Source organism: Ruegeria sp. HKCCD7221 (genome assembly GCF_013031225.1).
Classification (GTDB): domain Bacteria; phylum Pseudomonadota; class Alphaproteobacteria; order Rhodobacterales; family Rhodobacteraceae; genus Ruegeria.
Map to the genome: position 1 here is coordinate 1 of NZ_WPZE01000004.1, position 228,059 is coordinate 228,059.

Consider the following 228,059-nt stretch of genomic DNA (forward strand, 5'->3'; position numbering starts at 1 on the left):
AGCCCGGCGCATCGATAAAACTAAAGAAGGCCGCTCCAAACAGGGCGGCCTTTTTACTTGGATTGTGTCGTGGGTGTATAAACTTGCCTTTACAGGCAACAACCCTCTGATCGGCTTAGATTACGCCAGCCAATACCAACCGAACGATATCTTCGCGTTTAAGACTGCGCGCGCGCAGTTCGGCATCACTCATCAGCCAATAGGCGCGGATTCTGCGGATTGCCGATCTGGTTTCAGACAGTCTGCGCAGGTTGGAACGGAGGCGACGACTCAGCAGTTGCCACAATGCGGCAGGGCTAAGGTCATGCGGGCGGTAAACGGTGGATTTGGGCATAAGAGCGTTTCGTTGCGTTTTGATTGAACCAGTACAATCTACGCACCCGTGTATTTGCCAGCTAGCCCCGCCCGGTCATATCCGCTGTGCGTCTGGCGCAATGGCCCAGCGTTTCCGCTGGGCCATGGTATGCAAATCAAATCGCAGCTTTTGCCGCTGCACGAACAGCCTGGATGTTGTCCCCATAAACGTCCGGTTGTGAAACCGAGCCGCCTTTGAAGACAGCAGATCCCGCAACCAGCACGTCCGCGCCCGCAGCCGCGACCAGAGGGGCTGTGTTCGGGTCCACACCGCCGTCAATCTCAATATGGATAGGGCGGTCACCGATCATCTGACGCAGGCGGCGCACCTTTTCGGTCAGGTCGATGAATTTCTGGCCGCCGAATCCGGGGTTCACTGTCATGACGCAAACAAGATCAGTCAGGTCCAGCAGATGCTCGACCGCTTCGGCCGGGGTGCCGGGATTGAGGGCAACGCCAGCTTTCATGCCAGCGGCGCGAATGGCCTGCAACGTGCGGTGCGTGTGCGGGCCAGCTTCGACATGGGCTGTCAGGATGTCTGCACCGGCATCTGCATAGGCGTCAATATACGGATCTACAGGCGTGATCATCAGGTGCACGTCCATCACCGTTTTTACATGAGGACGAAACGCTTTGACGGCGGGGGGGCCAAAGGTCAGGTTTGGCACGAAATGGCCATCCATCACGTCAACATGGACCCAATCTGCGCCCTGTGCTTCGATCGCCTGAATCTCGGCGCCGAAATTGGCAAAGTCGGCGGACAGAATCGACGGAGCGATTTTGATGCTGCGGTCAAAGGACATGTTTGGCCTCGTGTCAGGATAAAGAGTCGGCCCGCATATACCTGCGATATGCGGGGAAGGGTAGGGCCAACAACAGCGAGCGCTGCGTTACAAAACTTTCACCCAATCGACACATAGCCGTTGAACACCGCCTTTAGCTAGCCGCCAACACATTTGGGGGTGGCTCGTGCTGCGAATAGAAAAACTGACGAAACGCTTTGGCGAAAATACGGCTGTGGATGCTGCTTCGCTGGACGTCGACAAGCCGTGCATGATCGGCATCATTGGGCGCTCGGGCGCAGGTAAGTCGACCCTCTTGCGCATGATCAACCGCCTGACAGACGCCAGCGACGGAGAGATCATTTTTGAAGGCCGCGATGTAACCAAACTGAAAGGTCGCGAAAAGCGCGCGTGGCAAGCCGATTGCGCGATGATTTTTCAGCAGTTCAATCTGGTGCCGCGCATGGACGTGGTGTCAAACGTTCTGCATGGCACGCTGAACCGTCATTCCACGCTGGCCACCATGTTCAACCTGTTCCCGATGGGGGACATCCACCGCGCTATCGACATTCTGGATCGTCTGGGCATTGCCGAACACGCGCCCAAACGGGCCGAGGCGTTGTCGGGCGGTCAGCAACAACGTGTCGCCATTGCGCGCGCCTTGATGCAGGACCCAAGCATCATTCTGGCAGATGAACCGATCGCCTCACTTGACCCGATGAACGCTCAGGTCGTCATGCAGGCGTTGCGCCGCATCCATGAAGAGGACGGCCGGACAGTCATCGCCAACCTGCACACACTGGACACCGCACGCCGCTATTGCGACCGCGTCGTCGGAATGCGCGACGGGCGTATCGTTTTCGACGGCCTGCCCGAACAACTGACAACCGGTGTCGCGCGTGAGATTTACGGAGCCGATGCCAGCTTCTCGGAAGAGGCGACATCGACCGAGATCGAGACGCTGGATGCGACTCAAAAGGCCCTGATGGAAGCGGAAGCAACCGTCTGAGCCGATCCCCCTTTCATCGACCGGCCGATGAAAGGCCGGCACATCAAACCGGAGAGAGACAGATGAAAAAACTGATTGCTGCCCTTGTTGCGACAACTGCGATCGCCGCCCCAGCCATGGCTGCGGATATAAACGAATTCCGCATCGGCATTCTGGGCGGTGAAAACGCTCAGGACCGTTTGAACAACAACGAATGCCTGCGCGAATACACCGAAGAAGCGCTGGGTGTAGAAACCAAGCTGTTTGCGCCTGCCGATTATGACGGCGTGATCCAGGGTCTGCTGGGCGGCACCATCGACATGGCGTGGCTGGGTGCCTCGGGCTATGCGAAAACCTATCTATCCGACCCCGAAGCGGTTGAGCCGGTTCTGGTCAAGGTCAACACCGACGGCGGCTATGGCTACTACTCGATCGGATTTGCCCGCAATGACAGCGGCATCACCTCGTTGGACGACATGAAGGGCAAGACCTTCGGCTTTGGCGATCCGAACTCGACCTCGGGCTACCTGATCCCGTCCATCGAAATCCCTGCCGCCACTGGCGCGACCATGGACTCGGGCGACTATTTTGGTGAGGTGAAATTCACCGGCGGCCATGAGCAGACCATCGTTGCCGTAAACAACGGCGATGTTGATGGCGGCGTGACCTGGGCTGACGGGCTGGGCGATTGGGAAGACGGCTATAAGTCGGGCGCGCTGCGCCGTGCTGTTGATGCCGGTCTGGTTGACATGAACGACATGGTCCAGATTTGGAAATCCACGCCGATCCCCGAAGGCCCGGTTGTGCTGCGCACCGCCCTGCCTGCGGATGTAAAAGAGAAAATGACTGCTCTGATGGCGGGTCTGGCCGAGAAAGACCGCGAGTGTTTCTATGGCGTTGCCGCGGGTGAAGCAAAGGCGTTCGAGCCGATCACCCACGAGGCGTATGAGATCATCATCGAAGCACGCAAGCTGAAGTCCAACTAAGCCTGCATACCCCAAAGACCGGGGTCCGGTGTCGAAACCGGGCCCCGTTTCCCACTCAGGAGCATTCCATGACAGACCTGACCGCAGGGTCCCCAACCGTCGACCAGATCCGGGCCGACTATTCCGAGATGACGCGACGCAAGCGGGTCTATGGTGGTATCCTTCTGATCGTATTCGTGGCGTTGATGGCTGCAGGGTTTCGCACCGCCGATGACCGCAACGCAGGCAGCTTTGTGGACGGCTGGCACCGCATCTTTGACTACCCCGCCGAAGTTCTGTCCGAGGCCTGGGACAAGATCGACGCGCTGCCCGCCAACTTGGTCAAATTCTTCCCGGCGCTGGTTGAGACGATCAACATTGCTGCTGCGTCCACGTTGATTGGCACCATCGCGGGAACTTTTCTGGCGCTAATGTCTACGCGGGGTATGGCGCTCTGGCCTGCGCTAATCCCGCTGTTCCGGCGTATTGCCGATATTTGCCGCGCAATTCCTGAGATTGTGATCGCGCTGGTCCTGATCTTTATTCTGGGCGGCGGTCCGGTGCCAGCGATGATCGCCATTGCAATCCATACGGCAGGAGCGCTGGGTAAGCTGTTTTCCGAGGTGAACGAGAACGCATCGTTGAAGCCGGTCGAGGGGCTGCATTCGGTCGGGGCCAACTGGTCACAGCGGATGTATCTGGGTGTGATCCCTCAGGTGGGACCGAACTATGTCAGCTATGCCTTGCTGCGGTTCGAGATCAACATCCGCGCCTCGGCCATTCTGGGCTTCGTCGGCGCGGGTGGTCTGGGGTACGAGCTGCGCAATTCGATGTCATGGGGGCAGGGGCGCTATGATGAGGCTGCCGCGATCTTCCTGTTGCTGTTTGTCACCATCGTTGTCGTCGACCAAATCTCGGGTTATCTGCGTGATCGCCTGACCCACGGATCCGAGAAAGGAGCGCGGGCATGAGCACCTTCGCCACAAATCTGACCATTGATGAGCTGAAGGCCGAAGCTTACCATCTGTTCAGCCGCAAACGTCTTGTGAATTTCGGTCTGCCGTCGCTGGTGCTGGCTTATCTGATCTATGTGTTCTTCGCTTTCGACGTGCCCGGTCTGGCCGAGCGTGCGAATTGGGAAAACGGCAAGACGTTGGTGGCCGACAGCTATAGCTACAAAACCCATATCGAGCGCGATAACCGCACCGGAGAAATTTCTGCCGCTATCGAAGGCGAGCGCAAGGGTGCCTATCCCGTGGGCGAAGCGCCAGATTGGGTCACGCTGGGCGAAACCACGGTGATTGATCTGGAGGACGGTCACGTCGTGCGGTTCGGCCCCGAGACCGTCGAATACGATATCCCCGGATACGGCACTGTCCGTGCCACACCCACGCGTGCAGCAGGTGTACAGGCCGAACTACCTGCTGGCGATGTGCCGGACTGGATCAACATCTCGAAAAACAGGATGGCGATCACGACGGATGCGGGGCGGCTGACGGTGACGCGGAACCGGTCCGAAGTCTTCCGCTACTTCACCGGATGGGAGCTGTTCTTCTTTACTCTCGACAGCCCCTATTACGGTAAATCCTTCCCGCAACTGGTTGGGCTGGCCGCGAATGGTGAGGCGAGGGCGATCCTGAACGATTTCTGGACCAACAAGATGTGGCGGCATCAGGACTTGGCATGGGCCATATTCGAGACGATTCTGATGGCCTTCCTTGGTACGCTGGGTGCAGGCATGGTCGCGCTGCCGCTGGCTTTCCTTGCAACGCGCAACTTCAACCCGCTGAGGTCGGTTCGGTTTCTGACCCGCCGCGTGTTCGACTTTGTTCGTGGCGTAGATGCCTTGATCTGGACCGTCGTGCTGGCGCGCGCTTTTGGTCCCGGACCGCTGACAGGTGCGCTGGCCATTCTAGTGACTGATACAGGAACCTTCGGCAAAATCTTCTCGGAAGCGCTGGAAAACGTCGATCAGAAGCAGATCGAGGGTGTCCAATCTACAGGTGCCAACGCGCCGCAACGGTATAGGTTTGGCGTGATCCCGCAGGTGACGCCCGTTTTGCTCAGTCAGTTGTTGTACTTCCTTGAATCCAACACCCGCAGCGCGACCGTGATCGGTGCCATCACAGGTGGCGGGATCGGGTTGCTGCTGACCCAAGCGATTATCACGCAAAAGGACTGGGAAGAGGTCGCTTATTACATCGTTCTGATCATCCTGATGGTTATGCTGATGGATTGGTTCTCGGGTTGGTTGCGCAGGCGTCTGATCCAGGGGGAAACTTCGCCCAAACGTAAGAAGGCAAAACCCGTCAAAGCAGGCTGAACTGGCACAGGCAGAGGGATCAAAAGATGGCGCGTCTTCGTTCGGATCAACCTTTCATTCACCCCGGTTGCACGATCTCGAACAGTGCATTTGGCGCGTATGTTGAGATCGGAGCAGGGACGCGGGTCGCGAATTCCGTGGTCGGGGATTACTCGTATTGTGATCGAACTTGTGACATTGCCAATGCCGAGATCGGGAAATTTGCCAATATAGCCAGCTTTACCCGGATTGGGGCAACGGATCACCCGATGGAGAAAGCATCGCTGCACCATTTTCTCTATCGGTCGGCTGATTATTGGGATGATGCCGCGGACGACGCCCAATGGTTTGCCCGTCGCGCAAGCCGGGTCACGACGATCGGGCATGATACTTGGATTGGACACGCGGCAATCATCAAGCCCGAAGTTACCATTGGTCACGGCGCAGTCGTCGCATCGGGTGCGATCGTTACCAAAGACGTCGCGCCCTATACTATCGTCGGTGGCGTTACGGCACAACCGATCCGACGCCGGTACCCCGAGGCCGTGGCCGAGCGGATGATGAACCTTGCTTGGTGGGACTGGGACAATGCGCGTCTTCGCGCAGCGCTGCCGGATTTTCGCGCGCTGGGGGCCGAGGCGTTTTTAGATAAATATGAAAGCGTTCCCGCCTGCTGATACCGCCGATCTTGGCCGCTACGGTCATTGAAGGGAGGTACAGATTTCAACTCAGTCGTCGTTCAATGTCAGCGTCACGCGGTCGCCCGCGAACACCGTCCGGCCATATTCCACGGGCACGCCGTTTGTGTCGGCGTTAATGCCTGTGGAATACAGAACCGGTGCGCCCTCGGTCAGGCGGAGGTGCAGGGCTTGTGTGGCCGTCGCAGCCCGCGCCGTCAGGCGGGTTGAGACGCGGGTGTAATCCTGAACGCCGCACACTTGCAGGGCTTTTGTCACCGATTGCGTCTCGGACAGGGCCACAAGGATATTGGGCAGGCGGTCGGCTGGAAATACACTTTGAAACAGGCCAATCGGCTGGCCGTCAGCCAATGAAAGACCATCGTAGACATGAACTGTCGCGCCCGGCTCAAGCTGCAACGCCTCGGCTTCGGAGTTGTCTGCTGTTCGGGTGGTGAGTGTCAGTATCTTCTTTCCGGGGATCTTGCCGCTGGCCGATATGCTCTGGTGATACCGCACGCGTTTTCCGATTGGGTAATCCGTTGGACGCGCGGTCACGAACACGCCTGCGCCGCGTCTGGAATGCACCAATCCCTGATCGGACAGGTCCGACAATGCGCGCCGAACGGTATGCCTGTTGACGCCATGCTGCGAGGCCAACTGCGCCTCGGTCGGAAGTTGGTCACCGGTTTTGTACCGCCCTTCGGCGATGTCCGATGTCAGGCTTAATGCGATGCTTTTCCAGACCGGAGTTTTTCTCATGTCACCAAATCTTCACAGTTCCCCGGATTGCGAGTCGCCCCGGCGGAGTGTATTATTTGTCTAGTTGTATAGTACGCATAGACAACCCGGCCAAGAGGGTTTGATGGTGGTTCAGATGAAAACAGAAGATATCGCGCGCAAGGAATGGATGGGCCTTCTGGCCCGTGTGCCGTCCGAGGCGCTGATTGCGAAATGGGGCGAGTTCGACCTGCGCCCCGATTTTGAGTGGCTTCGTCGACCCGAAGTGGGCGGGGTCATGGTGCGGGGGCGCACTGGCGGAACCGGCGCGGCGTTTAACCTTGGGGAAATGACCGTCACGCGCTGTTCGCTGGCTTTGGATGACGGGACAGTCGGTCATGGATATGTGCAGGGCCGTTCAAAATCAAAGGCTGAGGTGGCAGCGCTGATTGATGCGCTGATGCAGACCGACATTGCAGAAAAAGTCCGATCACAGGTGATCGAGCCTCTGGCCGAAATGATGCAAGCCGCAAAAACCAGCCGCGCGGCAAAGGCTGCCGCCACAAAGGTAGAGTTCTTTACTCTGGTTCGGGGAGAGGATTGATGGCGACGCAATCCCAGTTCTCAGGCGGTTTCAGTGACGCGCCGATTCAGGCCGCACACGCGTTTCGGGCCGCGATGACTGCGATGGCCCGACCGGGCGAGATACGATCACTGACCGGTGGGCTGCCGCCCAAGCCGCTGTCTGTCGCCGCAGGTACGCTGTTGCTGACGCTTTGCGATCCTGAGACCAACGTTCACCTGGCCGGGTCAGCCGATACACCCGCAGTGCGCCAGTGGCTGACCTTTCACACGGGCGCTCCAGTCACGGGCGCAGACGAGGCGGATTTTGCCGTGGGGACGTGGCAGGATCTTGGGTCGCTGACGATCTATCGGACTGGAACGGCCGAATATCCGGACCGGTCCGCGACCCTGATCGTTGAATGCGCCGAATTGGTCAACGCAGGCGCAACACTCAGTGGCCCGGGAATCAGGGATGTAGCGCGTTTGTCCCTGCCGGATATCCCGGCTTTGCAGGCCAATTCGTCTTTGTTTCCTCTGGGCTGCGATTTCTTTTTCACCTGCGGTAGCAAGGTTGCTGCCTTGCCGCGCAGCACGACAATTCGGTCGGAGGGTTAGGCGATGTATGTTGCAGTCAAAGGTGGTGAAAAGGCCATCGAAAATGCTCATTCCTGGCTGGCCGAGGAACGCCGGGGGTCAACGGATGTGGCCGAGTTGAGCATCGCTCAAATTCGCGAGCAGCTTTCCTTGGCCGTGAACCGGGTCATGGCCGAGGGGTCTCTGTTCGACCCCGATCTGGCGGCCTTGGCGATCAAGCAGGCGCGGGGCGATCTGATCGAGGCGATATTCCTGATCCGCGCGTACCGAACAACTCTGCCTCGGTTTGGGTATTCAATTCCGGTGGCCACGGGTGCGATGGCGTGCGACAGACGAGTCTCGGCCACCTTCAAGGATGCGCCGGGCGGACAGGTTCTTGGGCCGACCTTCGATTACACACACCGTTTGCTGGATTTCAAACTGGCGGCCGAGGGGGAAGTTCCCGACGCGCCGAAGGGCGCTCCGCGCGATGAACTGACGCCGCATATTACGGAATTTCTGCAAGGTGAGGGGATCATTCAGGATGAGCCCGAAAACGATGAAACCCCTGACGATTTGACCCGGCAACCGATGGAATTTCCGTCCAACCGTCCGCTGCGGCTTCAATCCCTGACGCGTGGTGATGAAGGCTTCGTTTTGGGCATGGCATACTCGACCCAGCGCGGATACGCCCGCAACCATGCGTTTGTCGGGGAATTGCGCATCGGCAAGGTCACGGTTGAGATGGACATCCCGGAACTGGGATTCGCCATCGACATTGGTGAGGTTGAACTGACCGAATGCGAAACGGTCAACCAGTTCAAAGGCTCAAAAACTGAACCGCCTCAGTTCACCCGGGGCTATGGCCTGGTCTTTGGTCAGTCCGAGCGCAAGTCCATCGCGATGGCTTTGGTCGACCGCGCCCTGCGCTGGGAAGAGTTGGGCGAAGACAACCTCGGCGCCCCGGCGCAGGATGAGGAGTTTGTCCTGAGCCACGCCGACAACATTCAGGCCACAGGGTTCCTCGAACATATCAAGCTGCCGCATTACGTGGATTTCCAGTCCGAGTTGGAGCTGGTCCGAAAACTGCGTCGCGAAGCCGAACAGCGCATCACGCCGAAGGAGGCAGCGGAATGAGTGAATACAACTTTGCCTATCTGGACGAACAGACCAAGCGCATGATCCGCCGTGCCATCCTCAAAGGGTTGGCTGTGCCCGGTTATCAGGTGCCTTTCGCCAGCCGTGAAATGCCGATGCCCTATGGCTGGGGTACGGGTGGGGTGCAGGTGTCGGCCGCGACTCTGACCCCGGATGATACGTTCAAGGTGATCGACCAAGGCGCGGATGACACCACGAATGCCGTTTCGATCCGCAAGTTCTTTGAGAACACGGCAGGCGTCGAAACCACCGAGGAAACCGAAAAGGCGAGTGTCATCCAAACTCGCCACCGCATCCCCGAGGCCAAGCTGCGCGAGGATCAGATCCTTGTCTATCAGGTGCCGATCCCCGAACCGCTGCGTTTTTTGGAGCCGCGCGAGACCGAGACCCGCAAGATGCACAGCCTTGAAGAATATGGGCTGATGCATGTGAAACTGTACGAGGACATCAGCCAGCATGGGGCGATTTCAACCTCATACGCCTATCCGGTGAAGGTGTCGGGGCGGTATGTGATGGATCCATCTCCGATCCCGAAATTCGACAACCCCAAGCTTGAGATGGACGCGATCCAACTGTTCGGGGCCGGGCGCGAACAGCGTATCTATGCCGTACCGCCACACACCAAGGTCGTGTCTCTGGATTTTGAGGATTACCCCTTTGAGGCCACGAAAGCCGACCACCCCTGCGATCTGTGCGGGGCCGAAGACAGTTATCTGGACGAGGTTATCACCGATGATGCGGGCAGCCGAATGTTTGTCTGCTCTGACACCGATTACTGCCGCTCCCGACGTGAAGCGGGCCACACAGGTCGCATGACCAAGGAGGTTGCAGCATGACCCCTCTGCTACAAGTCAAAGACGTCGAGAAACGATACGGAACCCGGATCGGATGTTCGGGCGTCAGCTTCGATCTTTACCCGGGCGAGGTCATGGGGATCGTCGGTGAAAGCGGTTCGGGCAAATCGACGTTGCTGAATTGTCTGGCCGGTCATCTGGAGCCTGACGCAGGACAGGTTGTTTTTGACACACGCGCGGACGGGCCTGTGGATACGGTGACCATGTCGGAACCTGAACGACGGATGCTGGGCCGGACGGACTGGGCCTTTGTTCATCAGCATGCACGCGACGGGCTGCGCATGTCCGTCAGCGCTGGCGGCAATATTGGCGATCGCCTGATGGCCGTCGGCGACCGTCACTATGGGCAGATCCGCGACCGGGCGATTGATTGGCTGGGCCGTGTCGAGATTGACGGAAGTCGGGTGGATGACCGCCCGACGGCATTTTCAGGCGGGATGCAACAGCGGTTGCAAATCGCGCGCAATCTGGTGACCGGTCCCCGGCTGGTGTTCATGGACGAACCGACGGGTGGGCTGGACGTGTCGGTGCAGGCCCGGCTGCTGGACTTGTTGCGTGGTCTGGTCCGCGAGATGGGGCTGAGCGCCATCATCGTCACTCATGATCTGGCCGTGGTGCGGTTGCTGGCGGACCGGCTGATGGTGATGAAGGACGGCCACGTGGTCGAGGCAGGATTGACCGATCAGGTTCTGGACGATCCGCAACATGCCTACACGCAGTTGCTTGTTTCAAGCGTGCTGCAGGTTTGAAGGGATAGGGCAATGATTGAACTGATCGGTGTGAACAAAAGTTTTACCCTGCACAATCAGGGCAGCGCAGTCATTCCGGTGATGGAGGGCGCGACGCTTAGTGTCTCGCCCGGAGAATGCGTCGCGCTGACGGGGGCTTCCGGCGCGGGCAAGTCGACCCTGATGCGGGTGATCTACGGTAACTATTTGGCTGCATCCGGGCAGGTTCTGGTCGGCGGGCTGGATGTGGCGCAGGCCGAGCCGCGCCAGATCTTGGCGCTTCGGCGCGATACGCTGGGATATGTCAGCCAGTTCCTCAGGGTTGTTCCGCGCGTCCCAACGCTTGAGGTGGTGGCGGAACCGTTGCTTGCAATCGGAACCGAAAAGCAAGCGGCGCTGGATCGGGCGGCCGCATTGCTGGCCCGGTTGAACATTCCAGAACGGCTTTGGCAGCTTAGCCCAACGACGTTTTCAGGCGGTGAACAGCAGCGCGTGAACATTGCGCGCGGCTTTGCGCACACCTATCCCGCGATGTTGCTGGACGAGCCGACCGCCTCGCTGGACGCGCAGAACCGTGAGACAGTATTGTCCCTGATCGAAGAGGCCAAAGAGCGCGGCGCTGCCATTGTCGGTATTTTCCACGATGTCGAAGCGCGAAACCGTGTGTGTGATCGGGAAATCGACGTGTCAGGGTTCACACCGGGAAAGGCCGCATGACCCGCGCCCCGGTCATAGCGGTTGTCGGCCCGTCCGGGGTGGGCAAGGACAGCGTGATGGAGGCACTGGTTGCGCGTTCGCCTGGAATTCTAAGAGTGCGGCGCGTGATTACCCGGCCAAAGGGCGAAGAGGGCGAAGATTTTGACCGGGTCGCTGAAGATGACTTTCAACACATGGTGGCCGACGATGCGTTTATTTTGCACTGGTCGGCACATGGGCTGAATTATGGCGTCCCGCGTTCGATCGAGACCTTCAGACAAACCGTTGATGCGGTACTTGTGAACCTGTCGCGCGCTGTCTTGCTTCGGGCGCAGGAGGTGTTCGGCGATCTGATCGTAATCTCGCTGACCGCCGACCCCGAGGTTCTTGCCCAACGACTAGCAAGCCGTGGGCGTGAAAGCGCAGCCGAACAAGAACGGCGTCTGGCGCGTGCGGAAACCAATTTGCCCGAAGGCCTGGTGAAGGTCTTTGAGGTCGATAATTCCGGCCCGTTGGATCAGACGATTGATACCATTCTGGACCGTATTCAACCGGAAAGGACGTAACGATGGATCATGTGAAAGCGTCCATCCTCAGCCTCGCCCACAAGGGCCAGATCCTTGATCTTAAACGGGTTTGGCAGCAAGGGCGCAAGCCGGTCTTCCAGCGTATTCTGCACCTTGGACAGCGTAGGTTTGTCCAGACGCCCGCTGAGTGTGATGTGAAAGCGGAATGCCTCCATCACGTAGGGATAGCCCCATTGCACGAGATTGGCCTCTTGTTCCGGGATCAGACCTGCGCCGCGCCGGCGGTCAAGTTCGGATTGGGGCGCTGGTGCGCGAAATGCGTCCAGTTCCCGAACACAGCCAGCGGCCAGAGCATTCAGGTCGGTGGTGTCTCCGACAGGGCGAAGAGCCAGAAACCGGCCAAGACGTGCGATCTCAAGCCCGTCCTGAACCACAGGCGCGCGTGTGGTCGCAAATTCAGCACAGGCCGCGTGCAGACCGTCAAACGACTGCCCGACCGCCAGTCGGAATGGAGGCTTCATCGTCGCATGCAGCCCGTATTTTCGCGGAACCTCAGTCACCGAGGAAACGTCAACCCCGGCGATGTCCGGATGGGCCACGGCCTGTCCGGTCTCCATGTCCCAACCCAGCCATTGGGTCGCAAATTTTGTCCAACCGGCCTCGGCCGGGGGCGCAAAATAGATTGCGTATCGCGTGAATGTCACATTGGCCTCCTATGCGTGGCCTTCCCAATAGCTCAAACCGTGTGAAGTTCAGATGACAGAAGAAATGATCCTTGCCAATGCCACACTCGTTCTTCCCAACGAGACGCTAACTGGCAGCGTTCGGATTGCGGGTGAGACAATTATCGAGGTCGCGTCGGGTGCTGCGATTCCTGCAGCTGCGATTGACTGCGAAGGGGATTTTGTCTGCCCCGGACTGGTCGAATTGCACACCGACAATCTGGAACGTCACATTCAGCCGCGCCCCAAGGTCGACTGGCCCCACGCAGCGGCCATCCTCGCGCATGATGCTGAACTGGCCAGCACAGGGATCACCACCGTGTTTGACGCCATGCGCATCGGCTCGATCCCCAGCGGCCAGCGCTATAAGAAATATGCGCGCGACCTGTCCCGCGAGCTTTGGCAACTGCGCGAGCAGGACGCGCTGAAAATCAGCCATTTCCTGCACCTTCGGGCAGAGGTCTGTTCCGAGACACTGGTCGAGGAGCTTGACGAGTTTGACGCAGGCGACCGTGTGGGCCTTGTTTCGCTGATGGATCATACCCCCGGCCAGCGGCAGTTTCGGGACATGACCCAGCTTGAGGCTTATATGAAGGGCAAGCATGGCATGAATGATGACGACTTTCTTCAGCATGTCGCCCAACTCAAGGCGTTGCGCGAACGCTTTGGCGACAGGCACGAAGTCGAAACGGTCAAGGCCGCCCGGCGCTTTGGCGCGATGTTGGCGAGTCACGATGATACCACGGCTGCGCAAGTGCGCACATCCGCAGGGCATGGAATTACGTTGGCCGAATTCCCCACAACGGTTGAGGCCGCCCGTGCCTGCCACGATCACGGAATCAAGGTGATGATGGGCGCTCCGAATGTCATCCGGGGCGGGTCCCATTCCGGCAATGTCGCGGCGCATGAACTGGCCGAGCTTGGGCATCTCGACATTCTGTCGTCAGACTATGTGCCTGCCGCTCTTTTGCTGTCGGCGGCGCGATTGGGCGAGATGTGGGGGGACATGGCACGTGGATTGCGGACCGTGACGCAGACGCCTGCACAGGTCGTCGGACTGAATGATCGCGGCGAATTGCGCGTCGGGGCCCGCGCTGACGTCATTCGGTTCCGAATGCGCGAGGGCGCGCCTGCGCTAAATGGTGTCTGGTCGCGTGGACGCCGTGTGGCCTGATCAAGCCCTGTAGAACAGGTACCGGTCCGGGGCGATGGTGTCCGGGCCGCTAATCTGGTCGAACCCCACCAAGGGCTGACCCGAGATCAATAGCCCGCCCGGACGCATTACGCGCGCTATAAGGGGGCTGAGACGAGCCGCTTCGGCCACATCCTCGTCCTTGATGCCGCGCCCAAAATCATAGTGTGCCATCGCCATTTTTTGCCCACCAGCGGCCAGCTTTTCGAGCATGGGTTCCGCTTCGCCCTGCAGAAAATCCTCGGGCGGCGGAGTGCTGGATGGATGGCATTGCAGAACCCGGTCCATCACCCAGATGCGGCGGTCCGGCAAGATTTCTCTGAGGTGATCATAGGTTCGACCGTTTCCCAGACCCATATCCAGAACGTCCCCGATGATGTCGGATATCTGTTCGGCTGCCCAGTCCAGCCCATCTCTTTGGGCCGTCAGGCGGCGCAGCATGGAATCCAGTCGGCTCATTCGGGTCTCCGTTTTGTGTCGTTTTGCAGCGCGGTCCAGATAACGGCAGGCCCATCCAGAAGCCGGTGCAACAGGTCTCGTGTGAATGTCCAGATGTCTTCGTCATGAACAAGGTGATGGGTCAGAACACCAAAGGGTTCAGCGTTGTCGGTACGCCCCTCACGGCGATCCCGCAGCAGGTCCACGGCTTGGTTGATCAGGACGTCCGGGGCGATCAATCCCCGTGTTCTGCGCCAGTCAATCGGATCAAGATGCGTATTGACCTGCTGAAGTCCTGACACCGGGTAAGCGGCGTTTCGCGGTGTGGCAGTAGACAAAAACTGGTAACCCAAATCGGGCAGTTCTTTTACCACGTCTGGGGCAATTCGGTTCCATGGCGGTACGAACATCGGGCACAACCTTTCGCCGAACGATACTTTCAATCGGTCCAGCCCGTTTTGTGCATCCTTCAGTATCTCTGACATAGGTCGGTGCAGGCGGAATTCTGATTTCTTCTCGCCCTGCGGTGCGTGGTTTTGATGGGCCCATCCATGAACGACCGGGATCAGGCAGGGGTTGTCAGTGACATGGTCCGTCAGCGCGTCGCCCGCGTCATGTGGGATTACCGCCAGATGCACTGGCAAACCAAGCCTATCTGACAGGGCCGTCAGACGATCAAGCTGTTGTGTCGTGGTTGTTGCATCGTCGTCGCGCCACCAAAGAGGCAGCGACAGGCCCTTGTTGTGCCAGATCTCAAGTTCAACCATCAAAGGACGCCAATCGACGATCATGTGCGCCGCTCCCAAAGGGTCTTGGCGATGTCCACAGACTTTGCTGCACCGTTAAACCCAAATTCTGCGGCTGGTCTGGTTGGGGCAGCAATAACGCGGCCTACCGCCGTCGCCAACGTGTCGCCGTTCAGGTCCTGACTTGGCAGAACGTCAATTGCGGGCAGGTTTGAAAGACTTCGCCCGCGTAAGGTTTGCTCAACCTCTTTGCCATCATCGAATGGCACGAATACTGCGGCTGTTCCGGTCTGAAGGATGTCGAGCGCGGTGTTATATCCGCACATGCTAACCGATGCGGTCGCGTGGGTCAGCATTTGACGGAAATCTGGTCGTACTCTTTCAAGTGTTACCGGAGCGTCGCCAACGTATTGGGACAGGTGATCAATGCGTTCGCTTGCGTCCTGTCCACCGACCAGCAGGCGCCAGCGCCTGCTGGACATCTTTCTGGCGGCTTCGATGGCCGCGCGAAAGATCGGTTGCCCCACCGAACCCCCTCCGGCGCTGACAAGCACTTCGCCCCGACCCATGGCGTCGGGGTGCGGATCAGGTGCATTGGGCGCAACGAAGCCTGTGTAGAATAGCCGTTTCTCAAGCTGTTCCGAGACAGGCCAGCTTAGATCCAACGATACGGCTTTCCGATCGGAATGGACCAAAATGCCGTCATAGATTCCCAGCACGATCTGCTCGGTGCGTTCAGCCTTTGCAGGCTTGGACGGCGGAGCAAGAATATCCCGCACAGATCCCAGGATGACGGGTTTGGCAGGCAGTTCTTGCGCCGCTTCAAGTGCTGCGCTGAATTCACCCGTCAACGACCTGCGCCCAAAGGGATAAAGCTCGGTGATTAGAGTATCCGGCGCAAAGGATCGCACCGCCTCTACCAGCGCCCGTTTACGTGCCTGCACATAGGCGTCATCGGCAACGTCGCCTGTTTGGGTCAGCAGTCGTGTGAAATCCGTGCCGTCCGATCGCAAAGGTGGTAACCCGAACACCGTCATTCCGGCGCTGTCCAGTTGCGGCGCGGGCATCCCGCCGGATACCAGCAGGACTTGATGGCCGTCATGCGCAAAGGCCCGCCCCAACGTGAGAGCGCGGCTCAGGTGCCCTGTCCCCAGCAGATGGGTGACGACGATCATCACTTTCATTCGGGAACCTCTGCCCGGATCAGGCGGACGGGCTCGGGGTCGGGGCGCATTGTATCCATATCAATGATATACAGGCGGTTGCGCTTGATTTTGAAGGGGGGGATCCCGCTAAAATCCCAACCCCAGGCCAGGGCTAGAATGACCCGCATGATACCGATATGGCAGACCGCTACGGTATCTGCGCGCATTGAGTCCAGCCACGGGCGCAATCGCATCTTCACATCCGCAGGGCTTTCCCCGTTCGGAGGTCGAAAATCCCATCCCCAATCCTCGATATGACGATAGCCGCTGCCTGTATCAGCGATCAGGTCGACACCGCGCAGACCTTCCCAGTCGCCCCAGTTCATTTCGGTCAGTGCAGCGGACATCATGGGGTCCTGTCCTGATACCAACTGGGCTGTTTCGCGGGCCCGCGCAAGCGGGCTGGACCAAATGTCCGCCGTGTCCCACGGTTGCGGCAGGCTGTAGGTCGACAAGTCCTGGCGCGCTTCTTCGTCGAGTTGGATGTCGCTGCGCCCCTGTATGCGACCGGCGCGGTTCCACTCCGTATGTCCGTGGCGCAGCAGTGCAAGGCGGGTCATTGGCGTCCCTCGATCAATGGCCGTGCGGCCTGCCAGAACCTGTCAGTGGCCGCAGGCATGAGGTGTCGTGACGCAATCCGTTCGCGCGACATACGTCCGATTGATTGGCGCAGCGGCTTGTCATTCAGCAGGTCTTGAAGGCGCGTAGCCAACGCAGAAGGACCGGATTCCACCGACGGATAGTTACCCGGAGCCAGAACATCACGAACGCCCGGCCTGTCCTGAGCCACAACCGGAACACCGTTGGCTTGTGCTTCTAGATAGATCATTCCATAGGCCTCATTCACGCCGGGCCAAACCAGCAGGGACGCGGTGTGGTAATGGGCCTGCAACGCGTCCCGATCCAGTTGACCCAGAAACTGCACCTTTGAACCGAAGGGGGACATCAACGCTTCGACCTCTGCGCGGGCCGGACCATCCCCCGCTATTTTCAAGGACCAATCGCCCTGTAAATGATCCAGCGATTGCGCCAAAATCTCGTATGAAGCTAGCTTGTCGCCGTGCCGCATCATTCCAACCGTCAGCATCGGTCCTGTGCATGTTGATAGGGCCGGCAGCTCTGAAAGTGGTAGGAACGGGGGCAGTTCCACCAAACGTTGGTTTCCAAACCTTTCCCGTTCCAGCGTAATCAGGTCGTTGGCGGTGTGGTAATAGATCACCTGCGCAGCGTCGCATGCATCGTGTGCAGCGTGCGCGAACCCGGCCCATGGGCCTTTCAACCTGCTTGTGGCGCGCGTGCTTTCCAATTGCACATAAGGGATGTTGCGGGCTTTGCACACGCGAGGGCCCAGTAGGTCCGGCGCTTTGTAATAGTTGTGATAGGTCACCCAAAGCGCCGTTTCCGTAGGCAATTCTGTAATCAGTCTCTGCGACTCTGTCTCGGCTTGCTTGCGCAATGCCTCTTGGACGTCGGTGTCGCCGTTCTTGTCGTAGATGCGCAGGCGCGACACCAGATCAACCGTGTCACCTTGCGCGCCAATGGCCTGCATCAGGTTGCGCGCCATTTCACGGTCACCCGAAGGAACCGGGCTGTCCGGTGATTTCATTGGCGTGTAAAAGGCGACGCGCGCCATTAGTCCGGACCCGCGCCAAGGGCGTTGAGCCGCTGGGAAAGACGCGCGATGCCCGGATCCATCCGAAAATCGGCGATGAGCCGGTCATAGGCAGCGTCTGCCATTACTGCGGTTTCGCCGGGATCGGTGGCCATCTGGATCATGGCGGAAGCCAGGGCCGCAGGATCATCGTCGGACAAAACGCCATGCCGCCCGGTTTCGATGAACTCCGGGATCGCGGAGATGGGTGTGGACAGGATCGGCAGGCGCTGGGACGCGGCCTCCATCAGCACGTTGGGCAAGCCGTCCCGGTCCCCATCTGACGCGATGCGGCTGGGCAGCACAAACAAGTTGGCTTCGCGCATGGCAGCGATGACTTCCGGCTGGTCGCAGGCACCTTTCCACGTGATCCGATGCGCGACCCCGGCGGCCAGCGCGCGTTCCTGCAGGGCCTTTCCCAAGGTGCCGCCACCAATATGCGTCCAGTGCCAGTTCAGCTCGCCCGGTAGCATGGCAAGTGCGTCGATCAGACGGTCGAACCCCTTCTTTTCGACCAGCCGCCCAACGGACAGCATATGAAACGGGTCATTCGGGGCGCGGGGCGTTCGATCTGGTGGGGGCGGGAACCGCGTCAGGTCCAACCCGTGATAGATCAGATCAACCCGCCTTGGATCGTCGGCCAGACTGCGTAGGTGTTCCGCCCCGACTGCGGTACAGGTCGCGCCAAACGCAGCGCCATGCGTGCTGGCTCGCAGTTTTTCGGATTTTTCCCAATCGGGCGAAGTCCAAATGTCCTTGGCGTGGGCGGAAAAGCTCCAGGGCAGGCCGCGCATGATGGCTGCATAGCGGGCGACGGATGATGGCGTATGCATGAAATGGGCATACAACGCCCGCGTCGCCTGCGGCAGTTCGGCGGCCAGAACGCACGCCTGCCCAAAGCGTCGAATGCGGTTATGCGTCGGGTCACGACGCAGGTCAGCACGCCAGACCCGATAGGCCTGAGCATAGCCGGGTAAGCCTTGGGCCAGGTGCCTGGCAGCCCGGACGCGATCAGGCTTTTGGTAAAGGTATTCGGGCAGGTAGTGCACCCGACCCTCGAACCGATCATGCAGCGGGTGGCGTTTCACATCAGTCGGATGCCGCAGGGACCAGATATCAAAGCGATGGCCTGCGTCCTGCAAGGCAACCAGTTCTTGCGCGATGAACGTCTCGGACAGGCGCGGCCACCCTTTGACCAGCACCGCCAGTTTCGGGGGGGTGGACGTCATCCGGTGGCCCGTTCCCGTTCACCACCCAGCAGGGCGTCAACACGGCTGGTGACATAATCCAACCCATCCAGAAGCCCGTCTTGAATGGCCTGAGAGGGCAGCGGCTGATGGGGTAGCGCGCGGATCGCCTGTACCATCGCGTCGGCTGTCAGCCCGTCCCGGTTTTCGTCCAGCATCCGAACCAGTCCCAGACCTTCCGCGCGCGAGGCCCGGATCCACTGTTCCAATCTTGGCGTTGTGCGCGGAACAATGACCGCGCGTTTGTCGAAAGACAGCACCTCGCAGAAGGTGTTGTAGCCCCCCATACAAACCACACCAGAGGCACCCGCAAATAGTGTTTCGATCTGGGATTCAAAGCCCACGGCTGTCACGCGGCCATTCAGGGCGGCGACGCGTGTTTCAAAATCCTCGCGCAACTCACCGGACAGGAAAGGGCCATAGACCAGCACGGCCCGTGGGGAAAGGTCCGGGTCCTGTTCGTAGGCGGACAAAACCAGATTGACCATCGCCTTGCCGTCGCCACCGCCGCCCGGAGTGATCAGGATGTAGGGTTGCTCGGGCGGTTCACCTATTGGCCCCAGATCACGCCGCAGGTAGCCGGTCCAATGGATGCGGGATTGCGTAGCCGGGCTAAGGGGCAAGCCACTGGTGGGATCATAGATCGACCGCAAGCCATATACCCAGATTTCGTCATAGTATTTTTCGGTCGCGGTAACGGCTTCTTTCCGGTCCCACTCGGCTGCAAGAACTTCGGGTTCATCCAGAACATCGCGCAACCCCAAGACCAAGCGTGTGTCCTTGGTTTGGTACAGCGTTTCAAGCGTTGGCAGCAGCTCACCGCGGAATCCGGTGGGTTCCTTGTCGACAATCAGGACGTCAGGCTCGAACTGCTGGACCGCAGTTTGAATCAAGCCTGCCCGCAGTTCCGTCACTTCTTCAATGCCCATGCCCATCGTTTGCGAGGCATAGGACCCATCAGCCCGTTTCGTCACCCCGGGCAGGCGGACGTGGTCCACGCGGCGCGGAAATGTAAATCGGCCCGCGACCGGTGATCCTGTCAGGATCAACGCAGATGCGCTCGGGTCAGCCTGCGTAATCGCCGAGGCCAATGCACGAGACCTGCGCAAATGACCCAGTCCAAACGTATCATGGCTGTAAAACAGGATGCGGGGCGCACGGCCGATTGTATCTTTTTGTCTTCCTAGGCTCATGCTTTCGCCTGTCTTAGTGTTCCGGTGCAGCTCCGCGCGTTTGCACCTGTATCGTATATGTTTTCCCTGCGCTTGCAAAAACTCGGTTGAGATGACCCGAAACCGGTAAGCATTGCGATTTAGCTACATCTTAGTTGTGATTTGCCAGATATTCCCTGTCCTACATCAAACACAGAGCGCAGGCATCAGTTTGCAGTCCGTCTATCAGGTCATATGCAGTTTTTTCTGGGTTGAAAACACTTCAATTGGCGTCGGTGCACCCGAGACACGAATAGACACGATCACGAGAAGCGCGAGGCTGAATATTTGAACACCGCGTCACGCTTCTGTAGTGTTTTGTGCAAATGCCGAACTGGATCGAACACCTGATGAAACTTAGATTTTTTGCCGTTCTCGCCCTGTTGGTCTGGATGATGCCAGTGGTTTTGGTAAATGGGGCTGCAGCGCAGACCTCGCTTGTTCCCGGATACGGCGCCGCCACAAGCACCACCGAAGACACAACTGGCGAAGGCGATCTGGCCGCCGCAATTCGGTCAGCCACTGAAAGCGGTGCCAGTGTCATCGTGATCGACAGCGCAGGTCAGATCGTTTCAACGGGTGCGCAACAGGACACCTCGGCCGAATCCGAGCCGCATGACCCGATGGCCGAAGGTTCGCAACTTATGAAGGCGCAGGAGCGGCTTTCGAAGTTCCGCGAGTCGATGGTCTCGCGGCTTGAGGCGTTGCCGTATTCGATATTCGAAGTTCAGTACATTTTGCGGCAGACCAGCCCGGACGGACGCATTCAAACCTATGTCGAGGTTTTGTTCTGGAATGTCCTTTTCCTGCTGTTAGGGCGTTGGCTGTCCACCGAGATTTACGGCAAACGTATTGCCAAGAAGATCGTTGTTGCGCGGTCCAAGGAAAACCCGCAGGGGTATCGCGAAAAGATGCCGTTTTTGGTGTTCCGCTTCTTGATGGGGATCGGAGCCACGGTCTTTGCAATGTTGATGGCGCTGATCGTCGGATATCTGTTCTTTGGTGAGGCCGAAGATATCTCGATCCAGTTTACGGTCACGGCGATATTCACGGCATTCTTCCTGTCTCGAACGGTGTCGGACCTGTGGCGTATGGTGCTGTCGCCGTATTTAAGCCAGTACCGACTGCCGCCGTTTTCGGATCGGGATGCTAAGCGGCTGTATATCTGGGCATCCGCATTGGCGACCTATGACATCACCGTGGTGCTGTTTTCGACATGGGTTGCGGATTTCGGCCTGAATTACAACGTCTATGCCATGGTCTATGGCGGCCTGACGATGGTTGGCGCGCTAGGCAATGTGCTGATGATCCTGTTCAACGCGCGCTCCATATCCAATGCCATCCGCGGGGGCAGGGCACCGGATCAAGTGTCATGGATTTTGCGATTTATCTCGTTCGCCTGGGCCCCGGTTCTGATCGTTTACATGGTGTTTAGCTGGTTCAAACTGGCGGTCGATCTGGTGCTGGAGAACGACAATTCGATTCCCATTGTCGCAAGCAGCTACGCCATCTTCATGTCGGTCGTCATTGCGTATGGCGCGATGAACTACCTTCTGGAACGGTATTTCGACCGCAATCGCAAGATTGAAGAAATGAATGCCGAGGCCGAAAGGGATGAGGAACCGGAAATCATAGACACACCGCTGGCGGAGCGGCGCAAGCACTCGATCGTGACGTATGAGGATCTGGCCCGGCGCGTCGCCGGTATTCTGGCCTTTGTCGTTGGTCTGTACGCGCTGGTGGTGATCTGGAACCCGGATGCAAGCTGGAGCGATGACCTGCCCATCGAACGTGCCCTCGACGTGATGGTCATCCTGTTCATCGGGTATATCCTGTTCCATTTCTTCCGTGTCTGGATCGACAGCAAGATTGCCGAAGAGATTGATGACGGCGGAGGTGAAGCCGAATTGGGCGACGAAGGGGGCGAAGGCGGGCAAAGCCGATTGGCCACGTTGCTGCCGCTGTTCCGTGGCGCGATCCTTGCCGTAGTTGTCGTGACCATCGCACTGATTGCCCTGATGGAACTGGGCATCAATGTCAGTCCCCTGTTTGCAGGTGCGGGCGTCGTGGGTCTGGCTGTGGGCTTTGGTTCGCAAACGCTGGTGCGTGATATCTTCTCGGGCGCGTTCTTCCTTATGGATGATGCGTTCCGCAAGGGAGAATACATTGACATTGGTGATGTTAAAGGAACGGTTGAGAAAATCTCGGTCCGGTCGTTCCAACTGCGTCATCATCTGGGCGCGCTGAACACCATTCCCTTTGGCGAGATCAAAGTTTTGACTAACTATTCCCGCGACTGGGTGATCATGAAACTGCCGCTGCGGGTGACGTATGACACCGACGTCGAAAAGGTGCGCAAGCTGATCAAAAAGCTGGGTCAGGAATTGCTGAGTGACCCGGTGATTGGTGACAATTTCATCCAACCGCTCAAGTCGCAGGGCGTGATCGAAATGCAGGATTCCGCGATGATCATTCGGGTCAAGTTCATGACCAAGCCGGGTGATCAGTGGCTTGTGCGTAAGAAGGTCTATCAGGACATCCGCGAGCTGTTCGCCCGTGAAGGCATTCGCTTTGCCCACCGCGAGGTTACGGTTCGTCTGGCCGACGAAAAAGGAGCCGAGGACCTGACACCAAAACAGCGTGAGGCCGTAACTGGTGCGGTGCAGGCTGCGATTGACGAGGATTACCTCGACGATATCGGCCCGGGTGGTGGTGATGATCGCTAGGGGCGGCTCCCGCCCCTTTGGATTGAGCCTCTGACGAGGCACTGCCCAAAGCGTTGGGCCGGGCCGCGCGTGCCGCGCGCTACGGCTTAGATGTCGGCCAGTTGGGCGGGGATGAGCCTAGTTTCGACGCAGGCAGGGGCCAGTCCATGTTTGCCTTTCCCACACTGAGGGCAGGTTTCAGGCGGTGGCCTTTGCCCCAGCCCGAGTTCTCGGGCGTGTCAGAAAAATCGGCGGGCATGGCCTGCGTTATGTCTTCTGAAGGTTCGGATTTGGCGAGGCTTGCCAGCAACTCGGCTGTGCGAGCCAGCGACAGCCGGGCCTGCATGACAGACCCACCCGATGCGGCCTCGGCCAGCGCGGAAAGAATGGCAGCTGCCATCAGATAGCCGGTTGCGTGATCCAGTGCCTGCACCGGCAGCGGCGTCGGCTTGTCGGATTTTGCCCAGACGCGCCCTGCGTCTGCGATTCCGCTGCTCATCTGTACAAGGCTGTCAAAGCCACGCCGACTGGTCCACGGTCCCTGCCAACCATATGCATTCAGGGTGACTTCGACGCGGTTTGGGGCAAGTTCGTCCCGCTTTGCCTGTGTCAGGCCAAGCGCGTCCAAAGCGCCGGGTCGGTAACCGTGTACAAACACATCCGCTTGCGCCAGAAGAGACTGCAATTGCTCAATGCCTGCGGGTGATTTCAAATCCAGGTAGGTACAGCGCTTACCCAAAGAGATATCTGGGATCACGCCGGGCTCGTCCCAGCCCGGAGGATCAACGCGAAGTACCTCGGCCCCGAACCCGGCCAGGGTGCGTGTGGATACTGGCCCGGCCAGCACGCGGGTCAGATCGAGAACACGGAGGCCCGACAGCGGACGCTCTGCCGTCGCTTGCGGCCTGTCGCGCAAGGTAATCTGGCGGGGATTGGTCCACCCGATCAAGGGATCGCGGGACGCGGCGCGCCCCTGCGGATGATCCAACCAGTCCGAACGGCTGCGCATGGCGGCGGCAACGCCACCCTCTGCGACGATCGCGGTTTCGAGGTCAGAAATCGCCCAGGTTTTCACTGCCTCCGATACGGCCTCACGCTCCGGTTTGGCACCCAATACTTTCAAGGCCGCCGCCCGGTGACGGGGTAGATTGGTATGCAGTCTAATCCACCCATCCGCGGCCTGATAATCCCCGGCGATGGCGTCCCAAAGGCTTGGCATGTCCCATCCGTCCGGCTTGAAGGAAAACCCATACCAGAGCGAGGCCAGCCGATGATCAACCGAAACCTCTGGCGCGCTGGGGGCAAGGTTCAGCGCAGCAATCAAGCGGGCCAGTTCCTGACCCACAGCGGCGAAACTGGCGGTTGCCAGTTCGGAGACCGCATAGAGACTAGGCCGGGAACCCGATCCCGTTGTCAAATAACCATCTGATGCGGGAAGGGCAGAGATCAGGGTCATTGCTGATAAGGGTCCAGACTGTCCCGCAGCCCGTCGCCAAGGAAGTTGAAGGCCAAAACCACAACAATGATCGGAAGCATCGGGATCGCCGTCCATGGGTAGATCTCGATCGAAGCGAGGTTCTGGGCATCGTTCAACATCACACCCCAACTGACGGCAGGGGCCCGCAGGCCAAGGCCCAGGAAGCTGAGCGCCGTTTCCCCAAGTATCATGGCCGGGATCGACAGAGTGGCGGAAGCGATCAGGTGAGACATAAAGTTTGGCAACAGGTGCTTGCGGATCACCCGGCCCGAGCTTGCGCCCATCATCTCGGCGGCGCGGACATATTCCTCTTCCCGCAAGGACAGGAATTTGGCGCGCACGGATCGCGCCAGACCGGGCCAATCGAGTATTCCTAGAATGATCGAGATGATGAAGAAGACCGCAACTGGACTCCAATTTGATGGCACCGCAGCCGACAGCGCCAACCACAGCGGAAGTTCTGGGAGAGAGCGTAGAATTTCGATCACACGGTTGATAACCCAGTCGATCTTTCCGCCAAAGTACCCGGCCATGGACCCGAATAAGATGCCAAGGAAGAAGGAAACAGAGATACCAATCAGGCCCACCGTAAGCGACAGTTGCGCGCCGTATAGAATTCGGCTGAACACATCGCGGCCCAAACGGTCAGAGCCCCACAGAAACAGGGTTGCGCCCTCGGGCGGACAGAACAGGTGCGTATCCGTTCGGATCAGCCCCGCCAGCTTGTATTCGGTTCCTTCGCAAAAGAACCGGATTGGTCGCGGGTCTTCCTCATCTGGAATGAACTTCCACTGGAATGTCTCAAGGTCAGCCTCGGCGACGATTGGATAAACAAAAGGTCCGACGAACTTTCCCTCGTGGAAAAAGTTGATGCTTTGCGGTGGGGCGTAAAGGTGTTCGTCGTTGCGCTCATTCGGGCCATAGGGGGCGATGAACCCCGCAAACGGCAGCATCAGATAGCACAGCAACAGGAAGATGCCAGAGATCAGACCCAGCTTGTGCGTTCTGAATTTTCGCCAGACCAAAACCCAGTTGGGCGCGTCCAAATCCGCGCGCTCAAGTTGTTGGCGGGCGGCATCCGGATCGAACGGAGCGTCGTCAACAAAGCGGCCGTCGGAACGTTTGGTCATGCCTCGCGCCCCTCATAGCGAATGCGCGGGTCCAGCATGACCAGCAGAATGTCAGAGATCATGGTTCCGATCAGGGTTAGCAGGGCCACGAACATCAGGATAAAGGCAGACAGGAACTGGTCCTGCGTTTTCAGCGCGGTCAGCAAGGTCGGGCCGATGGTCTGCAAACCCAGAACGACCGACACCAGTACCGAGCCGGATACCATTGACGGCAGCAGGTTACCGATATCCGCCACAAAGGGATTGAAGGCCACGCGCAGCGGGTATTTCGTTAGCATCCTCGACGGAGACATCCCCTTGGCGATTGCCGTTTCCACGTAAGGTTTACCCAATTCATCCAGCATATTGGCACGTAGGCGTTGCATCATGGCAGACGCGCCGGACGTGCCGATCACGAATGTAGGGACAATCAGGTGAACCAGAATGGACTTCATCTTGTCCCAGCTCATTGGCTGGCCCTCGAAGGACGGGTCCATCAGGCCGCCGATCGGCAAGTTGAAGTAGCGGTGGCCGTAATAGAACAGGATCAGAGCCAGCAGGAAGTTCGGCGTGGCCAGTCCAAGATACCCAACAAACGCCGAGGTATAGTCAATCCACGTCCGGGAGCGCGCAGCGGCAATGACGCCAAGCGGCAAGGCGACCGCGTAGACGAACAGAATGGCGGCAAGGTTGACCACCACCGTCAGCCACAGGGTGTCGCCTACGATTTCAGCCACAGGACGGTCAAATTCAAAGGACCAGCCGTAATTGCCCTGTATCAGGCCCTCGAACCCGTGGGGACCGGGCCAGAAACCCATCCAGATCAGATACTGCTCCCACATTGGGCGGTCCAATGCGTATTCCGTACGCAGAAACTCGGCCTTGGCGACGCCTGCAGACTGGCCCGATGCCTGAAGCTCGGCGATCTGGTTGCTGAGATAGTCGCCGGGCGGCAGGTTGATGATCACGAAGATCAACACCGACACCACCAAAAGCGTCAGCAGCATCGTGAAAAAGCGATACACCGCATAGCGCAGCATTACCATTTAGCTGCTCCTGTCAGTCGGCGAAGAAAAACTCGTCGGGACGATGAATACCAAAATGAGCACCCGGTTCCCATGCCCACATTGCCTGCTCGGGCACATTGCGCAGCCGGTTCGAGACAACGATGGGCTGAGGCGCACCGTTCAGGATACCGATCGCGTACAACTGGTCCGCGTGTATCTTCAGCATTTCGTTCCACGCGGTCTGCCGCTCATCGTCCGTCTTGGCGATCTGCCAATCATGGGCCAGCTCCATCAGGCGCTGTGCTTCGGGCATGTCGGGCGGCTCACCAGCTTCGCCTCCGGTCTGATAGTACTGCCCCCATTTGGGCCAGGCCAGAAACACCTGATCGGTCGGCGCCAGATACGCCGGTGAGGTATGGAGCTGCGGAATTCCATCATCCCAACCAAACCAGACCGAGGCCATCGTGTTCCCCGCAAATACCCGGTTGCGAAGGATATCCCTGTCCAATGGGCGCATCACAAGGTCGACGCCAATCTCACGCCACGTGTCGGTAACGATCTGCAGCGCGTTCTCAACTTCTTGCCGTTCGCCTGCCGTTTCAATGATCAGCTCCATCGGGCGTCCATCGGGCAACAGTCGGATACCGTTCTTGTCACGCTCGGTCAGGCCAGCCTCATCCAGCAGGGCGTTGGCTTGTTCAATATCGTACTGGGCCCAAGCCTTTGCGTTTTCTTCGTCATAAAACGGCGAGGCTGGCAGAACAGACATGGCCCCTGGCTGCGCCAGCTTGAAATAGAGCGCCTGATTGATCGTCTTTCGGTCGATGGCCAACGACAGGGCACGGCGCACGCGCACGTCGCGCAGAACCTCGCGCCACGCATCATCGGCAAAATTCAGGTTGGGATAAATCGCAATCTGCGACGCGACTCCGGTTTTCCATAGCAAGGTTTTGTAGTCGCCGCCCGTTTCACCTTTTTTCAGGATCGAGGCGTCGCGGAACGCCAGCCCACGCCCTTGCAGATCGGTTTCGCCAGCGTTTGTTTTCGCGGCCACCAGTCCGGGGGCGACGATTTCCATCTCGACGACGTCGATATAGGGCAATTGCATGCCTTTGCTGTCGATGCGGTGATAATAAGGGTTGCGGACAAAATTGTGCCGGATCTTCTTGCCGGAACTTGCGTTCAGCCACGGCTGCAAAGTGGGCAGTTGGTGATTGTCGAACTTATACAGGTTATCCAACTTGTTGTGCAGCGCGGCCCAGCTTTTGACGCGGGCATCCTCGACCTGAAAGGCCAGCTCATCGGCATCAGCGAATTTCTCGTGATATTGCTTGAGGAATTCTGAAGGCCGGTAAATGAAGGGCGGGCGGGCCTGCGCCAGAGATTGCAGAAAGTCGGGGTTCGGATCGTCCCATTCATACACGACTGTGGTTTCGTCCGGGAAGCTGACGGTTGGTGGCTTGCCCTCGACAATCAGGAAGTCGGGCGGCCCGGACGGGCTGAGTAGTTCGTTGTTCGCAACGTCCTCCCACCAGTACCGAAAGTCCTCGGACGTGAAAGGCGAGCCGTCCGACCATTTATGACCTTCTCGCAGGCGCAGCGTGAACTTGCGGTTCCCTTCGTTTTCAAATGACGCGAGCAGGTCCGGGACAATCTCGTAGTTTTGGTCAAATCCAACCAAACGGGCATAGCCGTAAACGACCATCTGGCGAATGTCCTTGGAACGCGTCACCATCGTGCGCAGGGTGCCGCCCGGGGTGCCAAATTCGCGCCCCTTCGCGGCAAGGTCCACGACCAAGGGGTCAGCCGGAAGCCGCTCCTCGATTGGGGGTAGGTTGCCCGCGCTGACCTCAGACTGCCAGAAGGGGCCTTCGACTGGGGTGGGTGTCGCGGCCAGTGTCGGCAGGGAACACAGGGCCGAAAAAGCGGCTGCCAGTAACAGGGGGCGAGTGGTCTTAAACATGGCATCGTACCTTATGGCCGGGCTCCATCTCTACCAGCGAAGGTATCACGGAGTCGGTAAATCGGAAGGCGTCATCCCAACTGTCTGGTGAACCAGCGCCCAAAGCAACCAAATTCAGGTCAATGGGCCGGTTGATGTCGGGTTCCGGCTGAGCGGCAATCAGCGCCTTGGTGTAGGGGTGGCGGGGGTTGTAGAACAGGGTCTCGGGCGGGGCTTGTTCCACCACCAGACCCCGGCGCATCACCGCGACTTCGTCGGCAATCCGCGCCACGACCGCCAGGTCGTGGGAGATGAAGAAATACGACAGGTTCAGACTTTCCTGCAGGTTTTCCAACAGTGTCAGGATTTGTTCCTGAACCGACACGTCCAGCGCCGAAGTCGGCTCGTCGCAGACGATGAGTTGAGGGTCCAGCATCATGGCGCGTGCGATAGACAGGCGCTGACGCTGGCCACCCGAAAACGCGTGCGGATAGCGTTTCAGCATATCGTCGTTCAAGCCGACCCGTTGCAGCATTTCGGCGGCCTTGTCCCTTTGTTCCGCAGCCGAGCCGATGTTGTGTATTTCCAGCGGTTCGGTCATGGCGTCCTGAATGCGCATACGCGGACTGAGCGAGCTGTATGGGTCCTGAAACACCATCTGCGCCTTGCGCTGAAAGGCGGTGCGTTGCGCGCGAGACATCCGGTGAACGGTTATCGGGTCCTCGTTCGGGGACGTGCGGAAAAGAACCTCTCCACCCGGATCGGGTGGCTCCGCGCCTAAGGCTATGCGGGCGGCGGTGGTTTTGCCAGAGCCGCTTTCGCCCACGATGGCCAACGTCTTGCCGCGTGCAAGATTCAGGTCAACACCACGGCAGGCATGTATCAGCCGTTCCCCTTGCCACCCTTTGCTTGAACGCATTGTATATGTCTTGGATACGCCCTTCAGTTGCAGGATCAGGTCCTCGTCAGGCATCGGGATGCCTACCGAATCTTCGTCGGGAATTTCCGGGGCCGCGTTGAATAACTGCTGTGTGTATGGATGCGCCGGGTCGGTCAGGATAGGTGCGGCCGCACCGGATTCCATGACGCGGCCCTTGTGCATGACAACGACCTGCTCTGCCATATTCGCAACCACGCCCAGATCGTGTGTTACGAGGATCAGCGCCATTCCGGTTTCACGCTGAAGCTCTTTGATCAGCCCCAGCACCTGCGCCTGAGTTGTCACGTCTAACGCGGTCGTGGGTTCGTCGGCAATCAGCAGCTCTGGCTTGGAAACCATGGCCATCGCGATCATCGCGCGCTGCCGCATACCGCCCGACAGTTCGAACGGATAAGAATCATACGCACGCTGAGGATCGGGAAACCCGACTCGTTCAAACTGTGTCAGAACTTCTTTGCGCGCCTGGGCTTCGGACGCGCCGCGATGCAGCCAGAGGACTTCGCTTACCTGATTTCCGATCTTGTGCAGAGGCGACAGGGATCGCATCGGCTCCTGAAAGATCATCGAAACACGGTTGCCTCGGATATCCCTCATCTGGCGCTCGCTGATCCGGGTCAGGTCTTCCATTCCCTTGGAATCATTCAGAGTAATGGTGCCGCTGCGAATTTGTGCAGTGCGCGGCAGGATGCGTAGCGTCGCCCTGCACGAGATCGTTTTCCCCGAGCCCGACTCCCCAACCAGCGCAAGTGTCTGCCCGGCTTCGACGTCGAAGTTGACGTCTTTGACAACAGAATCGCCCGCACCGAAACCGATGCTGAGGTCTCGGACAGACAACAACGCAGTCATGCGGGTTTTCCACCCGTCTGGCCGTGGGTTTTCATCGGTTTGTTCAACTCCCCGTGTTTTTTGAAGCAGTTTCGCGCGGTTGGACCCAACTAGTCAAACCCGTTCTTGTGCTGAAATGTCGCGAAAATTTGAATCCGAGGCCTATTTGCCTACACAAAGCCTTGAGGATTTGCCATCAAATGCGATGTCGGCCCTACCTTTCATACCGACAGATATCAAGGAGAGATTTCCCAGTGCCTGACGACCAAAGCCGCCTCGATTTGTTCATCGACCGTATGGTTTCGCAGCGAGCCTGTCTGGACCACGCCATTGCACAGACAAAAGGCATGGCGGGGCCTGTGTTCGAACTGGGGTTGGGCAATGGTCGCACCTATCACCATATGGCCCAGTATATCAAAGATCGGCCCGTCTATGTTTTTGAGCGTGCTGTTGCCTCGCATCCTGATTCAACCCCGCCAGAGGACATGGTGATTTTGGGGGATGTGCGGGAAACGCTTCCTGCGGCACTGGATCGCTTTGGCGCAACGGCCAGCGTGATCCATGCTGATCTTGGCGGTCACAACCGGGAAAAGAACGATGCGTTTGCGCGTCTTGTGTCACCTTTGATCGAGCCGCTTTTGGCGGAAGGGGGGCTGATGGTATCGAGCGACCGGATGTATTTCGAAACCCTGACAGAATTGCCATTGCCGACGGGGGCCGTCGAAGGCCGCTGCTTCGTTTATCGCCGCTAACTGGCTTATAAGGATTTTTCTGATGCTGTTTTATGATTGCTCTACTGCTCCGAACCCCCGCCGTGCACGGATGTTCATCGCTGAAAAAGGGCTTGAGATTGAGACCCGCGACATCTCCATTGCCAGGGGCGAGCAACTCAGCGAGGAATTTCGGGCCGTCAATCCGAACGCGACCATTCCGGTTCTTGTAACCGACGAAGGGACTACGTTGGCCGAGAATCTGGGAATCGCGGCTTATCTGGAAGCACGCTTTCCCGAGCCGCCCTTGATGGGGCGGACACCGGACGAAAAGGGTGCGGTTCTGATGTGGAACAGTATAGTCGAGCAACAAGGCGGCGCGCCGATTGCCGAGGCGTTGCGCAATACCCATCCGGTGTTTGAAGATAGGGCGATACCCGGACCCGTGAACCACGCCCAGATCCCCGAGTTGGCGCAGCGCGCGACAGTGCGGGTCGCGCGGTTTTTCGATGTTCTGGAAGCCAGGCTTGCCGAAAGTGATTTTGTCGCGGGCGAAGTGTTTACGTTGGCGGATATTTCGACATTCGTATTCGTTGATTTCGCACGCGTGATCAAAATGAAGATTCCTCAGGAAAACGCGGCAACTCTGGCCTGGTTTGACAAGATAGCGTCGCGACCCAGCGCCCAGCTTTAAAGACCCGATCAGGTCCTGCAAGATTTCAACCATCAGAACTGTACAGAAATGTCTAGACAGAGGTGAACAGTGCGTCTAGCGTCCCCTGCGAGTCATGCGGGGGAGTGCAGGATGAAATCTCAGTATCGTGTTGTGGTCATCGGGGGCGGCGTCGTGGGTGCCTCGGTTCTGTATCATCTGGCCAAGTTTGGCTGGTCGGATGTGGTGATGCTGGAACGGCGGCGTCTTGCGTCGGGGTCCTCGTGGCATGCGGCGGGCGGTATTCACGCCTTGAACGCAGATCCGAACATGGCAGCATTGCAGGCTTATACTATTGACCTGCTGAGTGAGATCGAAAAAGAATCCGGCCAGAATATCGGCCTGCACATGACAGGTGGTCTGACCTTGGCGGGCACCCCGGAACGGTGGGAATGGCTGCAAGCGAACTATCGCATCTTCCAATCCATTGGGATCGACGATTGCGAGTTGCTGTCCCCGGAAGAGGCGCAGCGACGTTGCCCGATCATGTCCACTGATGGTGTGCTGGGCGCGATGTGGGCGGATCGCGAAGGGAATATCGACACGACCGGCACCGTGCAGGCTTATGCGACCGCAGCCAAGAGACGCGGTGCCGAGTATTACGAAGAGACCAAGGTTGAAAGCCTGACGCAGACCGCCGACGGTTGGGAAATCGTGACCGATAAGGGCACAATCACCTGTGAGCACGTGGTCAACGCAGCCGGCCTCTGGGCCAAGCAGGTGGGCCGCATGGCAGGGGTCGAACTGCCTGTCTCACCACTCAAGCACCATTATCTGATCACCGACACGGTCCCCGAGGTTGCCCAGGCGGATTTCGAGATGCCGATGACCGTGGATCTGGAAGGCTTCACCTATATGCGGCAGGATCAGAAGGGCGTTCTGGTTGGTATTTATGAGGTGGAACACGAACACTGGGCCATGGACGGCGCGCCGTGGAATTACGGTGAAGAACTGTTTCAGGAGCAGCTTGACCGGATCGAGAATGAGCTGACACTGGGCTTTGAACGCTATCCGTCGATCCAGAATGTGGGCATCAAGACGTGGGTCAACGGTGCGTTTACCTTTGCGCCCGACGGGAACCCTCTGGTCGGGCCGGTGCCGGGCAAGCGTGGCTATTGGTCAGCCTGCGCGGTGATGGCAGGCTTCTTGCAAGGCGGTGGCGTCGGTAAGACGCTGGCTGAGTGGATGATCCATGGTGAGCCCGAGGCTGATGCGTGGCCTATGGATGTGGCCCGCTTTGGCGATTTCGCGCAGAACAAGCGGTATATCCGCGAAACGACCGGACAGTTCTATTCCCGCCGGTTCGTGATGACCTATCCGAACGAACAACTGCCTGCGGGGCGTCCGTTGAAGATGGCTCCGGCGCATGACGCGATGACCGAGGCGGGTTGCAAGTGGGGCGTCAGTTGGGATCTTGAAGTGCCGCTTTATTTCGCGCCCAAAGGGTTCGAGGAAACACCAACCCTGAAGCGATCGAACGCGCATGACATCGTAGCCGAGGAATGCAAGGTGATCCGCGAGGGCGTGGGCCTGATGGATATCAGTGGTTTCTCGCGGTTCGAGGTCAGCGGCCCCAACGCGCAGGTCTGGTTGGATAAAGTGATGGCCTCGAAACTGCCAGCGCCCGGACGGGCAAAGCTGGCCCCGATGCTGGGCGAGAACGGGCGGCTCAAGGGCGATCTGACCGTGCTGAACTGGGGCGATGGGACATGGTGGATCATGGGCAGCTATTACTTGCGCGCCTGGCATATGCGGTGGTTCGATGACCACATGATCGACGGTGTGGCCGTTCGCGATCTGGGTGAGGAATATTGTGGGTTTGCCGTAGTCGGCCCAAAATCGCAGGCCGTGGTCGAGAAATTGGCTGAGCAGGATATCTCGGGCCTAAAATTCATGGGCTGCGGGGGTTTCGATATCGGCCTCGTCCGCGCCCGTGTTGCGCGCATGTCGGTCACCGGTGAAAAAGGGTATGAGATCAACTGCCGTTATGGTGATCACATCAAGCTGCGCCGGATGCTGCTTGAAGCCGGGGCAGACGAAGGCATTCGCGAATGCGGCTTTAACGCCATGCTGTCGACCCGCCTTGAAAAGAGCTTTGGCATCTGGTCGGCAGAGTTCACGCAGCTTTACACGCCTGGAATGACGGGGATGGATCGCTGGATCGACTGGAACAAGGAATTTGTCGGCAAACTTGCGGCACTGGCCGAACGCGACGGCAACGGCCCCGCGCAGATGCAGGTCACGTTGGAGGTTGATGCGCTGGATGCGGACGCAAGCGGGTATGAACCCGTCTGGGCCAATGGTGAGCGGGTCGGGTTCGTGACCTCGGGCGGATATGGCCATTACACCGGCAAGTCGCTGGCGATGGCACTGGTCAACCGCGACAAAGCAACTCCGGGGACTGATCTGTCGGTTCATGTGGTCGGTGTTGAGCGCCCGGCAAGGGTGATCGCACCGTCGCCTTATGATCCGCAAGGCCAGGCGATGCGGGGCTGATGATGATCTCACAAACCTCGGAACGCGGAAGGCGACGGCGTGGGCGTGGCGCAGAAGCCCCATCTGCCGCAATGCGTGATGTGAACTACCGCCAACTCAGGAACCCGTTCCCGCAGATGGAGGTTTTCCCGGCAGAGCAGATCGCCGACATGCATGAAACCGCCCTGCGCTTGTTGCAGGAGTTGGGCATCAAGGTCCTGCTGCCCGAGGCAAGAAGGATTTTCGCCGCAGCCGGTGCCAAGGTTGATGAGCAAACCGAGATGGTCTTTATCGGGCGCGACATAGTCGAGGCCGCTGTAGCCTCGGCCCCAAAATCCATTGCCTGTCGCGCAGGGGCTCGCCGCCGGGATTTTACGCTGGAACTGGGCAGTCTGGTCTTTCAACCCGGGGCAGGTGCCCCCAATGCGACCGATCTTGAACGGGGGCGCCGTCCGGCAACAGGGCAGGACTATCTGGAGTTCCTGAAGCTTACCCATCATTTTGATGTGTTCCAGATGATCTCGCCCCAGGTTGAACCGCAGGACGTGCCAACCCACTTGCGGCACTATTTCACCACGCAGGCGCAGATGGAGTTGACGGACAAGTTTCCGTTCTTTTTCTCGCGCGGGACACCGCAGGTGATGGATTGCTTTGAAATGCTCTCGACCGCTCGCGGGTTGTCGGATGACGCATTCCGCGCAAACCCGCACTGCTATACGATCATCAACACCAACAGCCCCCGGACGTTGGATGTTCCAATGGCGCAGGGGCTGATAGATTTTGCCCGCCACGGACAGATGTCGATTGTCACGCCCTTTACGCTGATGGGGGCAATGGCACCTATTACTGTGGCAGGGGCAATTACATTGTCCCATGCCGAAGCCCTGTCCGCCATTGCGCTGACCCAATTGGTAAATCCCGGTGCGCCAGTCTGCTATGGGACATTCACAAGCAATGTTGATATGAAATCCGGCGCGCCTGCGTTCGGGACGCCCTCGCATTTTCAGGCGTCGCTGGCGGCGGGGCAGTTGGCGCGGCATCTGGGCCTGCCGTGGCGGTCTGCTGCGGGGTCGGCCTCCAACAGCAATGACGTTCAGGCAGCGAACGAAAACCAGTTCGGTTTGTGGGGGTGTTTGATGGCCGGGGCAACGGTGATCATTCATTCGGCCGGGTGGCTGGAAGGCGGGTTGACCGTTTCCTTCGAAAAGCTGGTCTGTGATGCCGAAGTGTTGAACATGGTGGCCGAACTTTGCGCAGGGGCGCAGGCGGGTCTGGCTGAGATCGGTTTCGACACCGCACTGCGCGAAGTTGAACCCAGCGGCCACTTCTTTGCGACCAGTCAGACGATGGAGCGTTACAACACCGCGTTTTATGAGCCGCACGTTCACGACTATGCCAATTTTGGCACCTGGACTGAGCGCGGGTCAGTCGACGCCAATCACCGGGCTACGGGTGTGTGGAAGGACATCCTAGCCAATTTCCAGCCACCCAAACAGGACGGTGACCGGATTGAGGCTGTGAGGAATTTCGTTGCACGTCGCACGGAAGAGGGCGGCGCACCGCCGGAGAGTTGAATGAGCAATAAACCGATCCTCCACCGAGATGACCCTAAAGCCGAACCTCTGGTCGGCAATATCAAGGTTACGCGCGACGACTGGCTGAACGTGGCGATGGACGTTCTGATTTCCGATGGTGTGGATCAGATAAAAGTACTGAATCTGGCCGAACGGATGGCTGTGTCCCGCTCGTCCTTCTACTGGTATTTCAAGTCGCGTCAGGAGTTGATGGATGCATTGCTCGAACGATGGCAAGCCACAAACACGGCAGCCCTGATCGCGCAGGCCGAAGCCTCGGCAGCAACTGTTACGGCTGCGGTGTGCAACGTGCATCGCTGTGTGGTGAACACCGACTTGTTCGATACTGCGCTGGATTTCGCAGTACGCGATTGGGCACGCAAGTCGGGCAAGGTACGGCGTGCGCTGGATCAGTCTGACGCGCGGCGGCTGAAGGCGTTGCACGCCATGTTCGCCCGCTATGGCTATTCCGAGGTCGAGGCCGAAACCCGCGCCCGCGTGCTGTATTACATGCAGATCGGCTACGATCTGGCGCAACTGAACGAACCCATGTCTGTGCGGATCTCGATGGTTCCGCATTATCTGTACGTCTTTACAGGGGTCGAACCACGACCCGAAGAAATCGAAGAATTCAGCGCCTATTCCATGCGCTACTGGAAAGGAGACCCAGCATGAGCCAACCAGACGCAATCATAATCGGAACAGGAGTGATCGGTTCCGCCATCGCGTTCGAGATGGCAAAAGCGGGCTGGAAAACCCTGTCCCTGGATCGAAACAGTCAGGTTGGCCACGGCTCGACCGCGGGGTCCTGTGCGATCATTCGGATGCACTATTCAACTTTCGACGGCACGGCCTTTGCGTGGGAAGGGTATCACTATTGGCGGGATTGGGCCGCGTATCTGGGCTTGCCCAAGGATGCAAACCTTGCGCAGTTTCGCGAGACCGGGTGTCTTGTGATGAAAACCGATGCCAACGGGATGTTGGAAAAGCAAATGGCGAACAGCGCCGATCTGGATTGCCCGTTCGAGGAATGGTCGCCTGAAAAAATCACGGAACGCCTGCCTGTGTATTCGCTGGAAAGCTACGCACCGGCCCGTCGAAAAGACGATCCTGAGTTCGGGCAGCCTAACGGGCGCAAGATGCAGGGCGGGGTTTTCTGGCCTCAGGCTGGCTATGTTACCGACCCGGCGCTGTCGGCCCAGAATCTGATGGACGCGGCAAAGCAACACGGGGCCGAGCTGCGCACCGGGGCCGAGGTTGTCGAGATACTAAAAGACGGCGGACGTGTTGCGGGCGTCAAACTGGCCTCGGGCGAAGAGATCCGCGCCAAGGTCGTCGTGAATGTCGCAGGGCCGGGCTCCGCGATCGTTAACAAGATGGCCGGGGTTCTGGACGACATGACGATTGAAACCCGCCCCTTACGGCAGGAGGTAGTACACGTCCCGTCCCCCGAGGGTTTCGATTTTGAACATGACGGTACAATCGTGTCCGACAGTGACATTGCCCTGTATTGCCGGCCCGAGCATGGCAACCATATCCTGATCGGCTCGGAAGATCCCGAATGCGATCCGCATCAATGGTGCGAGGACGACGTTCACTATAACCACGACTTTACGGATCAATGGACGACGCAGGCCATGCGTTACGCGCAGCGGGTGCCCAGCCTTGGGATACCTTCGAAGACACGTGGTGTTGTGGACCTGTATGACGCGTCTACCGACTGGATTCCGATTTACGACAAGTCCAGCCTGCCGGGGTTCTACATGGCCTGCGGCACCAGCGGGAACCAATACAAGAACGCGCCGATTGCAGGTAAGATGATGGCGGCCCTGATCGGCTATTGCGAGGGTGGCGCGGATCACGATGCCCAGCCGTTACAGTTTGAACTGCCGTATATCAAACGCTCGATTGATGTGGGGTTTTACTCGCGCAAGCGACCCATAAACGAAGAAAGCAGTTTTTCGGTTCTGGGCTAGCCCGGTCAAGTCAAGATTGTGCTCAGAATACAAGGTCGTCAACTTGTGCAAAGTTGGCGGCCATTCATGTGGCTGAATGCGTCTTCTAAGCCGCGAATTTTACCCAGGCCCAAACCATAGCCACATAGGTCAGGTTGTGCAGACACTGATCCAACCCGGCGGCGCGCCAGAACGCGGCCTGTGTCGGCATCAGTTGTTTTTTGTCAGAGTAGCTTGCTTTCGCAAAGTCGATGTTGAAATGGACGATCCATTCCAAGGCGGCGATAATCAGGATGAAGGACCACGGCGCACCGAAGATCAAGAACACCAAGACAGAGCCCACAACATGCACCGCGGCATGCTGAGCGCGTCCCAGATGAAAATACTCGCCACGCCCCGCCAGCATCTTGGGCGTTTGGAGATAATAGTCCGCAAACATGTGTTTGATCTGCAACAAGCAGAGCATCAAAAACACAGCGCCTAAGTTGGCAGGCAAATTAGACCTCCCGATATCGTCCTGCGGACAACAGTATGTGCTTAATTGTTGTTGCGCAAATGAACTTGTTCACAGTCGGCAATTATCTGATCAAATTGGAAACTATTTGCGTATTCTGATGTGATTGCGGTAAAATCACCAAGTTGGATTTGCGACGCATATGTCAGGATCGGATCAGTGATCCGCAACAGGGGCAGGTTCCATAGAACGTACTATTTTCCGGTTTATTTGGAAGTATTCGAAACGCGACCAGCTTATCCTTCTGGCCGTCACCTCGACGCTGTTTCCACTGCTTTACCTGACGTTGGAATTGCCGAAGCGGATCATCAACGACGCTATCGGTGCGGCAAGTCCTGTTGTTGACGTCCTTGGCTACAGCCTGCCGCAGACGACCTTTCTGATCATCTTGTGTTTCGCCTTTCTGGCTGCCGTGCTTGCGCATGGCTTGATGAAGATGCGCATAAACACGATGAAGGGCGTGCTTAGCGAACGCATGTTGCGGCGGTTCCGGTATCAGTTGATCAGCCGCGCCCTGCGCTTTCCCCAGCCATATTTCGAGCGGGTCAGTCAAGGCGAGATGGTGTCGATGGTCACCGCCGAAAGCGAGCCGATGGGCGGCTTGATGGGCGATGCGATCAGTCAGCCGGTATTGCAGGCCGGGCAGATGATAACAATCTTGTCCTTCTTGTTCCTGCAAAGCGTCTGGTTCGGGTTGGCGGCTGTTGCCCTGATCCCGGTACAGGCGTGGCTGATCCCCAAACTTCAGCGCCAGATTAACCTGCTCAACAAACGCCGTATTCAGGAAGTGCGCGTTCTTGCCGCCCAGATTGGCGAGAATGCGGCCGGGACATCGACGCTGCGGGCCAATGGCGGCTGGCGGTATCGCCGCGCCATGATCTCGGATCAACTGGGGCGTCTGTTCGGGATTCGGTTCGAGATTTACCAGAAGAAGTTCTTTATGAAGTTCATAAACAACTTCATCTCTCAGCTCACGCCGTTCATGTTCTATCTGGTCGGCGGCTTGCTGGTGCTGCAAGGATCGGTTTCACTGGGTGCCCTTGTCGCGGCGCTTGCTGCGTACAAGGATCTCAGCTCACCCTGGAAAGAGCTGCTGACGTATTACAACCAGACGCAGGATATGTCTCTGCGCTGGGACGTCGTGATAGATCGTTTTGCGCCGCCCGGCATGCTGGACGAAAAGCTGTTCGAGGACGACCCAAAAGAGCGCCCGCATTTGAACGCGGATGTTGTTCTGGATCATGTCTCGGTGCGGGATATGGATGGAAATCAGGTTCTGGATGATCTGAACCTCACATTCCCGGGGGGTAAAACCATCGGCATTGCCGCCCCGAGTGAAGAAGATCGCCGTGCGATTGCTGAGTTGCTGACGCGTGAAATCCTTCCCAGTGCGGGCCGCGTCGAAATCGGGGGTCACAACCTGTCTGGCCTGCATCAGAGCGTTGTGGCAACCCGGATCGGGTACGCCTCGTCCCGGCCGGTCATGTTTCAGGGAACTCTGGGTGACAATGTCATGATGCCCATGCGGTTCAAACCGCTGTCGGCCACGACGGATGACCCCGGTTTTGCCGAAACGCAAAGGGCTGGCAACAGTCGTGACCCGTTTAAGGCAGAATGGCTGGATCCGTCGCTGGCCGGGGTCGAGACCGCGGACGCGCTGCGTGACTGGTGGCTGCAACTGATTGACGGGATGGGATCCGGCGCGGCCCTGTTCCAACGCGGATCAGAACAGGCATTTGACGTTGATGAACATCGCGAACTGGCCCAAAAGCTAGTCGAGCTGCGCCCGATCGTCCAACAAGCCGTGCGCGATGCTGGGCTGGAACAGCAGGCGCTGGTTTTTGACCGCGATGCCTATAATGCCGCTTTGCCAGTTGCCGAGAACCTTTTGTTCGCTACGCCTCGTGTGCCCGTTACGCAGGCCCTCTTGGCGCGTCAGCCCGTCTTTTTGGGGCAACTGCGCGAATTGGGGCTGGATGAAACGCTGGTCAACCTGACGCGCGACGTGGTCGATATGCTACGCCAGATCTTTGGTCTGGACGGGACCGACCACCCCTTGTTCCGCAAGCTGGGTCTTGAGGTTCAGACCTACGAAAGCGCGGTGGAGTTGCTGGAGCGAACCCGCGATGAAGGTGTGTCCGGGCTGGACGACGAACAGCTTGCCAATCTGTTGGCTGTTCCCGTTGTCATATCCGCCGAACAGATCGGGCCTGCGTTTACGGATGAGCTTAAGAACCGCATCCTCGAATTGCGGCACAGCCACTCACACAAGTTGCTGGAAACGCTGCACGACGTATTTGCCCCTCTGGATGCCGAGGCGTTTGCGCCGGGTCTGACGGTGATGGAGAATGCGCTGTTCGGCAAGGTCAGCCAGATCGGTGGGGCCAGATCGGACGAAGTGCGCAAATTGATCGTCGATGTGCTGGATCAAAACGGTGCGCGCCCCTTGGTGGTCGAGCTGATTTATGACGTCCCGGTTGCTTTGGGTGGCCAGAACTTGCCCGCAGTATTTGCCGAACCGCTGGCCTTTACGCGCGCGACAATCAAGAAGCCGGACATTCTTATTCTGGAAAACGCGTTGGCAAGCTATGACATGGCAACGCAGGTCGCGGTTTATAAAAACCTGCGTTCATTGCTGCCTGATACAACTGTCATCTATCTGAATGATCAGTTCGACAGTCCCGACGTATTCGACATGTTTGTCGAAATCAGGCAAGGTCGGGTTGTTTCGGATGAGGGACCGGCGGACGTGGAGGAAGACAGTGCAGCCTCGGCAGACCTTGCGCGTAAACTGCGGGCGCTGGAACAGACGCCGTTGTTCTCGGGTCTGGATCGACGTCAGTTACGCCTTTTGGCCTTTGGTGCGCGCTGGTTTGATGCGAAGCCGGGTGAAGTTGTATTCCTGAAGGACGATCAACCAACAGACGGCGCGTACGTTGTGCTGGAAGGCGAGGCGGGCCTGTATCTGCCTCAGGCGGGCGGGCCGGATCAGCTTATCGCGACGGTCGGCGCGGGCGCGTTGGTCGGTGAACTGGGGTTGATCCGAAAAGAACCCCGCGCCCTAAGCATGATCGCCGAAACAGAGTTGTCCTGTCTGCGGATCGGTGAAGAAGAATTTCTGGCTGTTGTCGAGAATGACGCGGCGACCGCATTCAAGCTGTTGCAGGTCATCGCGGGATACGTATCGAACTAAGTGGATCAGCTTTTGGGTTTGCAGAACAAATCGTATAGTAGGCCGATCACTTGCGTCGTGTTACCATCATGAAGCGAGTAGTAAATCGTTTTGCCTTCCCGACGGGTCGAAACCAGACCTTCGCCGCGCAACCGCGCAAGCATCTGGCTGACAGCCGCCTGCCGCGTATCCAGCAACCGTTCAAGCTCACTTACAGATTTTTCGCCTTCGCCCAAATGACATAGGATCATCAGGCGCCCCTCATGCGCCAAAGCCTTCAGGAACGCCGCAGCGTTTGCGGCGCTGTCCTTCATGTCCGACAGGGCGTCGTCGGTGTTCTGAATGTTGTCTTCTTTGAGCGTCACGCGCAGCCTGTTCGCAACTGGGGCTGGTCCAATATGCCTCAGATCGCGGGGGCTTGTCACCCCTCGGTTGCTGGCGCCCCGCCCTGAAAGGCGTTTCCGTTGACATAGTCGCAGGGTTCTTCCTGCATCTGCAGGTGCAGTCCGTCGCCAGTGAACGGATGCGCGCGGGCCAGATCTTCGTCCACGTCGATCCCCAGACCGGGTGCGGTTGGGGCCGTTACAAACCCGTCTTCGACGCGAAGCGAGCCCTTGATCAGACTGTCGTGAAATGGCGATTCGATGGTTTCCAATAGCAACAGGTTCGGGATAGACGCTGCCAGTTGGATGTTGGCGGCCCATTCAATCGGACCGGCATAAAGGTGCGGGGCCATCTGCGCGTTGAACACTTCGGCAATGGCCGCAACTTTCTTCATCTCCCAAATACCCCCTGCGCGCCCGAGCGCGGGTTGCAAGATTTCAGCCGCACCAGCCCGCAAAACCGCGCCGAATTCGGCCTTGGTTGTCATGCGTTCCCCAGTCGCAACTGGGATACGGACGTTGCGGGCAACGCGGGCCATATCATCGATCATGTCGGGCGGGGTGGGTTCTTCGAACCAAAGGAGGGAATAGGGTTCCAACGCCTGCCCCAAGCGGATCGCGCCTGCGGTGTTGAATTGGCCATGGGTGCCAAATAGCAGGTCTGCCTTGTCTTCGACGGCGTCGCGGATCGCTTTGCAAAATGCAACCGACATTGAAATGTCGGTCATCGCAGGCATGTGTCCGCCGCGAATTGTATAGGGGCCGGCGGGGTCGAATTTTACAGCCGTGAAACCACGCCGGACCATTTCGGCCGCGCAGTCCGCGGCCTGTTCTGGCGCAGTCCAGAAATCGGTGAGGTTATGTTGGGGCAGGGGGTAAAGATACGTGTAGGCCCGGATGCGCGGGTTCATCAGCCCGCCCAGTAAGGCATAGACAGGGCGGTCGCGGTCCTTGCCAAGGATATCCCAGCACGCGATCTCAAGACCCGAAAACGCGCCCATCACGGTCAGGTCCGGGCGCTGGGTAAATCCGCTGGAATAGGCGCGGCGGAACATCAGTTCGATATTCTCGGGGTTTTCGCCCATCATGTGCCGTTCGAACACATCGCGGATGACGTGCCGCATCGCTTCGGGGCCAACCGATGAGGCATAACATTCCCCCCAACCGGTGATCCCGGTGTCGGTCGTGAGCTTAACGAGGATCCAGTACCGCCCACCCCAGCCCGGAGCAGGCGGTGCGGTGATGATGATATCGAGATCCTGCAGTTTCATCCCGGTTCTCCCCGCGTTGTGTCAGGCCCTGTCGAACACAATGACATTGCGTTTGGCCGATCCGGTTTTGGTGTCTGCGATTGCTTCGTTGATCTGCGCCAGAGACCAGCGGCCCGAGATCAGTTCGTCCAGTTTCAATCTGCCCTGTTCATACAGGTCGATCATCCAAGGAATATCGCGCTGGATGACCACGTCGCCCATCTTGGATCCTATCAAGCCTTGTCCCAAAGCGGCCAGAATGACGGGTTCGTAGCTGGCGGTGTCACCGGAATGGGGCATTCCGATCATGACGGCCTTGCCTCCGCGCCCCAGATACCGGACGGCCTGATCATATGCCGGTATCGCGCCAACCGTAATCAGCACGGCATCGGCACCGCGCCCACCCAACGCTTTGTAGGCGTCCTTCCACGGAGCCTTGGATGTCGCCAAAACGCCATGGGTTGCGCCGAACTCTTTCGCGATCGAAAGTTTTTCTTCGGTCATGTCGACGGCCACGATGCGCCGGGCCCCGGCGATACGGGCCCCCTGAATGGCGTTCAGGCCGACCCCGCCCGCACCGATGACCACGACATCTTGCCCGGCGCGCAGACCGGCGGCATTCACTGCGGCACCGACCCCAGTGATCACCCCGCAAGATAGCAGGCTGGCCACGTCCTTTGGCATATTTTCGGGGATTTTGACAATCTGCCGGTGACTGACCACCACCTTTTCCGCAAACGCGCCACAGGCCATTGCTTGTTCCAGCGGCTCGCCCTTCGATGTCTTCAGCGGCCCTTTGACCGTGTCGTATGGCGTTTCGCAAATTGTTGGCTGACCTCCTGAGCAGGACGGGCACGATCCGCAGGCCCGGATCAGCGTGACGACAACAGCGTCACCTACCTTGAACCCATCGGTGGAACTGCCGACTGCGGTGACGATTCCGGCGGCCTCATGCCCGTAAACGGCCGGCAGGAATCCACCCCACGCACCACTTGCGTATGAGATGTCGGAATGGCAGATCGCCACCGCATCCAAGGTCACTTCAACTTCGCCCGCAGCCGGTGGCGCAAGCTGAACATCTTCGATCACCAAAGGTTCGTTGAACGCGTGGCATACGGCGGCCTTGATCGTCTGCATGGATTCCCCTCGTTTCGTTTGGATCACGGTGGCGCGGTCAGGGACGCTCTGCAAGACGGAAACCGTCATTTGGGGGTCGTTGTTACGACTTGTTGGGGCGTGAACGCAAAAACATGGTAAATCCAGCGATCATCAAGACCATAGCCAGTAGGAACGGTGCCCCGGGCAGGTAAAGCGCGGTTCCGGGTTTGACGAACTGCGCAAAAATACTGGTCATCAACAACGGGGAAATCACCATGGACAGGGCGTGCAGCGATGTAAGAACGCCCTGAAGTTCACCCTGCTGAGAATCCGGTGTTGCGCGCGACATCAGCGCCTGCAGGGCAGGCGTAACAACCGCCCCAAGCGCCGTAATGGGGATTAGGAGCAACGCAATCAATCCGTTTGTGAGAAAACTCAACAACAGAAAGCTGACGATCTCGAAGGCCATACCGTAGACAATGGTGACACGTTCACCCAGATATCGGGTCGCCGGGCGGATCAGCCCGCCTTGTACTGCGGCCATTCCAATTCCGTAGACACCCAGCGACAGGCCGATCATTTGCGCAGACCAGCCGAAACGCTCGGTCGTGAAATAGGCCCAGATCGCCGGATAGACATAGATCGAAACCGAATAAAGGAAATACACCCACAGCAACGGTCGAATGCCCGGCAGTTCAGCAATTGCGCGCAGCGAATTGACAGGGTTGGCGCGGCGCAAGCTGAAGGGTCTGCGGGTTTTGTCAGTGACCGTTTCCGGCATGACAAACACTCCGATGATGAACGATAGCGAAGACAATATTGCTGCCGCCCAAAAGGGCGCGCGCGTTCCGTATTCACTTAGCAATCCACCAATCACGGGACCGAGGACAAAGCCAACGCCGAAAGCAGCCCCTAGCAGACCAAAGTTCGCGGCTTTTTCATGCGGCTTCGATACGTCGGCCATAAATGCCGCAGCGGTTGAGTGAGTGGCAGCCGTGATGCCCCCGACAATCCGGCCGGCCAGTAACAGCCAGATGCTGCCGGCGATGGCCATAACGACATAGTCCAGCGCCATGACAAAAAGGGAGACTAACAAAACAATGCGTCTGCCATAGGCGTCTGACAGGTTCCCCAGAATAGGGCCGAAAATAAACTGCATCGCAGCGAATGAGGTGCTGAGGACACCGCCCCAAATTGCTGCGCTTGCCAGCGTTCCCCCCTGAACCTCGACGATCAGGTCGGGCATGATTGGCAGCACCAGCCCGATGCCCATGGCGTCGATCATGACTGTCAGCAGGACAAAAAAGAAAGGCAGGCGCATAGGAACCGGGAGAAGGACATGTCGACCGGACCTTAACCACAGTCGTTTGACAAGGAAAATACCGGTTTCGGAAATTCTTATGGGTCGGGCGGCAACGAATTGGCGATCTCGTTAAGGATTTCAGCCAACTGGTCCGGATGAGAAAAGAACGGAGAGTGCGAGCTGTCGATCACATATCGCATGTGTTGGGGCGCGGCTTGGCTCATGTGTTCCTGATATTCGTTTGGTATTGTCCGGTCGTCGGATGCGCGGATATATGCCTTTGGAACTTGCTTAAATTGGTCGCCAAGAGGCAGCGGCGTATCCTGAGGCGCAATGGCCTGCGGACACAATCGCGCCAGGGCATAGGGCACCGTTGCAGGGGGACAGTCATGGTAGAATAGCGCCTGAACGCGATCCGGTTTAACGGAATAGGACAACCCATCCGCGGATTTCTCGACAGCGTCGCCGATTGTCTGCCTTGGCGACTTCCGGCGCATCTCGATCATTGACTGGCCATCTTCGGGCACATACGCGCACAGGTATACCAGTGCTTTCATACCTTTCGGGTCCGCCTCGGCTGCTGCGCTGATCGGATAGCCGCCCCAGGAATGCCCGACGATTATCGTTTGGGGCGAACTGGCGGACAGAACGGTATCGCGGCAACTGCGCAATGTCACATCTGCGATCGTTGTCGGGTCTGAACCGTGGCTGGGCATGTCGATCGCGTGCGCCGAGTGGCCCAGATGCTCTAGCGCTGGGACTACGTCGCGCCAGCACCACGCCCCGTGGCACGACCCATGGACCAATAGGAAATCCGCCAAAATACCGCTCCTTCAAAATACGTCTAAATATGTCCTATGTCGGCCATGAACTGCTGAAGCAGGGCCGCGTATTCAACTGGTTGTTCAACACATGGAAGATGGCCCGCCCTCCGCAGTAGCTCGAACCGTGAGCCGGGGATCAGGTCGATGGTTTCGCGCACCAGATCGGGCGGGGTCGAGCCGTCTTCGCTGCCGGCAATTCCAAGCGTTGGCAATCTCAGGCCGCTGGTCGGCGTGTAAAAATCGGTGCCTGAAATGGCGGCGCAGCAACCCAGATATCCATCTACCGGCTGGCGCACCATCATGTTTCGCCACAGCAAGTGGTCCGGCGACGCGCGAAACGACTTTGAGAACCACCGCTCCATCGTGGCGTCCGCCAGCGCTTCGATCCCGCCCTGACGCACCGCGTTCATCCTGTCCTGCCAGATTGACGGGGTTCCGATCTTCGCGGCCGTGTTCGACAGGACCAAGGCGCGAACCTGATCCATGCGCTTCACGGCAAGCCCCTGCGCGATCAACCCGCCGATGGACAGGCCGACGAAGACACAATCCCGAATCTCAAGAAAGTCCAACAAAGCTTCGGCGTCGCGGATCAGTGACCCCATCGAATAAGGCGCAGAAGGGCAGGACGACAGACCGTGCCCACGCTCGTCATACCGGATGATCCGCAGGCCCGGTGGCAAATGCGGCAGCATGGCGTCCCACAAGCGTAGGTCGGTACCCAGAGAATTGGCGAATACCACGGGTGCGCCATTTGGGTCGCCGTCGACCCGGTAATGGATGCCAATATCTCCTATCTCGGCGAACTGCATGACTTAATCCCCATTCGTCACACGTGGAATTCACAACCTGACTTATCCTGCGTGCGCTGTCAGGTCAGGAATTCCAGTGCTTTCCCAAAGACTTCGGGGTCCGTATTGCCCCCCGATGCAACAACTATCACCGCGTCGCCCTTGATTTCATCGCTGCGGAAAAGAGCCGAGGCCAATGATACAGCACCGCCCGGTTCCAGAACAATCTTGAGGCGCAGAAAGGCAAGCGCCATAGCCCGCAGCGCTTCTTCTTCGGTGACGGAAAACCCCGGACCGCAAAGCCGTTTCAAGATCGGAAAGGTGATTTGGCCCGGTTGCGGTGTCAGGATCGCATCGCAGATATTCCCCGACGACGCGGCGTTGTTCTGTATGTGCCCGGTCGCCAACGAGCGTTTCACATCGTCGAACCCCTCGGGCTCGCAAGGTCGGGCGCGCAGACCCGGGGCATGCCTTTCAAGCGCCAGCGCGATACCTGACGTCAGCCCGCCACCGCCACAGCACACAAGTACGTCGGCTGTCTCAACCCCCAAGGACGCGGCTTGACGGGCGATCTCAAGGCCGGTTGTGCCTTGCCCTGCGATTACCTGCGGCTCATCATAGGGCCGGATCAGGGTCAGGCCGCGTTCCGAGGCAAGCCTTTCTCCGATATCCTCTCGGCTTTCATTTGCGCGATCATAAAGGACCACCTCACCGCCCAACTCGCGCGTATTGTTGATCTTCAACTGCGGCGCATCCGATGGCATGACAATGACTGACGACGTGCCATGTAAAGAAGCGGCGTGCGCAACCCCCTGCGCGTGGTTCCCCGAGGAATAGGCAATTACACCGCGCTTGCGATCCGCTTCGCTGAGGGCCGAGATCGCCGACCATGCCCCCCGAAATTTGAAGCTGCCAGTATGTTGCAGACATTCCGGCTTTACCAATACACGGCGTCCCGCGATCTCATCCAGAAACGGAGAGGTCAGGATCGGGGTTTCCCGAACATGGCCTTTTAACCGCGCTGCCGCGGCTTCAATCAGGTCAAGCGAGCTCATGCAGCGTCCAGTATTTTGTGAATGAGGTCAAGCGATTGGGGTTCGTCCAGAAATGGGGCGTGCCCCCGATCCGGTATCTCTGCCGAGATAAGGCCGGGGTGACGCTTGTGCATTTCCGTCAGCGTTTCTTTGCCGAGTATATCAGAATTCTCGCCCCGTATGACGCCGGTTGGCGTGTCACGAAGCGCCTCGAAGAACATCCACATATCCGGAACGGCCCCCGTTGCGGCTTGTTCAAGCAATGCGGTTCGCAGCGCCGGGTCATAACGCATCGCAAGCCCGTCACCCGTCTGTTCATACTGGATTTCAGCCTGTTGCCGCCAACGCTCCAATGGGACGCCTGGGAAGGTCGGCTCCATAAACTGTTGCAGGACATTTGCGGCTTCATCATAGTTTTTGGACACGGGCTGTTTGCCAACGTAATCCATGATCTTAGCAATACCCGACAGTTCCAGAACCGGGCCGACATCGTTTAGAACCACAGCCGACAGACGCTCGGGGTGGCTGGCGGCCAACGCCATTGCGATCAGACCGCCCCGGGATGTTCCGATCACCGTCGCCTTTTCGAGACCGAGGTGATCCAGCAATTCGATCGCGTCATGGGATTCGCGAAAGATATTGTAGTTCATATAGTCCGGGTCGCGGTCCGAATTGCCGCGCCCGCGGTAGTCCATGGTGATCATCCGCATACCCGTCAGGTACGGTGCCAGAAACGAAAAATCCCGACTGCAGCGGGTCAGTCCCGCCAAGCATAACACCGGCTGGCCCGAGCCTGTGTCATTGAAATAAATGTTCCTGCCGTCTGTCGTGGTGAAGAAAGTCATTCAAGCCCAGCCAGTTGCGGTATCGTCGTCAGGTCGGTCAGAACATGTGCGGGTTTCCATGGCAAACGGTCCATCGGTTCACCCGCCCTGTTGACCCATGCGGTCGTAAAGCCGTAACCGGACGCACCGGCTGCGTCCCAGCCGTTAGAGCTGACGAACAGAACTTCGTCGCGTTCGCCGCCGAACCTACCCTGCACAAGATCATAAACGCTTGCGTGGGGCTTAAAGACTCCAACGCTTTCGACCGACAGTACGTCATCCAGAACGTCACCGATGCCTGCGGATTTTACGGCGCCGTCAAGCATTGGGGGGGAACCGTTGGACAGGATGGCGGTTTGCAACCCTCCGGCCTTCAGCGCGCGCAACATCTCGGGGACTTCGGGATATGCCTGCAACTGCCAGTACAAGTCCAAGAGCCGCTGTCGCAACGTGCTGTCTCCGTCTAGGTCGGTTGCCTCAAGCGCCCAATCCAACCCGTCTTGCGTGACATCCCAGAAATCTGCATGAGCATCCGCAACTGCGCGCAACCACGTGTATTGCAACTGTTTCAAGCGCCAGTAATTCGCCAGTTCCGGCCATTTCTGCTGCAATGCTTCAAAGCCGGGTTCGGCAGCAGCCTGACGTGCGGCCGCCGCGACGTCGAACAGCGTTCCATACGCGTCGAAAACGCAAGTTTTGATTGGCATTTGATCCCCTCCATTTTTTGGGCGCAGGTTGGCAAAAGAGCGAAGGGTTTACAATGCCGTGTCACACCCTAGGGTTGGCCGCTCAATCCTTTTTCAGGCCGGAGGCCAATATGACCGAAATCAAGCAAGGCGACACGGTTCGCATTCACTACACCGGGACGCTGTTGGACGGCAAAGTCTTTGACAGCTCGGATGGGCGTGATCCGTTGGAATTCGTTGTCGGCTCCGGTCAGATTATTCCCGGTCTGGATAGCGCTATGCCCGGGTTGTCCGTGGGTGAAAAGAAGCGGGTCGAGATCGCTTGTGCGGACGCTTATGGCCCGATCAATCCCGCAATGCGGCAGAGCATTCCGCGCGAAGGAATTCCTGATGACATCCCGCTGGATCCCGGTTCGCAATTGCAGATGCAGGCCCCCGACGGACAGGTTATGCCAGTGACTGTCGTTGAGGCGGACGAGGCGACCGTTACGCTCGACGCAAACCATCCGCTGGCAGGGCAGGACCTGATTTTCGATATTGAGGTTGTTTCGATAAACTAAGCCCACACAAGGCCCGGATCGGATCAGCCTGTAATCAGGCTGGTCCAGGATTCAAAAGTGGCGCGAACATGCGGTTGCGTGAAGAATACAAACAGCATCAACAGCATTGTCAGCGTCAGCAATGCTGCGCGACCACGAACCCCTAAAAAACCCTGCTTTCGGCGGGAGCGGGAAACGCGGGGGCTACTTGCGATAATATGTTCGGCTTTGCTCATGCCGCCATCACTGCCGGGGAAAGATGTTCAAATCTTGGCACCGACAGGGAAAGATCGGGTCACATGTGATCCGGTTGCGGCATACCCAGAACATGGAACCCGCCATCGACGCGGATGATTTCGCCGGAAGTACACGCGCCGGCATCTGATGCCAGGTAGACAGCAGTGCCGCCCACAGCTTCAAGCGTCGCGTTCGAGCGCATCGGCGCGTTCTGGTCGCAGAACTTGTAGGTCTTGCGCGCGCCGCCAATGGCCGCCCCTGCCAGTGTCTTCATCGGACCGGGGGAGATGGCGTTCACGCGGATACCTTCAGGGCCAAGATCGTTGGCCAGATAGCGTGTGGCCGATTCCAGCGCGGCCTTGGCCACGCCCATGACATTGTAATTCGGAACCACGCGGTTCGAGCCCTGATAGGTCAGCGTCAGCAACGTGCCGCCATTGTCTTTCATCAGCGGATAGGCGCGGCGCGCGACCTCGATGAACGAATAGGCCGACACATCCATCGAGTGTTTGAAATTCGCCCGTGTTGTGTTCAGAAACCGGCCCGTCAATTCGGATTTGTCCGAATAGGCAATGGCGTGGACCACGAAATCAATCGTCGGCCAGCGTTCGCCCAATTCGCCAAATGCACGGTCCAGCGAGGCGTCGTCGGTGACGTCCGCATCCACCATGAAATCGCTGCCGAGGCTTTGTGCCAATGGCTCCAGCCGCTTGCCGAATGCTTCGCCCTGATAGGTGAATGCGAGTTCCGCGCCAGCCTCGTGCATGGCTTTGGCAATGCCCCACGCGATCGAGCGGTCATTCGCCACGCCCATGATCAGGCCGCGTTTGCCCTTAAGAAGATCCGACATCATATTCACCCGTTATACTTGGACAGAACCATGGACCCGTTCGTGCCGCCAAAGCCGAAGCTGTTGGTCATCACACTGTCCAAACCTGCATTTTCAATCACTTGTGTTGCAATTTCACCGGGCAGGATGCCTTCGGCAAGTGTGTCGACATTGATCGACGGCGTAATGAAGTCATGGTGCAACATCAGCAGGCAGAAAATTGCCTCGAGTGCGCCAGCCGCCCCCTGCGCGTGGCCGGTCATCGACTTGGTCGATGAAATCGGAGGCACATTGCCTTCGCCAAAGATTCTTCGCACGGCTTCGACCTCGCCCACGTCACCGACAGGGGTCGAGGTTCCATGTGCGTTGATATAGCCGACCTTCCGACCCTCGGGGAGGGTGCCCAAGGCCAGACGCATGGCGCGTTCGCCGCCTTCGCCGGACGGGGCAACCATGTCGTGACCATCAGAGGTTGCTGCATAACCTGTGACCTCGGCATAGATTTTTGCGCCGCGGGCCAGAGCGTGATCCAGATCTTCCAGCACGACGATACCGCCGCCGCCCGAGATCACGAAACCATCGCGATCCTGATCGAACGCGCGCGAGGCTTTGGTCGGCGTGTCGTTGTATTTCGACGACATCGCGCCCATCGCGTCGAACAGGCAGGACAGGGTCCAGTCCAGTTCTTCACCGCCGCCGGCAAACATGACGTCTTGTTTGCCCAGCATGATCTGTTCCGCCGCGTTGCCGATGCAGTGCAACGAGGTCGAGCAGGCCGATGTGATCGAGTAGTTGATGCCCTTGATCTTGAACGCCGTCGCAAGGTTGGCCGAGATGGTCGAGCACATGCATTTGGGAACGGCGAAGGGACCGATCCGCTTGGTCGCGCCGTTTTTCAGAACAGTCTGATGCGCCGTCAGCATTGCACTGGTCGACGGGCCACCTGATCCTGCGACAAGACCTGTGCGCGGGTTCTCGACCTGATCTTCGGTCAGGCCTGCGTCAGCAATGGCCTGCGACATGGCGATATGCGCATAGGCCGCGCCGGGCCCCATAAACCGCAGAGTGCGCTTGTCGACATGCTCGGTCACGTCGATCTTGAGCGACCCGGCGATCTGGCTGCGAAAGCCGTGTTCAACCATCTGGTCATTGGCCTCGATGCCGGACTTGCCAGCTTTGAGTGAGGCCAGAACCTCTTCGGCATTGTTCCCGATGGAGGACACGACCCCCAAGCCGGTGACAACTACTCGACGCATTTGCGTGCTCCTTATTTCGGCCCTGTCAGGCTTAGGCTTCAGATAATACGACTTTCATATCTTTGACGTCGTAGATCATTTCACCGTCCGCTTCGACAATCCCATCCGCAACACCCATGGTCAGGCGCCGTGTCTGGATCGCTTTTTTGAAGTCTATTTTGTAGGTCAGCATCTTGCGGTCAGGACGTACCATGCCGGTCAGCTTGACCTCGCCCACGCCCACGGCCATGCCGCGCCCCTGCCAGCCGCGCCAGCCCAGGTTGAAGCCTGTCAATTGCCACAGCCCGTCCAGCCCCAGACAGCCGGGCATGATCGGATTGCCGGGGAAGTGGCAGTCAAAGAACCACAGATCAGGCGTGATATCGAATTCGGCCAGAACGTGGCCTTTGCCATGCGCGCCGCCATCGGCCGAGATATCGGTGATCCGGTCCATCATCAGCATAGGTGGGGCAGGCAACTGCGCGTTACCGGGGCCGAATAATTCGCCACGGGCGCATTTCAGCAGATCGTCCTTGTCAAAGCTGCTCGGGAATTGGGCCATTCTTGCCGCCTCTCCTGCCAGGGGTCCGTTTATCTAATCTGGCCTCGTCTAGCACCCGTATGCAAGGTCCTGCAAGAGCGGTGGTCCACATCATGTTGTGTTCAGACTATTCTTTGCGAATGAATTTCATTTGAAATTACCTGACCACAGCACTTATATATACCTAAGTACAACGAAGGTATCGGATTGATGACACCTGAAAGCCAGAACATCGCCACGAATTGGTTGGTTCACGCCGGATTGCGTCCGACGCGTCAGCGGGTGGCGCTGGCCGAGTTGCTGGTGGGCGATGGACGTCATCGCCATGTGACCGCAGAGAGCCTTTTTGAATCAGCCAAAAAGAACGGTGATGCCGTATCTTTGGCAACCGTTTACAACACATTGCGCGCCTTCTGCGATGCGGGCGTTTTGCAGGAAATTACAGTGGACGGGTCGAAAAGCTATTTCGACACGAACACCCATGACCATCCCCACTTTTTCTGGGAGGATGAGGGCCGCCTGAGCGATGCACCATCAGAAGAACTGGTGATTCAACGTCTTCCCGAAGCGCCCGAAGGCGTGGAAATAGCTTCGGTGGACGTCGTGATCCGCCTGCGGAAGAAGTAACCTTTCTCAGTAATTGTAAGTAATCACAACGCCTTACCCGTAAACGGGTCCAGCGGCTGTGTGACGTGTCGCGTTGAATCTCCAACGAGGCAGCTCCTTGCGCGACCATCGTGTTTTGCCCGATTTTCATATTTACCCCAAGAAATGCCGGGCCGCTGATGGCAAGCTGCCATGTCTGCCAATCGCGCAAAGATATACGCTCTGAAGCCGGGGAAACCAAAAAGGAAATTAAGTCCAAATTCGAAAGATATGATTTGAACCAAGGTTTGATCCATGCGCAGATCGACGAACCACCGGAACGGAGACAGAATAGATGCACCCTTTGGTTACGCAAGACATGATTGACGCCTATCAGCGCGACGGTGTGATTCTGATTAAAGGTTTGTTTGCGGACTACGTCGACACCCTGCGCGATGGGATTGAGGTCAACATCGCTGATCCCGGCCCATATGCGTCGGATAACAAAAAGCAGGGTGAAACGGGGCTGTTTTTTGACGATTACTGCAACTGGTCGCGGATCGAACAATTTCAGAAGGTCGTCCACAATTCGCCCGTGGCCGAAGTCGCGGCGGATCTGATGCAGTCTCAGACTGTTCAGATGTTTCACGATCACGTTCTGGTAAAAGAGCCGGGCACGTCGATGGCAACTCCATGGCATCAGGACGGGCCGTATTATTTTGTCGAAGGTCAGCAAACCATCAGTTTCTGGTCGCCGCTGGACCCCGTGTCACAAGCAACGCTGAGGTGCGTCGCCGGATCGCACCGGTGGAAGAAAGAGGTTCTGCCGACTCGCTGGGTTTCCGAAGAAGGGTTCTTTCCCGATGAGGGGCAGTACATCCAAGTCCCTGACCCCGACGCAGAGGGCATGAAGGTCGTCGAGTATGAGATGGCGCCGGGTGACGCCGTTGCCTTCAATTACCGAACCCTGCACGGTGCGCGGGGCAATCATTCAGACAGTCGTCGCCGCGCCTTTTCATTGCGCCTTGTTGGTGACGATGCGCGCTATGTCGAACGCCCGGGTCGCACATCTCCTCCGTTTCCGGGGCATGACATGCAGCCCGGACAGCGGCTGCGAGAGGATTGGTTCCCGATTCTTCTCAGACGTTAGGCGTTCGAATCAAAACCACTGACCGGTTTCGATCAACCCCAAGTCCAGCAATTGTCGCGACGACCACTGAAACGGGGTCGAGTTGCTCCAGCGAAAGCACTGGATATTGCTGTTTGAACCAGCGTTGATTTTCAACGCCTTTGCCGCGCGAAACGAGCAGATGGCAGCGGTCAGGTTGTGATGCCACGGGCAGGAATAGGTATTATATTCGGGCTCGTTGAACGTGTGATCGGGTCTGAGTTCCAATCTCGGCTGCGTTTTGAATATGGCGATCCGGTCGATGCGACGGCGTTCGTAAGGGATCTGGTCTTCGAACCGCCACCGCAGGCCACCGGACATGTCCAACTGACGCTCCAACGGATGGCCGTCGGCGTCGTAGCGGGTGTGGGCATAATAACCGGTCTTGTCCAGCAGGGCACGATCGGGGGCTACGCCGTTGGGCGCAGCCGTCAGATCATCCGCGTAAAGATCAACGACATGGCATAGCATGGAATTACGGCGCTCTTCCGAATGGAAGGCTAGCAATTCGCCGATCGTCCGTGTCTCACAAAACGGAAAAAACAGGTACTCGGTGTTATAGCAATAATACATCCAAACATCCGGCGCGGCTTTCATGACCTTGTTGATCGCCTCAAAGACGGTTGTGCGCGGTGCGCATGTCAAAGTGACGCGGTGGATACGGTCGGCAAGGGCAGGGTCCAGAGAAAACTCCTGCGGCATGAACACGACAAGAGATTTGAAGCCCAGGTTCAGGTGGTGCTGAATTGTGCCATCGACCTCAACATCGTCTTCGGCAAAAATCAGTGCGACTGGGCCTTTCATGAGGGCCTTCGCGCCGGTTCGCAGGAAAGAGTTGAGGGAGTTGTACTGCATCGCCCGTCTGATTTCATCCAACTGGAGTTTTTGGCCAAAATCGGGTAATCGCGCGGGCATTGCAAGCGGCGTTCGTAAAGTATAGACGACGTCGATCCCGCGAACGCAAAGGCTACACCCATGTCGGAACCCAAAAAGCTGTACATCAAGACCTATGGTTGTCAGATGAACGTCTACGACAGCGAGCGTATGGCCGAGACAATGGGCGGTCAGGGCTATGTCGAAACAAAGACGCCTGACGATGCAGATATGATTCTGCTGAACACCTGCCACATCCGTGAAAAGGCGGCTGAAAAGGTCTATTCCGAACTGGGCCGTTTCAAGGGACTGAAGGCGGAAAAGCCTGATCTGAAGATCGGCGTCGCAGGCTGTGTTGCGCAAGCTGAGGGCGAAGAGATCATGCGCCGGCAACCTCTGGTCGATTTGGTGGTGGGACCGCAGAGCTATCACCGTCTTCCAGAGATGGAAGCCAAGACCCGCGAAGGTGCCAAGGCGCTAGACACGGATTTCCCCGAGGAAGACAAGTTCGAGAAATTGAAAAACCGCCCCAAGGCCAAGCGCGGCCCGACGGCGTTTCTGACTGTACAGGAAGGTTGCGACAAGTTCTGCGCCTTCTGTGTGGTGCCATATACCCGCGGGGCCGAAGTCAGCCGTCCAGCCGACCGCATCATTCGCGAAGCGCAGGATCTGGTTGAACGTGGCGTGCGCGAAATCACTCTGCTGGGTCAGAACGTTAACGCCTATCACGGTGCGGGGCCCAATGGGGACATGACGCTGGCGGGTCTGATCTGGGAATTGAACAAGGTTGATGGGCTGGAGCGCATCCGGTTCACCACCTCGCACCCCAACGACATGGCCGATGACCTGATCGAGGCGCATGGAACTTGCGACAAGCTGATGCCCTACCTGCATCTGCCGGTGCAGTCAGGCTCGGATCAGATTTTGAAGCGGATGAACCGCAGTCATACCGCCGAAAGCTATCTGCGCCTGATCGAACGCATCCGCGCAGCGCGGCCTGATATCATGATGTCAGGCGATTTCATCGTGGGCTTCCCCGAGGAGACAGACGAGGACTTTCAGGCCACGTTGGATTTGGTCGAGCAGGTCAGATACGGATATGCGTATTCGTTCAAGTATTCCACGCGCCCCGGAACCCCTGCCGCCGAACGGTCTCAGGTTGATCCTGAGGTGGCGGATGACCGCCTACAGCGTTTGCAGGCCATGATCACGCGGCACCAGCGCGAAATTCAGGATGCGATGGTCGGGCGAAATGTCCGCGTGCTGTTTGAGAAACCCGGCCGTCTGCCCGGGCAGATGGTCGGAAAATCCGAGTATCTTCATTCGGTTCACGTCTCGGATGCCGATGTCGAGGTGGGTGAGTTGAGAGACGTGCGCATCACCAGCTCAGGCTCGAATTCGCTGGCTGGCAGGTTGCTTTGACGCGACATTTTTCGTGTCGTTGCGTCATGGTTGAATCTTATGGAAAAATTTACCCTTGATTTATGACTTGGAACTATGTTCCGAGAAAAGTCATATTTTTTAGGGGTATACGGCTCTAGCCGTCCCTGAGGTCGTTTTTGCGTCGCCCAGTATCAAGGGCGTGGCCATGGAGAGTGCGAGTGAAGGTTTTGAATCTTATCAATATACTCAAATTCAAACTGCCACTTTCTGCTTTGGTTGCATTTGTGTTTCTTTCCGGCGCGGTAACGGCTGGCAACCTTGAAGAAGGTGTTTCAGATCCTCCCATCGTCAGCCCCAAGCGTTTCGACAGCGACGTCAGTGCGTTTTATCTTGGCTTGACCGGCGGATACGCGACCAGTGGAACGGATCGCTTTGGCCTGACAACGCCCACCGATACATTTGCGATCGGTGAATTGGATCTAAGCGGTTCCTATGGTGGTGTACGGGCAGGATGGCGGGGTATTCTACCGGCCAAGCAAGGCCGCGACTATGTCTACGGGTTTGAAATCGGATATGACTTCGGTTCGCTGGATGATGATGTCACAACGCAAATCGGGGGCATCACTGTGGACGGTGGATCCGAAGTCTCGGACGTTGTGTCGATTCGCTTCCGAAATGGCCTTACCAACAAAAGCGGCACGGTGTTGTATTTCCTCTCGGTGGGTTATGTGAACGGTGACGTTGAAACCACGAACAGCTTGTCTCTTGGGCCTACGGTTCAAAGCTTTGCAGAAAGCGACTCGCGTAACGGGTTTTCCGCCAGCATTGGTGCGGAACACAATTTGAACGCCAATTGGTCGATTACAGGCGAATATGAATACGTTCAGTTTGATTCCAAGGACATCGTCTTTGAAAATGGATTTTCCACCAAGTCGACACCGCGGTATCGGGGTTTGCGATTTGGCTTGAATTACCGGTTCTGAACAACCGGCTTTTTGCCAGTTTTTTATGCCTGCGCGGGTTTTCAAACCGGACTGTGATCGGCGGTTTCGACATCAGTTACGGAAAAATTGAAACTGTGACTTGCACCCACCAAGAGTTGTTGTCTACGCTCAAGGTGAAACGCCAAGACAGGAGAACGTATTGGCCATCGGTGCCCTGAACCCACCGCAAAATGAAATGCCCCAGCGTGAGGCGTTTGTTGAATTCCCAGACAACCGGTTGTTGATTGATCTGTGCGGCGAATATGACCGCAATCTGACTGATATTGAGCATAAATTATCCGTTCAGATCGTGCGACGCGGAAACCAGTTGGTTGTGATGGGCGAGGAAGATGCCCAGAAACAGGCAATTGAGGTCCTTCAGGCCCTCTACACCCGCCTTGAGGGTGGGCGCGAGGTCGAAGCAGCAGATGTGGATCGCGAACTTCGTATGGGCGGATCTGAAAAAGGCACCGGAAGCCGCGACGGTGACCAGCTTGAAATGTTCAAAGGTGGCACGGTTGAGATCAAGACCCGCAAAAAGCTGGTTGAACCGCGTACCGATGCGCAAAAGGCTTATGTGCAATCCCTGTTCAATAACGAACTGGCCTTTGGGATCGGTCCGGCAGGGACAGGTAAAACCTATCTGGCCGTCGCGGTGGGCGTGTCGATGTTCATTGGCGGCCATGTGGACCGCATCATCCTCAGCCGTCCTGCGGTCGAAGCGGGTGAGAAGTTGGGATATTTGCCCGGTGACATGAAGGACAAGGTCGATCCGTATATGCAGCCGCTTTATGATGCGCTGAACGACTTTCTTCCCGGCAAGCAATTGGCCAAGCTGATCGAAGAAAAACGAATCGAAATTGCTCCGCTTGCTTTTATGCGCGGTCGAACGCTGGCGAATGCCTTTGTTGTTCTGGACGAGGCGCAGAACGCCACGACCATGCAGATGAAAATGTTCCTGACCCGGTTGGGCGAAGGCAGCCGGATGGTAATTACGGGCGACCGATCGCAGGTCGATCTGCCGCGCGGGGTCCAATCGGGGCTTGCCGATGCCGAGCGTTTGCTGAAGACGATCCCGAACATCAGCTTCAACTATTTCACCTCGAAGGATGTGGTGCGGCACCCGCTTGTCGCTGCGATTATCGAAGCGTATGAGGCTGACTCGGGTCGTGAAACCGGATAGTTTCAAAGGCCCTGCGGGGACTTTGGAAGAGACACAATGAATCTTGAGCTAACGGTTGAGGACATGCGCTGGCAGGGGGTAGAGCCCTTGGCCACGCGCGCTGTGACCGCTGTGCTGGCCCATCAGGGCGTGGATTCCGAATTGTGTGAAATAAGCCTTCTTGCCTGCGGCGACACTCGCATCGCCGAGTTGAACGCGGAATTTCGCGAAAAACCCGCTCCGACCAATGTTCTGAGCTGGCCAGCCGATGATCTGGCGGCTGAGATCGCGGGTCAGGAACCCGCTTGTCCAAGCCCGGATTTCACCGGAGAAATCGCACTGGGCGACATCGCAATTTCCTATGATACCTGCGCACGCGAAGCCAATGAGGCGGGGAAACCTTTCGAAGATCACGTGACACATCTGCTTGTTCACGGAACATTGCATTTGCTGGGATACGATCACGTTCGTGACCCCGACGCCACTTTGATGGAGGGTGTCGAGGTCGAGATACTTGGCAAACTGGGTATTGATAACCCATATATAGTTTAATACGGGCCCATTCGGGCCGATCATTTGGAATGGGAAAATGGGCGATACAGACGGCAGTTCTATGGCGGCGCAGGGCGCGCAACCAAAGGACGGCGACAATGACATAAGAGAGAAAACGGGTTTCTTTTCTCGAATAGTGGACGCGTTCTCGACGCAGAACGTCGAAGAGGTTGCTGCGGCCAACGGACACGAGGCCGACAAGAGCCAGCCACGGGGCATGATCAACCTGCGGCGTATGCGCGTCGAAGATGTGGCCATCCCAACGGCAGAGATCGTGTCTGTATCCTCGACCATCACCAAAGACGAATTGGCGCAGGTTTTTCGTGACAGCGGGCTGTCGCGGATACCGGTATACGAGGGGACGCTTGATACACCGCTTGGGTTTGTTCACCTCAAGGATTTTGCCCTGACGCATGGGTTCAACGGAACGTCCTCTGAATTTGATCTGGTTTCGATGCTGCGGACCCTGTTGTTTGTGCCGCCGTCAATGCCGATTGGGGTCTTGTTGACCAAAATGCAGACGGAACGCCGGCACATGGCGCTTGTGATAGACGAGTATGGCGGCGTTGACGGATTGCTGACGATCGAGGACCTGATTGAACAGGTGGTCGGTGAGATTGCCGATGAACATGACGCCGACGAAAGCCAGCTCTGGGTTGAAGAGAAACCGGGTTGCTATGTGGTTCAGGCCCGTGTCCCGCTTGAAGAATTTGAAGCCGAGATCGGGCGCTCGTTGACCAGCCACGAGGATGTCGACGAAGAAGAGATCGACACGCTGGGCGGTTTGGTCTTTATGCTGTCGGGGCGTGTCCCTGCACGTGGCGAAGTTGTTCTGCACCCCGAGGGGCCAGAGTTCGAAGTCTTGGATGCCGATCCGCGCAGGATCAAACGCTTGCGTGTCATGTTGCCGGATATCGTTGCATGAACCCTGCCCAGGGCTTGCCTATTTGGTTAAGGCTAGTGTTGGCGTTCATATTGGGCGCGGTAACTGCGTTTGGTCTGGCGCCATTCGGGTTTTGGGCTGCATCCATTGCAGCGTTACTTGCTTTGGCGCCCCTGTACTTGGCAACGGAAACGCGGGCACAGGCGGCTTGGCTGGGGTGGGCCTTTGCGACGGGCTATTTCGCTCATGCGTTAAGTTGGATCATTGAACCGTTCCTTGTGGACGCGGAACGTCATGCCTGGATGGCACCCTTTGCGCTTGTGTTCATGGCCGGAGGGCTGGCGCTGTTCTGGGCGCTGGCTTTTTGGTTGGCGCGCCGCCCGGGACAAGGCGCAGTTGGTCAGGCTGTGTTTCTGGCCATCGCGATATCCTTGGCAGAGTGCGCGCGCGGCTACGTACTGACCGGATTTCCATGGGCTGGGTTGGCGCAGATTTGGGTCGCCACGCCCTTCGCTCAGGTTTTGGCGCTGGTTGGTCCATATGGGGTAGGCGCTCTGACGCTGTTGGCAACATTGCCTATGGGAGCCGCTCTGACGCAACGATCCTCGTTTGCGTTGCCTGCGTGCTTGTCTGTGGGAGTGGTGTGCTTGGCCGTTGGTTATGCTGCTTTTCGGCCTGATGTTACCGAAACGGGGCATATCGTACGCTTAATTCAGCCCAACGCGCCGCAACACCAGAAATGGGACCCGGACTATGCACCGCTGTTTTTTGCGCGTCAGATTGAGTTCACGGCCGCGCAGCCAAAACCCGATTTGATAGTCTGGCCGGAAACCTCGGTGCCGGCTTGGTTGGGTAGCGCGCAACCTTATCTGGATGTTGTCGTGGATGCGGCACAGGGGACGCCGGTCTTTTTGGGTATTCAACGCGGGGACGGGCCTCGGATCTACAACTCGATGATCTACCTGAACGAGGACGGTCAACAACAAGGGCTGTACGATAAACATCACCTTGCCCCGTTCGGAGAGTACGTGCCGCTTGGCGACCTCATGGCGCGAATTGGTATCTATGGCATGGCTGCAACCACGGGCAGCGGGTTCAGCGCTGGGCCGGGCGCTGCCTTGATGGATGCGGGTGCGCTGGGTAAGGCACTGCCTTTGATTTGCTACGAAGCGGTCTTTACCCAGGATGTTCTGTCCGCTCCGGGACGTGCCGATTTCTTGTTGCAGATTACCAACGATGCGTGGTTTGGAACGCGATCAGGCCCTTACCAACATCTTGCACAAGCCCAGATGCGGGCCATTGAGCAGGGATTGCCCATGATGCGGTCAGCCAATACCGGGGTGTCGGCAATGATTGACCCGCTGGGCCGCATCACTCGGTCGCTTGCTTTGGGTGAGGCCGGGTATGTCGATGCAAACCTGCCAAAGCCTTTTGCGGTCACACTTTATTCAAGGATTGGTGACATACCCATCTTTTTGCTGCTGGTCGGAGCGCTTGCGCTGCTTTGGCGCAACGCTCGGAGAGAGGGCGCGTAATTTCGGATTGACCCGATGATTTTGCGGGCGTATCCCATCGAATGCCTGTCACAACGGCTTCCTGGCGTGATGGGGAAATCGTAATGGAGCACTTTCATGTCCCGACAGAACTACACTTTCACTTCGGAATCCGTATCCGAAGGGCACCCGGATAAGGTTTGTGACCGGATTTCCGATGCCGTCCTAGACGCTTTTCTGAATGAAGAACCCGAAGCGCGCGTCGCGTGCGAAACCTTCGCAACGACTGACCGCGTTGTCATCGGCGGAGAAGTAGGTCTGTCTGATCAGGAAAAACTGCACGATTACATGGGCCGTATCGACGAGATCGCGCGCGCTTGTATCAAGGATATCGGCTATGAGCAGGACAAGTTTCACCATGAAACCGTCGAGGTGACGAACCTGCTGCACGAACAATCCGCGCATATTGCGCAAGGTGTTGATGCCTCGGGCGACAAGGACGAGGGCGCGGGCGATCAGGGGATCATGTTTGGTTATGCCACGACTGAAACCCCTGCGCTGATGCCAGCCCCGATCCAGTACTCCCACGCGATCCTGCGCCGTCTGGCCGAGGTTCGCAAAAACGGCACCGAGCCCGCGCTGGGTCCGGACGCGAAATCGCAACTGTCCGTCGTGTACCGTGACGGCAAGCCTGTGGGCGTCAGCTCGGTCGTGCTGTCGACACAGCATCTGGATGAGGCGCTGTCCTCGGACGATATCCGCGCGATTGTTGAGCCCTACATAACCGAAACTCTACCCGATGGCTGGCTGTCGGCCGACACAGAATGGCATGTGAATCCCACCGGCAAATTTGTGATCGGCGGCCCCGATGGCGATGCGGGCCTGACCGGGCGCAAAATCATCGTGGACACCTATGGCGGTGCCGCGCCTCATGGCGGCGGTGCGTTCTCGGGCAAAGACCCAACCAAGGTGGACCGTTCGGCTGCTTACGCTGCACGCTATCTGGCCAAGAACGTGGTGGCCGCGGGCATGGCGGAACGCTGCACGATTCAGCTCAGCTATGCGATTGGCGTATCCAAGCCTTTGTCGATCTATGCGGATACGCATGGTACTGGGCAGATTTCGGATGCCGAGATCGAAAAAGCCGTCGGTCAGGTGATGGACCTGACGCCGCGCGGCATTCGCCAGCACCTGCGGATGAACAAGCCGATCTACCAGCGCACGGCGGCTTATGGCCACTTTGGCCGTGAACCCGACGCGGATGGCGGTTTCAGTTGGGAACGCACCGATCTGGTGGACGCCCTGAAATCGGCTGTCTGATTGTTATCCAAAGGTGCGCCCTAACGGGCGCGCTCTATTCTGATGCTTTTTGGGGGCGGCGGGTCTGTTGAGTGGACCGGGCCGCCCTCTTGTGTCCGTGGTGTCTGCACAGTATGGGCTTCGCCCATGAGCAACCAGACACCCCAACGCCCCCGCAGAAACTTTTACGGCCGCTTCAAGGGCAAGACCCTGAAGCCCAGTCAAAAGACGTATCTAAGTGAAGACCTCGATGCGTTGTCCCCCGGCGCGGTCGATTGGGAGAGTAACCCCGAACGCGCGCCGCTGGATCTGCAGGCGCTGTTTGGCGGACGGGATGTTTGGCTTGAGGTCGGTTTTGGCGGCGGTGAGCATCTGGTGCATCAGGCTGCCTGCAACCCCGGTATCGGTATTATAGGTGCCGAGCCCTACATCAACGGCGTCGCGATGTTGCTGGGCAAAATCCGGCAGGCGGGGGTTGAGAACCTCGCCGTTCATCCCGGCGATGCACGTGATCTGTTTGACGTGTTGCCAGAGGCCAGTATCTCGCGCGCCTTCCTTCTCTATCCCGACCCATGGCCCAAAACGCGGCACCACCGCCGCCGCTTTGTGACGCAAGAACATCTGGAGCCACTTGCCCGCGCCTTGAAGCCGGGTTCAATCTTTCGGGTGGCGACGGACATTCCTGATTATGTCCGCCAGACGCTTGAGGAAGTGCCACGCGCGGGTTTTGAGTGGTTGGCCGAGGGTCCTACCGATTGGCGTGAGCCTTGGGGCGATTGGATTTCCACCCGCTATGAACAAAAGGCCCTGCGCGAGGGACGCGTGCCCCATTACCTGACCTTCCGCCGCAAGGGCTGATTGTCGCTGGACCATCTGGCCCCAATTCGCTAAGCGGCTAAGGCACTGATAGCGAAAACAGGAGCCCCCATGTCCGGACACGGTACGCCCATCCCGATGACCTCGCATCCCTGCGGCCCGTTGACCGGTACGGCAGAGGTGCCCGGCGACAAGTCGATCTCGCACCGTTCGCTGATTTTGGGTGCGATGGCGGTGGGTGAGACGAAGATCTCCGGTCTGCTGGAAGGTGAGGACGTTCTGGATACTGCCAAGGCCATGCGCGCCTTTGGGGCCGAGGTGACAGATCACGGTGGCGGTGAATGGACGGTGCATGGCGTGGGTGTCGGCGGCTTTGCTGAACCTGATCAGGTGATCGATTGCGGCAACTCGGGCACGGGTGTGCGACTGATCATGGGTGCGATGGCGACTTGTCCGATTAGCGCGACGTTTACTGGCGACGCGAGCCTGAACAAACGCCCCATGGCGCGAGTGACGGATCCGTTGGCTCTGTTCGGGGCGCAGGCCGTTGGACGCTCGGGCGGACGTTTGCCGATGACCATCGTCGGCGCGGCTGAACCTGTTCCGGTGCGCTATGAGGTTCCCGTTCCGTCGGCGCAAGTGAAATCCGCCGTGCTGCTAGCAGGTCTGAATGCGCCGGGCAAAACCGTGGTGATCGAGAAAGAGGCCACCCGTGACCATTCCGAACGGATGCTGGCCGGGTTCGGTGCAGAGATTACCGTTGAAGATACGGATGAAGGCCGGGTGATCACTCTGACCGGTCGTCCTGAGTTGAAACCGCAGGTGATTGCCGTGCCGCGTGATCCGTCCAGCGCTGCCTTTCCAGTTTGCGCGGCGCTGATCACGCCCGGCTCGGATGTGTTGGTGCCGGGTATTGGCCTGAACCCGACCCGGGCGGGCCTCTTTACCACGCTGCGGGAGATGGGCGCAGACCTGACCTATGAGAACGAGCGTGAAGAGGGCGGCGAGCCTGTTGCCGATCTACGCGCGAAATACTCACCAAATATGAAGGGCATCAATGTGCCGCCGGAACGTGCGGCCTCGATGATCGACGAATATCCGGTGCTGTCCGTGGTCGCGGCCAATGCCACTGGCACCACGATGATGGGCGGCGTGAAAGAGCTGCGGGTCAAGGAAAGCGACCGGATCGACGCCATGGCCCGTGGTCTGCGCGCCAATGGCGTGACCGTGGATGAGGGCGAGGACTGGTGGTCGGTCGAGGGGCTGGGCATCGGCAACGTCCCCGGCGGCGGCACCTGCGAGAGCTTTCTGGATCACCGTATCGCCATGTCCTTCATGGTGATGGGCATGGGCGCAAAAACGCCGGTCTCGGTCGATGATGGCGGCCCGATCGCGACCTCGTTCCCGATCTTTGAACCGCTGATGGCGGCACTGGGTGCCAAGGTGGACCGCACGTGAGCTTCACGGTTGCCATAGACGGGCCTGCAGCGGCGGGGAAGGGGACGATTTCGAAAGGGGTTTCGGCTCATTTCGGGTTCGCGCATCTGGACACCGGCCTACTGTACCGTGCGGTTGGCCGCCGGACACTTGACGGGATGGAACCGGTCGCAGCCGCTCAGGCTTTAACTGCTGAAGAGTTAGGGCAGGGCGATCTACGCACCGCCGAAATCGCTCAGGCCGCGTCAAAGGTCGCTGTGATCCCTGAGGTTAGGTCGGCACTTGTGGACTTTCAGCGCAGTTTCGCAACCCGCCCCGGAGGCGCCGTTCTGGACGGGCGCGATATCGGGACGGTGATCTGCCCCGAGGCTGAGGTTAAGCTGTTTGTCACCGCCAGCGCCGAGGTTCGGGCAGAGCGGCGGTATCTGGAACTCAGCGCTAATGGGTCCGACACAACCCGCGCGCAGGTTCTGCAAGATGTCCGTGAACGCGACGCCCGCGATGCCGAGCGCAGCACGGCCCCGATGAAACCTGCGGAGGATGCTGTGCTGCTGGATACATCGAATCTGAGTATCGAAGCGGCGTTGGCCGAGGCGATTGCCATAGTTGAAGACGCCAAACGCAAGGTGTTTTAGAACCTTGGTGGCTCTCACGATTTTGGGAACGCTCCTCACCAAGCTTTGTTTGGTCAGTCGCCTCAGGGCTGCGTAGGGTGGATTGGTAATCCGCAGGAGCGATACCATGATCCGATTGACCTTAGCTCTGATTTTTCTGGCTGGAAGTCTGGCTGCGCAAGAAGCCGAGCCACCCATGACCTATGAGCGTCTTGGGAAGATAATTTTTGCGCTGGATCCGGACGCGCAACCCCAAGGGCCGGGTTTCCAAATGACCGTGTCGGATGTTTCGGTTTTGGTGATCACGGATATCAACGCGGATCGGATGCGGGCGATGGTTTCCATCAGCAGCGCCGCTGATTTGTCGGCTGCGGACCTTCAACGCATGATGCAGGCGAATTTCGACAGCACTCTGGACGCGCGCTATGCCATTGCCAACGGCACGTTGTGGGCCGCATTCATTCACCCCCTGTCCAAACTAGATAAGGACCAACTGATTTCGGGGCTGGCCCAAACCGTGAATATCGCCAAGACGTATGGCACCCTGTATTCAGGCGGCGCTGCCGAATTCGGAGGGGGCGACAGCCAGGATCTTCAGCGTGAGCTGATTGATGAGCTGCTTAAGAAGGGCGAGGAAATCTAATCCAACTAGGGATTTGCACTATTCGTAACGCTGGGATTGCCAATAGTTGCCAGCCCGCAAAAACGGTTGAAACCGGGGCAACTTTGATGAGTTTAGCCGGTGTCATAGCGGTGATGGGATGGGGGAATCTTCACGGATTGTCACAGCTTTGAACATGCTGACAACCAAGGAGGCCTAGGCCCTAGCGAGGTATCGGAAAGCTGGTATAGTCCCCTGAAATATTGAGGGGGAGAGCTAAATGAACAACCGTTTGCGTAAAATCACTATTGTGGGCGGCGGCACCGCAGGTTGGATGACCGCGCTGATCCTTGAGATGGTGTTTTCTCGCACGTCAGCGCCAAAGGACCGACCGCGCATCTGCCTGATCGAAAGCCCGAATATTTCGACGGTGGGGGTGGGAGAGGCTACCGTGCCGCGCATGCCGGTTACGCTCCGGCAGGCGGGGATTGCCGAGCGGGACTTTTTCCGCGAGACAAACGCGTCGTTTAAACTGGGTGTGAAGTTCTGTAACTGGAACAACGACGCCAAGGGCAACCGCATCGACTATATGAACCCTTTTGCTCATGGCCAGATGCTGGAAGGGCTGGAGGCGGCCGAATATTTCCTGCGCTTTGGCAACGGGGATCGGGACTTTACGCAATCAATCTCGCCGCACGATGATCTGGCTCGTATGTGCAAAGGCGCGCGGCCACTGGGTGCACCGGAATTCGAACAACGGTTCGGCTTTGCATACCACCTGGACGCTGTGAAATTCGCGGGGATGTTGACGAAGGTCTGCACCAAGCGCGGGGTTGAGCATATTCAGGATGAGGTCCAATCGGTCGAACTGGACGAGCAGGGCAATGTCAGCCATCTGATGCTGGAGCGCAAAGGCCGCCACGATATCGAGATGGTTGTGGATTGCACCGGGTTCCGGGGGCTGATCATTAATCAGGCTCTGGGTGAGCCGTTCATGGATTATTCGGACTACCTGCCCAATGACCGGGCCATGGCCTTGCAGGTCGAACATCCTGACCCCGAAAAGATCGAAAGCGCCACGCGGTCTACGGCGCTGGGGGCTGGTTGGACGTGGCGGGTTCCATTGTTCAATCGTGTAGGCACGGGCTATGTGTATTCCTCGGCGCATCGCACGGATGATCAGGCGGCGGATGAATATCTTGAATGGCTGAGCGACAGCGGCAAAGGTTTGACGCCGCGTGTGATCCCAATGCGGGTTGGACGGGTGCGCAATGCATGGGTCAAGAACTGCGTGGCCATCGGATTGTCCGGTGGGTTTATCGAGCCGTTGGAAAGCACCGCGATTCATATGATCGACCACGCGGTGCGCTGGTTCGCCGAACATCTGCCGACGCAGGCGATCGAACCGTCTTTGCGGGCGCGGTACAACCGACAGATGGACAAGCTTTATGACGAGGTGCTCGAATTCATCTGTCTGCACTATCGCTTGGGTAACCGCACGGATGATCAATATTGGATCGATGCCCGGACCGAGATGAAAATACCCGACCGGTTGGCCGAGAACCTCGAGCTGTGGCAGCACCGCTTGCCGATGCAGCACGATGTTGAGTTCGCGACGCTGTTTGATCACCGCGTTTACCAGACGGTGCTGTTGGGCAAGCAAGTCTACGATACAGGCTATGGCACAGGCATTCGTGATCGGGTGCGGCCTTTGAAAAAGCCGATCTGGTTCCAGTGGTGGAAGGGCGCGAAAGTGGACCTTGCGCAGATTCTCAAATCTATGCCGGATCACAAGACCCTGTTGCGCGATATCCGAGGAGAGCTGGAAAAGCCCGCCTTTGGCAAAGCGGTGGCTGCGAAGCCGACGGTTGCGATGCCGGGTGCGAAACCTGCGCCGGTGGCCGTTCAGAACATGCCCAACTTCGCTGAAATCCAGAGCGGCGCAAAGGATTTGCAGTTGTTCTAGAAATTGCCTGTGAGCCGGGCGGTGAAATTCGCCCGGCCGCTGGGCCGTTTGTCGGCAGGTATTGCAGGTTATAGCGCGTATCGCCCGTTATAACTTGCAGCGCCTTGGCGAACCCGCTATATAGCGCGCGTCGACAAGGCGATTTGAGCCATAAAACAATGAGACGAGCAGGGTCGGAAACAACCGGCCCTCTTTGTTTTGCGGCATATGTCAGGTCGTCTGACCAATCCACTAAGACCGGCGGAGACAACCGCTCGGCCAGCAAAAACGTACTGTAAAGGAAAACAACGCCACATGGCTAACGCATCCATGGAGGAATTCGAAGCCCTCCTTAATGAAAGCTTCGAAATGGACACACCCGAAGAGGGTTCTGTTGTCAAAGGCAAGGTTCTGGCTATCGAAGCCGGCCAAGCCATCATCGACGTAGGCTACAAAATGGAAGGCCGCGTTGATCTGAAAGAATTCGCAAATCCCGGCGAAGCCCCCGAAATCGCTGTAGGTGACGAGGTTGAAGTTTACCTGCGCGCCGCAGAAAACGCCCGTGGCGAAGCTGTCATCTCGCGCGAGATGGCCCGCCGTGAAGAGGCATGGGACCGTCTGGAAAAAGCATATGCCGACGACCAGCGCGTCGAAGGTGCTATCTTTGGTCGCGTCAAAGGTGGCTTCACCGTCGATCTGGGTGGCGCAGTTGCGTTCCTGCCCGGCTCGCAGGTTGATGTTCGCCCTGTGCGCGACGCTGGCCCGCTGATGGGTCTGAAGCAGCCGTTCCAGATTCTGAAAATGGACCGTCGTCGTGGCAACATCGTTGTTTCGCGCCGCGCAATCCTGGAAGAATCGCGTGCCGAACAGCGTGCCGAAGTTATCGGCAACTTGTCCGAAGGTCAGACCGTCGAGGGTGTTGTCAAGAACATCACCGAATACGGTGCGTTCGTTGACTTGGGCGGCGTCGACGGCCTGCTGCACGTCACCGACATGGCATGGCGTCGTGTGAACCACCCGTCCGAGATCCTGACGATCGGCGAAACCATCAAGGTTCAGGTCATCAAGATCAACAAAGAGACCCACCGCATCAGCCTGGGCATGAAGCAGCTGCAGGAAGATCCGTGGGATCTGGTTGCTGCAAAATACCCGCTGGGCTCGGTCCATCAGGGTCGTGTCACCAACATCACCGACTACGGCGCGTTCGTCGAGCTGGAAGCCGGTGTCGAAGGTCTGGTGCACGTGTCCGAGATGTCCTGGACCAAGAAAAACGTCCACCCCGGCAAGATCGTTTCGACCAGCCAGGAAGTCGACGTCATGGTTCTGGAAATCGACGGCGCGAAGCGTCGCGTGTCTCTGGGCCTGAAGCAGACCATGCGCAACCCATGGGAAGTGTTTGCAGAAACACACCCCGAGGGCACCGAGGTCGAAGGCGAAGTCAAGAACATCACCGAATTCGGTCTGTTCATTGGTCTCGAAGGCGACATCGACGGCATGGTACACCTGTCCGACCTGTCTTGGGACGAGCGCGGTGAAGACGCGATCCAGAACTACCGCAAAGGCGACATGGTTTCGGCCGTCGTTTCGGAAGTTGACGTCGAAAAAGAGCGTATCTCTCTGTCGATCAAAGCACTGGGCGGTGACAAGTTCGCCGAAGCCGTGGGCGGCGTGAAACGTGGCTCGGTCATCACCGTTGAAGTTACCGCAATCGAAGATGGCGGTATCGAGGTCGAGTATGAAGGCATGAAATCCTTCATCCGCCGTTCGGACCTGTCGCGTGACCGTGCCGAGCAGCGCCCCGAGCGTTTCAACACTGGCGACAAGGTCGACGTCCGCGTCACCAACGTCGACAGCAAGACCCGCCGTCTGGGCCTGTCGATCAAAGCACGCGAGATCGCAGAAGAGAAAGAGGCCGTGGAACAGTACGGTTCTTCCGACTCGGGCGCATCGCTGGGCGACATTCTGGGTGCAGCGCTGAAGTCCGGCGACTAAGCCCCGGTCATCAGCCAAAACCTAATTCACGGCCTCGCGCATATGCGCGGGGCCGTTTTTGTTGCGAATCAATATGTTCCAAAATTTGCGATCAGTTTGCGCATCACGCTCTCAATTCGAGCCCATTTCCTGTAAACCAGCAAAAAATCGTGTGAGTTTTAAGCAAAATTAAGGCTTTGCGCCCAGAGTCAACATTCCCCCAATCCGGGTTTCTTTCTATACTGCCCAGATTAGTAGACATGGTTAACCGGTCGCCTGGGAGGGTAGCGCACATGATCCGTTCAGAACTGATTCAGAAAATTGCCGACGAAAATCCGCATCTCTATCAGCGTGATGTTGAGCGTATCGTGAATACCGTGTTCGAAGAAGTTACGGATGCCATGGCGCGTGGCGATCGCGTTGAACTGCGCGGATTTGGCGCGTTTTCGGTCAAGCAGCGCGATGCCCGCGTGGGCCGCAATCCCAGAACGGGTGAAACTGTTCAGGTTGAAGAAAAATGTGTTCCATTTTTCAAGACGGGCAAGTTGCTAAGGGATCGTTTGAACGGTAAAGCCTAGGCCATGATGCGCTACCTTCGATATGCTTTTCTGGCGATCCTCGGGATCGTTCTGATTTCGGTTTCTCTTGCCAACCGCGAAACCGTGGAATTGACGCTGATGCCACAGGCCTTTGCCGATCTGCTTGGCTTCAATTTCAGTGCGTCGCTGCCATTGTTCCTTGTGGTTCTGGGCGGCGTGGTTGCTGGCCTTGTCATTGGTTTCCTGTGGGAATGGCTGCGTGAGCACAAGCACCGCCGCGATGCAACTGCCAAGACAAGCGAAGTCCGCAAGCTTGAGCGTGAGGTCAAAAAGCTCAAGAAAAAGCAGAACGAAGGTAAAGACGAAGTTCTTGCGCTGCTGGACGAAGCCAGCTGAGGCCATCTGATGCCGGAAATTTCCGTCAAAATCTGCGGCCTGACCGCACCTGATCACGTGCGCGCAGCGGCCGAGGCCGGGGCACGGTACCTTGGGTTCAATTTTTTCCTGAAGTCCCCCCGCTATGTCTCGCCCGCGCAAGCGGCCGCGTTAATGCAGGCCGTGCCGGTTGGTGTGGCTAAAGTGGCCTTGGTGGTGAACGCTTCGGACGAGGAACTGGACAGTATCACCGGGGCGGCCCCGTTTGATATGTTGCAGTTGCACGGGTCCGAAAGCGTTGACCGTGTGCGTGAAATCAAAGCGCGCTATGGTTTGCCTGTGATTAAGGTGATCGGGGTAGCCGATGCCGAAGATTTGGCCGCAATCGACGAATACAGCGACGTTGCCGATCAGCTTTTGATTGACGCCAAGCCGCCCAAGAATGCGGTCTTGCCAGGCGGCAATGGGCTGGCCTTTGATTGGCGGTTGTTGGCCGGACGCAAGTATTGGCGCAAACCGTGGATGCTGGCAGGTGGTCTGAACCCGGACAACGTGGCCGAAGCGATCCGCATGACGGGCGCGCGTCAGGTTGATGTGGCCTCCGGCGTGGAAAGCGCGCCGGGTGTCAAGGACCCTGCCCTGATCAGCGCGTTCATTAAGGCCGCTCAATAGCGCCGCTCTGGGTGTCGCGACGTACGTTTTGCCATGGCAAATCCCGCAGCTACCTCCTATGAACAACGGGTACGACGATGGAGACAGCCATGGCCAACGATCTTTTCAATTCCTTTATGTCCGGCCCCGACGAACAGGGACGTTTCGGCATATTCGGAGGGCGATTTGTCAGCGAGACGCTGATGCCTCTGATCCTGTCGCTGGAAGAGGAATATGAGAAGGCCAAGGATGATCCGACCTTCTGGGCCGAGATGGACGATTTGTGGGCCAACTATGTGGGTCGACCCTCGCCGCTGTATTTCGCGGAACGTCTGACGCAGCATCTGGGCGGAGCCAAGATTTACCTGAAACGTGATGAGCTGAACCATACTGGCGCGCATAAGATCAACAACGTGCTGGGTCAGATCATTCTGGCGCGGCGCATGGGCAAGACCCGGATCATCGCCGAAACCGGGGCAGGGCAGCACGGCGTGGCCACTGCCACCGTCTGCGCCAAATTCGGCCTAAAATGCGTGGTTTATATGGGCGCCCATGACGTGCAGCGTCAGGCGCCAAACGTGTTCCGTATGCGCCTGCTGGGCGCCGAGGTGATTCCGGTGACCTCAGGCCGTGGTACGTTGAAAGACGCGATGAATGACGCGCTGCGCGACTGGGTGACCAATGTGCGCGACACGTTCTATTGCATCGGCACCGTGGCCGGTCCGCACCCATACCCGGCGATGGTCCGTGACTTCCAGTCGATCATCGGCAAGGAAGCCAAGGAACAGATGCACAAGGCCGAAGGCCGTCTGCCCGACACGATCATCGCCGCCATCGGCGGTGGGTCGAACGCGATGGGGCTGTTCTATCCGTTCCTTGACGACAAATCCGTCAACATCATTGGTGTTGAGGCTGGTGGTAAAGGCGTCAATGAAAAAATGGAACATTGCGCGTCGCTGACCGGCGGTCGCCCCGGCGTGCTGCACGGTAACCGCACCTATCTGCTGCAGGATGATGACGGGCAGATTCTTGAGGGCTATTCGATTTCGGCCGGTTTGGATTACCCCGGTATCGGACCGGAACATTCGTGGTTGAATGACATTGGCCGCGCCAGCTATGTCTCGATCACCGATAAAGAGGCGTTGGAGGCGTTCCAACTGTGCTGCGCGACCGAAGGCATTATTCCCGCGCTTGAACCCAGCCACGCGCTTGCCCATGTGATGAAGATTGCGCCGGAACTACCCAAAGATCACCTGATCTGCATGAACATGTGCGGACGCGGCGACAAGGATGTACAGACCGTGGCCAAGTATCTGAATTTCGATATGTCGGATACCGAAGGACGCACGGCAGATTAACCTTTTGGTTCGACTAAGAAACGGCGCGCCATTTGGCAGCGCCGTTTTTGAACCCGGAGCTCGTATAGGTGGGGCAGGAGATCCTTGCCTGACCCGTTAGTCTAGTGCCGCCTTCTCCTGTAAGACGCGTAGCGGCACAACGTCCAACGCCCTTTGATGTGTTGCTTCAAGATGCACCATGGGCGCGCAACCTTCGTCATAGGCTTGGAGGAACCGCCCGGCGCACAGGCACCAGCTATCGCCCGGTTTGAGACCCGCAAAGTCGAACTCGGGGCGTGGCGTGCTCAGGTCGTTTCCAACATATTTCGAATACGCGAGAAACTCGGCTGTCATGACTGCGCAAACAGTGTGGCTGCCCTGATCCTCGGGGCAGGTGTTGCACGCCCCGTCCCGGAAAAAACCGGTCAGGGGATCGCGCGAGCAGGGAGCCAGAACACCCCTCAGCACATTTATGCTGTCCTGCTTCTGCATGACGCCATCTTACAGGCTTTGCGCAATTTTGCGGAACATTTCGATATTTTCTTCGTTCACGCCCGCATCGCGAAAGTTGCGGTCTGCCCCGGTTGAAACGATCAGAACATCGCGGGCTTGGTCGAAATAGATATATTGGCCGTAAACACCACGAGCCAGAAACTCTCCCTCATGCGCGCCGACCGGGATCCACCATTGATAGCCATATCCGATTTTCCCTGCCTCAGTCGGTGCGCTGGGCGCGACCGCTTCGGCGATCCATTCGGCAGGGATAAGTTGCTGATCATTATGTGACCCATTCTGCAAAACAACCTGCCCAAATCGGGCAAAGTCGCGGGTGGTGAAATTCAGCCCACCCAACACGAACGCGACCCCAGCGCCGTCCGTCACGTAATAGCCATCCTGCTCCAGCCCGAGCGGTTGCAAGATCCGATCCGTCAGCAATTCAGCAACGCTGCGTCCGGTGGCGCCACGGATCACCATTCCGATGACATGCGTATCAATCGAGACATACTGCCAGGTTTCCCCGGGTGTGGTGAAGCTGTCCTGGAGCGAGGCTGCAAAGTCGTCCAGCTCGCCACCCAGCGCAAGCACCCGGCCCATCCGGTTAATGTCGGAATCGTAATCCAGATAGTCCTCGTTGAACGTCACGCCACTGGCCATGTTCAACACATTGCGTATCGTGGCACCGTCATAGGCCGAGCCTTCCAAGTCCGGTGCGTATTTTGTGACCGGGTCATCAAGCGAGTCGATTGCACCTTCGGCCAGAAGGATACCCAACAGGGAAGAGAGATAGCTTTTAGCGACCGACCACGAAATGCGCCGATCATCCGGCCCGGTGTCCAAATAATATTCCTCGAACCGGATCTGCCCATCCTGCATCACCAGCAAAGATGTTACGGTGCGGTCCTCGATCCAGCCGTCGGTGCCTTCGGGCAAATCGAAGCCCGGCCCGTAAGGCAGCTCCCAAGTTGGGCCGTCCCCACGTGGCAAGTCCACCTTTAGGAAGGCTTCGTCCATATGAGAGAAATTGTGGACGATCTTGTCCTCAGAGAACAAGGAGTTGACGGCCATAAGGCGTTGGATTTCTTCGCGTTTCCAGAAGCCAACAACAGCCGAGGCTAGCACTAGCATCAAAACGATGCGCAGCACCCATTTCAAAAAGGTTCTCATCCATTTCCTCCCATATTCGGGTGGTATTGGAACGCGATTGGGTGGGATCCGCAAATGGTACGTTGCGGCAATGTCAGTGTGTCTATTTGAATTTGTCCAACAGCCGTTGCATGGCCGATCGGTCGTCGCGTGTCGGCTGTGAATCTGGTTGTGAAATCGGCTTCGCAGTCGGCTTGGCAGGCTCAGAGGGGGACTTTGAAGACCGTGGCGGGGCTGTGCGCAAGGCGACAGCGTTCATGAACTTGCCGCCCTCTCCGTCAGCCAGATGTCCAGCACCGTCGGACACACCACGCAGGACGTCATCCAACCAGTCGCTGTCGGCCTTGGCGAAGTCACCCAAAACATAAGGTGAGACCATTTCCTTGCGCCCGGGATGACCGATCCCCAGTCGCACCCGGTCATAAGCCGGGCTGATATGTTCGTGGATCGAGCGCAGCCCATTATGGCCAGCATGCCCTCCACCTGCTTTGACCCGAACTTTGCCTGGCGCAAGGTCCAGCTCATCATGGAAAACGGTCACGTCGGTCGAGTCGAGCTTGTAAAAGCGCATCGCCTCGCCAACGGACTGGCCCGAACGGTTCATGAAAGTCTGTGGTTTAATCACAAGAACCTTTTCACCGCCCAGCCGCCCTTCGGCAATTTCGGCCTGGAACTTTGATTTCCACGGCCCGAAACCGTGATCATCCGCGATCCTGTCGACAGCCATAAAGCCAATATTATGCCGGTTTCGGGCATATTTTGATCCTGGATTACCCAAGCCGACAAACAGCTTCATTCCCACGTCCTTACTTTGCGCACCGAACTTCAATTGGTTGATGGCATGGATCAGGGGCAGTTTTCCAGCCCGTTCAGGCCGAAAGAAAAGACGGGACCCAAGGGCCCCGTCCGGAAAATCTGGAACGTCGTGTCCGGATTTATTCTTCGGCTTCTTCCTTGCCGACGACTTCGACCTCATCAGGTGCCACTTCGCCCTCTTCACCTTCTTCGTCGTCGCTGGACGACAGGCCAGTCGGTGCCGAGATGTTGGCGATCACGAAGTCACGGTCGATGGTTGGCTTGGTGCCTGCAGGCAGGTCAACCGACGAGATGGTGACAACGTCGTTGATGTTCAGACCGGTCAGATCAACAGTGATCTTCTCGGGAATTTCACCAGCGGTGCACATCAGTTCGACTTCAGGACGGACAACGGTCAGAACGCCGCCCTTCTTGATGCCGGGCGCTTCTTCTTCGTTGACGAACTCAACGGGGATGAACAGCGCGATCTTGGTGGTCCGACGCAGGCGCATCAGGTCCAGATGGGTCGGCAGGTCTTTGACAACGTCACGCTGTACGTCGCGGCAGATGACGCGCACGTCTTCGTGGCCTTCAACCTTCAGGTTCCACAGGGTCGACTTAAAGCGGCCCGCTTTCAGGCGCTTGAACAGAACGTTGAACGGGATGTTGATCGGCAGCGGTTCTTTGTCGCCACCAAATACAATGCCCGGAACCATGCCGTCGCGGCGTGCTTGACGAGCGGCGCCCTTGCCTGTCCCCGTCCGTTCCAGAGCTACGAGATCAGGAATCTCACCAGCCATGATATATTCTCCAATGTTAGGGCGGGCATCCTCCAAGGCTGTATGCCCGCGTGAAGCCGCGTCCATAGCTTGATTCACTGCAATTGGAAAGGGCTTTTTGCGGGATCAGTTTTATTGCGAGGCTCTGCCTCGCGCTCCGGGATATTTAAGGCCAGATGAATGAAGGTTTCCTGCTTCATCTGGCTAAAAATATCCCGGGGGAGTCGCCTAAAGGGCGGCGGGGGCAGAGCCCCCCTAAACCCGATGGTCAGCCTTGCCAGCGACCGCCGAAATCCTCGGGGACCAAAAGGTTGTGGCGGCCCAAGTCGCCAACGTGGCGCTCACCGCACAGCGCCATCGTGGTATCAAGCTCTTTATGAATGACATCCAGCGCGGTCGTAACGCCTTTTTGCCCCATTGCGCCCAGCCCATAGACAAAGGCGCGGCCGATATAGGTGCCCTTTGCACCCAGAGCCAATGCTTTGAGCACGTCTTGGCCCGAGCGAATGCCGCTGTCCAGGTGAACCTCGACATCACCGCCGACCGCATCCATGATTTCCGGCAAAACGCGGATTGAACTGAGCGCCCCGTCCAACTGGCGTCCACCGTGATTTGACACGACGATGGCGTCGGCCCCCAACTTGGCTGCCATCTTTGCATCCTCGGCGTCCAGTATGCCCTTAAGGATCACTTTGCCGCCCCATTGCTCCATCAGCTTTTCGACTTTTTTCCAGTCAAGGCTGGGGTCAAACTGTTCCGCTGTCCAAGCGCCGAGTGAGGAAGCATCCGACACCCCTTCGGCGTGGCCAACGATATTGCCGAATTCCCGCCGATGCGCGCCCAGCATTTCAATGCCCCACGCCCATTTGGTCATTAGATTGGCGACGGTTTTTGCAGTCAGTTTTGGCGGGGCAGACAGGCCGTTTTTCAGGTCCTTGTGCCGTTGGCCAAGAATTTGCAGGTCCAGAGTGATAACAAGGGCCGAGCAGTTCGCGTCTTTTGCGCGTTGGATCAGGCGTCCGACGTAGTCCTGATCTTTCATTGTATAGAGCTGGAACCAGAATGGTTTTGTCGTGTGTTCGGCCACATCTTCGATCGAGTTGATTGACATGGTGGACAGCGTGAAGGGAACGCCGAATTCTTCGGCGGCTTTGGCAGCCTTCATCTCTCCGTCGGCGTGTTGCATCCCGGTCAATCCGACGGGGGCCAATGCAACCGGCATCGCAACGTCTTGACCAATCATTTGTGATGCGGTCGAGCGCCCGGCCATGTCCACGGCGACGCGTTGGCGCAGGCGGATATCTTCGAAATCCGAGCTGTTTTCGCGGAACGTTTGTTCTGTCCAGCTTCCGCTTTCGGCGTAGTCGAAAAACATCCGTGGGACGCGCCGTTCGTAGATCCGTTTAAGGTCTTCTATGTTTGTGATGACTGGCATTTGGCTTTGGCCTTTTGAATTGGTTCTTTTTTCTTACCAATTATTAGGGGGCGCCGCAACGTCGCATGTCTGCGGTCCGTTACCGCGCCGAAGGAACGCAAAAAAACCGCGGGTGGTATAGGCCAGCCGCGGTTGATCTTATCTTAGGGTTTGTCAGTGTTTTCAGGCCGAATGGGCCCCGTCGGCCAGCGTTTTTACAAAGCTCAGTACGTCGGAAACCGGTTTGCCCGAGGCGATCTGGCTAACGATCGCGGACCCAACCACCGCGCCGTCTGCCACAGAAGCGATCGCGCGGGATTTTTCGGGTGTATTGATTCCAAAGCCGACAATGACAGGCAGATCCGTTGCTGCCTTAATCCGGGCGACCTCGGGGCCGACATTCGTTGCTTGCGCTTCGGCGGCGCCTGTGATCCCCGTGATCGAGACGTAGTATACAAAGCCCGATGTATTTTGCAGAACGCGGGGCAGGCGCTTATCGTCGGTAGTCGGGGTTGCAAGACGGATAAAGTTCAAACCCGCCGCCTGCGCAGGCAGGCAGAGCTCTTCGTCTTCTTCAGGGGGAAGGTCTACGACGATCAGCCCGTCAATACCCGCAACCTTGGCATCGGCCAAAAACTTGTCGACCCCCCGGCTGTAGATCGGGTTGTAGTACCCCATCAACACGATGGGGGTCGTATCATCCGTCTCGCGGAAGGCGCACGCCAGATCCAGAGTTCTTTGCAAGGTCATACCACCGTCCAGGGCACGCTGTCCGGCGGCCTGAATCGTCGGGCCGTCGGCCATGGGATCGGTGAATGGCAGGCCAAGTTCGATCACATCGACACCTGCGCCCGGCAGCCCCTTCACGATTTCGAGCGAAGTATCGAAATCAGGGTCTCCGGCCATGATGTAGGCGACAAAGGCTTTCTTGTTTTCGGCCTTCAGAGCGGCAAACTTGGCGTCGATACGGGTCATCAGCAGTCCTTGCAAACAGGTTTGAACCTGATGTGCAGAAACTTTGCGCGGAAATCAATCCCGCCGGGCCAGATTGGCTTAGAACCCGTAGTGATATCGGAGGAACAGGGCATTCACACCGGGGTTGAAGCTTTCGGTGCTGGCATTGGACTTGTGCGTTACGGCCAGAGAAATAGCGTTGCCGCTGTCCAAATTGTAGCCAACACCCAGAAGGCTGCGAATTTGGAAGCTGCCGCCCAAGTCATTGTTGTCATTGGATGCGTTGTAATAGCCGGGCAGGACGCTGAGTTCGGCGAACCAGCGGTCCGAGAATGAGTAGACGCCGATCAAACCCGCACCGATATGCGTGTCGCCATCGACATCAACCGTCAGTGCTGCCCCCCAGCCCGCACTGAACCGGGTGGCCTGGTGAAACGGATTGTGCTGGTATTCCAGCGAAAAGATGGCCTGATCCTCGCCATTGCTATCGGAAAAATCAGCGTAGCCTGCTCCGAAGATTACCGATTGAGCGTGTGCTGTAGCCGCTGAAAGTAAGAAAGCAGTGAAAATAAGAAGGAAATTCATAATGCATCTTCGTCAATCTGTTCGCGATAAGTCCGACAATGATTACGTTTGGTCAACAAAATCAAGTCGCGATCAAGACACGCACTTTGACAGGGTTGTGATGTTGCAGATCGGACTCGAACCAAGTTGAGCGGTTGGGTTGCGCATTTGCCCTTACCTGAATAGAAGACGCCGTCGTATCGCTTCAGGAGGCCGAGATGGGCTTTAAAATGGGAATCGTGGGTCTGCCGAATGTTGGCAAGTCGACCCTGTTCAACGCGCTGACCAAGACTGCCGCGGCGCAGGCGGCGAATTTCCCGTTCTGCACCATCGAGCCGAATGTGGGCGACGTGGCCGTGCCTGATGAGCGTTTGGACAAGCTGGCGGCGATTGCGTCCTCGAAACAAATCATCCCGACGCGAATGACCTTCGTGGACATCGCCGGTCTGGTCAAAGGCGCCTCGAAAGGTGAGGGGCTGGGCAACCAGTTTCTGGCCAATATCCGCGAGACCGACGCGATTGCCCATGTGCTGCGCTGTTTCGAAGACGGCGATGTGACCCATGTGGATGGCCGCGTCGACCCGGTGGCCGATGCCGATACGATCGAGACCGAGCTGATGCTGGCCGATCTGGAAAGCATCGAAAAGCGCCGCGCCAACCTGGTGCGCAAGTTGAAGGGCAACGACAAAGAGGCGGCACAGCAAGATCGCCTGCTGGCCGAGGCGCAGGCGATGCTGGAAAACGGTAAACCCGCGCGTCTGGTCGAGGTCTCGGACGAAGACGCCAAGGCGTGGAAGATGCTGCAACTGCTGACCACCAAGCCGGTGCTCTATGTTTGCAACGTGTCTGAGGAAGAAGCGGCCGAGGGCAACGAATACTCGGCCAAGGTCGCTGAAATGGCCGCGACGCAGGGCAATTCCCACGTCATCATCAGCGCCAAGATCGAAGAAGAAATCAGCCTGTTGGAAGACGACGAAGCCCAGATGTTCCTTGAGGAAATGGGGCTGGAAGAGCCGGGCCTGGATCGTCTGATCCGCGCCGGTTACGACTTGCTGCACCTGGAAACCTATTTCACCGTCGGCCCGAAAGAGGCCCGCGCCTGGACCATCCGCACCGGCACCGCCGCCCCGCAGGCCGCTGGCGTGATCCACGGTGACTTTGAAAAGGGCTTCATCCGTGCCGAGACCATCGCCTATGACGACTACATCGCCGCCAATGGCGAGCAGGGCGCGAAAGAGGCTGGCAAGATGCGAGCAGAGGGCAAGGGCTACATCGTCAAGGACGGTGACGTGATGCATTTCCTGTTCAATACGTGAAGAAGTGCAATCGTTTCGGTAAATGTGCTATCTGAATCTGAGTTTTCCAAACTTGGTTCTATTCCGATGGGTAACGAAACAGTCGAAGCCAACAAAGCCGTAGTTCAAAGGTACATAGACGACATACAGAACGGCCATTCGCTTGATGCCATATGCGAGGTGTTCGCCGAGGATTTCATCGACCACACGGCAAGTGGTGGTGGTGCCTTTGTCGGGGGTATCGAAGGCTTGAAGCAAGGATATGCAAGCTTCTTAAGGGCCTTCCCTGATTTACATGCCTCGGTCGAAGCGCTGATCGCTGAGGGTGAAAAGGTTGTTGCCTATAAGACGCTGAGGGGAACTCATTCCGACGACTGGTTGGGCGTTCCTGCGACCGGGAGCGAGGTCGAGTTCAAGATTATCAGTATCTATAAAGTCAAGGACGGGAAGCTGTCAGAGTTCTGGGGGCTTCAGGATGAAGTTTCTCTTAGGCAGCAGTTGGAAAACAATCTGAACGGATAGGTCTGGGCGCAGTCACTTGCGGCTGAAAACTGCGTTTGGAACTGGGTTTTGGACAATCAGTCAAGTTACCAGCAAGGATATTCAAAGTTGCGCTTATTCCTGCAAATCGTTCTGTGATATCAGGTTGGCCCGTGACCCGAGATGTTCCCAAATGATAGAAATCCGCGACCTGCAACTCCTCAGCGCCTTGGCGCGGCATCAACACTTTGCCAAAGCCGCCGAGGAATGCGGGATTTCTCAACCTGCATTCTCGATGCGTATCCGCAATCTTGAGGATCGGCTGGGTGTCTCGATCGTTCGGCGGGCCAATCGGTTTCAGGGGCTGACGGAAGAAGGCGAAATGATTGTCCAGCGCGCGCGGCGTATTCTGGATGAAACCAAGGCGCTGGAACAGCAGGTGCAGGCATCCAAGGGTGAGATTACGGGGACGCTGATCCTGGGCGTGATTCCGACCGCGATTGCCTTTACTGGACGCCTGGTCAAACGCTTGCAGCAGGCCCATCCGCGCATCCTGTCGCGGATCGAAACCATGTCGGCGACCGCCATTCAGCATCGTCTGGACGAAGGCAGTCTGGATGCGGGCATCACCTATGGTGACAGTATCGGCACCGATCTGCGACAGGTACAGCCCTTGTACGAAGAAACCTATGTACTGCTGGTCCCAGCGCATATGACCGAGGATTCCGGCCCGATCCCATGGGCGCAGGTGGCCGAGTTTCCCCTGAGCCTACTTGAGCCGCAGATGCAGAACCGGCGCATTCTGGATCGCATTTTTGCCGAACAGGGCCTGCACCCGCATGTGGTGGCTGAAACCAGTGGTTTCACCGCCTCGATGGTCATGGCGCGCGAAGGGCTGGCAGCAACGGTTGTTCCCCGCGTGTTGGTGCGGGCTTTGGGTGATCTGAAGGGGACGAAGGTGCTGCCTCTGGTCGATCCAGTGGTCAGCAAACCGATCTGTCTGGCAACCCTCAGCCGTGATCCAGAACTGCCGACGGTCGAGGCGCTGAGGACGGTGGTCGCCTCATTGCGGTGATAATCTGTCGTTATCGTGCGATTAAAATATGCGATTTGACGATATGCTAGTCTGATGAGACACGGGGCCTTAATCGGAGGGCATCATGGCACCATTAGACACCAAGCCATCAGGCGCACCCAAGGGCGTCTGGAAGTCAGGTAAAGGAAAGGGGCGGCATACGCCCAAAGGCCGTCAGTTCACGGATGAGGCACAGGCCGAGATCATGCGCCTGCTGGGCGACCGCCCGCGCCGCCGCGATCTGCTGATCGAATTCCTACATTTGATTCAGGACGAACACGGCCATATCAGCGCCGATCACATAGCCGCGTTGGCGGTTGAAATGCGCATCGGTCAGGCCGAGATCTATGAAACCGCGACCTTCTATGCCCATTTCGACGTGGTGAAAGAAGGCGACACCCCTCCGCCCGCGCTGACGATCCGCGTCTGTGATTCCCTGTCCTGCGAAATGGCCGGTGCCCAGAAGTTGCAAAAGGCTTTGGAAGACGGGCTGGACCCCGCTGAAGTGCGCGTTGTGCGAGCGCCCTGCATGGGTCGTTGCGACACCGCGCCTGTGCTTGAGATCGGTCACAACCACATCGACCGCGCGACCCCTGAAAAGGTGCAGGCCGCGATTGCCGCCGATGACACCCATGCACATCTGCCCGATTACGAGGACTTTGGCGCGTATGAGGCCAATGGTGGCTACGCCAAGCTGAAAGAGCTGCGCGATCGTGGTGATTGGGAACAGGTACAGGACGATATCCTGTCCTCGGGCCTACGCGGTCTGGGTGGTGCGGGCTTCCCGTCGGGCAAGAAATGGGGCTTTGTTCGTATGAACGAAGGCCCGCGCTATCTGGCCGTTAACGGGGACGAGGGCGAACCCGGCACGTTCAAAGACCGTTACTATCTGGAGCGCACGCCGCATGTCTTCCTTGAGGGCATGCTGATCGCGGCCTGGGCGGTTGAGGCCGAGACCTGTTTTATCTACATGCGCGACGAATACCCTGCGGTGCTGGAGATTCTGCGCCGCGAGATCGCCGCGCTGGAAACTGCCGGGATTGTCGCGCCCGGTTATATCGACCTGCGCCGGGGCGCTGGCGCGTATATCTGCGGTGAAGAATCCGCGATGATTGAATCGATCGAGGGTAAAAAGGGCTTGCCGCGTCACCGCCCTCCGTTCGTGGCGCAGGTTGGGGTCTTTAACCGCCCGACCTTGGTGCACAATGTCGAGACTTTGTACTGGGTCACAAAGGTTTGCCGCGAGGGGCCGGAATGCCTCAACAGTACAGAAAAGAATGGCCGCAAGGGCCTGCGGAGCTATTCGGTCTCAGGCCGTGTGGCGAAGCCGGGTGTTTACCTGCTGCCTGCCGGATCGACCATTCTGGACGTGATCGAAGCTGCCGGGGGTATGGTAGAAGGCCAGACCTTTAAGGCGTATCAGCCGGGTGGCCCATCCTCTGGTCTACTGCCTGCGTCGATGGATGACATCCCGCTGGATTTCGACACGTTGCAACCGCATGGCACCTTTATCGGCTCCGCCGCCGTGGTGGTCCTGTCCGATCGGGACACCGCCCGCGACGCGGCGCTGAACATGCTGCGCTTCTTCGAAGACGAAAGCTGTGGTCAGTGTACGCCCTGCCGCGCGGGCTGCGAAAAGGCGGTCAAGTTGATGCAGGCCGACAAGTGGGACACCGATCTGCTGGAAGATCTGTGCCAGGTTATGGGCGATGCTTCGATCTGTGGTCTGGGGCAGGCTGCTCCGAACCCGATCCGCCTTGTGATGCAACACTTCGCCGACGAAATCTGAGGGGAGACAGAGCCATGCTAGACGCAAGCCCAACCAAGACCGTCACCTTCAACCTGAACGGCGAAGATGTCACCGTGCCCGAGGGCTGGACCATCTGGAAAGCCGCCAAGGGGCAGGGGTTCACCATCCCTCACCTGTGCCACAAGCCGCAGCCGGGCTATCGCCCCGACGGCAACTGCCGCGCCTGTATGGTCGAGGTGGAAGGCGAGCGCACTCTGGTCGCCTCGTGCATCCGTCCTGCAGCGGATGGGATGGTCGTGAAGACTGACAGCGACCGCGCCGAGAAATCTCGCGCAATGGTTATGGAACTGCTGGTCGCGGACCAGCCCGAAGAAGCGCACGACGCCTCCAGCCATTTCTGGGACATGGCCAAGCTGAACGATGTAAGCGAGAGCCGTTTCCCGGCGAAAGAGGCCGAAAAGATTCCGCTGCTGGATGCCAGCCACGTTGCGATGCGCGTCAATCTGGACGCCTGCATCAACTGCAACCTCTGCGTTCGCGCCTGTCGTGATGTGCAGGTGAATGACGTGATCGGCATGGCCGGTCGTGGTCATACGGCGCAGGTGGTGTTCGACCAGAACGACCCGATGGGCGATTCGACCTGTGTGGCCTGCGGCGAATGCGTGCAGGCTTGCCCGACTGGTGCGCTGATGCCCGCTACCGTGCTTGACGATCAGCAGAAAGGTGACAGCAAAGACTACGATTCTGAGACAGAAAGCGTCTGCCCGTTCTGCGGTGTGGGCTGCAAGGTCTCGCTGAAGGTCAAGGACGGCAAGGTCAAATATGTCGAGGGCATCAACGGCCCCGCCAACGAAGGCCGTTTGTGTGTCAAAGGCCGGTTTGGTTTCGACTATATCCACCACCCGCACCGCCTGACCACGCCGCTGATCCGGCGTGAGGATGCGCCTGAGAAGGGGCTGAATGTCGATCCGTCGGACCTGTCGACCCATTTCCGCGAAGCGACCTGGGACGAGGCGATGGAGCTTGCGGCCTCCAAACTGGTGGCTCTGCGCGACGAAGATCCGCGCAGCGTTGCGGGTTTTGGCTCGGCCAAATGCACCAACGAAGAAGCCTACCTGTTCCAGAAGTTCATCCGTCAGGGCTTCAAGCACAACAATGTTGACCACTGCACCCGTCTATGCCACGCGTCGTCGGTGGCCGCTCTGATCGAGAACGTGGGATCGGGCGCGGTGACCGCTACCTTCAACGAGATCGAAAACTCGGATGTGGCAATCATCATCGGGGCCAACCCGATCGAAAACCACCCCGTCGCCGCGACCTATTTCAAGCAGTTCACCAAACGGGGCGGCAAGCTGATCGTGATGGACCCGCGCGGCGTTGGGATGCGGAAGTTCGCAGATGAGATGCTGCAGTTCCGCCCGGGGGCCGATGTTTCGATGCTGAACGCGATCATGAATGTGATCGTCGAGGAAGAGCTCTATGACAGCCAATACATCCACCGCTGGACCGAGAACTGGGAGGCCGAGAAAGAGCATCTGCGCGCCTTCACGCCCGAGGCGATGTCGCCGATCTGTGGCATCGAACCGGATCAGTTGCGCCGTGTCGCGCGCACCTTTGCGCAGGCCAAGGCTGGTCTGATCTTCTGGGGGATGGGCGTCAGCCAGCACATTCACGGCACGGACAACTCGCGCTGCCTGATCAGCCTTGCTCTGATGACTGGCAACGTCGGTAAACCCGGCGCAGGTCTGCACCCGCTGCGGGGTCAGAACAATGTGCAGGGGGCCTCGGACGCGGGTCTGATCCCGATGTTCCTGCCGGACTACCAGAGCGTGACTGACGATGGCGTCCGCGCCAAGTTCAACGACGTTTGGAACTCGGACGATTTCTCGAACGAGAAGGGGCTGACTGTCACCGAGATCATTGATCAAGCCTATGCCGGCAACATCAAAGGCATGTATGTCATGGGCGAAAACCCGGCCATGTCCGACCCTGATGTGAACCACGCCCGCGACGCGCTGGCCAAGCTGGACCTGATGATCGTGCAGGATATCTTCCTGACCGAAACGGCGAATTATGCTGATATCATCCTGCCTGCCTCGGCGCTCTATGAAAAGAACGGCACGGTGTCGAATACCAACCGTCAGGTACAGCGGGTGCGTCCCGCCGTGACCCCTCCGGGGGAGGCGCGTGAGGATTGGAAGATCACTGTCGAACTGGCGCAGCGCATCGGGCTGAACTGGGACTATACCGATGTGTCTCAGGTCTTTGCCGAGATGAAGCTAACGATGGCCTCGCTCGACAACATCACGTGGGACCGGTTGGAGAGTGAAACGATCACCTATCCGTCCTTGTCGGAAACCGATCCGGGTCAGTCCATTGTGTTTGGTGATGGCTTCCCGCGTGCAGACGGCAAGGCGAAATTCACCCCGGCCAGCGTCATCCCGCCCGATGAAGCCCCGGATGAGGAGTATCCGATGATCGCCACCACGGGTCGCCAGTTGGAACATTGGCACACCGGGTCGATGACGCGACGCGCTACGGTTCTGGACGCCGTGGAACCCGAAGCAAACTGTTCGATGAACCCGCGCACGCTCAGGCTGATGGGGATCGAACCGGGCGAGACCATCCGCCTGACAACGCGTCGCGGGACGATCGAGATCATGGTGCGTGCCGACCGCGCAATCGCGGAGGACATGGTGTTCGTCCCCTTTGCCTATGTCGAGGCGGCGGCGAACATCCTGACCAACTCGGCCATTGACCCTTATGGCAAAATCCCCGAGTTCAAGTTCTCGGCCATCCGCGTTGAAAAAATCGAAGACGCCATCGCGGCGGAATAGGTAGAAAAGGCGGTCCCAGTGGCCGCCTTTTTCTTTCCTTGACAGAAGGTTAGATGCGGCCAAACCTATCACCGCTTGGGGTGATGGAGGGTTTCATGCCGCGCCGTTTTGTCGATTTGTCTGTTCCGCTGGAAACCGGGATCGTATCCGACCCGCCGATTATGCTGCCCGAAATCGAATACCTGACCCACGACCAGACCGCAGAACAGGTCGTGTCCTTTTTTCCGGGCTTGCAAAAAGATGATCTGCCGGGGGGTGAAGGTTGGGCGATTGAGCGTCTTCAGATCGCGACCCATAATGGTACCCATCTGGACGCGCCATATCACCACCACTCGACCATGAACAACGGCGAACGCGCGATTACCATAGACGAGGTGCCGCTCGAATGGTGCATGAATCCGGGTGTGAAGCTGGACTTCCGGCATTTCGATGACGGTTATGTTGCGACCGCCGCCGACGTCGCGGCAGAGCTGAAGCGCATAGGTCACGATCTGCAACCGCTGGACATCGTGATCGTCAATACGTCTGCGGGAACGCGTTATGGTCAGCCTGACTATTTGATGAAAGGTTGCGGAATGGGCCGTGAGGCGACGCTGTACCTGACGGAACGCGGCGTCCGCGTGACCGGTACGGACGCCTGGAGCTGGGATGCGCCCTTTGCCCTGACCGCGCAGGAATATGCTGAGACGCAGGATGCTTCGATCATCTGGGAGGGGCATCGCGCCTCGATGGAGATCGGGTATTGCCACATGGAAAAGCTGGCCAACCTCGAAGACCTGCCGCCAACGGGGTTTGAAATCTCGTGCTTTCCTTTCAAGATCAAGGGCGCGTCGGCGGGCTTTGTTCGGGCCGTTGCGATTTTTGAGGAGGACGCAGATGACTGAACCCCTAAGCGGGCATGACGGCCCCTATGATGCGCCGGTCGAAATTAGGGGGTTCCGGGTGCTGCCGGAATGGATCGACTATAACGGCCACATGAATGTCGGCTACTACGGTGTGGCCTTCGATTTGGCGCTGGAAAAGCTGATGGTCGAGCATTTGGGCCTTGGCGAAGTGCAAGTGGCGGCTTTGGGGCAGGGGCCCTACGTTTTGCAGTCGCATATGACTTTCCTGCGCGAAGTACAGGAGAACGAACCCTTCTTTTATCGGATTCGCCTGCTGGATGCAGACCACAAGAGGGGCCATTATTTTGCGCAGATGCTGTCAGAAAACGACGGTGAAGTCTGTGCAACGCAAGAGGCGTTGTTCATGAATGTCAGCCATAAGACCGGGCGTTCAGTCGCTTACCCGGACTGGGCCGCAGAACGGCTTGCCCGAATGGTGCGTGATCACGCGGGGTTGGACGCAGCCCCTCAGGCCGGGCAGGCGATTGGGATACGGCGGGCTTAGTAGTCGCGTTCGAAAAACACCCCGACACCTGTTTCCCCGCGTCCGTCAACTGTTCCGCGAACGGTGAAATTGTCGGTTACATCAAGATTTAGGTTCACCTCGGTATCGCCTTCGGTGTTCACGGTGAAATCGGTGTAGAGATTGTCACTCAAGTAAGCCCCTGCGCCCAATCGACCCGCGCCGCCTTCGGTCGCTCCGATGTCCACCGAGTCTACACCGGTCGCATCCCGTAGCCCCTTGGTGGCGTCCCCGCCTGCACCGCTGAGTTGGGCAAGTGATGCAGCCATTTGCGCGATGACAAACGGCGACAATTCGGAAAAGCGGTTGCCGAACAGAAGCATCGCCAGCGCCTCTTCCGCAGGGCGCTCGGGGTCAGAAAACACGTCTACTTCCGGCGCATCTAGTGGTCCCGCGATTTCAATCGTTGCCGTGCCGTCCGACGTGCTGGCGGACGACTCGAACTCGATATAGGGGGTCAGGTCGCCTTGCAGGGTCACGATGCCTTTGGTCAGCGCAAGTCTGCGGCCCAGAATGTCCAAGTTACCACGGATCAGTTCGATTTGACCTGATGGCACCACCGAAGACGTTGTGCCGCCAATAAACAAACGACCACCAAGTTCCGCGTTCACACCGCGCCCGCGCACAAAGACAGCTTTTGGTGCCAAAAGCGCAATGTCGAGAGAAATGCGGGAATCGCTGGGCGTTGCTTCTTCGTCAACAACCAGCCCTGCGCGTTCGCGGGTGATCAAGCTGGCCGAGCCTTCGCCAATATGTTGAATGTCGGGAATAGGCGCGGCCCCAACCGCCCCGGATGCAGCGGCCAGATTGATATTTGTTTCTTCAAACGTGATCTGTCCCGCAACTGAACTGTTGCCAGCCAAAGCGCCGGTCATCGCGATTTGGCCGTTCAGCGTTGTTTCATACAAAAGCTGGTCGGTCAGAACGATACTGTTGAGCGTTGTCGTGATATTTGCGTTGAAGGGCGGCGTCAGGTCTACCGGGCCTGCCACGACAAAGTTACCACCGGCGCGCGGCCCGCCGCTGAGGGAAATCGTCGCGCGGCTTTGGGCCAGTTCCACTGACCCGCTGATACCCGTGATGGTCTGCCCGGCACCGGGAATTGCCAAAGAGGTGCCCGAGGTGGTTACCGTTCCACTCAGCGCTTCCAAAGAAGGTTTCCCCTTCAACGCCAGATCATATCGTGCCGTACCGTCGATCTTGTTGGGGGTAATGAACAGGTTGGCGATACCGATATTGACCCCGCCTGCGGCTTTCAGGTCGGCCTCACCCGATGCTTCGTCAAATGTGCCGGAAACCTGGCTGCTGATTTCTGCGGGGCCTTCAGCCGTTGTGTCGATCGTCCAAACGCCGTTGTCACGTTTCGCTGTACCATTCGCGGCAATCGTACCGGGAAATTCCGGGGCGAACCGTTCAATCCGGTTTAGTTTCGCGTCAAAAACCAGATCAGCCGCGCCGTCTGAATCCACGGACCCTTCCAGTGTGGCGTAGGAACTGTCCGGACCACGCAGATTTGCCGTTCCTTCCAGACCGGACGACGTGGGCGCGACGTTCCCCTCCAGTGTCAGTGGTCCGGACAGAGTTTGTGTGATCCGCGCGACGTCATCCAGTTGGACAAAATAGTTCAACCCTCCAGCCTCGCGCGCGACTTTTCCTGATGCATTGGCTGTAATGGCTGAGCCCTGCAGGCGGAAATTTCGAACCTCCAGACCCTGATCCCCGTTTTGGGCGTCCACGGTCAGGGTTGTGCGGCCATTAACAAGCTTGTCGACAAAGTCGATACCGACTTGAATGTCGTCGGCGTCCAGGTTGCCCTGAATATCAAAGGCGCGGGTCGCCAGATCGCCGCTGCCCTGGAAATTGGCGGTCACAGAACCGGTCAGGTCCCGACCCGCCATCCCCGAGAATAGGGATAGGTCTGGCACATCAATGCGCGCCTCGCCTTCGCCGGATGGCTCTCCGGTCGGGTCGGTCACTGTGGCCTGTACCTGTGCGCTTAGGGCTTTGCCATTCACTGTCGCGTTTCGAATCTCGATCTGATCGGCAGAGCGTGCACCGTCCCACTGAATAGTGGTTTGACCGGTCAAAAGCGGGTCGATGTCAGCCATGCCGGTTTGCAGGTTCCTGCCGATCACACTTGCGGTGCCGTCAAACTCCAACGTCTGAACAGTACCGGTGCCGTCGACTTCGGCGCGAAGTGAGCCGCCAAGATCGCGCTGGGCCAGACCCGAGAAAACGGACAAATCCGGTGCGTTGACCTGCGCTTGCCCGTCGATGGTCAGGTTTCCATTTGGCGTTGTGACCACACCGTTTGCCTGTGCCTGAGCCGCTTCACTGTTCAGTTCAAAAGACCGGATCGTGATGCCGTCAGACCCGCGTTTGCCGTCCAGTGAGATCGTAGTTTCCCCTGTGATCACCGGATCAATGTCGTCGCGTCCGGTGGCCAGATCGCTGCCGTCAACAAACAGCGTCCCGTCAAAACTGCCCTCAAGCGGTGACCCTTTCCCTTCGACCCGCGCCGACACCTGCCCCTTGAGGTCAAGCTTGGCGATATCCGAAAACCGCGCCAGATCGGTTGCCTCTAGCGTCGCTGATCCATCCACGGTCAATCCGCTTGTCAGACCGTCAATCAACGCGTCCAAAGCCAGTGCGTAGTCAGACCCGATCAGTTCGAACCCGGACAGGTTAAGAGATTGATCGCTGCCATAATCGAATTGTCCGTCTAACGTGATGCGCTGACCGACAGCTGTGTTCAGGGCCGGATCGGTCAGGTCGATACCAGTGACACTGGCCTGAACATCCCCGCTGACGGCCAGAGCCTCGCCTTGGTCCAGCACGCCCTGCGCGCTGATACGCGCGTTTTGCAGATTGGCCTGCGTTGATTTGAATGCGTTTGCAGTCAGGCTCAGATCCCAGAGGTTTCCGTTCTTGTGGTCGTACAGGGCGGATATTTGCGCTGCTTCAATGGACGTTTCACCGCCAGCGACCGGCAACACGACCGCCTCACCGTCGGGCGGTGTGATGCGGCCCTGAAGGGCAGCCAGTTGGAGTGAGCCGCCTTCAGCCAGTTCCAATTCTCCCTTTAGGTTCAGCGCCTGTGTGGTCAGTTTAAGATCTGACACCTCAAGCGCGCCTTCGGGTTTGGTTTGGCCGTCCACGAACAGGCGTGTGTCCGTCCCGAAGAACGGATCAATTTCTGGGGTCAGGAACGGGGTCAGATCGCCGCTCAGGTCCGTTGTAAAGGCGATCCCTTGTTGCGCGCCACCATCAGCCGCACGCAGGCGCACTTGCCCTGAAACGCGTTGTTGGTTGTCGCTGCTCAACCCGATATCGGCTGTGAAATCGGTAAGCGGCCCTGATCCCTTGGCGGTCAGGCCAATCGGGGGGCTGTCCGGGATTTTCAAGGCGGTCGAAATCAACCCGCCTGCGGCCTCGGTCACTTGCAGGTCCAGATTGATCTCGCTTGTGGCGTTTTCAAATCCTGCCGTCAGCTTGATCTCATCCCCTGCGCGGTCCAGACGGGTTACATCCAGCGATGTATCAAGCGTTCCGTCCGCCAGAGACAGGTTTCCGTTGATCGAAAGGTCCGCAGCGACCCCGATCAGAGGTTCACCCAATGACACTTCGTCAATGCGGATTTCTCCGATTTCAATTGCGACGGGCAGTTCTGGCAGTTGGAAGGGCTGCGTTTCGACGGTTGCCGCTGGTTCGTCTGTCGTCGTCGCACCGGGTGCGCGGGTAATGTCGATCTCTTGCGCGGTCAGCGAGTTGACCGAAAACCGGCCGCGGATCAGCGCCAGACGGTTCCAGTCAAGCTGCGCGTCCTTGATGGTCAGCCAGACGCCTTCGTCGTCTGCGACGGTAATTTCCTCGATTGTCGCGCGCGCGCTAAGTGCACCCTGAAGGCCGGTCACCGTTACGTTCTGATTGTCGCCCGACAGCGTGTCTTGGAGAAAATTCTCCAGCATACTGCCGCCGCCATCTTCCTGCGCGAACACAGGCGGCGCGGTCAGGATAAGTGTCGCGGTCAGCACAGGATATGAATATCGCCGTATCAAAATGCCTGTCCGATCCCGATATAAAACTGCAGGCCGTCGCCTGTGTCGCCCTGAACAGGCACCGCTAGATCCAGGCGCAGCGGGCCAAACCCGCCCAAATCATACCTGACGCCCAAACCCGCACCGGAATGAGAAGCCGCGGCGCTGGTGACAAAAGACGAGGAGTCCACCACACCATAGTCATAAAATCCGACCAGCGATATCGTCTCGGTTATTTTTCCACGCACCTCGCCGGAGAGGCCAAGAAAGGACTTGCCGCCAGCAACTTCGTTTCCAACCGGGATGCCGAGGCTTTCAAAAGGCTGCCCGCGTACGGTACCGGCCCCGCCCGAGAAAAACAGGAAGTCGGGCGTCACACCATCCAGCGAGGGACCAAGGACCGACCCGACCTGAACCCGACCGGCCAGAACGATGCGTCCTTCGGTGTTTAGGCTGGTGTAGCCGCGTCCGTCAAAGAAGAATCGAATGCCTGATTCCGTGCCAGACAGCCCGACGAATGGCATGATCTGAGAATCCAGATAGAACCCGCGCGTCGCGCTGACCTTGCTGTCCCGTTGGTCCCACTCGGACCGCGTCGGAATAATGAAGTAACGGAACTTGCGACCATCCCCAAAGGCGTCATCGGCATTTGACCACTGAAAGCCGGCCGAGGCTTCGGCATAAAGGCGGTCTGAGAATGTGCGCCGTGCACCATAGGCCAGTGACGTGATTGTCACGTTGTAGTTGTCGGTGTTCCGACGTTCGATCAACGCGCTCCAGAATGTGTTGTCGTCCGGGCCGAGCCTGTCGGGTTGATCCAGACGAAGACCGATACGTCCGTCCAAGTCCTCGGCCCCGCCAATATTGCGCAGCGCAGCTTCGAAACGCAGCCTTTCGGCACGCCGGAATACGTTACGATGTGTCCAGGTTGCGGTCACGTCGATCCCATCGCGCGAGGCGATCTCGAACCCGAAAGTCAGCCGGCGTTTCGGCAAGTCTTCGAAATAGGCGTCAAAATCCAGTGTCCCGTCCGGGTTCGGGGTTTCATGTTCTTCGATGGAAACCACGTTGAACGTTCCGGTCCGCCGCAGGCGTGTTCCAACTTTTTGAATTTGCTCGGGCGAGTAAACCTCACCGGACGGGAATCCGGCAACTTTTTCGATGGACCTGTGGCGCACGTCCGAGTCGCCCTTGATGAACATTTTCCCGAAGGTCAGGCGTGGCCCCGGTGCCAGATCGACACGCGCATCCAGCCTGGCCTGCGCATGCCGCGCGATGACCTGTTCGTCCTCAACCCCGGCCTTGGCGTGACCCGCGTCGCGCCAACCCTGCACACCGGCAGAGGCCGCGCGTTGAATGGCGCCGGTCGTGGCCAACTGGCCTGTTGCAAAATCTTCGGGCAACTCGGTTTCAGGGGCCAATGGAACAACGACGGCTTCGCCGAACTTGAAGGTGGGGCCCGTGTTTACTGTAATTACCGCGCGGTTGATTTGCGCGGGGACGCTGAGTGAACTGATTTCCGCCGCTTCCTGACCGTCCAGCTTAATGCTGACGACCGGGCTGAAATACCCTTCGTCATAGAGAATTTGAACGATGGTCCGGTAATCTGACAATGCGGCTGACAGAATTTCCAGCGGAGTGTCCAGACCGCGAGACTCGGCCGTTGCAACCGAAGAGGTTTCTTCGATCCGTTCCACCAACTTGCTTGGCGCACCCGGCGCGGTCAGGGTCGTTTCAAGCGCCGCAACAGATGTGGGCAAAACAAGCGAGAGAGCACCAAAAAGGCAATTCCTAAAAACGGCGTGCCGCCCGTTTCCCTGCATCTTTTGGCTCCAACTGCCCCAAATCGAGTTTTAGGTCACCGCCTTGTGCAACGCGACGGTTCGTTAAAGCCATGTTAGAGCATCAATTTTCGCGCAGGGAAGAGAATTTTTGGCCGGACCTGCCGAATTCGCATTTGTGTGGTCGACCAGTCTCGGGCTTATGATCCCACGTTGCGGAACCAACGGATGATAGCTTCGCGATCTTCTGGTTCCATATAGGTCACATTGGCCGGGGGCATGGCGTGGCTGACACCCGATTGCAGGTATATCTGTTTTGCGTTTCGGGCAATGTCACCTTCGGTTTCCAGCAGCACGCCCTTAGGGGCCCATTGGATGCCCTCCCACACGGGTTCGCGGGCGTGACACATCGAGCATCGACCCAAGACGACATCATGGGCCTCTTCAAACCCTTCGGCGGCTGCAAACTTCTGCTCATACGGCGTAAGGGGCTGCGCCTCTGCCTCTTCTAGCGGTTTATACATTGGTGCCGTGGACAGCCACATGATCGCGATGAACAGCAAGGCTGTGATCAGCCATGTCCATGTGGGATCACCCGCGCGTGCGTGGCGTGTATTGAAGTAATGGCGGATCGTGACGCCCATCAAGAAGACAAGTGCAGCGATGATCCAATTGTATTCCGTCGCAAAGGCCAGCGGGTAGTGGTTCGACAGCATCAGGAATACGACAGGCAGCGTCAGATAGTTGTTGTGGGTCGAGCGCAGCTTTGCGATTTTTCCGTATTTCGGGTCCGGAGTGCGGCCGTTCTTCAGGTCATCCACCACGATGCGCTGGTTCGGCATGATGATGAAAAACACATTGGCGGTCATGATCGTCGCCGTGAACGCGCCCAGATGCAGCATCATCGCCCGACCAGTGAAAATCTGATTGTACCCCCAGCCCATCGCCACAAGCAGGACGAACAGAAGCACCATCAGCAGCGTTGGACGCTCGCCCAGGCCTGACTTGCAGAGAAAATCGTAGATCAGCCAGCCGACGGTCAGGGAAGCTGCCGAAATCGCAATACCCTGCCATAAGGCGAGATCCGCCTTTTCCGCGTCGATCAGATACAGCTCTCCGCCGACCCAGTAGACGATCATTAGCAATCCGGCACCGCTGAGCCAGGTCGCGTAGCTTTCCCATTTGAACCAGGTCAGGTGGTCCGGCATCCGTTCGGGCGCGACCAGGTATTTTTGAATGTGGTAGAAACCACCGCCATGGACCTGCCATTCCTCACCATCTGCAGGTCCGGGGATATTGCGGTTCAGGCCAAGGTCCAGCGCGATGAAATAAAAGGATGATCCGATCCAGGCGATTGCGGTGATTACGTGCAGCCAGCGCACGGCAAATGCCATCCAGTCCCAGAACACGGCGAATTCGAACATGAGAGGTCTCTCCGATTGGTTGCCGCCACACTAGGCAAACGCGGTTTTCTTCGGTATTCCCGTATATTGTCAAACTGTATCAAAAAAAACGATAAGATGTCCTATCTCGACAATATCCGAACCTTCGTCAGGGTCTATGATTTGGGTAGCATGTCCGCCGCAGGGCGCGACCTGCGCATTTCGCCTGCGGTCACCTCGGCGCGGATTTCCCAGCTTGAGGATCATCTGGGTGTCCGCCTGTTCCAACGCACGACGCGCAACCTCAGCCCGACTGAGCAGGGGCGGGCATTTTATCCCGGCGCGGTAGCGGTTCTAGATGCGGTTGACGAGGCTGAGGCGCAAGTGGTTCACCTGACCGAAGCGCCGCGCGGGTCGTTGTTCGTCGCGGCACCGCTGGGTGTAGGGCGCAGGCTGCTTGCCCCGCATGTGCCTGATTTTCTTGCAGCATACCCCGAGATCGACGTTCGGCTGCGCCTGACGGACCGGTCCGTTGACCTGACGACTGAAGGGTTGGATTTAGCGTTTTTCATAGGTCAGCCAGAAGACAGCACTTTGCGCATCCGAAAGATCGCGGATTGTCAGCGCGTCCTGTGTGCTGCCCCGGAATACATAAAACGTCGGGGCATGCCCAAAACCGGATCGGACCTGATTTCGGAAAAGCACGAATGCCTGAACTTGCGGTTTCCGGGTGCTGCTGAATTTCAGTGGCAACTGGAAACACCCGAGGGGGCCAAACGCTTTGCGGTGACCGGTCGGTTTGAATGTGATGATGGGGACGTTCTGACGGACTGGGCCTTGTCAGGGCAAGGTATCGCGATGAAGCCCGTTTTTGAGGTGACGGACCACCTGAAGGCGGGGCGTCTCGTCCCCGTCGCCACAGACACGCCACCGGTTTCCGTCCAGATGGCGTGTCTTTATACGCACCGCAGGCATCAGGACCCTAAGGCGCGGTTGTTTATGGATTTCATGATTGCCCGGATCGGGGACGTTGTCCGCAATTCAGAGGTTTGAGCCCTCAACTGCCGCGATAGGTTGAGTACCCATAAGGCGACAGCAAAAGCGGCACGTGGTAGTGGGCTTCGGCATCGGACATGCCGAACCGGATGGGAACTTCGTCTAGAAACAGCGGTTCTTCTGCGGACTGACCGGTTGCGCGCAAATAGTCACCGGCGAAGAAAACCAGTTCATACGTACCGGTTGTAAAGTCGTCCTGCGGCAGGATCGGGCTGTTTGTGCGCCCGTCCTCGTTGGTTTTGGTCTCGGCCAGCTTGCGGCGATTTCCGTCCGTGATTTCGAACAGCTCAATTTTCAGCCCCTCTGCCGGGCAGCCGCGCGCGGTGTCCAGAACATGGGTTGTCAGATAACCTGCCACGGGAATCTCCTAATTTCTAATCGTCTCATTGGTTTGCTGATGCTTATCACATAAAGCGCACATGTTTTGTTTGACACAGTCTGGTTTGAATTCCGAAACTTTGGGAATGCCGAAAGAAATGGAAACAGCGTTCGGATTGATTTGATAATCATCGCTGCGTTTCTGCGGTAAAGCGTAGGTAATGTGACAAAGACAAGACGGAAGACATCATGCAGCCCCCTCGTTACCCCCGCGACATGATCGGATACGGAGCCAACCCACCAGACGCCAAATGGCCAGGTGGGGCAAAATTGGCGGTTCAGATCGTGCTGAATTATGAAGAGGGCGGAGAGAACTGCGTGCTGCACGGGGACGCCGCGTCCGAGGCATTCCTGTCCGAGATCGTCGGAGCCGCCCAGTGGCCGGGACAGCGCCATTGGAACATGGAGTCGATCTATGAATACGGATCGCGAGCCGGGTTCTGGCGCTTGCACCGGTTGATGAAGGGCTTGCCGATCACCGTTTACGGTGTCGCAACGGCCTTGGCCCGTTCTCCGGATCAGGTCGCAGCGATGAAATCCGCCGGATGGGAAATCGCAAGCCACGGCCTCAAGTGGGTTGAACATAAGGACATGCCCGAGGGTGAGGAACGCGCCCAGATTACCGAGGCGATCCGTCTTCATACCGAGGTTGTCGGTAAACGCCCGGTGGGGTGGTACACCGGGCGCTGTTCAGAAAACACTGTGCGGTTGGTCGCCGAAGAAGGCGGCTTTTCCTACGTGGCTGACACATACGCTGACGATCTGCCTTATTGGATGAACGCTGGTGGGCGGGACCAGTTGATCGTCCCCTACACGCTGGATTGCAATGATATGCGTTTTGCCACGCCGCAGGGGTTTAACTCGGGCGATCAGTTTTATGCGTATCTCAAGGACAGTTTCGATGCGCTTTATGCAGAAGGTGAGGCGGGTTCGCCAAAGATGCTGTCGATCGGCCTGCATTGCCGTCTGATCGGTCGTCCGGGCCGGGTCGTGGCCCTGAAGCGGTTCTTGGACTACGCGCAGGGGCATTCGGATGTCTGGTTCGCGACCCGCCAGCAAATCGCCGCGCATTGGGCGGAACAGCATCCCCCTGCCTCACGGCCCAAACCGTCCGAGATGGACCGGGACGCCTTTGTCACAGCCTATGGCGGGATATTCGAACACTCTGCCTGGATCGCTGAACGTGCCTATGATCTGGAACTGGGTCCGGCCCATGACACGGCTGGCGGCTTGCACAATGCGCTGGCCCGCATGTTCCGATCCGCATCGGAACAAGAGCGGCTGGGCGTACTGACGGCGCACCCGGACCTCGCAGGTAAGCTGGCGCAGGCCAAGCGATTGACGCAGGAAAGTACGTCCGAGCAGGCATCAGCCGGATTGGACGCGCTAACGGATGCTGAGCGCGACGCTTTTACGGATCTGAACACGCGCTATACGCAGAAATTCGGATTTCCCTTCATCATTGCGGTGCGTGATAACAACAAGGCTTCGATTCTGGACGCATTCCAACGCCGGATTGAACAGGACCGAGACACGGAGTTTGCCGAAGCCTGTCGTCAGGTTGAACGTATTGCCGAGTTCCGGTTGCAAGACGTGCTGCCTTCATGAAGCGGATCGCGGCAACCCCTCTGACGCACGCCGCGTTCGCGCCTTTTGGGGATGTGATCGAAGTCGCAGGCGACCCGGACAAGATCATCAATCAGGGTCAATGCGGCCGGTTCCATGACCGTGCTGAGATGGATTTTTCGGATGGCCGTGCAGGGATCAGCCTGTTTAACGCCAACCCGCGTGCCCTGCCATATCAGCTTGATATGGTAGAGCGGCATCCGGATGGCAGCCAAGCCTTTATCCCCATGACCCATCAGCCTTTTCTGGTCATCGTTGCCCTGGACGAGAACGGTAAGCCGGGCGAGCCGGTGGCGTTCATTACCACTCCGGGGCAGGCGGTGAACTATCGCAGGGGCACATGGCATGGCGTTCTGACGCCACTGCACGGCCCCGGCCTGTTCGCGGTTGTTGATCGGATCGGCACAGGCACCAACCTTGAGGAATTTTGGTTCGACACACCCTACGAAGTCGTGTCGTGACCGTTGAAGCCGCAGGATAAGCGGCAAGACCCCCGTGAACCTGACAGAGAGGACAGTAACTCATGGCTGACACTTCCATAGGGACCCCCGAACAGCTTCGGGACCCGAACTATACTCCGGCTTTGCATAAGGCGGTTCCGCTGGGCATCCAGCACGTCTTGGCGATGTTCGTATCCAACGTCACGCCCGCGATCATCGTGGCAGGGGCGGCTGGGTTCGGATTTGGGTCCAACTCACCGGACTTTCCTGAGTTGCTGTACTTGATCCAGATGTCGATGCTGTTTGCCGGCGTCGCGACGCTGCTGCAGACAGTAACGCTCGGGCCGGTCGGTGCCGCTTTGCCCATCGTGCAAGGCACCAGTTTTGCCTTTCTGCCCATCATGATTCCGCTGGTCGCGGGTAAAGGCGTCGATGGTTTAGCGGCCTTGTTCGGCGGGGTGATCGTCGGCGGTTTGTTCCATGCTTTGCTGGGGACTGTGATCGGAAAAATCCGCTTTGCGCTGCCGCCTCTGGTGACCGGGCTGGTGGTCACCATGATCGGTTTGGCATTGGTCAAGGTCGGCATTCAATACGCCGCAGGAGGTGTTCCGGCCATTGGGACGCCTGAATATGGGTCGGCCCTGAACTGGTCGGCGGCTCTGGTCGTGATCATCGTCACGCTGGCGCTAAAGTTTTTCACGCGCGGGATGCTCTCTGTCTCGGCTGTTTTGATTGGCCTAGTTGCTGGCTATGGGTACGCCCTGATGGTTGGAATGGTCACGTTCGAAGCAATTGGCACAAGTTGGGATCGCGCGGCATCCTTTGCGCTGCCGGTGCCGTTTAAATACGGGTTCGAGTTCTCGTTCGCGGCGATCATCGGTTTCTGCCTGATGGCCTTTGTGTCGGCAATTGAAACCGTGGGCGATGTGTCCGGTGTCACCAAGGGTGGGGCAGGGCGCGAAGCCACTGACAAGGAAATCGCCGGGGCCACCTATGCGGACGGTTTCGGGTCAGCCTTGGCTGGTGTGTTTGGTGGCTTGCCAAATACCTCCTTCAGCCAGAATGTCGGGCTGATCGCCATGACCGGTGTGATGAGCCGCAACGTGGTTACGATTGGCGCGCTGTTCCTGATCCTGTGCGGTCTTGTTCCCAAGGTCGGGGCGATCATCCGTACCGTTCCCATCGAAGTGCTGGGTGGTGGTGTGATTGTGATGTTCGGGATGGTCGTCGCAGCCGGTGTTTCGATGCTGTCAGATGTGGATTGGAACCGGCGCAACATGGTGATCTTTGCAATCTCGCTGTCGATCGGGTTTGGCTTACAGCTCGAGCCCAATGCGGTTCAGCACCTGCCTGACACGCTAGGCATACTGATGAAAAGCGGCCTGTTGCCTGCAGCACTGATCGCTATCGTTTTAAACCTGATCCTGCCGCACGAACTGGCAGATGAGGCGACCGAAGAAGTCTCGGGCGGAATGTCCGGGCATGGATCGGGCAGCCTGCCGGGCGAATAGCCAAAAGAAGGCGGATTGCAGTGTTCTGCGGTCCGCTTACCCTCGGGCCATTAACCGCGCCACGTCCAGCATCCGGGCTGAAAATCCCCATTCGTTGTCATACCATCCGAAAACGCGAACCTGACACTCACCGATCTGGCGTGTTTCGGGGCCTGCGATAACCAGAGACTCGGGGCGCGTGCGCAGGTCGGACGAGACTAACGGCTCGTCCGTCCAGCCCAATACTGGCGAGGACGACACTGCCGCGCGCAATTCCTTATCGAACGCCTTGGGTGTCATACCTCGTTCCAGTGTCACAACCAGATCAACCGCTGAAACACTGGCTGTCGGAACCCGAACAGCGGCCCCGGAAATGCGACCTGCGAGGTGGGGCAGAACCTCATCAATCAGATGCGTGGCACTTGTGGTGGTCGGCACCATCGACAACGCTCCCGCGCGAGAACGGGCCAGATCACCGCGCGGCGCGTCGACCATCGGCTGGCTGTTGGTATAGCAGTGGATGGTGGTCATATGCGCCGAGGCCACGCCCCCGATTTGATCCAGAACCTTGACCAAGGGCGCAAGCCCGTTGGTCGTGCAGGATGCATTTGAAACAATCCGCGCGGCGCCCAGTTGATCTTCGTTCGCGCCCAGAACAATCGTGATTTCGGTTGCGGGGGACGGGCCAGAGATCAGCACCTTGATGGCCCCAGCAGTCAGACCCTGGCTGGCCACATCCGACGTTCTGGCAACACCGGTGCAGTCCATCAGGACATCAACGCCGGTCAAGTCCACCTGCGACAAGTCCGAACTATGCGTGACCGGGATTGCGCGCCCGTCTACCACCAGTTCCGCGTCACCTTGCGCGACCGTGCCGGTGTAGGGGCCAAACGTGCTGTCGTATTTGAACAGATAAGCGCAGGTCTCAAGCGGTGCGATATCGTTGATCAGCACCAGCTCAACGTCGTTGTCCTGCGGCTGTGCCAGAAGCTGCCGCAGGATCGTGCGGCCGATCCGACCGAATCCGTTAATCGCGAGTTTCATGCGCAAGCTATGGCAGCGCGTTGCGCTGACCTCAATGCCCGTTTGGTGCCGGGGTCAGTTGCAGCTAACTTGCGAGAAGAACTGCCCAGAGATGTTTTGATACATACTGCCAACAATTGGTCTGCATCCCGTGGCCTGCTGAATCGCGGTTGCGGCCTGAAGCGTCCGCAGGCGCGGCGGCGGGCCAAAGGGATTCAGATTGTTGTTGTCCCGCGTCGCGCGGTACACGACCGGCGCATCCGACACCTGCGTCACCGCCCAAGTGCGGCTCATGACGAAAACCTGTTTGGTTTCTTCCTTGGCTACAACAGGGGTTGCCTGAAAAGCAGTCAGGCCAACTGTTGCCGCCAGTGCCAGCATTGATCCGCGCAGTACCATTGAACAATCTCCAGTGCTAAAAACAGGTGTTATTTCACCAGATTCAAGCGCTTCTGTGAAGCCCTGCGCGGGAAAAAGCCGATTTGCCGTCAACGCTTGGTTAACGACAGCGGCATGTGCCGGTTTACGTCCTTGTAAAGCAGATAGCGAAATCTGCCCGGCCCACCGGCGTAACAGGCCTGAGGGCAGAACGCGCGCAGCCACATATAGTCGCCCGCCTCGACCTCAACCCAGTCCTGATTCAACCGATAGACGGCTTTGCCTTCTAATACATACAGGCCATGTTCCATGACGTGTGTTTCGGCAAACGGGATGACGCCGCCGGGTTCGAACGTCACGATGTTGACGTGCATGTCATGGCGCAAGTCCTGAGGGTCCGCGAACCGGGTGGTCGCCCAGCGCCCGTCGGTTCCGGGCATGGGGATCGGCGCGACGTTGCGCTCGTTCGTGATGATCGGGTCGGGGGCTGGCAGGCCGGGGACCGCTTCATAGGCTTTGCGAACCCAGTGAAAACGCGCGGTTTCATCGGCGCGATTGTGCAGGGTCCAGTCCGATCCGGCCGGAATATAAGCGTATCCTCCGGTTTCAAGGACGTGGACAGCCCCGTCCAAGGTCAACGTCACGGCCCCTTCGACCACGAACAGAACTCCTTGTGCGTTTGCGTCTGTCTCGGGCTGGTCGCTGCCGCCGCCGGGCTGAACCTCCATGATGTACTGAGAGAACGTCTCGGCAAATCCGCTCAGGGGGCGGGACAGGACCCAAAGGCGGGTGTTTTCCCAGAACGGCAAATTGCTGGTTACGATATCCCGCATCGTGCCCTTGGGGATCACGGCATATGCGTCGGTGAACATGGCGCGGTCAGTCAAAAGCTGATCCTGCCCCGGGTGACCCCCGGTTGGCGCATAGTATGTTGGCTGTGCCATTTCGTGCCTCTAACTCGTGTTTCGGGCACTATGCTGGGATTGCACTTTCGCCTCTAGCGGCAGAGTCGCGATAGGTTTGTTCGGATTTATTTGAAGGTCGCAAGGGGACTTGGCCGCCCATTGCAGGCGGTATAGTCTGAATGACGAAGTCATTTTTGAAAGGCGAGGTGTTCATGAAACCTCTGGCGGTCACGGCATTTGTTTTTGCAGCTATGGTGGGTTTTGGAACGGGTAGTCACGCCAAGCCTTTGTCGAGAATCATTGCTGAAATGGGGCTAAGCCCAGCAGACTTCAACGTGGTGAACGCGACAGCGGATTCGATGCTGGAAAATGGCGCGCCTCCGGTCGGTACGGAACGCAATTGGACCAGTCAGGATTCGGGGTCAAAAGGAACAATTCGTGTGCGCGATGTGCGGGACAATTGTGTGCATTTCCAACACTTGATCCAGCCTGAAGGCACCGAGCAGGTGCGCGAGGTCAGAACTCGCAGATGTCAGGACGCCGGTGGTGCCTGGATTCTGACACCTTGACCAACGATCAATACCCCCGCGCGCGGTCCACTTCGTGCAGCAGGGGTTTTCCGTCGGTCAGACGCTGAAAATTCTCGGCCACATCCCCAAGGGCCTCGCCCAGATGCCAACCCGAAACATGCGGGGTGATCATCACGTTCGGGTGAGCCCAGAGAGGGCTTTGCGATGGCAGCGGTTCAGTGGACGTGACATCAAGAACAGCGTGCCCCAATGTGCCCTTGTCCAAAGCCGAGATCAACGCTGTTTCGTCTATCAGATCCCCACGTCCAGCATTCAGCAGTTGACTGCCCGGCTTCATGGCCGCCAGCATTTCGGCATCGAACAATCCGATGGTCTGCGGGGTCGACGGCAGGATCGCGCAGACATGGTCGCATTGGCCCAATAGGTCGGGCAAGGCTGCGTCCCCGTGCACGCAAGTCACCCCGTCAAGTTGTTTGGGTGATCGGCTCCAGCCCATGACGTTGAACCCAATCGCACGCAGCATCAGGGCGCTGCGTGCACCGATATGTCCCAAACCCAGAACCCCGACAGTTTTCTCGGGAGTATAGCCCGGTGCCTTGGGCAGCCACTCCGCCTTGCGCTGGGCTGTCTCGTGGAAAGAAACGTTTCTCTGGTGATGCAGGATGTAGGTCACGAACCACTCGGCAATGCCTTGTGCCGGGGCATCCGGTTTCAGGCGCGCCACCCGAACGTGGTCAGGTAGGTTGGGATTGCTGATAATCGTCTCAACCCCCGCACCCAGTTTCTGAACCAGTTTCAGATTGGGAAGTTGCGTTGGGTGTGTATCGTTCAAGCCGACGACGGCAATCATCGTTACATCGGCGGGGTCGCCGATGGTGTCTGGCGTCCTGACGTCCATACCGGGGCGCAAGCGCTTAATTTCACGAACTATGTCGCCATCACTCATCCAGTCGGAAAGTCCTGTTTCGATCAGCAAGGCCATTTTGCGCTCCGTAGTTTTCATTCCAGGTCTGGTGACGTTCTGACCACCAACCGGACATTGTACTGGCAGCTAATTCATTCTCTTCGGGAACGTAAAGACTGGTCTCGGGGTTTGAGCAGAAATTTTCTTCGCACTTTGTGCAAACTCAGTGCTTGGCTGGTGGGCCGTATGCGATACACAGATGTCAGGCCGCCCGGACCGGCCGGAGAATTGTTTTTGGGGAAAAGGTATAGACAAGAACATGAGCGGCAACCCTGATCTGAACCAGCAGTCGTTTTTTCACATTCGTTCAGATGGGGCATTTGTCGGCAACGAAGCCGCGCGCGGTCCCTGGTCGCCAGATCATTGTCATGCCGGGCCAGTCACGGGTCTTGTTGCGCGGGCCGCTGAAACCGAAGTCGGCCCGGAAAAGATGCTGACCCGCTTGACCATCGACATGCTGCGCCCGATGCCCTTGGCGGGGTTGCGCGTGGCGGCGGAAACCACGCGCCATACCAAGACGATGGCAACGACCCGGGTCACCGTGCATGATTTGGACGATACGCTTTGTGCCACTGCAACGACCATGCATCTGGTTCGTCGAAATCTCGGGCCTGTCCCAAATGTAGCTGTACCTTCGCCCCAATTTGAAGGTGCGGTAATCGGCCCTTTCCCGATAGGCGAGACACGTCACAACCTTGGCGGCTTTGCCAACCACACCGAGATTCTGTATCCCAAGGGCGTCAGTTTTGGACCCGGGCCCAAGGCGATTTGGATGCGCGCGCCGTCCTTGTTGTCTGATGAGGTCCAGTCGCCGATTCAGGCGCTGTGTCCTTTGGCCGATTGCGCCAACGGCTTATCATGGAATGCACCCACGACCGAAATGGGGTTTATGAACACGGACCTGACCGTGCAAATTCACCGCGAACCGGTATCAGATTGGCTGGCGTCCGATTCAATTTGCCACTGGCAGCCGTCTGGAATCGGCCTGTCTCAGGCGGTGCTTTATGACACCGAAGGTCCGATCGGTGCGGCGTTGCAGACGCTGGTTCTGTTCCCGCAGCCCTGATTGATGGCCGAAAACCGCGCTCATGCTACGAAACGTATTGCCGGGCGCAGATGGTCATCCTATCTTTCGCATATGCGTTGGTTTTTGACCCTTTTGGCCTGTTGTGCCCCGATTCCGGCCCTGACTCACCCTCATGTCTTTATCGACACGGGGTTAGAGTTCATCGTGGATGAAACCGGAAACCTGACACATGTCCGCGTCACATGGGCCTATGATGAATTCTATTCGCTTCTGATCCTTGAAGACATGAAGCTGGATCAGGACGCGGACGGCATACTGACCCCAGCAGAAGAAGGTTTTCTTGCAGGGTTTGATGCGCAATGGGTCGAAGGATACAACGGCGATCTTTTGGTTTGGGCGGATGGGAAGCCAGTTGCCCTGTCTGGCCCGGCAGAGGCGTCTGCCAGGACTGAGGATGGTCGCATCGTCACAACTCATCTGAGGGCGGTCGAGGATGCGGCGGCACCGGCGGCGAACCTGACGGCCAAAGCTTTTGATGAAACCTATTACACCGCATACGAAGTAACGCGACCCGTTACCGTTTCCGGGCCGCATTCATGCCAGATTGACCGGATCGAGCCGGATATTGACGGGCAGTTGGCCCAGATGCAGGCGTTCTTGCGCACATTGGACGCCGACTATGACCTTGAGGAAAACGATATCCCGCTTGTCGGCGAAAACTTTGCGACCGAGATCCGTATTTCATGTCCAAATACCTGATTGTACCGGTCGCTCTGGCCATTGGGTTGCTGCTTTGGTTCTGGGGCAGCGGAGGCTTCGATCAGCTTGCGGCTTGGGCGGCTGGCGAACAGCGCGCTTTCCAGAACCAGATCGCTCGCTCTTTAAGGGCCGCCCGAGCCGAGCAGCCCGAGGCGGTTGCGACATTGCTAACCGTTTGTTTCGCCTATGGGTTTTTCCATGCCATTGGTCCGGGGCATGGCAAGGTGTTGATCGGGGGGTACGGCTTGGGGCGCCGCGTTGCGTTCTGGCGCTTGTCGGCAATCAGCGTTTTGTCGAGCTTGGGGCAGGCTGTAACCGCGATCGTGCTTGTCTATGCGGGTGTTCTGGTGTTCCAGATGTCACGGGAAAGCCTTGTGGGGACGACCGAACAGGTCATGGCACCTATAAGCTATGGCGCCATTGCAGCAATCGGGCTGTGGCTGGTTTTCCGAGCCTTGCGGAGCTTTGCAAGGCGGCACAAGTCCCAAACAGCCCATCACGATCACCATCATCACGACCATCATCACCATGAAGGCGAAGTCTGTTCGGATTGTGGCCACCGCCACGGCCCCACCGCCGAGGAGGTTGCCAATGTCGGCAGCCTGCGCGAGGCGTTGATTCTAATCGCGGGTATCGCGGCGCGCCCCTGCACTGGCGCGTTGTTTGTGCTGATCCTGACGTGGCAGATGGGCATCGCGATGGTGGGGGTTGCAGGTGCGTTTGCAATGGCACTGGGAACGGCGATGGTCACAACTCTGGTCGGTTGGACTTCTTTCGGGCTACGCGGTGGTTTGCTGGCCTCGGCCTCGGCAACGCGGTTCGCACAAGTGCTGGCCCCGACCATCGAACTGGTTGCTGGGCTGATGATTGCCGTGATTGCCAGCGGGCTGTTGCTGCGCGCTATCTGACCGTATCAAAAAACTGGCTGGGGATAACCGACCTGCGCCAGATAGAGCCCTTGCGGAGGGCATACCGGGCCACAAGCCGCACGGTCAGCCGCTAGCAGCGCGGCACGCACATCTTCGGGCGTCCAAGCGCCCGCGCCAACACGTTCCAGCGTGCCGACAAAGCTGCGCACCTGATTGTGCAGGAAAGACCGGGCTCGGACGTGAAAGTGGATTTCGGGGCCGGAAAAACCCTGAACCTGTTCAACGCGCAATTCGTCCAGAGTTTTGACCGGGCTGGCAGCCTGACAGATCGAGGATCGAAACGTCGTAAAGTCATGTCGGCCGATCAGCATGTCTGCGCCTGCTTGCATGGCGTCCACATCCAGCATGTGGTTGATCTGCCAGACCTGCCCCGCGTCGTGGGTTGCGGGCGCGCGGCGCATCAGAATGCGGAACAGGTACTGCCGCTCCACCGCGGAAAACCGGGCGTGCCAGTCATCCTCGACATGTGCGGCTTTCACGATCGCTACAGGCTGCGGTTTCAAGTGATAATTCAACGCCTCTGACAGGCGGAACGGATCCCATTCCTTAGCCATGTCGCAATGGGCAACCTGTCCCAGCGCGTGCACCCCGGCATCCGTTCGACCGGCTGCAGCAATCGTATGCGCGCCGGGCTGGATACGCGACAACGCCTGTTCGATCGCCCCCTGAACGGAAGGCAACTCTTTCTGCCGTTGCCACCCGGCGAACGGCTCTCCTTGGTATTCGACTTTCAGTGCGTATCTTGGCATGGGCTGCTGGTAACGTCCTGCAACGCAACGGGCAAGGGTTGGAAAGCGCTGGTATGTCGGGTCCTCGCTGCCTATTTTGAAAGAAACGAAAACAGCGGGGCGACAATTTGGTCATCTCTTCCCTGTCAGACAGTCTGGTGCGCGGGTTTGAAACTGTCGGCGACAGCGTGTCCGAAGCCCTGTTCGAGCCGGTCATCCGTCTGGGCGTTACAGGACTGGCGCGATCTGGAAAAACGGTGTTTATCACCTCGCTTGTCGCCAATTTGCAGGACCGTGGCCGCATGACTGGTCTTGTGGCCCAGCGTGAGGGGCGGATTAACGCCGCCTATCTTCAACCGCAGCCCGACGACACGGTGCCCCGGTTCGACTATGAAAACCATCTGGCGGCCCTGACCGGACCGCGACCTCATTGGCCGGACAGCACCCGCGCCGTGTCGGAACTGCGCTTGTCGTTCAAAGTGCGTCCCGCTGGTTTGCTGTCGGGGTTGCAAGGGCCGCGGACGGTTCATCTGGATATCGTGGATTATCCGGGCGAGTGGCTTTTGGACTTGGCCCTGTTGGACAAGTCTTACGAGGAGTGGTCGACCGAGACATTGAACCGCATAGCAGGGCGCGCCGAGGCTGACGCGTTTCTGACGTTGGCCAAGGCCGCAGAGCCCAGAGCGGATCATGACGAATCCACCGCGCAGTCGTTGGCCAAAGCGTTTTCAGATTACCTGAACGCGGCGCGGGATGCAGGATACTATGACTGCACGCCCGGGCGGTTCCTGTTGCCCGGTGATTTGTCGGGCTCTCCGGTTCTGACCTTTGCGCCCGTGCCGGTCGAGGGAAAACCCCATCGGCGCAGCCTACATCACGAGATGGCGCGCCGGTACGCGGCCTATAAATCTCAGGTCGTGAAGCCGTTCTTTCGCGACCATTTTTCCCGAATTGACCGACAGGTTGTGTTGGTCGACGCGCTGGGCGCTATCCACAAGGGGCCGCAGGCGGTCGAAGACATGCGCCGTGCCATGGCCGATATCCTGTCGGCCTTCCGATCGGGCCGCAATGCGTGGTTGAGCCAACTGCTTTTGGGAAAACGGGTCGAGCGTATCCTTTTTGCGGCGACCAAGGCCGATCACCTGCATCATCTGCAGCACCCCCGCCTGACCAACATCATGGAGGCCTTAACGCGTGACGCCCGCGACCGGGCGAACTTTGCCGGAGCGCAAACGGCGGCCTTGTCACTGGCGGCGCTGCGCGCGACAACCGAAGAAATCCGGTCCCATCAGGGGGCAGACCTTCCTTGCGTGCGCGGTACTCTGCCTGATGGCAAGCACGCGGCTTTCTATCCTGGTGAGTTGCCCGAAGACCCTGCCCGCCTGTTGGGGCCGGCCCGCGACGGGGCAGGCGCATGGCTGGAGGCCGATTATGGTTTCATGGCGTTTGAGCCTGCCCAACTGACATTGCGGCCGGGCGACGGCCCACCCCATATCAGGTTGGACCGGGCGGCGCAGTTTCTGATAGGAGACCGAATATGACCGTGATCCTTCGTCCGGCCCGTAGCACAGACGCCGGGGCGACCGGTGAAATCCTGCACGGTTTCGCACGCGAGCATGACTGGATGCCGGAACTGCACTCGCGCGCCGAGACCATAGCCTTTTGCGGTCGGATGATTGATCAGGACTGGGTGACTGTGGCGGAAACCGATGACAGCGTCGTGGGTTTTCTGGCTTTGAACCAATGCGAAGTTCATTCCCTGTATCTGGCGCCCAAGGCCCGTGGATGCGGCATCGGGCAGCGCCTGCTGGACCATGCCAAGTCCATGCGGTCAGAACTGTCCCTGTTCGCATTTCAGTCAAACCGCCGGGCCTGCCAATTTTATGAACGCAACGGATTTGCCGAAGTCGCCCGAAGCGACGGAGCGGACAACGACGAACACCTGCCGGACATCAAATACGTCTGGAAGCGAAGCGAGGCTGCTGATGGCTAAAGGTCCCGTTGTTTTCGATCTCGATGCCGAAGAGCCCTCGGTTGACGTGTCCGCTGCGCCGCCGGTGCCGGATGTCGCGCCAGTGCAAGGGCAGGCCATGCAAACGGCGGTCAGGTTGGCGGCCAGAAAGCCCTCGGTCTTGTCCCGGTGGTTTTGGGGGCTGGCAACGGCAGCAGTTGGTGCCGTCGTTTCCATAGCCGCGTGGGATTTTGTCACTTCACTGGTGCTACGCGCGCCTGTTCTGGGATGGATCGTAACCGGTCTGTTTGGCGCGCTGGCTCTGGTCGCGCTGCTTATTGCCCTGCGCGAGTTGGCCGCGATTGGGCGGTTGTCTCGTATTGACGGCCTGCGCCGGGCCGCTGACGAGGCGCTGGCCGATGAAGACTTGAAAAAGGCCCGCGACGTTACCCAAAAACTGATCAATTTCTACAAAGGCCGCGACGATACGAAATGGGGGCGTGACCGATTGAACGAACGTATGGCCGAGCAATTCGACGCCTCGGGCTTGTTTGAACTGGCCGAAGATGAATTGCTTGTCCCACTCGATGCGGCCGCCAGCCGCGAGGTCGAAGCCGCAGCGCGTCAGGTCGCAACCGTGACGGCTCTGGTCCCGCTGGCTTTGGCGGACGTTGTGACGGCGCTGGCAGCGTCGCTTAGGATGATCCGGCGCATTGCTGAAATCTATGGCGGACGTTCCGGGTTTCTGGGGGGGTGGCGGCTGACGCGTGCCGTATTCGTGCATTTGGTGGCCACTGGCGCCGTGGCGGTTGGCGACGATCTGCTAGAGCCGGTTTTGGGTGGCTCGGTCCTTAGCAAACTGTCCCGCCGATTTGGCGAAGGGTTGGTGAACGGAGCCCTGAGCGCCCGCGTCGGTGTGGCCGCAATGGATGTCTGTCGTCCTTTGCCGTTCTCGGACCGTCATAAACCGTCGACGCGCACGATGATCAAGCGGGCTTTGACAGGTTTGTTCACCAAGACTTGACCTAACGCAAAGATTTCCTGTCTGCTGGTCCGCATTAAAGCGCCGGAGCCAGCCATGACCGAGCACGGACACAGCCAGCAGGAAATTTCCGAGAGGATCAATGCCCCTCCGGGCCGCGGCGTGCTGCGTGATGTTGTCTATGGCGGTATTGACGGTTCGGTCACGACATTTGCGATCATTGCCGGCGTGGCTGGGGCGGGTTTGTCACCGTTTGTCATTGTTGTTCTGGGATTGGCTAATGTTCTGGCCGACGGTTTTTCAATGGCAGCAGGCAATTATTCGGGTACCAAGGCCGAACTGGACAACATCCGCCGTATTCGGGCCATCGAAGAACGTCATATTGACCTTTATCCCGATGGAGAACGTCGCGAGGTCCGCGAAATTCTTGCCCAGAAAGGCTTGTCCGGGCGCGTGCTGGACGAGGCGACCGATGCGATCACGGACAACCACGAAAACTGGATAAACCTAATGATCGAGGGCGAATATGGCCTCGGAACTGTTGATCCAAACCCGTTCAAGGCTGCGATGGCCACGTTCATGGCCTTTTTGGTTGCAGGGATGATTCCGCTCTTGCCGTTTTTACTGTCGGTCGAGAACGCGTTCACGGTGTCTGTCTGGATGACGATGGGTGTGTTCTTTGCGATAGGCGCGTTGAAAAGCCGATGGTCGCTGGCCCCTTGGTGGCGGTCAGGGATGGAAACGCTGCTGATTGGTGGTGCAGCCGCGTTGATCGCGTATCTGGTGGGGTCGTTGTTCCACCCATAACGGGGGCTTGTGTATCGACGGGCAATGGAACCCGCGCCATTCGCCGCAGGGGGCGGAACCTCTGGACCATCCGAAGCGGGCGTCCTATAAGCGCGGCCATGTATGACCGGATGGCCATCATTATTCGAATTATATCCCCGGCGCTCTGATATCCTGAGACGCCGGGCAAAGGTGTTTGAGACCTCGCACCGACCGCTTCGATCCATACGACGACCAGATGATCCAAAGGACGCCCCCAATGTGCGCCGAAACACCTGATTACAAAGAAACGCTGAACCTGCCCAAAACCGATTTCCCCATGCGCGCGGGCCTACCCAAGCGCGAACCCGCATGGTTGGAGCGTTGGGAAAAGATCGGCGTTTACGACCGCCTGCGTGAAAAACAGGGCCGCACGCCCTTTACCCTGCACGACGGCCCCCCCTATGCGAACGGCCACCTGCATATCGGTCACGCGCTGAACAAGACCATCAAGGACATGATCGTGCGGTCCCATCAGATGATGGGGTTCGACGCGCGTTACGTGCCCGGCTGGGACTGCCACGGCCTGCCCATCGAATGGAAGATCGAGGAACAATACCGCAAGAAGGGCAAGAACAAGGACGAGGTGAACGTCGTCGATTTCCGTCAGGAATGCCGCAAGTTCGCCGAGGGCTGGATCGACATCCAGCGGGACGAGTTCAAGCGTCTTGGCATCACCGGCAACTGGGCCGATCCCTATATCACTATGGACTATCACGCCGAGGCCGTGATCGCCGATGAGTTCATGAAGTTCCTGATGAACGGCACGCTCTATCAGGGGTCCAAGCCCGTGATGTGGTCGCCCATCGAGAAAACTGCCTTGGCCGAGGCCGAGGTCGAGTATCACGACAAGGAAAGCTTCACCATCTGGGTGAAGTTCAAGGTCGTGAATGCGGGCGATCTGGATGATGCGTTTGTCGTGATCTGGACCACGACCCCTTGGACCATGCCGTCGAACAAGGCGGTCGTCTATGGCAAGGACATCTCATACGGCCTCTACGAAGTCACCGGCGCGCCTGAGGAATGCTGGGCCGCTGTGGGCGACAAGTTCCTGCTGGCCGACAACCTGGCCGCCAATGTGCTGGGCCGTGCGCGTCTGAACGACGACCAGTGGACTCGCGTCCGCGATGTGACTACGGATGAGCTGGCAGGCGTGCAACTGACGCACCCGTTGGCCGGGGCGGAGGGCGGCAATGGCGAATGGGACGACATCCGCGATTTCCGCGCGGCTGAGTTCGTGACCGATACCGAAGGGACCGGTTTCGTCCACTGTGCGCCGTCGCATGGGATGGAGGAGTTCGAGCTTTATCGCGATCTGGGCATGCTTGAGCAGGTCATCACTTATAACGTTATGGACGACGGCTCTTTCCGTGCTGACCTGCCGTTCTTTGGTGGCAAATACATCCTGTCTCGCAAGGGCGGTGAGGGTGACGCGAACAAAGCGGTCATCGACAAGCTGGTCGAGGTCGGAGGGCTGCTGGCGCGGGGCAAGATCAAGCACAGCTATCCGCATTCGTGGCGCTCGAAAGCTCCGATCATCTATCGAAACACGCCGCAGTGGTTTGCATCCGTCGACCGCAAACTGGACGACGGCATGGGCGAGATGGGGGATACCATCCGTGAACGCGCCCTGCGCTCCATCGACGAACTGGTGAAGTGGACGCCGCAGACTGGTCGCAACCGTCTGTATTCGATGATCGAGGCGCGCCCGGATTGGGTTCTGTCCCGCCAGCGCGCCTGGGGTGTGCCGCTGACGTGTTTCACAAAGAAGGGCGCTCTGCCCACCGACGCGGATTACCTGCTGCGCAATGCTGATCTGAACGCGCGCATCAAAGCGGCGTTCGAGGAAAATGGCGCGGATATTTGGTATACCGACGGGTTCAAGGAACAGATGCTGGACGGCATCGCCAACCCCGACGACTATGATCAGGTGTTTGACGTGCTGGACGTGTGGTTCGATAGTGGCTCGACCCACGCTTTCGTTCTGCGCGATCGTGAGGACGGGACCGGGGACGGCATTGCTGACGTTTATATGGAAGGCACCGACCAACACCGCGGGTGGTTCCATTCGTCCATGCTGCAGGCTTGCGGCACCAAGGGCCGCGCGCCCTACCGGAACGTGGTGACCCATGGCTTTACGCTGGATGCCAAAGGCAACAAGATGTCCAAATCACTGGGCAATACCATCGTGCCGGAGGAGGTCATCAAGCAATACGGTGCCGATATCCTGCGTCTGTGGGTGGCCCAGACTGACTATACCGCCGACCAGCGGATCGGGCCGGAGATCCTGAAAGGCACCGCCGACAGCTATCGCCGTCTGCGCAACACGATGCGCTTTATGCTGGGATCGCTGGTGGATTTCACCGAAGCCGACCGGGTCGCGCCCGAGGATATGCCGCGTCTGGAGCGTTGGGTGCTGAGCCGTCTGGCCGATCTGGATGAACAGGTGCGCAAAGGCTATGCCGCGTTCGATTTCCAGGGTGTGTTTAGCGCCGTGTTCACCTTTGCCACGGTTGATCTGTCCTCGTTCTATTTCGACGTGCGCAAGGATGCGCTCTATTGCGACGGCGACAACCTGCGCCGCCGTGCTGCGCGGACTGTTCTGGACATCCTATTCCACCGTCTGACCACATGGTTGGCCCCGGTGCTGGTCTTTACTATGGAAGAGGTCTGGCTGGAGCGGTTCCCGGGCGATGACAGCTCGGTTCATCTGGTGGACTTCCCTGACACGCCAGCCGACTGGCGCGATGCTGATCTTGAATCCAGCATGGCCAAAATCCGCCGTGTCCGCCGCGCCGTGACTGCCGCGCTGGAGGTTCAGCGCCAAGAGAAAGTCATCGGTTCCAGCCTTGAGGCCGCGCCGATTGTGTATGTTGAAGACACTGAGGTTCGTGACCTGCTGGCGACTTTCGACGTGGATGATCTGTGCATCACCTCGGGCCTGACAGTCACCGGTGATCCGGCCCCGGCCGAGGCGTTCCGTGTGCCCGAGATCGAAGGGGTCGCGGTGGTGTTTGAAAAAGCCGAGGGTGAAAAGTGCCAACGCTGCTGGAAAATCCTGCCGGATGTGGGGCGCCATGCGCATGACGGCGTGTGCGGACGCTGTAACGAGGCATTGGGATAAGTTTCGGGATTTTGCGAGGCTCTGCCTCGCGCTCCGAAGTATTTTTGAACAGAAGAAGCAAGGGGCGCGACCTGATTGGGGTTGCGCCCTTTGTCAAAACGCTGTCAGCATTTCGCTATGCCGATGATTGCTGTTGAAACTCAATTTGGATGCCTCGGGGTCGAGGAGGCGGACGGGGCGATTACGCGTCTGGTTTGGAATGGGCGAAGCGCGGGCGAGGCGACGCCAGTGCTGAAGGAGGCAGCGGCGCAACTGAAGGCTTATGATCAAGGGCGAATGGAGCGGTTTGATCTGCCCTATCGTATTGCGGGATCCGAGTTCCAGCGGCAGGTCTGTGATCTGATGTTTGCGATACCCTTGGGTGAGACCAGAACTTATGGCGAGATCGCGAAAGAGTTGGGGCAACCACCTCAACCGGTTGGGCAAGCCTGCGGTGCGAATCCGATTCCGGTGATCATCCCCTGTCATCGTGTGCTGGCGGCAAACGGGCTTGGCGGGTTCTCAGGTGAAGGTGGAGTTGAGACCAAGGTCGCTTTGCTGCGCCATGAACGGGCCGCCGGTTTGCTGATCTAAGGGACGGATTTCTGTTGCAATCCCGGTGCTTGAGGCCCAACTTGTATCAGATAGAGATTCAAAGGACCGAATGGTATGACTGCTCAATCAGACTCGGCTGCCCGCAAGAAGGCAATTATCGACCGCCTGATGTCGCTGGAAGCGCAGGAGCTTGCGACTGCGCAGGCGCATTATGACGCGTTTCTGAAAGATTCGCAGTTGGACGACCGCGAAGGGCACGACAAGGATGATATTGCGGCATCGCGAGAGAATGCGGATTTGGCCGCGGCTTTTGACGCGCCGGTGCATGCCCATCATGCCAAGATTGATGTGATCGAAAATACCGATTTCAGCGTGACGGATACGGTGCAACCCGGCGCTGTTGTCAAATTCAACAACCGTCGTTTCGTGGTGTGTGTCTCAACCACTCGTTTTGATGTCGATGGCAAGACTTATATGGGGATTTCGACCCAAAGCCCGATTTATTTGGCAATGACCGGGCTTCAGCAGGGCGATGTGTTCACCCATAACGGGACTGAATTCGAGGTTCAGGAAGTCTTGTAGTCTCGACTTCTGCGCGGCGGGACCACCTGCTGCGCAATGCCTGCTGAGACCAGATATAAACTTGTTACGACCAGCCCCCAGTGCGCCCAGCTTTCGGGGTGGAAGTCTACCCATGCGGCCCAGCCGGCAAAAAACGTCCACGCAAAGGCCATTGGCAGGGTCACGCCGCGCCAGCGCTCGGTCCTGACGGGGTGTACGAATTTGAGCGGCAGGAACATGGCCAGTGACAGCAGCGAAACCATGAGAAGGATGACCCAGAAATTGGGTTCGAGCGCGAAGATCACGATGACGAACATGTTCCAGCAGCCGGGGAAGCCGGAGAACGAATTGTCCTTGGTCTTCATCCGCGTATCTGCAAAATACATGGCGCTGGCAAAGGTTATGACAATGATCGCGAACCAGCCGGTCCAGCCGTCCATCAGACCGGATTTGAACAGGGCAAAGGCCGGGATGAATACGTAAGTCAGGTAGTCGATGATCAAATCCAGCAGCACGCCGTCAAACTCGGGGGCGTTTTTCTTGACGTGGTAGTGACGTGCCAGTGGGCCGTCGATGCCATCGACGATGAAGGACACCACAAGCCACAGATACATCAGGCTCCATTTTTCTTCGACGGCGGCCAACATGGCCAACATTGCGAAAACGGCACCGGTCGCAGTGAACAGATGGACGGAGAGAGCTTTGAATCTGAGTGTCATGCGCGTGTCATGTACGATGCGTGGAGAAGATGCAAAGCAAAACGCCCCATTTGTTGAAATTGCATTTGTGTCAGGCTTTGGGATGCGTGCGGTCGTAGACTTCCATCAACCGGGCGGTGTCAACTGCCGTATAGGTCTGTGTGGTCGATAACGAGGCGTGCCCCAGCAATTCCTGTATTGCCCGCAGATCGCCGCCCGCTGACAGCAGGTGGGTTGCGAAGCTGTGGCGCAACGCATGAGGGGTTGCGGTCGCGGGCAGGCCCAGTTGTTGGCGGGCCTTGGCCATGACCGCCTGAATGGCGCGCGGGTTCAGTGCCCCGCCACGCACGCCACGAAACAGCGGCTTGTCTTTGGCGCGCGGATGGGGGCAGAGCGTCAGGTAACGATCAACGGCGGCGCGGGCGGCGGGCAGGACTGGGACGATGCGTTCCTTATTGCCTTTGCCGACGATCCGCAGGGATTGCGGCAAGGGCGCATCTGCGCCGGTTAGTGAAAGCGCCTCGGATATCCGCAGCCCGCAGCCATAAAGCAATGTCACCACGGCGACGTCGCGGGCCGAAACCCAATCATTGGTCGATTGCAGGTCAACCGTTTCTATCAGGGCGCGCGCAGCGTCTTCGGCGACTGGGCGCGGGAGTTTCTTGGTGAATTTGGGCGCGCGGGTGGACAGGACTGCGGTCGGTTCGAAGCCTTCCCGCTCGGCCAGCCAACGGTAGAAGCTTTTAACCGCCGACAATTTTCGTGCCAGAGATCGCGCGCCGACACCAGAACCGCGTTGATCCGCCATCCAGGCCCGCATGTCCGACACACTGATACGTGCCAGTGCCGTCAGCCCCTGAGGCTGATTATGGTGCAGGGTCATGAAGGACAGGAATTCGGTCACGTCGCTGCGATAGGCGGCCTGAGTGTTTTCTGAACGCCCTGAGAGCGCCACGAGACCCTCCAGCCAGTGCTGCAACGCGTCGCGGCAGGCCGGAGAGATCAGGCTCATGACAGCCAGTTGCGCATGGACCGTTCAAAAACACCGGCGAAGAAGGTCAGCAGATCGGTGCCCAGTTGTGGCGAGAAATGGTTTGGGTCCTTGGCGCTCATGATGATCATGCCGGGTAGTCGGCCTTCGCCCAAATCCAGCCTTAGACATGCCTCGGATCGCAGGTGGTCGGCTTGTTCGCCAAAAATGCGGTGCGTGGGATGAATGATCTCACGCAGGACCACTTCGCGGGCAGGGCCGCTGCGATCGAAGGTTAGGTAATTGTCGACAAAGCCGGGTTCAACGACAGTGAGAACGCCCCCCAGCTTTTCGATTGCCGGGTCTTGCTGGACCACGGTGGTTTCCAAAATCAAGGTGATGCGATCAACGCGCAATATCTCGGCGACTTCGGTGCCAAGCGCCTTGAGAAAATCCTCGAAATCCACTGGCTCCAGAAGGCGCAGGATGGCGCGGTGAACCTGATTGGTGCCTGCCAGATTTTCATAGGCTGCGGCGATAACAGACCTGTGCGTGTCCTCAAGCCTGTCCAGTCGCGCCTCGAGCCTTTGCATGGCAATGCCGCGCAGGTCGATGATGTTGTCTCCGCGCGCTTCCTCGTTGGCGGCGACGAGGGCCTGCATCAGGTCCTTGTCATCCAGCACGGCGTAAGGCTCGGCCAGAATCGCCTCGCGGAGAGTGTCCTTGAGTTTGGTGTTACTGCTCATGTCCTGTCCGGTCGTTTTTTATGTTTTGCCGCGTTATAACACGGCTTGGCGAATTTGCCTTGGGAAAAATGCCAACGTGACCGGATTTCGTGTGTTTGGGGAGAGAGCTCCCGCCTGCCGGGTCCTGATCAAAGATCAGGTCCAAGGCAGTTGGGCCGGGCGCGGCGCCTGTCGGCACCGCGCGGTCGCGCAAAGGATCAGAGGATTTTCTGACCGGTTTTAGCCCAGTCAGCAAGGAATGTTTCAAGGCCCTTGTCGGTCAGCGGGTGATCCGCCAATTTCTTGATCACGCCCGGAGGCGCGGTAATCACGTCGGCACCGATGCGGGCGCTGTCGGTCACGTGGTTCACCGTGCGGATCGAGGCAGCAAGGATTTCGGTCTCAAACCCGTAATTGTCATAGATCTGGCGGATATCCGCGATCAGGTCCATGCCATCAAGGTTGATATCGTCCAGACGTCCAATGAAGGGCGAGATGAAGGTTGCGCCCGCTTTGGCGGCCAGCAGCGCCTGATTGGCCGAGAAGCAGAGGGTCACGTTGACCATCTGGCCTTCGTCGCTGAGGGTTTTGCAGGTTTTCAGGCCGGCCCAGGTCAAGGGAACCTTGACGGCGATGTTGGGGGCAATCTTGGCCAGCTTGCGGCCTTCGGCGATCATGTCGTCGGCCTCGGTGGCGACAACTTCGGCGGATACCGGGCCGTCGACCAGATCACAGATCTCTTTGGTGACTTCCAGAATATCGCGGCCCGATTTCAGGATCAGCGAGGGGTTGGTGGTCACACCGTCCACCATGCCCAGATCGTTCAGTTCGGCGATGGCGTCGATCTCGGCTGTGTCTACGAAGAATTTCATGAGGGCAGTCCTTTGATGGGTTGGCCTTGGTCGCGGATGCCTTTACCCCAATAACACCGATGCTGAAACCCCCGACCCGAGGAGATGCGGTGAGCGCGCAGGAGTATTTCGACCACGGTGAGCTGGTGGCGGTTCTGACCACGCAGCCCTTGGACCGGACGCTGGATTACAAAGCGCCCGAGGGCGGGTGTTTTCTGGGTGCGTTTGTCGAAGTGCCTTTAGGCCCGCGCAAGGTTCTGGGTGTGATCTGGGGACCGGGGCAGGGCGGATTTGATCTGGCCAAGGCGCGATCGGTGATCCGGGTGCTTGAGGTTGCGCCGATGCGCGAAGAGATGCGGCTGTTTCTGGGCAAGGTGGCCGATTATACGCTGACGCCGATGCCCGCGATGTTGCGGCTGGCAACCCGCGCGCCGGGGCTGGGCGATCCGCCGTCGATGCGCAAGGTGTATCGGTTGGGCAGTGCAGAGCCCGACCGCATGACCGATGCGCGGTCCCGTGTGTTGGAGGTGCTGCGGGAATACGGTGGCTTGGCTTTTACCCTGAAGGAACTGGCCGAGCAGGCGGGGGTCACGTCCTCGGTCGTCAAAGGGCTGGTCAAGCAAGGCGCTGTGCGCGAGGAGGACAGCCCGCGCGATCTGCCCTATCCGCGTTTGGACCCTGACCTGCCGGGCAAGCAACTGACCGGGGATCAGGCGGCGGCGGTGGCGCGGTTGCAGACCGGGCAGCGGACTGGGGATTATGGGACAACGTTGTTGAAGGGTGTGACCGGTTCGGGCAAGACCGAGGTCTTTCTGGAGGCCGTCGCCGAAGCATTGCGCATGGGGCGGCAGGCGCTGGTCTTGTTGCCCGAGATCGCTCTGACAGCCGAATTCCTGACGCGGGTCGAGGCGCGTTTTGGCGCGCGCCCGGCGGAATGGCATTCGGGCGCGACAATGACCGAGCGTCGCCGTGTTTGGCGGATGGTTGGGCAGGGGGAGGCGCAATTGGTCGTTGGCGCACGCTCGGCTTTGTTCCTGCCATTCCGCGATCTGGGGCTGGTGGTGGTCGATGAGGAACACGATACGTCCTACAAACAAGAAGATGGCGTGCATTACAGCGCGCGGGATATGGCAGTGCTTCGCGCGTCGATCTGTGGCGCACAGGTGATTCTGGCCAGCGCGACGCCCTCATTGGAAAGCTGGGCCAATGCCGAGGCCGGGAAGTATGAGCGGGTGGACCTGACCGCGCGCTTTGGATCAGCGGTGCTGCCCGAGATGAAGCCCATCGACATGCGGGCCGAGCAGATGCAGCCGGGGACATGGATTTCGCCGTCGCTGCGGCAGGCGGTGCGACAGCGGATCGAACGCGGGGAACAGTCGCTGTTGTTCATCAACCGCCGTGGCTATGCCCCGGTGACGCTGTGCCGTGCGTGTGGCGAGCAGATTGCCTGTGACCATTGCGATGCGCGGATGGTCGAACACCGGTTTCTCAAGCGCCTGATGTGCCATCAATGTGGCGAGACGAAGCCGATGCCCGATACCTGCCCGTCCTGCGGGGTCGAAGGCAAGCTGGCTCCGGTCGGCCCCGGGATCGAACGTCTGGCGGAAGAGGCCGAGGCGACCTTTCCTGAGGCCAAGATCGCCATGCTCAGTTCCGACCTGTTCGGCTCGGCCCGCGCGCTGAAGGCCAAGATCGAAGAGATTGCGGAAGGCGATGCCGATATCGTCATCGGCACGCAACTGGTGGCCAAGGGGCACAATTTCCCCAAGCTGACGCTGGTGGGGGTGATTGATGCGGACCTCTCATTACATGGGGCCGACCTGCGGGCAGCGGAGCGCACATTCCAGCTTATGCGGCAGGTTGCAGGCCGGGCGGGACGGGCGGACAAGCCGGGGCAGGCGCTGCTGCAGACGTTTCAGCCCGAACACCCGGTGATCCGCGCCATTCTGTCGGGCGATGAGGAAGGGTTCTGGAAGGCCGAGGCCGCTGGGCGTCAGGCCGCAGGTGTCCCGCCCTATGGGCGCATGGCCGGCATTGTGCTGTCAGGCCCCGAGGTTGGGCCGGTCTTTGACATCGGAAACGCGATGGCGCGCAACGATGCGCCTTTGCGCGCAATAGGCGCGCAGGTCTTTGGCCCTGCACCAGCCCCCATTGCGCGCATCAGGGGGCGGCATCGCATTCGCCTGCTGGTCAAGGCGCCCAAGGGCGCGCCGATTCAGGATGCTATCGCCCGGTGGATCGCGCCGTTGCGTCTAAAGGGGGATATCCGCCTGACTGTCGACATCGACCCCCAGAGTTTTTACTGACTTCTGCATTCGTGCAGGTCGGTTGTGCATCTGCCCCCTCGCCAAACGCTCAAAATGGGCGTAGAGCGATCCTATGCTGAAACCCATGCCGCTATCTGAGGCGCAGAAACTTCCGTTCTGGCGCCGCCCGATAACCCTGTTGTTCATGATGGCACTGACCATGCCCATCGCGTTCAACGGGTGGAGCGCGCTGCTCAACAACTTCGTCATCGAAGTGGCCGATTTCGACGGCGCGGATATCGGACTGCTGCACACAGTCCGTGAAATCCCCGGCTTCCTGGCCGTGGGGGTGATTGCGGTGATCATTTTCGTCCGCGAGCAGGTTCTGGCAATGATCTCATTGATCATGTTGGGTGTTGCGACCGCGGTGACAGCGTGGTTCCCTAGCCTTGGCGGGTTGCTGTTCGTGACGCTGTTCAGCTCAATCGGGTTTCATTATTACGAAACGGTCAACCAGTCGCTGCAACTGCAATGGCTGCCAAAGGACCGCGCTCCGCAAATCCTGGGCTGGCTTGTGGCAATGGGGTCGGCGGCGACAGCCGTTGTTTATGGGCTGATCGTTCTGACGTGGGATCGGCTCGGGCTGTCCTACAACATGGTTTTCATGGCGACTGGGGGGGTAACCGCATTGTTGGCGGCGTTCTGTCTGTTCGCTTACCCGCAGTTCGATGCACCCACTCCGCAAACCAAGAAGTTGATCCTGCGCCGTCGTTATTGGCTGTATTATGCCCTGCAATTCATGGCGGGCGCCCGCCGTCAGATATTTGTTGTCTTTGCAGGCTTCATGATGGTTGAGAAGTTCGGGTTTGAAGTTCACGAACTCACCGGGCTTTATCTGATTAACCTGATGATCAACATGGCCGCCGCGCCGATGCTGGGCAAAGCGGTGTCGGTTTTCGGCGAACGCCGCACGCTTATTTTTGAGTATGCGGGCCTCGCCATCGTTTTTGCGGCATATGGCGGTATCTACTGGTTTGGGTGGGGCGTGGTGCTGGCCGCGATCCTCTATGTGATCGACCATGTTCTGTTCGCTCTGGCGCTTGCGTTGAAGACCTATTTCCAAAAAATCGCAGACCCGGCAGACATAGCGCCCACTGCTGCGGTGGCCTTTACGATCAATCATATCGCGGCGGTGTTTCTGCCCGCGCTTCTGGGACTGCTGTGGGTTGTCTCGCCCGGTGCCGTGTTCGGTCTGGCGGCTGCGATGGCCATGATCTCGCTTGCGTTGTCATTGTTGATCCCACGCCACCCGGAACCCGGAAACGAAACGATCCTGTCGAAATACGCTCCGGCCCCGGCGGAATAAGCCGGCGCTTGACCTTGGCGGCCTGTCGCCCTAGGCGCTGTGGCAACTGACACAGGAGGCCAAGATGCCCACATTCACCGCGCTGACCACTCTGACGGGAAAGAAAGCTGCCGAAGGTTTGGGCGAAGCCATGGAACGTCTGGTGCCAGAACCCACCGGCGTCGGCGTGTTTGAGGTCGAAGACGGTTCGGGCCTGTGGGAAGTCGGCGGTTACTTCACCGAAACCCCGGATGAAACCGCACTGGCCGTGCTCGCCGCCGCGTTCGAAGCCAAGCCGTTCGTGGTGTCAGAATTGCCGGAAACCGATTGGGTTGCCCACGTGCGTCGCGAATTGGCCCCCGTCGAGGCCGGACGTTTCTTTGTCTATGGAAGCCACGACGCAGACAAACTGCCCGAAGGCCGCATCCCGCTGTTGATCGAGGCGGCAATGGCGTTCGGCACCGGTCATCACGGAACCACTCTGGGCTGTCTCAAGGCTTTGGACTACCTGCTGGACGATGGTTTTTCGGCAGACAAAGTGGCGGATATCGGTTGTGGCACGGCAGTGTTGGCCATGGCTGCCGCACGGGTCTGGGATGGGCAAATCATCGCAAGCGATATTGATCAGGTCGCCGTAGACGTCGCCGAGGCCAACCTGAAGGCAAATGGCATGGCCGGACAGGTTCAATGTGTCGAAGCGGCTGGTTTCGACCATCCCGATCTGAATTCCCTTGCGCCGTACGATTTGATTTTTGCGAATATTCTAAAAGGACCGTTGGTCGCCCTGTCGCCGGAAATCGCCGCGAATCTGCGCGTCGGCGGCTATGCAATCCTTTCGGGAATCCTCAACGAACAGGCGGATGACGTTGTTACTGTTTATCTCCAAAACGGATTTAATCTGGCCAATCGTTCGGAATTTGGTGAGTGGACGACGCTAATCTTAAGCAAACAGGGCTAAAATCGGGCCATTTACAGGAGTTTTCTAGATTTTCGCCACTTTTTTGGCGCAATCTCTTTCTACCTTGAAAAGATGCAACCTGGGGGCGGTTTTTGGAGGCTGCCATGACTGGAAAACAACTGGAATTTGATCAGCGCATTCATCGCCTGAGCAAAAAACATGCCAAGCTTAGCCGCGGCTATCGCGCGACCATGCGTAAAGATGGTCTTGTCGTGATGCGGCCTCAGCGCGTCCAGTCGGCCGTGCCTGCAAAGGTTCTGCTGCTTTGTCTCGTGGGCTTGTTTGCCTTCAAGACGTTCCTGCTGACCAGCTTGGGCGCGTCTGCTTATCAATATCGGGTCGATAGCTTGGCTGAAGGCACAGCGGTTGAAAAAGCCGGTGCCTGGGTGATGCAAATCGATCCCATCTCGGAACGTCTCTCTGCCCAGTTGGGTAAGTACCTGCACTGAGCATTTGTCCGCTTTGACTAAAAAAACGCCGCGCATTGAAAGATGCGCGGCGTTTTTCTTTGCCCCCGAGGGAGGAGGAAGGGGCGAGTGAGTGGCAGGGTTGTGCTAATCCCTACCGGCGACCCTCCGCGACGACGTCAATGTCGCCCCGGCAAAGACCAATGTCTTCGAGTTCGCGGTTCGTCAGACGATTCAGCACGTTACGAGTAACGCGGGCATCGTTCCATTCGACAACGGCGGTCACTGCCGATGCAAAAAATGCGCCGATACGGCCAGCAAGGCCGAACGAGCCAGTGGTGGCGCGGGTGGTATCCAGTGCAGCCATATCCTGTTTCCTTCTGGTTAAATTTCATGTCTCGATCATTCGATTTGATCGGCATTTAGTTAGGGTGATCGGGTTCCGCAAGCGCAGAAATTGCATGTGTCCTATGCGTTTTTTGCAAGGCTTTCCAATTATGAAAAATCCTTAATTTTAAGGCCATTAACCGGTAATCTCCGTGTCGAAAACAGACGCTTTGGCGTCGCAAACTGGCAGGTTTGTCGGCCCCGGAACACAAGTGCCGTTTTTAGACTTTCGGTCAATTCGCTTGGAAAATGTTCACGCTTCGTGCTAATCGAAGGGAAAGAGCATAAAAACCCGAGCAGGCCGAGGCAAAAAGATGCGGATATTGGGCATTGATCCGGGGCTCAGGACCCTGGGATGGGGCGTCATCGAATCGCGTGGCAGCCGCCTGAGCCACGTCGCCAATGGTTTGTGCAAGTCAGATGGCGATGATCTGGGCGAACGGCTGCTGTCTTTGCACAATCAGATTGTCGAGGTCATCGCGGAATACCGGCCCGAACAGGCGGCAATCGAACAGACTTTTGTGAACAAGGACGGTGCGGGCACGCTTAAGCTGGGTCAGGCGCGCGGGGTGGCTTTGCTGACCCTTGCGCAGGCTGGGCTTGCAGTGGGTGAATATGCGCCCAACAGGGTGAAGAAAACGGTGGTGGGCGTTGGCCACGCCGAGAAAGAGCAAGTTCTGCATATGGTCAAACTTCAACTGCCGGGGTGCGAACCCAAAGGCGCGGATGCGGCGGATGCACTGGCTATTGCGATCTGTCACTCATATTACGGCGCAGCGCCACAGGCGCGGATGAAAGAGGTTCGGGCATGATCGGCAAACTGACAGGGCGCTTGGACTACCGCGCGGCGGATCATGTTCTGATCGACGTGCGCGGGGTGGGGTATATCGTCTATTGCTCGGATCGAACAATGGCGGCGCTGCCCGGTGTGGGCGAGGCGGTGTCGATCTACACTGACATGGTCGTGCGCGAGGACCTGATGCAGCTTTACGGGTTTCTGTCGCTGGTCGAGAAGGAATGGCATCGCCTGCTGTGCTCGGTTCAGGGGGTTGGGGCCAAGGTGTCGTTGGCTATCCTGTCGGCGCTGGGGCCTGATGGCGTCAGCCGGGCCATTGCGCTGGGTGATTGGGGCGCAGTCAAATCCGCCAAAGGTGTCGGCCCGAAGACGGCGCAGCGCGTCGTTCTGGACCTCAAGGACAAAGCGCCCGGTGTGATGGCGATGGGCGGTACGGTGACGGAGGCGATGGACGGCCCTGATCTTGAGATTGTTGAGGCGGTCAAACCTGCGCCCAAACGGGTTGTTAAACCTGCATCGGGTAACGCCGCGGCCTCTGCCGGTGCGTTGTCGGCTTTGTCAAACTTAGGGTACGGCCCGTCCGAAGCTGCGTCCGCTGTGGCCGAAGCTGCAGCCAGTCAGCCCGAAGCTGGCGAGGCGGAACTGATCCGTGCAGCGCTGAAACTGCTGGCCCCGAAAGGCTGAGTGAATGGTAGACGCCGATCCCACCCTGCGCCCTGATCCTCTGCCCGAGGATAACGACCGCGCCCTGCGTCCTCAAGGGTTGGATGAATTCATCGGTCAGGCCGAGGCACGCGCGAACCTGCGCGTGTTCATTCAGTCGGCCCGGCAGCGGGGCGAGGCGATGGACCACACGCTGTTCCATGGCCCTCCGGGGTTGGGGAAGACGACGCTTGCGCAGATCATGGCCCGCGAGTTGGGGGTGAATTTCCGCATGACCTCTGGCCCCGTGCTGGCCAAGGCTGGTGATTTGGCGGCCATCCTGACCAATCTGGAATCGCGCGATGTGCTGTTCATTGACGAGATTCACCGCCTGAACCCGGCAGTCGAAGAGGTTCTGTACCCCGCGATGGAGGATTTCGAACTGGATCTGGTAATCGGCGAAGGCCCAGCGGCGCGCACGGTTCGGATCGAGCTTCAACCCTTTACCCTGGTCGGTGCGACAACACGGATGGGTCTGCTGACCACACCGCTGCGTGACAGGTTTGGTATTCCGACGCGGTTGCAGTTCTACACAGTGGATGAATTGCACGAGATCGTCACACGAAATGCTCGCAAACTGGGCGCCCCTGCTGATGACGACGGCGCGCGGGAAATCGCGCGAAGGTCACGAGGAACACCGCGTATTGCAGGTCGGTTGCTGCGGCGCGTTGTGGACTTTGCCATTGTCGAAGGTGACGGTCACATTACGCGCGACCTGGCGGACGGTGCCTTGACCCGGCTGGGGGTCGATAATCTTGGATTGGATGGTGCGGACCGGCGATACCTGACGCTGATTGCCGAGAATTACGCAGGTGGACCCGTTGGCATCGAAACCCTGTCCGCGGCGCTGTCGGAAAGCCGCGACTCGCTTGAGGAAGTCATCGAACCCTATCTGCTGCAACAGGGTTTGATCCAACGCACACCTCGTGGTCGAATGCTGGCGCAGAAGGCGTGGACTCATCTTGGGATGGCGGCGCCCAAGGGGCAAAGCGATCTGTTTGGTTGAAGCTGGGCGTCATAGCTTTTAAGGGTTCGAACGACCCTTTTGTGACCACCGAGGATTGCGCGTGACACCCGAAGATATCCAAGCGTTGTTCACCCGCGAAAGCGGCGAGTTCCTGTTTGCACGCTGGGGTCGGCCCATCGTGCCCATTGTTTTCGGCGTGGAAAACGAAACGCTGGCGACCGTCAAAGGTGCGTTTGAAGCGGTCGTCACGCTTGCCGGTCACAACATGGCCGAAACCGACCCGGAGTTGGGTGCAAACTGCATGGTCTTCTTCTTCCGTGATTGGAAGGAATTGCTCGAGGTTCCGGATCTGGACCGTTTGGTGCCCGATCTGGCCCCGTTGGTCGAGCGGCTGGTTGCGGCAGATGCCAATCAGTACCGTATCTTCAGGTTTGAAGAGGACGGGTCGATCAGGGCGGCGTTTGTGTTTCTCCGGATGGACAAGGAACTGTCCAAGGTTCCGGCAGAAACTTTGGCGCTAAGTCAGGTGGTGCAGACGATCTTGCTGTGGTCTGACGCCGCTTTTCGCAGTGCGTCGCCGCTGGCGATTGCGGGTGGCGCGACGATCCTGCGGCCGGATATTGCCGGGCTGATCCGTGCGGCCTACGATCCGGTCCTGCCGGGCGTCGCACAGGATCGATCTCACGCTCTGCGATTGTTTGCGAGGATGGAGCAGCCGCAATGAAACACGTGTATCCTGTTCAGGTTTTCTACGAAGACACCGATATGGGCGGTGTCGTTTATCACGCAAACTACCTGAAGTTCATCGAGCGTGCGCGATCCGATTATGTGCGTAAACTCGGCAACGACCAGAACGCCATGCGCGATGCTGGTATTGTCTGGGTCGTCCGCAGGATCGAGGCGGACTATCTGGCGCCAGCCAAGTTTGAAGACGACCTGATCGTCGAAACCACGGTAGCTTCTGTGTCGGGCGTGCGCCTGACCATGGATCAGATCGTAAAACGGGATGAGACCGAGGTTTTTCGCGCCACGGTGACCGCCGTTTGCATGAATGCGCAGGGCAAGCCGGTGCGGCTTCCGGCAGAGATTCGCGCATTGTTGTAACAATTTGCGGGGTAGGGGTGGTTCTGTTGGCTTTTCATAACCAACTGCGTTAGCGTTTGGCAAAACAAGGCCAAAAGAACGGCCGTCAGGCAAAAACAAAGAGCAGGTTCATGGAAGCTGAAACGCTGGCGCTGGCGCAGGAGATCGACTTCTCCATGTGGGGGCTGTATGCCCGCGCGACCTTTGTCGTAAAACTGGTGATGCTGATGTTGATCGGGGCATCTATCTGGTCATGGGGCATCATTATCCAGAAAATCATCAACTATCGGGCGGCTCGGCGCGAGGCGCAGGTTTTTGATGAATCCTTCTGGTCAGGCAATCCGCTGGATGAGCTGTTCGAACAGATTGGCACGCAGCCGGACGGAAGCTCGGAAAAGATTTTCGCGGCTGGCATGATCGAATGGCGCAGGTCCCATCGCACCGATGGAGGGCTGATTGCCGGGGCAACTGCGCGTATCGACCGGTCGATGGATGTGGCGATCGCGAAAGAAGCTGAAACGCTGCAAAAGGGGCTGCCGATCCTTGCGACGGTTGGCTCGACCGCGCCGTTTATCGGTTTGTTCGGCACCGTCTGGGGCATCATGAACGCCTTTATCGAGATTGCCGAGCAGCAGAACACCAACCTTGCCGTTGTTGCCCCTGGTATTGCCGAGGCGTTGCTGGCCACGGGTCTGGGTCTGTTGGCCGCGATCCCGGCGGTTATTTTCTATAACAAACTCAGCGCCGATAGTGACCGGATCGTCGGCGGGTACGAGGCGTTCGCTGACGAATTCGCGACCATCCTGTCGCGCCAGTTGGATAGCTGACATGGGGGCTGCGGTTCAGCAATCCTCGGGGGGGAACGGGCGTCGGCGCGGGCGGCGTCGGGGCCGCGCCCAGCCGATGGCCGAGATCAACGTGACGCCCTTTGTCGACGTCATGCTGGTATTGCTGATCATCTTCATGGTGGCTGCCCCTTTGTTGACTGTTGGCGTTCCGGTTGATCTGCCCAAAACTGCGGCCAGCGCTTTGCCCGGTGACAACGAAGAACCGCTAACAGTGACGCTGACGGCTGACGGGCGGGTACAAATCCAGACCACGGATGTCTTGCGCGAAGAGTTGATTGGTAAACTGCGCGCGATCGCGGCAGAACGGAGCAGTGACCGCGTGTTCTTGCGCGCAGATGGCGCAATCCCTTACGCGCAAGTGATGCAGGTCATGGGCGCGCTGAATGCGGGCGGTTTTTCCAATGTCGGGCTGGTGACGGATACCGGCGGCCCGACACTGGACGAAGGTGGAGAGTGAGGCCGCGCGGTGGATACCGGCACCAAGATCTCGGCGATCGCCCACGTATCTCTGATCGGATGGGCCTTGTTCGGCGGCACCTTTCGGTCCGAGCCTTTGCCTATGGCCGTTCAGGATGTTTCCGTGATCTCGGCTGAGCAGTTCGCGGCGATGACCGCCCAACGCGAAGCGCCCGAGGTGCCGACACCCTCGTCCTTACAGCAGCCTGAAGAACCGCAAGATAACACGGCCCCCCCGGAACCTGTGGAAGAGGAACAGCCAACTTCGGAAGTTTCGGAGGCGGTTGAGCCTGAACCCGACGCCGCGCCAGAGGCGGTCGAGCCGTTGCCTGAGCCTGTTGAAGTGGAACAGCCCCCTGCGCTGGACCCTCCGCCTGACACTGAAATTGCGGCATTGCCGGTCCCGCCCGGCCCCGAGGCGCAGCCGCGCCCCGCGGACAAGGTCGCGCCCGAGCCGGTTGCCCCACAGCCGCCCGAAGCAGCTCCGGATGATATCGAAACACCGGCTGTGTCACTGGACGAAGGCGCAGAAATCCAGCAAGAGCAGCAAGATCAAACCGCCCCGGAGGAAGCCACGGATGAGATCGTGACCGAGGCTGAAGAGGCCAAGGAATACGCGCCCCGGTCGTCCCCGCGCCCTCAGGTCCGTCCAAAAAGGCCAACACCGCCAGCACAGACCGAAGTCGCTGAAACCGAAGAGCCAGAGCCACCGGCAGCCGACGAAAGCGCCATTCAGGACGCTCTGGCCGAGGCATTGGGTCAAGGCAACGAACCCTCTGGCCCCCCATTGACCAGTGGCGAGAAGGACGCGATGCGATTGGCCGTTTCGCGGTGCTGGAATGTTGGGTCTTTGTCAACGGATGCGCTGCAGACTGTTGTTGTCGTGGCGTTTTCACTGACGCCGGATGGTAAGGTGGTGGGCGGCAGTTTACGCCTGATCGACAGTTCCGGCGGGTCTGCCGGGTCTGCGAGCCAGGCATATGAGGCCGCCAGACGCGCAATTCTGCGCTGTGGGGCAAAAGGATACGATCTGCCTGCTGACAAATACGCGCAATGGCAGGATATTGAGATTACATTCAATCCCGAGAGGATGCGGATCAAATGATGAGATTTCTGACCAGCTTGTTGCTGGGCCTGACGATGCTGACGGCGCCTGCATATGCCCAGAACGGACCGCTGCGTCTGGAACTGGATCAGGGGATCATCGAGCCCTTGCCCTTTGCCGTGCCCAGTTTTGTCCCCGACAACGCGGCTGCGGCCCAATTCGCGCAGGACATCTCGCGGGTGGTTGCTGCTGATTTGACGGGAACCGGTCTGTTCCGTGAGATTTCATCGGATGCGTTCATCAGCCGGGTCAGCAGTTTTGATGCCCCGGTTCAGTTTGCCGACTGGAAGGCCATCAACGCCGAGGCGCTGGTAACCGGCGCTGTGAATGTGTCGGGCAATCGCCTGACAGTTCGGTTTCGGGTGTGGGATGTATTTTCGGGTCAGGAACTGGGTAATGGCCTACAGTTTGCAGGCACCACCGACGGCTGGCGGCGAATGGCGCACAAGGTGGCGGATCAGGTTTACAGCAGGGTGACTGGTGAGGGCGCCTATTTTGATAGCCGTGTCGCCTTTGTGTCCGAGAGCGGACCCAAGGACCAGCGACTGAAACGGCTGGCGATCATGGACTATGATGGCGCGAATGTGCAGTACTTGACCGACAGCGCCGCCATCGTGCTTGCCCCGCGTTTTTCGCCCACGGGCGACCGGCTGCTTTATACCAGCTATGAAACTGGCCAGCCACGCATCTATGTGCTGGACGTGGACCGCGTTCGCAGGACCGAGCTGAATACACCGGGCGGCACCATGAGCTTTTCGCCCCGTTTCTCGCCCGATGGACGCTCGATCGTGTATTCGCTGATTCAGGGTGGCAACACGGACCTGTGGAAGATGGATCTGGCTTCAGGGCAAAGTGTCCGACTGACGAACACACCTGCCATCGAAACCGCACCCAGCTATTCGCCCGATGGGTCACAGATCGTGTTCGAAAGCGACCGCTCGGGCACGCCGCAGCTTTATATCATGCCCGCCAATGGTGGCGAAGCGACGCGGATCAGCTTTGGTCAGGGGCGCTATGGCACACCTGTCTGGTCGCCGCGTGGGGATCTGGTTGCCTTCACTAAGCAGAACAAGGGCCGTTTTCATATCGGTGTGATGCGCACTGACGGCAGCGAAGAACGCCTGCTGACCTCGTCCTTCCTTGACGAGGGGCCGACATGGTCGCCCAACGGTCGGGTCATCATGTTTACCCGCGAAACGCAGGGCGCAAGTGGTCGGGCGACGCTGTACTCGGTGGATATTTCGGGACGGAATCTGCGCCCGGTACGGACCCCAGATGGCGGAAGTGACCCGTCATGGGGGCCATTACAGAATTGATCAGGGCAGGGGGTTGGAAAAGTTCACAAAAAACCTGCACTGTGATACAGAGACGGCAATAAACAGATAATATGACGAGGCACCTGAAATGAACGTATTGAGCAAAGTTTTGGCTTTGGGCGCGCTGAGTGTGATGGCCGCCTGTACCAGCAACGATCCTTCCGCACTGGGCGGTGGATTTGGCAGCGGCGCGAACGGGGCCATCGCGCCCGGTTCGCCAAGCGATCCGCGATCCCCGGCGTATTTCCAGCAAACCGTGGGCGACCGCGTGCTGTTCTCGGTTGACCAGTCTACGCTGACACCGCAGGCACAAACAGTCCTGCAAGGGCAGGCGGACTGGCTTTTGGCAAATCCCGATTTTGTCGCAACCATCGAAGGACATGCGGACGAACAGGGCACGCGTGAATACAACCTTGCCCTTGGAGCGCGCCGCGCAAACGCGGCCCGCGAGTATCTGATTTCGCGGGGTGTTGCGGGTAATCGCCTAACGACGGTGAGCTTCGGCAAGGAACGCCCGATCGAGATTTGCAGCACCGAGGATTGCTATTCCAAGAACCGCCGCGCGGTGACGGTGCTGACCGGTTCAACCTTGGGGTAAGACGATGAGAATTGCAGGATGGGTTCTGGCCGCGGTGGTAGCGACCGCCGGAGTGGCACAAGCGCAGGATCAGCAGACTTTGGCCGATATCCGGCAAGAGCTAACGGTGCTGCACGTGGAAATTCAGCGCCTCAAGCGCGAGTTTTCCACAACGGGCTCCCCCGCGCCAAACCTGTCTGGCAGTTCAATTCTGGAACGCGTCGACGCGATCGAGGCTGAATTGCAACGCCTGACGCGGCAGACCGAGCAATTGAATCAACGGGTCCAGAATGTCGTCACCGACGGTACCAACCGGATTGGTGATCTTGAGTTTCGTCTGGTTGAACTTGAAGGCGGCGATCTGAGTACGCTGGGCGAAACATCGACCCTGGGCGGGGACACCGAGATCACCGCAGCGGCTCCGACCGTGACAACAGAGACACCGCTGATCGCCGAACAAGGCGAACTTGCCATTGGTGAACGCGCTGATTTTGACGCCGCTGCACAATCTCTGGCCGACGGTAATTTTCAGGCGGCGGCCGATCAATTTGCGCTGTTTGAAACGTCCTACCCCGGAAGCCCCCTTGCACCAGAGGCCCACCTGAAGCGTGGACATGCGTTGCAAGGGCTGGGTGACACCCGCGAGGCTGCGCGCGCGTTTCTGGCCAGCTTTACGGGCGATTCCGAAGGCACGTTTGCGCCCGAAGCCTTGTTCGAACTGGGCGCGGCGCTTGGACGATTGGAGCAGATTGATCAGGCCTGCATAACCCTTAGCGAGGTTGGAGTGCGTTTTCCGGGTTCGGCTGCGGCCTCGGCTGCGACGCAAGAAATGGCTTCGCTGGGCTGTTCTTGACCGAAATTTCAGACATTTTGCTATCCGAGATCAGGGCGCGGCTGGGAGCAGATTTTCCAGCCCGTTTGGGCATTGCGGTGTCGGGCGGTGGCGACTCGGTCGCGTTGCTGCATCTCTTGAAGGATATCGCCGGGCAAAAGCAGGTGGCGTTGTTTGTTGCGACGGTTGACCATGGACTCCGCCCCGAGTCGGCAACAGAGGCGGACTGGGTGGCACAGCAGGCAATATCGCTTGGCGTGCCGCACGAAACTCTGATCTGGAACAACTGGGATGGCCGGGGAAACCTTCAGGACCGCGCGCGACAGGAGCGTTACGGGTTGCTGGCGGACTGGGCCCGCAGAAACGACTTGGGCGCGATTGCGCTGGGCCATACTGCAGATGATCAAGCCGAAACCATTCTGATGCGTCTGGGGCGGGCCGCGGGTGTGACGGGCTTGTCTGGAATGGCTGATTCAATCAAGCGGAACCGCGTAACCTTCCTGCGTCCGATGCTGGGCGTTACGCGCCTTCAGTTGCGCGACTATCTGACGGAAATCGGTGTGGACTGGATAGAAGACCCATCGAATCACGACATGAGATTCGACCGGATCAAGGCGCGGGACGCGCTGAAATCGCTTGGGGGCTTGGGAATTTCGGCCCAGTCTCTGACACGTGTTGCGCAAAATCTGGCGCGGGCGGATGAAGCTTTGGCGCTATATACGCAAGACTCGGCACGGCAGGTTCTTGTTGCGGATACGGGGGCCGTGTGCTGCGACCAAGCCGGATTCGCGGCTTTGCCTGCTGAGGTTCAGCGCCGGTTGGTGCTGGGCAGTTTGGCGTGGATTGCCGGACCCGGCTATCCCCCACGACACACAGCCACCGAACAAGCAATCGAGGCGATTGAGCTTGCAAAACCGGGCACGATTGGGGGCTGCATTCTGATCCCAAAGGGCAATAAAACGTGGATTTGCAGAGAGCTAAACGCCGTGAAGGAAATGCGCTGCGAAATTGGACAAGACTGGGATGACCGTTGGGTTTTGACCGGCCCTTCTGCGCCCAATGCAACGATTGCGCCATTGGGCGACGCAGGGCTACGTTCAGTGTCAGAGTGGAGGGCTCTTGGAAAACCCCGCGAGGTGCTGGTATCATCACCCGCAGTATGGGACGGCGAAACCCTTTTGTCCGCGCCTTTGGCAGGTTTTACGAACGGTTGGCAGGCAGAATTGACGGCGGAAAGGTCCGACTTTCATTCTTCGTTTTTATCGCATTGAACCTGCTTGAATCATCTCTATTTTATAGAGCAACCCGGCAGACCCCCACCTGCCGAAATCTTTTGGGAGATTTTCCTTGGGCAACGCTCGTAACATCGCCTTCTGGGTCGTTCTGTTTCTGCTGATCCTTGCACTGTTCAATTTGTTCAGCGGACCAGGCGGAACGCTTCAGAGCAATGAAAGAACTTATTCCGATTTCGTGACCGCTGTTGAAGGCGGCGAGGTCAAGAATGTGACGCTGGATGGTGAACAGATTCGCTATACCACGCAAAGCGGCGCAAATTATGTCACGATCAAACCGGGTGACGCCGAAGTCACTAAGCTGTTGATCGACGAAAATATTCCGGTGCGCGCTGAAAAGCAGCAGCAATCCGGGTTCCAGTCCTTCCTGATCACGCTTCTGCCATTTCTGCTGCTGATCGGTGTCTGGGTCTATTTCATGAACCGGATGCAAGGCGGCGGCAAAGGTGGCGCGATGGGCTTTGGCAAGTCCAAGGCCAAGATGCTGACCGAAAAGCATGGGCGTGTGACCTTTGACGACGTGGCCGGCATTGACGAGGCCAAGGAAGAGCTGGAAGAGATCGTCGAATTCCTGCGCAACCCGCAGAAATTCAGCCGTCTGGGTGGTAAAATCCCCAAAGGCGCGCTGCTGGTTGGCCCTCCGGGCACTGGTAAGACGCTGCTGGCCCGCGCGATTGCCGGTGAGGCTGGCGTGCCCTTCTTCACCATCTCAGGCTCAGACTTCGTCGAGATGTTTGTGGGTGTGGGTGCGTCTCGTGTACGCGACATGTTCGAACAGGCCAAGAAAAACGCACCGTGCATCGTGTTCATCGACGAGATCGACGCCGTGGGTCGCCATCGTGGTGCCGGCTATGGCGGCGGCAACGACGAACGCGAACAAACGCTCAACCAGTTGCTGGTTGAGATGGACGGGTTCGAAGCCAACGAAGGCGTGATCATTCTGGCCGCAACCAACCGTAAGGACGTTCTGGACCCTGCGTTGCTGCGTCCGGGCCGGTTTGACCGTAACGTGACCGTCGGCAACCCCGACATCAAAGGCCGCGAGAAGATCTTGGGTGTGCATGCGCGCAAGACGCCTCTGGGCCCTGACGTTGACCTGCGCATCATCGCGCGCGGTACTCCGGGCTTCTCGGGTGCGGACTTGGCGAACCTCGTGAACGAGGCCGCGCTGATGGCGGCGCGTGTAGGCCGTCGCTTTGTCACCATGGAAGACTTTGAGAACGCCAAGGACAAGGTGATGATGGGGGCCGAGCGCCGTAGCATGGTGCTGACTCAGGATCAGAAGGAAAAGACAGCCTATCACGAGGCCGGCCATGCAGTGGTTGGTCTGGAGCTGCCGCTGTGCGACCCGGTCTATAAGGCAACGATTATTCCGCGCGGCGGTGCGCTGGGTATGGTTGTGTCTTTGCCTGAAATGGATCGCCTGAACTATCACCGGGACGAATGTGAGCAAAAGCTGGCCATGACCATGGCAGGTAAGGCTGCCGAAGTCATCAAATACGGTGAAGACCATGTGTCGAACGGCCCCGCCGGTGACATCATGCAGGCCAGCCAGCTTGCGCGCGCCATGGTTATGCGCTGGGGCATGTCGGACAAGGTTGGCAATATCGACTATGCTGAAGCGCATGAGGGCTATCAGGGCAACACCGCTGGTTTCTCGGTCTCGGCCCATACAAAAGAGCTGATCGAAGAAGAGGTGAAACGCCTGATCCAGCAAGGATATGAGCGTGCGCACAAGATCCTCACCGACAAGAACGAGGCGTGGGAACGTCTGGCGCAAGGTCTGCTGGAATATGAGACGCTGACCGGCGACGAGATCAAGCGCGTTATGAACGGTGAATCGCCCAGCGAAGGTGACGACGAAGGCGGCAGCCCGGATGAGGGCGGCGCGCCAAGCGTCACGGCGATCCCGAAAACCAAGGTCAAGAAATCTCCGCCCGATGGTGGCATGGAGCCGGAACCGACCACTTAACGCTAAAACCCGAGCCAAGGCTCGGGTTTTTCTTTTCTTTCCGGCAAACCTGCCGTCTAGTTGCCCGAAGATTGTGGCGGTTATAGGGGGCAGAACATGCCGGTCCTGCGAGAAACAGAATTCACGGGTGAAATCGTTTGGCTGGGTCACGTTCAGGCGGGGCAGTCGATCCGAGCATCTGCCGTCCGTGAGATGTCTTTGGGTTTTGCAGGTGCAGCGGGCGAGCGGCATGAGGGGGTGAACCGTTCCTCTTGCGTGCGGATGAAGAATCTCTACCCACAGGGCACTGAGATCCGCAATGTGCGGCAATTGTCCGTGTTGTCCGAAGATGAGATGCAGGCGACGGCGGCTGAGATGGGGCTGGACGCGCTGGACCCCTCTTTTCTGGGGGTCAGCATCCTGTTGCGTGGAATACCGGACTTTACGCATGTACCGCCATCCTCGCGACTTCAGGGGCCCGATGGCGTCACGATCACGGTAGATATGGAAAACCGCCCCTGCGTGATTCCTGGTCGCGAGGTCGAGTCCGATCTGCCCGGTCACGGTGCGGCGTTCAAGCCCGCAGCGAAGGGGAGGCGGGGTGTGACCGCATGGGTCGAGCGGCCCGGTGTGTTGAAGCTGGGCGATCGTATGAAGCTGTTCGTTCCCGATCAGCGCGCCTGGGCACCTTAAGTCACAGGTTTTCCGATGGGAAACGATCAAAGTTACGTGACGCCATCCTGTAAGTGACGCTACGCCGTTTCGGGGCTTGATTATGTCGGAATCCACATTCATTGCCGGGGTTCACAACTGTATGGGTTGATCAGCGCCGACGCCCTGCGTTGGTTTTGCACGGCATTCAATCAGGGACCCTGCCCAATGAGCTACAAATCCGACATCGAAATCGCCCGCGAAGCGAACAAGAAGCCGATTCAGGAAATCGGCGCCAAGATCGGCATCGAGTCCGCCGATCTGCTGCCCTATGGCCACGATAAGGCTAAAGTCAGCCAGGACTTCATCAACTCGGTTCAGGACCGGGAAGACGGCAAGCTGATCCTTGTCACCGCGATCAACCCGACCCCTGCGGGTGAAGGCAAGACCACCACAACCGTTGGTCTGGGCGACGGCCTGAACCGCATTGGCAAGAACGCGATGATCTGTATCCGCGAAGCCTCGCTTGGCCCCAACTTTGGCATGAAGGGCGGCGCTGCAGGTGGCGGTTACGCGCAGGTTGTTCCGATGGAGGAAATGAACCTGCACTTCACAGGCGATTTCCACGCCATCACCTCGGCCCACTCTCTACTGTCGGCGATGATTGATAACCACATCTATTGGGGCAACGAGTGCGACATCGACATCCGTCGCGTTGCATGGCGTCGTGTGGTCGACATGAACGACCGTGCGCTGCGTCAGATCACTGCTTCGCTGGGCGGTGTGTCGAACGGCTTTCCGCGTGAGGCAGGCTTTGACATCACTGTTGCGTCCGAAGTCATGGCGATCCTGTGCCTGGCCAACGACCTGAAAGATCTGGAACAGCGACTGGGTGATATCATCGTGGCCTATCGCCGCGACAGGACTCCGGTCTATTGCCGCGATATCAAGGCCGAGGGCGCAATGACCGTTCTGCTGAAGGACGCGATGCAGCCGAATCTGGTGCAAACGCTGGAAAACAACCCGGCCTTTGTGCACGGTGGTCCGTTTGCGAACATTGCACACGGCTGTAACTCAGTCATCGCAACCAAGACCGCGCTGAAAGTGGCTGACTATGTTGTGACCGAAGCGGGCTTTGGGGCCGATCTGGGTGCCGAAAAGTTCATGAACATCAAGTGCCGTAAGGCGGGCATTGCTCCGTCGGCTGTGGTGCTGGTCGCCACCGTGCGTGCGATGAAGATGAACGGCGGCGTGGCCAAGGCCGATCTGGGTGCCGAAAACGTCGACGCGGTTCAGGCGGGCTGTGCCAACCTGGGTCGTCACATCGAGAATGTGAAATCGTTCGGTGTGCCTGTTGTGGTTGCCATCAACCACTTTGTCACCGACACCGATGCTGAAGTGCAGGCCGTCAAAGACTATTGCGGTGAACACGGTGTCGAAGCGATCCTGTCACGTCACTGGGAACTGGGTTCAGAAGGCTCTGCACCGCTGGCTGAAAAAGTTGTCGAGATCGTCGAAGGCGGTTCCGCGAACTTCGCGCCGATCTATCCCGATGAAATGCCTTTGTTCGAAAAGATCGAAACCATCGCCAAGCGCATTTACCGCGCGGACGAGGTTCTGGCCGACAACAAGATCCGCAACCAGCTTCGCGATTGGGAAGAGGCGGGTTATGGCAATCTGCCGGTCTGCATGGCGAAAACGCAATATTCCTTCTCGACCGATCCGACCCTGCGCGGCGCGCCCAACGGTCACTCGGTCCCGGTGCGTGAGGTTCGCCTGTCCGCAGGTGCCGGCTTCATCGTGGTTGTCTGCGGCGAGATCATGACCATGCCCGGTCTGCCCCGCAAACCGGCTGCGGAAACCATCTGCCTAAACGACGCAGGTGAGATCGAGGGCTTGTTCTAAGCCCCCAAATGAGACATCTCGTGGTCCGGGGACATCCCCGGGCCATGAGGAGACGAACATGCCCACTCTGACACCACCGCAGGACTGCAATTCAATGCAGGAATTGCGGGCTCAGATCGACAAGCTGGACCGTCAACTGATCGAGAAGTTGGTGGCGCGCGCGGGATATATCGACCGTGCCTCGCAGTTGAAACCGGCCGAGGGGCTGCCCGCCCGCATTCCGGACCGTGTCGAAGAAGTGGTGCAGCGCGTGCGCGCAAGTTCGGACGATCTGGGCATGGACCCGGACCTGGCCGAGCAGATGTGGCGCATACTGATAGAGTGGTCGATTGCACGCGAGGAACGTGTTCTCGGCTCTGACTGACCGGGCGTTTTAAGCGCCCGCTCCGTTTTCAAGGAAGGGATGACAGGATGGTAGCCCAGGTTATTGACGGTAAGGCGTTCGCAGCAAAGGTTCGCGCGCAGGTGGCTGATCAGGTCACTAAGTTGAAAGAGGAAAACGGAATCACGCCCGGTCTGGCGGTGGTTCTTGTGGGTGAAGACCCCGCTAGCCAGGTTTATGTCCGTTCGAAAGGCAAGCAGACGGTCGAGGTCGGCATGAACTCGTACGAGCATAAGCTGGACGCCGAAACCTCGGAAGACGACCTGCTGGCGCTGATCGACAAGCTGAACACCGACCCGGCGGTGCATGGCATTCTGGTGCAGTTGCCGCTTCCCAAACATCTGAACGAAGACTTGGTGATCAACTCGATCGACCCGGCCAAGGACGTCGATGGGTTTCACATTTCGAATGTGGGTCTGTTGGGCACAGGCCAGAAGTCGATGGTGCCTTGTACCCCGCTGGGATGCCTGATGATGCTGCGCGACCATCATGGTTCATTGTCCGGAATGGACGCGGTGGTGATTGGCCGTTCGAACATCGTGGGCAAACCGATGGCGCAACTGTTGCTGGGTGATAGCTGCACCGTGACCATTGCGCATTCGCGCACCAAGGACCTTCCGGACGTTGTCCGCCGCGCCGATATCGTTGTGGCCGCCGTGGGACGCCCCGAGATGGTGCCGGGCGATTGGATCAAAGAAGGCGCAACCGTCATCGACGTGGGCATCAACCGGATCGAACGTGACGGCAAGAACAAGCTGGTGGGTGACGTGGATTATGCCAGCGCCGCGGAACGCGCGGGTGCGATCACTCCGGTTCCAGGCGGTGTCGGCCCAATGACGATTGCCTGCCTGCTGGCCAACACGGTGACGGCCTGCTGCCGTGCCAATGGTTTGTCGGAACCCGAAGGCCTGACAGCCTGACGGTCGGGCCTCGGTAGTTTAGAACCTAAACATTTAGGCCGGTGAGCATGACGCTCATCGGCCTAAATGTTTCATTAGGATAAATTAAGTTTGTTCCCTCGGGGTTTGAATGTTCTTCGATCGGTGATATTTCATTTTTCCCAGCCAGTTACGATCTGATCTTGTTGTGGCTTGGTGTGTTGTGAAATGTGACTGTAGGTTTTGTTCGAACAAGCATGAAGACGACGCTTCGCTCAATTCTGGCCGAATTTACCTTGCAACGGGGCGTGGCAGGATTGGTGTTCTTGCCCTTGTTGGCAATCGCGTTTCAACCGTTTCCGGGCATATCACTGTCTTTCTTGCCGCGCCTCCTGTTTTGGTGTGGTGCTATGGCCCTTGCGTTGGCGTTGACGTGGTTCGTTAGAAAGCTGTTTTTCGAATACCTTTCATTTGTCGAGTTCCGAGGGCGTGATGTTGCCCAAGTCGCCTTGGTCTTCGCCCTGTTCGTGCCGTCAGTCTGGTTGTTCGCCTGGCTTCTGCTTGCTGCCCAAGGGGAACAGGCGCCGGGAATTCTTTCAGTTGCGTCTTATGGCGGTTTGTTCGCAACCGGCCTTGTTTTGGTGCGAAGCAAACCTTTGGAAACCAGCCCGGATCAGGCCCCAGAACCTCAGAAACCACGGCTGCTGAACAGGTTGCCACATTCTTTCCAAGGTCAGGTGTTTCGGCTGGCGGTCAGGGATCACTCGGTTGACGTCGTAACGTCCGAGGGCACATTTACTATTCGGTCCCGGTTTACTGACGCAATTGCCGAGATGGAGCCCGTAAATGGCCATTGCACGCATCGCTCGCATTGGGTGGTCGACGCGGCCGTGTCCGGTGTTGAACGGCGGGGCGGCAAGATTTTCCTGCGGCTCAAGAACGACGAGCTTGTTCCAGTAAGCAGGAAATACAAGCCTGAGTTGGAATGTGACGGTATCATCCAATAGGACGTCACCGTGGCATCGGGATCATCCGCGGTTGGGTGCCTGTCAAAATTGCTATCGCATCATCTTGCATCAGGTCATGCAGAACCTCGGCAGTACTGTAAAGCCCACCGGTATAGGTTCCGTAAGCGGGTAAAATCAGCCGCTCACTGTCGGCTAGAAAGGCTGGTCTGGTGATGGAACTACCGCGCGCCCGAAGACGCGCTTTGGGGTGGTAGTGGCCGGAAACTTCGGCCTTGGCGTTGGGCTGCGCAATGTGGCGAAAGATCAAAGGCTCAACGTCAAACTCGGCCAGATGGCTACCCCCCAGTTCGACGGGGCCGGGGTCGTGATTTCCTTCGATCCAAATCCAGCGCCGCCCCGCCTGCAACGTTGTAATCCGGATCTTTTCCGCCGGGTCCAAACCAATTAGAGACTCCAGATCGTCAAAGCTGTCGCCTAGGCAGATGACAGTTTGGGCATTGGTCCGCGCGATATCTGCGGCCAAACGTGACAGTGTGTCCCGGCTGTCATAAGGCGGCAGCGATGGCCCGCCCAGACGCGCTAAACGCTCTGATTTACCAAGATGCAGGTCAGAGACACATAACAGGCCTTGATCCGGCCACCACAATGCCCCGGATCCCATCGCACAAAGGCTTTGACCAGCGAAGGAAAATGTCAGGTCGTTCATGCTGTGTTCTTTGCGAGTTTAAACCTGTTGTGCAAGAGGGTTTATGCAGGGTCCAACCCTGCCTCCTGTAACAGGCGCAGGCTTTCTTCCTCCAACAATCGTTCTTCGGCGGCTCCTTTGACGGGTACTTTTCCAACCTCCAGAAACAAAGGCGCGGCCAGAGGCGAAACACGATCCAGACGCAAAAGGTCGATCCGGTTGCCGATGCGCTCGATCATCGCTTCGATCCGTCCAAAATCCACCAAACCACGCATGGCCTCTTCCCGAGTGATTTGCATTAACAGGTGCTCAGGATCGTATTTCAGAAGCGTGTCATAGAGGATATCCGAGGAAAACGTCGCCTGCCGCCCGCTTTTGCGCTGGCCGCCTGTGTTGCGTTCGATCAGCCCGGCAATTGTTGCTGACGCTCGAAAGGTTCGTTTCATCACGGCGTTTCCGGCCAACCAGACGTCTAGCCCTTCTCGCAAGGCCTCAATTTGGAACAAGGGGCTGGGGTCGGTCACCGCGTCCAGCCCCCAAATCAATGTCGCGTAGTCGGTGGCGACAAAACCCAGTGGGGCGAGGCCCGTTTCCTCCATCCTTTTTGTCAGCAGCAGCCCAAGCGTCTGTTGCGCGTTTCGGCCCGCAAACCCGTAGACACAAAGATGTTCGCGCCCGTCACTGGGAAAGCTTTCGATCAACAACCTGTCGCGTTGCGGCAATCCGGATATGTCGCGCTGCAAGGCCAACCAGTCGGCGGTATGCGCAGGCAATTGCGGCCAGTCCGCTTGGGCGAACATGCGCAGAATGCGGTCGCTCAACTGCGTGGAGGTGGCAAATTTGGTTCCGGAAAATGTTGCGATCTTTGGCTTGCGGTTTGCTTGGCGGCTGACCTCGACCGTCATGTCGCGTAACCCTTCGTATCGCACGATCTGTCCACCGATCAGGAACGTATCACCGGGGGTCAATGAGGCGGCAAAAGCCTCTTCAACCTCACCCAGTGGTTTTCCGCCGCGATTGCGCCTGAGCCGTACTTTCAGCGTGTCGGTGTCCTGAATCGTCCCGAGATTCATGCGAATACGCTGCGCGGCACGCGGGTCACGCAGTTGCCATTTGCCATCAGGTCTTTGTTGCAGGCGTTGCCAGCGATCATACGCGCGCAGGGCATAGCCTCCGGTCGCGCAGAAATCCAAACAGGCATCGAACTCAGTCCTTGCAAGTCGAGCGTAGGGGCCAGCCGTCGTCAGTTCCTGAAACAACGCGTCCGCCTCAAATGGGGCAGCAGCCGCAGCGATCAGGATATGCTGGCACAACACGTCCCGCGGCCCTGCCCCCCGCGGCTCTCCATCCAGATCGTGCGCTTTGGCGGCTTCCAGCGCAGCGATGCATTCGACCACTTCAAAGCGGTTGGCGGGTACAAGCACGGCCTTGGACGGTGCGTTATACCGGTGATTGGCCCGCCCGATCCGCTGCACCAGCCGTTTGACGTTCTTGGGTGCACCGATCTGGATCACCAAATCGACATCCCCCCAATCGATCCCCAGATCAAGGCTGCCCGTGCAGACAATTGCACGCAGATCGCCGCGTACCATCGCAGCCTCGACCCGTTCACGCTGTTGCCGGTCAAGGCTGCCGTGGTGAATGCCAATTGGCAAGGCGTCTTCGTTGGCGAGCCACAGGTTGTGGAAGAAAATTTCGGCCTGCGCGCGGGTGTTGTGAAAGATCAGCGTCGTCTTGTGCTGTTTGATTTGCTCAAGCACAGCCGGGATGGAATAGGCTGCACCACCGCCTGACCACGGCGGCATTTCCTGCGTTTTAAGCATTCGGATGTCAGGATCCGGGCCGGGGTCAGCCTGAACAACAGGGCAGGGGTCAGGGTGACGGGCCAGAAATCGCGCGATGGCGTCCGGGTCTTCAACGGTGGCGGACAGTCCCACGCGGCGCAATTCTGGGCAGAAGCTTTGCAGTCGCGCCAGCGCCAACATCAACTGGTCCCCGCGCTTGCTTTCGGCCAACGCGTGGATTTCGTCAACGATTACGCGCTGCACGCCTTGGAACATCCTTGGCGCATCTTCATAGGACGTCAGCAGCGCCAGACTTTCCGGGGTGGTCAGCAGAATATGCGGCGGGTCGACACGCTGGCGCTTTTTCTGTGTGGCCGAGGTGTCTCCCGTCCGGTCTTCGATGCGAATTTTCAACCCGATGTCATCCGCCGGGCCGCGCAGGTTGCGCCGGATATCAGCGGCCAGCGCCTTGAGGGGCGAGACATAAATCGTGTGAAGTCCGGCATGATCCCGCGCCGCCAAATCGGACAGGGTCGGCAGGAAGCCAGCCATGGTCTTGCCACCACCCGTGGGCGCAATTAGCAGGGTTGCCGGATCAGCGGCCCGGTCGAACATTTCTTGCTGATGCGGATGGATGGACCAGCCTTTGGCGGTGAACCAGTCGGTGATCCGGGCGGGAATCTGCGTCATACGCGCAGATTACTCGGCCCGGCCCCGAAATGGCACGGCGTTATTTGACGATTTTCTCGTCCTTGACGAACATGTTGGCCCAGGCGCGGTCGATCAGGTCGGGGCTCATCTGATAGGGGATGCCCTCGAATTCACAGATTGAGATCATCTGATCGATCAAGAAGATGGGCTGATAGTTCGCGTAAATATTGTTGATGGTCGGGTATCTGACCTTCAGCAGGTGCACCAGGGCGGCCTCATCCAACGGCATACCGCGTTTACGGGCAACCATGGCAAAGATTTTCAAGAAGTTCTCCTGGTTTGGACCGTCGATCTTGATCTTGAAGAAAATCCGGCGCAGGGCCGCTTGGTCGAAGATTTCATTCGGGTGGAAGTTGGTCGAGAAGATAACCAGCGTGTCAAAGGGGACTTCGAATTTCTCACCCGATTGCAGGCCGAGGATGTCCTTGTTTTCTTCCAATGGAACAATCCAGCGGTTGATCAGCGCCTGTGGCGGTTCAGCCTGACGCCCAAGGTCGTCCACGATAAAGATGCCACCAGTCGATTTAAGCTGCAGCGGGGCCTGATAGGTCCGCGCGGTGGGGTTGTAGACCAGGTCCAGCATGCTGAGCGAGAGTTCACCGCCAGTCACAACAGTCGGGCGTTCGCATTGAACATAGCGCGTGTCGAACCGTTTGCGGCGGCGCAAACTATTTGGATCGTCGGCTTCTTGTTCGATCGCGGTATGCACGATCGGGTCGTAGACGGTGATCACCTGACCGGCATATTCAATGGCGCGCGGGACATACACGCTGTCCCCCAAAGCATCACGAATACCGTTCGAGATTGACGACTTACCGTTACCGGGGGGGCCATACATGAGGATCGACCGACCCGCGCTGACCGCGGGGCCCAGATGATCCAGAAGGCTGTCGGGAAGAACCAGATGCCCCATGGCTCCGGTCAGTTGATCACGCGTGACCTGAATGTTCCGGATCGACTGGCGTTTGACCTGCTCGCGGTACACATCCAGCGGGACCGGCATTGCGCCAAAATATTCCGACTGGCTTAGCGCGTCCAAGGCACGTGCCTTGCCCGCATCCGTCAGTTGGTATCCCATTTCGTTGCCACTGTTCGCGTTCAGCGTACCGGTTGCCTCAAGAAGCTTTTGTTCGCGCGCGATGTCGATCAATTCCTGCGTTACCGAACCGGGCAAACACACGGCCGCGGCAACCTCGGACACAGTATCCACGTTTTTGCGGAAAATTGTCTTCAGCAGGATGTCCCGCATCATGACGATGGGAAGCTGCATTTCACCCAACCCTTTGGGGGCAGGAGGGGCCATTACCGTAGTCGTCTGCATATTCATGAGCGTCGCCCGTCTTATCCAGTATTCACGCCAATTGCCCGATGCCGGGCCACTTGCGGAAAATCTGGTCCTGCTTTGTGTCATCACCAAGGCAGGGAAAAGGCGGTCTGATGATAGTTTACGACCCGTAAACAGTCCCCAACATCAAATAGATGGCCAATCCGCCGCCCAGCGAAAAGCCCATTGGGAACTGCTTGGCGCGGTTCCAACTCTCCCAATCAGGAGCAATGGTTCTAAGGGCGGTGTTTCTGGCAAGCCGGTGGGTTACAAACGCGGCCAGTGTCGTGGATACCAGGATCATGGTCGCTGTCATGTAATCCCCCGGCCAGATAAATGCAGAAGCCGCCGCCAGAAATTTGGCGTCTCCAGCCCCCATAAGGCCCGCCGCGTTGAAGAAGATTCCAAGGATCAGGACAACCACGATATGCAGCAATTGCCAAACATACGGGGGCAACGTGATGGTAAACGGGCCGACCCAACCAGTGGTCCATTCGGTTGACCAAGGCGGCAGAACAAACAGCCCTACGACAACAAAAACCAAGGCCAGCGTGATCACCGCGTGGTTCTTGATCAGCATGTCACGCAAGTCTGTGAAGGCCACGTAAAAGCAGATCGGCAGAACAAACGGTAAGAACCAGCCCGCGGCAAGTGCGGGAATGCTCATCAATCAGGCTTCCTCGAGCGCCCGGAGCGAGCGGACAGCTTCTTCGAAATGCTGTGGATGCGTCGCGATCGCTTCACGGAACAGGTTCTTGGCCGTCGTGACGTCACCCTGCTTGACCGCAGAAATCCCCATCGTATTCAGCAACATAGCACGTTCCGCCTGCGTCAGGGGGACAACAGGCATGCTGTAATTTCCCTGTGCCGCACGCGCCAAAACAAGGTTGTTCTTGGCGGTAAACAAAGTGTTGTCCTGACGAATAGCTTCTGTGAACAGACGCTCGGCCTCTTCGAATTCGCCACGAGAAAGCTTGGAGTATCCCCAGTTGTTCATGACGCTTCCGGGGCGCGTGGTCAGCCCGACAGCAGTTTCATAGAAATGATCCGCGCGCTTCCAATCTTGTTTGGAATCCGCAACGACAGCCTCGAGGCGGTAGCGCTTGAAGCTTTCGTACGTTGGCGGGATGGAATCCAGAACCGTTTTTGCCTGTGTCCAGTTGCCCGAACGCACAAGCGCGTCGGCATATTCGACCTTGTCGACGTTGGCCGCACCTTTCATGGTTGTCACTTTTTTCCATGCGGCGGCTGCTTCGGTCGTGCGTTTGGCGCGTGCCAGCGAAATTGCCAAACCGCGCTGCAGGTCGATACGGCCGGGATTTTTGGCAGCCGCACCTTGGAAATAGGTCACAGCCTCATTCGGGTCGGCCGCCGTCAGCAGAACTTCGTTCAGGTTTGTCTCGTCGATGACGTTCACTTCCTGAAACGTCTTCGCGACCTTTTCCTCTTCGGTTTCTTTTTCACAGGCAGACAGGGTCAGCCCGCACAGAACCATTGCCGGAATCAAGAATTGTTGGCGCATTTTGCGTCCCTTACTGCTCTTGCCTAAGTTACGGGAGCTTGCGCAGCTTGAATTGCCCGTCGCCTTGCTGCTCCAGTGTGTATTCTTGTTCTTCGGGTGTAGTATTAACAGGATTTTCCATTTTTGCGAGTGCTAAGCGAAGATTGTCGCGAATTGCGTCACTTTCGCCATTGTCCAATGCAAAGGCGCGCCGAAAGACCTGCGCTGCTTCGGGGTATTCGCCTTTTTCCACCAGAATAACGCCCAGATTATTCCACGCCACCGGCCAGTCTGGTTCGTCAGCGACGGCACGACGCAGCAGGGTTTCAGCCGGCTTGAGCTGCCTGAGGCCAAGGTTTGCGGTGCCCATCGCCGCCATGATTTCCGGTGTCATACCTTGATCCAGGGCCGCGCGGGCAAATGAATCTAGCGCCAGGTCATATTCTCCGGCCACCAAAAGGCGATTGCCCACAACCAACGGGTCTTCAACTTGCCCCTTCGGATCAATACCCGGTGGATCCAACTGGTCCGAAACGCTGGTTTCCGTGCAAGAGGCCACCATGGTCATCACCATAGCGGCCCCTAGTGCGCGGCGAATCCCGAGTTGGACGCACCTGCTTGTTGAAATCATAGGGCTGAAGGCTCCCCTAGTTGCCACCTGCGAAGTCTGCGATGCCCTTTGCCGAAGGTCCAACAAGAATGACCAGCAACGGCGGCACCGTCAGCATCATTGTGGCAAGTGTCATTTTGGTTGGCAACTTGTTAGCGGCCTCTTCCGCGCGCATCACGCGTTTGTCACGCATTTCGCTGGCGTAAACCCGCAAAGCCTCGGCAATTGACGTACCAAAGGTTGCCGATTGGATCATCACCGTAACGAAAGAGCTGACATCCTGCACCCCGCAGCGCGTGCCAAAGTCGCGCAGGACGGTGTCTTTATCCTTACCTGCCTTAAGCTCGTAGGCAACGACTTCGAATTCCTGTGCAATATCAGGGTAGGAAGCTTTCATTTCAGTTGCCACTCGGACGATGGCCTGGTCCAGAGACTGCCCGGCCTCAACGCAAACCAGCATGAGGTCCAGCGTATCGGGGAAACCGGCAACGATCGCCTCTTCCCGCTCGGCTACGCGGCGTGTGATCCAGTAGCGCGGCAGGAAATAGGCTGCGGTTGACGGAATGATCACACGAATTGCCATTTGCGAGGGTGTGAATTCCTCGTCCCCGGCCAGCACTGTCACCAACATCACACCGATCAGGATACCGACGATCCCCAGCGCGAATTGGGCAAAGTGAAAGAATCGGACGGCATCCTTTGAGTGATATCCGGCCTGACGCAGCTTAAGCTGCATGGCCGACAGTTCTTCTTCGTTTTGCGGTTCAAGAAATGTCGCAAACTTTTCAAGCTGTTCGTTGCGACTTGCATTACGCAACTTGTCCCGCTTTTCCTTTTTGCCCTTCTTCGGAGCCGCGTTAGATCGCTGAAGCTTTTTAAGAGGATCTTCGGGCTGATTGATCATCAGCGGAACCGCAACCAGGATCATAAAGACCCCCAGCACGCCGACGACGATCAAGGGCCCGAATTCACCCAGGTTATCTTTCAGCTGGTCGTTAATTTGAGCCAAGAACTCCATGATACTTACCTCAGACCTTAATGTTTGTGAGAATGCGCATGACGATCAGGTTCAGCGTCAGCATGATCCCAACGAAGAAACAGCCGGGAATGAACCATGCGTGGTCTAGAACATCGTCATAGTAACCCGGGTCTTTCACCAGAATGAAAATCAGACAGAAGACCGGGAAACCGGATAGGAACTTGCCGGACCATTTTGCCTCGGCAGTGATTGCCTTAACGCGGCGGAACAGCCGAAAGCGCGCCCGGATCACCTGGGCCAGACCAGCCAGAATTTCGGCAAGGTTACCACCTGATTGCTGCTGAATTCCCACGGCCACAGACAAGAAGCGCAAATCCTGCATATCCAGACGCTCGGCCAGGTCCTTCAGGGCTTCGCCGACGTCTCGACCATAGGCACACTCGTCTGCAATCACGCCGAATTCGGTGGCCAGAGGATCCTGAACTTCGTTTGCAACGATCTGGATCGTAGACACAAAAGGGTTACCAACGCGCAGCGAACGTACCATCAATTCCACGGCGTCAGGCAACTGCTCTTCCAGCAGGGCCATCCGTTTCGACGCCTTGTGGTTTACCCAAGCATAGACGCCACCGACACCGATTGCGATCGAGATTGCAATGCGAAGGTAAGTGTCTGTTGCTGTGCCGATACTCAGCCCAACAAACGCAAACCCCGACAACAATGCCATTATGACAATCAACTGATGGGGCGAAAATGCAATCGCAGCTTTCTGCGCCTTGTCAGCCAGTAGAGAATAGAGCGGGATGCTCTGGGTTTTCATGTGCTGCTGCATTTCTTTCCGCAGCTGCTCAAGAACCTGTTCGCGCCCGACACCTTTATCCAGCATGTCCAGGCGCCGGTTGACCCGGCTGTTCAGACTGATGGATTTGCCGAATGCGACAAGATAGATACCTTCGACCAACGCCAGAACAGCGACGAAGATAACAACATAGATAAGGGCCTCTAACGGCAGTTGCATATCTGGCTCTCCTTACATCGTCGTTGGTTCGTAAATGGACGGGGGCAGGTCAAAGCCCCACAAACGGAAGCGTTCTGAAAAGTGGCTGCGAACGCCGGTTGCTGTGAAATGACCAATGATCTTGTTGTCTGGGGTCAATCCAACGCGTTGAAATTTAAAGATTTCCTGCATCGAGATCACATCGCCCTCCATGCCGGTGATCTCGGTGATCGAGGTCATCCGGCGCGAGCCGTCCTGTAGGCGGCTGGCCTGTACGATCAGGTTCACAGCAGATGAAATCTGGCTGCGGACCGCCTTGATGGGCATTTCGATACCGGCCATTGCGATCATGTTTTCCAAACGTGAAATACCGTCGCGGGCCGAGTTGGCGTGGATCGTAGTCATCGAGCCGTCGTGACCGGTGTTCATGGCCTGCAGCATGTCGATGACCTCGGCGCCACGCGTCTCGCCCACGATGATGCGGTCGGGGCGCATACGCAGGGCGTTTTTCAGACAGTCGCGCGGGCTGACTTCGCCTTTGCCTTCCACGTTCGGTGGGCGGCTTTCCATCCGGCCCACGTGGGTCTGTTGCAACTGAAGTTCCGCGGTATCCTCGATGGTCAGGATACGTTCGGCATCGTCGATAAAGCTGGACAGGGCGTTCAGCGTTGTCGTTTTACCGGAACCCGTACCGCCAGAAACGATGACATTCAGGCGGGTTGAAACCGCTGCCTGCAGATAGGCGGCCATTTCTTCGGTGAACGCTCCGAAATTGACCAGATCGTCAATCCCCAGTTTGTCCTTTTTGAACTTACGAATGGAAACCAAAGAACCATCAACGGCAATCGGAGGAACCATTGCGTTGAAACGCGAACCATCGGCAAGACGGGCGTCAACATATGGGTTGGATTCATCTACGCGACGACCCACAGCGGACACGATCTTGTCGATAATCCGCATCAGGTGCCTTTCATCTTTGAACGTAATGTCGCTGATTTCCAGCTTGCCCGCACGCTCAACAAAAATCTGCTGAGGTCCGTTTACGAGGATATCGTTGACCGTATCGTCTTGCAGCAACGCCTCCAAGGGACCAAGTCCTGTAACTTCGTCGTACAGTTCCTTGTTAAGCTGCGATCTGTCCTCGCGGTTTAGAACGATGTTCTTGAGTTCCAGAACTTCGCTGGCAATTGCGCTAATTTCAGCTCGCAGTTCGGATTCACCCGCGTTTTCAAGCGCCGCGAGGTTGAGGTTTTCAAGAAGTTCGCGGTGCAACTCGATCTTGATCTCGCCAAGACGCTCTTTGCGTTTGCGCTCGCGATCAGAGGCTGCAGGCTCTGCTGCCTTCTTTTTCACAGGGCGACGCGCGACGGCATTCGCGGAAGGGACCTGTTCAGCAGCGGGTTTGGGCGCTGCGGCTTGCGCTTGTTCCGCCGGTTGAACCGGCTGCGCTTCGGGCTGTTTCTTGTATCTTGAAAACACGGCGGCTCTCCCTTTGGGATTGTGTTATGCGGCCTCGGCGCTGCTGCTGCCCAGGCTGTGAAGAGATTTCGCAAGCTTCGCAATTTCACGACGTAGCGGGTTCTTGGCGGCAGAACTGGCCAGCGGCAGACCATGGTCGCCACTTTGCATCACCGGCTTTCCGCCATCGGGCAATTGCAGGTCGATCGAAATGCCAAGGCTCTCGCCCATGCGTTTGATCCTGCTTTTTCCGTTCAGATCCGTGAATTTAGGCGCACGGTTCATCGCAAAACGCAGCTTGTTGAACGGAAGCTCTTCGGCTTGAAGTGCCCGTTTCAGGCGCAAAGCGTTCTGCGCGGACCGCATATCCAGTTCAATTAATGCGAAATACACATGTGCAGCTTGCAGAACGGTTTCGGACCACTGAACCAGTGTTGTGGGCATGTCCACAACCACATAGTCAAAGTGCCGGCGTGCCGTATCAATGACGCGCTGAATATCCTCTGATGTGATCAGATCCAGCGGGACCATATCAGACGGTGCCGTCAGGACCTGCATTTTGTCTTCATAAGTTTGAAGGGCTTGCGAGAACACGTCATCGTCCATTGACGCCGTGTCCGAGAGCATCTCAAAAACAGTTTCCCGGCGCGGCAAATCCAGATAGGTTGAAACAGTGCCGTATTGCAGGTCCAGGTCGATCAGGCAGACAGACAGGGCCTCTTTTTCCGAAATCGAAGCCAGCTCCCAAGCCAGGTTTACCGCCAGAGTCGTCGATCCGACGCCACCGGCCAGACCGTGGGTCACAAACAAAGCGCCTTCTTTTGATTCGCCCTGCGCTAGCGAAACGGCCGCTTCCTGCGCCAAAACGACCGGGTCGGGCTTGTTCATACGCTCGATTGCTTCTTGCAACTCGCCTTCTGGCAAAGGGTAGGGGACAAATTCATCCGCGCCCTTGCGCAGCAACTGGTGCAATGAAGCTGGCGTCACGTCCTCGGCAATCAGGACAACTTTGATCTTCTTTTCCTTGGCCTGCGTGATGATCTCACCCATCAGGGTAAGGTTGTCTTCGTCTTCGCCGTCAATAGCTAGGGCAACGAACTCAAGGTGATCGGCTTCAGGCTGTCCAAAAAAGGCCAAAGCCTCGGCAAACCCCAAGTCGCCCCAACGCTCACCCAAAGCGGCTTCCATGTCTTCGATCAGAAGATCAAAATTCTGGACATCCCGGCTTATTGTGCAGGCCAGAATAGCGGTTTTATCATCTTGCGTCGTTGCGCTGGTCATTAACACAGTCCTCGTCGAGAGGGCAGTAACCTTCGCGAACCAAATGGTCCGGTCAGGCTTCTGTTGCCCTGTTGCGGCCTTATCCGGTCGCAGTTCACCCAATTGTTGAAAATGTGGCTTGGAACTTAGGCAAGAATTAGGCGCAAAAGAACCAATTGTTGGGAATTGGGCGACGATGTCGCCCAATTCAAAAGATTATTCAGAGATGTCTGTCGCGTCTACATCAGTGATGTAGCTCAGGTTGGTCGCGCTCTCGACATACTCGCGATAGATGACTTCTGCGTACTTGCCATCCAACAGCTGAGGTGCGCGATCAACAAAGCCTGAAACCTCTGTAACCGTACGCCGGTTGCGGCGGTCTCTGTTCGGCGTGTCGATCAAGGGTCGAGTTTTACCAAAGGAAACAACGGCTTCCAGTCGCGACCGCGAGATGCCCTGACGTGTCAGGAAGGCAACCGCTGCGTCTGCACGACGCTGGCCGAGGCTTTGGTTGTAGGACTGGGATCCAACAGCATCCGTATGACCGTAAACGCGGAAGCGCGCTTCGGGGAACTGTTTGATCCAGTCTGCCTGCCGCAGCAGGATGCGCTGTGCGCTGGCATCCAACTGCGCGCTGTCAAAGGCAAAGTTGATCTGCGTCGGAACTTCGGCTGCGAACCTACGGCCCAGGATTTGGGCATATGTCAATTCGCCAGTCATGACTTGCGAATTGTTCAGAGTCGCATTTCCGAACGCACCTTGGTCAACTTCATATCCGGCCTCACGCGTACATGCGGCGACAGCGACCGAAAGACCCAGTGTGATGATCCACTTCTGCATTGGTCCTATCCTCCTTATCATTCCAGCACGTAGCCGTATGAGCTACCGAAGTCTTGCTTGGCGACTTCAGACGCACCACCGGAACCCAGACGTTCGGTTCTTGCGGTCCGGCCGTTGATGAACAGATCGAACTCGCTTGGCGGTTTGACCCGATCCGTCGGCAGAGCAAGAGCTTCACCGCGAGTCGGCGACACCAGGTGTGCGGTTACGATGACGACCAGTTCGGTTTGCTGACGCTGATACTCGGCGCTGCGGAACAGGGCCCCAAGAACGGGGACGTCGCCCAGCCATGGCACCTGGTTGTTCAGGTCCGCAAAGTCGTCTTGGATCAGGCCCGCGATTGCAAAGCTTTCACCGTCGCGCAGTTCGACCGTTGTTTTGGTCCGACGTGCAACGAACGAAGGAACATTGTTACCTGCAATCGTAAAGTCCGAGTTATTGTCGATACTTGAAACAGATGTGCCCATCTCAAGGTTGATCAGATCACCGTCCACAACGCGCGGAGTAAAGATAATCTGAACACCGAAGGCCCGATACTCGATCGCGATGTTGCCGTCATCGGCAGGGACCGGAATTGGTACTTCGCCACCCGCGAGGAACTCAGCTTCCTGCCCGGACAGGGCAGACAGGTTGGGTTCCGCCAAGCTGCGCGCCAGGCCCTTTGCCTCAAGTGCTTCCAACAACAGGCGAACTTGCGTCGAACCGGCACCAAAACCGAACAGGATCGCGCCTGTGTTGGTCTGAGACACCGGAATGTTGTTGTTGATCGCGTTTTGTAGCGACAAAGCGTTGTTCAAGGTGTTGAAACCACCCGTTACGTCGCTACCGCCAAAGCCCAGCGATGCTGTAAGGCTTTTTGCGATCGAACGGCTCATTTCGGCGAAGCGTACCTTCAGCATGACCTGCTGAACGCCGCCAACCGACATCAGGTTCGAAACACGCTCGGGTGCGTAGCGCTCTGCCAGTTCCAGTGCCCGGGCCAGTTTGGCCGAGCTGGAAACAGTGCCAGACAGCACGATCCCGTCATTTGCCGTGCGGACCTCGATCGGTTCGCTTGGCAGGATCTGCCGCAGACGCTCTTTAAACTCCGAAACGTCCGGAGATACGCGGACGCGAACGTTGGCAAGCAAGTTGCCCGCCCCGTCAAACAGCGTCAGGGTGGTCAAGCCGGGGGCTTTACCCAAAACATAAATCGTGCGGTCCGAAAGCGACGAAATATCAGCAATGCCGGCGTTGGCGATGCTGAGTTCGGCAAACGGTTCCTCACTCTCTACGACAATGGCGCGGTTCATCGGGACATCGAGCGTTTCCGCCGTACCCTTCTTAACCACGCGCAAACTTTGAGCCCAGGCGGCATCGCCGACGGAACTCATTACAAGCGCCAACCCCAAAAGGGTCGCGCTAATCCAAGATTGTATTTTCATGTGACCTGCCTCTCCGATCACGCCTCGTTGTAGGTCTAGTGCCTTATGCCAGTTAACACTGCGCGACTTGTGAATTTATTGCAATAATCAATGGTTTCTGGAATTTTCCTTATGTGGATAATGCGCAACATCCAAAATAACACAAGCCGCGCAAGATGCGCGGCTTGTACGTCTAAATCGCTGATTTGGCGTCAGTTTGTGCAGGGAATCACTGTTTTCACGATCTCTCCTCCGCGCCGGGTATTTACCGTGCAAACTTCTTCCTGGACTTGCACCGGAGCAGGGGCGGCTTCTTTGATTCCCAACAGCTTTCTCTGGTCCACTTCAACCGCGCTTGCGACGGTTTCGTCCTGAACTCCTACCAGTGCCAGAGACAGTCGACCTGTGTTCTGCGCCTGTGCCAGGGCAGCAATTTGTTCAGGCGTCGCCGCGACCGTGACGGTGCGCGCGATGGTTGCACCTGTTAGGTCGGAGCCTGCCTTTTGGTCAACCGCGATAAGTTCAATGTTGGTTTGAATCAGCCGCGTGATTTCACCGCTGTTGCCAGCGATTGCACCACTCACCGATCCCGTCCAGTAAACGTCGACATTGTCACCCGGACGCAGGAAACCCGATACACCCGATGCAACATCAACACTGATTGCAAAAGCGCGTTTCCCTTTTTCAATACGCGAAGTCAGGCCAGCCGATTCTCCGGGCTTAGTCACCTTGACTTCCATCAGGGCTTCGTCTTTTTCCATTGCTCTCAGGACAAAGCGGTCGCCTTTTTTGTCTTCGGGAAACAATTCCGCCAATCCCAAAAAGGTGCCTTCGGGAATCGCATCTTCGGGCCATTGCACAACGCGAATGTCTTCCTCGGTCAGGCGCTCGCCGTATTTCAGCGCGCGGTTCGAGACCAAGACGTCAATTGTTGTGATTGTCTTTACATTCGCAAGCGCGTCCTGCGCGGCGCGCTTCTCTTTTTCAAGTTCAGCCTGAGTTTTGGAGATGTAGTCTTGTGCCAAATAGACTGCGCCACCGGCCAGAGCCACCCCGATAATCAGGACTAGTCCAAATACTGCACGCATTCGCGTCCCCTCGCTTATTCTGTTTACTCATGACGTCGCAACGAATGCGCGTCAGCTCATCCCTCGCTAATCGTGAATTGTGTCGAAAAGGGGGACAATCCTTGATTTTTTTTGCGTCCGTGGATTTTCGGTCGATCCAGTCAAACGTTACTCGGATGCGGGTATCTGAAAACTGGGGTCTCGCACCTCGGCGCCTCTGAGCGCATTGCCGGTTTGATTGTCCACGTGTTGAATGGATGGAGAAAGGTTTACGAAGATAATTGCGCCAAAGCCGACCAGACCCGCCGTCAAAAGAACCCAGTCGGCGGTGATGGCCCCATCTTCACCAAATAGATATTTTGCGATTCTGTTCATTTTTCAATCCAGCTTTTTGAGATAAAAAAAGGGTCGCAATCTGACGAACGCGACCCCTCTTAAAATGCTGTTCGGGCTATTAGTTGCTTGCTGCGCCGCCAATTGCCGGAACGCTTACGGATACACCCGACAGAGCCGTGTCGATTTCGCCGGCCAGGTCCGAAGTACCTGCGCCAACCTGGGTGTAAGCAACGGCTGCCAGGCCAACGATAGCTGCGGTCAGAACGACCCAGTCAACTGTTACGGCGCCGTCTTCGTCTTTGCGGAAGTTCTTGATGAACTTGATCATGTTACGTCCCTCCTAAAGGATCAAAATAGTCTGTTAAACCTCGGCGTCTTACAGAGCTTCGTCTCTCAGTCCGCTCTTGACCGTCTCGGTATGGCATTATGTTTGACTGGCGTGCGTGGCAGGAATTGGGCCAAAACCATTTTTTTTTCGCCGAATGTTAACTTTCCGGTAATTTTTTTGTCAAGCTACTGAAATATAAAGATAAAAAATGCGAAATTAGTTGAGGCGACCCATTCGCCCGATGCAAAATTGCGCCAAATGAGGCGAAAATGCCCCAATTCCGGTGGTTTTTCTGGTTTTGGGGCCGGTTCTGGGGTTCAAATCAATCAAAAGATAAATGCATGAGGCGGGCAAAATGAATCTCAGGGACGCAATATTCTGCGTCGGTGTTGTGGCTGCGTTGTTTTTCAGCCCTGCACCTGTTGTTGCGCAATCCGTAGAACCAAGAGGCGTATATAAACGAGTCAAAGCGCCAAAGCCGGGTACGCGCCCTAAGATCACGGTTCAAATCTCGCCCGAGGAACATGCCACAGCGCCTTTCGCCCCAAGTACTGGAACCGAGATCGCTGTTCCCGAGATTATTGCGCGGACTCGCGTTGCGCCCCCTAGCCTGCCGGGAGGGGCCGAAAAGCCCACCGGTTCCTACAAAGAGTTCTGGGAAAAGATTTCGCCCGACTTGGCGCGATCTGGCGCGGGACGCCTGGATGAGGCGATAAACGCACTGGCTGCGATCAATGTCGCCTCGCCCCGATTGCAGACGCTTCAGAACATTGCGCAGCAGCAGGGCATTGAGATTCTTCGCTCCACCGTCGGCACGAATGTCTCACCCGCCTTGGTGCTGGCTGTGATTTCCGTGGAATCCGCGGGCCGTTCGGATGCGGTCAGTTCCGCCGGGGCGCAGGGCCTGATGCAATTGATGCCTGCGACGGCCAGACGGTTTGGCGTGAAAGACAGCTTCCACCCGGGCCAGAATATCTCTGGCGGTGTGAAATACCTGAACTGGTTGATGGAAGAGTTCGGGAACGATCCCATCCTCGTTCTTGCCGGATACAACGCCGGTGAAGGCGCGGTACGCAAACACGGTGGGGTTCCACCTTATTCCGAGACGCGCAATTACGTTCCCAAAGTCCTGGCCGCGTTTCAGATAGCACGGGCTTTGTGTTCCACACCGCCTGAGCTGATCTCGGACGGTTGCGTGTTCCAGACGCAGAACTAAAAAAGGCCCGCCGTTCTGGTGGGCCTTTTCTGTGATGCTTGTCAGTTGACGATGGTTGCTTCGGTGGCGCTTCGAATTTCGTCTTCGGTAACGCCCTCGGCGGTCTCGACGATCTTTAGCCCACCGTCCACGACATCCAGAACGCCCAGATTGGTGATAATTCGGTTCACCACCTTTTTGCCGGTCAGGGGCAGGGTGCATTTCTTCAGCAGCTTGGACTTGCCGTGTTTGTTGGTGTGATCCATCACCACGATCACCCGGCCAACGCCGGCCACAAGGTCCATCGCGCCGCCCATGCCTTTGACCAATACGCCGGGGATCATCCAGTTGGCCAGATCGCCCTCTTCGTCAACCTCCATCGCGCCCAGCACGGCAGCGGCGATTTTGCCACCCCGGATCATGCCAAAGGATGTGGCGCTGTCGAAATAGGAGGTGCGGGACAGCTCGGTGATCGTCTGCTTGCCTGCGTTGATCAGGTCGGGGTCTTCTTCGCCCTCGAACGGGAAGGGGCCCATGCCCAGCATGCCATTTTCCGATTGCAGAGTGATGTCCTTGTCACCCACATAGTTCGCCACCAGCGTCGGAATTCCGATCCCGAGGTTTACATACATGCCGTCTTCCAGCTCTTGCGCTGCGCGGGCGGCCATCTGATTTCGGTCCCAAGGCATTATGCGTCCTCCTTCTTGCGGGTGGTGCGCTGTTCGATGCGCTTTTCGTGGCTACCCTGAATGATGCGGTGCACATAGATGCCGGGCAGGTGGATGGCGTCGGGGTCCAAGGAACCACGTGGGACAATCTCTTCAACTTCGGCCACGCAGATCTTGCCGCAAGTCGCGGCGGGGACGTTAAAGTTACGCGCAGTCTTGCGGAAGATCAGGTTGCCGGTGTCGTCGGCCTTCCACGCCTTGACGATCGCGAGGTCGGCAAAGATGCCTTCCTCCATAATATAAGTCTCGCCGTTGAAGTCTTTGTGCTCTTTACCTTCGGCGATCACGGTGCCTACGCCGGTCTTGGTGTAGAAACCGGGGATACCAGCGCCGCCGGCGCGCATACGCTCAGCCAGAGTGCCCTGCGGGTTGAACTCTAGCTCAAGCTCTCCGGCCAGGTACTGACGCATGAACTCGGCGTTTTCGCCAACGTAAGAGCTGATCATTTTCTTGACCTGCTTGGTTTGCAGCAGGATACCGATGCCGAAATCATCAACACCCGCGTTGTTTGACGCAAATGTCAGGTCCTGAGCGCCGGACTCTTTAATTGCTTCCAACAGAAGCTCGGGAATGCCGCACAGGCCAAACCCGCCCGCCGCAATCAGCATGCCATCCGACAACACGCCATCAAGCGCATCGGTGGCATTGGCATAGACTTTTTTCATGAAGAAACTCCCCCAATGACATGGTGATGGGCAGGTTGTGCCGCCACGTCACGGGGAAGTCAACGAATCCAAGGGGGTGGTGGTATTTCTACCTATGAGGCTGCCTTTTTGGTCGTCTTCTTGGCCGTTGCCTTCTTCTTCGGCGCGGCTTTCTTTTTAGTGCCTTTCTTGGCGGCGCGCTCGTTGACCAGTTCGATGGCCATTTCCTGCGTCACGTCCTCGGGCTTGATGTCCTTGGGAATGGTTGCATTAACCTTTTCCCATTTCACATATGGCCCATAGCGCCCGTCCAGCACTTGCATTGCCCCGCCATCGGGGTGATCGCCCAGTTCCTTGAGCGGATTTGCCGCCGCGCGCCGTCCGCGCCCCGGGTTTGCGCGTTTCTCGGCCAGCAATTCGACTGCGCGGTTCATCCCGATCTCGAACACATCGTTCGGGTCCTTGAGATTGGCATAAACCGGCTTCGCCTCGTCCGGCAGTTGGTGCATGATATATGGCCCGAAACGTCCGAAATTCGTGCTGATCATGCCGCCATCGGGGTGTTCGCCGATCTGGCGAGGCAAAGACAACAGTGTCAGCGCCTTGTCCAGATCCATGTCATCCTTGCTCCACCCACGGGGGAGGGACGCACGGGGGGGCTTTTTGTTCTCGGGCGTGGGTTCGCCGCGCTGTACATAAGGACCAAACCGACCGGATTTCAGCCAGATCTCATCGCCTGCATCTTCACCCAGCAGGCGCTCATCGCCCTCGGCCCCTTCGCCCGCGATGGGGCGGGTATAGGTGCATTCCGGATAGTTGCCGCAGCCCACAAACCCGCCTGTGCGCGAGGTTTTCAGGTGCAGCTGACCTACACCGCATTTCGGGCAGACACGGGGATCAGAGCCGTCTTCACGAGGTGGATAAAGCTGCGGGGCCAGCGCCTCGTCCAGCTTGTCCAGCACTTCGGAAATGCGCAGTTCCGATGTCTCACCAATCGCGGCTGAAAAATCGCGCCAGAACTTGCCCAGCAGGTCTTTGTAGTCACGCTCGCCCGCGCTGACATCGTCCAGCTCACCTTCCAGATTGGCGGTGAATTCGTATCCCACATACTGCCGGAAAAAATTCAGCAAAAAGATCGTGACGATCCGGCCTTTTTCCTCGGGGATCAGCCGGTTCTTGTCCTTGCGCACATATTCGCGGTCCTGAATCGTGGTCACGATGCTGGCATAGGTGGAGGGGCGCCCGATCCCCAGTTCTTCCATTCGTTTGACCAGGGTGGCCTCAGTATAGCGCGGGGGGGGCTGCGTGTGATGTTGCAGGGCCAGAACCGCTTCGTTTTCAGACAGAACCGCTGCTTTGTCCTCGGCCTTGGCGAGCTGATCCTTGAGCGAGGTCTTAGAGAACCGCGCCGGATCGCCCTGCGTGATCTGTGGCAAGCGCTTGTCGTCGTCATCCGCTACGTCGTCGCGGCCTTCCTCATAGACGCGCATGAACCCGTCAAACATCACGACCTGACCGGTTGCGCGCAGGCCGACCTGACCATCATCGCTGCCGATCTCAACGGTGGTCCGCTCCAGCCGGGCAGCGGCCATCTGGCAGGCGATGGTGCGCTTCCAGATCAGATCATACAGCTTTCGCTGATCCTCATCCGTCACCTTCAAATCGTTGGCGTCGCGCGACATGTCGGTAGGGCGGATACATTCGTGCGCTTCCTGCGCGTTCTTGGCCTTATTCTTGTAAATGCGGGGGCTGTCAGGCACATATTCCGCGCCATAGCGGTCGGTGATGGTATCGCGGGTGGCGGCCACAGCCTCGGGGGCCATGTCGATGCCATCGGTCCGCATATAGGTAATGTAGCCCGCCTCATACAGCCGCTGCGCCACTTGCATTGCGTGGCGCGCGCCCATGCCGAATTTGCGACTGGCTTCCTGCTGCAGGGTCGAGGTCATGAACGGAGCGCTGGGGTTGCGCGCCGCAGGCTTCGCCTCGACCGAGGTCACGGTAAGAGCGCGGCTGGTGATTGCCTGAACGGCCAGTTCGGCCTGCGTGGCGTTCTTCAGGTCGTGCTTATCCAGTTTATTCCCGGCCAGAGTGACCAGACGCGCCTCATAGGTCTGACCACGCGGCGTTTCGAACAGCGCTTTGACCGACCAGTATTCAACCGGTTTGAACGCCTCGATCTCCATCTCGCGCTCGACGATCAGACGCAAACAGACGGATTGCACACGCCCCGCCGATTTCGCACCGGGCAGCTTACGCCACAGGACGGGGGACAGGTTGAAGCCCACCAAGTAATCCAGTGCGCGACGGGCCAGATAAGCCTCGACCAAAGGCATATCGACCTGACGGGGGTTCTGCATCGCTTCGGTCACGGCGTCCTTGGTGATCGCGTTGAAGGTCACGCGGCTGACCGGCGTGTCCTTTTTGATCGAGCGGCGCTTGGTCAGCGCCTCTTGCAGGTGCCAACTGATCGCCTCGCCTTCACGATCAGGGTCAGTGGCGAGGATCAGGGCGTTGTCCTCTTTCAGCGCGTCGGCGATCGCTTTGACATGCTTGCGGCTGTCATTGCCAACCTCCCATTTCATGTCGAATTCGTGGTCAGGATCGACAGATCCGTCCTTGGGCGGCAGGTCACGCACGTGACCATAAGACGCCAGAACCGTGTAGTCATCGCCAAGATATTTGTTGATCGTTTTGGCCTTGGCAGGGGATTCTACAACAACTACAGGCATTTAAGGGAAAACCTCGCTCGACGAATTTGGCGCCTTCTATGATGGTGCAAAATGTGGAGGGCAAGAGCGAATTGTCAATGCGTTCCTTTTGCCAAAGCGATTTGGCGGTGATTTCAAAGTGATACGGGTAGAACAATGGCGCATTCGTTCGATCAGGCCGATAACGATAGAAGTCCGCCGGGTTGTCTTTGGATGCGCCCGTCCAATTCCAGATCTACCAGCACCGGGCCGATTTCTCCGGCAGTGGCCGCAATATCGCGGATCAGTTGATCTTCGGCAATCGGGGACGGCCCGAGGCGCGTCAGGATCGCCGCGTGCAGCGATTCTACGTTAGCTTCAGAATTGTCTGTTCGGGGGGGCTGTTCGGCTTGCACGGGTGAAGGTATTTCACGTTTGGGCAGCGCTTCGACAACGTCTTCCGCCGAGCGTACCAGAGTCGCGCCGTCGCGGATCAGCAGGTTGCACCCCGCGGCACGGGCGTCAAAGGGGTGGCCGGGCACGGCCAGAACTTCGCGCCCCTGATCCAATGCGTCGCGCGCAGTGATCAGGCTGCCGGACTTGGCCGCGGCCTCGACCACCACAACCGCCTGTGAAAGGCCCGAGATGATCCGGTTGCGGCGCGGGAAATGACGGGCCTGAGGCGTCACGCCCATCGGTTGTTCCGACACCCGCAATCCGTTTTCGGCGATTTTATGGGCCAGATCGGTGTTTTCTGACGGATAGATCACGTCGACCCCTCCGGCCATGACAGCCACAGTGCCAACGTCCAGCGCCGCGATATGGGCCGCCGTGTCGATCCCGCGGGCAAGACCGGAGACAATCACATATCCATGCTTGCCCAGATCGGTAGCCAGCCCGCGCGCCATGCGCGCACCCAACGATGAACAATTACGTGCGCCGACCATTGCAACCGATGGGTTTTGCAGCAGTGATACATCACCGACTGCCCACAACATCGGCGGTGCATCATTCAGGTCATTCAAAGCGGTCGGGAAGTCAGCGGCCCCAAGGCACAAAAGCCGCGCGTTGGCGGCTTTTGCGGCCTTGAGTTCCGCCTCAATCACACCGGGCGGGCAGATTTCATACCCTTTTATTCCGGCAGCGCGCGCCATTTCAGGCAGCGCGGCCAGCGCATTCTGCGCCGAGCCATGTTCCCGCAGCAGTCGACGAAACGTCGCTGGACCAACCTTGCGCGAGCGCAACAGACGAAGCCAGGAAAACCGATCCTCTTCCGTGGTGGGTGGGAGTGTGGGGTGATTGGAAGAAAGCTGCTCCTCGGTCATCCGTTGCTCCGCCTGATTGCAGAACTGGTTTACGGCTGGAGTGGTTAACAGCTTCTGAATCCGTTCAAATTTTTCTGGTATTTTTGTAGGTTGAACTAGTGTTTTCGCGTAACAATCTGAAAATCAATGGAAAATATAAACGCGTCGCAAGCGTGGCCTGAGCGCCACTGGACAGCGCAAGCAGGAATCGAGGCGCAGTATTAACCCTGCGCCCCACAAAATTCGTCGCGATTCTAGTTTATGCCGCCGATCCGCCGACAGTCAGGCCGTCCATCAGAACAGTCGGCTGCCCGACGCCGACTGGCACCCATTGGCCGTCCTTGCCACATGTGCCCATGCCAGGATCTAGCGCCATGTCGTTGCCCAGCCCGCGGATACGCTTCAGGGCAGACGGGCCGTCCCCAATCAAGGTCGCGCCTTTGACCGGCGCACCGATCTTACCATTTTCGACCCGGTAGGCCTCGGTGCAGGAAAAGACGAATTTGCCGTTGGTGATATCCACCTGCCCGCCACCAAAGCCGACAGCCCAGATACCGTCCTTGATATCGGCCACCAGCGATGCGGGGTCCGCGTCGCCGCCCAGCATGACGGTGTTGGTCATACGCGGCATCGGTTTATGGGCATAGCTTTGTCGGCGGCCATTTCCGGTGGGCGCAACCCCCATCAAGCGCGCATTCTGGCGGTCCTGCATGTAACCAGTCAGGATACCGTCCTCGATCAGAACGGTGCGCGAGCTTGGCGTACCCTCGTCATCGACCGAGATCGAGCCGCGACGGTCCGGGATAGTGCCGTCATCCACCACGGTCACGCCTTTGGAGGCGATCTGCTGACCCATCAACCCTGCAAAGGCCGAGCTGCCCTTGCGGTTGAAATCCCCCTCTAACCCGTGTCCGATGGCTTCGTGCAGCAGAATACCGGGCCAGCCGGGGCCAAGCGCGACCTCCATCACACCCGCGGGCGCTGGGATGGCGTCCAGATTGACCAGTGCGATCCGCAGCGCCTCTTGTGCCTTGTCCTGCCAGTCGGAAGGGTCGATCAGCCCGTCCAGCCCCACACGACCGCCCCCGCCCGCCGAACCGCTTTCGCGCCGGCCATTCTGCTCGACGATCACCGATATGTTCAGGCGGGTCATCGGGCGTACGTCACCGACGATCACGCCATCTGGGCGTAGAATCTCGACCTCTTGCACCGCAGCCGCAATCGTGGCGCTGACCTGAACGACACGGGAATCAAGATCACGGGCGAAGGCATCAATCTCGCGCAGGGTCTCGATCTTGACCGGGAAACTGGCGGATTCGATCGGGTCCTCGTCTGTATAAAGGCGTGTATTGGTGGCGCGTGGCGCTCTGGCCAAGGTGCCGCCACCATCGCCGACGGCCAGGCGCGTTGTCTCTGCAGCACGTTTCAGCGCCGGGATCGAGACGTCGGTGGAATGTGCATAACCCGCCACCTCGCCCTGAACCGCGCGCAGGCCGAACCCTTCGGAGGCATCGTAAGACGCAGTGCGCAAACGCCCGTCGTCAAAGACCAGAGCTTCTGATTTTCGGCGTTCCACAAACAACTCTCCGTCCTCGGCCCCGGCGGTGGCAGATTGCAAAACCGCAAGCGCTTCGTCGTGGGGAAGGGCGCTTTCAAAGGGGCGAAACGGGTCATTCGTCATGGGTGGGACCTTTCGAGTTTGATCCAGATCAAAAATAGCGTCTGTTTGACGCAAGCATTTTGCTTTATCTACCACCCGGAATATGGTTTTTAACGCTGCCAAAGACAACGGGAGAGGTGCGACCGATTCACACCTTTTCGCCAGGGACGCAAAGATCAAACGATCAGGACAGAAAATGAAGAATGCTTTGATGCTTTCGGGGCTCATGACAGCCCTCTCCAGCCTGCCTGCCATGGCTCAGGAGCTTGAAATTATTGGCAAGCCGGTTGATGGCGGTTTGGGTTTCCAACCCGCAGCCACCAGCCTGGCCGAGGGGATTCACCGGCTGGACGGAATGATTTTGGTGATCATCACCGCTATCTGCCTGTTGGTTGCCGGACTGCTGGTCTACTGCATCGTGCGCTACAATAGCCGCGTAAACCCGACGCCGGCGCGATTCTCTCATTACACCCCAGTTGAGATCGCTTGGACCTTGGGCCCGATCCTGATTCTGGTCTTCATCGGCGCCTTCTCACTTCCGGTTCTGTTCAAGCAGCAGGAAATTCCCGAAGGTGACGTGGTTATCAAAGTCGTCGGCAACCAGTGGTACTGGACCTACGAATACGTTGACCATGACTTTGCCTTCGACAGCTATCTGCTGGGCCACCCGGCCACTTTGGACGAGGGTGCGCGCCCGGCTGACGCAGATGTCACGCCGTTCGTTCTGGATGATGCGATGCGGGCCAAGCTTGCAGATTCCGGCTATGGTGAAGACGAGTGGCTGCTGGCCACGGACACTGCCGTCGTTGTTCCGGTTGGCAAGATCGTTGTGATGCAGGTGACCGCGTCAGACGTGATCCATTCATGGACCATCCCGTCCTTCGGGGTAAAGCAGGACGGTGTTCCCGGTCGTCTGGCCGAGCTTTGGTTCCAGGCCGACAAAGAGGGCGTCTATTTCGGCCAGTGTTCGGAACTGTGCGGCAAGGACCACGCCTATATGCCGATCACCGTCAAAGTGGTTAGCGAAGAGGCCTATGAGGAATGGCTACAGGGTGCTCTGGAAGAGTACGCGGGTCAGCCAGCCTCGTATCAGGTTGCCTCGAACTAAGCCGCAAACGGCCTAGATTGAAACAAGCAGGCTGCGCGGGGATCGCGCAGCTTTTGCCCCAAAAGGACCGGACATGAGCGACGCAAGCATCAATGCCAGCCAAGTGACCGCCACGGCGCACGCGGATGAGGCCAGCTTTGGCGACTATTTCGCTTTGCTGAAGCCACGTGTGATGTCTTTGGTGGTGTTCACGGCTTTGGTGGGGCTGGTGGCGGCGCCGGTATCGGTGCATCCGTTCGTCGGTTTCTGTGCAATCCTGTTCATCGCTATCGGTGGCGGCGCGTCTGGCGCGCTGAACATGTGGTGGGATGCGGATATCGACCGGGTGATGAAACGCACCAAGGGCCGCCCGATTCCGGCTGGAAAAGTGCAGGAACGCGAGGCGTTGTCGCTGGGGCTGGCGCTGTCGGGCCTGTCCGTCATTATGCTGGGGCTGGCAACCAATTGGTTCGCAGGGGCATTCCTTGCGTTCACGATCTTCTTTTATGTTGTCGTCTATACGATGTGGCTGAAGCGCTTGACGCCCCAGAACATCGTAATTGGTGGCGCAGCAGGGGCGTTCCCGCCGGTAATCGGCTGGGTTGCTGCCACGGGCTCGATGTCGATCGAACCGTGGCTTATGTTCGCTCTGACCTTCATGTGGACGCCGCCGCATTTCTGGGCCCTGGCCTTGTTCATGCGCTCGGACTATGACGATGCCGGTGTGCCGATGCTGACCGTAACGCATGGTCGCCGTGCAACCCGTTGGCACATTCTGATCTATACCGCGCTTCTGGCGACGCTGGCCGTTGGAACGGCGTTTTCGGGCATTGGTGGCCCGATCTATCTGACCGTAGCCGTTGTGATGAATGCCTTGTTCCTGCGGGGCGCATGGGCAATCGCGCGTCGGACCGAAGACGACTCGGAAGCTGATAACTTCAAGGTTGAGCGGAGCTTCTTCAAGTTATCGCTGCTGTACCTTTTCCTGCATTTCGGTGCGATTCTGGTTGAGGCATTGCTGAGACCCTATGGTCTGGGAGGCTGGTCATGAGCTTGCGAAAAAGCCATGAACTGCATCAGCGCCGGTTCAGCCGCAATTTGGGTGTTGGCCTGACGTTGGCCGCGTTTATCGTGATCATCTTCGGTCTGACGATCGTCAAAGTCTCGGGCACCGACTTCAATATGGCCACGCAAGAGGTGCAGAACTGATGGCGCTGTCAGGTCCTCAGAAGACTGTTGCGCAGACCGTTGGCGTGGTGATCCTGATGGGAAGCCTCGCATGGGCTGCGGTGCCGTTTTATGACTGGTTCTGCCGCGTCACCGGGTTTGGCGGCACGACTGGTGTGGCCGAGGCCGCGCCCGAGGACATTCTCGACCGTACTGTCACCGTCCGCTTTGATGCGTCCAAAGCCAAAGATATGGCGTGGGAATTCAAACCGGTCGAGCGCGAGATGGAAGTGCGCATCGGCGAGACCGGGTTGGCCTTTTATGAGGCATATAATCCGACCGATCGCCCGATTGCGGGGCAGGCGTCTTACAATGTCGCGCCGTATTCTGCGGGTGGCTATTTCCAGAAAATCGCTTGTTTCTGCTTTGAGGAACAGGTGCTTGAACCCGGCGAGCGGGTTCAGATGCCGGTAAGCTTTTTCGTCGACCCTGAAATGGTCGAGGATCTGGAAGCGAAATATGTGCATACGATCACTCTGTCGTATACATTCTACGAAATTGACCTGCCCGAGGGCTATGCCGCCCTAGATGCGCAGGCTGATACAACAACGAACTAATGCCTTTAGGTGAGGGACGCTGATGGCACACGCTAAAAACCATGATTATCACATTCTGGCCCCGTCGATCTGGCCGCTGATCGGCGCGATCGGTGGTTTTGTGATGCTTTTCGGAGCCGTCCTGTGGATGCACGGCGTTACGTCGTTCATGTTCTGGATGGGTCTGGTGGCCGTTCTTTACACCATGTTTGCCTGGTGGTCCGAAGTGGTGGCTGAAAGCCGCGCCGGGGATCACACGCCGGTTGTGCGTATTGGCCTGCGCTATGGCTTCATCCTGTTCGTAATGTCCGAGGTGATGTTCTTCTTTGCCTGGTTCTGGTCGTTCTTCAAACATCGTATGTATCCGATGTACGACTATGCCGGCACCGAATACATTCAGCCGGATATCCACGCGGTTGATCCGTTCCACCTGCCGCTGATCAACACTCTGGTCCTGCTGCTGTCGGGTTGCGCGATTACTTGGGCGCACCACGCGTTGGTACATGACAATGATCGCAAGGCTTTGATCAATGGCCTAGCGATCGGCATTGTACTGGGTATCGCATTTACCTTCCTGCAAGCGTTTGAATACTATGAACTGCTGGCCCATGAAGGCTGGGAATTCGGCGGCGATCAGTTCTACTCGAACTTCTTCATGGCAACTGGTTTCCATGGCGCGCATGTCATCATCGGGACGATCTTCCTGACGGTCTGTTTGATCCGTGCCCTTCGCGGTGACTTTACCCCAAAAAAGCACGTGGGTTTCGAGGCTGCCGCTTGGTACTGGCACTTCGTTGACGTTGTCTGGCTGTTCCTGTTCTTCGCTGTCTACATCTGGGGACAAGCCCCATTGATGTGACGCTGATCAGGTGAACCAAATGCAAAAGCCGCCCGTTGGGGCGGCTTTTTCCTTACTTGGACGCAAGATTGCGCCCCACACAATTGCGCGGTTGCAATCGGGACCGCTCCGCCCTTAACAAGACGCCGGTTTCTGCAATAAGGTCACGACCCCGCCATGCGCCGCATTTTGTTCCTGCTGATCTTTGGTGTCGCCGGTCTGGGCGTGCTGATCTCGCTGGGCATCTGGCAGATGCAGCGGCTTGCCTGGAAAGAGGGTGTTCTGGCTGAAATCGACGCACGCATCGCGGCAGAACCCGTGAGCCTTCCGCAGACCATTTCAGCAGATGCTGACAAATACCTGCCAGTCACGATTTCGGGTGATATGGAGCCGGGGGAAATCCACGTTCTTGTCTCGGTCAAACAGGTCGGGGCGGGGTATCGGATTATCCAGTCGTTCAGCACGCAGGACCGAACTATTATGGTGGATCGCGGTTTTGTGCCGACCACCGAGAAACAGGCCGAACGCCAGAATGGGCCAATGACCGTGACCGGCAACCTGCACTGGCCGGAAGAGATCGACAGTTATACACCCGAAGCCGATATCGACGCGAACATCTGGTTCGCGCGCGACGTGCCCAATCTGGCCGCTGCGCTTGGGGCAGAGCCGATACTGTTGATCGCCCGATCGGAAACCGATCCCGGCATAACGCCCTTGCCAGTGGATACGGCGGGCATCCCGAACGATCATCTGCAATACGCAATCACATGGTTTGGTCTGGCTCTGGTCTGGGCCGCGATGACTGGTTATTTCCTGTGGCGCAACCGCGCCCCTGCAAAGAGTGAAACGCAATGAAATACATCTCGACCCGTGGCCAAGCGCCGGAACTGACCTTTGAAGAGGCGATGCTGACTGGATTGGCCCGCGACGGTGGCCTGTACCTGCCCGCCGAGATTCCGGTGATGAGCCATAATGAGATCGCGGCATTGGCCGGTCTGCCCTATGAAGAAATCGCGTTCCGCGTGATGTGGCCCTATGTCAGCGGCTCGTTCTCGGAAGATGAGTTCAAAGACATCATCGAGCGTGCCTATGAAGGCTTCGGTCACGACGCCCGCGCGCCGTTGAAACAGTTGAACGAAAACCACTTTCTGCTGGAATTGTTCCACGGGCCGACACTGGCCTTCAAGGACTTCGCCATGCAACTGATCGGTCAGTTGTTCCAAGTGGCCCTGAAACGGCGCAATGACCGCGTGACCATCGTGGGCGCGACCAGTGGTGATACCGGCTCAGCCGCGATTGAGGCGTTCCGGGGGCTGGACGCTGTGGACGTGTTCATCCTGTTCCCGCATGGCCGTGTGTCCGAGGTGCAGCGCCGTCAAATGACCACGCCTGCCGACAGCAATGTTCATGCGCTGGCTGTGGATGGTGACTTCGACGATTGTCAGGCGGCGCTGAAGGATATGTTCAACGATTTCGACTTCCGCGACGGGGTGAAACTGGCTGGGGTGAACTCGATCAACTTTGCGCGGGTACTGGCGCAGATCGTCTATTACTTCTCGGCCGCCGTCAGCCTTGGCGCGCCGCATCGCAAGGTCAGCTTTACCGTGCCCACCGGCAATTTCGGCGACATCTTTGCGGGCTATCTGGCCAAACGTATGGGCCTGCCCATCGACCGTCTGGTGGTGGCGACGAACCAGAACGACATCCTGCATCGCTGTCTCTCGGGTGAGGGGTATTTCAAAGGCGACACCATCCCTTCGATTAGCCCGTCGATGGATATTCAGGTCAGCTCGAACTTTGAACGGGCGCTGTACTATGCCTATGGCGAGGACGGCAGCGCCGTGGCACAATTGATGGATGAACTGAAGACTGGCGGCTTTAACATCAGCCAAGGCGCAATGGAGGCGCTGCGCGAAAGCTTTGACTCTGGCCGTGTGTCCGAGGATGAAACGCTTGAGACCATCAAGCAGACGCTGACCCATAGCGCTGAGCTGGTCTGCCCGCACTCGGCCATTGGTATCAAGGTCGGTGAGGAGCATCGCAAGGCAGAGGTTCCGATGATCACTTTGGCCACCGCACATCCGGCGAAATTCCCGGCGGCGGTCGAGAAGGCGAGCGGGGTACATCCGCCTCTTCCATCCCGCATGTCTGATCTGTATGAACGTCCGGAACGGGTAACGCGGATTGCCAATGATCTGGGTGCCCTCGAGGATCATATCAAAGGGCATATCGCCGAGTGACTGTCAGACAAGACCAGCTGAAGAACGGATTTCGGATCGTCAGTGAACATATGCCGGGGCTGCAATCTGCGGCCATCGGCATCTGGGTGACCGCCGGTGGGCGGCATGAGCGGATCGAACAGAACGGCATCGCGCATTTCCTTGAACATATGGCGTTCAAGGGAACCGAGCGGCGTTCCGCGCTGCAAATCGCCGAAGCGATCGAGGATGTGGGCGGATATATCAACGCCTATACCTCGCGCGAGGTGACGGCCTATTACGCGCGTGTTCTGAAAGATGACGTGGCGCTGGCCATGGACGTGATCGGCGACATCGTTCTGAACCCGGTTTTCGACCCGCGCGAGATCGAGGTTGAGCGCGGCGTGATCCTGCAGGAAATCGGTCAGGCATATGACACGCCCGACGATGTGATTTTCGACTGGCTGCAAGAGCAGAGCTATCACGACCAGCCTTTAGGCCGCACCATTCTGGGGCCGACCGAGCGGGTCTCTGCGTTTTCGCGTGAGGATCTGTCCGGTTTTGTGTCCGAGCACTATGGGCCGGAACAGATGATCTTGTCGGCGGCTGGTGCGGTGGACCACGACGCGTTGATGAAAATGGCCGAAGAGATGTTCGGCCATCTGCATCCGCGCAAAGGTTTGATTGCCGAAGCAGCCCGGTTTACAGGCGGGGAAGCCCGACAGCAAAAGGATTTGGAACAAGCCCATTTCGCGCTGGCTTTTGAAAGCCCGGGCTACCGTGATGATGCGATCTATACGGCCCAGATTTACTCGACAGCGCTGGGGGGTGGCATGTCCTCGCGGCTGTTTCAGGAAGTCCGAGAGACTCGGGGCCTGTGCTACACGATTTTCGCGCAGACCGGAGCCTATGCTGATACCGGGACCACGACGATTTATGCCGGAACTTCGGCTGATCAGGTTGGCGAACTGGCGACTATCACCATCGACGAGATGAAGCGCGCCGCCGATGACATGAACCCCGAAGAAGTTGCCCGTGCCCGCGCACAGATGAAGGCCGGAATGCTGATGGGGTTGGAAAGCCCATCGAACCGGGCCGAGCGATTGGCGCGGCTGGTCCAGATTTGGGGCGACGTGCCGCCGCTTGAAGAAACAATCGCTAAAATTGACGCTGTCAGCACCGTCGACGTTCGCGATTTTGCTGAACGTCTCGCGATCAGTGCTCCGGCCGCGCTGGCCTTGTACGGCCCGGTATCCGGCGCGCCAACGCTGGCAGAATTGCAGGAGAGGCGTGCGGCGTGATGCTGTTGGGCCGACGTAAGCTGAAACTTGAGACAGCGCGTCTTAGTCTGCGCCCGCCGGTTCATTCCGATTTCAACGATTGGGCCGCGCTGCGGCGGGCCTCGAAAGAGTTCCTGACGCCGTGGGAACCGATCTGGGCCAAGGATCACCTTAGCCGCAAGTCCTTCACCAACCGGGTCTATTGGGCGCAGCGCTCGGTCGCGAGTGGGACGGCGATACCGTTGTTTCTGTTCCGGCGCGAGGATGATGTGCTGGTGGGTGCGATCACGCTGGACAACATCCGCCGCGGACCGGCACAGGCGGGGACGCTGGGCTATTGGACCGGGCAGGCTTATGCGCGCAATGGCTATATGCGCGAGGCGATTGGCGCGGTCGTGCACCATGCGTTTACCCGACTTGACCTGAGCCGGATCGAGGCAGCGTGTTTGCCCGAAAACAAACCTTCGCGCGGGTTGTTGGAGCGGTCGGCGTTCAAATATGAGGGCGTGGCGCAGTCCTATTTACAGATAAACGGGCGGTGGCGGACGCATGTGTTGTACGCCTGTCTGCGCTCGGATCGGCGCGGCAAGACGGACGCTGGGTAGGGCACAGCCAAGGCGTCGAATGCACTTTTGGCTGGTACCATCCCGTATTTGTCAGCGTGAGCCCAATTCACTTACGCCCTCGGGCATTTTCCACCGGCTATGCGATGAGTGCGCAACGAACCTAGTGGCGTTCAGGATAGATGGAAGCGGCGGACAGCTCATAGGCTATTGCCGCGACAACGGTCTGTTTTGGGCCGGAAGCGACCAATTCATCAAGGCGTGCCAATGACGGGCACGCGCGGCAAGAAGGCTGGATATTCACCACTCAAAAACGTTACTCGGCTTCAAAAACCATCTCACCTTCGACAAACGTCTTTAGTATTTGCGCCTCACTGACCTCCGTGATTGGTATTTCAAAGAGGTTGCGGTCAAGCACAATAAAATCGGCAAGCTTGCCGATTTCAATTGAGCCAAGCTCCTCATCGGCGAAATCCAAGTATGCAGAATTGTCTCGACGCTCGCGTCGGGCGATGTCTCAGCCTATGTGGGCGCGTCAGATGTGAACATGTTCCACCCGGTAACGGATGTATCCGGTCTGAACCGTGTGTCGCGCAAACTGCTGGGCAACGCGGCGCACGCGCTAGCCGGTATGATGGCCAATGAGGTGCCCGAGGCCACGGATGACCGCCCCGCTCTGGTTCTGTCGATGTTCGGTGTCACGACCCCAGCCGTTCAGGCCATCACTGAAGGGTTGTCCGACGATTACGATTGCCTCGTCTTCCACGCTACCGGCAGCGGTGGACGGTCGATGGAACAACTGGTCGATCAGGGCGACGTGGAGGGCGTGCTGGATATCACGACGACCGAGATTTGCGACTTGATCGTAGGCGGTTTCCTCAGCGCGGGTGAGGAGCGTCTCGACAGCATTGCGCGTAGCAAACTGCCTTATGTCGGCTCGTGCGGGGCGTTGGACATGGCGAATTTCTGGTCCCCCGACTCGGTGCCCGCGCAATTCAAAGGCCGCAACTTTTATCATCACAACGCGCAGGTCACGCTGATGCGCTCGACCCCCGAGGAATGCGCCCAAATCGGTGTATGGATCGGCAACAAGCTGAACGCCTGTGAGGGGCCGGTGCGCTTCCTGCTGCCTCTGCGTGGGGTCTCGGCGCTGGATATCGAAGGTGGTGCTTTCTACGATCCAGCGGCAAATGAGGCACTGTTCCAGGCGCTGCGCGACACGGTGGTCCAGGCACCTGACCGGCAACTTGTCGAGCTGGATCTGCATATCAACGATCCCGCCTTTGCCGAGGCCGCGATCAGCAATTTCAACGAAATTTACAACCGGAAGGACAATTGAGATGGCAGTCACAGGACGCGCAGAAATCCTTGGCCGCCTGCGGGCCAAAATCGCAGCAGATCAGGTCATTGTCGGAGGCGGTGCAGGTACTGGCCTATCCGCCAAATGTGAAGAGGCCGGCGGCATCGACCTGATCGTCATCTACAACTCGGGCCGTTATCGCATGGCCGGTCGCGGGTCGCTGGCGGGGTACATGTCTTACGGGAACGCCAATGAAATCGTGGTCGACATGGGGCGTGAGGTGCTGCCCGTTGTGAAAAACACGCCGGTCTTGGCGGGTGTGAACGCCACCGACCCGTTCTGTTTGATGGATAAGTTTCTGGACGATCTGGGGGCAATGGGGTTCGCGGGCGTGCAGAACTTTCCCACCGTCGGCATCATTGACGGCCGCTTCCGGCGCGAACTTGAGGCTACGGGCATGTCCTATGACATGGAGGTCGAGATGATCGCCAAGGCGCGTGAGCGCGATCTGCTGACCACGCCCTACGTGTTCAGTGCAGACAACGCCGCCGAGATGGCCAAGGCGGGCGCGGATGTGATCGTGGCGCATTTCGGCCTGACCACAGGCGGATCAATCGGGGCAGGCGACAGCGCACCCGATATTGAAGAATGTGCGCGGCTTTACGACGAATGGGCCGCAGCGGCGCGGACCTATCGCGATGACCTGATCTTTATCTGCCATGGCGGTCCGTTGGCCGAGCCGGAGGACGCACAGAGATTCCTTGACCTCTGCCCGGATTGCCACGGTTTTTACGGTGCATCATCAATGGAACGTCTGCCGACCGAACGGGCGATCACAGCCCAGACCGCCGAGTTCGGCAACCTGCGGCGGGGTGCGGAACGCTCCAAAGGAGTCGCTTGACGACAAAGCCACAAGGTTCAGAAGTATTTCGAAACCAAAACACTACCGGAGAATTGGGATGATCGGAAAATTCATGCTGTCGGCGGAGACACCGCAGGAAACGCTTGATTGGGGCAAGTTGAAATGGATGAGCAATCCGCCCGCAACAGGTGCAGGGCAACTCACTGTGATTGAAGTCAGCCTTGCGCCGGGGCATGGCCACGATTTTCACAAGCACCCCGATCAGGAAGAGGTTATCTATTGCGTCGCAGGCAAGGTCGAGCAGTGGCTTGGTGAGGAAAAGCGCGAGATGGGACCGGGGGATTCGGTTTTTATCGGCGCAGATGTGGTCCACGCCACTTTTAACATTGGTGATCATGATGCAACGCTTCTGGCCATTTTGGGACCATGCGTCGGAGAAATGGGGTACGAGATCGAAGACGTCGCGGATCAAGCGCCTTGGAACGGTCTGCGGTAAATCCGCGGCAAAAGCCTCAAGCACCAGCGACAGTCACGGGTGAGCGATACCCAAAGATTTTCAGAATTTGGCACGTAGGCCAAGACGCTGGATCGTTGCGGGAGGCTCAGATTTCAATGGCCTCCCTTATTGCCAAGGCATCTTCAAGTTCGACGCCAAGGTATCTTACTGTGCCATTCATCTCTGCGTCTTTAACAACAAAGGCACGGCGCGAATGTTGCCCGTCTTCTTGGAGACCTGCATGACCGGAGCGCCGCGCACGCCATTCGTCTTTGCCCGCGCGACCCACTGGCCTTCCGAGTCCATCTTGCCATGTGTTGTTCGATTTTCTATTTAAAGCGGCTTGGCGCAGAATATCTTCCGTATGGTCGCGCGGCATTTGCCCAAAATCCGACGATTTTCTCGACATACGTCCAATTCGTAACTTGTTTGCACGAAGCTGGTGAAGAGCAGGCGTGTGCTGTGGCGAAGCGTGAGCTTTTTGCAAGGTAGCCGGACGCCTCGGTCAGCAGATACCGATCGTTGTTTCTGCAAAACCGGAACTACAACCGTCATGCTGATAGGATTGATGAGCGAATACGCGCAGCTGAAGTTCCGGAATAAGTGAGACTGGCACTGTTGAAGCGTCCCTTGCCGCCTATCCAGCGGCGACTGTCCGTTCAGGGTAGAATTTGGCGTTTGCGCTTGGGGCGTTGTCTTAGCGATCGCATTCAAGGGCGATGGTTTCTCGACCTTAGGAGAAGTGTACCGATCGAACGGGGTAGGGGGCGCTACCCCCGTCGCGGCAAGCCCCACCTCCCCCGAAGTATTTTTGAACAGAAGAATAAGGGGCATGACTTGGCGAACGCTTGCGCTACAATCAAGTCATGCGTTGGACGGTAGCAGCGGCATTGTTGGTGATCTCGGGTGGGGCGGCGGCGCAGGAGCGGCGGCCCAGCCACTGTATTGCCATCGCCGATGCGGCGCCGGGAATTGAATACGTTCACAAGGCTTCGTGGCAGGAACCGGTTCCCGAATTTTCGGTTCGGATCAGCTATGTCGCTCATGCCTCTTTCCTGATTCAGACGCAGGGTGGATTGAACGCGGTGACGGATTTCACCGGCTTCATTGGCGGTGCTGATCTGATTCCTGACATTGTCACCATGAATCACGCCCATAGCACCCACTGGACCGCTCATCCTGATCCAGCCATTCCGCACGTTCTGCCCGGTTGGGGAGAGTTCGGGCAAGGTATCGACCACTACCTTGATCTGGGTGAGATGCTGGTGCGCAATGTCTCAACCGACATCCGCTCGGCCTATAGTGGTATCGAAGAACGTGGCAATTCCATCTTCGTATTCGAGGTCGAAGGGCTGTGCATCGGGCATCTGGGTCATCTGCATCATGTTCCGTCAGACGAACAATTCGCGGCGCTGGGCCGGTTGGACGTGGTAATGGCCGCCGTGGATGGTGGTACGACCATGCCATTGCCGGATATGATCCAGGTGCTGAAACGGTTGAAAAGCTCGGTCATTATTCCGATGCACTGGTTTTCGGGCTTTTCGCTGGATCGGTTTCTGGTCGATATCCGCGATGAATTCCCTGTGCAGCGGGACGGGGTTTCGGAAATTACGGTGTCTTTGAAGACACTTCCCGACCGGCCAACCGTTGTTGTTCTGGAGCCGCAATACCTGATCGATCTGGAATAGGGCTTGTGGCGCAGGCGCGGCTTGGGCATGGAAAGGGCATGAGACTGAACCCGGCAGATGATACCTTTGCCCATCGCATTCGCGCCGCTTTGGGTGACGATGTGCTGCGACCCGTATCCGAACGATATGTTGAGGAACCTCGCCGCCGGTTCCACGGTAAGGCCGGGCTGTTGGCCCTGCCGCGGTCGGTTCAGGAGGTTTCGACTCTGGTTCGGTTGGCGTCAGAGGCGACTGTACCGGTAGTTCCGTATGGTGGCGGTACGGGGCTGGTTGGTGGCCAGATCATGCCCGACGGCCCGGCCCCGTTGCTTGTTTCGCTGGAGCGGATGTCCGCCATCCGAGCCGTCTATCCTGCTGAAAACCTGATGATTGCCGAGGCGGGTGCAATTCTGGCAGATGTTCAATTGGCTACGCAGCGTCAGAATCGTATTTTTCCACTGTCGCTGGCGGCGCAGGGGTCTTGCAGGATTGGTGGGAACCTTGCAACCAACGCGGGCGGGGTCAATGTGCTGCGCTACGGCAATGCGCGTGATCTTTGTCTGGGTCTGGAGGCCGTCTTGCCGAACGGCGAGATTTGGAATGGCCTAAGCCGCCTGCGGAAAGACAACACCGGGTACGACCTGCGCAATCTGCTGATCGGGGCCGAGGGTACGCTGGGGATCATAACGGCAGCATCGCTTAAGCTGTTTCCGCGTCCGGCAGCCACTGGAACTGCGATGGTGCAGGTGGCCTCACCCGAAGCGGCGATTGATCTGCTGGCCTTGGCCCGAGACCAGATGGGCGACAGCGTCAGCGCGTTTGAGTTGATCCACCGCCAGGGTTTGCAATTCCTGTCCGAGGTTTTGTCCGACATCCGACAGCCGTTCGCCGCGCATCCTGAGTGGTCTGTATTAATCGAGGTCGGGTTGTCTGCCGGGCAGTCGCCAATGGATGCACTTGAAAGTCTCTATGAAGCGGCGGATGCGCGAAATCTGGTCGTGGATGCAGTGATCGCGCAAAGTGAAGCGCAGCGCATGGACCTTTGGTCTGTTCGCGAACATATACCTGAGGCCAACAGGCTGATCGGGTCGGTGTCCAGCCACGATATCTCGGTCCCGATCTCTGAGATACCTGAGTTTATTCGCAGAGGCGCGGGTGTGATCGAAAAGATAGGTCGCTTTCGCATCAACTGCTTTGGGCATCTGGGCGACGGCAACCTGCATTACAACGTCTTCCCTACGCAGGGACGTGACCGATCAGAATTTGATGGGGTGAGAGCCGAAATCAAAGGCGCGGTCCATGACCTTGTGCACGCGTTCGGTGGATCCGTGAGCGCGGAGCATGGCGTAGGGCGTCTGAAAGTGGGGGATCTGGAAAGATACGGAGACCCGGTCAAGCTGGACGCGATGCGCGCCATAAAGGCGGCGCTTGATCCGAAAGGGATCATGAACCCCGGTGCGGTGTTGAAGACGTAAGAGCGGCCCGGGATCACCCGGACCGCTAGAAGGTAATTACGAGTCGGGCAGAATGACCTTGTCGATCACATGGATCACGCCGTTCGACGTTTCGATATCCGCCTGAACGACCGATGCGTCATTGATCATGACGCCATTGTCCAGGTCGATCGTAACCTCTCCGCCTTGGACTGTGGCGGCCTTCATATCATCGGACAGGTCCCCTGACATGACTTTGCCGGGAACCACGTGGTAGGTGAGGATGGCAACCAGTTGGTCTTTATTTTCGGGCTTGAGCAAGGTTTCAACCGTGCCCTCGGGTAGGGCTGCAAAGGCCTCGTCAGTTGGCGCGAATACCGTGAAAGGGCCTTCGCCCTTCAGGGTATCGACCAGTTCAGCCGCCTGAACCGCAGCGACAAGAGTTTCAAAGCTGCCGGCACCGACGGCTGTGTCAACGATGTCTTTCGAGTGACCATCCGCGAAAGCGATTGATGAGACGAACAGGCTTGCTACGCCAGCGATTGCGAGTTTGCGAAACATGATAGACTTTCCCTTATTGGCATGCCTTCAGCGGCATCAACAGGGGTACGGTGAACCCTCGAAACAGGATCATTGAATATGTCTATCTTGTCGGGTTGATCTAGGGCAGGCCGGCGCTAAGCCAGCCTGAGCTGAAGTTTCCACTCACGATTCTGTGATCGGTTGACCGTTAAAGCCCTTCGAATTCGCATAGAACGTGCACATCCATACCCATGTCTTCCAGCACTTTGCGGCCCCCCAATTCGGGAAGGTCGATGATGAACGAGCACGAAACGATCTCACCGCCCAGCCGCTCGATCAGCTTGATACCGGCTGCGGCGGTTCCGCCAGTTGCCAGAAGATCGTCTACAACCAGGATCTTTTCGCCGGGCTGGATGGCATCATCGTGGATTTCGACAATCGCCTCGCCGTATTCCAGCTTATAATCTTGGCTGATTGTGGTCCCCGGCAGCTTGCCCTTTTTTCGGATCGGCACAAAGCCAACGCTAAGTTGGTGTGCGATTGCCCCACCCAGAATAAAGCCGCGTGCCTCAAGCCCGACGACCTTGTCGATCTGTTCGCCTGCATAGGGGTGCAGCATCTGGTCGATGGCCATGCGGAACCCGCGAGGGTCAGCAAACAGCGTCGTGACATCGCGGAACATGATCCCTTCATGCGGGAAATCAACGATTGTTCGTATGTAATCCTTGACCGACTTGTTTCTGGACATGTCCAACCCCTTTGGCGTGAAAACACGCTGGGCTGTTTGGCCCATTGGCATCGGTCATGCAAGAAAAGATTGCCGCCGCATTACTTGCGGTTTTTCGAAACCGAGTTCGGCAACCCGTAATAACGATACAATGCGGCAGGCAGCCACGAGAGGTGAGGTTTGCGCCAGTTACGCTGATCTCGCAACAGAAATGCCTGAGCTGCGTGAAGGTTCATTGCCATAATCCTATTTTGTTGTTAGTTGCTCGATAACTACATCTTCTATGCTATGTATATACAATGCATCGCTTAAAGAATCAAGGTTTTGATGGGGACAAAGCGCGTGGGAAAGAAAGACGGCAAGGGTTCTACCAAGAAAAACAGTCAGTTGGTCTTGCGCCTGGATAAGGATGAACGCGACGCTTTTGTCGAGTTGTGCAAGGAATTGGATACGTCGGCCGCACGGGAAATCCGTCGGTTCATTCGCGGCTTCATGAAGGAAAACGCCAGCGACTGACGGGTCAGGCCGGGCGTCGTAATATCGCGGTCGCCACACCCATACCGATTAAGGTCAATCCGCCGAACCGTGTAATTGTGGTGATGACGCCCGCGCGTCCGATCATAACGCGCAACCGATCAGCCAACAGCGCATAGGCCAGCGCGTTGAGCCAGGCCAAGCCCACGAAGGTGGCGATCAGAATTGCGAACTGAGGGCCCAAAGGCTCTGACGGGCGCAGAAATTGCGGCACGAACGCAATAAAGAATGCGATGGACTTGGGGTTCAGGGCGGTGACGGCGGCGGCATGGCCAAACACGCTGCGCGCCGTGACATCCCGCCCAGATTCCACGGTTTCCAGCCCGCCAGACGGGGCGCTGCGCAGCAGTTTTATCCCCAGCCAAACCAGATACGCCGCGCCAACCCATTTCAGAACAGAAAATAGTGTAGCTGAGGCCAGAACCAGCGCGCCCAGTCCAAGCAACGAGGCCGTCATTGCCACAAGATCCCCCAGCGCCACACCAGTGGCCGATGCAACGGCGACGCTTCGACCTTTTGACAAAGCGTAGCTGAGAACCAGCAGAACAGTCGGTCCAGGGATCAGCAACAGTGCTGTTGATGCAGCGACAAACGCCAGCCAAAGCTCTAGGGACATGAGGGTTCCTTTCGGGACAGTCGTGACACCAAGCCTTGCCCAAGCGCGAAGGTCAAGCCCGGCGACGCTCGGTAGCACGGCGCATCAGCGCTTCAAGCGGGCCGCGTTCGAATCTGCGCGTCCATATCACTGCAAAAACCGATGAAACGGCGCAAAACCCAACCGCATAAGTTACGACTTGCAGCGCGGATAGCGAACCGTTCAGAAATCCGGCGGCCTCTAGAATGCCCATTCCGATCAGGATATGCGCCATATACAGCGTCAGGCTCATCCGTCCGGGCGCGGTGAGGGCAGGGGCGAGACCGGATTTTTCAATCTGTGGCCAAAGTTTCAAAAGTAACCCGATTGCCATGCAGGATGTGCCACTTCCCGCGAGGATGTAGAACGGCCCCGGCGGAATGGACTCAGTCCCCAGATAGGTCGCAAGTTCGGGGTCAGACACCAGAATCTGAGGGAATGCAGCCAGTACTGCCGCACCAAACCCCCACATGATCAGACGATGCTGAATGCAGATTGTGTTTAGCTCTGACCGACCGATCGCCATTCCAATCAAAAGGAACGCGGCCCAAGGAAGAACGGGGTGCCAGCCGTTGAACAGCGTGTTGCGCATGAACGCCGGCATTGTCCAAAGGTCTGTATATGTCAGCGTGGCCCAATCCCACCCGCGATCATAGTCGAATACAAGGTTCGCCGCGATTGCCAGACCGACGATTACAAGCGCGCCCACCCATAGGCCGCGTGTTGTCGAGGTCAGAAACGCAGCGCCCACCACGAAATACAGCGCATAAAAATGCAGTATATCGGCATCGAACACGGTCATGTTGATCAGGCCCAGCACAAACAGAAATGCTGCGCGCCGCAACAGGACAGAAGCCGCGACGCTGGACAGACCCACGCCCACCCCGGCCAGAATGACGAACAGCGCAGCCGCGCGCCCTTCCAGCGCATCGACAAAGGCGGCTGCCCAGTCATTGCTGCGCGCCACCTGCGCGGCGATACGGAAGTTTACCAAAACCATGCCGCAAAATGCCAGAAAGCGAGCGGCGTCTAATGCCTCAAGTCGTTTCATGTCTGTCCTTGCCTCAACTGCCCCTGCTTGTCGCAACTTTGTGGCGCAACTGGGGCTGCGGTCAGTAAACAAATCGGGAGGTCAGCTACGCAGTTTCAACGGTTGACTGCGAATTGGCCGGGCGTCTGGCGTATCGGTAACAATTTAAAGATTGTATTAAGCCGTGCGCCTGAACCTTGAAACGAGCGGCAGCTCCCCCAAACTCAGATCATCCGGCACCTAACCGGGAGGAGAGCAATGACCGACACGCACAACGATACCGCGACTGTGTTCAAGCGCGAGGGAAGGTCCGCAGTATTCAAGAGCGTTCTGATTTTGGCGGTCGTCCTTGGTGCAGCGGTCTACGCTGGCATCGTTGGGTATATGTACCTCAACCAGCAATCTCTGCTGTTCAAGCCGGACGGAGACCTGCCAGAGCCCCGCGCAGTCGGTCTGGCCGATGTGGATGTGATCTCACTCCCGATGGCAGACGGCGCAGTCCTGACAGCGTGGAGCGCGCCTCCGGCAACAGAAGGTGCACCGACAGTCCTGTTATTTCATGGCCAAACCGGAAATCTGGGGGATCGTGCGGATCGCATGCGCGAGATTCTCAATAGCGGCTTTGGTCTGTTCGCCCCCAGCTATCGCGGCTATCCCGGCAGCGAGGGCGAACCATCCGAGCCTGCGCTGATAGCGGACGCAATCCAGATGTACGACAAATTGGCGGGCGAGGGCGCGGATGTCGTGCTGCATGGCCAAAGCCTTGGCACGGGTGTTGCCGCAGCCGTGGCGGAACAGCGTCCCAATGCGCAACTCTTGGTGTTGGAGGCACCATTTACTGCAACTGTCGACGTGGCCGCAGAACGGTATCCGTTCCTTCCGGTTTCTCTTTTGATGAAAGATCAGTTCGCGACCCAAGACTTAATCGACCGCGTTACCGTGCCCACCCTGATCTTTCACGGAACCGAAGATGAAACGGTTCCGTTGCATCACGGTCAGGCACTGGCTGACATGGCAGGCGACACCGCGCAGCTTCACGTTATCCCGGAGGGCAGCCATAACGACCTGTGGTCCCACGGGCTGTGGGATGAAGTTCAGCAAACGCTGGCGCAATAAGCGTCAGAGCACGCGCCCGGCAACAGCATCCAACTTGGCAAGCAACGCCGGGTCGCGTTTGTCAGGCGCAGTTAGGATGGCGTATTCCAGTGCCCGGTCACATCCGTGCGGACATGGTGCGCGCTGGGCCCCCAGCAGGTTCGGCAGACCTTTGACCAACGCGCGGCCTTTCTCGGCATTGCCTGTCAGCGTTGCGATAATTGATGTCACGTCGACCTCACCATGGTCGGGGTGCCAACTATCATAGTCAGTGACCATCGCGATTGATGCATAACAAAGCTCGGCCTCGCGCGCGAGTTTGGCTTCGGGCATGTTGGTCATGCCGATCACATCGCAGCCCCACTGTTCCCGATACATCTTGGATTCTGCCAGGGTCGAGAATTGCGGTCCCTCCATGGCCAGATAGGTTCCGCCGCGATGGATATTGATACCAACGGCTTTGCCTGCTGTTTCACACGCATCCGACAGGCGCGGGCAGGTCGGGTGGGCGACACTGACATGGGCGACGCAACCCGAACTGAAGAAGCTTTTTTCCCGTGCAAAGGTCCGATCAATGAACTGATCGACGATCACAAAGTCACCCGGTGCCATATGTTCGCGGAACGACCCGCACGCAGATACCGAGATCACATCCGTCACGCCCAGACGTTTCAGCGCGTCGATATTGGCGCGATAAGGCACATCGGTTGGCGAATGAACGTGACCCCGCCCGTGACGGGGCAGAAATGCCATGCCCACGCCACCCAACGATCCAGTCAGGATTTGATCTGAAGGGTCACCCCAAGGGGTTTCAACGGTGACCCATTCGGCGTTCTCCAGCCCGACGATGTCGTAGATGCCTGATCCGCCAATGACTGCAATCTTGGTTTGGGTCACGTGAATTCTCCGGTTGAGGTGGCTGCATCCGGATTTGTGGGCTGTGTCGTTCTGATTGACAAGAGGGAATGCCTAATGCTGTGACGTCAACAGGTTACGAGCTTGCGCCTGCTGTTGAAAATCCTGCCAGGCTGCGTCGAATTCTTGCAACGGCCAAGTCAGGTCCTGCGCCTGCCCGTGCCGGTCGCGGAAAACAAAGCGATATTCATCGCCCTCCAGCATCGCCTGAACGATTTCATCTGCGCGCGGCCCTTTGAACGTGCAGCCAAGCCCAGTCAGGCAGCCCGGCCTGCGCGTACGCCAAGCAACGCCCTGTTCTCGATCAATGCGAAAGCCCGAGGGCGAGAACAGCGTACCCGGTTCAATACCAAACTCGATTTCCACGCCGTCGGGGGCCGGTGTGATGAATATGTACTGCGCCCCGAAATTTGGGCGATAGGAAAAGACCTCGGCGCGCCGGATGTAGCACCGCTGTTTCAAGGCACCGTATTCTTCGCGTTCATCGCAGATCGAGTTCCAAACGCCGTGGGATTCGAAATGCGTCACACGCCAATTGCTGGCAGTGTCATTGCCCTGCAGGTCTTGTGCAAGCACAGTGATCGGGGCCAGTAGGAAAAGGATCAACCATCGCATGCCGCATAGGTGCCTGCGGTGGTTCAACTGTTCAATTCACGACTTTGCGAGATACCTGATATGCGCCTGGCGCATACCAGCCTCCCACTGGACGCGGTGGCTTTGCGGGGCAATGCCGGGTAGAAGACCCCTTTCGCGCGAATAGATCAGACCGACAGGACCAACCAATGCCCCGAGCTATGCTGGCAAGCTTTGCCTCTCGAATTGCCAAACCCGACCTGCGTTGGGTGCCGGACGAGGGTCTAACGGTCTCGCGGTTGCGGATTGAGCTGTTGTCCGGCCTTACGGTCGCGTTGGCTTTGGTTCCCGAGGCGGTGGCATTCGCGTTTGTCGCCGGCGTGCACCCGCTGGTGGGGCTTTACGCGGCCTTCATGGTGGGCCTGATCACGGCGCTGATCGGTGGCCGACCCGGTATGATTTCAGGTGCGACTGGTGCTTTGGCCGTTGTGATGGTGGCGCTGGTGGCTGAACATGGGGTGGAATACCTGTTCGCGACGGTGGTCTTGATGGGCATTCTGCAAATGATTGCCGGGGCTATGCACTGGGGCCGGTTTATCCGACTGGTCCCGCACCCGGTCATGCTGGGCTTTGTGAATGGTCTGGCAATTGTCATCTTTCTGGCGCAGTTGGGCCAGTTCAAAGTGCCCGGTACAATGGAGAACACCGGCCATGGCGTTGGCGGCGGAGAGTGGCTCTCGGGCCTCCAACTCTATACCATGTTGGGGCTTGTGGCGCTGACCATGGCGGTGATCTGGATCATGCCACGCATTACCCGCGTCGTTCCCGCACCCTTGGCGGGGATTGTCGTGGTGGCCGCTCTGGTGATCGGTTTTGGTCTGGACGTTCCGCGCGTCGGGGATTTGGCGTCGATTGAGGGAGGTCTGCCGCCCTTCCACATTCCGATGGTCCCGCTGAACTGGGAAACATTTGAAATCATTCTGCCCTATGCTGTCATTCTTGCGGCCATTGGCCTGATCGAATCCCTGCTGACCCTGAACCTTGTCGGTGAAATCACCGGAAAACGTGGCGGTGCATCGCAGGAGTGTATCGCTCAGGGCGTCGCGAACGTCGCCACCGGGTTCTTTGGCGGCATGGGCGGCTGCGCGATGATTGGCCAGTCGATGATCAACGTGAAATCTGGTGGCCGCACACGTATCGCCGGGGTCGCTGCGGCCTTGTTCCTGTTGGTCTTCATCCTGTTCGCCTCACCCCTGATTGAGCAGATCCCGCTTGCGGCTCTGGTAGGTGTGATGTTCATGGTTGTGATCGGTACCTTCGCTTGGAACTCGTTCAATATCATGCGCAAGGTGCCGCTGATGGACGCATTCGTCATCGTTCTGGTCACTGTTGTTACGGTTATGGAAGACCTAGCCGTGGCTGTTGTCGTCGGCGTCATTGTTTCGGCTCTGGCCTACGCTTGGAACAACGCAAAGCGCATTCATGCTATCACCCGTGAATCCGAAACCGAAAAAGGTGCAAAGGTCTATGAAATCCAGGGCCCGCTTTTCTTCGGGTCTTCCGATGGGTTCGTCGAACTGTTCGATGTTCCAAATGACCCGGAAACGGTAATTGTAGATTTTGCCGAAAGCCGTGTCGTTGACCAGTCGGCGTTGCAGGCCATCGAGAACATCGCAGCCAAATACGAGGCAGCCGGCAAGCGCGTGATGCTGCGCCATCTCAGCCGCGACTGTCACAAACTGCTGAACAAGGCAGGTCACCTGATGGTCGATAGCGACGATGACCCGGATTACGAAATCGCAGTGGACTATTCTGTCCGAACTGGAATTCTGGGCGGTCACTGAGTCTTCTGCGAGGCTCTGCCTTGCGCTCCGGGATATTTGGGGCCAGATGAAGTACGGATCCCCCGTTTCATCTGGCTAGAAATATCCCGGGGGAGTCGCCCTGCAAGGGCGGCGGGGGCAGAGCCCCCTTGTTGCGCGTTCAGTCATCTGGTCGATTCAGCGAGAAAAGGTCGGTGACCACCGAATAGTCGCGATACCCCAGCCGGGCCAGGGGTTGGAAGGATGTGACATCGAACAGTCCGTCTTTCAGACAATCGTCGCGCAGGTGGATTCCGGTAACTTCTCCGAACACAACGCGATTTGCCTCGCCGGGGAGCGTCACGATTTGGGTGAGCTTGCATTCCAACGCCGCAGGCGCGTCCGCAACACGGGCGCAATGGATCGTTTCGCACTCTATCGGTGTAAGTCCTGCGTGCTCGAATTCGTCAACGTGTTTCGCGAGCCCGGCTGAGCTGGCGTTCATTGCGTCTTTGTGTGCATGAGCAACCACATTGACGCAGAAGAACCCTGTAGCCTCGATATTCGCGACGCTGTCTTTTCCACCATCCTGATCATGTTTTGTGCCCGTTGTTGCGAACATCACCTGCGGGGGCGTGTAGGCAACCCCGTTAAAGAACGAGTAGGGCGCAAGGTTGTTTATCCCGTCGACGTCTCGCGAAGAAATCCATCCGATGGGCCGCGGGGTTATGATGGCATTGAAGGGGTTATGTGGCAGGCCGTGGCCGTCTTCGGGGCGATAGAACATGTGGTCTCCAAGCATTTGCCCAAGGCGTAACGAAGTGTTAGGCCAAATTCCAGCAAGGAAAAGAGGGCAGGCGTGCAGCAATTCGGGATCAGGCCGGAAGAGCCGGACGATTGGTGGGAGGTCGAGGCGCTTTATGACCTGTGCTTTGCGCCTGGCCGCGAGGCGCTGTCGTCTTATCGGCTGCGCGATGACGTCCCGCCGGTTTCGGGACTTTCCTTGGTGGCACGCGACGCGCAGGGTATTCTGGCGGGCGCGATCCGGTTCTGGCCCGTGCATGTGGGAAGTCACGACGCATTGCTGTTGGGCCCCGTCGCAGTTCACCCGACCCATCAGGGAGAGGGCCTTGGCGGTTTTCTGATCCACGAAGGGTTGCAGGCCGGGCGCGACAAGGGCTGGCAGAGGGTTATGTTGGTCGGAGATGCCCCATATTACGCGCGCTTTGGATTCTCGCGTCTGAATGGGGTGGAAATGCCGCCCCCTACCAACCCTGACCGTGTATTGGGTGCAGAGTTGGAACCGGGCGTTTGGCGTGGCGTGAGCGGTCCTGTTACACGTTGGACGCGCTGAGCTATTGAATTTGCAAAGCTAAATTCCAATGTTTTTAGGGCAGGAGGGAACGTATGCAGGACGTGGTTCTTGTCGAAAAACTGGATGCAGAAGCCGAACTTGACCGCTTGGCCCGCTACTACAAGTCTGCCGGTGGGCCAGGTATCAAGTTGTTGAACAGCCTCGGGGGATCGGCTGAATCCCTGTTGGAACAATTGCCTGCGTCCGTCAGGCAAGGTTTGACAGGGGCAACTGAGCAGGCGCTTTGGATGGCGATGCATGCGGCGGAAAGCTCTCGTCGGGCTGTGCCGGATCAGCGGCCTTGGGTCAACACGGCGCTGACAACGGCGATGGGTGCGGCTGGAGGGATTGGCGGCGTTTCAACCGCATTGATGGAACTGCCAGCGACAACCACCATGTTATTGCGGGCCATTCAGGGTGCCGCAGCGCAAGAGGGTTTTAATCCTTCGGAGGATGGCGTGAAATTCGACTGTGTCCGCGTATTGTCCGCTGCTGGTCCGCTGTCTTTTGACGATGGCGCGGATCTTGGTTTTTTCTCGGTACGGCTGACCCTGACGGGACCCGCGATGCAGCGGTTGATCGCTGCTGTTGCGCCAAAATTGTCCGTTGTCTTGGGACAGAAGTTGGCAGCGCAGTCTGTTCCTGTTCTGGGGGCGATTGCGGGGGGAGGGACAAATTTTGTCTACACCCGGTATTACCAACAGATTGCGCGTGTTCATTTTGGCTTGCGGCGTTTGGCGCTGGATGCCGACATTCCGCATGATGATCTGCTCCGAAAGCTGGCGGCTCGTATGTAATTTCCCGTAAGTACTTGAAATAAAACACTTCATGTGGTAGGGTTGTTGCCAAGTCCCACCAAATAAGCGTCAAAGCGCAAAGGGGCTTGCGGAGACGGAGGCAGACGACGGGCGGCAAAGCGTGATCGAGCACAGGCTTTGGAAGCAAAATCAACAACTCACCGGACATGGTCCGGTCAAAAGGCAGTCGGCTGCCTTGTGCTATCGTGTTCTGGAAAACGGCCCTGAGGTCCTGCTTGTGACAACGCGCAAGTCAGGCCGTTGGATCATACCCAAGGGTGGGCTGATTGATGGATTATCGCCGTCAGCCACAGCGCGACAGGAAGCGTGGGAAGAGGCGGGGGCAATCGGCGACTGCACGCCCGACGTGATCGGAAATTTCTTCTATTACAAAAACCGGCGCAGGAAAGGGCCGGTGTTATGTGTGGTGGACGTGTTTCCGCTTTTGGTCCGTTCCACGGCGGCGTTTTATCCTGAATGCCATGAGCGTCAGCGCGCGTGGCTATCGCCGCAAAAGGCTGCCAGTCGGGTTCGTTCACCTGATCTTGCCCAATTGTTACGCAAGGTAGCCCTGTTTGCACACTGACGCGGGTTTAACGACCCTTGCTATTGGCTTGCGGGTCAGTATCTATTTTGCAATCGAACTTTGGATGGATCATGATTCAATACGCGTTGAAGTGCAGCAAGGGACACTCCTTTGATAGTTGGTTTCAGTCGGCCACAGCTTACGACAAGTTGGCAGCCGCCGGTATGGTGACCTGTGCTGTTTGCGGCGATGCGCAGGTTGAGAAGGCGATCATGACCCCGCGCGTTCGTTCTGCCCGCAGTGTTGAGGCACGGACCGAAACGGCGGCCCCATCCGAAGACGCCGTGAACATGACCAGCCCGACCCCGGAGGTCGAGCAGGCTCTGAGCGAGTTGCGGCGCAAGGTCGAAGAAAATTCGGACTATGTCGGCAAGGACTTTGCAAGCGAAGCCCGGAAAATGCATCTGGGCGACGCACCAGAGAGGTCGATCTATGGCGAGGCGAAGCCGGAAGAGGCCAAAGCCCTGATCGAAGATGGGGTGCCGGTCGCACCGCTTCCTTTCATGCCCAGCCGAAAGACGAACTGATCATGCATATCGTGATTACCGGAGCCAACCGGGGCATCGGAAAGACACTTGCCGACCGGTATCGGGCGCAGGGCCATGACGTGACAGGAACCGCTCGGGATGGCAGCGCCGAGGTGGTGCTGGATGTGACCGACACCGGTCACCATGCGGATATGGCTGCGCAATTGGGCGATCAGCCTGTTGACCTTTTGATCTGCAATGCCGGAGTGTATCTGGACAAGGCGGAACGCATTGATGGTTATCCCGCCGAGATGTGGGCGCAGACATTTGCGGCGAATGTGACCGGTGTTTTCCTGACCGTTCAGTCTTTGCTGCCCAATCTTCGCGCATCGCAAGGCAAAATCGCGATCCTGTCCTCGCAAATGGCATCACATACGCGAGCACCGGGAGGTAGCTATATCTATCGCGCGTCGAAAGCGGCCGCGCTCAATCTGGGGCGTAACCTTGCCGCAGACCTGCGCGGCGAAGGGATTGCTGTGGGTATATATCATCCGGGCTGGGTACAGACGGATATGGGCGGTGCTGCGGCTGCGATCACGGTAGATGAGGCTGCGGATGGTCTGGTTGACCGTTTTGCAGCCCTGTCTCTGGATACTTCGGGATGTTTTGAGACCTATGACGGACAGCCGCACGATTACTAATTATTCAAAGCGGCTTTGGGGAGTTCGTACACCTCTCCCGGCTCAACAAAAATGACCATGATGTCGCCCCGCGTTTCATAGCTGAGCTTGGCGGTTGAATTGGTCGAATCCGGGATGCCATCCGTGAAATAGATGTTGCGCACCTCGCCATTGCCCATGCCTACGGCCAGCGTTGCACCGCCATCGTCACGGCGCCTAAGCTCGGCGTTGCAGCTACGCAGGGCGTCGCCTGCAATGGTCGCGCAAGGGATGGTGCCCAAAGAGTTCTTGCCGTCGGTTCCGGCCAGGGTGGTTTCCTGTGCTAGCGCGGGCGTTGCAAGGACAGCTAAAGCGAAGACGAAACGTGGCATGGGGAACCCCTTGGTAAATCTGATGTTGGCAAGCTGACACCCCCGTGATCCGATGTAAAGCGATCGAGCGCAAGGACCTAAACGGTTTTGAACACTTGCCCTTGGGGCCCCCCTGACATAAGACGCACGAAACCTGAATTCCAAGGCGCGGAGACACTAGCCCCCATGCCCGTACTCGTGATGAAATTCGGCGGCACGTCGGTCGCCAATCTGGACCGCATTCGCCGCGCGGCGAAACGCATCGGCGTTGAAGTGGCCAAGGGATATGATGTGATTGTCATCGTGTCGGCCATGTCAGGCAAAACCAACGAGTTGGTTGGCTGGGTGAACGAAACATCTCCGCTGTTTGATGCACGCGAATATGATGCGGTTGTGTCTTCGGGCGAAAACGTCACCGCAGGTTTGATGGCTCTGACGTTGCAGGAAATGGATATTCCGGCGCGCAGCTGGCAGGGCTGGCAGGTTCCGCTGATGACGACCAGCGCCCACAGTCAGGCCCGGATCGAGGAAATCCCGACCGAGAACCTGACCCAGAAATTCGACGAGGGTATGAAAGTCGCCGTCGTCGCCGGGTTCCAGGGTATCAGCCCCGAAGGGCGTATCACCACGCTGGGCCGTGGTGGGTCGGACACTACGGCTGTGGCCTTTGCCGCAGCATTTGGGGCCGAGCGTTGCGATATCTACACCGATGTGGATGGCGTCTATACCACCGACCCGCGCATTTGTGAAAAAGCGCGCAAGCTGGATCGAATCTCGTTCGAGGAAATGCTCGAACTGGCCTCGCTGGGGGCCAAGGTTTTGCAGACCCGTTCGGTGGAACTGGCGATGCGCTATAAGGTGAAACTGCGCGTTCTTTCTAGTTTCGAAGAACAATCCGACGAGGCCGGTACACTGGTCGTCGATGAGGAGGATATCATGGAATCCAATGTTGTGGCCGGTGTTGCCTATTCCCGTGACGAAGCCAAGATGACTGTCGTGTCCGTGGCCGACCGCCCCGGCATCGCCTCGATCATCTTTACCGCGCTCAGCGATGAAGGCGTGAACGTGGACATGATCGTGCAGAACATCTCTGATGAGGGGCGCACGGACATGACCTTTTCCTGCCCGACCGATCAGGTGGCGCGGGCGGAAAAAGCATTGCTGGCGATTAAGGACGCGGGCGAGTTGAACTACACCGAACTGGTCGCGGATGAAGACGTCTGCAAGGTCTCGGTCGTGGGGATCGGGATGCGGTCGCAATCCGGCGTGGCGGCAAAAATGTTCAAGATACTCTCGGATGAGGGGATCAACATTAAGGTCATCACAACCTCTGAGATTAAAATTTCCGTCCTTGTGGACAGGAAATACATGGAACTTGCGGTTCAGGCACTGCATGATGCCTTTGAACTGGACAAGGCGGCCTGAGCATTTTCTGCCAAGGGTCTCGCCTGACGCACTAATTTGGGTGGGCCATGGCGGACGGCACTGAAACAGAATCCCGCAAGCTGCTGGGGCGGCTGCGCGAAGAGATGGCGAACGAAGCCGCCGGTCAGGAACGTCTTGACCGGATCACTCATCTGATCGCTGACAGTATCCGGGCCGAGGTGTGCTCGATTTACCTGTTCCGGGATGAGGATACGCTTGAACTCTGCGCGACCGAAGGTCTGTCGCCCGAGGCGGTTCACAAGACCCGTATGCGCATGGGTGAGGGGCTTGTGGGGCGCGTCGCGAAGTACGGCAAGATCGTGAACACACCGGATGCGCCTGCTGCCAAGGGTTTCCGTTACATGCCCGAAACGGGCGAAGAACGGTTTTCGTCTTTCCTGGGGGTACCCATTCAGCGTCTGGGTGAAAAGCTGGGCGTTCTGGTCGTGCAATCCCGCGATGCGCGCGAATACTCGGCGGATGAGGTTTACGCGTTGGAAGTGGTCGCCATGGTTCTGGCCGAAATGACCGAGCTGGGCGCGTTCGTGGGTGAGGGCGCCGCCCTGTCGCCCCGCCACCAACAATCTGTGCAGCTAACCGGTGGTCCGGCGCAGGAAGGTTCCGCCGAAGGGCATGTCTGGCTGCACGAGCCGCGCGTGGTGGTTACCAACCCCATCGCCGAAGACCCCCATCGCGAGCGTGAGCGTTTGGCCGAAGCGGTCGAGGAACTGCGCGTGGGCGTCGACAAAATGCTTGAGATTTCCAAGGACGGCGACACCGAGCAGTTACAAGTGCTGGAAGCCTACCGGATGTTTGCGAACTCCAAGGGCTGGATGCGCAGGATGGAAGAGGACATTGCCCGTGGCCTGAGTGCCGAAGCTGCGGTTGAAAAGGAACAGTCACAAGCGCGTGCGCGGATGGGGCAGGTTACCGACCCTTATCTGCGCGAGAGGCTCGCCGATCTGGACGACCTCAGCAACCGCTTGCTGCGTATTCTGACTGGGCAGGGCAACACCAACGGGGCGGACCTGCCACCTGATCCGATCCTGATTGCCCGTAACATCGGCCCCGGCGATCTGTTGGAATATGGCCGATCTCTGAAGGGGATCGTGCTGGAGGAAGGATCAGTCGGCAGCCACGCGACGATTGTTGCCCGCGCGCTGGCTATTCCCTTGGTGGTGCATGTCGGCCGGATCACGACCGAGGCGCTGAACGGTGACCATATTCTTGTGGATGGGGATCAGGGCACCGTTCAATTGCGGCCCGAAGACACGGTCGTCAGTGCGTTTCGTGACAAGATTGCGATGCAGGCAAAGGCGCAGGAGCGATATGCCTCGATCAGGGATACTCCGACGGTCACTCGGGATGGTGAGCGCATAAATCTCGTGATGAATGCCGGTCTTATGGCGGACCTGCCTTCGCTGGACAATTCCGGAGCTGAGGGCGTGGGCCTGTTCCGGACCGAGTTGCAGTTCCTGATCAGAAACCAGATGCCAAAGCGGTCGGAACTTGTGACCCAGTATCAGCGCGTTCTGGACGCGGCCGGGGAAAAACGAGTGGTGTTCCGAACGCTGGATATCGGCTCGGACAAGGTTCTGCCCTACATGAAACACGTAGAAGAACCCAATCCTGCATTGGGGTGGCGTGCGATCCGGGTTGGTCTGGACAAGCGCGGCGTAATGCGGATGCAGTTACAGGCCCTGATGCGCGCAGCGAACGGGCGCCCCCTGACACTGATGTTCCCGTTTGTGGCGCAGGCGGATGAGTTTCGCGAGGCGCGTTGGGAGGTCAACAAGACCATCGAACGCGAAAAGCGGCTGGGGCATGTCCTGCCCGAAAGAATAGAAGTTGGCGCAATGCTTGAGACCCCGTCCTTGGGCTTTGCCCCTCAAAAATTTTATGATGAGGTGGATTTTGTCTCGATTGGGGGAAACGATCTGAAGCAGTTCTTTTTCGCGGCTGACCGAGAAAATGAACTGGTGCGCCGCAGGTATGATACGTTGAATGTAAGCTTCCTCAGTTTCATCGAACGTATTGTCGAGCGCTGCAACATATCGAATACACCGCTGAGTTTTTGTGGCGAAGACGCGGGCCGCCCGGTTGAGGCGTTGTGTCTGGCAGCCATGGGTATCCGTTCGTTGTCAATGCGGCCTGCCTCGATCGGGCCTGTCAAAAGCGTGTTGTTGCGCGCCGACTTGCAATCGCTGCGGAAGATCATTGCCGATGCGCGTCACCGGGGTGAGCAATCCGTTCGTCCGGCTGTGATGGAGTGGCTGCGAAACCAAGGGTGACCGAGTCGTAGATTTTGAAATTTTTTTCAAATCCAGTGTTGATTCTTAGTATGGTTTTTTATACTCCCGCGTTGAATGTTAGCGATAACATGACTGGTGTGGCAAAACGATGTGCCAGTGACAACTGAAGGAGCCTGCAGATGGTTTCACGCGTAATACCGGTAAATCCGTTCGACCTTGTGTTGTTCGGCGCAACGGGCGATCTGGCGCAGCGCAAGATTTTGCCGGGTCTGTATCACCGGTTTGAAGTGGACCAAATGCCCGAAGAGGCCCGTATCATCGGAACAGCACGGTCGGACATGGACAGTGATGCATTTCGAGAGCAGATTCGCGCATCCATGAAGAAATATGCCCCCGGGTTCAAACAGGATGTATTGGACCGGTTCCTTAGCCGGGTCGACTATGTCCCAGTTGATGCGCTTGGTGACTCAGGGTGGGCAGACCTTGCTGAAAAATTGCGCCCCGACGTGGTGCGCGCGTTCTATCTGTCTGTAGGCCCCAGCCTGTTTTCCGGCATTGCACAGCGGTTGAATGATAACGGGCTGGCAACACCGGACAGCCGAATTGTGGTGGAAAAACCGTTCGGTCATGATCTGGCTTCTGCCAAGGCCCTGAATGAAGGGTTGCGTGCCTGTTTTGAAGAACATCAGATTTATCGCATCGACCATTATCTGGGTAAGGAAACCGTCCAGAACCTTATGGCCCTGCGTTTTGCCAATTCCCTGTTCGAGCCGCTTTGGAATTCGACCCATGTTGATCATGTTCAGATCACAGTTGCGGAAACCGTAGGTGTTGAAGGGCGGGGGGCTTACTACGACCAGTCTGGCGCAATGCGCGATATGGTGCAGAACCATCTTGTTCAGTTGTTGTGCCTGACTGCGATGGAGCCTCCGTCCAAGTTTTCGCCCAATGCGGTGCGCGACGAAAAGGTCAAGGTTATTGAGGCGTTAGAACCCGTGGACCCCTCGGACATCGCGCGGGGCCAATATCGGGCTGATCAGGGAGAGGACGGTTATCTGGATCATGTCGGCAACCCGGCCAGCCGCACCGAAAGCTATATCGCCCTAAAGGTGCATCTTGGTAACTGGCGTTGGGCTGGAGTGCCGTTCTATCTGCGGACCGGAAAGCGTCTGCGTGCACGTGAATCCGAAATTGCCGTGTTCTTCCGCGATCCACCGCATACTATTTTTCCCAACGTAGGCCCTTTGCGTGGCAACGTTCTGGTCATTCGGTTGCAGCCCGACGAAGGCATCACATTGCGTACAACCATCAAAGACCCCGGTCCCGGTGGATTCCGCCTGTCAGATGTGTCGCTGGACATGAGCTTCGCCGAGGCGCTGGGCACGGATGCGCGTGCTCAGGATGCTTATGAGAGGCTGGTAATGGATGTGATCCGGGGTGATCAAACCCTGTTCATGCGCGGTGACGAAGCCGAGGCCGCCTGGGCCTGGGTCGATCCCATCATTCAGGGGTGGGAAGATCGGGGTGACCGACCAGCCAAATATGATCAGGGCAGTTCAGGGCCGGAAGAAGCATTGATGCTGATGCATCGCGATGGACGCCGTTGGCGTCAGATCGGAGGGTAATCATGGTACATTCCGTCATCACCGACGTCACCCGGCGCATCATCGACCGCAGCGCCGAATTGCGCGGCCCGCATCTTGAGAGGATGGAACACGCCAAGTCCAAAGGGCCAGCCCGTGCGCACCTATCCTGCAGTGGTCAGGCTCATGCCTATGCCGGGGCGGGTGAAGATCAGCAATCCATGGCAACTGGAACGGCTGGCAATCTGGGCATCGTCACCGCCTATAACGACATGCTCTCGGCGCATCAGCCGTTCGAACGCTATCCGGCGCTGATCCGTGACGCGATCCGTGCGGCGGGTGGCACGGCGCAGGTCGCAGGCGGCGTTCCCGCCATGTGTGATGGCGTCACGCAGGGCGAAGCAGGGATGGAGTTGTCGCTGTTCTCGCGCGATGTTATTGCGCTGGCCACTGGAGTGGCGCTTAGCCACAACACGTATGACGCCGCCGTGTTCCTTGGGGTGTGCGACAAGATCGTGCCGGGTCTGGTCATCGGCGCGCAGGCGTTTGGTCACTTGCCCGCCGTGTTCCTGCCTGCAGGACCCATGACAAGCGGCCTGCCGAACGACGAAAAGGCCAAGGTTCGTCAGCAGTTTGCCACCGGAGAAGTCGGCCGTGACGCGTTGATGAAGGCGGAAATGGCCGCCTATCACGGGCCGGGCACCTGCACCTTTTACGGAACCGCCAACACCAACCAGATGTTGATGGAATTTATGGGCCTGCATCTTCCTGGCTCCAGCTTCATCAACCCGAATACACCTTTGCGCGATGCGTTGACCGAAGAAGGCGCGCGCCGTGCCTTGTCACTTAGCGCGCTGGGTAATCACTATACGCCGGTCTGTCAGGTGCTGGACGAACGCGCCTTTGTGAATGGTATCGTCGGGTTGATGGCAACCGGAGGGTCCACGAACCTGCTGATCCACCTGATCGCCATGGCACGTGCCGGAGGTATCGTTCTGGATTGGGAGGATTTCTCGGACATCTCCGCCGTGGTCCCGCTGGTCGCGCGGGTCTATCCGAATGGATTGGCCGATGTGAACCATTTCCATGCCGCGGGGGGCCTTGGCTATTGCATCGGCACGTTGCTTGAAGACGGCCTGCTGCATCCCGATACGCTGACGGTCGCCGGGCAGGGTCTGCACAACTATACCAAAGAGCCAAAGCTGAAAGATGGTGAACTGGTCTGGGAAGAAGGCACTGCACACAGCTTGAACGAAAAGATCGTGCGCCCGGCCAAGGATCCGTTCCAGCCCACAGGCGGCTTGTCGCGCATGACCGGAAATCTGGGCACCGCTGTCATGAAGGTATCTGCTGTCGCGCCCGAGCATCAGGTGGTCGAAGCTCCGGTACGTGTTTTCCATGACCAGGAAGAGGTCAAAGCAGCGTTCAAGGCCGGTGAGTTCACGGATGACGTCATCGTCGTTGTCCGCTTTCAGGGACCGAAAGCCAACGGAATGCCCGAACTGCACTCGCTGACGCCGATGCTTTCGATCCTTCAGGGCAGGGGGCAAAAGGTTGCTTTGGTAACTGATGGCCGGATGTCTGGAGCATCGGGCAAAGTTCCAGCCGCGATTCATGTGGTGCCCGAGGCGCTGGATGGTGGTCCCATCGCCTGTTTACGGGATGGCGACATCCTGCGTGTAGATGCGGTCAGCGGAGAATTGGAGATCATGACCCCCGGCGTACTTGATCGCGCCCCGGCAACCGCAGACCTTTCGGCAAACCAGCACGGCGTTGGCCGCGACCTCTTTGGCGCATTCCGCCAGAATGTCGGGTCGGCCGACACTGGTGCCAGCATTTTCGGAGTTTAATTCATGTCCAAAACCCAACGCACCCGCGAAATTTGCGCGCTTGCCCCTATCGTTCCTGTGCTGGTTATCGACGATGCCAAGGATGCGCGCCCACTGGCCGAGGCGCTTGTCGCTGGTGGGCTTCCCGCGCTTGAAGTTACGCTGCGCACGCCTGCGGCGCTGGATGCAATCCGCGCAATGTCTCAAGTGCCGGGCGGTGTCGTAGGGGCTGGAACATTGGTGACCCCTGATGACGTCCGTGCCGCGAAAGAGGCAGGCGCACAATTTGGTGTCTCTCCCGGCGCGACTGAAGCTTTGATCGCTGCATGCGAGGCCGAAGGTCTGCCCCTCTTGCCCGGCGCGGCCACGGCAAGCGAGGCAATGCGTCTGCTGGAGCAGGGATATGATATGCTCAAGTTCTTTCCTGCCGAAGCTTCAGGCGGTGCGCCTGCATTGAAGGCAATTGGTGCTCCGCTTCCGCAGATCACGTTCTGTCCAACCGGTGGTGTCTCGCCTGCGAATGCCCGCGATTACCTGTCTTTGTCCAACGTTGTCTGCGCCGGTGGCAGTTGGGTTGCGCCAAAGCAGATGGTTTTGGATCAAGATTGGGCAGGCATCGAAACACTTGCGCGCGAGGCGTCCAAGCTGATGGATTGACGCTGCCGGGCCACACGTTAGGGTGAGGCCAATTCTAACAGGTTGATCCCATGAAAAATCACAACTCTCTCGCGCAGGGGCGTGAGTATTTGGCTATTCCCGGGCCGTCGGTAATGCCCGACGCCGTTTTGCAAGCGATGCACCGTCCCTCGCCCAATATCTATGATGGCGAGTTGATCGAGATGATGCCCGCGCTGACCCGCGACCTATGTCGCGTCGCCCGGACCGAGCACAACGTCGCAATTTATATCGCCAACGGGCACGGCACTTGGGAAGCTGCCCTGTCGAACGTCATTGCCCCCGGCGAACGGGTTTTGGCACCGGCTTCGGGTCGGTTCACCCACGGCTGGGCAGAGATGGCGGAAGGGATCGGTGCAACGGCGCAATTGATCGACTTCGGCACGTCATCTGCCTGGGATTTCGAACGTATCGGCGACGCGTTGCGCGCTGATAAAGCGCATGAAATCAAAGCGGTTCTGGCCGTGCATGTGGATACCTCAAGTTCGATCCGAAACGATATTCCAACACTTCGCGCGTTACTGGATGACTTGAACCACCCGGCGCTTTTGATGGCGGATTGTATCGCCTCGCTGGGGTGTGATCGGTTCGAAATGGATGCCTGGGGCGTCGATGTCATGGTCACTGCCTGTCAAAAGGGGCTGATGACGCCTGCAGGTGTGGGGTTTGTCTTTTTTAATGACAAGGCGCAGGCCAAGCGCGCCACTATGCCCCGGGTGTCGCAATATTGGGATTGGGTGCCGCGGGCTAATCCGGAGCTGTTTTATCAGTATTTCAACGGGACAGCTCCGACCCATCACCTATATGGTCTGCGCGCTGCCTTGGATATCATCCATGCCGAGGGGATCGAACAGGTCTGGGCGCGCCACGAACGACTTGCAGGAGCTATTTGGACGGCCTGCGAAATCTGGGCCGCGGGCGGTGCTTTGCATTTGAACGTCGCAGATCGCCAAGACCGCAGCCGTGCCGTAACCGCCTTGCGGCTGACCGACGGACGGGGCACGGCCCTTCGGGAATATACGGAAACCCAACTGGGCCTTACCTTGGGCATCGGCCTTGGGATGGAGGACTGGGACGGATGTTTCCGTCTTGGTCACATGGGGCATGTGAATGGTCAGATGGTCATGGCCATGCTGGGAGGAGTTGAAACCGGGCTCGCTGCGCTCGGGATCCCGCGCGGCACAGGCGCGTTGGAGGCTGCGGCGGCTGCGTTGGTTTCGTAACGCGAACTGCCGAGCGTATTGGCGCAGTTCATGCGCGCGCGTTTGCGGCCTCAAGCGCCCTTGGCAGAGCTGCGGAAAAGGCATCCAGATCGCACGCCTCGCCGCAGCTTACCCGAATGCACCTGTTCTGCGGCGCGGCAAAGGGCATTCGAACGAAAACACCCTGCGCGACAAGCGACTCGAGAACCGCCTTAGCAAAGGTACCGTCCCGCCGGCAATCAATGGCAACGAAATTCGTGGCCGACGGCAAGGGGGTCAGACCATTCTTTGTTGCGATCTGTCCGATCCGGGTGCGGGCCTCAGCGATCTTGTCCTGAATCCGTTTTAACCAGGCGTCGTCTTGCAGCGCTGCCAGCGCCCCAACTTGCGCTGCGCGGTTCATGCCGAAATGGTTCCGTACCTTGTTGAACGCCGATATCAATTCGGGTGCGCCAATCGCATATCCGACGCGCGCCCCTGCCATTCCATAAGCCTTTGAAAAGGTGCGCATCCGGATAACGCGGGGATCATCGGCTGCGACAGGGGCTTCGGTCCCTTCGGGCGCGCATTCCACGTAAGCCTCATCCAGAACCAGCAGGCACCCGTCGGGCAAGTCGTCCAGCGCCGCGACGATATCCTTGCCGGAATGCCAGCTGCCCATAGGGTTGTCGGGATTGGCCAGATAGACCAGCTTGGCATCCGTTTCTGCGGCCAGAGCAAACAGGGCCGCCGGGTCTTCGTGATCGTCGCGATAGGGAACGGTGTGCAACACACCACCGAACCCTGCCACGTGGTAGTTGAATGTCGGGTAGGCACCGTCCGAGGTGACAACGGCGTCGCCGGGTCCGATCAAAAGCCGGACGAGGTAGCCCAAAAGCCCATCAATCCCTTCCCCTACGACGATATTGTCTGCCCCAACGCCATGATGTTCAGCCAATGCGTGGCGCAGGTCATGGTTTTCGGGATCGCCGTACATCCAGATTTCAGTATTTGCCATTGCCTCGGCCGCGCGCGGCGAGGGGCCGAAGACACTTTCGTTCGCGCCAAGCCGGGCAATGAAAGGCGCACCCCGCTGGCGCTCCTGTGTTTCGGGGCCAACAAAGGGCACGGTCGCAGGCAGGGACAGGGCAAGCGGGGTGTAGCGTGGGTCAGTCATATAGGCAGATAAACGTAAGGTCACGGGGCGAGCAACCTTGTGTTGTGCGCGATTGCCGCCCACCCTACACAAAATTGTTGAGGGAGGGGTGCAGATGCGCGTTTTGTTGGGGCTGATCCTGATCGGGCTAGCCTATCTGATTTTTTGGCCGGTTGAGGTTGAGCCGGTCGCGTGGGAACCACCACAAGCACCTGAGTTCGCAGGCGAGTTTGCCGAAAACAACGCGCTGGATCAGCTTGAATTGATCGCATTTCCTGATGATGAGGTGGGTCCCGAAGACATCGCCGTATTGCCGGATGGAACCGCTTATACAACCACAGCGTCCGGCGCTCTGTTCCGTATTGACAGCGAAGCCCCCATCAAGGTTGACGAACTTGGTGGGCGTCCGTTGGGCCTCAAGGCGGGCCCGGACGGTGCGCTGTATATCGCGGACAGCTTTCGTGGGTTGAGGCGTTGGAATGGTCCCGGTTCGTTAGAGTTGCTTACCTCTGAAGTTGACGGGAAGCCTTTGATCTATGCCAACCAATTGGATGTGGCCCGGGACGGGACGGTATATTTCTCCAACTCTTCAGATCGTTTCGACCCCGAAACAATGGGCGGTACCAAACCCACATCCGTGATGACGATCTGGGAGCAATCGGACACCGGGTATGTCGCCAAGTACGCGCCCGACGGCAGCACCGAAAAGGTGGCCGATGGGTTCGTCTACACGAACGGTGTTGCGCTGTCTCCGGACGAAGATTTTCTGCTGATCGCGGAAACCGGGCGTGCACAGGTCCATAAACTGTGGCTGACCGGTCCAAATGCGGGCGAGCGCGCAGTTCTGATGGACAACTTGCCAGGCTATCCGGACAATATCGAGGCGCAGGGTGACGGCACCTATTGGATGGCGTTCGCCAGCCCACGCGTGCCGACCGAAGCTTTGATGCCTTATCCGTTCCTGCGCAAGGTGATCTGGCGGCTGGGTCCGATGGTGCGGCCTGCACCTATCCATCGCGGAATGCTGATTCAATTCGACGGAGAGGGAAACATCCTACAAAACCTGCAGGACCCACAGGGCCGGCTGGGGATTACAACCGGCGGCAAGATCGTTGGAAACCAGTTCTATGTCATGACGCTGGATTCCCCGTGGTTTGGGCGCATGGCCGTCGAGGGATTGCCCCTACGTTGATCTGGAACTTTGTTGGTGTTGCAGGCATCTTTGCCGAAACTGTAATAGGGAAGTTCACATGTCGCGTGTATCCGTCGAATACAAAGATCACATTGCCCACGTCACTTTGACGCGCGGCGAGAAGATGAACGCGCTGGATGATGCGATGTTCAATGCAATTCTGTCCGCAGGGCAGGAGGTTGCCGCCTCGGACGCGCGTGCGGTTGTGCTGTCGGGGCAGGGCGGAAATTTCTGCGCCGGTCTGGATATGGCCAGCCTTGCGAAATACGCCAATAACAACCCGTCCGAATGGCTGATGACCCGCAGCCATGGGGATGCCAACGACCTTCAGGAACTGGCGCTGACATGGCGCCGCGTTCCGGTCCCGGTGATTTGCGCTATCGAAGGCGTGGCCTATGGCGGCGGTCTTCAGATCGCGCTGGGGGCCGATATCCGTATTGCGCACCCTGACAGTAAACTCGCCGTGCTTGAAATGAAGTGGGGCATTATCCCGGATATGGGCGCGATGTATATGCTGCCGCATCTGGTTGGCAGCGATGTGATCCGCCTTTTGACCTATACCGCCCGGCCCGTTGGGGCGCAGCAGGCGGCGGATTGGGGGCTTGTGACTAAGCTTTCCGACGATCCTTTGACCGAGGCCACGGCGATTGCCGAGGACATCGCGTCCAAAAGCCCATCAGGTATTCGCGCGGCCAAGCGGGTCATAGATTTCGCCGAAAGCCATAGCCGCGCGGAAACCCTGATGGAGGAATCCACCGAGCAGGTAGAACTGATCGGAAAACCGGACCAGATGGAGGTGATTGCCGCCCAGATGCAGGGCCGCAAGCCTGTTTTCAAATAACTAGCGCGTAAAGGCGCGCCGTGCATCCCGTGCCATGTTGTACCGCATCTCCAGATCGGCGATGCGGGCCATAGCCTGTTTGCGCGCCTGCGGATCGGTCAGGGTGGTGTAGTCCTGGCGCGCTGCGTCCAGGTCTTTCTTTATCTTGAACTCTTCGGGCAGCACCCCGGCCTGAGCCATTATTCTGTATCCGGCGGCAGTTGCCGGGTCGCTTTGCGCCTCGCCAGAGCGATCGGGCAGGGGGCGGCCTTCGCCTTCAAGCCCTTGCAATTGGCCTTCGGCTTGCGCCTTTTTGATCTGACGCTCAATGAGCTTTCCCAGCGATCCAAACATATCTTTATTCTACAGTGTGCCGGGCCGCGCGGCTAGCGGCTTCGATTTGCAATCAAATAGGCGACGCCGCCTGCCAAAAGGCCCCAAACTGCGGCACCCAGCCCGAAGACTGATATGCCCGAGGCCGTGATCGCAAAGGTCAGGATTGCGGCTTCGCGTTCGGCAGGCACTTCGAGCGCCGCAAAGGTTGCATTGGCCATCACGCCGATCAGGGCAACGCCGGTCAGCGTGCCCATCAGCAACGGATCGGCATGAACGGCAAACCCTGTAATTGCGACGGCAAACACGCCGAACACGCAATAAAACACACCGGCCATCACAGCGGACCAATAGCGTTGATTTGGATCGGGATGGCTGTCTTCGTTCGAACACATCGCTGCGGTGATCGCAGCAAGGCAGGTTGCTGGCGCTCCGAATGTCGCCGACAGTACGCTTGCGCCACCCACGGCCGAAAACAGGCGCCCTGAGACAGGCTGGTAACCAAAGCTGCGCATCACGGCGATACCGGGGATGTTCTGCGTGGCCATCGTGACGATGAACAACGGAAGACCGATGCCGATAATGGAAGCCACTGAGAATGTGGGCCACGTCCAGACCGGAGTGGCCACCACCTGTGCCGGCGCAACAGATGCACCCTTGGCATTTAGAACGACCACGATGGCCGCCGCGATGACGGCGGCGGGCACGGCGAGCAGCCGGTTGAAACGCCCGGCAACAAACCATGTCAGGATTACGGGAAGGGCCTGCCATGGCAGGTCAACGGCGGCTTTGAAGGGCAGAATGCAAAGCGGCAACAGAACACCGCCTAACATAGCCTGTGCCAGCGTGGTTGGGATCGCCGCAGCAAGGCGGCCCAGCGGTATCCACAGCCCGGCCAGAACTGTCAACGCGCCAGCGCACAAAAACGCACCCACGGCCTCTGAAAAGCCCGCCGCCGGCGTGGCGGACACGGCAAGCAGGGCCGCTCCGGGTGTGGACCATGCAACGCTGATAGGTTGGTGATATCGCAGGCTTAGACCTATGGCCGCCAGACCCATGGCGATAGCCGCCATCATCAACCCCGAGGCTGCTTGGGCCGGTGACGCCCCCATCGCGGTCAATCCCTGAAGGACAATGGGAAATGAGCTGAAGAAGCCGACGATGGCAACAACCAGCCCGGTCGAGACAGTTTGGATCGGTGGGGCTGTGCGCGTCATTTTGGCCTCGGTGGGGTTGCCTCGAACCGTGCTACCAAGCGTGAGGGTGGGGCGGCAACCCCCAGTTGCGCAAAAGAAAACCCCGCCAGTAAGGCGGGGTTAGAGTGTTGGGGCGTTAAGACGGATCAGGCGATCTCGGACAGGCGGGCCAATGCCTCATTCAGCTTCGCTTCTTCCTCTTCGCGGGCGGCGAGGTTGGCTTTGGCTTCTTCCACAACCTCTTCCGGGGCCGAAGCCACGAATTTGGGGTTGTTCAGACGCCCGCGCAGACCGCCGAGTTCCTTGGCCAGCTTGCCTTTGGCTTTCTCCAACCGTTCCTTTTCGGCACCGATGTCGATGATATCGGCCAGCGGCAGGCCAAAAGACGCGCCGGGGGCGGCGATTGAGATGGTGCCCTTAGGCAGCTCATCCGCTTTGGTCAGGCTGTCAATCCGCGCCAGACGTTTGATCAGCGCCTCATTGCGCTCCCAAGCAGCTTGGCCATGCGCGTCAATATCCGTCACCAGCATCGGCACGTATAGACCAGCCGGAACCCGCATCTGCGCACGGGCCGAGCGGGTGTTTTCGATCACCGAGATCACCCAGTTCATCTCACGATCTGCATCGGCATCAACCAGATCGGCAGCAGCATAAGTTGGCCAGTCGGCGTGGACGATCATCTTGGGCCGCGTGCCGGTCAAACCCCAAAGTTCTTCGGTTATGAAGGGCATGATCGGGTGCAACAGGACCATGCACTGATCCAGAACCCAGCGCATGGTGGCGCGGGTTTCGGCCTGAGCTTCGGCGTCATCGCCTTGCAGCAGGGGTTTCGACAGTTCTACATACCAGTCGCAGACCTTGCCCCAGACAAAGGCATAAAGCCCGTTGGCCGCGTCGTTGAAACGATAGCTTTCCAGTGCCGCGTCGACCTCTTCCCGCACGCGGGCGGTTTCGCCGATGATCCAGCGGTTCACGGCGGCCTTGGGTTTCAGGTCGGCCACGTCCAGTTGCGGGACGGCGTCGGTAAAGACCTCGTTCATCTCGGCAAAGCGGACGGCATTCCAAAGTTTCGTGCCGAAGTTGCGGTAGCCGGTGATGCGTTCGCGGCTGAGTTTCAGCACGCCGCCAATTGCCGCCATCGAGGCGTTGGTAAAGCGCAGCGCGTCGGCGCCGAATTCGTCCACGATCTCCAGCGGGTCGATGACGTTGCCGGTGGTCTTGGACATCTTCTTGCCCTTCTCGTCGCGGACGAGCGAGTGCAGGTAGACGGTGTGGAACGGGATTTCATTCACCACGGCCAGTTGCATCATCATCATCCGGGCGACCCAGAAGAACAGAATATCCGCGCCGGTGATCAGAACGTCCGTGGGGAAATAGCGCTCCAGCTCCTCGGTCGGCTCGGGCCAGCCCAGAGTGCCGATGGGCCAGAGGCCGGAGGAGAACCACGTGTCGAGCACGTCGGGGTCGCGCCAGACCGGGTAAACCAACTTGGTCGGGTCTTGTTCAACTGCGTACCGAGCAAGGCTTTCCGCGAACTGATGGATCGCTTCCTGCTTGTCGGCGACTTCGACAACGGTAGCGTGGCTCAGAGGGCTGGGAATGTTTGCGTTGTCGTCCAGGAATTTCTCGGTAACAGCTTCAAGGCTCGCAGCGCATTCCATGATATTGCCACGGTGCAGCATGCCGCCTTCGTTCAGCAAACGGCCCAATTCGACCAGATCCAGGTCTCCGTCATTCTCGTCGTCGACGAAGTCTTCGGCGGACAGGTCCAGCCCATACCAAACCGGAATCTGATGCCCCCACCACAGTTGACGCGAAATGCACCACGGCTCGATGTTTTCCAACCAGTGGTAATAGGTCTTCTCGCCCGACTCGGGGATGATCTTGACCGTGCCGTCCTTGACCGCATCCAACGCGGGACCGACGACCTTTTCGGCGTCGACGAACCACTGGTCGGTGAACATCGGCTCGATGACCACTTTCGAGCGGTCGCCGAAGGGCTGCATGATCGGCTTGCTTTCAACCAGCGGAACCAGCGCTGCCGGGTCGTCATCCTCACCCAGCTTCACACCCAGACGCGGGTCATCTGCGCGAGTCACGACGGCCAGTCCGTCGGCTGTGATTTCTTCCACCACCTTCGCGCGCGCCTCGAACCGATCCAGCCCGCGCAGGTGATCAGGGATCAGGTTGATCGCGTCGATCTCGTTCTCGGTGAACTCACGTCCGCGCGCGTATTCCTGCGCCTTGTCCGCTTCTTCTGCGTAGGGTGCACCATCGGCCCGCATCGCGCCTTTGGTGTCCATCAGGCGGTACATCGGGATGCCGCCACGCTTGGCCACCATGTTGTCGTTGAAGTCATGCGCACCGGTGATCTTCACCGCGCCCGAGCCGAAGTCGGGATCGGGATACTCATCGGTGATGATCGGGATCTGACGGCGATGCTCTTTCGGGCCAACCGGGATTTCGCAGAGTTTGCCGACGATTGGCGCGTAACGCTCATCCGAGGGATGAACCGCAACAGCGCCGTCGCCCAGCATGGTTTCGGGGCGGGTCGTGGCGATGGAAATGTAATCGCGCTCTTCCGTCAGAACGACATTCCCGTCCTCGTCTTTTTCGACATAGGTGTAGGTCTCGCCCCCGGCCAGCGGGTATTTGAAGTGCCACATGTGGCCGGGCGTTTCGATATTCTCGACTTCCAAATCCGAGATCGCGGTCTCGAAATGCGGGTCCCAGTTGACCAGCCGCTTGCCGCGATAGATCAGGCCTTTTTCGTACATGTCGACGAAAACCTTGATCACCGCGTCGTGGAAGTTGGCTGAGTTTTCGTGGCCGGTGCGCGGATCGCGTGGTGCGCCCGCCATGGTGAAGGCGTTGCGCGACCAGTCGCAGCTGGAGCCCAGACGTTTCAGCTGTTCGATGATGGTGCCGCCATATTCGCCTTTCCATTCCCAGACCTTGTCCAGAAACGCCTCGCGCCCCAGTTCGCGGCGACCGGGTTGGCCAGTGGCGGCCAGCATCTTTTCCACCTGCATCTGCGTGGCGATACCCGCATGGTCCTGACCGGGCTGCCACAGCGTGTCGAACCCGCGCATCCGGTGCCAGCGGATCAGGATGTCCTGCAGCGTGTTGTTGAACGCATGACCCACATGCAGCGCGCCGGTCACGTTGGGCGGTGGGATCATGATGGTAAAGCTTTCGTCGCGCGATTTGTTCGCGCCTGCCTTGAAGGCTCCGGCCTGTTCCCAGGTTTTATAGATACGGGTCTCGGCCTCGGCCGCGTTGAATGTCTTTTCCATCGCCATGGGGTGCGTCCTGCGTCATCAATCTTGGGTCAGCGCCTGCAATAGCGAATGCATGCGCCAAGGGGAAGGCCCCCTATGGACATCGTCCCCTCGCAGGCTAGTGTCGCGCGGTAGAGCAGCGGCAGGAGCGTTCCATGGAAAAGTTCGGTAAGAGTCAGCCGGTCAAACGGACCGAGGATCAGAGGTTTCTGACCGGGCAGGGGCATTACATGGATGATGTGGTGCCCGAGGGTGCGCTGCATGCTGTTTTCGTGCGCTCTCAGGTGGCGCATGGGGTGATATCCAGTCTGGACCTAGAAGAGGCGCGGTCGGCGGATGGGGTGCGTCTGGTGATGACGTTGGACGATCTGAAGGCCGAAGGGATCGACACCGTAATGAATGCTGCAATCCTAGACAATCGGGATGGATCGAAAGCCGCCGCGCCAGAGCGTCACATGCTGGCTAGCGACCGTGTGCGCTTTGTCGGCGAGCCGATCGCGGTTGTTATTGCCGATACCCCGTTACAGGCCCGCGACGCAGCCGAGATGATCTGGGCCGAGATCGACGAATTGCCCGCAAAGTTGGACGTAGATGCGGGTGGGGAAGTTTTACACCAAAACGCTCCCGACAATCGCGCCTTTGACTGGGGGCTGGGTGATGAGGCAGCGACCGAGGCTGCGTTTCAGGCTGCGGCGCATCGGGTTTCGCTGAATGTGGCCGACAACCGGGTCATCATAACCTCGATCGAGCCTCGCGGCTGTCAGGCCAACTGGGTCGATGGCCGCCTGCATTTTGCCTATGGCGGGCAGGGGGTGTGGGCGATGCGTGCACAGCTGGCCGAAAAACTGCGGCTGGAGCCTGAGGTGATCCGCGTCACCACCCCGGATGTTGGGGGCGGGTTCGGCATGAAGGTAATGCCCTACCCCGAGTATTTCTGCACCGCCGTTGCCGCGATGAAGCTGGGACAACCCGTCCACTGGATGTCGGACCGGTCCGAGGCGATGCTGGCCGATCATCATGGCCGCGATTTGACTTCACTTGCGGAACTGGCATTTGACGACGACCACCGGATCACCGCCTATCGTGTGCACAGCAAGGTCAATCTGGGTGCGTATAACAGCCATTTCGGTCAGGCGATCCAGACCAACCTGTTCAGCCGGGTGCTGATGGGGGTCTATGACGTCCAGACCACCTATCTGCGGGTCGAGGGCTTTTTCACCAACACCACGCAGGTCGATGCCTATCGCGGGGCTGGACGACCCGAGGCGATCTATGTCCTTGAACGTGTCATGGACCGCGCCGCGCGTGAATTGGGCATCGATCCCTGGGAGCTGCGCCGCAAGAATTTCATCCGCCCCGAGGCATTTCCATACAAAACTGCGACCGGCGAGACTTACGATGTCGGTGATTTCAATATGATCCTGTCACGCACAGCTAGCCAAACTGCGGGGTTCGACGCGCGCAAGGCGACCGATGCCGAACGCGGCCTGATCCGGGGGCAGGGTCTTTGTTACTATATCGAAAGTATTCTGGGGGACCCTTCCGAGAACGCGAGAGTTGAGTTCTGCGAGGATGGCACCGTGAACCTCTATGTAGGCACCCAATCGAATGGGCAGGGGCATGAGACGGTTTATGCCCATTTCCTGTCGGATCAGACCGGGATTCCGGTGGACCGGATCAATGTAGTGCAGGGTGACAGCGATCAACTGCCACATGGTGGTGGCACCGGGGGGTCTCGGTCCGTTACGGTGCAAAGTACGGCGACCCTGGCGACAATCGACGTCATGCTTGCCGCGTTCACGCCGTATCTGGCGGATAAGATGGGGGTCGAGGAAAGCGATATCAGCTTCGACCACGAAACATTCCGCGCATCAGGGTCGAACCTAACACCAACCCTGACCGAGGCCGCTGACATGGCCCGCGCCGATGGCCGAACCGATCTGTTGCAACATCAGGCGTGCGCCAACCTGGATGCGCGCAGTTATCCCAATGGCGCGCATGTTGCCGAAATCGTTATTGATTCTTACACCGGAGAAGCATGGGTCGACCGCTATACAGTCGTCGATGATTTTGGTAACCTTATCAACCCGATGCTGGCCGAAGGGCAGGTTCATGGCGGTGTGGTCCAGGGGATCGGACAGGCGCTGACCGAGCGTGTTGTGCATGATGCGCAGGGGCAACTGCTCACGGCTTCGTTGATGGACTATGCCTTGCCGCGCGCCGCCGAGATACCCATGATTAAGTTTACGTCGGTGCCGGTTCCGTCAACTTCCAACCCGATGGGGATGAAGGGATGCGGTGAGGCCGGCACCGTGGGCGCGCTGGCCGCTGTGGCAAATGCGGTTCAGGATGCGCTCTGGGATTACGGGGTGCGGCAGGCGGATATGCCTTTTACACCTCACAAAGTATGGGAGTTGCTGACGCATGGTTCTGTCGCGGCTGAGTAGAAAGGTACTAGGATGGCTCGGACGGCCTCTGCGGTCCGAGCACTCGGCCGAGTCACGCCACCGCGAACCGATCAGCCATGTGATTATCCTCGACGGCACAATGTCGACGCTGGAACCGGGCCGGGAGACCCATGCAGGCCAGACTTTGCGCCTGTGCTGTGAGATGGGCAGCAAGGTCTCGGTTTTCTATGAATCCGGCGTGCAGTGGGAGAGCTGGAAGTCCTCGCTGGACGTGATGATGGGGCGGGGGATCAACCGCCAGATACGACGTGCCTATGGATATCTTGCCTCGCGCTACAAACCCGGCGATCGTATCTATTTCATCGGCTATTCACGCGGGGCTTACGGGGTGCGCAGCCTTGCCGGGGTGATCGACCTGATCGGGCTGCTCAAGGCCGAACACGCGACCGAGCGGAATATCAAGCAGGCGTACCGCCATTATGAGTGCAACGCCAATGGTGCCGCTGCAGGCGCTTTCCGCAAACAGTTCTGTCACGAGGATGTGGCAATTGAGATGGTCGGCGTGTGGGACACGGTGAAGGCGCTGGGCTTGCGCCTGCCGCTTCTGTGGCGCTGGGCCGAGGAACGCCACGCCTTCCACAACCACCAGCTTGGCCCCGCCACCCGCCACGGCTATCATGCCATGGCGCTGGACGAGACGCGCGAAGTGTTCGAACCGGTATTGTGGAAATGTACCCCCGAGTTCAAAGGCCACGTCGAGCAGGTCTGGTTCCGAGGTACCCACGGCGATGTCGGGGGCCAGTTGAACGGGTTCGAAGAGGCCAGACCCCTCAGCAACATTTCTCTCATCTGGATGCTGGACAAGGCCGAGATGCACGGTTTGCCCCTGCCCGAAGGTTGGCGTGAGCGGTTCCCGACCGACACCCAGGCGCGCTCGGTGGGAACATGGCGCGGCTGGGGCAAGATTTTCCTGCTGCGCAAGCATCGCAAAGTTGGGCGGGACCGGTCCGAGCGTCTGCATGTCTCTGTGTCGCCGGATGAACTACCCGGCTGGGTGCCGATGCCGGATTTGCCGTCACATCCGGCGCAGTGAAAGGCTGAAGGTGGGCCAGAGGTTACAAGATCACTGACGGCTCAATGTCAAGTCGAACCCATTTTGAAAGATGCTGCGCGACGGGCGAAAGCCCGCTTTGCACGACATGGACACAGGAAAAGTCGCAAACCTTGCGCGGCTAGGCGAGCGAACGCTCCATGAAGTAGACCTTGTCTTGCCACTTATCCGGGAAGCTTTCTGGTTGCGGCATGGGAACAAAGCCAGCGTCCTCATACATCGCCCGGGCTTGTGTCAGAAACGTAGCTGAAGAGAAGAAGACGTGACTGTACCCATCTGCTGCCAACTGCTCGAACATTTCGTTCAGCAGTCTGCGGCCAAGTCCGAGGCCGCGCCCTGCCTGACTTACAAACATTCGATTGAACTCAGCGGTGCCGGGACGGGCTTCACTGTACATGACGCACCCCATCGGTTTGCCATCCACCGATGCAACGATAATTCCGCCCAATGGTCGCTCGTGCAGAGCGGGTAGTTCCTTCAATATGGCCTCGAAGCTTTTTGGGTCCATTGGATGATCGTCACCCCTAGGCCAATCGGAGGGGTAGTTTTCCCAGTGCCACTTCAACCATTCTCGGCACAGCATACGTGCCGACTCAATATCGTCTTCGCAGCTTGCAAGCCGGACAATTATATTGGTCATTCTGGTACCCCGAACAAAGTATTGAAAGCGTGCTGAAACGGGGTGCATGAGTCAATCAGCCGCAAACCGAAAGCCGCCATTGGCGCAAAAACTGCGAATTGGCGCTTTGTCCGCACAGCCGACACTCCGACCTAATACACCTTCGCAGCTTTCAGTGAAGGTGTTTTTTTAGTCAGATCTAGTTACGCCTTGCATTGTTTTTTACTATGCAACACTTCCGGTAAGAGGCGTGGCGAAACGCCTGCGCCCCTTTCACATTCCACAATGGAGACTAGGGTTTAGGTTCTCAATTACCGCCGCCGATCCCGGCGCGAGCTCATTGGTTGGAACGCCACGCCCACATGCGCTTCGCAATAGGGCTTGCCTGCCTCAACCGGCAGGCCGCAGAACCAGAAATCCTCGGTCGCGGGGTCTCCGACGGGCCATTTGCAAGTTTTCTCGGTCAGCTCCATCAACGTCAGCTTCTTGGCCTTCTTCTCGACCTCGTTGACCTTGGCGAGCGCCTCGGGGCTGATCTCATTGGCCGAGGGTTGCGGCGGCAGGGGCTGACCGGCCGGGATGATCTGACGGCGGGCGGGCACGGCAGGCTTCGCCTCGGTCGCCGGAGCAGGCGCAGGACGCGCAGGTTCAGTTTTGGGCGCGGGTTTGGGCTTGGCCTCGGCCTTTGGTGCTGGTTTTTCCTTGGGCTCGGCCTTGGCTGGGGTCGCGCCAGTTGCGCGGTTCGACAGGCCCAGACGGTGGACCTTGCCGATCACCGCGTTGCGGGTCACACCGCCCAGTTCCTTGGCGATCTGGCTGGCCGACTGGCCCTCGCCCCACATCTTTTTCAGCAGCTCTACACGCTCGTCAGTCCAGGACATCATTTGCCTTTCAAAAGCGGAAAGCGGCCCCGGATTCGGGCCGCCTTGGGAATTCGTCTCGGTCCCTATTTTAATCACTGTGTGCCGAGTTACAAGCGGTTCTCGAATCAGCTGCTGTGTGACGGTGTCGGGCTTCGCGCCAGACCAGAATCAGCCCCCCAGTCAAGATGATCGCAGAGCCGATCATGCTGATTCCATCCGGGATCACGCCGAATATGGCAAAATCGTAAAGCGCGGCAAAGACCAACGTGGCATAGCTGATGGGTGCCACAAAAGACGCATCGGCGCGCGCCATCCCGTTTACAAAACACGCCTGCGCGCAGGCCATCAGCAAGCCGATCCCAGCCAAAGCCGCCCATTGCTGGGGCGTGGGCCATTGATACACAAAACTCACCGCGACAGAGGCGATGGTCAGCCCCATTGCATTATTGATCAAAAGGATCTGAATCGGAATTTCGCGGCCAGCGAGTTTCTTGATAAAGATCAGCTCCATTCCGATCACGGCGGCGGCAGTCAGAGCCAAAAGCGCCGCAGGCTGGAAGCTTTCAGGCGTTGGACGTAATAGGATCAGCGCCCCAGCCAGCGCGACCGCTGCGGCCAGCCATCGCCAGGGGCCAACACCTTCTTTCAGCAAGGGGATGGCCAAAACCATGGCAAAGACCGGATTCAGAAAGGAAATCGCGGTTGCGTCGGCAATCGGGATGAATGCGACCGAGGCGAACATCAAAGTGATTCCCAGCCAACCAAAGCTGGTTCTTCCCAAATGAAGCCCCCAATGCGGACGGGTAAGGCGGGGGCGAAGAACGGCCACTGCGCCAATGATCACCAGAAAAGCGAACAGAAAACGGCCATGGCTGATCTGCAACGGGTGCAGAGCCGGGCCCAGCACATCTGTTCCCAACGCCTTGGCCAGCAGGGTGGTTCCGGCAAGAAGGGCGCTTGCCGCAACGATCAATAGGGCCGCAAGCGGCGGGTTCTGGCGCGTGGGTGTCATAGGCCACCGGTGCGCTAGCGCGGGGCAAATGGCAAGCGGCAATTGTACGGCTCGTTAAGGAAATCAGACTGTCCCGGGCAATTCGGGGTTTTCAGATGAGTGGAGTACGGCTATACGAGCCACCATGATCAAACACGCATATATCCTGCGACTCCGACGCCGACGCATCGCCGCGTAATCGGCCCGTTTGATCCTGTGTGCGCTGAGAATCCGCGCACTTCCCACCAAATCAGTTGACTAACATGGCCTTCGTGTATCACTCACGAGGCTCAATTTATCGAAAAGGATGATCCTATGATCCCGTCCGTTCTGCCGACCTATAACCGTGCGCCCCTGACTTTCGTGAAGGGCGAAGGCGCCTGGCTGACCGAGGCGGATGGCCGACGTTTTCTGGACCTCGGAGCGGGCATCGCGGTGAACGCGCTGGGCCACGCGCATCCGGCGCTTGTGAACGCGCTGACCGAGCAGGCGCATGCGCTGTGGCATGTCTCGAACCTCTACCACATCCCGCAGCAACAGGCGCTGGCCGACAAACTGGTCGAGCATACCTTTGCCGACACGGTGTTTTTCACCAATTCCGGCACCGAATCCTGCGAACTGGCCGTGAAAATGGCGCGCAAGTACTTCTATGACAAGGATCAGCCAGAGCGGGTCGAGATCATCACGTTTGATGGTTCGTTCCACGGTCGGTCCTCGGCCGGCATTGCTGCTGCAGGATCCGAGAAGATGACCAAGGGGTTCGGCCCGCTGCTTCCCGGTTTCGTGCATGTCACCTTTGGCGATCTCGACGGCGTTACAAATGCCATCACCGACAAAACCGCCGCGATCCTGATTGAACCGGTTCAGGGCGAGGGCGGAATTCGCCCGGTTCCCGACGCCGAGCTAAAGGCGCTGCGCCAAATTTGCGACGACAACGGCCTTCTTTTGATCCTTGACGAGGTTCAGTGCGGTGTTGGCCGTACCGGGAAACTGTTCGCGCATGAATGGGCCGGGATCACCCCGGACATCATGATGGTCGCCAAGGGCATCGGCGGCGGATTTCCCCTTGGCGCAGTTCTGGCAACCGAAAGCGCGGCCAGCGGTATGACTGCGGGAACGCACGGCTCGACCTATGGGGGCAACCCGCTGGGCTGTGTGGTGGGCTGCGCCGTGATCGACCAGGTGGCCACACCTGCGTTTCTGGAAGGCGTCAACCGAAAGGCAGGCCTTTTGCGGCAAAAGCTCGAAGGTCTGATTGCAGACCACCCCGACGTGTTCGAAGAGGTGCGTGGAGCCGGCCTGATGTTGGGTCTGAAATGCAAACCGACCAATATCGACGTGGTGAATGCGGGCTATGACAACGAGGTCATCACCGTCCCAGCCGCCGATAATGTGATCCGCCTGCTGCCGCCGCTGACCCTGACCGAGGACGACATCGCGCAGGCCGTTATCCGCCTCGAGAAAGCCGCGCAACAGGTTCACGCCAATCTGACCACCGCCTGACTTTTCTTCTGTTCCGAAATACTTCGGGGGTGTGGGGGCTGGCCCCCACCCGCCGCCAACCAAAAGCGACAAGATATGAACCACTTCCTTGATATTCACAAAACTGAAGCCGCTGACCTGCGGAAGATGATTGACCAGGCCGGAGCGATGAAACAGGCCCGCCTCGGGCGGCCTAAAGCCGCTCATGATGACGACCAACCGCTTGCAGGTCGCATGGTTGCGCTAATCTTTGAGAAACCATCCACCAGAACACGGGTTTCTTTTGACGTTGGTGTGCGTCAGATGGGCGGTGAAACCATGCTGCTGTCCGGTAAGGACATGCAGCTTGGCCATGGCGAGACGATCGCCGATACCGCCCGCGTCCTGTCGCGCTATGTCGACTTGATCATGATCCGGACGTTCGATGAAACGATCCTGACCGAGATGGCCGAATACTCGGACGTGCCTGTGATCAACGGCCTGACCGACCGCACCCATCCCTGTCAGATCATGGCCGATGTCCTGACTTTCGAAGAACACCGTGGCCCCATCGCGGGTAAAAAAGTGGTCTGGACCGGCGATGGCAACAACGTGTGCGCTTCGTTCCTGCACGCGGCTGGTCAGTTTGGCTTCAACTTTACTTTCACCGGCCCCGCGCAGTTCGACCCGGAGGAAGAGTTCATGGGGTTTGCCCGCCAAAAGGGATCGCAAATCGTGGTCGAACGCGATCCATTCAAAGCGGTCGAAGGCGCGGACCTTGTCGTTGCCGATACCTGGGTCTCTATGCACGATTCCCAATCGGCCAAGGAACGGCGTCACAACCTGCTGCGACCTTATCAGGTCAATGAAGAGTTGATGTCGCATGCCAAGCCAGATGCGCTTTTCATGCACTGCCTGCCAGCACACCGCGAGGAAGAGGCGACATCCGAGGTCATGGACGGTCCGAACTCGGTTATCTTTGATGAGGCGGAAAATCGTCTGCACGCGCAAAAGGCGATCATGCGCTGGTGCCTGGGCGTCTAGCGCCTGCGTATATCCCACACTCGAAGCTTGGCGAGCGTCCGGACGCTCGCCACCAAGATCAGAAGGCAAAGTGCGGTTTTGGACATAACCTCCATCGTGCCTTCGATCAGCATGGCATGAACAACGCTGCCGACGATCGTGATGAAAGCCAGCCCCGCGTGCCCAAGTCTCCAGACGCGAAACCGAAGATGAAGGCGCTGCCGCAGCAAACCCAGAAGGGCTGCGGCGAAAGCAGCCCACATTGCCGCGACGCCCCACGCTGAAAACGGGGTGGGTGATACAAACAGCAGGGCATCCAACATGTCAGGGGGGCTGGTGATCCACAATCCGGCAACGTGAATAAAAAGGGCACCCACCAGAGCAAGGCCGCATCTGCGGTGCCATAGACGGCTTTGCATGGCTGACAGCCCAGGCAGCCATCGGCCTGCCAGCAAGGGTTGAAGCAATAGCAAACTCAGGCTGATAATCCCGGCAAACCCAGCCGCAATGTAGACGGGGCTTCGCCATTCTAGATAGGGACTTGCTGCGGCCGCAAGGATGGGAACCAGCAAGACGACCGTTAGCGCGGCCCAGGCTGCAACGGTTCGCGTCACGTCTCAGGCGGGTTGCAATACAAAGTGAGCGGCCAAGGTCTTGTCCCTTGCGCTTGCCATGACCGGACGCAGGAACACGGTTTCGAATTCACCGTTATCATAGGCCAGGTGGCCATGCGGCTGACCAAAGGCGGGTACGATCTGAGGCATTTCCAACCGGAACTCTCCTTTTTCATCGGTCAGGGTCGCGCCGTGGCTGTGGGGGTCGCGTTCATGCCCTTCGGTCGTATGAGCCCAGATCTGAATACGTTGACCGGGCAGGGGGGCACCGTCTCCCGCGCGCCGGACTGTTCCGGTCATCCAGAACCCACCGCCGCCAATGCGCTGCACGATCGGAGCACCAGGCCTATAATTGTTGGCCCCTCCCCGCATTGACGGGGTGGCTGCAAGGCCATTGGCGCGGGCGGGCAACAGCAGACCGGATGCAAGGACAGCTCCGCCTGCAGCAATCAAAGAGCGTCGAGTGATTGAAACACGGGTCATGGGCCCCTCGCTTTCAAAGCCATTTCGTGTGCCCGCGTTCAGCCGGGCGCTATCGCCATGACAGAGTAGCACGAACGAACGATATTTCGAGCCAACAGAGGGAATTGTGAATTGCTTTGACGGCCCGCCCGCCGGGTGCGATCCTTTGTACTCGCCCCTCCTGTCGGAAGGCCCTCGCCCATGACCCAGTCCGAGCACGTTTCAGCCGCAGAAGTTGCTGCGTTCCAGCGGGACGGAGCAGTCGTCTTACGCTCAAAATTCTCTGCGTCTTGGCTGCAGACACTGCGCGATGGGATCGACGCTGACCTGACAGCACCTACTGAAAATTTTACCCGCCACACGAAAGACCCGGATGCGCCGGGTTACTTTGAAGATTTTTGGGCGTGGAACAAAATCCCACAATTTACGGATTTCGTATTCAACTCGCCCTGTGCCCGGCTTGCGGCGCTGTTGTTGGGCGCGCCCTCGATCAATCTGGTCATGGATAACTGGTTTCTACGTGAGGCCGGGTCGATGTCTCGCCCTCCATTTCATCAGGACCTGTCCTATTTCGATTTCGAGGGAACGATGTGTGTCCTGTGGCTTCCTTTGGAGCCAGTGAGCAAGCAGAATGGCATCGCATTCGTGAAAGGATCGCATTTGTGGGACAAGCTGTTCATGCGGGTGCGTTTCGCGGATGGGCATCCCAGTTATGAACCGACCGAGGTGGCCGGTCTCACCTACCACCCTCCGCCAGACGTCAATGCAAATCCCGTTGCCTTTGACCTGCTGCAATGGGATATGGAGCTGGGGGATTGTATCTTTTTCGATATGCGAACCCTGCACGGGGGGCTTTCCTCCGTCACGCCGACCGAAACGGTGCGGCGTTTTACGCTGCGGATGACGGCCCCGGACGGGCTCATTCGGTATCGAGGGGATTGGGCCAAAGAGGAACGTGCGCAATTCGAAGCGGCGGGGTATCGCGAAGGTGATCGGCTAGACGGTGCGTTCTTTCCCCGGCTTTGGCCGCGACCCATTGGCGAATGAGGATATGTCGGGAAAGTTCCGCACGATTTATGTGCATTTTTGCAAGTTTATTCGGTAAATTTCACCCTATATCCTGCACCAGTGAACGAAAGTTCTTTGAACGCAAGAGGTGCAGGAATGAGTTGGAATCCCACACACAACCCCGAATGTGTTTCCGAGAATTCAGCCCTTGAAACGCTGATCATACCCCGCGCTCGTGATCTGGGCGGGTTCGAAGTGCGCCGCGCTTTGCCGTCGGTCAAACGACAGCTTGTGGGGCCCTTCATCTTCTTTGATCAGATGGGCCCGGCTGAATTTATCACGGATGGTGGTATTGATGTGCGCCCACATCCCCATATCGGTTTGGGAACCGTCACCTATCTGTATCAGGGTGAATTTGAGCATCGCGACAGCCTTGGCACGCATCAGATGATCTACCCCGGTGAGGTCAATTGGATGGTGGCAGGTCGCGGCGTGACCCATTCTGAACGAACAAGCGAAGAAACACGCAGCAAAAGGCACAACCTGTTCGGTATCCAGACCTGGATCGCGCTGCCCGAAGCGCATGAGGACATGGCCCCTGATTTTGAACATCACAAACAAGGTGCGTTGCCCCATATTCAGGACAATGGCGTCAGCGCCAGATTGATCCTCGGGTCGGCATATGGTGAGACCAGCCCCGTTACGATGCTGTCTGAGACTTTTTACCTCGACGTTCAGTTGGATCCGGGCGCCTCTTTCCCGTTGCCGGATGATCATGAGGATCGCGGCGTCTATGTCACCCAAGGCTCTGTCGAGATTGCGGGCGACACGTTCGAGGAAGGTCGGATGATGGTCTTTCGTCCCGGTGATCGCCTGTCGGTCAAGGCAGGCCCGTTGGGCGCGCGCCTGATGCTTCTGGGGGGCGCGACATTGAATGAGGACCGATTTATCTGGTGGAATTTCGTGTCCTCTTCGAAAGAAAAGATCGAGGCGGCGACCCGCGAGTGGAAGACGGCCGACTGGGCAAATGGAGCTTTTCACCTGCCGCCCGGAGACGATCAGGAGTTCATTCCGATCTCGGAGGAATTGGCACGTACCCGCCCGAGGTTGGCGCGCTAACCGAACGTAATGGGGTCTTGTCCGCGTCCTAAATCCCGGCAATCCTTGCGCCTAGACGGAGGATGCCATGAAAATCGTGATTGCGGGCGCGGGCAGCATTGGATGTTACTGCGGGGCATTGTTGGCGGAGGCTGGGCATGACGTGACCTTGTTGGGGCGTGCCTATGTTCTTGATCCAATCCGTGCACAGGGGCTTAGGGTCAGCGATTTTGCGGACCTGAATCGCCGCGTGCCCGCTGTGAAACTGACCCTGACCCAATCGCCAGAAGGGATGGAAAACGCCGATCTGGTGATCGTGACTGTCAAAACCGGCGCGACGGCAGATATGGCGGCGCAGATCGCGAAACATGCGCCCAAAACGGCCCCTGTACTGTCGTGGCAAAACGGGATGGAAAACGTCCGAACTCTGCGCGCCGCCCTACCGGACTATGATGTCCGTGCAGGAATGGTGCCTTTCAACGTCGTCCCATCTGTTGCTGGCAGTTTCCACAGGGCGACATCCGGCGAGATTGTAATTCAAAGTGGCCCGGGCGACTTGGGGCGGCTTCTGAGCAGTAGTGATATGCCTGTGGTCGAAAGTGACGACATCGATGCCGTGCAATGGGGCAAACTGGTCATCAATCTTAACAACGCGCTGAACGCGCTTTCCGGGCTGACCCTGAAACAGCAACTTCTCGATCGAAACTGGCGTCGCCTGATGGCGGACCAGATGACCGAGGCGCTGGCGGTTCTGAAGGCAGCCGGTCTTCCTGTCGCCTCGACCACGCCGTTGCCGGCGTGGATGACGCCGCATATTCTACGTTTGCCGACACCCGTGTTTTCAAGAATAGCTGCGCGGATGGTCAGCATTGACCCCTCGGCGCGCACATCCATGGCCTATGACCTGCTGGCGGGACGGACGACAGAAATCGACAGCCTGCAGGGGGAAATCGTCCGGCTGGGTGAAACCAGCGGTATTCCTACGCCAATCTGTCGGCGGGTGCGAGCTCTGATCGAACAGAAACCGCAAACCGCAATGGGTCCAGAGGGGATCACGTCCTAACGTCTTATTGAAAGGCCGTCAGTATCCAGAAAATAACCGCTGACATTGTTGCGGCGGCGGGCACCGTGATGACCCATGCTGCCACGATCGTCATGAAATGGGATCGCCGCACCAGCTTGCGCCGCTTGTGTTCCTCGCGTGCCAAACGGCGTTCCGGCGGTCGCTGATAGTTCGAGGTTTTCCATCGGCGGTCCGAATGCCATTCGCGGTAAAACCCGACCCCGAAGACCGCACCAACCGCGATATGGGTGGAACTGACGGGCAGGCCCAGCCAACTGGCCACAATCACCGTGATTGCTGCGGACAAGGCGACGCAGAAGGCGCGCATGGGGTTCAGCTTGGTGATCTGGCTGCCGACCATGCGGATCAGCTTGGGGCCGAACAGGAACAAGCCGAAGGAAATGCCAAAGGCACCAATCACCATCACCCAGCTTGGGATCGTCACTTTGGACGCGAAATCGCCGAACTCGGCGGCGTGGACAATGGCGGCCAAGGGGCCAACGGCATTGGCCACGTCGTTTGCTCCGTGGGCGAAACTGAGGAATGCGGCGGAGATGACCAGCGGCAGCCCAAAAAGCGTCTTGAGGGATTTCGTGCGGTTTTCCAACCCTTCGGACTTGCGGCGAACCCATGGTACCGTAACGGCCCAGACCAACAAACCAGCGGCCAAGCCGACCAGAAGGGCGACTTCAAGGTCCACTTTGACGATCCGCTTTAGACCCTTGACCGCCAGATACGTCGCAAATGCCCCGGCCATTACCGCGACCAGAATGGGAACCCAGCGCCGTGCGGCGGCAATCTTGTCGTCCTGATATTGGATTTTCGCTTTGATCAACGCCAGAAACCCGGCAGCAATAACGCCCCCAAGTACTGGTGAGATCACCCAGCTTGCAGCAATCGCACTCATCGTACCCCAACTGACCGCGCTCAGACCTGCTGCTGCGATGCCAGCCCCCATCACGCCGCCCACGACGGAGTGCGTGGTGGATACCGGTGCGCCGACCCACGTTGCCAGATTTACCCACAATGCCGAGGAAATCAGCGCCGCCATCATCGCCCAGATGAACACGTTGCTGTTTTGAACCGAGGCCGGGTCGATAATGCCCTTGGATATTGTCGAGACCACATCCCCACCTGCCAGCAAAGCCCCTGCGCTTTCGGCGATGGCGGCGATCACAATCGCGCCGCCCATCGTCAGCGCGTTGGCACCCACGGCAGGGCCCATGTTGTTGGCAACGTCGTTGGCACCGATATTTATCGCCATGTACGCCCCGAACGCCGCTGCCGCGACAACGATCAGCCCTCCGTCGGCCTGACCAAACAAAACGGCAGCGGTCAGCCCGGCCAGCGCGATGAATGCCAGCGCAATGCCGGGGGCAAGCATGGGGCGTGCGACGTAAACATTCGCAGATTCAACGCGTGAAATGCGGTGCAAGTCGCTGTCCAGTGCCTGCCAGCGGGTTTTGGAATTCGAATTCGACATGAGGTTTCATCGGTTTTCTGGATTTGACGCACGCCGCTAAACGGTTTCGCCTGTACGGGCAACCGCTCTGTCATCAAATTGTAGCGATTTTGTTACAAGTGACGTAGGATTTCGCTGAGTTCAGGCTCCCAAACGCGGTCAGCGGCCGTCTGGGGCGAGACCCACTCGCGCGTGCGCTGACCTGCTTCGGGGAAGTCATCCGCCAGTTCCTGAACGTCCACCCGGTACACATTCGTCAAAACCGGCTGAGCCGATCCGTCTTTAAGAATTTTGTCGTATGTGTACTGCCCGACAGGGCTGCGGCCAAGCTTCGCTGGCCTTACGCCGGCTTCTTCCCATGCTTCTTGCCGGGCTGTTTCGGCGCCGTCCAAACCGTCCATGGGCCAGCCCTTGGGAATGACCCATCGGCCCGTATCGCGGCTGGTGATCAACAAAACTTCGGGCCCGTCTTGCGTTTTTCTCAGGCAAAGGGCAGCGAACTGCACCCGGCGGGGGCGCAGGAACAAAGGTCTGGCGACCTCTTCCCAGATATTTCGCAACCATTTTGTCAAAACAGGCTCACTTGAGTGGGTGAAACGTGTGCGTGTGTCACATAACAACGGAATGGAATATCTTCAATGCACCTATCTTTACCCTGCGTCATCTCGGCGCTGATTGCTGCCGAAGGGCTGCAATTTTTAGCGGGAAAGGTGATTATTTGCCGAACAGCGTTCTAGCTGCGCCGTTTCGCCCGCAACGTGGGGTCGGCCTGCGTTGGGTCTTCGGGCCAAGGGTGTTTGGGGTATTGCGCGCGCATGTCCTTGCGCACATCGGCATAGGATCCCGCCCAAAACCCCGGCAGATCGCGCGTGATCTGTATCGGTCGCTGCGCCGGAGACAGCAGGGTGATCTTCAACGCTTCACCCCCGACAATCGGGTGACGCGTGACGCCAAACAATTCCTGCAAACGTACCGAGATTTCGGGAACCGCGCCGCCATAGTCGATGGGAACCTTACGCCCGAGCGGTGTTTCAAAAGAGCCGGGCGCGCGGCGATCCAATTCTTGCGTCTGTCCCCAATCCAGACGAGAGCGAAGCGCGGGCAGCAGATCGAACCGTTTCCAGTCTTCAGCATTGCGCACTCCCTCAAGCATGGGCAGCAACCAGTCTTCCACTGTGTCCATCAGGCCCTGAGTCGAGAAGTCCGGCAGGTCCACCCCTTCGGCCCGAACCAGTTCCACGCGCGCCGCCAGACGCGCGGCGGCGCCGTTCAGGACCAACCCGAGGTCTCGCACGCCATCTAGCATGGCGTGGGCGACGGCATCGGACGGGACCTCTTTCCATATCCGGTCCTCCAGAGTGATTGCACCAAACCGTTCTTGTCGTCGGGCGATGACCCGCCGGTCGCGTTTCGACCAATCACACGTTTCGACCCAATCGATCTGATCCGCAAACAGGTCGCGGATTTCCCGCTCGGTAATTTGGGCGGCCATGCGTACACGCGCTTCTCGCGGATTTCCATCGGTGTCGGTGACCACAAGATACTGGGCGGCTGCCAGCGTATCTTCACCGCCCAGCACGACCCCTTTGCCGCCGGACAGGACATAGCGTGGCACATCACCCTTTCGCCGCTGTCCGATCCTGTCGGGATATGCAAGCGCGGCCATGGATGCGGGGCTTAGGTCCGAACGACTGCCCCGGTCCCGCAGCCGCTTGGCCTCGGCCTTGATCCGGTCCACCGCGCCTGTGTTCACCTGCCAGACCCGATTGCGTTGAAAAGCCCGAGTGTCCCGCAACGCCTCAAGCCGCAGCAGAACATCCGCCGGAGCACCTTTAAGTGGGTCACGTTCTGCCGTCAGCGCCGCCAGAATTGCTGCATCGGGTCCAGCCTGTACCAGCATATGCCCAAGGCGCGGATGCAAAGGCAGCGCCGCCAAAGCTCGTCCGTGATCGGTAATCCGGCCGTTGCTGTCGAGCGCGCCCAGCATTTGCAGCAGGTTTCGTGCTTCGGCCATCGCTCCGTCGGGCGGAGGGGTCAGAAAGGCCAGATCACTGGGCGAAGCACCCCAAAGGGCCAATTCCAAGGTCAGCCCGGTCAGGTCGGCGGCTTCGATCTCGGCCGGGGGGTAGGCGGCCAGCGCCCCTTCCTCCCCTTTGGACCAAAGGCGATAGCAAACACCTTTGGCCACCCGCCCGGCGCGACCTGCGCGTTGTGTCGCTTCGGCGCGTGTGACGCGTTCCGTCACGAGGCGGGACATGCCCGAGCCCGGGTCGAACCTTGCCCGCCGCGCCTGTCCCATATCGACGACCACCCGAATATCGGGGATGGTCAGCGATGTTTCGGCAATCGACGTGGCCAATACCACTTTGCGGCCGCTATCAACCGGAGCGATCGCCTTGCGCTGTTCCGCGAAAGGCATAGACCCAAAAAGCGGCCTGATCATGCAGTCCTTGGGCAAGCGACGGGTCAACGCGGCCTCGGCGCGGCGAATTTCACCTTCGCCGGGCAGGAAAACCAGCATTCCACCATCGGTTTCCCGTTCGGCCTGAGTGACCAGATCCACTAATGCGTCCAGCCGTTGCGCCTGTGTCCCCAACGGATAGTCAAGCCAACGCGTTTCAACGGGAAAGCTGCGGCCTTCGGAGGTGACCAGCGGGGCATCCATCAGGCGTCCTACCGGTTCGGCATCCAATGTCGCAGACATGGCCAGAAGGATAAGGTCATCCCTGAGCGCTCCCGTTACTTCAAGACACAAGGCAAGTCCAAGGTCTGCGTTCAGGGATCTTTCGTGAAATTCATCAAAGATAACCGCGCCCACGCCGGGAAGATCGGGCTCGGATTGCAGCATACGCGTCAGAATCCCTTCGGTTACAACCTCGATCCGGGTGGTCTTGGACACTTTTGTTTCGCCACGCACGCGGTATCCGACCGTTTGGCCCGCGCGTTGACCAAGAGTTTCCGCCATGCGTTCAGCGGCTGCGCGCGCCGCCAGTCTGCGCGGCTCAAGCATGACAATCCGACCGTCACAGAGCCCGGCATCCAGTATCGCTAACGGCACCCGAGTTGTCTTACCCGCACCCGGAGGGGCCTGAAGCACAGCGCGGCCCGAAGCTTTCAAAGCTTCGATAAGATCGGGAATAGCGTCGTCGATAGGCAGGCGTGTCATGGTGGCTTTATCCGCGAATGGCCCGGCAACGTCCAGTTCCCCTATCGGCACATGGCCGGAGTTGCGCGACGGCACGTTGGACGCCGCACCCGTGGACGTCCGGCAGAGGATCGGCGGCAACACCCGGGCGCGAATAGGTTGCCGTGGGTGCATTTCTCGATCCCTATGGTCTGGACAAACACCCCTTTGGGGCGGCAAGTAGACCTGCCGCAAAAGATTGGGGTCAAAATGGAAATAGACGGCCTGGCAGACAGGATTTTGAACGGAGACAGGCGTGCTTTGGCCCGTGCCATTACGCTGGTTGAAAGTGGCCGCGCCGATCATCGGGCGCAGGCGATGGAATTGCTGGCTCAGTTGGCGGGGTCGGAGAGGCAGGCGCTGCGGATCGGATTGTCAGGGACACCGGGGGTGGGCAAATCCACCTTTATCGAGAGCTTTGGCATGATGCTGATCGGTTTAGGGCTTCGCGTCGCGGTTCTGGCTGTTGATCCCAGCTCTGCCCGATCGGGCGGCTCAATTCTGGGCGACAAGACCCGGATGGAGCGTCTGAGCCGTGAGCGCGCCGCCTTCATCCGTCCATCGCCCAGCCAGTCGCATCTTGGCGGCGTGGCCCGTCGCACACGTGAGGCAATCGCATTGTGCGAAGCGGCTGGGTTTGACGTTGTGCTGATCGAAACCGTGGGTGTTGGCCAATCGGAAACCGTTGTGTCCGAACTGTCCGACCTGTTCCTGCTGCTGCTCGCGCCTGCGGGCGGTGATGAGTTGCAGGGCGTCAAGCGCGGTATCATGGAAATGGCGGATATGATCCTGGTGAACAAGGCGGATGGCGATCTCAAGGCGACTGCCACCCGCACCTGCGCTGACTACGCCGGTGCCCTGCGTCTGCTGCGCAAGCGCCCGCAGGATCCCGAAGGGTTTCCCAAGGCCATGACGGTTTCTGCGGTCGAGGAACATGGGTTGGAAGATGCGTGGTCCGAAATTCAATCCCTGACCCAATGGCGTCGCGACTCGGGTCATTGGGAAAGGAACCGGGCGGTGCAGGCGCAGTATTGGTTCGAGCAGGAAGTGCGTTCGGCGCTTCTGTCGCGGCTGTCGACTGCGCCGGCGCGGGCCGAGATGGAACGTCTGAGCACCGAAGTTTCACACGGCCGGATAAGCCCTGCGGCGGCGGCGGAACAGATGCTGACAACGCTGGCCTGAAGGGGTGACAGGTAAAGTCAAAGAATTCTGCTGGCCCGTCTTGACCCTTCCGGCGATTCCCACTACACGCATCCAACCAGTTTTCGGGCGCGACTTCGGGTTGCGCCCCTTGTGATTTGGCCGAGGGCAGTATGCCCGGCCTCCAGAAACAAAGGAAGAAACCATGTCGCGCCGTTGCGAACTGACCGGAAAAGGCCCGATGACTGGCAACAATGTCAGCCACGCCAAAAACAGAACTCGTCGTCGTTTTCTGCCCAACCTGAACGACGTTACCCTGCAGTCCGAGACTCTGGGCCGTGGCGTCAAGCTGCGCATTTCTGCTGCTGCTCTGCGTTCGGTTGATCACCGCGGTGGTCTGGACGCGTTCCTGGCCAAAGCCAAGGACGAAGAACTGTCCGCGAACGCACTGAAAGTGAAAAAGGAAATCGCCAAGGCACAAGCTTCGGCCTAAACCTTTTTTACTGCGAATTTCAGGCCCTGTACCCATCTGGTGCAGGGCCTTTGCTTTTGCCTGAATTAAGAATGTTCACGATTTCGGCGCAATTGACCCCTGAAACGTAACTTTGATCACATACAGCGAATTCTGAGCGGAATATGTTTATGCATATTTTTGGCGGAGTTTGCCCTCATGTCTTTTAAATCTTTCGATTCTTTCTCAGTGTTGGCCGCATTTTTCGGCAAGACCTTTGGGACATGCTTTCGGATGCAACGTCAGGTGAACCGGCTGCATACGAGTCTGACCAAAGGGTCCGTCAAACGCCCGGAATTAGACCGCTGACACTTTCCTAGGATCCCAAGGCTTCAAGCGTCTGAATGCGCTTGAAGCCGGAATTGTCTCTGGCCTATACCCTAGGCAGAATGAAACCCGCTCTGACCAGAATTCTGCCCTTTGCGCTTTCGCTGCTCGTTACTTTGACGGGGCAGGGTTTTGCAGTTTCGCGCGGGGTCGATGCTGCGGTCGGTCAAATGGTGCTGTGCACCGGAAGCGGTCCGGTGGTTGTCTATGTCGATGCCGAAGGGCAACCGACGCAGGCCCCGCATTTCTGCCCTGACTTTGCTTTGACCGTGTTGGGCGCTGTTTCCATGGCGGAGGCTGCGATTCCCGACGCGCCGAAACAACCCCAGCCGAGGTTGAAGCGTGGCTTGGGTGACCTCATCACGCCGTCGGTTGCCTCACAATCGGCGCGCGCGCCTCCTAGTTTGGCTTGATACTGTTTTCCAATTTATCAAGAACTCAAATCAGGAGAGGCTTTATGTCCTTCACCTACAAACTGCTGGCCACAGTTGCCGCCGTTACTCTTACAACCGCCGCCTGGGCACAGGATAGCATCACCGTCGAGGACGCCTATGCGCGTTCGTCGGGCAAGTCCGCAAAGGCGGGTGCTGCTTTCATGATGATCCAGAACTCTGGTGAGACCGACGACCGTTTGATCGCAGCCGAATCGGATGTTGCGGCACGGGTCGAGCTGCACACTCATCAGGTTGATGCCAACGGTGTGGCCAAGATGCTCCATGTCGAAGAGGGGTTCGTCATCCCGGCCGGAGAAACTCACATGCTGAAGCGTGGTGGCGATCACGTCATGTTTATGGGGATTTCGGCACCGTTTGAACAAGGTGCAACTGTGCCGGTCACGCTGGTTTTTGAAAATGCTGGTGAGATCGTTGTCGACATCCCAGTCGACCTGGAGCGCAAAGGCGACCACGGGTCACACAACCACTAAGGCTACGTCTGTCTTCGGGCCGCGATGCGGCCGTCATCCATGCGTCAGGCCGGGTAACTCCCCGGCCTGTTTGCGTTGTGTTTCAGCGGTTCACGACGCGCATTGCGATGCGATCATGGGCCCGTTTGAAGCGCGCGGCGAGAAAAAACATGACGACCGAGAAGGCCAGCGCCGAAAAGGCGATTGCCCAACCTAGCGCGACCATTCCGCTGCCGGGCCAGAACAACAGCACCAGTCCGATAACCAGCGCCACAATTCCCGAGTTGCGCACCGTGGCTGCGTCCGGGTTCTGGTCGGGCATCTGACGCCAGGCCATAAGCGAGCCCACTCCAACGATCAACGCCCATGCGCCCAGCAGGAAGAAGGTCAGGCGGGCGACACCCTCGGGCCAGATCAACAGAATGAGGCCGATCAGTAGGGCGCCGATGCCGACGCCTCCGATCAGGCCGCGCCG

General features: G+C 58.3%; 223 protein-coding genes and 1 riboswitch (1 of these 224 running past the window's edge). Of the genes, 128 read left to right on the forward strand and 95 right to left on the reverse strand.

The genetic code is table 11. The features are described from left to right. Positions 1-361 (forward strand): hypothetical protein (locus GOX73_RS20645; protein WP_217351009.1); only part of this gene is annotated, 361 nt, incomplete at its 5' end. A 109-nt stretch (positions 362-470) separates the two neighbouring features. On the opposite strand, the gene rpe is transcribed toward GOX73_RS20645, so the two are convergent. Then, complete coding sequence (gene rpe / locus GOX73_RS11115; RefSeq protein WP_171125889.1) at positions 471-1,157, reverse strand: ribulose-phosphate 3-epimerase; 687 nt, start codon at positions 1,155-1,157, stop codon at positions 471-473. A 166-nt stretch (positions 1,158-1,323) separates the two neighbouring features. Here rpe and phnC point away from each other — a divergent pair, with 166 nt between their 5' ends. From phnC to GOX73_RS11140, 5 genes are all read left to right on the forward strand, one after another. After that, a complete protein-coding gene (gene phnC / locus GOX73_RS11120; protein ID WP_171125887.1) occupies positions 1,324-2,145 on the forward strand; it encodes a phosphonate ABC transporter ATP-binding protein in 822 nt (273 codons plus the stop codon). Between the two features lie 62 nt (positions 2,146-2,207). Then, positions 2,208-3,110, forward strand: a complete 903-nt coding sequence (gene phnD, locus GOX73_RS11125) for a phosphonate ABC transporter substrate-binding protein (protein ID WP_171125885.1) — start codon at positions 2,208-2,210, stop codon at positions 3,108-3,110. Positions 3,111-3,178: 68 nt separating this feature from the next. Then, entirely contained in the window at positions 3,179-4,060 is an 882-nt protein-coding gene (phnE, locus tag GOX73_RS11130) for a phosphonate ABC transporter, permease protein PhnE (RefSeq protein ID WP_171125883.1), read from the forward strand. Further along, the gene (gene phnE, locus GOX73_RS11135) at positions 4,057-5,412 is read left to right on the forward strand and encodes a phosphonate ABC transporter, permease protein PhnE (protein ID WP_171125881.1); all 1,356 of its coding nucleotides are present in this window, start codon (positions 4,057-4,059) and stop codon (positions 5,410-5,412) included. The genes phnE (GOX73_RS11130) and phnE (GOX73_RS11135) overlap by 4 nt, the downstream gene beginning before the upstream one ends. A 26-nt stretch (positions 5,413-5,438) precedes the next feature. After that, a complete protein-coding gene (locus GOX73_RS11140) occupies positions 5,439-6,068 on the forward strand; it encodes a chloramphenicol acetyltransferase (RefSeq protein ID WP_171125879.1) in 630 nt (209 codons plus the stop codon). A 51-nt stretch (positions 6,069-6,119) separates the two neighbouring features. Here the strand turns inward: GOX73_RS11140 and phnF are convergent, their stop codons facing one another. Beyond that, positions 6,120-6,830, reverse strand: coding sequence for a phosphonate metabolism transcriptional regulator PhnF (gene phnF / locus GOX73_RS11145; protein WP_171134897.1), 711 nt, complete (start codon positions 6,828-6,830; stop codon positions 6,120-6,122). Positions 6,831-6,945: 115 nt separating this feature from the next. Between phnF and phnG the strand changes: the two genes are divergently transcribed. From phnG to phnN, 7 genes are read left to right on the forward strand one after another with little or no spacing between them, the layout of a single operon-like run. Further along, complete coding sequence (phnG, locus tag GOX73_RS11150; protein ID WP_171121729.1) at positions 6,946-7,392, forward strand: phosphonate C-P lyase system protein PhnG; 447 nt, start codon at positions 6,946-6,948, stop codon at positions 7,390-7,392. Then, positions 7,392-7,967: a phosphonate C-P lyase system protein PhnH gene (gene phnH, locus GOX73_RS11155; protein WP_171125875.1), complete on the forward strand. Its 576-nt coding sequence runs from the start codon at positions 7,392-7,394 to the stop codon at positions 7,965-7,967. Before phnG ends, phnH begins: the two co-directional genes overlap by 1 nt. A gap of 3 nt (positions 7,968-7,970) precedes the next feature. Continuing rightward, positions 7,971-9,062, forward strand: a complete 1,092-nt coding sequence (locus GOX73_RS11160) for a carbon-phosphorus lyase complex subunit PhnI (RefSeq protein WP_171125873.1) — start codon at positions 7,971-7,973, stop codon at positions 9,060-9,062. Then, a complete protein-coding gene (locus GOX73_RS11165) occupies positions 9,059-9,919 on the forward strand; it encodes an alpha-D-ribose 1-methylphosphonate 5-phosphate C-P-lyase PhnJ (RefSeq protein WP_171121732.1) in 861 nt (286 codons plus the stop codon). The genes GOX73_RS11160 and GOX73_RS11165 overlap by 4 nt, the downstream gene beginning before the upstream one ends. After that, complete coding sequence (phnK, locus tag GOX73_RS11170) at positions 9,916-10,686, forward strand: phosphonate C-P lyase system protein PhnK (RefSeq protein WP_171125871.1); 771 nt, start codon at positions 9,916-9,918, stop codon at positions 10,684-10,686. The genes GOX73_RS11165 and phnK overlap by 4 nt, the downstream gene beginning before the upstream one ends. A 12-nt stretch (positions 10,687-10,698) precedes the next feature. Then, on the forward strand, positions 10,699-11,382 hold the full coding sequence (phnL, locus tag GOX73_RS11175; RefSeq protein WP_171125869.1) for a phosphonate C-P lyase system protein PhnL: 684 nt from the start codon (positions 10,699-10,701) through the stop codon (positions 11,380-11,382). Further along, positions 11,379-11,927, forward strand: a complete 549-nt coding sequence (gene phnN, locus GOX73_RS11180) for a phosphonate metabolism protein/1,5-bisphosphokinase (PRPP-forming) PhnN (RefSeq protein ID WP_171125867.1) — start codon at positions 11,379-11,381, stop codon at positions 11,925-11,927. Before phnL ends, phnN begins: the two co-directional genes overlap by 4 nt. On the opposite strand, the gene GOX73_RS11185 is transcribed toward phnN, so the two are convergent. Beyond that, a complete protein-coding gene (locus GOX73_RS11185) occupies positions 11,909-12,592 on the reverse strand; it encodes a DUF1045 domain-containing protein (RefSeq protein ID WP_171125865.1) in 684 nt (227 codons plus the stop codon). The genes phnN and GOX73_RS11185 overlap by 19 nt on opposite strands. Positions 12,593-12,644: 52 nt before the next feature. On the opposite strand from GOX73_RS11185, the gene GOX73_RS11190 reads away from it, so the two are divergent. Continuing rightward, positions 12,645-13,784, forward strand: a complete 1,140-nt coding sequence (locus GOX73_RS11190; RefSeq protein ID WP_171125863.1) for an alpha-D-ribose 1-methylphosphonate 5-triphosphate diphosphatase — start codon at positions 12,645-12,647, stop codon at positions 13,782-13,784. Here GOX73_RS11190 and GOX73_RS11195 read toward each other — a convergent pair whose 3' ends face one another. From GOX73_RS11195 to GOX73_RS11225, 7 genes are read right to left on the reverse strand one after another with little or no spacing between them, the layout of a single operon-like run. Further along, positions 13,785-14,261, reverse strand: coding sequence for a class I SAM-dependent methyltransferase (locus tag GOX73_RS11195; RefSeq protein ID WP_171125861.1), 477 nt, complete (start codon positions 14,259-14,261; stop codon positions 13,785-13,787). After that, a complete protein-coding gene (locus GOX73_RS11200; RefSeq protein ID WP_171125859.1) occupies positions 14,258-15,031 on the reverse strand; it encodes a polysaccharide deacetylase family protein in 774 nt (257 codons plus the stop codon). Before GOX73_RS11200 ends, GOX73_RS11195 begins: the two co-directional genes overlap by 4 nt. Then, complete coding sequence (locus GOX73_RS11205; RefSeq protein ID WP_171125857.1) at positions 15,028-16,170, reverse strand: glycosyltransferase family protein; 1,143 nt, start codon at positions 16,168-16,170, stop codon at positions 15,028-15,030. The genes GOX73_RS11200 and GOX73_RS11205 overlap by 4 nt, the downstream gene beginning before the upstream one ends. After that, the gene (locus GOX73_RS11210) at positions 16,167-16,751 is read right to left on the reverse strand and encodes a histidine phosphatase family protein (RefSeq protein WP_171125854.1); all 585 of its coding nucleotides are present in this window, start codon (positions 16,749-16,751) and stop codon (positions 16,167-16,169) included. Before GOX73_RS11210 ends, GOX73_RS11205 begins: the two co-directional genes overlap by 4 nt. Continuing rightward, complete coding sequence (locus tag GOX73_RS11215) at positions 16,748-17,824, reverse strand: glycosyltransferase family 4 protein (RefSeq protein ID WP_171125852.1); 1,077 nt, start codon at positions 17,822-17,824, stop codon at positions 16,748-16,750. The genes GOX73_RS11210 and GOX73_RS11215 overlap by 4 nt, the downstream gene beginning before the upstream one ends. Then, a complete protein-coding gene (locus GOX73_RS11220) occupies positions 17,824-19,071 on the reverse strand; it encodes a glycosyltransferase family 4 protein (protein WP_171125849.1) in 1,248 nt (415 codons plus the stop codon). Before GOX73_RS11220 ends, GOX73_RS11215 begins: the two co-directional genes overlap by 1 nt. Further along, positions 19,068-20,282: a glycosyltransferase family protein gene (locus GOX73_RS11225; RefSeq protein WP_171134898.1), complete on the reverse strand. Its 1,215-nt coding sequence runs from the start codon at positions 20,280-20,282 to the stop codon at positions 19,068-19,070. Before GOX73_RS11225 ends, GOX73_RS11220 begins: the two co-directional genes overlap by 4 nt. Before the next feature lie 368 nt (positions 20,283-20,650). Between GOX73_RS11225 and GOX73_RS11230 the strand changes: the two genes are divergently transcribed. Next, complete coding sequence (locus tag GOX73_RS11230) at positions 20,651-23,026, forward strand: mechanosensitive ion channel domain-containing protein (protein ID WP_171125845.1); 2,376 nt, start codon at positions 20,651-20,653, stop codon at positions 23,024-23,026. 79 nt (positions 23,027-23,105) lie between these two features. Here GOX73_RS11230 and GOX73_RS11235 read toward each other — a convergent pair whose 3' ends face one another. From GOX73_RS11235 to GOX73_RS11255, 5 genes are read right to left on the reverse strand one after another with little or no spacing between them, the layout of a single operon-like run. Further along, positions 23,106-24,461, reverse strand: coding sequence for a CoA transferase (locus GOX73_RS11235; protein WP_171125843.1), 1,356 nt, complete (start codon positions 24,459-24,461; stop codon positions 23,106-23,108). Then, positions 24,458-25,612 (reverse strand): ABC transporter permease, encoded by a 1,155-nt coding sequence (locus tag GOX73_RS11240; RefSeq protein ID WP_171125842.1) that lies wholly within the window; start codon positions 25,610-25,612, stop codon positions 24,458-24,460. The genes GOX73_RS11235 and GOX73_RS11240 overlap by 4 nt, the downstream gene beginning before the upstream one ends. Then, positions 25,609-26,637, reverse strand: coding sequence for an ABC transporter permease (locus GOX73_RS11245; protein WP_171125840.1), 1,029 nt, complete (start codon positions 26,635-26,637; stop codon positions 25,609-25,611). Before GOX73_RS11245 ends, GOX73_RS11240 begins: the two co-directional genes overlap by 4 nt. A gap of 13 nt (positions 26,638-26,650) precedes the next feature. Beyond that, a complete protein-coding gene (locus tag GOX73_RS11250; protein ID WP_171121749.1) occupies positions 26,651-28,561 on the reverse strand; it encodes an ABC transporter substrate-binding protein in 1,911 nt (636 codons plus the stop codon). Further along, on the reverse strand, positions 28,554-30,326 hold the full coding sequence (locus GOX73_RS11255; RefSeq protein ID WP_171125837.1) for an ABC transporter ATP-binding protein: 1,773 nt from the start codon (positions 30,324-30,326) through the stop codon (positions 28,554-28,556). The genes GOX73_RS11250 and GOX73_RS11255 overlap by 8 nt, the downstream gene beginning before the upstream one ends. Before the next feature lie 233 nt (positions 30,327-30,559). Between GOX73_RS11255 and GOX73_RS11260 the strand changes: the two genes are divergently transcribed. The 6 genes from GOX73_RS11260 (at position 30,560) to GOX73_RS11285 (ending at position 37,752) form a co-directional block, all read left to right on the forward strand. Continuing rightward, positions 30,560-31,057, forward strand: a complete 498-nt coding sequence (locus GOX73_RS11260) for a class I SAM-dependent methyltransferase (protein WP_371808592.1) — start codon at positions 30,560-30,562, stop codon at positions 31,055-31,057. A 22-nt stretch (positions 31,058-31,079) separates the two neighbouring features. Then, a complete protein-coding gene (locus GOX73_RS11265; RefSeq protein ID WP_171125835.1) occupies positions 31,080-31,709 on the forward strand; it encodes a glutathione S-transferase family protein in 630 nt (209 codons plus the stop codon). A gap of 111 nt (positions 31,710-31,820) precedes the next feature. Next, positions 31,821-34,223 (forward strand): FAD-dependent oxidoreductase, encoded by a 2,403-nt coding sequence (locus GOX73_RS11270; RefSeq protein ID WP_171125834.1) that lies wholly within the window; start codon positions 31,821-31,823, stop codon positions 34,221-34,223. A gap of 2 nt (positions 34,224-34,225) precedes the next feature. Next, positions 34,226-35,776, forward strand: coding sequence for a trimethylamine methyltransferase family protein (locus GOX73_RS11275; RefSeq protein WP_371808596.1), 1,551 nt, complete (start codon positions 34,226-34,228; stop codon positions 35,774-35,776). After that, positions 35,777-36,451 carry a TetR/AcrR family transcriptional regulator gene (locus GOX73_RS11280; protein WP_171121755.1) on the forward strand — a complete coding sequence of 225 codons (675 nt, stop codon included), beginning with the start codon at positions 35,777-35,779 and terminating at the stop codon, positions 36,449-36,451. Continuing rightward, a complete protein-coding gene (locus tag GOX73_RS11285) occupies positions 36,448-37,752 on the forward strand; it encodes an FAD-binding oxidoreductase (RefSeq protein ID WP_171125831.1) in 1,305 nt (434 codons plus the stop codon). Before GOX73_RS11280 ends, GOX73_RS11285 begins: the two co-directional genes overlap by 4 nt. An 85-nt stretch (positions 37,753-37,837) precedes the next feature. Here GOX73_RS11285 and GOX73_RS11290 read toward each other — a convergent pair whose 3' ends face one another. Then, the gene (locus GOX73_RS11290) at positions 37,838-38,197 is read right to left on the reverse strand and encodes a DUF3307 domain-containing protein (RefSeq protein ID WP_171122314.1); all 360 of its coding nucleotides are present in this window, start codon (positions 38,195-38,197) and stop codon (positions 37,838-37,840) included. A gap of 244 nt (positions 38,198-38,441) precedes the next feature. On the opposite strand from GOX73_RS11290, the gene GOX73_RS11295 reads away from it, so the two are divergent. Next, positions 38,442-41,438 carry an ABC transporter transmembrane domain-containing protein gene (locus tag GOX73_RS11295; protein WP_171134966.1) on the forward strand — a complete coding sequence of 999 codons (2,997 nt, stop codon included), beginning with the start codon at positions 38,442-38,444 and terminating at the stop codon, positions 41,436-41,438. Between the two features lie 5 nt (positions 41,439-41,443). On the opposite strand, the gene GOX73_RS11300 is transcribed toward GOX73_RS11295, so the two are convergent. From GOX73_RS11300 to GOX73_RS11340, 9 genes are all read right to left on the reverse strand, one after another. Continuing rightward, entirely contained in the window at positions 41,444-41,731 is a 288-nt protein-coding gene (locus GOX73_RS11300; RefSeq protein WP_171125925.1) for a helix-turn-helix transcriptional regulator, read from the reverse strand. A gap of 107 nt (positions 41,732-41,838) precedes the next feature. Continuing rightward, positions 41,839-43,071 carry a mandelate racemase/muconate lactonizing enzyme family protein gene (locus GOX73_RS11305; RefSeq protein WP_171125830.1) on the reverse strand — a complete coding sequence of 411 codons (1,233 nt, stop codon included), beginning with the start codon at positions 43,069-43,071 and terminating at the stop codon, positions 41,839-41,841. A 21-nt stretch (positions 43,072-43,092) separates the two neighbouring features. Next, complete coding sequence (locus GOX73_RS11310) at positions 43,093-44,187, reverse strand: Zn-dependent alcohol dehydrogenase (RefSeq protein WP_171125829.1); 1,095 nt, start codon at positions 44,185-44,187, stop codon at positions 43,093-43,095. Positions 44,188-44,269: 82 nt separating this feature from the next. After that, positions 44,270-45,469: a TCR/Tet family MFS transporter gene (locus tag GOX73_RS11315; protein WP_171125828.1), complete on the reverse strand. Its 1,200-nt coding sequence runs from the start codon at positions 45,467-45,469 to the stop codon at positions 44,270-44,272. A 77-nt stretch (positions 45,470-45,546) separates the two neighbouring features. Then, on the reverse strand, positions 45,547-46,272 hold the full coding sequence (locus tag GOX73_RS11320) for an alpha/beta fold hydrolase (protein ID WP_171125827.1): 726 nt from the start codon (positions 46,270-46,272) through the stop codon (positions 45,547-45,549). Between the two features lie 23 nt (positions 46,273-46,295). Further along, the gene (pcaD, locus tag GOX73_RS11325) at positions 46,296-47,084 is read right to left on the reverse strand and encodes a 3-oxoadipate enol-lactonase (protein ID WP_171125826.1); all 789 of its coding nucleotides are present in this window, start codon (positions 47,082-47,084) and stop codon (positions 46,296-46,298) included. A gap of 59 nt (positions 47,085-47,143) precedes the next feature. Then, positions 47,144-48,118 carry a threonine/serine dehydratase gene (locus tag GOX73_RS11330; RefSeq protein ID WP_171125824.1) on the reverse strand — a complete coding sequence of 325 codons (975 nt, stop codon included), beginning with the start codon at positions 48,116-48,118 and terminating at the stop codon, positions 47,144-47,146. Continuing rightward, positions 48,115-48,942, reverse strand: coding sequence for an alpha/beta fold hydrolase (locus GOX73_RS11335; protein ID WP_171134899.1), 828 nt, complete (start codon positions 48,940-48,942; stop codon positions 48,115-48,117). Before GOX73_RS11335 ends, GOX73_RS11330 begins: the two co-directional genes overlap by 4 nt. Continuing rightward, positions 48,939-49,628, reverse strand: a complete 690-nt coding sequence (locus GOX73_RS11340; protein WP_171125821.1) for a haloacid dehalogenase type II — start codon at positions 49,626-49,628, stop codon at positions 48,939-48,941. Before GOX73_RS11340 ends, GOX73_RS11335 begins: the two co-directional genes overlap by 4 nt. 110 nt (positions 49,629-49,738) lie before the next feature. Between GOX73_RS11340 and GOX73_RS11345 the strand changes: the two genes are divergently transcribed. Further along, positions 49,739-50,167, forward strand: coding sequence for a peptidylprolyl isomerase (locus tag GOX73_RS11345; RefSeq protein WP_171125818.1), 429 nt, complete (start codon positions 49,739-49,741; stop codon positions 50,165-50,167). Between the two features lie 23 nt (positions 50,168-50,190). Here the strand turns inward: GOX73_RS11345 and GOX73_RS11350 are convergent, their stop codons facing one another. The 4 genes from GOX73_RS11350 to fabA are packed head-to-tail and all read right to left on the reverse strand — an operon-like array spanning position 50,191 to position 53,009. After that, the gene (locus tag GOX73_RS11350; protein WP_171125817.1) at positions 50,191-50,382 is read right to left on the reverse strand and encodes a hypothetical protein; all 192 of its coding nucleotides are present in this window, start codon (positions 50,380-50,382) and stop codon (positions 50,191-50,193) included. Positions 50,383-50,441: 59 nt separating this feature from the next. Next, entirely contained in the window at positions 50,442-51,233 is a 792-nt protein-coding gene (locus tag GOX73_RS11355) for an enoyl-ACP reductase (protein WP_171121766.1), read from the reverse strand. A 5-nt stretch (positions 51,234-51,238) separates the two neighbouring features. Further along, entirely contained in the window at positions 51,239-52,468 is a 1,230-nt protein-coding gene (gene fabB, locus GOX73_RS11360; RefSeq protein WP_171125815.1) for a beta-ketoacyl-ACP synthase I, read from the reverse strand. A gap of 31 nt (positions 52,469-52,499) precedes the next feature. Further along, the gene (gene fabA, locus GOX73_RS11365; RefSeq protein WP_170326986.1) at positions 52,500-53,009 is read right to left on the reverse strand and encodes a bifunctional 3-hydroxydecanoyl-ACP dehydratase/trans-2-decenoyl-ACP isomerase; all 510 of its coding nucleotides are present in this window, start codon (positions 53,007-53,009) and stop codon (positions 52,500-52,502) included. Between the two features lie 189 nt (positions 53,010-53,198). Between fabA and irrA the strand changes: the two genes are divergently transcribed. Both irrA and GOX73_RS11375 read left to right on the forward strand, forming a co-directional pair. Further along, entirely contained in the window at positions 53,199-53,615 is a 417-nt protein-coding gene (irrA, locus tag GOX73_RS11370) for an iron response transcriptional regulator IrrA (RefSeq protein ID WP_171121768.1), read from the forward strand. Between the two features lie 313 nt (positions 53,616-53,928). Next, positions 53,929-54,723 carry a phytanoyl-CoA dioxygenase family protein gene (locus GOX73_RS11375; protein WP_171125813.1) on the forward strand — a complete coding sequence of 265 codons (795 nt, stop codon included), beginning with the start codon at positions 53,929-53,931 and terminating at the stop codon, positions 54,721-54,723. 9 nt (positions 54,724-54,732) lie between these two features. Here GOX73_RS11375 and GOX73_RS11380 read toward each other — a convergent pair whose 3' ends face one another. Beyond that, positions 54,733-55,656: a hypothetical protein gene (locus GOX73_RS11380; RefSeq protein WP_371808593.1), complete on the reverse strand. Its 924-nt coding sequence runs from the start codon at positions 55,654-55,656 to the stop codon at positions 54,733-54,735. Between the two features lie 60 nt (positions 55,657-55,716). Here GOX73_RS11380 and miaB point away from each other — a divergent pair, with 60 nt between their 5' ends. The 17 genes from miaB (at position 55,717) to trpB (ending at position 73,676) form a co-directional block, all read left to right on the forward strand. Then, entirely contained in the window at positions 55,717-57,036 is a 1,320-nt protein-coding gene (miaB, locus tag GOX73_RS11385) for a tRNA (N6-isopentenyl adenosine(37)-C2)-methylthiotransferase MiaB (RefSeq protein ID WP_171125809.1), read from the forward strand. Positions 57,037-57,215: 179 nt separating this feature from the next. Then, entirely contained in the window at positions 57,216-57,980 is a 765-nt protein-coding gene (locus GOX73_RS11390) for an outer membrane beta-barrel protein (protein WP_171125807.1), read from the forward strand. A 160-nt stretch (positions 57,981-58,140) separates the two neighbouring features. Then, positions 58,141-59,163, forward strand: a complete 1,023-nt coding sequence (locus GOX73_RS11395) for a PhoH family protein (RefSeq protein WP_171121773.1) — start codon at positions 58,141-58,143, stop codon at positions 59,161-59,163. A gap of 36 nt (positions 59,164-59,199) precedes the next feature. Next, positions 59,200-59,694 (forward strand): rRNA maturation RNase YbeY, encoded by a 495-nt coding sequence (ybeY, locus tag GOX73_RS11400; RefSeq protein WP_171125806.1) that lies wholly within the window; start codon positions 59,200-59,202, stop codon positions 59,692-59,694. Positions 59,695-59,731: 37 nt separating this feature from the next. Beyond that, the gene (locus tag GOX73_RS11405; RefSeq protein WP_171125804.1) at positions 59,732-60,619 is read left to right on the forward strand and encodes a hemolysin family protein; all 888 of its coding nucleotides are present in this window, start codon (positions 59,732-59,734) and stop codon (positions 60,617-60,619) included. Next, positions 60,616-62,112, forward strand: coding sequence for an apolipoprotein N-acyltransferase (gene lnt, locus GOX73_RS11410; RefSeq protein ID WP_171125802.1), 1,497 nt, complete (start codon positions 60,616-60,618; stop codon positions 62,110-62,112). The genes GOX73_RS11405 and lnt overlap by 4 nt, the downstream gene beginning before the upstream one ends. A gap of 42 nt (positions 62,113-62,154) precedes the next feature. Then, positions 62,155-62,203: riboswitch (SAM-SAH riboswitch) on the forward strand. Between the two features lie 5 nt (positions 62,204-62,208). Continuing rightward, entirely contained in the window at positions 62,209-63,390 is a 1,182-nt protein-coding gene (gene metK / locus GOX73_RS11415; protein ID WP_171125800.1) for a methionine adenosyltransferase, read from the forward strand. A 126-nt stretch (positions 63,391-63,516) separates the two neighbouring features. Continuing rightward, the gene (locus tag GOX73_RS11420; RefSeq protein ID WP_171125798.1) at positions 63,517-64,227 is read left to right on the forward strand and encodes a tRNA (guanosine(46)-N(7))-methyltransferase TrmB; all 711 of its coding nucleotides are present in this window, start codon (positions 63,517-63,519) and stop codon (positions 64,225-64,227) included. A 69-nt stretch (positions 64,228-64,296) separates the two neighbouring features. After that, entirely contained in the window at positions 64,297-65,643 is a 1,347-nt protein-coding gene (gene aroA, locus GOX73_RS11425) for a 3-phosphoshikimate 1-carboxyvinyltransferase (RefSeq protein ID WP_171125797.1), read from the forward strand. Next, a complete protein-coding gene (gene cmk / locus GOX73_RS11430; RefSeq protein ID WP_171121780.1) occupies positions 65,640-66,257 on the forward strand; it encodes a (d)CMP kinase in 618 nt (205 codons plus the stop codon). Before aroA ends, cmk begins: the two co-directional genes overlap by 4 nt. A 106-nt stretch (positions 66,258-66,363) precedes the next feature. Next, entirely contained in the window at positions 66,364-66,879 is a 516-nt protein-coding gene (locus tag GOX73_RS11435; RefSeq protein WP_171125795.1) for a hypothetical protein, read from the forward strand. A gap of 238 nt (positions 66,880-67,117) precedes the next feature. Continuing rightward, positions 67,118-68,803, forward strand: coding sequence for a tryptophan halogenase family protein (locus GOX73_RS11440; RefSeq protein WP_171125793.1), 1,686 nt, complete (start codon positions 67,118-67,120; stop codon positions 68,801-68,803). Between the two features lie 294 nt (positions 68,804-69,097). Next, complete coding sequence (gene rpsA, locus GOX73_RS11445) at positions 69,098-70,774, forward strand: 30S ribosomal protein S1 (protein WP_170462358.1); 1,677 nt, start codon at positions 69,098-69,100, stop codon at positions 70,772-70,774. 272 nt (positions 70,775-71,046) lie between these two features. After that, the gene (gene ihfB, locus GOX73_RS11450) at positions 71,047-71,331 is read left to right on the forward strand and encodes an integration host factor subunit beta (protein WP_037310872.1); all 285 of its coding nucleotides are present in this window, start codon (positions 71,047-71,049) and stop codon (positions 71,329-71,331) included. Between the two features lie 6 nt (positions 71,332-71,337). After that, complete coding sequence (locus tag GOX73_RS11455) at positions 71,338-71,688, forward strand: lipopolysaccharide assembly protein LapA domain-containing protein (protein ID WP_171122323.1); 351 nt, start codon at positions 71,338-71,340, stop codon at positions 71,686-71,688. 9 nt (positions 71,689-71,697) lie between these two features. Continuing rightward, positions 71,698-72,339, forward strand: coding sequence for a phosphoribosylanthranilate isomerase (locus GOX73_RS11460; protein ID WP_171125790.1), 642 nt, complete (start codon positions 71,698-71,700; stop codon positions 72,337-72,339). An 89-nt stretch (positions 72,340-72,428) separates the two neighbouring features. Then, entirely contained in the window at positions 72,429-73,676 is a 1,248-nt protein-coding gene (gene trpB, locus GOX73_RS11465; RefSeq protein ID WP_171125788.1) for a tryptophan synthase subunit beta, read from the forward strand. A 96-nt stretch (positions 73,677-73,772) separates the two neighbouring features. On the opposite strand, the gene GOX73_RS11470 is transcribed toward trpB, so the two are convergent. The 7 genes from GOX73_RS11470 to GOX73_RS11500 all read right to left on the reverse strand — a co-directional run bounded on the left by GOX73_RS11470 (position 73,773) and on the right by GOX73_RS11500 (position 79,826). Next, positions 73,773-74,147, reverse strand: coding sequence for a DUF2237 family protein (locus GOX73_RS11470; protein WP_171125786.1), 375 nt, complete (start codon positions 74,145-74,147; stop codon positions 73,773-73,775). A 9-nt stretch (positions 74,148-74,156) separates the two neighbouring features. After that, positions 74,157-75,320 carry a serine hydrolase gene (locus GOX73_RS11475; RefSeq protein ID WP_171125783.1) on the reverse strand — a complete coding sequence of 388 codons (1,164 nt, stop codon included), beginning with the start codon at positions 75,318-75,320 and terminating at the stop codon, positions 74,157-74,159. A gap of 82 nt (positions 75,321-75,402) precedes the next feature. Continuing rightward, positions 75,403-76,095, reverse strand: coding sequence for an aminoacyl-tRNA hydrolase (gene pth, locus GOX73_RS11480; protein WP_171125781.1), 693 nt, complete (start codon positions 76,093-76,095; stop codon positions 75,403-75,405). A 139-nt stretch (positions 76,096-76,234) separates the two neighbouring features. Beyond that, positions 76,235-76,894, reverse strand: coding sequence for a 50S ribosomal protein L25/general stress protein Ctc (locus tag GOX73_RS11485; RefSeq protein WP_171125779.1), 660 nt, complete (start codon positions 76,892-76,894; stop codon positions 76,235-76,237). Positions 76,895-77,141: 247 nt separating this feature from the next. After that, positions 77,142-78,308, reverse strand: a complete 1,167-nt coding sequence (locus GOX73_RS11490) for an alpha-hydroxy acid oxidase (protein ID WP_171125777.1) — start codon at positions 78,306-78,308, stop codon at positions 77,142-77,144. 162 nt (positions 78,309-78,470) lie between these two features. Further along, positions 78,471-79,262 (reverse strand): tryptophan synthase subunit alpha, encoded by a 792-nt coding sequence (gene trpA, locus GOX73_RS11495; RefSeq protein ID WP_171125775.1) that lies wholly within the window; start codon positions 79,260-79,262, stop codon positions 78,471-78,473. 78 nt (positions 79,263-79,340) lie between these two features. Further along, on the reverse strand, positions 79,341-79,826 hold the full coding sequence (locus tag GOX73_RS11500) for an acyloxyacyl hydrolase (protein ID WP_171125773.1): 486 nt from the start codon (positions 79,824-79,826) through the stop codon (positions 79,341-79,343). A gap of 197 nt (positions 79,827-80,023) precedes the next feature. Between GOX73_RS11500 and ychF the strand changes: the two genes are divergently transcribed. The 7 genes from ychF (at position 80,024) to GOX73_RS11535 (ending at position 88,631) form a co-directional block, all read left to right on the forward strand. Beyond that, positions 80,024-81,121 (forward strand): redox-regulated ATPase YchF, encoded by a 1,098-nt coding sequence (ychF, locus tag GOX73_RS11505; protein ID WP_171125771.1) that lies wholly within the window; start codon positions 80,024-80,026, stop codon positions 81,119-81,121. Positions 81,122-81,187: 66 nt separating this feature from the next. Beyond that, a complete protein-coding gene (locus tag GOX73_RS11510) occupies positions 81,188-81,622 on the forward strand; it encodes an ester cyclase (RefSeq protein ID WP_171121793.1) in 435 nt (144 codons plus the stop codon). Between the two features lie 151 nt (positions 81,623-81,773). After that, on the forward strand, positions 81,774-82,655 hold the full coding sequence (locus GOX73_RS11515) for a LysR family transcriptional regulator (RefSeq protein WP_171125769.1): 882 nt from the start codon (positions 81,774-81,776) through the stop codon (positions 82,653-82,655). Positions 82,656-82,740: 85 nt separating this feature from the next. After that, the gene (locus tag GOX73_RS11520) at positions 82,741-84,444 is read left to right on the forward strand and encodes an NAD(P)H-dependent oxidoreductase subunit E (RefSeq protein ID WP_171125767.1); all 1,704 of its coding nucleotides are present in this window, start codon (positions 82,741-82,743) and stop codon (positions 84,442-84,444) included. Between the two features lie 14 nt (positions 84,445-84,458). Next, the gene (gene fdhF / locus GOX73_RS11525; RefSeq protein ID WP_171134900.1) at positions 84,459-87,242 is read left to right on the forward strand and encodes a formate dehydrogenase subunit alpha; all 2,784 of its coding nucleotides are present in this window, start codon (positions 84,459-84,461) and stop codon (positions 87,240-87,242) included. A 95-nt stretch (positions 87,243-87,337) separates the two neighbouring features. Further along, positions 87,338-88,126, forward strand: a complete 789-nt coding sequence (locus GOX73_RS11530; RefSeq protein ID WP_171125763.1) for a cyclase family protein — start codon at positions 87,338-87,340, stop codon at positions 88,124-88,126. Next, entirely contained in the window at positions 88,119-88,631 is a 513-nt protein-coding gene (locus GOX73_RS11535) for a thioesterase family protein (protein ID WP_171121798.1), read from the forward strand. Before GOX73_RS11530 ends, GOX73_RS11535 begins: the two co-directional genes overlap by 8 nt. Here the strand turns inward: GOX73_RS11535 and GOX73_RS11540 are convergent. The 3 genes from GOX73_RS11540 to GOX73_RS11550 form a co-directional block, all read right to left on the reverse strand. Beyond that, the gene (locus GOX73_RS11540) at positions 88,628-92,707 is read right to left on the reverse strand and encodes a translocation/assembly module TamB domain-containing protein (RefSeq protein ID WP_254429182.1); all 4,080 of its coding nucleotides are present in this window, start codon (positions 92,705-92,707) and stop codon (positions 88,628-88,630) included. The two genes, GOX73_RS11535 and GOX73_RS11540, sit on opposite strands and share 4 nt — an antisense overlap. Next, a complete protein-coding gene (locus GOX73_RS11545) occupies positions 92,704-94,509 on the reverse strand; it encodes an autotransporter assembly complex family protein (protein WP_171125760.1) in 1,806 nt (601 codons plus the stop codon). Before GOX73_RS11545 ends, GOX73_RS11540 begins: the two co-directional genes overlap by 4 nt. Positions 94,510-94,667: 158 nt before the next feature. Then, complete coding sequence (locus GOX73_RS11550; RefSeq protein ID WP_171134901.1) at positions 94,668-95,891, reverse strand: urate hydroxylase PuuD; 1,224 nt, start codon at positions 95,889-95,891, stop codon at positions 94,668-94,670. A gap of 96 nt (positions 95,892-95,987) precedes the next feature. Here GOX73_RS11550 and GOX73_RS11555 point away from each other — a divergent pair, with 96 nt between their 5' ends. Further along, entirely contained in the window at positions 95,988-96,902 is a 915-nt protein-coding gene (locus GOX73_RS11555) for a LysR family transcriptional regulator (RefSeq protein ID WP_171125758.1), read from the forward strand. Between the two features lie 4 nt (positions 96,903-96,906). Here GOX73_RS11555 and uraH read toward each other — a convergent pair whose 3' ends face one another. Continuing rightward, positions 96,907-97,263, reverse strand: coding sequence for a hydroxyisourate hydrolase (uraH, locus tag GOX73_RS11560; protein WP_171121802.1), 357 nt, complete (start codon positions 97,261-97,263; stop codon positions 96,907-96,909). A 209-nt stretch (positions 97,264-97,472) separates the two neighbouring features. Between uraH and puuE the strand changes: the two genes are divergently transcribed. From puuE to GOX73_RS11575, 3 genes are all read left to right on the forward strand, one after another. Beyond that, complete coding sequence (puuE, locus tag GOX73_RS11565; RefSeq protein WP_171125756.1) at positions 97,473-98,891, forward strand: allantoinase PuuE; 1,419 nt, start codon at positions 97,473-97,475, stop codon at positions 98,889-98,891. Then, positions 98,888-99,370, forward strand: coding sequence for an ureidoglycolate lyase (locus tag GOX73_RS11570; RefSeq protein WP_171125754.1), 483 nt, complete (start codon positions 98,888-98,890; stop codon positions 99,368-99,370). The genes puuE and GOX73_RS11570 overlap by 4 nt, the downstream gene beginning before the upstream one ends. A gap of 62 nt (positions 99,371-99,432) precedes the next feature. Further along, entirely contained in the window at positions 99,433-100,860 is a 1,428-nt protein-coding gene (locus GOX73_RS11575; RefSeq protein WP_171121805.1) for a nucleobase:cation symporter-2 family protein, read from the forward strand. 36 nt (positions 100,861-100,896) lie between these two features. On the opposite strand, the gene GOX73_RS11580 is transcribed toward GOX73_RS11575, so the two are convergent. The 3 genes from GOX73_RS11580 to GOX73_RS11590 all read right to left on the reverse strand — a co-directional run bounded on the left by GOX73_RS11580 (position 100,897) and on the right by GOX73_RS11590 (position 103,184). Continuing rightward, the gene (locus GOX73_RS11580) at positions 100,897-101,883 is read right to left on the reverse strand and encodes a type I glyceraldehyde-3-phosphate dehydrogenase (RefSeq protein WP_171125752.1); all 987 of its coding nucleotides are present in this window, start codon (positions 101,881-101,883) and stop codon (positions 100,897-100,899) included. 54 nt (positions 101,884-101,937) lie between these two features. Further along, the gene (locus tag GOX73_RS11585; RefSeq protein ID WP_171121807.1) at positions 101,938-102,261 is read right to left on the reverse strand and encodes a hypothetical protein; all 324 of its coding nucleotides are present in this window, start codon (positions 102,259-102,261) and stop codon (positions 101,938-101,940) included. An 89-nt stretch (positions 102,262-102,350) separates the two neighbouring features. Further along, positions 102,351-103,184 carry a bifunctional allantoicase/(S)-ureidoglycine aminohydrolase gene (locus GOX73_RS11590; protein ID WP_171134902.1) on the reverse strand — a complete coding sequence of 278 codons (834 nt, stop codon included), beginning with the start codon at positions 103,182-103,184 and terminating at the stop codon, positions 102,351-102,353. A 140-nt stretch (positions 103,185-103,324) separates the two neighbouring features. On the opposite strand from GOX73_RS11590, the gene GOX73_RS11595 reads away from it, so the two are divergent. Next, positions 103,325-103,714 (forward strand): hypothetical protein, encoded by a 390-nt coding sequence (locus tag GOX73_RS11595; protein WP_254429183.1) that lies wholly within the window; start codon positions 103,325-103,327, stop codon positions 103,712-103,714. A gap of 7 nt (positions 103,715-103,721) precedes the next feature. On the opposite strand, the gene GOX73_RS11600 is transcribed toward GOX73_RS11595, so the two are convergent. Beyond that, a complete protein-coding gene (locus GOX73_RS11600) occupies positions 103,722-104,657 on the reverse strand; it encodes a glyoxylate/hydroxypyruvate reductase A (protein WP_171125747.1) in 936 nt (311 codons plus the stop codon). 241 nt (positions 104,658-104,898) lie between these two features. Between GOX73_RS11600 and GOX73_RS11605 the strand changes: the two genes are divergently transcribed. Genes GOX73_RS11605 through GOX73_RS11615 form a run of 3 tightly spaced genes read left to right on the forward strand, consistent with a single transcriptional unit; the run spans position 104,899 to position 107,333 of the window. Next, positions 104,899-105,705 (forward strand): thioesterase family protein, encoded by an 807-nt coding sequence (locus tag GOX73_RS11605; RefSeq protein ID WP_171125745.1) that lies wholly within the window; start codon positions 104,899-104,901, stop codon positions 105,703-105,705. Between the two features lie 3 nt (positions 105,706-105,708). Further along, a complete protein-coding gene (locus tag GOX73_RS11610) occupies positions 105,709-106,425 on the forward strand; it encodes a DUF1007 family protein (RefSeq protein WP_371808257.1) in 717 nt (238 codons plus the stop codon). Further along, complete coding sequence (locus GOX73_RS11615) at positions 106,410-107,333, forward strand: nickel/cobalt transporter (RefSeq protein WP_171125743.1); 924 nt, start codon at positions 106,410-106,412, stop codon at positions 107,331-107,333. The genes GOX73_RS11610 and GOX73_RS11615 overlap by 16 nt, the downstream gene beginning before the upstream one ends. 5 nt (positions 107,334-107,338) lie before the next feature. On the opposite strand, the gene truA is transcribed toward GOX73_RS11615, so the two are convergent. Beyond that, positions 107,339-108,103, reverse strand: coding sequence for a tRNA pseudouridine(38-40) synthase TruA (gene truA / locus GOX73_RS11620; protein ID WP_171125741.1), 765 nt, complete (start codon positions 108,101-108,103; stop codon positions 107,339-107,341). Positions 108,104-108,210: 107 nt separating this feature from the next. On the opposite strand from truA, the gene GOX73_RS11625 reads away from it, so the two are divergent. The 7 genes from GOX73_RS11625 to GOX73_RS11655 all read left to right on the forward strand — a co-directional run bounded on the left by GOX73_RS11625 (position 108,211) and on the right by GOX73_RS11655 (position 116,080). After that, on the forward strand, positions 108,211-109,623 hold the full coding sequence (locus tag GOX73_RS11625; protein ID WP_171125739.1) for a YcjX family protein: 1,413 nt from the start codon (positions 108,211-108,213) through the stop codon (positions 109,621-109,623). After that, positions 109,620-110,075 carry a GNAT family N-acetyltransferase gene (locus GOX73_RS11630; RefSeq protein ID WP_171125737.1) on the forward strand — a complete coding sequence of 152 codons (456 nt, stop codon included), beginning with the start codon at positions 109,620-109,622 and terminating at the stop codon, positions 110,073-110,075. Before GOX73_RS11625 ends, GOX73_RS11630 begins: the two co-directional genes overlap by 4 nt. Then, complete coding sequence (locus GOX73_RS11635; protein ID WP_171125735.1) at positions 110,068-111,057, forward strand: YcjF family protein; 990 nt, start codon at positions 110,068-110,070, stop codon at positions 111,055-111,057. The genes GOX73_RS11630 and GOX73_RS11635 overlap by 8 nt, the downstream gene beginning before the upstream one ends. A 54-nt stretch (positions 111,058-111,111) precedes the next feature. After that, positions 111,112-111,822 carry a VIT1/CCC1 transporter family protein gene (locus GOX73_RS11640; RefSeq protein WP_171125733.1) on the forward strand — a complete coding sequence of 237 codons (711 nt, stop codon included), beginning with the start codon at positions 111,112-111,114 and terminating at the stop codon, positions 111,820-111,822. A gap of 238 nt (positions 111,823-112,060) precedes the next feature. Next, positions 112,061-114,964: an isoleucine--tRNA ligase gene (gene ileS, locus GOX73_RS11645; protein ID WP_171125730.1), complete on the forward strand. Its 2,904-nt coding sequence runs from the start codon at positions 112,061-112,063 to the stop codon at positions 114,962-114,964. Positions 114,965-115,081: 117 nt separating this feature from the next. Beyond that, entirely contained in the window at positions 115,082-115,537 is a 456-nt protein-coding gene (locus GOX73_RS11650; RefSeq protein ID WP_171125729.1) for a methylated-DNA--[protein]-cysteine S-methyltransferase, read from the forward strand. 75 nt (positions 115,538-115,612) lie between these two features. Then, complete coding sequence (locus GOX73_RS11655) at positions 115,613-116,080, forward strand: hypothetical protein (RefSeq protein WP_170386204.1); 468 nt, start codon at positions 115,613-115,615, stop codon at positions 116,078-116,080. Here the strand turns inward: GOX73_RS11655 and GOX73_RS11660 are convergent. The 4 genes from GOX73_RS11660 to fsa all read right to left on the reverse strand — a co-directional run bounded on the left by GOX73_RS11660 (position 116,065) and on the right by fsa (position 119,324). Further along, complete coding sequence (locus tag GOX73_RS11660; RefSeq protein WP_171121821.1) at positions 116,065-116,778, reverse strand: phosphatidylcholine/phosphatidylserine synthase; 714 nt, start codon at positions 116,776-116,778, stop codon at positions 116,065-116,067. The two genes, GOX73_RS11655 and GOX73_RS11660, sit on opposite strands and share 16 nt — an antisense overlap. Before the next feature lie 70 nt (positions 116,779-116,848). Beyond that, positions 116,849-117,769 carry a tyrosine recombinase XerC gene (locus GOX73_RS11665; RefSeq protein WP_171125727.1) on the reverse strand — a complete coding sequence of 307 codons (921 nt, stop codon included), beginning with the start codon at positions 117,767-117,769 and terminating at the stop codon, positions 116,849-116,851. Then, the gene (locus GOX73_RS11670; RefSeq protein ID WP_171121823.1) at positions 117,766-118,473 is read right to left on the reverse strand and encodes a DUF484 family protein; all 708 of its coding nucleotides are present in this window, start codon (positions 118,471-118,473) and stop codon (positions 117,766-117,768) included. The genes GOX73_RS11665 and GOX73_RS11670 overlap by 4 nt, the downstream gene beginning before the upstream one ends. Before the next feature lie 197 nt (positions 118,474-118,670). After that, positions 118,671-119,324, reverse strand: coding sequence for a fructose-6-phosphate aldolase (gene fsa, locus GOX73_RS11675; RefSeq protein ID WP_170332816.1), 654 nt, complete (start codon positions 119,322-119,324; stop codon positions 118,671-118,673). Between the two features lie 59 nt (positions 119,325-119,383). On the opposite strand from fsa, the gene GOX73_RS11680 reads away from it, so the two are divergent. The 4 genes from GOX73_RS11680 (at position 119,384) to GOX73_RS11695 (ending at position 124,301) form a co-directional block, all read left to right on the forward strand. Then, a complete protein-coding gene (locus tag GOX73_RS11680) occupies positions 119,384-121,609 on the forward strand; it encodes a primosomal protein N' (protein WP_171125917.1) in 2,226 nt (741 codons plus the stop codon). 73 nt (positions 121,610-121,682) lie between these two features. Then, a complete protein-coding gene (locus GOX73_RS11685; protein WP_171121824.1) occupies positions 121,683-122,915 on the forward strand; it encodes an MFS transporter in 1,233 nt (410 codons plus the stop codon). Positions 122,916-122,979: 64 nt separating this feature from the next. Further along, positions 122,980-123,852 carry a 50S ribosomal protein L11 methyltransferase gene (locus tag GOX73_RS11690; RefSeq protein ID WP_171125725.1) on the forward strand — a complete coding sequence of 291 codons (873 nt, stop codon included), beginning with the start codon at positions 122,980-122,982 and terminating at the stop codon, positions 123,850-123,852. 104 nt (positions 123,853-123,956) lie between these two features. Beyond that, positions 123,957-124,301, forward strand: a complete 345-nt coding sequence (locus GOX73_RS11695) for a hypothetical protein (RefSeq protein ID WP_171121826.1) — start codon at positions 123,957-123,959, stop codon at positions 124,299-124,301. Positions 124,302-124,413: 112 nt separating this feature from the next. Here GOX73_RS11695 and GOX73_RS11700 read toward each other — a convergent pair whose 3' ends face one another. Beyond that, complete coding sequence (locus tag GOX73_RS11700) at positions 124,414-124,626, reverse strand: DUF1127 domain-containing protein (protein WP_171121827.1); 213 nt, start codon at positions 124,624-124,626, stop codon at positions 124,414-124,416. Positions 124,627-124,960: 334 nt separating this feature from the next. Here GOX73_RS11700 and ruvC point away from each other — a divergent pair, with 334 nt between their 5' ends. The 18 genes from ruvC to GOX73_RS11790 all read left to right on the forward strand — a co-directional run bounded on the left by ruvC (position 124,961) and on the right by GOX73_RS11790 (position 141,394). Further along, positions 124,961-125,458, forward strand: coding sequence for a crossover junction endodeoxyribonuclease RuvC (gene ruvC, locus GOX73_RS11705; protein ID WP_171121828.1), 498 nt, complete (start codon positions 124,961-124,963; stop codon positions 125,456-125,458). Next, positions 125,455-126,126, forward strand: coding sequence for a Holliday junction branch migration protein RuvA (ruvA, locus tag GOX73_RS11710; RefSeq protein WP_171125723.1), 672 nt, complete (start codon positions 125,455-125,457; stop codon positions 126,124-126,126). The genes ruvC and ruvA overlap by 4 nt, the downstream gene beginning before the upstream one ends. A 4-nt stretch (positions 126,127-126,130) precedes the next feature. Next, positions 126,131-127,150 (forward strand): Holliday junction branch migration DNA helicase RuvB, encoded by a 1,020-nt coding sequence (gene ruvB / locus GOX73_RS11715; protein ID WP_170386244.1) that lies wholly within the window; start codon positions 126,131-126,133, stop codon positions 127,148-127,150. A 61-nt stretch (positions 127,151-127,211) separates the two neighbouring features. Then, the gene (locus GOX73_RS11720) at positions 127,212-127,835 is read left to right on the forward strand and encodes a hypothetical protein (RefSeq protein ID WP_171125721.1); all 624 of its coding nucleotides are present in this window, start codon (positions 127,212-127,214) and stop codon (positions 127,833-127,835) included. Further along, on the forward strand, positions 127,832-128,215 hold the full coding sequence (gene ybgC / locus GOX73_RS11725) for a tol-pal system-associated acyl-CoA thioesterase (protein WP_171121832.1): 384 nt from the start codon (positions 127,832-127,834) through the stop codon (positions 128,213-128,215). Before GOX73_RS11720 ends, ybgC begins: the two co-directional genes overlap by 4 nt. Before the next feature lie 110 nt (positions 128,216-128,325). After that, on the forward strand, positions 128,326-129,021 hold the full coding sequence (tolQ, locus tag GOX73_RS11730) for a protein TolQ (RefSeq protein ID WP_171121833.1): 696 nt from the start codon (positions 128,326-128,328) through the stop codon (positions 129,019-129,021). 1 nt (position 129,022) lies between these two features. After that, positions 129,023-129,499, forward strand: coding sequence for a protein TolR (gene tolR / locus GOX73_RS11735; RefSeq protein WP_152457226.1), 477 nt, complete (start codon positions 129,023-129,025; stop codon positions 129,497-129,499). 9 nt (positions 129,500-129,508) lie between these two features. After that, the gene (locus GOX73_RS11740) at positions 129,509-130,603 is read left to right on the forward strand and encodes an energy transducer TonB (protein WP_171125719.1); all 1,095 of its coding nucleotides are present in this window, start codon (positions 129,509-129,511) and stop codon (positions 130,601-130,603) included. Next, positions 130,600-131,919, forward strand: a complete 1,320-nt coding sequence (gene tolB, locus GOX73_RS11745) for a Tol-Pal system beta propeller repeat protein TolB (RefSeq protein WP_171125717.1) — start codon at positions 130,600-130,602, stop codon at positions 131,917-131,919. The genes GOX73_RS11740 and tolB overlap by 4 nt, the downstream gene beginning before the upstream one ends. A gap of 88 nt (positions 131,920-132,007) precedes the next feature. Then, complete coding sequence (gene pal, locus GOX73_RS11750; RefSeq protein ID WP_171121836.1) at positions 132,008-132,517, forward strand: peptidoglycan-associated lipoprotein Pal; 510 nt, start codon at positions 132,008-132,010, stop codon at positions 132,515-132,517. Positions 132,518-132,521: 4 nt separating this feature from the next. Further along, positions 132,522-133,349 carry a tol-pal system protein YbgF gene (gene ybgF / locus GOX73_RS11755; RefSeq protein ID WP_171121837.1) on the forward strand — a complete coding sequence of 276 codons (828 nt, stop codon included), beginning with the start codon at positions 132,522-132,524 and terminating at the stop codon, positions 133,347-133,349. Continuing rightward, complete coding sequence (gene tilS, locus GOX73_RS11760; RefSeq protein ID WP_171125715.1) at positions 133,346-134,599, forward strand: tRNA lysidine(34) synthetase TilS; 1,254 nt, start codon at positions 133,346-133,348, stop codon at positions 134,597-134,599. The genes ybgF and tilS overlap by 4 nt, the downstream gene beginning before the upstream one ends. A 76-nt stretch (positions 134,600-134,675) precedes the next feature. After that, positions 134,676-136,592, forward strand: a complete 1,917-nt coding sequence (gene ftsH, locus GOX73_RS11765; RefSeq protein WP_171121839.1) for an ATP-dependent zinc metalloprotease FtsH — start codon at positions 134,676-134,678, stop codon at positions 136,590-136,592. Positions 136,593-136,688: 96 nt separating this feature from the next. Further along, positions 136,689-137,264 carry an MOSC domain-containing protein gene (locus GOX73_RS11770; RefSeq protein ID WP_171125712.1) on the forward strand — a complete coding sequence of 192 codons (576 nt, stop codon included), beginning with the start codon at positions 136,689-136,691 and terminating at the stop codon, positions 137,262-137,264. A gap of 186 nt (positions 137,265-137,450) precedes the next feature. Continuing rightward, on the forward strand, positions 137,451-139,127 hold the full coding sequence (locus tag GOX73_RS11775) for a formate--tetrahydrofolate ligase (protein WP_171121841.1): 1,677 nt from the start codon (positions 137,451-137,453) through the stop codon (positions 139,125-139,127). 58 nt (positions 139,128-139,185) lie between these two features. Beyond that, a complete protein-coding gene (locus GOX73_RS11780) occupies positions 139,186-139,491 on the forward strand; it encodes a chorismate mutase (RefSeq protein ID WP_171121842.1) in 306 nt (101 codons plus the stop codon). Between the two features lie 47 nt (positions 139,492-139,538). Next, on the forward strand, positions 139,539-140,429 hold the full coding sequence (gene folD, locus GOX73_RS11785) for a bifunctional methylenetetrahydrofolate dehydrogenase/methenyltetrahydrofolate cyclohydrolase FolD (RefSeq protein WP_171125710.1): 891 nt from the start codon (positions 139,539-139,541) through the stop codon (positions 140,427-140,429). A 215-nt stretch (positions 140,430-140,644) separates the two neighbouring features. Further along, on the forward strand, positions 140,645-141,394 hold the full coding sequence (locus tag GOX73_RS11790) for a LytTR family DNA-binding domain-containing protein (protein WP_171125708.1): 750 nt from the start codon (positions 140,645-140,647) through the stop codon (positions 141,392-141,394). A 4-nt stretch (positions 141,395-141,398) separates the two neighbouring features. On the opposite strand, the gene pdeM is transcribed toward GOX73_RS11790, so the two are convergent. The 15 genes from pdeM to GOX73_RS11865 form a co-directional block, all read right to left on the reverse strand. Beyond that, positions 141,399-142,061, reverse strand: a complete 663-nt coding sequence (pdeM, locus tag GOX73_RS11795) for a ligase-associated DNA damage response endonuclease PdeM (RefSeq protein WP_171125706.1) — start codon at positions 142,059-142,061, stop codon at positions 141,399-141,401. A gap of 41 nt (positions 142,062-142,102) precedes the next feature. Beyond that, positions 142,103-144,514: a ligase-associated DNA damage response DEXH box helicase gene (locus GOX73_RS11800; RefSeq protein WP_171134903.1), complete on the reverse strand. Its 2,412-nt coding sequence runs from the start codon at positions 144,512-144,514 to the stop codon at positions 142,103-142,105. Positions 144,515-144,554: 40 nt separating this feature from the next. Then, positions 144,555-145,862 carry an ATPase gene (locus tag GOX73_RS11805; protein ID WP_171125702.1) on the reverse strand — a complete coding sequence of 436 codons (1,308 nt, stop codon included), beginning with the start codon at positions 145,860-145,862 and terminating at the stop codon, positions 144,555-144,557. Positions 145,863-145,980: 118 nt separating this feature from the next. Continuing rightward, entirely contained in the window at positions 145,981-146,526 is a 546-nt protein-coding gene (locus GOX73_RS11810) for a prepilin peptidase (protein WP_171125700.1), read from the reverse strand. A 3-nt stretch (positions 146,527-146,529) separates the two neighbouring features. Further along, on the reverse strand, positions 146,530-147,381 hold the full coding sequence (locus GOX73_RS11815) for a lipopolysaccharide assembly protein LapB (RefSeq protein WP_171121849.1): 852 nt from the start codon (positions 147,379-147,381) through the stop codon (positions 146,530-146,532). Positions 147,382-147,409: 28 nt separating this feature from the next. Next, entirely contained in the window at positions 147,410-147,934 is a 525-nt protein-coding gene (locus GOX73_RS11820) for a tetratricopeptide repeat protein (protein WP_171121850.1), read from the reverse strand. A 73-nt stretch (positions 147,935-148,007) separates the two neighbouring features. Next, positions 148,008-148,988, reverse strand: a complete 981-nt coding sequence (locus GOX73_RS11825; protein WP_171125697.1) for a type II secretion system F family protein — start codon at positions 148,986-148,988, stop codon at positions 148,008-148,010. A 10-nt stretch (positions 148,989-148,998) separates the two neighbouring features. Further along, entirely contained in the window at positions 148,999-149,967 is a 969-nt protein-coding gene (locus GOX73_RS11830; protein ID WP_171121852.1) for a type II secretion system F family protein, read from the reverse strand. A gap of 12 nt (positions 149,968-149,979) precedes the next feature. Continuing rightward, the gene (locus tag GOX73_RS11835) at positions 149,980-151,425 is read right to left on the reverse strand and encodes a CpaF family protein (RefSeq protein WP_171125695.1); all 1,446 of its coding nucleotides are present in this window, start codon (positions 151,423-151,425) and stop codon (positions 149,980-149,982) included. A gap of 24 nt (positions 151,426-151,449) precedes the next feature. Further along, positions 151,450-152,685, reverse strand: coding sequence for an AAA family ATPase (locus GOX73_RS11840; RefSeq protein ID WP_171125693.1), 1,236 nt, complete (start codon positions 152,683-152,685; stop codon positions 151,450-151,452). A gap of 195 nt (positions 152,686-152,880) precedes the next feature. Next, positions 152,881-153,504: an OmpA family protein gene (locus GOX73_RS11845; protein ID WP_171121855.1), complete on the reverse strand. Its 624-nt coding sequence runs from the start codon at positions 153,502-153,504 to the stop codon at positions 152,881-152,883. Between the two features lie 17 nt (positions 153,505-153,521). Beyond that, a complete protein-coding gene (locus GOX73_RS11850; RefSeq protein ID WP_171121856.1) occupies positions 153,522-154,928 on the reverse strand; it encodes a type II and III secretion system protein family protein in 1,407 nt (468 codons plus the stop codon). Positions 154,929-155,119: 191 nt separating this feature from the next. Beyond that, a complete protein-coding gene (cpaB, locus tag GOX73_RS11855) occupies positions 155,120-155,995 on the reverse strand; it encodes a Flp pilus assembly protein CpaB (RefSeq protein ID WP_171121857.1) in 876 nt (291 codons plus the stop codon). 147 nt (positions 155,996-156,142) lie between these two features. Then, on the reverse strand, positions 156,143-156,349 hold the full coding sequence (locus tag GOX73_RS11860) for a hypothetical protein (RefSeq protein WP_171125691.1): 207 nt from the start codon (positions 156,347-156,349) through the stop codon (positions 156,143-156,145). 79 nt (positions 156,350-156,428) lie between these two features. Further along, on the reverse strand, positions 156,429-156,638 hold the full coding sequence (locus GOX73_RS11865) for a Flp family type IVb pilin (protein WP_171121859.1): 210 nt from the start codon (positions 156,636-156,638) through the stop codon (positions 156,429-156,431). Between the two features lie 355 nt (positions 156,639-156,993). Here GOX73_RS11865 and GOX73_RS11870 point away from each other — a divergent pair, with 355 nt between their 5' ends. Further along, positions 156,994-157,854, forward strand: a complete 861-nt coding sequence (locus GOX73_RS11870) for a lytic transglycosylase domain-containing protein (RefSeq protein WP_171121860.1) — start codon at positions 156,994-156,996, stop codon at positions 157,852-157,854. 41 nt (positions 157,855-157,895) lie between these two features. Here GOX73_RS11870 and GOX73_RS11875 read toward each other — a convergent pair whose 3' ends face one another. From GOX73_RS11875 to tldD, 5 genes are all read right to left on the reverse strand, one after another. Further along, positions 157,896-158,522 (reverse strand): CoA transferase subunit B, encoded by a 627-nt coding sequence (locus GOX73_RS11875; protein ID WP_171121861.1) that lies wholly within the window; start codon positions 158,520-158,522, stop codon positions 157,896-157,898. After that, positions 158,522-159,226, reverse strand: coding sequence for a CoA transferase subunit A (locus GOX73_RS11880; RefSeq protein ID WP_171121862.1), 705 nt, complete (start codon positions 159,224-159,226; stop codon positions 158,522-158,524). Before GOX73_RS11880 ends, GOX73_RS11875 begins: the two co-directional genes overlap by 1 nt. Positions 159,227-159,318: 92 nt before the next feature. After that, positions 159,319-161,937: a type I DNA topoisomerase gene (topA, locus tag GOX73_RS11885; protein ID WP_171134904.1), complete on the reverse strand. Its 2,619-nt coding sequence runs from the start codon at positions 161,935-161,937 to the stop codon at positions 159,319-159,321. 152 nt (positions 161,938-162,089) lie between these two features. After that, complete coding sequence (dprA, locus tag GOX73_RS11890; protein WP_171134905.1) at positions 162,090-163,220, reverse strand: DNA-processing protein DprA; 1,131 nt, start codon at positions 163,218-163,220, stop codon at positions 162,090-162,092. 238 nt (positions 163,221-163,458) lie between these two features. Then, a complete protein-coding gene (gene tldD / locus GOX73_RS11895; RefSeq protein ID WP_171125685.1) occupies positions 163,459-164,880 on the reverse strand; it encodes a metalloprotease TldD in 1,422 nt (473 codons plus the stop codon). Between the two features lie 175 nt (positions 164,881-165,055). Between tldD and coxB the strand changes: the two genes are divergently transcribed. The 9 genes from coxB to GOX73_RS11940 all read left to right on the forward strand — a co-directional run bounded on the left by coxB (position 165,056) and on the right by GOX73_RS11940 (position 172,630). After that, positions 165,056-165,967 carry a cytochrome c oxidase subunit II gene (gene coxB, locus GOX73_RS11900; protein ID WP_171121865.1) on the forward strand — a complete coding sequence of 304 codons (912 nt, stop codon included), beginning with the start codon at positions 165,056-165,058 and terminating at the stop codon, positions 165,965-165,967. Between the two features lie 73 nt (positions 165,968-166,040). After that, positions 166,041-166,997 carry a heme o synthase gene (cyoE, locus tag GOX73_RS11905; protein ID WP_171125683.1) on the forward strand — a complete coding sequence of 319 codons (957 nt, stop codon included), beginning with the start codon at positions 166,041-166,043 and terminating at the stop codon, positions 166,995-166,997. Beyond that, the gene (locus GOX73_RS11910) at positions 166,994-167,155 is read left to right on the forward strand and encodes a hypothetical protein (RefSeq protein WP_162896804.1); all 162 of its coding nucleotides are present in this window, start codon (positions 166,994-166,996) and stop codon (positions 167,153-167,155) included. Before cyoE ends, GOX73_RS11910 begins: the two co-directional genes overlap by 4 nt. Beyond that, positions 167,155-167,730, forward strand: coding sequence for a cytochrome c oxidase assembly protein (locus tag GOX73_RS11915; protein WP_171125681.1), 576 nt, complete (start codon positions 167,155-167,157; stop codon positions 167,728-167,730). Before GOX73_RS11910 ends, GOX73_RS11915 begins: the two co-directional genes overlap by 1 nt. Before the next feature lie 22 nt (positions 167,731-167,752). Beyond that, positions 167,753-168,568, forward strand: a complete 816-nt coding sequence (locus tag GOX73_RS11920) for a cytochrome c oxidase subunit 3 (protein WP_171125679.1) — start codon at positions 167,753-167,755, stop codon at positions 168,566-168,568. Between the two features lie 156 nt (positions 168,569-168,724). Beyond that, on the forward strand, positions 168,725-169,402 hold the full coding sequence (locus tag GOX73_RS11925; protein ID WP_171125677.1) for an SURF1 family protein: 678 nt from the start codon (positions 168,725-168,727) through the stop codon (positions 169,400-169,402). Beyond that, the gene (thrC, locus tag GOX73_RS11930) at positions 169,399-170,787 is read left to right on the forward strand and encodes a threonine synthase (protein ID WP_171125674.1); all 1,389 of its coding nucleotides are present in this window, start codon (positions 169,399-169,401) and stop codon (positions 170,785-170,787) included. The genes GOX73_RS11925 and thrC overlap by 4 nt, the downstream gene beginning before the upstream one ends. Beyond that, positions 170,784-172,046: a pitrilysin family protein gene (locus GOX73_RS11935; RefSeq protein WP_171121871.1), complete on the forward strand. Its 1,263-nt coding sequence runs from the start codon at positions 170,784-170,786 to the stop codon at positions 172,044-172,046. Before thrC ends, GOX73_RS11935 begins: the two co-directional genes overlap by 4 nt. Then, on the forward strand, positions 172,046-172,630 hold the full coding sequence (locus GOX73_RS11940; protein WP_171121872.1) for a GNAT family N-acetyltransferase: 585 nt from the start codon (positions 172,046-172,048) through the stop codon (positions 172,628-172,630). Before GOX73_RS11935 ends, GOX73_RS11940 begins: the two co-directional genes overlap by 1 nt. A 274-nt stretch (positions 172,631-172,904) precedes the next feature. Here the strand turns inward: GOX73_RS11940 and GOX73_RS11945 are convergent, their stop codons facing one another. After that, complete coding sequence (locus tag GOX73_RS11945) at positions 172,905-173,066, reverse strand: amidohydrolase family protein (protein ID WP_171125672.1); 162 nt, start codon at positions 173,064-173,066, stop codon at positions 172,905-172,907. Between the two features lie 9 nt (positions 173,067-173,075). Between GOX73_RS11945 and GOX73_RS11950 the strand changes: the two genes are divergently transcribed. Genes GOX73_RS11950 through GOX73_RS11960 form a run of 3 tightly spaced genes read left to right on the forward strand, consistent with a single transcriptional unit; the run spans position 173,076 to position 175,246 of the window. Beyond that, positions 173,076-173,927 (forward strand): Tm-1-like ATP-binding domain-containing protein, encoded by an 852-nt coding sequence (locus GOX73_RS11950; RefSeq protein WP_371808597.1) that lies wholly within the window; start codon positions 173,076-173,078, stop codon positions 173,925-173,927. Position 173,928: 1 nt separating this feature from the next. Then, positions 173,929-174,789, forward strand: a complete 861-nt coding sequence (locus GOX73_RS11955; protein WP_171125670.1) for a phosphoenolpyruvate hydrolase family protein — start codon at positions 173,929-173,931, stop codon at positions 174,787-174,789. 58 nt (positions 174,790-174,847) lie between these two features. Beyond that, positions 174,848-175,246, forward strand: a complete 399-nt coding sequence (locus GOX73_RS11960; protein WP_171125668.1) for a cupin domain-containing protein — start codon at positions 174,848-174,850, stop codon at positions 175,244-175,246. Between the two features lie 106 nt (positions 175,247-175,352). On the opposite strand, the gene GOX73_RS11965 is transcribed toward GOX73_RS11960, so the two are convergent. After that, on the reverse strand, positions 175,353-175,655 hold the full coding sequence (locus tag GOX73_RS11965) for a hypothetical protein (RefSeq protein ID WP_171125341.1): 303 nt from the start codon (positions 175,653-175,655) through the stop codon (positions 175,353-175,355). A 457-nt stretch (positions 175,656-176,112) separates the two neighbouring features. Between GOX73_RS11965 and GOX73_RS11970 the strand changes: the two genes are divergently transcribed. Then, on the forward strand, positions 176,113-176,934 hold the full coding sequence (locus GOX73_RS11970) for an MBL fold metallo-hydrolase (RefSeq protein ID WP_171125666.1): 822 nt from the start codon (positions 176,113-176,115) through the stop codon (positions 176,932-176,934). A 38-nt stretch (positions 176,935-176,972) separates the two neighbouring features. After that, positions 176,973-178,388 carry an FAD-binding oxidoreductase gene (locus tag GOX73_RS11975; protein WP_171134906.1) on the forward strand — a complete coding sequence of 472 codons (1,416 nt, stop codon included), beginning with the start codon at positions 176,973-176,975 and terminating at the stop codon, positions 178,386-178,388. 36 nt (positions 178,389-178,424) lie between these two features. Here GOX73_RS11975 and GOX73_RS11980 read toward each other — a convergent pair whose 3' ends face one another. The 3 genes from GOX73_RS11980 to GOX73_RS20935 form a co-directional block, all read right to left on the reverse strand. Continuing rightward, positions 178,425-178,907, reverse strand: coding sequence for a fasciclin domain-containing protein (locus tag GOX73_RS11980; RefSeq protein ID WP_171125662.1), 483 nt, complete (start codon positions 178,905-178,907; stop codon positions 178,425-178,427). A 169-nt stretch (positions 178,908-179,076) separates the two neighbouring features. Beyond that, a complete protein-coding gene (locus tag GOX73_RS11985) occupies positions 179,077-179,616 on the reverse strand; it encodes an adenine phosphoribosyltransferase (protein ID WP_171121877.1) in 540 nt (179 codons plus the stop codon). Between the two features lie 80 nt (positions 179,617-179,696). Then, a complete protein-coding gene (locus tag GOX73_RS20935) occupies positions 179,697-179,831 on the reverse strand; it encodes a hypothetical protein (protein ID WP_255431662.1) in 135 nt (44 codons plus the stop codon). Positions 179,832-179,937: 106 nt separating this feature from the next. Between GOX73_RS20935 and GOX73_RS11990 the strand changes: the two genes are divergently transcribed. Then, positions 179,938-180,111, forward strand: a complete 174-nt coding sequence (locus GOX73_RS11990) for a hypothetical protein (RefSeq protein WP_219635839.1) — start codon at positions 179,938-179,940, stop codon at positions 180,109-180,111. A 4-nt stretch (positions 180,112-180,115) separates the two neighbouring features. Here GOX73_RS11990 and GOX73_RS11995 read toward each other — a convergent pair whose 3' ends face one another. Beyond that, on the reverse strand, positions 180,116-180,745 hold the full coding sequence (locus GOX73_RS11995; protein WP_171125660.1) for a LysE family translocator: 630 nt from the start codon (positions 180,743-180,745) through the stop codon (positions 180,116-180,118). A gap of 52 nt (positions 180,746-180,797) precedes the next feature. Next, positions 180,798-181,814 carry a DUF418 domain-containing protein gene (locus GOX73_RS12000; protein WP_171125658.1) on the reverse strand — a complete coding sequence of 339 codons (1,017 nt, stop codon included), beginning with the start codon at positions 181,812-181,814 and terminating at the stop codon, positions 180,798-180,800. A gap of 237 nt (positions 181,815-182,051) precedes the next feature. On the opposite strand from GOX73_RS12000, the gene GOX73_RS12005 reads away from it, so the two are divergent. Beyond that, a complete protein-coding gene (locus tag GOX73_RS12005) occupies positions 182,052-182,909 on the forward strand; it encodes an alpha/beta hydrolase (protein WP_171125656.1) in 858 nt (285 codons plus the stop codon). Positions 182,910-182,912: 3 nt separating this feature from the next. Here GOX73_RS12005 and GOX73_RS12010 read toward each other — a convergent pair whose 3' ends face one another. Both GOX73_RS12010 and GOX73_RS12015 read right to left on the reverse strand, forming a co-directional pair. Beyond that, on the reverse strand, positions 182,913-183,785 hold the full coding sequence (locus tag GOX73_RS12010; protein ID WP_171125654.1) for an S-methyl-5'-thioadenosine phosphorylase: 873 nt from the start codon (positions 183,783-183,785) through the stop codon (positions 182,913-182,915). Between the two features lie 72 nt (positions 183,786-183,857). Next, positions 183,858-184,418: a hypothetical protein gene (locus GOX73_RS12015; RefSeq protein WP_171121882.1), complete on the reverse strand. Its 561-nt coding sequence runs from the start codon at positions 184,416-184,418 to the stop codon at positions 183,858-183,860. Between the two features lie 167 nt (positions 184,419-184,585). On the opposite strand from GOX73_RS12015, the gene GOX73_RS12020 reads away from it, so the two are divergent. Beyond that, positions 184,586-186,220, forward strand: coding sequence for a SulP family inorganic anion transporter (locus tag GOX73_RS12020; RefSeq protein ID WP_171125652.1), 1,635 nt, complete (start codon positions 184,586-184,588; stop codon positions 186,218-186,220). A gap of 139 nt (positions 186,221-186,359) precedes the next feature. Here GOX73_RS12020 and GOX73_RS12025 read toward each other — a convergent pair whose 3' ends face one another. Beyond that, a complete protein-coding gene (locus GOX73_RS12025) occupies positions 186,360-186,965 on the reverse strand; it encodes a flavin reductase family protein (protein WP_171125650.1) in 606 nt (201 codons plus the stop codon). Positions 186,966-187,037: 72 nt separating this feature from the next. Between GOX73_RS12025 and GOX73_RS12030 the strand changes: the two genes are divergently transcribed. The 5 genes from GOX73_RS12030 (at position 187,038) to GOX73_RS12050 (ending at position 190,083) form a co-directional block, all read left to right on the forward strand. Next, positions 187,038-187,532, forward strand: a complete 495-nt coding sequence (locus GOX73_RS12030; protein ID WP_171125648.1) for a GNAT family N-acetyltransferase — start codon at positions 187,038-187,040, stop codon at positions 187,530-187,532. 53 nt (positions 187,533-187,585) lie between these two features. Beyond that, positions 187,586-188,329: an EcsC family protein gene (locus tag GOX73_RS12035; RefSeq protein WP_171125646.1), complete on the forward strand. Its 744-nt coding sequence runs from the start codon at positions 187,586-187,588 to the stop codon at positions 188,327-188,329. Between the two features lie 121 nt (positions 188,330-188,450). Beyond that, a complete protein-coding gene (locus GOX73_RS12040; protein WP_171125644.1) occupies positions 188,451-188,915 on the forward strand; it encodes an NUDIX hydrolase in 465 nt (154 codons plus the stop codon). Positions 188,916-188,986: 71 nt separating this feature from the next. Beyond that, positions 188,987-189,442 (forward strand): DUF1178 family protein, encoded by a 456-nt coding sequence (locus GOX73_RS12045; protein ID WP_171121888.1) that lies wholly within the window; start codon positions 188,987-188,989, stop codon positions 189,440-189,442. A 2-nt stretch (positions 189,443-189,444) separates the two neighbouring features. Beyond that, positions 189,445-190,083, forward strand: a complete 639-nt coding sequence (locus tag GOX73_RS12050; protein WP_171125642.1) for an SDR family NAD(P)-dependent oxidoreductase — start codon at positions 189,445-189,447, stop codon at positions 190,081-190,083. Here the strand turns inward: GOX73_RS12050 and GOX73_RS12055 are convergent. Next, complete coding sequence (locus tag GOX73_RS12055; protein WP_171121890.1) at positions 190,080-190,433, reverse strand: hypothetical protein; 354 nt, start codon at positions 190,431-190,433, stop codon at positions 190,080-190,082. The genes GOX73_RS12050 and GOX73_RS12055 overlap by 4 nt on opposite strands. A 165-nt stretch (positions 190,434-190,598) precedes the next feature. Between GOX73_RS12055 and GOX73_RS12060 the strand changes: the two genes are divergently transcribed. The 6 genes from GOX73_RS12060 (at position 190,599) to GOX73_RS12085 (ending at position 199,399) form a co-directional block, all read left to right on the forward strand. Further along, on the forward strand, positions 190,599-191,837 hold the full coding sequence (locus GOX73_RS12060) for an aspartate kinase (protein ID WP_171121891.1): 1,239 nt from the start codon (positions 190,599-190,601) through the stop codon (positions 191,835-191,837). Positions 191,838-191,884: 47 nt separating this feature from the next. Beyond that, positions 191,885-194,128: a phosphoenolpyruvate--protein phosphotransferase gene (ptsP, locus tag GOX73_RS12065; protein ID WP_171125639.1), complete on the forward strand. Its 2,244-nt coding sequence runs from the start codon at positions 191,885-191,887 to the stop codon at positions 194,126-194,128. A gap of 140 nt (positions 194,129-194,268) precedes the next feature. Next, positions 194,269-195,714 (forward strand): glucose-6-phosphate dehydrogenase, encoded by a 1,446-nt coding sequence (gene zwf, locus GOX73_RS12070; RefSeq protein WP_171121893.1) that lies wholly within the window; start codon positions 194,269-194,271, stop codon positions 195,712-195,714. Between the two features lie 2 nt (positions 195,715-195,716). Next, positions 195,717-197,522, forward strand: coding sequence for a phosphogluconate dehydratase (gene edd / locus GOX73_RS12075; protein WP_174825653.1), 1,806 nt, complete (start codon positions 195,717-195,719; stop codon positions 197,520-197,522). A 3-nt stretch (positions 197,523-197,525) separates the two neighbouring features. Further along, positions 197,526-198,158, forward strand: coding sequence for a bifunctional 4-hydroxy-2-oxoglutarate aldolase/2-dehydro-3-deoxy-phosphogluconate aldolase (locus GOX73_RS12080; RefSeq protein WP_171125637.1), 633 nt, complete (start codon positions 197,526-197,528; stop codon positions 198,156-198,158). A gap of 50 nt (positions 198,159-198,208) precedes the next feature. Continuing rightward, positions 198,209-199,399 (forward strand): alanine--glyoxylate aminotransferase family protein, encoded by a 1,191-nt coding sequence (locus tag GOX73_RS12085; protein WP_171125635.1) that lies wholly within the window; start codon positions 198,209-198,211, stop codon positions 199,397-199,399. Positions 199,400-199,427: 28 nt separating this feature from the next. On the opposite strand, the gene GOX73_RS12090 is transcribed toward GOX73_RS12085, so the two are convergent. Beyond that, complete coding sequence (locus GOX73_RS12090) at positions 199,428-200,534, reverse strand: pyridoxal phosphate-dependent aminotransferase (protein ID WP_171125913.1); 1,107 nt, start codon at positions 200,532-200,534, stop codon at positions 199,428-199,430. A 94-nt stretch (positions 200,535-200,628) separates the two neighbouring features. On the opposite strand from GOX73_RS12090, the gene GOX73_RS12095 reads away from it, so the two are divergent. Together GOX73_RS12095 and GOX73_RS12100 are read left to right on the forward strand one after the other, a co-directional pair. Further along, entirely contained in the window at positions 200,629-201,705 is a 1,077-nt protein-coding gene (locus GOX73_RS12095) for an SMP-30/gluconolactonase/LRE family protein (protein ID WP_171125633.1), read from the forward strand. A gap of 58 nt (positions 201,706-201,763) precedes the next feature. Beyond that, positions 201,764-202,546, forward strand: coding sequence for a crotonase/enoyl-CoA hydratase family protein (locus GOX73_RS12100; RefSeq protein ID WP_171125631.1), 783 nt, complete (start codon positions 201,764-201,766; stop codon positions 202,544-202,546). On the opposite strand, the gene GOX73_RS12105 is transcribed toward GOX73_RS12100, so the two are convergent. The 3 genes from GOX73_RS12105 to GOX73_RS12115 form a co-directional block, all read right to left on the reverse strand. Then, positions 202,547-202,879: a DUF1992 domain-containing protein gene (locus tag GOX73_RS12105; RefSeq protein WP_171125628.1), complete on the reverse strand. Its 333-nt coding sequence runs from the start codon at positions 202,877-202,879 to the stop codon at positions 202,547-202,549. It lies immediately after the preceding gene. Positions 202,880-202,911: 32 nt separating this feature from the next. Next, the gene (locus GOX73_RS12110) at positions 202,912-204,075 is read right to left on the reverse strand and encodes a benzoate/H(+) symporter BenE family transporter (RefSeq protein WP_171125626.1); all 1,164 of its coding nucleotides are present in this window, start codon (positions 204,073-204,075) and stop codon (positions 202,912-202,914) included. 125 nt (positions 204,076-204,200) lie between these two features. Continuing rightward, the gene (locus GOX73_RS12115; RefSeq protein ID WP_171125624.1) at positions 204,201-207,356 is read right to left on the reverse strand and encodes a valine--tRNA ligase; all 3,156 of its coding nucleotides are present in this window, start codon (positions 207,354-207,356) and stop codon (positions 204,201-204,203) included. Positions 207,357-207,490: 134 nt separating this feature from the next. On the opposite strand from GOX73_RS12115, the gene GOX73_RS12120 reads away from it, so the two are divergent. Together GOX73_RS12120 and GOX73_RS12125 are read left to right on the forward strand one after the other, a co-directional pair. Then, on the forward strand, positions 207,491-209,782 hold the full coding sequence (locus GOX73_RS12120; RefSeq protein ID WP_171134907.1) for a xanthine dehydrogenase family protein molybdopterin-binding subunit: 2,292 nt from the start codon (positions 207,491-207,493) through the stop codon (positions 209,780-209,782). Beyond that, positions 209,760-210,836, forward strand: a complete 1,077-nt coding sequence (locus GOX73_RS12125; protein ID WP_171121902.1) for a DUF2235 domain-containing protein — start codon at positions 209,760-209,762, stop codon at positions 210,834-210,836. The genes GOX73_RS12120 and GOX73_RS12125 overlap by 23 nt, the downstream gene beginning before the upstream one ends. A 139-nt stretch (positions 210,837-210,975) precedes the next feature. Here GOX73_RS12125 and GOX73_RS12130 read toward each other — a convergent pair whose 3' ends face one another. From GOX73_RS12130 to GOX73_RS12140, 3 genes are all read right to left on the reverse strand, one after another. Continuing rightward, complete coding sequence (locus GOX73_RS12130; RefSeq protein ID WP_171125620.1) at positions 210,976-211,494, reverse strand: GNAT family N-acetyltransferase; 519 nt, start codon at positions 211,492-211,494, stop codon at positions 210,976-210,978. 290 nt (positions 211,495-211,784) lie between these two features. Then, positions 211,785-212,354, reverse strand: a complete 570-nt coding sequence (locus tag GOX73_RS12135) for a GcrA family cell cycle regulator (RefSeq protein ID WP_171134968.1) — start codon at positions 212,352-212,354, stop codon at positions 211,785-211,787. A 70-nt stretch (positions 212,355-212,424) separates the two neighbouring features. Further along, the gene (locus GOX73_RS12140) at positions 212,425-213,348 is read right to left on the reverse strand and encodes a DMT family transporter (RefSeq protein WP_171125616.1); all 924 of its coding nucleotides are present in this window, start codon (positions 213,346-213,348) and stop codon (positions 212,425-212,427) included. Positions 213,349-213,642: 294 nt separating this feature from the next. On the opposite strand from GOX73_RS12140, the gene GOX73_RS12145 reads away from it, so the two are divergent. Both GOX73_RS12145 and argF read left to right on the forward strand, forming a co-directional pair. After that, complete coding sequence (locus GOX73_RS12145) at positions 213,643-214,830, forward strand: aspartate aminotransferase family protein (protein ID WP_171125614.1); 1,188 nt, start codon at positions 213,643-213,645, stop codon at positions 214,828-214,830. A 75-nt stretch (positions 214,831-214,905) separates the two neighbouring features. After that, on the forward strand, positions 214,906-215,832 hold the full coding sequence (argF, locus tag GOX73_RS12150; protein WP_171125612.1) for an ornithine carbamoyltransferase: 927 nt from the start codon (positions 214,906-214,908) through the stop codon (positions 215,830-215,832). On the opposite strand, the gene GOX73_RS12155 is transcribed toward argF, so the two are convergent. Continuing rightward, positions 215,829-216,425 (reverse strand): ferric reductase-like transmembrane domain-containing protein, encoded by a 597-nt coding sequence (locus GOX73_RS12155; protein ID WP_171125610.1) that lies wholly within the window; start codon positions 216,423-216,425, stop codon positions 215,829-215,831. The two genes, argF and GOX73_RS12155, sit on opposite strands and share 4 nt — an antisense overlap. Positions 216,426-216,428: 3 nt before the next feature. After that, entirely contained in the window at positions 216,429-216,908 is a 480-nt protein-coding gene (locus tag GOX73_RS12160; protein ID WP_171125607.1) for a twin-arginine translocation pathway signal, read from the reverse strand. Positions 216,909-217,088: 180 nt separating this feature from the next. Between GOX73_RS12160 and GOX73_RS12165 the strand changes: the two genes are divergently transcribed. The 3 genes from GOX73_RS12165 to GOX73_RS12175 all read left to right on the forward strand — a co-directional run bounded on the left by GOX73_RS12165 (position 217,089) and on the right by GOX73_RS12175 (position 220,056). After that, positions 217,089-217,934, forward strand: coding sequence for a phytanoyl-CoA dioxygenase family protein (locus GOX73_RS12165; protein ID WP_171125605.1), 846 nt, complete (start codon positions 217,089-217,091; stop codon positions 217,932-217,934). Positions 217,935-218,051: 117 nt separating this feature from the next. Then, the gene (locus tag GOX73_RS12170) at positions 218,052-219,014 is read left to right on the forward strand and encodes a pirin family protein (RefSeq protein WP_171134908.1); all 963 of its coding nucleotides are present in this window, start codon (positions 218,052-218,054) and stop codon (positions 219,012-219,014) included. Positions 219,015-219,081: 67 nt separating this feature from the next. Continuing rightward, positions 219,082-220,056 (forward strand): 2-dehydropantoate 2-reductase, encoded by a 975-nt coding sequence (locus tag GOX73_RS12175; RefSeq protein WP_171125567.1) that lies wholly within the window; start codon positions 219,082-219,084, stop codon positions 220,054-220,056. A 4-nt stretch (positions 220,057-220,060) separates the two neighbouring features. Here GOX73_RS12175 and GOX73_RS12180 read toward each other — a convergent pair whose 3' ends face one another. The 3 genes from GOX73_RS12180 to hrpB form a co-directional block, all read right to left on the reverse strand. Next, positions 220,061-221,539, reverse strand: coding sequence for an inorganic phosphate transporter (locus tag GOX73_RS12180; RefSeq protein WP_171125565.1), 1,479 nt, complete (start codon positions 221,537-221,539; stop codon positions 220,061-220,063). A gap of 92 nt (positions 221,540-221,631) precedes the next feature. Next, complete coding sequence (locus GOX73_RS12185; RefSeq protein WP_171125563.1) at positions 221,632-222,090, reverse strand: NUDIX hydrolase; 459 nt, start codon at positions 222,088-222,090, stop codon at positions 221,632-221,634. A gap of 161 nt (positions 222,091-222,251) precedes the next feature. Next, positions 222,252-224,684: an ATP-dependent helicase HrpB gene (hrpB, locus tag GOX73_RS12190; protein ID WP_171125911.1), complete on the reverse strand. Its 2,433-nt coding sequence runs from the start codon at positions 224,682-224,684 to the stop codon at positions 222,252-222,254. Between the two features lie 228 nt (positions 224,685-224,912). On the opposite strand from hrpB, the gene meaB reads away from it, so the two are divergent. The 4 genes from meaB (at position 224,913) to GOX73_RS12210 (ending at position 227,605) form a co-directional block, all read left to right on the forward strand. Further along, the gene (gene meaB / locus GOX73_RS12195; protein WP_171125561.1) at positions 224,913-225,884 is read left to right on the forward strand and encodes a methylmalonyl Co-A mutase-associated GTPase MeaB; all 972 of its coding nucleotides are present in this window, start codon (positions 224,913-224,915) and stop codon (positions 225,882-225,884) included. Positions 225,885-226,047: 163 nt separating this feature from the next. Continuing rightward, complete coding sequence (gene rpmB / locus GOX73_RS12200; protein ID WP_039532366.1) at positions 226,048-226,335, forward strand: 50S ribosomal protein L28; 288 nt, start codon at positions 226,048-226,050, stop codon at positions 226,333-226,335. A 362-nt stretch (positions 226,336-226,697) separates the two neighbouring features. Next, the gene (locus tag GOX73_RS12205) at positions 226,698-227,093 is read left to right on the forward strand and encodes a hypothetical protein (RefSeq protein WP_254429185.1); all 396 of its coding nucleotides are present in this window, start codon (positions 226,698-226,700) and stop codon (positions 227,091-227,093) included. A gap of 44 nt (positions 227,094-227,137) precedes the next feature. Further along, on the forward strand, positions 227,138-227,605 hold the full coding sequence (locus GOX73_RS12210; protein ID WP_171125559.1) for a copper chaperone PCu(A)C: 468 nt from the start codon (positions 227,138-227,140) through the stop codon (positions 227,603-227,605). A gap of 82 nt (positions 227,606-227,687) precedes the next feature. Here GOX73_RS12210 and GOX73_RS12215 read toward each other — a convergent pair whose 3' ends face one another. Then, positions 227,688-228,059: the 3' portion of an HdeD family acid-resistance protein gene (locus GOX73_RS12215; RefSeq protein ID WP_171125557.1), read on the reverse strand. Its footprint extends 237 nt past the window's final position; 372 of the gene's 609 nt are visible here — the last part of the coding sequence; its start codon lies off the right edge, out of view; it ends in the stop codon at positions 227,688-227,690.

Excerpts from the sequence above, each read along its gene's own strand:
- rpe (WP_171125889.1), bottom strand. The coding sequence starts at position 1,157 with ATGTCCTTTGACCGCAGCATCAAAATCGCTCCGTCGATTCTGTCCGCC.
- phnD (WP_171125885.1), top strand. The coding sequence starts at position 2,208 with ATGAAAAAACTGATTGCTGCCCTTGTTGCGACAACTGCGATCGCCGCC.
- phnE (WP_171125883.1), top strand. The coding sequence starts at position 3,179 with ATGACAGACCTGACCGCAGGGTCCCCAACCGTCGACCAGATCCGGGCC.
- phnE (WP_171125881.1), top strand. The coding sequence starts at position 4,057 with ATGAGCACCTTCGCCACAAATCTGACCATTGATGAGCTGAAGGCCGAA.
- GOX73_RS11140 (WP_171125879.1), top strand. The coding sequence starts at position 5,439 with ATGGCGCGTCTTCGTTCGGATCAACCTTTCATTCACCCCGGTTGCACG.
- phnF (WP_171134897.1), bottom strand. The coding sequence starts at position 6,830 with ATGAGAAAAACTCCGGTCTGGAAAAGCATCGCATTAAGCCTGACATCG.
- phnG (WP_171121729.1), top strand. The coding sequence starts at position 6,946 with ATGAAAACAGAAGATATCGCGCGCAAGGAATGGATGGGCCTTCTGGCC.
- phnH (WP_171125875.1), top strand. The coding sequence starts at position 7,392 with ATGGCGACGCAATCCCAGTTCTCAGGCGGTTTCAGTGACGCGCCGATT.
- GOX73_RS11160 (WP_171125873.1), top strand. The coding sequence starts at position 7,971 with ATGTATGTTGCAGTCAAAGGTGGTGAAAAGGCCATCGAAAATGCTCAT.
- GOX73_RS11165 (WP_171121732.1), top strand. The coding sequence starts at position 9,059 with ATGAGTGAATACAACTTTGCCTATCTGGACGAACAGACCAAGCGCATG.
- phnK (WP_171125871.1), top strand. The coding sequence starts at position 9,916 with ATGACCCCTCTGCTACAAGTCAAAGACGTCGAGAAACGATACGGAACC.
- phnL (WP_171125869.1), top strand. The coding sequence starts at position 10,699 with ATGATTGAACTGATCGGTGTGAACAAAAGTTTTACCCTGCACAATCAG.
- phnN (WP_171125867.1), top strand. The coding sequence starts at position 11,379 with ATGACCCGCGCCCCGGTCATAGCGGTTGTCGGCCCGTCCGGGGTGGGC.
- GOX73_RS11190 (WP_171125863.1), top strand. The coding sequence starts at position 12,645 with ATGACAGAAGAAATGATCCTTGCCAATGCCACACTCGTTCTTCCCAAC.
- GOX73_RS11195 (WP_171125861.1), bottom strand. The coding sequence starts at position 14,261 with ATGAGCCGACTGGATTCCATGCTGCGCCGCCTGACGGCCCAAAGAGAT.
- GOX73_RS11200 (WP_171125859.1), bottom strand. The coding sequence starts at position 15,031 with ATGATCGTCGATTGGCGTCCTTTGATGGTTGAACTTGAGATCTGGCAC.
- GOX73_RS11205 (WP_171125857.1), bottom strand. The coding sequence starts at position 16,170 with ATGAAAGTGATGATCGTCGTCACCCATCTGCTGGGGACAGGGCACCTG.
- GOX73_RS11210 (WP_171125854.1), bottom strand. The coding sequence starts at position 16,751 with ATGACCCGCCTTGCACTGCTGCGCCACGGACATACGGAGTGGAACCGC.
- GOX73_RS11215 (WP_171125852.1), bottom strand. The coding sequence starts at position 17,824 with ATGGCGCGCGTCGCCTTTTACACGCCAATGAAATCACCGGACAGCCCG.
- GOX73_RS11220 (WP_171125849.1), bottom strand. The coding sequence starts at position 19,071 with ATGACGTCCACCCCCCCGAAACTGGCGGTGCTGGTCAAAGGGTGGCCG.
- GOX73_RS11225 (WP_171134898.1), bottom strand. The coding sequence starts at position 20,282 with ATGAGCCTAGGAAGACAAAAAGATACAATCGGCCGTGCGCCCCGCATC.
- GOX73_RS11230 (WP_171125845.1), top strand. The coding sequence starts at position 20,651 with ATGAAACTTAGATTTTTTGCCGTTCTCGCCCTGTTGGTCTGGATGATG.
- GOX73_RS11235 (WP_171125843.1), bottom strand. The coding sequence starts at position 24,461 with ATGACCCTGATCTCTGCCCTTCCCGCATCAGATGGTTATTTGACAACG.
- GOX73_RS11240 (WP_171125842.1), bottom strand. The coding sequence starts at position 25,612 with ATGACCAAACGTTCCGACGGCCGCTTTGTTGACGACGCTCCGTTCGAT.
- GOX73_RS11245 (WP_171125840.1), bottom strand. The coding sequence starts at position 26,637 with ATGGTAATGCTGCGCTATGCGGTGTATCGCTTTTTCACGATGCTGCTG.
- GOX73_RS11250 (WP_171121749.1), bottom strand. The coding sequence starts at position 28,561 with ATGTTTAAGACCACTCGCCCCCTGTTACTGGCAGCCGCTTTTTCGGCC.
- GOX73_RS11255 (WP_171125837.1), bottom strand. The coding sequence starts at position 30,326 with ATGACTGCGTTGTTGTCTGTCCGAGACCTCAGCATCGGTTTCGGTGCG.
- GOX73_RS11265 (WP_171125835.1), top strand. The coding sequence starts at position 31,080 with ATGCTGTTTTATGATTGCTCTACTGCTCCGAACCCCCGCCGTGCACGG.
- GOX73_RS11270 (WP_171125834.1), top strand. The coding sequence starts at position 31,821 with ATGAAATCTCAGTATCGTGTTGTGGTCATCGGGGGCGGCGTCGTGGGT.
- GOX73_RS11275 (WP_371808596.1), top strand. The coding sequence starts at position 34,226 with ATGATCTCACAAACCTCGGAACGCGGAAGGCGACGGCGTGGGCGTGGC.
- GOX73_RS11280 (WP_171121755.1), top strand. The coding sequence starts at position 35,777 with ATGAGCAATAAACCGATCCTCCACCGAGATGACCCTAAAGCCGAACCT.
- GOX73_RS11285 (WP_171125831.1), top strand. The coding sequence starts at position 36,448 with ATGAGCCAACCAGACGCAATCATAATCGGAACAGGAGTGATCGGTTCC.
- GOX73_RS11290 (WP_171122314.1), bottom strand. The coding sequence starts at position 38,197 with ATGCTCTGCTTGTTGCAGATCAAACACATGTTTGCGGACTATTATCTC.
- GOX73_RS11300 (WP_171125925.1), bottom strand. The coding sequence starts at position 41,731 with ATGAAGGACAGCGCCGCAAACGCTGCGGCGTTCCTGAAGGCTTTGGCG.
- GOX73_RS11305 (WP_171125830.1), bottom strand. The coding sequence starts at position 43,071 with ATGAAACTGCAGGATCTCGATATCATCATCACCGCACCGCCTGCTCCG.
- GOX73_RS11310 (WP_171125829.1), bottom strand. The coding sequence starts at position 44,187 with ATGCAGACGATCAAGGCCGCCGTATGCCACGCGTTCAACGAACCTTTG.
- GOX73_RS11315 (WP_171125828.1), bottom strand. The coding sequence starts at position 45,469 with ATGCGCCTGCCTTTCTTTTTTGTCCTGCTGACAGTCATGATCGACGCC.
- pcaD (WP_171125826.1), bottom strand. The coding sequence starts at position 47,084 with ATGCAGTTCGCCGAGATAGGAGATATTGGCATCCATTACCGGGTCGAC.
- GOX73_RS11330 (WP_171125824.1), bottom strand. The coding sequence starts at position 48,118 with ATGAGCTCGCTTGACCTGATTGAAGCCGCGGCAGCGCGGTTAAAAGGC.
- GOX73_RS11335 (WP_171134899.1), bottom strand. The coding sequence starts at position 48,942 with ATGACTTTCTTCACCACGACAGACGGCAGGAACATTTATTTCAATGAC.
- GOX73_RS11340 (WP_171125821.1), bottom strand. The coding sequence starts at position 49,628 with ATGCCAATCAAAACTTGCGTTTTCGACGCGTATGGAACGCTGTTCGAC.
- GOX73_RS11345 (WP_171125818.1), top strand. The coding sequence starts at position 49,739 with ATGACCGAAATCAAGCAAGGCGACACGGTTCGCATTCACTACACCGGG.
- GOX73_RS11350 (WP_171125817.1), bottom strand. The coding sequence starts at position 50,382 with ATGAGCAAAGCCGAACATATTATCGCAAGTAGCCCCCGCGTTTCCCGC.
- GOX73_RS11355 (WP_171121766.1), bottom strand. The coding sequence starts at position 51,233 with ATGTCGGATCTTCTTAAGGGCAAACGCGGCCTGATCATGGGCGTGGCG.
- fabB (WP_171125815.1), bottom strand. The coding sequence starts at position 52,468 with ATGCGTCGAGTAGTTGTCACCGGCTTGGGGGTCGTGTCCTCCATCGGG.
- fabA (WP_170326986.1), bottom strand. The coding sequence starts at position 53,009 with ATGGCCCAATTCCCGAGCAGCTTTGACAAGGACGATCTGCTGAAATGC.
- irrA (WP_171121768.1), top strand. The coding sequence starts at position 53,199 with ATGACACCTGAAAGCCAGAACATCGCCACGAATTGGTTGGTTCACGCC.
- GOX73_RS11375 (WP_171125813.1), top strand. The coding sequence starts at position 53,929 with ATGCACCCTTTGGTTACGCAAGACATGATTGACGCCTATCAGCGCGAC.
- GOX73_RS11380 (WP_371808593.1), bottom strand. The coding sequence starts at position 55,656 with ATGCCCGCGCGATTACCCGATTTTGGCCAAAAACTCCAGTTGGATGAA.
- miaB (WP_171125809.1), top strand. The coding sequence starts at position 55,717 with ATGTCGGAACCCAAAAAGCTGTACATCAAGACCTATGGTTGTCAGATG.
- ybeY (WP_171125806.1), top strand. The coding sequence starts at position 59,200 with ATGAATCTTGAGCTAACGGTTGAGGACATGCGCTGGCAGGGGGTAGAG.
- GOX73_RS11405 (WP_171125804.1), top strand. The coding sequence starts at position 59,732 with ATGGGCGATACAGACGGCAGTTCTATGGCGGCGCAGGGCGCGCAACCA.
- lnt (WP_171125802.1), top strand. The coding sequence starts at position 60,616 with ATGAACCCTGCCCAGGGCTTGCCTATTTGGTTAAGGCTAGTGTTGGCG.
- metK (WP_171125800.1), top strand. The coding sequence starts at position 62,209 with ATGTCCCGACAGAACTACACTTTCACTTCGGAATCCGTATCCGAAGGG.
- GOX73_RS11420 (WP_171125798.1), top strand. The coding sequence starts at position 63,517 with ATGAGCAACCAGACACCCCAACGCCCCCGCAGAAACTTTTACGGCCGC.
- aroA (WP_171125797.1), top strand. The coding sequence starts at position 64,297 with ATGTCCGGACACGGTACGCCCATCCCGATGACCTCGCATCCCTGCGGC.
- GOX73_RS11435 (WP_171125795.1), top strand. The coding sequence starts at position 66,364 with ATGATCCGATTGACCTTAGCTCTGATTTTTCTGGCTGGAAGTCTGGCT.
- GOX73_RS11440 (WP_171125793.1), top strand. The coding sequence starts at position 67,118 with ATGAACAACCGTTTGCGTAAAATCACTATTGTGGGCGGCGGCACCGCA.
- rpsA (WP_170462358.1), top strand. The coding sequence starts at position 69,098 with ATGGCTAACGCATCCATGGAGGAATTCGAAGCCCTCCTTAATGAAAGC.
- ihfB (WP_037310872.1), top strand. The coding sequence starts at position 71,047 with ATGATCCGTTCAGAACTGATTCAGAAAATTGCCGACGAAAATCCGCAT.
- GOX73_RS11455 (WP_171122323.1), top strand. The coding sequence starts at position 71,338 with ATGCGCTACCTTCGATATGCTTTTCTGGCGATCCTCGGGATCGTTCTG.
- GOX73_RS11460 (WP_171125790.1), top strand. The coding sequence starts at position 71,698 with ATGCCGGAAATTTCCGTCAAAATCTGCGGCCTGACCGCACCTGATCAC.
- trpB (WP_171125788.1), top strand. The coding sequence starts at position 72,429 with ATGGCCAACGATCTTTTCAATTCCTTTATGTCCGGCCCCGACGAACAG.
- GOX73_RS11470 (WP_171125786.1), bottom strand. The coding sequence starts at position 74,147 with ATGCAGAAGCAGGACAGCATAAATGTGCTGAGGGGTGTTCTGGCTCCC.
- GOX73_RS11475 (WP_171125783.1), bottom strand. The coding sequence starts at position 75,320 with ATGAGAACCTTTTTGAAATGGGTGCTGCGCATCGTTTTGATGCTAGTG.
- pth (WP_171125781.1), bottom strand. The coding sequence starts at position 76,095 with ATGAAGCTGTTTGTCGGCTTGGGTAATCCAGGATCAAAATATGCCCGA.
- GOX73_RS11485 (WP_171125779.1), bottom strand. The coding sequence starts at position 76,894 with ATGGCTGGTGAGATTCCTGATCTCGTAGCTCTGGAACGGACGGGGACA.
- GOX73_RS11490 (WP_171125777.1), bottom strand. The coding sequence starts at position 78,308 with ATGCCAGTCATCACAAACATAGAAGACCTTAAACGGATCTACGAACGG.
- trpA (WP_171125775.1), bottom strand. The coding sequence starts at position 79,262 with ATGACCCGTATCGACGCCAAGTTTGCCGCTCTGAAGGCCGAAAACAAG.
- GOX73_RS11500 (WP_171125773.1), bottom strand. The coding sequence starts at position 79,826 with ATGAATTTCCTTCTTATTTTCACTGCTTTCTTACTTTCAGCGGCTACA.
- ychF (WP_171125771.1), top strand. The coding sequence starts at position 80,024 with ATGGGCTTTAAAATGGGAATCGTGGGTCTGCCGAATGTTGGCAAGTCG.
- GOX73_RS11510 (WP_171121793.1), top strand. The coding sequence starts at position 81,188 with ATGGGTAACGAAACAGTCGAAGCCAACAAAGCCGTAGTTCAAAGGTAC.
- GOX73_RS11515 (WP_171125769.1), top strand. The coding sequence starts at position 81,774 with ATGATAGAAATCCGCGACCTGCAACTCCTCAGCGCCTTGGCGCGGCAT.
- GOX73_RS11520 (WP_171125767.1), top strand. The coding sequence starts at position 82,741 with ATGGCACCATTAGACACCAAGCCATCAGGCGCACCCAAGGGCGTCTGG.
- fdhF (WP_171134900.1), top strand. The coding sequence starts at position 84,459 with ATGCTAGACGCAAGCCCAACCAAGACCGTCACCTTCAACCTGAACGGC.
- GOX73_RS11530 (WP_171125763.1), top strand. The coding sequence starts at position 87,338 with ATGCCGCGCCGTTTTGTCGATTTGTCTGTTCCGCTGGAAACCGGGATC.
- GOX73_RS11535 (WP_171121798.1), top strand. The coding sequence starts at position 88,119 with ATGACTGAACCCCTAAGCGGGCATGACGGCCCCTATGATGCGCCGGTC.
- GOX73_RS11545 (WP_171125760.1), bottom strand. The coding sequence starts at position 94,509 with ATGCAGGGAAACGGGCGGCACGCCGTTTTTAGGAATTGCCTTTTTGGT.
- GOX73_RS11550 (WP_171134901.1), bottom strand. The coding sequence starts at position 95,891 with ATGTTCGAATTCGCCGTGTTCTGGGACTGGATGGCATTTGCCGTGCGC.
- GOX73_RS11555 (WP_171125758.1), top strand. The coding sequence starts at position 95,988 with ATGTCCTATCTCGACAATATCCGAACCTTCGTCAGGGTCTATGATTTG.
- puuE (WP_171125756.1), top strand. The coding sequence starts at position 97,473 with ATGCAGCCCCCTCGTTACCCCCGCGACATGATCGGATACGGAGCCAAC.
- GOX73_RS11570 (WP_171125754.1), top strand. The coding sequence starts at position 98,888 with ATGAAGCGGATCGCGGCAACCCCTCTGACGCACGCCGCGTTCGCGCCT.
- GOX73_RS11575 (WP_171121805.1), top strand. The coding sequence starts at position 99,433 with ATGGCTGACACTTCCATAGGGACCCCCGAACAGCTTCGGGACCCGAAC.
- GOX73_RS11580 (WP_171125752.1), bottom strand. The coding sequence starts at position 101,883 with ATGAAACTCGCGATTAACGGATTCGGTCGGATCGGCCGCACGATCCTG.
- GOX73_RS11585 (WP_171121807.1), bottom strand. The coding sequence starts at position 102,261 with ATGGTACTGCGCGGATCAATGCTGGCACTGGCGGCAACAGTTGGCCTG.
- GOX73_RS11590 (WP_171134902.1), bottom strand. The coding sequence starts at position 103,184 with ATGGCACAGCCAACATACTATGCGCCAACCGGGGGTCACCCGGGGCAG.
- GOX73_RS11595 (WP_254429183.1), top strand. The coding sequence starts at position 103,325 with ATGACGAAGTCATTTTTGAAAGGCGAGGTGTTCATGAAACCTCTGGCG.
- GOX73_RS11600 (WP_171125747.1), bottom strand. The coding sequence starts at position 104,657 with ATGGCCTTGCTGATCGAAACAGGACTTTCCGACTGGATGAGTGATGGC.
- GOX73_RS11605 (WP_171125745.1), top strand. The coding sequence starts at position 104,899 with ATGAGCGGCAACCCTGATCTGAACCAGCAGTCGTTTTTTCACATTCGT.
- GOX73_RS11610 (WP_371808257.1), top strand. The coding sequence starts at position 105,709 with ATGGCCGAAAACCGCGCTCATGCTACGAAACGTATTGCCGGGCGCAGA.
- GOX73_RS11615 (WP_171125743.1), top strand. The coding sequence starts at position 106,410 with ATGTCCAAATACCTGATTGTACCGGTCGCTCTGGCCATTGGGTTGCTG.
- truA (WP_171125741.1), bottom strand. The coding sequence starts at position 108,103 with ATGCCAAGATACGCACTGAAAGTCGAATACCAAGGAGAGCCGTTCGCC.
- GOX73_RS11630 (WP_171125737.1), top strand. The coding sequence starts at position 109,620 with ATGACCGTGATCCTTCGTCCGGCCCGTAGCACAGACGCCGGGGCGACC.
- GOX73_RS11635 (WP_171125735.1), top strand. The coding sequence starts at position 110,068 with ATGGCTAAAGGTCCCGTTGTTTTCGATCTCGATGCCGAAGAGCCCTCG.
- GOX73_RS11640 (WP_171125733.1), top strand. The coding sequence starts at position 111,112 with ATGACCGAGCACGGACACAGCCAGCAGGAAATTTCCGAGAGGATCAAT.
- ileS (WP_171125730.1), top strand. The coding sequence starts at position 112,061 with ATGTGCGCCGAAACACCTGATTACAAAGAAACGCTGAACCTGCCCAAA.
- GOX73_RS11650 (WP_171125729.1), top strand. The coding sequence starts at position 115,082 with ATGCCGATGATTGCTGTTGAAACTCAATTTGGATGCCTCGGGGTCGAG.
- GOX73_RS11655 (WP_170386204.1), top strand. The coding sequence starts at position 115,613 with ATGACTGCTCAATCAGACTCGGCTGCCCGCAAGAAGGCAATTATCGAC.
- GOX73_RS11660 (WP_171121821.1), bottom strand. The coding sequence starts at position 116,778 with ATGACACTCAGATTCAAAGCTCTCTCCGTCCATCTGTTCACTGCGACC.
- GOX73_RS11665 (WP_171125727.1), bottom strand. The coding sequence starts at position 117,769 with ATGAGCCTGATCTCTCCGGCCTGCCGCGACGCGTTGCAGCACTGGCTG.
- GOX73_RS11670 (WP_171121823.1), bottom strand. The coding sequence starts at position 118,473 with ATGAGCAGTAACACCAAACTCAAGGACACTCTCCGCGAGGCGATTCTG.
- fsa (WP_170332816.1), bottom strand. The coding sequence starts at position 119,324 with ATGAAATTCTTCGTAGACACAGCCGAGATCGACGCCATCGCCGAACTG.
- GOX73_RS11680 (WP_171125917.1), top strand. The coding sequence starts at position 119,384 with ATGCTGAAACCCCCGACCCGAGGAGATGCGGTGAGCGCGCAGGAGTAT.
- GOX73_RS11685 (WP_171121824.1), top strand. The coding sequence starts at position 121,683 with ATGCTGAAACCCATGCCGCTATCTGAGGCGCAGAAACTTCCGTTCTGG.
- GOX73_RS11690 (WP_171125725.1), top strand. The coding sequence starts at position 122,980 with ATGCCCACATTCACCGCGCTGACCACTCTGACGGGAAAGAAAGCTGCC.
- GOX73_RS11695 (WP_171121826.1), top strand. The coding sequence starts at position 123,957 with ATGACTGGAAAACAACTGGAATTTGATCAGCGCATTCATCGCCTGAGC.
- GOX73_RS11700 (WP_171121827.1), bottom strand. The coding sequence starts at position 124,626 with ATGGCTGCACTGGATACCACCCGCGCCACCACTGGCTCGTTCGGCCTT.
- ruvC (WP_171121828.1), top strand. The coding sequence starts at position 124,961 with ATGCGGATATTGGGCATTGATCCGGGGCTCAGGACCCTGGGATGGGGC.
- ruvA (WP_171125723.1), top strand. The coding sequence starts at position 125,455 with ATGATCGGCAAACTGACAGGGCGCTTGGACTACCGCGCGGCGGATCAT.
- ruvB (WP_170386244.1), top strand. The coding sequence starts at position 126,131 with ATGGTAGACGCCGATCCCACCCTGCGCCCTGATCCTCTGCCCGAGGAT.
- ybgC (WP_171121832.1), top strand. The coding sequence starts at position 127,832 with ATGAAACACGTGTATCCTGTTCAGGTTTTCTACGAAGACACCGATATG.
- tolQ (WP_171121833.1), top strand. The coding sequence starts at position 128,326 with ATGGAAGCTGAAACGCTGGCGCTGGCGCAGGAGATCGACTTCTCCATG.
- tolR (WP_152457226.1), top strand. The coding sequence starts at position 129,023 with ATGGGGGCTGCGGTTCAGCAATCCTCGGGGGGGAACGGGCGTCGGCGC.
- tolB (WP_171125717.1), top strand. The coding sequence starts at position 130,600 with ATGATGAGATTTCTGACCAGCTTGTTGCTGGGCCTGACGATGCTGACG.
- pal (WP_171121836.1), top strand. The coding sequence starts at position 132,008 with ATGAACGTATTGAGCAAAGTTTTGGCTTTGGGCGCGCTGAGTGTGATG.
- ybgF (WP_171121837.1), top strand. The coding sequence starts at position 132,522 with ATGAGAATTGCAGGATGGGTTCTGGCCGCGGTGGTAGCGACCGCCGGA.
- GOX73_RS11770 (WP_171125712.1), top strand. The coding sequence starts at position 136,689 with ATGCCGGTCCTGCGAGAAACAGAATTCACGGGTGAAATCGTTTGGCTG.
- GOX73_RS11775 (WP_171121841.1), top strand. The coding sequence starts at position 137,451 with ATGAGCTACAAATCCGACATCGAAATCGCCCGCGAAGCGAACAAGAAG.
- GOX73_RS11780 (WP_171121842.1), top strand. The coding sequence starts at position 139,186 with ATGCCCACTCTGACACCACCGCAGGACTGCAATTCAATGCAGGAATTG.
- folD (WP_171125710.1), top strand. The coding sequence starts at position 139,539 with ATGGTAGCCCAGGTTATTGACGGTAAGGCGTTCGCAGCAAAGGTTCGC.
- GOX73_RS11790 (WP_171125708.1), top strand. The coding sequence starts at position 140,645 with ATGAAGACGACGCTTCGCTCAATTCTGGCCGAATTTACCTTGCAACGG.
- pdeM (WP_171125706.1), bottom strand. The coding sequence starts at position 142,061 with ATGAACGACCTGACATTTTCCTTCGCTGGTCAAAGCCTTTGTGCGATG.
- GOX73_RS11800 (WP_171134903.1), bottom strand. The coding sequence starts at position 144,514 with ATGACGCAGATTCCCGCCCGGATCACCGACTGGTTCACCGCCAAAGGC.
- GOX73_RS11805 (WP_171125702.1), bottom strand. The coding sequence starts at position 145,862 with ATGAATATGCAGACGACTACGGTAATGGCCCCTCCTGCCCCCAAAGGG.
- GOX73_RS11810 (WP_171125700.1), bottom strand. The coding sequence starts at position 146,526 with ATGAGCATTCCCGCACTTGCCGCGGGCTGGTTCTTACCGTTTGTTCTG.
- GOX73_RS11815 (WP_171121849.1), bottom strand. The coding sequence starts at position 147,381 with ATGCGCCAACAATTCTTGATTCCGGCAATGGTTCTGTGCGGGCTGACC.
- GOX73_RS11820 (WP_171121850.1), bottom strand. The coding sequence starts at position 147,934 with ATGGTGATGACCATGGTGGCCTCTTGCACGGAAACCAGCGTTTCGGAC.
- GOX73_RS11825 (WP_171125697.1), bottom strand. The coding sequence starts at position 148,988 with ATGGAGTTCTTGGCTCAAATTAACGACCAGCTGAAAGATAACCTGGGT.
- GOX73_RS11830 (WP_171121852.1), bottom strand. The coding sequence starts at position 149,967 with ATGCAACTGCCGTTAGAGGCCCTTATCTATGTTGTTATCTTCGTCGCT.
- GOX73_RS11840 (WP_171125693.1), bottom strand. The coding sequence starts at position 152,685 with ATGACCAGCGCAACGACGCAAGATGATAAAACCGCTATTCTGGCCTGC.
- GOX73_RS11845 (WP_171121855.1), bottom strand. The coding sequence starts at position 153,504 with ATGCAGAAGTGGATCATCACACTGGGTCTTTCGGTCGCTGTCGCCGCA.
- GOX73_RS11850 (WP_171121856.1), bottom strand. The coding sequence starts at position 154,928 with ATGAAAATACAATCTTGGATTAGCGCGACCCTTTTGGGGTTGGCGCTT.
- cpaB (WP_171121857.1), bottom strand. The coding sequence starts at position 155,995 with ATGCGTGCAGTATTTGGACTAGTCCTGATTATCGGGGTGGCTCTGGCC.
- GOX73_RS11860 (WP_171125691.1), bottom strand. The coding sequence starts at position 156,349 with ATGAACAGAATCGCAAAATATCTATTTGGTGAAGATGGGGCCATCACC.
- GOX73_RS11865 (WP_171121859.1), bottom strand. The coding sequence starts at position 156,638 with ATGATCAAGTTCATCAAGAACTTCCGCAAAGACGAAGACGGCGCCGTA.
- GOX73_RS11870 (WP_171121860.1), top strand. The coding sequence starts at position 156,994 with ATGAATCTCAGGGACGCAATATTCTGCGTCGGTGTTGTGGCTGCGTTG.
- GOX73_RS11875 (WP_171121861.1), bottom strand. The coding sequence starts at position 158,522 with ATGCCTTGGGACCGAAATCAGATGGCCGCCCGCGCAGCGCAAGAGCTG.
- GOX73_RS11880 (WP_171121862.1), bottom strand. The coding sequence starts at position 159,226 with ATGAAAAAAGTCTATGCCAATGCCACCGATGCGCTTGATGGCGTGTTG.
- topA (WP_171134904.1), bottom strand. The coding sequence starts at position 161,937 with ATGCCTGTAGTTGTTGTAGAATCCCCTGCCAAGGCCAAAACGATCAAC.
- dprA (WP_171134905.1), bottom strand. The coding sequence starts at position 163,220 with ATGACCGAGGAGCAGCTTTCTTCCAATCACCCCACACTCCCACCCACC.
- tldD (WP_171125685.1), bottom strand. The coding sequence starts at position 164,880 with ATGACGAATGACCCGTTTCGCCCCTTTGAAAGCGCCCTTCCCCACGAC.
- coxB (WP_171121865.1), top strand. The coding sequence starts at position 165,056 with ATGAAGAATGCTTTGATGCTTTCGGGGCTCATGACAGCCCTCTCCAGC.
- cyoE (WP_171125683.1), top strand. The coding sequence starts at position 166,041 with ATGAGCGACGCAAGCATCAATGCCAGCCAAGTGACCGCCACGGCGCAC.
- GOX73_RS11910 (WP_162896804.1), top strand. The coding sequence starts at position 166,994 with ATGAGCTTGCGAAAAAGCCATGAACTGCATCAGCGCCGGTTCAGCCGC.
- GOX73_RS11915 (WP_171125681.1), top strand. The coding sequence starts at position 167,155 with ATGGCGCTGTCAGGTCCTCAGAAGACTGTTGCGCAGACCGTTGGCGTG.
- GOX73_RS11920 (WP_171125679.1), top strand. The coding sequence starts at position 167,753 with ATGGCACACGCTAAAAACCATGATTATCACATTCTGGCCCCGTCGATC.
- GOX73_RS11925 (WP_171125677.1), top strand. The coding sequence starts at position 168,725 with ATGCGCCGCATTTTGTTCCTGCTGATCTTTGGTGTCGCCGGTCTGGGC.
- thrC (WP_171125674.1), top strand. The coding sequence starts at position 169,399 with ATGAAATACATCTCGACCCGTGGCCAAGCGCCGGAACTGACCTTTGAA.
- GOX73_RS11940 (WP_171121872.1), top strand. The coding sequence starts at position 172,046 with ATGCTGTTGGGCCGACGTAAGCTGAAACTTGAGACAGCGCGTCTTAGT.
- GOX73_RS11955 (WP_171125670.1), top strand. The coding sequence starts at position 173,929 with ATGGCAGTCACAGGACGCGCAGAAATCCTTGGCCGCCTGCGGGCCAAA.
- GOX73_RS11960 (WP_171125668.1), top strand. The coding sequence starts at position 174,848 with ATGATCGGAAAATTCATGCTGTCGGCGGAGACACCGCAGGAAACGCTT.
- GOX73_RS11965 (WP_171125341.1), bottom strand. The coding sequence starts at position 175,655 with ATGTCGAGAAAATCGTCGGATTTTGGGCAAATGCCGCGCGACCATACG.
- GOX73_RS11970 (WP_171125666.1), top strand. The coding sequence starts at position 176,113 with ATGCGTTGGACGGTAGCAGCGGCATTGTTGGTGATCTCGGGTGGGGCG.
- GOX73_RS11975 (WP_171134906.1), top strand. The coding sequence starts at position 176,973 with ATGAGACTGAACCCGGCAGATGATACCTTTGCCCATCGCATTCGCGCC.
- GOX73_RS11980 (WP_171125662.1), bottom strand. The coding sequence starts at position 178,907 with ATGTTTCGCAAACTCGCAATCGCTGGCGTAGCAAGCCTGTTCGTCTCA.
- GOX73_RS11985 (WP_171121877.1), bottom strand. The coding sequence starts at position 179,616 with ATGTCCAGAAACAAGTCGGTCAAGGATTACATACGAACAATCGTTGAT.
- GOX73_RS20935 (WP_255431662.1), bottom strand. The coding sequence starts at position 179,831 with ATGAACCTTCACGCAGCTCAGGCATTTCTGTTGCGAGATCAGCGTAAC.
- GOX73_RS11995 (WP_171125660.1), bottom strand. The coding sequence starts at position 180,745 with ATGTCCCTAGAGCTTTGGCTGGCGTTTGTCGCTGCATCAACAGCACTG.
- GOX73_RS12000 (WP_171125658.1), bottom strand. The coding sequence starts at position 181,814 with ATGAAACGACTTGAGGCATTAGACGCCGCTCGCTTTCTGGCATTTTGC.
- GOX73_RS12005 (WP_171125656.1), top strand. The coding sequence starts at position 182,052 with ATGACCGACACGCACAACGATACCGCGACTGTGTTCAAGCGCGAGGGA.
- GOX73_RS12015 (WP_171121882.1), bottom strand. The coding sequence starts at position 184,418 with ATGCGATGGTTGATCCTTTTCCTACTGGCCCCGATCACTGTGCTTGCA.
- GOX73_RS12020 (WP_171125652.1), top strand. The coding sequence starts at position 184,586 with ATGCCCCGAGCTATGCTGGCAAGCTTTGCCTCTCGAATTGCCAAACCC.
- GOX73_RS12025 (WP_171125650.1), bottom strand. The coding sequence starts at position 186,965 with ATGTTCTATCGCCCCGAAGACGGCCACGGCCTGCCACATAACCCCTTC.
- GOX73_RS12035 (WP_171125646.1), top strand. The coding sequence starts at position 187,586 with ATGCAGGACGTGGTTCTTGTCGAAAAACTGGATGCAGAAGCCGAACTT.
- GOX73_RS12045 (WP_171121888.1), top strand. The coding sequence starts at position 188,987 with ATGATTCAATACGCGTTGAAGTGCAGCAAGGGACACTCCTTTGATAGT.
- GOX73_RS12050 (WP_171125642.1), top strand. The coding sequence starts at position 189,445 with ATGCATATCGTGATTACCGGAGCCAACCGGGGCATCGGAAAGACACTT.
- GOX73_RS12055 (WP_171121890.1), bottom strand. The coding sequence starts at position 190,433 with ATGCCACGTTTCGTCTTCGCTTTAGCTGTCCTTGCAACGCCCGCGCTA.
- GOX73_RS12060 (WP_171121891.1), top strand. The coding sequence starts at position 190,599 with ATGCCCGTACTCGTGATGAAATTCGGCGGCACGTCGGTCGCCAATCTG.
- ptsP (WP_171125639.1), top strand. The coding sequence starts at position 191,885 with ATGGCGGACGGCACTGAAACAGAATCCCGCAAGCTGCTGGGGCGGCTG.
- zwf (WP_171121893.1), top strand. The coding sequence starts at position 194,269 with ATGGTTTCACGCGTAATACCGGTAAATCCGTTCGACCTTGTGTTGTTC.
- edd (WP_174825653.1), top strand. The coding sequence starts at position 195,717 with ATGGTACATTCCGTCATCACCGACGTCACCCGGCGCATCATCGACCGC.
- GOX73_RS12080 (WP_171125637.1), top strand. The coding sequence starts at position 197,526 with ATGTCCAAAACCCAACGCACCCGCGAAATTTGCGCGCTTGCCCCTATC.
- GOX73_RS12085 (WP_171125635.1), top strand. The coding sequence starts at position 198,209 with ATGAAAAATCACAACTCTCTCGCGCAGGGGCGTGAGTATTTGGCTATT.
- GOX73_RS12090 (WP_171125913.1), bottom strand. The coding sequence starts at position 200,534 with ATGACTGACCCACGCTACACCCCGCTTGCCCTGTCCCTGCCTGCGACC.
- GOX73_RS12095 (WP_171125633.1), top strand. The coding sequence starts at position 200,629 with ATGCGCGTTTTGTTGGGGCTGATCCTGATCGGGCTAGCCTATCTGATT.
- GOX73_RS12100 (WP_171125631.1), top strand. The coding sequence starts at position 201,764 with ATGTCGCGTGTATCCGTCGAATACAAAGATCACATTGCCCACGTCACT.
- GOX73_RS12105 (WP_171125628.1), bottom strand. The coding sequence starts at position 202,879 with ATGTTTGGATCGCTGGGAAAGCTCATTGAGCGTCAGATCAAAAAGGCG.
- GOX73_RS12110 (WP_171125626.1), bottom strand. The coding sequence starts at position 204,075 with ATGACGCGCACAGCCCCACCGATCCAAACTGTCTCGACCGGGCTGGTT.
- GOX73_RS12115 (WP_171125624.1), bottom strand. The coding sequence starts at position 207,356 with ATGGCGATGGAAAAGACATTCAACGCGGCCGAGGCCGAGACCCGTATC.
- GOX73_RS12120 (WP_171134907.1), top strand. The coding sequence starts at position 207,491 with ATGGAAAAGTTCGGTAAGAGTCAGCCGGTCAAACGGACCGAGGATCAG.
- GOX73_RS12125 (WP_171121902.1), top strand. The coding sequence starts at position 209,760 with ATGGTTCTGTCGCGGCTGAGTAGAAAGGTACTAGGATGGCTCGGACGG.
- GOX73_RS12130 (WP_171125620.1), bottom strand. The coding sequence starts at position 211,494 with ATGACCAATATAATTGTCCGGCTTGCAAGCTGCGAAGACGATATTGAG.
- GOX73_RS12135 (WP_171134968.1), bottom strand. The coding sequence starts at position 212,354 with ATGTCCTGGACTGACGAGCGTGTAGAGCTGCTGAAAAAGATGTGGGGC.
- GOX73_RS12140 (WP_171125616.1), bottom strand. The coding sequence starts at position 213,348 with ATGACACCCACGCGCCAGAACCCGCCGCTTGCGGCCCTATTGATCGTT.
- GOX73_RS12145 (WP_171125614.1), top strand. The coding sequence starts at position 213,643 with ATGATCCCGTCCGTTCTGCCGACCTATAACCGTGCGCCCCTGACTTTC.
- argF (WP_171125612.1), top strand. The coding sequence starts at position 214,906 with ATGAACCACTTCCTTGATATTCACAAAACTGAAGCCGCTGACCTGCGG.
- GOX73_RS12160 (WP_171125607.1), bottom strand. The coding sequence starts at position 216,908 with ATGACCCGTGTTTCAATCACTCGACGCTCTTTGATTGCTGCAGGCGGA.
- GOX73_RS12165 (WP_171125605.1), top strand. The coding sequence starts at position 217,089 with ATGACCCAGTCCGAGCACGTTTCAGCCGCAGAAGTTGCTGCGTTCCAG.
- GOX73_RS12170 (WP_171134908.1), top strand. The coding sequence starts at position 218,052 with ATGAGTTGGAATCCCACACACAACCCCGAATGTGTTTCCGAGAATTCA.
- GOX73_RS12175 (WP_171125567.1), top strand. The coding sequence starts at position 219,082 with ATGAAAATCGTGATTGCGGGCGCGGGCAGCATTGGATGTTACTGCGGG.
- GOX73_RS12180 (WP_171125565.1), bottom strand. The coding sequence starts at position 221,539 with ATGTCGAATTCGAATTCCAAAACCCGCTGGCAGGCACTGGACAGCGAC.
- hrpB (WP_171125911.1), bottom strand. The coding sequence starts at position 224,684 with ATGACACGCCTGCCTATCGACGACGCTATTCCCGATCTTATCGAAGCT.
- meaB (WP_171125561.1), top strand. The coding sequence starts at position 224,913 with ATGGAAATAGACGGCCTGGCAGACAGGATTTTGAACGGAGACAGGCGT.
- rpmB (WP_039532366.1), top strand. The coding sequence starts at position 226,048 with ATGTCGCGCCGTTGCGAACTGACCGGAAAAGGCCCGATGACTGGCAAC.
- GOX73_RS12205 (WP_254429185.1), top strand. The coding sequence starts at position 226,698 with ATGCGCTTGAAGCCGGAATTGTCTCTGGCCTATACCCTAGGCAGAATG.
- GOX73_RS12210 (WP_171125559.1), top strand. The coding sequence starts at position 227,138 with ATGTCCTTCACCTACAAACTGCTGGCCACAGTTGCCGCCGTTACTCTT.